The following is a 225,218-nucleotide window of genomic DNA, read 5'->3' on the forward strand; positions in this document are numbered from 1 at the left end:
GCGCAGGTGGTAGCCGGCGGCGAGCCCAGCCTGGCCGCCGCCGACTACTACCGCTTGTGTCGTCTGTGTCATGTGGCGGGGCGCTCGGAGGCGGCCCGGCCAGGCATGAAGATCAGCGCCACCAGGGCCAGTCCCACGACAGCGCCGACGATTTGCATGCCGATGAAGCCCAGGACCGAGCCGGGCGCGATGCCCGCGAAGGTGTCGGTGAACGCACGGCCGATGGTCACCGCCGGGTTGGCGAACGACGTCGACGAGGTGAACCAGTACGCGGCTCCGATGTAGGAGGCGACGGCTACGGGAGCGAACTGGAGGCGGTTGGCGCGGGCCAGGCCGAAGATCAGCAGGATCAGGCCGGCAGTCGCGACGACTTCACCGAGCAGCAGGTGACCCGCCGAGCGGTCGTGGGTGGACCACTTCACGAGGGGCTCGCCGAACATCGCATCCGCCAGGATGGCGCCCGCGATCGCGCCCACGATCTGCGCGGGCACATAGACGGCCACCTCGCGTGGTGTGACCCCGGGGCCGCCGCGGCGGGCGGTCCACCACTCGGCCAGTGTGACGACCGGGTTGAAGTGCGCGCCGGAGACCGGGCCGAGCAGAAGGATCAGGATGCCGAGGCCGAAGACCGTGGCCGTGGAGTTGGCCAGCAGCTGTACGCCGACATCCTTTGTCAGTTCGGTGGCCTGGATGCCGGAGCCGACCACGACCGCCACCAGCACGGCGGTGCCTATGAGTTCGGCGGAGGCCCGCGCGACCAGCGGGGTGCGCGGCGGAGTGGCACCCGGGGCAGGCTCGACAGACTCGGACACGGGAGTGGCTGTGGCGGACTCCGCGGTCGAGGCGGCTTCGGCGGGGGTCATGGGCAGGCCCTCTTGTTCTCGGCGGCGGTGCGAGCGGACTCGGCCAGGTCGGCGAACTGGCCGGCGAGTTGGGCGATGACGTCGGGCTTGAGCCGGTAGTAGGTGAACCGGCCGCACGGCTCTGTCTCGACGACCCCGGCCTCGCGCAGCACTCTGAGGTGGTTGGAGAGGTTGGTCTGCCGGGCACCGGTCTCCTCCACGAGGTGAGTGGTGCACAGCGTCTCTTTGGCGAGCAGGGTCACGATCTGGAGCCTGAGCGGGTCGGCCAGAACCCGGATCAGATCAGTGTCGACTGACGTCATCATGGGCTGATACTGTCACATCAGTGGTGGCTGACACCACCGGGTGCTGATGTCATTCGCGCCTGATGCCGTCGTGAGACAAGAGAGAACCTCCGATGTCCGACAAGCCCTCCGTGCTGTTCGTCTGTGTCCACAACGCCGGCCGTTCCCAGATGGCCGCCGCGTGGCTGACTCACCTGGCCGGGGACCGCGTCGAGGTCCGCTCCGCCGGCTCCAACCCGGGCACCAACGTCAACCCAGCTGCCGTCGAGGCCATGGCCGAGGTCGGCATCGACATCTCCGCCGAGGTCCCGAAGATGCTCACCGTGGACGCGGTCAAGGAGTCGGACGTCTGCATCACGATGGGCTGCGGCGACACCTGCCCCGTCTTCCCCGGCAAGCGGTACCTGGACTGGCATCTGGAGGACCCGGCGGGCCAGGGCGTCGACGCCGTGCGTCCGATCCGGGACGAGATCAAGGTGCTGGTCGAGGGTCTGATCAAGGAAATCGCGCCGGAGCCCCAGGTATGAGCGCGAGCACCGGCACGAGTACGGGCATACGCAACGTCATTGTCATCGGCTCCGGTCCCGCCGGGTACACCGCCGCTCTCTACACCGCACGCGCCTCGTTGAAGCCGCTGGTCTTCGAGGGTGCGGTCGCGGCCGGCGGCGCGCTGGTGCAGACGACCGAGGTGGAGAACTTCCCCGGCTTCCGCGACGGCATCATGGGCCCGGAGCTGATGGAGAACATGCGGGCCCAGGCTGAGCGCTTCGGCGCCGAGCTCGTCCCTGACGACGTCGTCGAGGTCGGCCTCACCGGCACGGTCAAGACCCTCACGGACTCGGCGGGGACGGTCCACCGGGCGAAGACCGTCATCGTGGCGACCGGCTCGCAGCACCGCAAGCTGAACCTGCCCGGCGAGGACGCGCTCTCCGGCCGGGGCGTGTCGTACTGCGCGACCTGCGACGGCTTCTTCTTCCGTGAGCACGACATCGTGGTGGTCGGCGGCGGCGACACGGCGATGGAGGAAGCCACCTTCCTCTCCCGCTTCGCCCGCTCCGTGACCATCGTCCACCGCCGCGACACACTGCGGGCCTCCAAGACCATGCAGGACCGCGCCTTCGCCAACCCGAAGATCTCCTTCGCCTGGAACCGCGAGGTCGCCGAGATCCACGAGAAGGGCGGCAAACTCGCCGGGCTCACCCTGCGCGACACCGTCACCGGCGAGACCTCCGAACTCCCTTCCACCGGGCTGTTCGTCGCCATCGGCCACGACCCGCGTACCGATCTGGTCACCGGCCAGCTGGACCTGGACGACGAGGGCTACGTCAAGGTCGCCTCTCCCTCCACACGCACGAACATCCCCGGTGTCTTCGGCGCGGGCGATGTCGTCGACCACACCTACCGGCAGGCGATCACCGCGGCGGGCTCCGGCTGTGCGGCGGCTCTGGACGCCGAGCGGTACCTCGCTGCCCTGAGCGACGCCGACACCGCAGGCGAACCGGCCGTAGCGGCCTTCTGACGCCCCGGAGGAAGACCATGTCTCTCAAGAACGTCACCGACGACTCCTTCGAGCAGGACGTCCTGGCCAGCGACAAGCCGGTCCTGGTCGACTTCTGGGCCGCCTGGTGCGGCCCCTGCCGCCAGCTCGCCCCCTCGCTGGAGGCGATCGCCGCCGAGCACGGCGACAAGATCGAGATCGTCAAGCTCAACACCGACGAGAACCCGGCCATCGCCGCCCGGTACGGCGTGATGTCCATCCCGACGCTGCACCTCTACCAGGGCGGCGAGGTCGTGCAGACCATCGTCGGCGCCAAGCCGAAAGCCGCCCTCGAACGCGAACTCGCCGACCACCTCGCCTGACACGCGACGCCGGTGGGTGCACCCGCAGCGCCCCCACCGAGCACCCTTTCTCCGATCTTCGACGGAGGTTTCCCGGTGGCCAGCAAGCGCATCGTCGCCATCGGCGGCAGCGACGCCGGCATCAGCGCGACCCTGCGCGCCCGCGAGCTGGATCCCGACAGCGAAGTCACCGTGGTTGTGGCCGACGCCTACCCGAACTTCTCCATCTGCGGCATCCCGTACTACGTATCCGGCGAGGTCGGCCACTGGAGCGAGCTGGCTCACCGCACGCTGGCGGACCTGAAAGCCACCGGCATGCAGGTACGCACTGACACCCGTGCCACCGGAATCGACGTGACCGGCAAACGGCTGACCGTGCACGACGCCGGCGGTCGCACTGAGGAACTGCCGTACGACGCACTGATCGTGGGCACCGGCGCGATCAGCGTCCGGCCGCCCATCGAGGGCCTCACCGGCCCGGACGCACTCGGCCCGCAGCACGGCGTCCACATGCTGCACAGCATGGGCGACACCTTCGGGATCATGCAGACCCTCGCCGCGCGCCGCCCGAAGTCAGCCGTCGTCATCGGCGCCGGCTACATCGGCCTGGAGATGGCCGAGGCCCTCACCACCCGCGGACTCAACGTCACCCAGATCGAAGCCCTGCCCGAAGTCCTGCCCACCGTCGACCCTGGCCTCGGCGCCCTCGTCCACGACGAACTCACCTCCCACGGCGTCGAAGTCATAACCGGCAACCAGGTCTCCGCGATCACCCGCGACCCTGGCGGCGACCTCCTTCGCATCCGGGCCACCGGACCCGACGGCAGGACGTTTACCTGCGGCACCGACCTCGCCCTGGTAGTCGTCGGCGTACGCCCCGACACCGGCCTCGCCGCCACTGCCGGAGCCCGGCTCGGTGTGAAGGGTGCGATCGACGTCGACGAGTACCTGCGCACCTCCCTGCCCGACGTGTACGCGGCCGGAGACTGCGCCGTCACGCACCACCGCCTGCTCGGCAAGACCTGGCTGCCCCTGGGCACGACCGCCCACAAGCAGGGCCGGATCGCGGGCGAGAACGCCCTCGGCGGCCACCGCTGGTTCGCCGGCAGCCTCGGCACCCAGGTGGTCAAGGTCTTCGACCTCGTCGCCGCCCGCACCGGGCTGCGCGACCAAGAAGCCGTGGACGCCGGGCGGGGCTGGAGCCCGGCGACCACCGCGAGCCGCCCCGACGACCACAAGGCGTACTACCCCGGCGCCACCCCGATCTCCATCCACGTCACCGGCGACACCGGAAGCGGCCTCCTGCTCGGCGCCCAGCTCGTCGGACGACGCGGCGCAGAGATCTCCAAGCGCGTGGACACCTACGCCACCGCCCTCTTCCACGGCATGAATGTCGACGGCATCAGCGAACTCGACCTCTCCTACACCCCGCCCCTGGGCTCCCCCTGGGACGCCGTCCAGGTCGCGGCCCAGGCGTGGATGAACGAGCACCACCTCGACGTCCAGCGCCGGATGCTGGGCGTCTTCTGAGGCCCCCTCCTCCCGACACGGTCCAACGCCCACGGCTCCCGCAGGACCATTGACAGCCTGGATTAGCTCAACCAAAATTGAGTCAATGAATGCTGAGTGGTCTTCATCGGTGGTGGCGCGAGCACAACGGCACGCGGCACTGGGGGAACCCGCGCGCTTGGCGATTATCGACCGGCTGCTGCTGGGCGATGCCTCACCCAGCGAACTCGGCCAGGAGCTGGGCCTGACCAGCAACCTCCTGGCCCACCACCTCAAGCTGCTCGAACAGGTCGGCCTGGTCGAGCGGTCCCGCTCCGAAGGAGACCGACGCCGTACCTACCTGCACCTACGTGTGCAGGACCTGGCCGACACGATGCCCACGCCCCTGCGGACGGCACCCCGCGTTGTGTTCGTCTGCACCCACAACTCCGCCCGCTCCCACCTCGCCGCCGCCCTCTGGAAGCGCCACAGCACTGTCCCGACCGCCTCCGCGGGAACCGACCCCGCGCGACGCATCCACCCCCGCGCCGTCACGGCCGCACGCAAACACGGCCTCTCCCTGGCTCCCGCTCGCACCGCCCACATCGACGAGACGCTGCGCCCGGACGACCTCGTGGTCGCCGTCTGCGACAACGCTCACGAACAGCTCGGCCCCCGGCTCCCCGACCGTCTGCACTGGTCGGTCCCCGACCCCACCCGCACCGGCACCGACGACGCCTTCGCCGACGCCCTGAGTGATCTCGCCGACCGGGTCGACCGACTGGCGCCCGCCGTCCGCCTTCCTGGAGGCAGCGATGACTGAGACCGCGTCCTTCCCGCACCGCAACACGAGCATCGACCAGCAACTCGCCCTGCGCACCGCCGCCACCCACCTGCTCCGCCAGTTCGACGGCGCCTTCGGCCAGGAGACCATCGAACGCTTCCTGAGCTCCAGCTACGACCAGTTCGCCGGCCGCAGCACCATCCCCAACTTCCTCCCGCTCCTGGCTGAACGCTTCGCCCGCCAGCGCCTGCACGCCCTGGCGAAAGTCGAAGGTCACCACACCGACGGCAAGCCCATCGTGCTCTTCCTCTGCGTCCACAACGCCGGCCGCAGCCAGATGGCCATGGGCTTCTTCCAGCACCTGGCCGGTGAGGGTGCCGTGGCCTGGTCGGGCGGCTCCGAGCCCGGAGACGAGATCAACGCGTCAGCTATCGATGCGATGAGTGAGCGCGGGATCGACATCTCCCGCGAGTTCGCCAAGCCCTGGACCGACGAGATCGTCCGCGCCGCCGACGTCGTCGTCACCATGGGCTGCGGCGACGCTTGTCCGGTCTTCCCCGGCAAGCGCTACCTCGACTGGACCCTGGACGACCCCGCGGGCAAGAACGTCGACGACGTCCGCCCCATCCGCGACGAAATCGAGCGCCGCGTCCGCGGCCTCCTCGACGACCTCGGCGTCCCGGCACAGCGCTGAGCCAATCTCTGTTCACCGAGCTCCAATCACGTCCAATCACGCCAACTGATACCGCGACAAGACGAAGGCCCCGGCCGAAAACCGGGCGGACATTGTGCTGCACCCTTCGGGAACGTTCCTGCCCCGCGGAGCTTGCTAGCCCTTGGTGACCAACTCGTCGGCAACCGTCCGCGCCCAGTCCTCGATCTGGGCGAAGTCCCGGAAGTCGCCGCCCTTTCCGTTCTTGACGATCATCCGGGCGACCCACCCCTTGGCGCCCTCCTGCAGGCAGCCACCGAAGGTGACGTGCCCGTTCACGTCGAACCGGGTCATGGCCCGCTTCAGACCAGGCACCGGCGGGATGTCCCGCTCGGCGGCCGAGGGGTCGAGCGGACCGCTGCTGAACAACCACAGCGGGCGTTCTGCCAAATCCCGGCGGTGCCGACGGAGGAACCGGCGGGCGTCCTTGTGCCAGCGTCCGGCGTACAGCCCGCCGCCGACCACGACGGCGTCGTACGGCTCCACGCGTGCGACGGAGCCGGCGGGCAGAGCCTCCGCGGTGAGGCCCTCCTTGCGCAGTACCCCGGCAACCGCCTCAGCGATCTGCGCGGTCGATCCGTTGGTCGTCCCGTAGGCGACCAGCACCTTGGTGGTCATGGTGCTCTGCCTCCTTTCACCACTTCACAGCTTGCGCAGCCAGTCGTCGGCTATGCCGTGCAGCGCCTGCTCGTCGGGCCGGACGTGCGAGTCGTCCAGCCGGTGGCCGAGCTTGTCGACGACCGCGACCACGCCGTCGATCTGACGGGTCATGGAGACGGCGATCTGCGTCTCACTCTTGCGCTCCATCTGGCCCATGAGCGTGACCACGCCCTCGGTCACGGAGACGGCGATGCCGCGCGGCGGCAGCCACAGGGCCCGTACCAGCACCTCGTCCACGACCTCGGCGCGGATGTCCGCGTCCGACCGCAGGAAGACCTGGAGCAAGTCGCGGCGGGTGACGATGCCTACGAGCCGGTGCTCCTCGTCAAGCACGGGCAGCCGTTCGATGCGGTGCTGCGCCATGGTCCGAGCGGCCTCGACGATGGTGTCGTCGGCGTGGACCGTGACGGGCGGCTCGCTCATCAGCCGGCCGGCGGTGCCGGCCCGGGCCTTCGCGGCCCGCGTCCGGCCGGCGCGGGTCAGCCGGTCGAAGCGGAAGCGCTTCTTCGGCTCGTACGGGTCGGGCGTCTCCGCCTGCCGGACCAGTAGGTCCGTCTCGGAGATGACGCCGATGACCTTCTCGTCGTCGTCGACCACGGGCAGCCCGCTGATGCGGTGGTCGCCGAGCAGCCTGGCCACTTCCTTGAACGGGGTGCCGTACTCGGCGCGGACGACCTCCGTGGTCATCACGGAGCCGACCTTGTTGTGCTTCATGATTGTCCCTCCTCAGCGGAGCCGGCGCAGATAAGGATCCTGGGGCCTGCGCGGCAACAGGCGTACGCGCGCGTCGAGCACGGTGACTGCGCCCGGTGACGCGAGAACGGGGTTGAAATCGGCCTCGGCCAGCTGCGGCAGGTCACTCGCCATGCGGGACAGCCGCAGCAGCAGGTTTTCGAGGCCCTTGAGGTCGACCGGTCGGGAACCGTTCGCACCGAGCAGGAGCGGGGCGCAGCGCGGGGCCGTGATCAGGTCGTGGACGTCGTGGTCGGTGAGCGGGGCGAGCCGTGCGGCGTGGTCGGCGAGGACCTCGGTCGCGGTGCCGCCGAGCCCGAACAGGACGAGAGGGCCGAAGACCTGGTCCTGGACGACGCCGGCGAACAGCTCGGTGCCGCGGTCGGCGAGCGGCTGGATCACCACGCCCTCCAGCAGGCCGGCGAACCGTGTCTCCAAGTCATGGAAGGCGGCGCGGACTTGGTGGTCTCCCCGGAGGTCGAGGTGGACAGCGTGCTGGGCGGTCTTGTGCACCAGGCCCGGCCAGTGCCCCTTCATCACGACACGGCCGTCGGCGCCGCGCAGCCGGTCGGCGGCGAGGACGGCGTCGTCCTCGGTGTCTGCCCAGGCCCAGGCCAGCTGGGGAATGCCGTAGCAGCCGAGGAGTTCGGCGCAGTCGCGCGGGTCGAGCCAGCCGCCGTCGGGGTGCCGGTCGAAGTAGGCCTTGACGACGTCGTGGGCGCGCTGCGTCTCGATGCCGTCGAGGTCGGGGACCCTCCCCGCGGGCCGGGCCAGCCAGGCGGCGCGGCGGGCCGCGTGGGCCAACGCCCGGGCCGCCGCCTGAGGTTCGGAGTAGGAGGGCACGGTGCCGCCTTCGGCGGCGGGGAGCAGTTCGACGGGCAGGCCCTGTTCGAGGCGTACCACGACGATCGCCCTGGGGCGCCGTCCCGGGACGGCGTGGGTGAGTGCCCGGACCAGGTCGTCGCCGGTCGCCGCCGCGACCGCCGTGGGGACGAGGGCCACGAGGACGGCGTCGACGGCGCCGTTCCGCATGATCCGGTCCACGCAGTCGCTGAGCTGCTCCTCCGTGACGGCGGCGGTGGCATCGACGGGGTTGCCGACGGCGGCGCCGTCGGGCAGCGCGTCGAGCACGTCATCGATCAGCTCGGGGCCGGGCGCCGGAAGCTCAAGCCCGGCCTCGGCGCAGGCATCGGCCGCGAGGACGCCGGCTCCGCCCGCGTTGGTGACAATGGCGACGCGGGGTCCGGCGGGCAGGGGCTGGGAGTGCATCAGGGCGGCGGCTTCGAGGAGTTCGCCGACCGAGCGGGTCGCGGTGATGCCGGCCTGGGTGAACAGGGCGCCGCGGGTCATGGTGCGGGTGGCGGCCGCCGCCGTGTGCGAGGCGGCAGCGCGGCGGCCCGCGTCGGTGCGGCCCGCGTCGACTGTCAGGACCGGCATGCGGCGGGTCACCCGTCGGGCCGTACGGGAGAACGCGCGCGGGCTGCCGAAGGACTCCAGATGCAGCAGGGCGAGGTCGGTACGGTCGTCGCTCTCCCACCACTGGAGCATGTCGTTGCCACTGACGTCGTACTTGTCACCGAGGGAGACGAAGGAGGAGACACCGATGCCCAGGCGGGACATGCCATCGAGCAGGGCGATGCCGACTCCGCCGGACTGCACGGCGACGCCCGCGGTGCCGGGGCGCGGGTGGCCGGCGGCAAAGGTGGCGTCCAGGCGCAGCTTCGGGTCGGTGTTGGAGATGCCCAGGCAGTTGGGACCTACGAGGCGCATGTCGTGCGAACGGCAGGCCACCAGCAGGGCCCGGGCCTGATCCGCGTCCAGCCCGGCGGTGACCACGAGGATTGCCCGTACGCCCGCCTTCCCGCACTCCTCGGCGAGGGCCGGGATCGCGGCGGCCGGTACGGCGAGCACCGCGAGGTCGGGGGTCCTGGGCAGGGCACTGACCGACGGATGGCACGGCACCCCGAGGATCGAGCTCGCGGCGGGGTTGACCGCGAACAGACGGCCTGTGTAGCCGCCCGCGTGGAGCTGGTGCAGGATCGCCCGGCCCACCGAGCCTGGCTTGCGTCCGGCGCCGACAACGGCGACCGTCCGCGGCCGCAGCAATGGTTCGAGGCTGGCGACGTCGGCCGCGCGGCCGCGTTCCTCCACGGCCGTCAGATAGGTGTCGCCCTGGTCGAGGGCGATGGTGCAGCGCACCTCGGGGCCCTCGAAACGGCGGGCGGTGCGCAGGCCGAGGTCGGCGAAGAGCTTCAGCACCTCGTGGTTCTCGCTGAGCGCGTCCGCCGTGAAGCCGGTGATGCCTTCGGCGTGGGCGGCGGAGACGAGGTGCTCGATCAGGAGGGTGCCGACGCCCCGGTGGTGCAGCCCGTCGGCGACTGCGATGGAGATCTCCGCGGTGTCCCCGGTCCCGCCGCTGTCGTACTCGGCGAGGCCGATCACCCGGCCGCCCGTCTCGGCCAGCAGCGACCGGTATCCGGGGTGCTGCTCGGCGCAGGCCCGCTCGGCGGCCATCTCGGCTGAGCGGCGGCTCGCGGCGAAGAACCGCAGCCGCAGGGTCTCCGGGGACATCTCCTCGTACAGCCCCTGCACCTGGTCGTGGTCGTCCCGCCGCACGGGACGGATGCACACAGTGGTGCCGTCCGCGAGCAGGGCGTGGACCGTGGGCCGGCTGAGCGTGTCGTCCGTCATCGCGGTTCCCCTCGGTGTTCCTCGGTGTTTCCCCGGCACTTTGAGGGTCCAACGAACGGAGCGGCGGCCCCATGGGCTGTCCGGGCGGTGCGGGTGGGCCGGTCGGCCCTCAAAGGAGGGCCGTTGTCAGGTGCTCCGGGCCCACCCGGCGAGGGCCTGGTCAGACGTTCCAGGTCCAGTCGGCGATCTCCGGCAGGTCCGTGCCGTGCTCGCGGATCCAGGCGTGGTGGCGGGTGCGGGCGTCGGCCATCTCCTGGCGTACGGCGGCGGCGCGCACGGCGAGGCCCGGGACGCGGTCGATGACGTCCATGACCAGGCGGAAACGGTCGAGGTCGTTGCGGACGACCATGTCGAAGGGTGTGGTCGTGGTGCCGGACTCCTTGTAGCCGCGCACGTGCAGGTTCTTGTGGCCGGTGCGGCGGTAGGCGAGGCGGTGGATCAGCCACGGGTAGCCGTGGTAGGCGAAGATCACCGGCTTGTCGGCGGTGAACAAGCCGTCGTACTCGAAGTCGGTCATGCCGTGCGGGTGTTCCTCGCGCGGCATGAGCCGGGTCATGTCGACGACGTTGACCACGCGGACGGCGAGTTCGGGCAGATGGCGGCGGAGCAGTTGGGCTGCGGCCAGGACCTCCTGCGTGGGCACGTCCCCGGCGCAGGTGAGCACCACGTCCGGTTCGCCGCCGTTCTCCGTGCCGGCCCAGTCCCAGATGCCGGCGCCGCGCGCGCAGTGGGCGCGGGCGGCGTCCATGGACAGCCAGTCGAAGCAGGGCTGTTTGCCGGCGACGATCACATTGACGTAGTCGCGGCTGCGCAGGGCGTGGTCGGCGACGGACAGCAGGGTGTTGGCGTCGGGCGGAAGATAGACCCGGACGACTTCGGGGCTCTTGTTGAGGACGTGGTCGACGAAGCCGGGGTCCTGGTGGGAGAAGCCGTTGTGGTCCTGCCGCCAGACGTGCGAGGTCAGCAGGTAGTTGAGGGAGGCGATGGGGGCCCGCCAGGGCAACCGCCTCGACGTCCTGAGCCACTTGATGTGCTGGTTGACCATGGAGTCGACGATGTGGACGAAGGCCTCGTAGCAGGAGAACAGTCCGTGCCGTCCGGTGAGGAGATAGCCCTCCAGCCAGCCCTGACAGGTGTGTTCGGAGAGGATCTCCAGCACGCGGCCGTGCCGGTCGAGGTGTTCGTCGACGGGCAGGGTTTCCGCCTGCCACGCCTTGCCGCTGGCGTCGTAGAGCGCCTGGAGCCGGTTGGACGCGGTCTCGTCAGGGCCGACGACCCGGAAGTCCCGGCGCGTGCGGGTGTCCTGCATGACCTGTCGCAGCAGGTCTCCGAGGACCCGGGTCGGTTCGTGCAGGGTCGTGCCGGGCTTGTCGACCGGTACGGCGAAGGAGTCCAGGGAGCCGATGGGCAGATCGCGGACGAGGAGCCCGCCGTTGGCGTACGCGGTGGCGCCCAGGCGGCGGGAACCGTCGGGGACACAGTCGAGGACATCGGCGACGGGCCGGCCGTCGGCGTCGAACAGCTCCTCGGGACGGTACGAGCGCAGCCATGCCTCCAACTGCCGCAAGTGCTCGGGGTTTTCGCGGACTCCGGCCAGCGGGACCTGGTGGGCCCGCCAGGTTCCCTCCACCGGCAGACCGTCGACCTCGGCGGGGCCGGTCCAGCCCTTCGGCGTGCGCAGCACGATCACGGGCCAGTGGGCCCGCTCGCCGACGCCCTCTTCACGGGCGGTGCGCTGGAGCAGCGCGATGCGATCGAGCGCGTCGTCGAGGGCGCGGGCCATGGCTCGGTGGACGGCGGCCGGGTCGTCGCCGGTGACGTGGATGGGTTCGTGACCGTAGCCGCGCAGCAGAGCGTCGAGTTCCTGCTCGGGCAGACGGGCCAGCACGGCCGGGTTGGCGATCTTGTAGCCGTTGAGGTGCAGGATCGGCAGGACGGCGCCGTCGTGCACCGGGTCGAGGAACTTGTTGGAGTGCCAGGAGGCGGCCAGTGGCCCGGTCTCCGCCTCCCCGTCGCCGATCACACAGGCGACGAGCAGGTCCGGGTTGTCGAAGGCGGCGCCGTACGCGTGCGAGAGGGAGTAGCCGAGCTCACCGCCCTCATGGATGGATCCCGGCGTCTCGGGCGCCACGTGGCTGGGCACGCCTCCGGGGAAGGAGAACTGCCGGAACAGCAGTCCCATGCCGGCCGCGTCCCGACCGACGTCCGGATAGGTCTCGCCGTACGACCCCTCCAGCCAGGAGTTGGCGAGCACTGACGGGCCGCCGTGCCCGGGACCCCACACGCACAGCGCGTCGAGCCCGCGCGCCCTGATCACCCGGTTGAGGTGGGTGTACACGAGGTTCAGGCCCGGCGAGGTGCCCCAGTGGCCGAGCAGCCGGGGCTTGATGTGCTCTGCCCGCAGCGGCTCACGCAGCAGCGGGTTGGCCAGAAGGTAGATCTGTCCGGCGGTCAGGTAGTTGGCGGCCCGCCAGTGGGCGTCCAGGGTTCGCAGTTCGTCGTCGGTCAGTACGGTGCTGTCCTTGTGCTCGAGCTCGGGCATGGGTGACTCCGTAGTTCATCGAGTACGCGGTCGACGGGCGGTGGGAGGCGGTGTGGCAGGCAACAAGGCCAGGAAACTGCCGCGCAAGACGTACGAGAAGGAACTGCTGCGTGCGTGCAGATGGAGTCGGCGAAAGCGCGGGAGCGGGGCGGGCGCCTACGTCGATCGTCATCTTCGAGGGGCGGGTACGCGGCAGGCAGGGGCAGGCACCGTCGAGCGGGTCACCGAACACCTCACCCCGAGAGTGGCACAGATCGCGGCCCTGCCCAATCCGAGCGAGCGCGAGCCCACCCAGTGGTACTACCCCCCGGTACATCGAGCACGTCATGGGCCTGTGCACCAAGGAGGAGCACCATCCGTTCCTTTGTTCCTTGCCGGGCACGGCGCTCACACCGGCTGCGGTACGACGGCGACCGGGCAGGCGGAGTGGTGCAGTGCCGCGTGGGCGACGCGGCCGAGCTGGAGCCCGAGGTGGCCGGGGCGGCGCTTGGCGCCGACGATCAGGAGGTCGGCGCCGTGCGAGGCGTCCACCAGCACGCGGCGGGCGTGGCCCTCGACGGTACGGCGGTGCAGCTCCAGGTCCGGCGGGGCGTCCCGCAGAGCGCCGGCGAGGGTCTCCACGGCGTGCTGCTCGTGCAGCCGGGCCGGTGCGTCGGCCAGCAGGGGATGATCGGTGGTCTCGTGCGCGGGGCACCGCCAGGCCCGTACGGCGTCCAGGGGAACCCCGCGGCGCCGGGCCTCCTCATAGGCGAAGCGCACGGCCGCCGAGGCCTCGGCATCCTCGCCCACGCCCACCACGACACGTCCGTGGACCGGGGGCGTGGCCTGGTTGTCGTGGTTGCCGCGCAGCACGATCACCGGGCAGTGGGCGTGCGCGGCCACAGTGAGGCTGACGGAACCGAGCAGCACCTCGGCGATGCCGCTGCGGCCGCGGTTGCCCACGACCAGCGCGGAGGCGTTCCGACTCTCGCGCACCAGGGCGTACTCGGGTTCCTCGAACACCACGTCGGAGGTCACGTTCAGCTCAGGGTGCCGAGCGTGTGCCCGCCGAGCGGCGCTCGCGACGACCTCCTGGGGCATCACCTGTGCGCTGGGATCGCCGAGGTCCCTTGCGAGTGAGGCGCCCTCGTAGCGCTCCCACAGGCAGGCGTACACGACATGGAGTGGGACCCCACGCAGCACGGCCTCGTCGGACGCCCAGTCCGTGGCGCGCAGGCTGGGCTCGGAGCCGTCGACTCCGACGACCAGAGGCAGGTCCATCGCCGTCACCGCCCCGCGCCGAGGTCGAAGACGATGCGGGCCTTGACCTGGCCGCGGAGCACGTCCTCGATGGACTGGTTGACGGAGGCCAGCGGACGGGTCTCGCAGATGACCCGGGTGCGTCCGGAAGCGTGGAGCTGGAAGACCTCGGTGAGGTCCTGCCGGGTGCCGACGATGGAGCCGATCACCGAGGTGCCGTTCAGGACGGTGTCGAAGATCGGGACCTGGATGGTGCCGTGCGCCGGGAGGGCGACCATCACGAGCTTGCCGCCGCGCCGCAACCCGGAGTTGACGGCGGCGAACGCGTCCTCGTTCACGGCGAGGGCGATGGCCGCATGGGCGCCTCCGTACCGCTTGAGGACCTCGCCGACGTCGTGCTTGCGGGCGTCGATGGTCAGATCGGCGCCGAGTTCCGCGGCGAGTTCGAGCTTCTCGTCGGTGACGTCGATGGCCGCGACGGTGGCCCCGGCGATCTTGGCGTACTGCACGGCCAGGTGACCGAGCCCGCCGACGCCGGAGATCGCGACGAGCTGCGTGGGCTTCACATCGGCGACCTTGAGCGCCTTGTACGTGGTGACGCCGGCGCAGGTCAGCGGGGCGGCGTCGACGGCGGTGACGCCCTTCGGCACCGGCTGGGCGAAGTCTGCCCAGGCCAGCATCTTCTCGGCGTAACCGCCGTCGCAGCCGTAGCCGGTGTTGATCTGCTGCTCGCACAGTGTCTCCCAGCCGGACAGACAATGCTCGCACCGCCCGCAGGCCTTCCCGAGCCACGGCACGGCGACCCGCTGACCGACGCTGAGGTGGGTCACACCGTCGCCGAGCTTCTCGACGAGGCCGACCCCCTCGTGGCCGGGCACGAACGGCGGGCTGGGCTTGACGGGCCAGTCGCCGTGGGCGGCGTGGATGTCGGTGTGGCACAGCCCGGAGGCCTCGACCCGGACGCGGACCTGACCGGGTCCGGGCTCGGGATCGGGGCGGTCCTCGATGACCAGGGGCTCGCCGAAGGCTCGTACGACCGCTGCCTTCATAGGGTCAACTCCTCAGGGACAGTGGTCAGTTGTGGGCGACGACAGCGACGGGGGCCGCGGCGTGGTGCAGGACTGCATGAGTGACGGGGCCGATGTGGGCGCCGAGCGGACGGCGGCGGATGCGGCGCCCGACGACGACCAAGGAAGCCTTGAGGGAGGCATCCACCAGCCGGGCGCCGGGGCTGCCGGACGGCGTCTCCTCGGTGACCTCGACGCTCGGGTACTTCTGACGCCAGGGCCGCAGGGCTTCCGCCAGAACGGCGGCCTGCTGCCGGGCGATCTCGTCGTGCAGCCGGAGATCGGCGGCAAGGCCGTAGACGTAGTACGGGGGCAGGTTCCAGCCGTGGATCGCCCGCAGGCCGGTCTCGCGGCGGGCGGCCTCCTCGAAGGCGAACTCGATCACCGAATCATCGAGGTTCGCCGCGTCGAGGCCCAGGAGGACGGGCCGGTAGGGCGTGACGGCCGATGGGATGCCCGCCGGGTCCGGATCGTGTTCGTCTGCGGCGTGCTCACCGGCACGGACCAGGACGACGGGCCGCTCGAGGTGCGCCACGACGGAGAGTCCGACGGAGCCGACCATGAACCCGCCGAGTCCGCTGAGCCCACGCGAGCCGAGGACCAGCAGTTCCGCGTCCGCGGCGGCCTTGACCAGGGTGTCGGCCGATCCGCCGACCAACTGCTCGGTGGTCACCTCTACGCCGGGGTGCCGCAACCGGATCCCCTCGGCGGCCTCGCGCGGAATGCGCTCGCTCCAGTGCTGCTGGGTCTCGGCGCCGAGCAGCGGGGCCTGGGCCATGGGTTCCGGGACGGGCTCCCAGACATGGACGATCTTCAACGGCAGGCCGCGCAGCTTCGCCTCGCGGGCCGCCCACTCGGACGCGGCCCGGCTCTCGGACGAGCCGTCGAGACCTGCGACAACGGTGCGGACCATGGTTCTGCCTCCTGATCGAAAATCTGTTACCAGCGTCGGACTTGAGGAGTTGCTGCGTCAGGGGCCGCTGGTCCCCGGTCGGGGCCAACCGGCCCAACGGCCCCTGGGTTCACCTCAGCCAGGGGTTGCGGCTGACGATCGGCAGCCGCGCCCACGCCCTGCCGAGTCCCCAGACCGCGCCGGCCCCCACGGCCGCGAGCGCGATCAGAACGACGGCGTACACGACGTGGTACTCGGCGAACGGGTTGGTCGACATGCTCGGCGAGCCGTCGGACAGGTGCTTGGCCGGCGGCCACTCGGCGATCCACATCAGCGCCATCATCAACGTGCCCGCGATGGCGGCCAGCCGCAGCCCGATGCCCACGATCAGCGCCACACCGATGCCGAGCAGGCCGAGCATGAACAGCCAGTCCGCCCAGGCGTCCCCGGCCCAGTCGTGGAGGGTCGACTCCATCGGACCCGCCGCCACGCCGCTCAGGAAGCCCTTGGTGGGCGAACCGCCGTCGATCCAGCCGTTGCCCGACTGGGTGGCGTAACCGAACCCGAAGGTCTTGTCCAGGAACGCCCACAGGAAGATGAACCCGGTCAGCAGCCGCAGCCCGGCGAAGACATAAGCGCTCGTCGCGGTCGTGTCGGCCGCCGCCTCGGCCGTCCGGGTCCTGCGCAAGGTCGGTAGACGGAATCCCAGGTGCCGGTGCGGTTGATCGCGAACTGCCATGATCTTCATCCCCCTCGGGACGGATTCGCTGTTGACGGCGTCCACTCTCGTCGCGCGGGCATGCCGTGGCCTGGTGCCGAAAGTCGGCGTCCGTGGGGCTGAACGGCCCCTTCCTCGGGTCCTGTCGGGCCACCGAACCTTGACGCCGGACCACCGGTCGGGCGGTCGCGACGGATCCTGGAAACAGCCGGCGAAAGGAACCCCATGTCCCACGGCTCGGGCGGGCACGCCTCGTGTTGGTACCGCCCGATGCCCGTGATCCACCGACTGGCCCCCGGGGTCTTTGTCCTCACCGGCTACCGCCGCTCCTGGCTGCGCGGCGATCTGCTCGCCGGTGTGACCGTGGCCGCGTATCTCGTGCCGCAGGTGATGTCGTACGCGGGCGTGGCCGGGCTGCCGCCGGTCTCCGGACTGTGGGCGATCCTGCCCGCGCTCGGCGCGGTGTTGGGCTCGTCCCGGCTGCTGTCGGTCGGCCCCGAGTCGACGACCGCGCTGATGACGGCCACCATGGTCGCCCCGCTGGCCGCCGCGGACGCCGACCGTTACGCCACCCTCGCCGCCACCCTCTCGGTGACGGTCGGCCTGCTGTGCCTGGCGGCTCGGCTGCTGCGCCTGGGCGTCGTCGCCGACCGCTGTTCCTCAGCCCGCTGCTGGCCCGCACGCCGTCTGCGGTACTTGGCGCCCTCGTCGTGTACGCGGCGGTGCGCATGATGGACCTCGCGGGCTTCGCCCGGCTGGCTGCCTTCCGGCGGCGGGAACTGCTGCTGGCGGTCGGCTGCCTGGTCGGCGTGCTCGCCCTGGATCTGCTCTACGGCGTCCTGGTCGCCGTCGGGCTGTCCGTGGCCGAGCTGCTGAGCCGGGTGGCCCGGCCGCACGACGCCGTCGAGGGACTGGTCCCCGGCGTGGTGGGCATGCACGACGTGGACGAATATCCGCAGGCGCGCGCCGTCCCCGGGCTACTCGTCTACCGCTACGGCTCCCCGCTGTTCTTCGCCATCGCCGAGGACTTCCACCGCCGTGCCCTGGCCGCCGTCGACGAACAGACCGGCCCCGTCCGCTGGTTCGTCCTCAACACCGAGGCGAACGTGGAGGTGGACATCACCGCCCTGGACGCGGTCGACGAACTGACCCGTCGCGAGATCGTCTTCGCCCTGGCGGGAGTGAAACAGGATCTCCTGGACGATCTGGAGGCGTACGGGCTCGCGGACTCGGTGGGCAGGGGGCGGATCTACCCGACGTTACCGAGGGCCGTGGCGGCGTACCGGACGTGGTGTCGGGAGCGCTGACCGAGTGTCAGGCGATCAGCAGATCGGGCCGCACGAGCGTTCCGGAGCGGCCGTGCACGATCTCGTACGCCGCGTCCAGGGCGCCGATGGCGGCCAGCCGGCCGGTGTTCTCGACGAACCGGGCGGCGGCCTCGGCCTTGGGCCCCATCGACTCCTCCGGGTAGTGGGCGCCGCGCAGCTCGGTGGGCGTGACATCCAGGACGGGCCGCTCGTCGGGGGTGCCGTAGTCGGCGTAGATGTTCGGAACATTGGTGAGGACCAGCAGGAAGTCGGCCTTCACGTCCTCGGCCAGCCGGGCGGCGGCAAGGTCCTTGTCGACGACAGCGTCGACTCCGCGCAGCGCGCCGGTGGCCTGGTCGGCAACGACGGGGACGCCTCCCCCGCCGGCACACACCACCACAGCCCCCGTCTCCAGCAGCACCCGGACGGCATCGGCCTCCAGGATCCGCTCGGGCGAGGGCGCGGGGACCACGCGCCGCCAACCGTGCCGGTGCTCGGCCATGTGCCAGCCGTACTTCGTCACCAGGAACCGGGCCGGCTTCTCGGGGTAGAGGGGTCCGACCAGCTCTGTGGGGTGTTCGAAGGCGGGGTCGTCGACGCGTACCCGGGTGTGCGTGACGAGCGTGACGACCCTGCGTCCCGGCAGCACGTCGTGCAGGGTGCGCATGAGGAGGGTGCCGATCATGCCCTGGGTCTGGGCGCCGAGCAGATCCAGGGGGTAGGGGGCGGTGAGGGCCGCGTCCGCCGTGCTCTGGGCGGCGAGGAGGTCGAGCTGCGGTGCCTTGCCGTGTGTGACGACGAGTTCGTGGTCGTGGGCGAGGGCGGCGATCGCGGTGGCGACGCGGACGATGTTGGTCCGCTGGACGTCCGCGTCGGGGCGCTCACCGCGGTGCAGTAGGGCGTTGCCGCCGAGGGCGACGACGATCCGCATGGTTTCCGCCTCTCCCCTCGCCTCGGCGTCGAGTCCGCGCCGAGTGGCTCTCCCTCTCCCTCATCGAACGGCGGACGGCCCAGCCGCACAGGGTGCTGAAGGGCTCCCGCAGGCCGCCGGGTGGCCCCGGTCCTGGGGGCCGGGTGGCCCATGGTTCCTGCGGTCGCGCGTGCTCACACTGGAGGTGGTAGCTCCATACGCCCGCCTTGGAGGCACCCCATGAACGCACCAGCAACGATGAGCATGCCGCGGGCGCTGCCTGTCGAGCACCGGGAACGGCTGCTGCGGATCGCCCGGGAGGTGTCGTTCCCGCAAGGCGCCCGGCTCTTCGAGGAGGGTGGACACGCCGACCGGTTCTGGATCATCCGGACCGGCACGGTCGACCTCGACATGCGCGTGCCCGGCCGCCGTGCCGCCGTCATCGAGTCGCTCGGCCACAACGAACTCCTCGGCTGGTCCTGGCTGTACCCGCCGCACGTCTGGCACCTGGGCGCGGAGGCGTCCTCGCCGCTGCGGGCGTACGAATTCGACGCCACCGCCGTACGCGCGATGTGCCAGGGCGACCCCGAGTTCGGCCGGAGCATCGCCCGGTGGGTCGGCGAGGTCGTCGCCCACCGGCTGCAGGCGGCCCGTGTCCGGCTGCTGGACCTATACGGCCCACACGGCAGCGGGAGCCCGAGCTGACCCCGAGCCCGGCACCGCGCGTACCCACCCGATCGAGGAGTCAGAGGAGTCATCGTGCCCGGATCCCCGCACATCGTGTGTGACGTGATGACCCGTGACGTCGCCGCCGTCGGCCGCGACGCCGCCTTCAAGGACATCGTGCTGACCATGCAGGACCGCAACGTCAGCGCCCTGCCTGTGGTCGACGGCGGGGGGCGGGTCCTCGGAGTCGTCTCCGAGGCCGACCTGCTGCCCAAGGAGGAGTTCCGCGACAGCGACCCCGACCGCTACACCCAGCTACGCCGACTGTCCGACCTGGAGAAGGCCGGTTCGGTCACGGCGGGCGAGCTGATGACCTCCCCGGCCCTCACCGTCACCTCCGACACGACGCTCGCGCAGGCCGCAAGGACCATGGCACGGGCCAAGGTCAAGCGCCTGCCGGTCGTGAACGCGTCGGGGCGGCTGGAGGGCATCGTCAGCCGGGCCGATCTGCTCAAGGTGTTCCTGCGGGGCGACGAGGAGATCGCGGAGGAGGTCCGGCGGGAGGTCGTGGACTACCTCTTCACGGCGCCGGCATCGACTGTGCGGGTCGAGGTCCGGGACGGGGTCGTACGGCTGGGCGGCCAGGTCAAGGACACCTCGCTGGTGCCGGTGGCGGCCCGGCTGGTGCGGGCTGTGGAGGGAGTCGTGGACGTGGAGTTCGACCTGACGGGCGGGGCACTTCAGCGGCCCGAGGATCGATCTGCCCTCTGATCGGACCGCCCCGAAGCGGTCGGTCACAGCGCGCCGCAGGTACGACTGGGGCCGGTCGGCCCTGGTGCCTTCGGCCCGGGTACGTGGTGATCGTCATCACGGACGGCCCGCAGTCCGTCACACACCAGGGCGTCCGTGCCGGAGCTGGCCGTGCTGATGCTGACCTCGTTCGACGACGAGGACGCCCTGCTCGACGCGATCATGGCCGGAGCCTCCGGTTATGTGCTCAAGCAGATCAGAGGCTCGGACCTGGTGTCGGCGGTGCGTACGGTCGCCTCCGGGCAGTCGATGCTCGACCCCGCGACGACAGCGCGGCTGAGGCGCTCCCTGCGCGCGGAACCAGCCGAGGCACCCGCCGAGTCGCCGGTGCTCGCGGGGTTGTCGCCGCGCGAGCGGGAGATCCTCGCGCTGATCGGCGACGGCCTCACCAACCGCGAGATCGGCAAGCGACTGTACCTGTCGGAGAGACCGCAAGAACCACATCTCCCGGCTGCTGGCCAAGCTGGGCGTCCAGCGGCGCGTGCAGGCCGCGGTGCTCGCCGCGCATCTGGAGCAGCCCGAGTCGACGGGTGAGCGTCCGGGGTGCTGACGTCCCTCCAGCCTGCGTGGCCAACCGGCAGTCGCGCCGCTGGAGCGGCACCCGCGCAGAACGGCGGCACCCTGTAGCTCCCGGTTACGCGCCCCGAAGCGTCGCCGCTCGACATGCCGTCGGCCGTCCGCCGCGACAAACGGAACCGCTGATCCTTCGGTTGATCCTGACAACCACGTTGGGCCCTCCGGCACACCATCGGGCCGTACGGCCCATCCCCGGCCCTGCCCCAGGCAGGCCACCGTGGTGGGGGTCATCGAGCCGTCCCGGCCCCCATCCGGCCCGGGACGGGGAGGAGTCCCCATGCCCACAGCGGTCCCCGACGGCCCGACCCTCGCGACGCTGGTCTCGGCGTCCGCGGCCGCGCCCTCCCTCCACAACACCCAGCCCTGGCGGTTCCGGTTCGACCCGGACACGGGCACGCTGGAAGTCCGGGCGGCTGCCGAGCGCGGCCTGCGGCACACCGACCCGACGGGGCGCGCCCTGCACGTCTCCGTCGGCTGTGCACTGCTCAACCTGCGGATCGCGGTGGCGCACTTCGCTCGGGAGCCGGTCACCCGCCTACTCCCCCGGCCCGACGAGCCCGGCCTGCTGGCCACCGTACGCCTGGGCGGTCCCGCCCGATTCTCGGCGGCCCCGCGGCTCTACGACGCCCTGTGGCGCCGGCACAGCAGCCGACTGCCCTTCTCCGACCGCCCACTGCCCGGCGCGGTGCTGGCAGAGCTCGCCGAGGCGGCCCACACGGAGGGTGCCGTGCTCGTCCGGCCCGAGCCTGCCGCGGCCGACCAGCTGCTGCGGCTGACGCGGGAGGGCGAGCAGCGCACCAGGGCCGACCGGGAACGGGCAGCTGAGAGCCGTCGCTGGGTCCGGGAGCCGGACCACACGGGTCTCGGGGTGCCGCCGGCGGCCGTCGGGCCGCAGGACTACCGCGAGCACATCCCGATGCGGGACTTCGGCGCCCACCGCCACGCGGCCGACCTGGCCGCCCGCCCCTTCGAGGCCCGGCCGCGCCTCGTGGTGCTGACCACCGCGCACGACCGGCGCGCGGACTGGCTGCGCGCCGGGCAGGCCCTGCAACGCGTCCTTCTGGTGGCCACCGTTCACGACGTACGGGCGTCGCTGCTGCACCAGGCGCTGGAGTGGCCCGACCTGCGCGAGCGGCTGGTGTCCGCGCCGTCCGATGACGTGCGGGCGCACGCGCAGATGGTGATCCGCCTGGGCTACGGCCCCGAGGGCCCGCCGTCACCGCGGCGTCCGGCGTCACAGGCCCTGGAGAGCGGTGTGCTGCCGGTTCTGAGCTGAGCGAACCGTCCGAGCGAGCCACCGCACTCCGCGCACGCCCAACTCCACGAGCAGCACCGTGGATGCCGTGCCAAGGCACAGCGCCCACTGGCCCGCGTCGAGCGGCACCGTGCCGAACACCGTGCGTGCCCATGGCAGATGGACCGCAACGATCTGCACCGCCAGAACACCGGCCAGGCACAGCCACAGGGTGCGGTTGCGGAACTGGTGGCGACCGAGCAGGGGGCCGTCGTCGGCGCGGGCATTGAGGGAGTTGAACAGCTGGAACAGGACGAACGTGGTGAACGCCATGGTCAGCGCGGTGTCCGTGTCGACCTGTTCCCGGGCCAGGGCCAGCAGGACCACAGTGCCCAGGGCCATGACCGCGCCGGCCCGGGAGATCCCCAGCAGCCGACGGGCGTCCAGGATTCGCTCCGCGGGTGGCCGCGGCGGGCGGCGCATCACGTCGTCGCTAGCCGGATCTACGGCCAGCGCCATGGCGGGCGGGCCGTCCATGATGATGTTGACCCACAGGAGCTGCGCCGCGGTCAGCGGGGCGGGCAGGCCCGCCAGGGAGGCGCCCAGCAGGGCCAGGATGGCACCCACATTGGTGGCCAGCTGGAAGCGGACGAACTTGACGATGTTGTCGTAGATCGCCCGTCCCTCGCGCACGGCCCGCACGATGGTGGAGAAGTCGTCGTCGGTGAGCACTACGTCGGCGGCCTCCTTGGCCACGTCCGTGCCGGTGCGCCCCATCGCCACGCCGATGTGCGCGGCCCGCAGCGCCGCCGCGTCGTTCACGCCGTCGCCGGTCATGGCGACGATGTGGCCGCGTTTCGACAGGGCCCGCACGATCAGCACCTTGTGCTCCGGGGCGACCCGTGCGAACACGCCGATGTCGTCGATGCGCGCGGCGAGTACATCCTCCGTCATCCGGTCCAGCTCGGCGCCGGTCACCACGTCGTCGTCGATGTCGAGCTCGCGTGCGATCGCCGTGGCGGTGTCGGCATGGTCGCCGGTGATCATCTTCACCGCGACGCCCGCCGAGCGGCACAGTGCCATCGCGTCCCGTGCCTGGAGGCGTGGCGGGTCGGCGATCCCCGCGACGGCGACGAGGGTGAGCCCGGGGAGCGCGGAGGGGTCCGGCGTGCCGTCGACCAGGGCCGTGGCAGCGCCGAGGACGCGCAGCCCCGAACCGCCCAGTTGTGCGGTCACGGCCTCCATCTCGCCGCGCCGCCCGTCGTCGAGGTCGCGCACGCCCTCGTCGGTCCGTACGCCGGTGCACAGGCCCAGCAGGACGTCCACCGCGCCCTTGACGTGGACGCGGGTGCGGCCGTCGGGTTCGGCGTGGAAGGTGGCCATGTACTTGGTGGCCGCGTCGAAGGGCAGCTCGCCGGTGCGCGGCAACTCGGCCCGCAGCCCGTCGGCGTCGATACCTGCCTTCGCGGCCAGGACGACGAGCGCGGCCTCCGTGGGGTCGCCGACGAAGCCGTCGCCGGTCAGGTGTGCGTCGTTGCAGAGGGCGAACGGGAGTACGGCGTAGAGAAGTTGGTCGGCGCGTGCCTCGCTGCCGCGAACGGCGCCCTGGGTGCCGTAGCCCTCGCCGGTCACTTCATAGAGCCTTCCGGCGGTCCAAAGCGCCCGTACCGTCATCTCGTTGAGCGTCAGCGTGCCGGTCTTGTCACTGCAGACGACCGTCGCCGAGCCGAGGGACTCCACCGAGGCCAGGCGTTTGACGATGGCGCCGCGTTGGGCCATGCGGTGCACGCCGAGCGCGAGGGTCAGGGCCAGGACCGCGGGCAGCCCTTCGGGGATCGCGGCGACAGCGAGGGCCACGGCCCGCACGGCGATGTCCGCGAGTCCCTCGCCGCGGAGCAGGGAGACCAGCGCGTAGACGACCACCGCGATGCCGCTGATCAGTGCGAGGCGGCGGCCGAGGCTGTCCAGCTGGATCTGGAGCGGGCTGGCCGGTTCGGCGCCGGTGCGCAGCGCCTCGGCGATCGCACCGAGCTCGGTGCGCATGCCGGTGGCCGTGACGATCATTTCGGCGCGGCCCCGGGTCACGGCGGTGTTCATGAACAGCATGCTGGAGCGCTCGGCGAGCGGCACCGGTCCGGTCGCGGTGGCCTCGACGGCCGCGGTGCTCTTGGCGACCGGCTGGGACTCGCCGGTGAGGGCCGCCTCGGCGACCTCCACCGACTCCGCGACGGTGAGCCGCCCGTCGGCGGGGACCCGGTCTCCGGCCTCCAGCAGGACCACGTCGCCGGGTACGAGGGTGTGCGCCTCGACCACCCGTTCCGCACCGTCGCGGCGGACGCGGGCGGTCGGCACGAGCATCCGGCGCAGCGCCTCCAGGCTGCGCTCGGCGCGGCGCTCCTGGAGGTAGCCGAGTACGGCGTTGATCTGGAGGACGACGGTGATCACCAGGGCGTCCTTGATGTCGCCGATGGCTCCGGCCACCACGGCGGCGATCAGCAGGATGCCGATCAGCCAGTTGCGGAACTGGTCCAGGAACTTGAGCCACTCGGGTCGGCGTTCCGGTTCGGCCAGCCGGTTCGGCCCGGAGGCCGTCGCGCGTTCGTCGGCCTCCCGCGTGCTCAGGCCGGTCGCCGGGTCGACACCGAGGCCGGCCGCCACCTGCGCGGGTGCGAGCTGGTGGACGTCCGCCCCAGCGACGGGCCCGGAAGAGACCTCTGCCGCCATTCGCCCGTCCACGGTCACTCCTCACCCGTGCGGACGACGGCGACCGGGCAGTGCGCGTGGTGCAGCAGGGCCTGGCTGACCGAGCCGAGGAGCAGCCCGGTGAAGCCGCCCCGGCCGCGCGCGCCGACCACGACGAGTCCGGCGTCGGCGCTCGCCTCGATGAGGGTGTGGCGGATCCGGCCGCGCGCCAGCCTGCGGTGCACGGTGACATCGGGGTACTTCTCCCCCAGCCCGCCCAACGCCTCGGCGAGCAAGCGCTGCTCCTCGTCGCGCAGCCGGTCCTCGTCGTATGTCACGAAGGGCGGGTCGGACGGGCCGTCGTAGGCGCGCTCGCCCTGGGGGTTCCAGGCGTGCAGCGCTATCAGGTCGGTGCCGTGCAGGGAGGCCTGGGCGAAGGCGAACTCGACGGCTCCCCGGGCCGCGGGTGATCCGTCCACGGCGAGGAGGACCGGCCCGTCCTGGCTCGGCCGACCGCGCACCACCAGCACCGGGCAGGCGGCGTGGGAGGACAGATGACCTGCGGTGGAGCCGAGCAGCAGGGCGCCGAACCGGTTCAGGCCCCGGCTGCCGACCACCGTAAGGGACGCGGTGCGCGACTCGATCTCCAGCACCATCACGGGTTCGCCGACGACGACCTCGCGCATGACCTCGATCCCGGGCGCGGCCTCGTGGGCGCGCCGCTCGGCCTTGGTGAGCGTGCCGTCGATCAGCTCGCGCAATCCGGCGCCGCTCGGCTCCCAGGGCCGTCCGGGCGGCACGAGCGCGGCCGGCCAGCCGAAGGCATGCACCAGCCGCAGCCCCACCCCCCGCAGACCGGCCTCGCGCGCCGCGACCTCCACGGCCGTCAGACTCGACGGTGAGCCGTCCACCCCTACGACAACCGGGCCGTTCATCGCTCTCCCCTTTCCGGGCAGGATCCGCGGGTGCCGTTCGGCTTTCTCAGGGCAAGCCCCCCCGAAAGCCGTACGCCCCTCCCCGGCGGGTCCCCGCCGGGCTCCTCATGACGCGAAGAGGGCAGCGCCGTGCAGCCGGGCCCCGATTCCGGCGGCCTCGGCCGTGCGAGCTCTCCTCGCTGCTCTTTCCCAGCCTCGCCCCTCGTCCGGATCCCGCACAGGGCCGTACGGACCCTGTTGGGGAGCCCATCCGGCCCTCGCCAGGCGGGCGCCGCGCGCCGACTCTGGAGGGGAGGGAGTACACGCGCGGCACGTCGGCATCCGGTGCCGCGCCAACACCGGAGGTGCGTCATGACCGGACCTGTCGTCGTCGGACTCGACGGTTCGCCCGCGAGCGTGACGGCCGCTTGGTGGGCCGCTCGCGAAGCGGCGGACCGGCATCTGCCCATCGTGTTGCTCCACTCGTGGACCACGCAGCCGCTGGACGTGCCCATCCGGCAGGAGGCGCACACGAAGGAACGCTACGGCCGGGACGTTCTGCAGCGGACCGCGGCTGAACTGCTGCACCGTGACGGAGAGCTGAACCTGACCGCTGAACTCGTCTCCGTCCCTGCCTCGCAGGCCCTTCTGGAGCGCGGTGCGAGCGCGTCGATGCTGGTGCTCGGCTCGCGCGGGCACGGCTCCGTGGCGAGCTTCCTGCTCGGTTCCATCAGCCTGCACGTGCTGGGCCTGGCGCCCTGCCCGACCATCGCAGTCCGGGCGGGCGACCCCGCCGTCGAGGCGGGCTGGGACCACCCCGCGGCGGCGGACCGCGACGAGGTCGTCGTCGGGCTGGCGGAGTCCGGCGCCGCTGCCGACCCGCTGCTGGAGTACGCCTTCGCCATGGCCGCGCCGCGCGGCAGGCGCGTGCGGGCGGTACGGGCACTGCCGCTGTCCTCCCTCGCCCCCTTCCGGGACGAAGACGTCGAGGCCGAGGAGCGCGTGCGGCTGGCCGAGGTCCTGGCACCGTGGCGGGAGAAGTTCCCCGACGTCCCCGTTACCAAGCACGTCGCCACGGGCCCCGCCACGCAGGTGCTGCTGACGGCCTCGGCGCGCGGCTCCCTCACCGTCGTCGGGCGCAGGCGCCACCCGTCGCATCTCACGTGGAAGCTCGGCCCCGTCGCCCACGCGGCGCTGCATCACGTGCCCTGCCCGGTCGCCGTCATTCCGCACGACTGAATCGACCAACCACGATCACCGGGGCGAGGACCTTCATGGACCACTTTCTTCCCCGAAAGCCGTTGCAGCGGGTGCTGTCGGCCCTCTCCCGTATGCCACCGCTGGAGTCGCTCCTGCTGGCCGGCACCACTGTCGCCCTGACGGTCGGCGGCATCTTCTGGTGGGCGGGTGCCCGCGATCTCGCCAACCTGTGCTGGGCCGTGGGCACGGTCGTCGCCATCGGACCCGCGGTGGGCTGGGTACTCGGCGCGCTGCGGCGCGGTCACGCGGGCGTGGACCTGATCGCGGTCCTTGCCCTGGGCGGCACGCTCGCCGTGGGCGAGTATCTGGCCGGTTCCCTGATCGCCCTGATGCTGGCCACCGGCCGCGCCCTGGAGGCGGCCGCCCGGAAGCGGGCCTCCCATGATCTGCGCGCCCTGCTGGAGCACGCGCCCCGCACCGCCCGGCGCCGCACCGGCAGCGAGGTGCACGTGGTGTCGTCGGCCGAGGTCGCCGTCGGGGATCTGCTCGTGGTGGGGCCCGGCGAGGTCGTCCCCGTCGACGGGACCGTGGTCGGCGACACCGCCGTACTCGACGAGTCGGTCCTCACCGGAGAGCCGTTGGCCGTGCATCACGCCCCGGGCCGTTCGGTGCGCAGCGGTGCGGTCAACGCGGGCGGTGCGTTCGAGCTGCGCGCGTCCGCGACCGAACGGGACAGCACCTACGCCGGGATCGTGCGGCTGGCCCGGCAGGCCGGGGCCGAGTCGGCGCCCGTGGTGCGGCTGGCCGACCGTTACGCGGCCTGGTTCCTGCCGCTCGCCGTCGCCGTCGCGGGCCTGGCGTGGCTGGTCACGGGTTCCGCCGTGCGGGCGGTGGCGGTCCTGGTGGTCGCCACGCCGTGCCCGCTGCTGCTGGCGGCGCCCGTGGCCGTGGTCTCCGGTCTGTCGCGCGCCTCACGCCGCGGGGTGGTGGTCCGGGACGGCGGTGCGCTGGAGAACCTCGGCCGGGCGCGCACCCTGTTGCTGGACAAGACCGGCACCCTCACCGGCGGGCGTCCCCACGTCGTCGACGTGGTCGCCGCCCACGGCTGGCAATCGTCGCAGGTACTGCGACTGGCCGCCTCACTCGACCAGTACTCGCCGCACGTGCTGGCCCGGGCCCTTGTCGAGGCGGCCCGCGAACGGGGCCTGCGCCTGACCGTGCCCTCGGACATGACCGAGGAACCCGGCCGCGGCGCCGTCGGCACCGTCGCCGGACGCCGGATGGCCGTCGGCCACCTCGACGACGGTGCGGAGAAACCCGCCTGGGCCCGCTCGGTGGACAACCGCGCCGTCCTGGACGGGGCGGCCGTCGCCTGGCTCACCGTCGAAGGCCGCCCGGTCGGGGCCGTCCTGCTGTCCGATCCGCTGCGCCATGACGCGCCGCGCACCCTGCGCCAGCTGCGCGCCGCCGGCATCGAACGGCTCGTGATGCTCACCGGCGACCGTGCGGAACCCGCCCGCGAGGTCGGCGCCGTCCTCGGCCTGGACGACGTGCGGGCCGGCCTCTCCCCCGCGGACAAGGTCGCCGCGGTGCGCGCCGAACGAGAACGTGCGGTCACCGTGATGGTGGGCGACGGCGTGAACGACGCTCCCGCCCTGGCCGCCGCCGACGTCGGCGTGGCGATGGGAGCCCGCGGCTCCACGGCGTCCTCCGAGGCCGCCGACATCGTGCTGACCACCGACCGGGTGGACCGACTGGCCGACGCCGTCGCCATCGCCGTACGGTCCCGGCGCATCGCCGTGCAGAGCGCGCTCGGCGGCATGCTGCTGTCCCTGGCCGCGATGGCCGCGGCCGCCTTCGGTCTGCTCCCGCCCGCCGTCGGCGCCCTACTGCAGGAGGGCATCGACGTCGTGGTGATCCTCAACGCCCTGCGCGCGTTGGGCGACGACCGCGCGGCTCGGCCGGCGCTCCAGCCCTCCACCGAGGCGCTCATCCACCGGTTCGCGGCCGAGCACGACGATCTCCAGGATGTCCTGGAGGCCGTGCGCTCCGCTGCCGACCGCCTCTCGGACAGCCCCGGGCCGGAGGCCGTCACAGCCGTGCGGGACGTCCACCGTCTGCTCACCGAGCGCCTGCTGCCGCATGAGTACGCCGAGGAGCACCAGCTCTACCCTGCCCTCGCCCCCACGCTCGGCGGTCCCGAGGCGACTGCCACGATGAGCCGCGCCCATGTCGAGATCTACCGCCTCGCCCGCCGCGTCGAAACCCACCTCGCTCTGGCCGGCCCCGACGGGGCCCTGGCCCCGGAGCAGCTCGACGACCTGCGCGCCTGCCTGTACGGGCTGCACACGGTGCTGCGGCTGCACTTCACGCAGGAAGAAGAGAACTACTTCTCCCTCGCGCCCTGAGGTGACGCCAGACGAACGAACCGGTGGGGACTCCGAAGCCCGGCAGAACGTGCTCGCCGACGCTACGGCGCTTGCTGGCGTGCTGGACGGGGTCCGGCTCGGTGCTGTGGTGCATGCGGCTGGTCGCCGTCGGCGGCCTCACAGCCTACGCGGAGGCGAGCCGCCGCTTGGCCCGGGTCGAGGGCGTGCCCCGCACCGGGAACAACGGCGACGTGGTCGAGCTGGTCGTCAGGTCCGTCCGCAGCCTGCTCCCGGAACTGCTCGACCTGGCCCACGAACTGCACGTCGGCATCCGCAGTGTGGAGCACGACGAGCCAGATCGTCGTGCCGAAGGGGTTCACCGAGCCGCTGCACGGCGAGGCCGCCGAGCCGGTCAAGGTTCTGGACAGCTTCGACTACGGCCTCCAGGCGCAGCAACAGGGCGGCCCACGCGGCGATTTCGGGAACGCGTGGACGACGCTGCTGTCCCAGGGCGGGGCCCTGCCCGCGATCCTGCGCGACCTCACGATCCTGGCCGCCTCCGCCACCGTCCTCATCGCGCTGGCGTCCCTGGCCCTGCACCACCGGCTGACGACCGACCCCGGGGCGTGAGGCACGGTCGCATCGCCGATCGGCCCTGACATCGGGCCGGTTGGCCCCCACGCCGTTCAACTGCGGTGCGATGTACTGGAGTTGAGAGACAGTTCGGTTCCTCCGTCATGAGAGGGGCAGGGCATGGCAACGTCACGCACGCTCCGCCGTGTCACGGTCGTCGGCACGGTGGCGGCTCTGGGCGCGTCGGTGCCGGCGGTCGCGAGCGACGTCCGGGCGGACAACCCGGCCACCGTCACCACGGTCACCGCTCCGGCCCGCAGCGGGAGCCCGGCAAACACGGTCGACCGGGTCGCCGACTTCTACGGCGCTTACATCGACGTCCTGTACGACTCCGGCCGCAACCGGCTGGCCGACTCGCTGCGCGGCCACTATCTGACCGCGAAGCTACGCAGTGTCCTCGCCCGCTGGGAGGCCACCCATCACAAGGACGGCGTGCTGCGCGCCGAGGGCGTGCCGATCTCCTGGAAGGTGGTCTACAACGACAGCGGGATGGGGCACTGCTGGACTCGCGTCACACTCACGTGGCAGGACGCCGCGAATCGCCTCCACCGGACACAGCTGATGGTCCAGTCCGACCTCGCGACGCAGCTGATCTCCGGCATCCGGCCCGCCTGACGGCCGCCGAGCCGTCTTTCGTGTCCGGCCCGCCCAGCTGCCGGGTCGCTGTCGGAATGGAGCCCGCCCGGCGGCCGGACGGGCCAGGAGCGCAAGGTCCGGTCGGCCGTGCTCACGCCCCGTCCCGACTCGGTCGGGACGGGGCGTGAGTTCGAAGGTGCTGCCGGCGGGGGGAACCGCTTTGGCTGGGCCTTGCTGCGGGAACAGGAGGTCCGTCGCGGGGGTCACCAACGGTCAGTGTTCAGTCGGCTGCAGCTCGGGCGGTGGCATGGCCGGGGGCCTGCAGTTACTCCTGCGTGTGGGGCAGGATGCGGTCGGGTCGGTCCGGGAGCTCCAGCCGGGCCGTCCCCCCAGGTTCGACCCTCACCGCGCGGTCCGGCAAGCGGACGTCGATCGGGGACGCGTCGGATGTCGGGACCGCGATCTCCAGCTTCCCGCGCTCCAGTTGCAGCCGTACGCCCCAGTGGCCCTGGTAGCGCAGCGCGAACCCGTACGAGGACAGTTCGGGCAGCGGCACGGGGTCGAGCCACAGGGCGCCGCCCCGGGTCTCCAGGCCGGTCAGCCCACGCTGGACGAGGTCGAGGGTGCCGGCCATGGCGCCCAGGTGGATGCCCTCGCCGGTGGTGCCGCCCTGCACGTCAGCGATGTCGCCCTGGAGGGCCTCCTGGCAGAACTTCCACGCCTCGGCGCGCCTGGTGCGGGCCAGGACCCAGCCGTGGACCAGGCCACTGAGGGTGGAGCCGTGGCTGGTGCGCTGCAGGTAGTAGTCGACGGTGCGGCGCCAGGTCCCGTCGTCCAGTCGGAGGCCCAACCGGTCGAACAGGCCCGCCAGTTCGGTCGGCGAGAAGAGGTATCCGAGCATCAGGACGTCGGCCTGTTTGGAGGCCTGATAGCGGTTGACGGTGTCGCCCTCCGCCTCCAGGATCCGGTCCAGGCGGCGGATGTCGCCATAGCGCTGCCGGTACTCCTCCCAGGGGAGCTCGGCGAGTTCGCCGTAGCCGGCGAACTGGCTGATGACGCCGTCGTGGAAGGGGACGTGAAGGGTGCGGGAGACGTCCTCCCACTGTTCGATCTCGCCTCCGTCGAGTCCCGTGCGCTCGACGAGTTCGCGGCGGCGGGGCTCCGGCAGCACGTCCAGCAGCTCCAGGGTGCGGCTGAGCACCCAGGCGGCCGTCACGTTGGTGTACGCGTTGTCGTCGAGGCCGGGCGTGGTCGCGTCGGGATAGGCGTCGTGGTACTCGTCGGGGCCTACCACACCCTTGATGCGGTGCCGGCCGAGACTCTCGTCGTAGACGGCGGAGTCCGCCCAGAAGCGGGCGATCTGCAACAGCATCTCGGCACCCTTGGTGTGCAGGAACTCCAGGTCGCCGCTCGCCTCGCTGTACTGCCACACGTTGTACGCGATCGCGGAACCGACGTGGTACTGGAGATGGGAATGGTCGGGCAGCCAGCGCCCCGAGCGGGGGTTGAGATGCAGTTGCTGGGTCTCCTCTCGCCCGTCGCTGCCGCTCTGCCAGGGGTACATCGCACCCCGGCGGCCCACGGCCAAGGCGGCCGTGCGGGCCTGTTCGAGCCTTCGGTGGCGGTAGCGGAGCAGGGCGCGGGAGACTTCGGGGAAGTGCAGGTTGAAGTAGGGCAGCAGGAACAGTTCATCCCAGAAGACATGGCCGCGGTAGGCCTCGCCGTGCAGTCCCCGGGCGGGCACGCCGACGTCGAGGTCGGCGGTGTGCGGGGACAGGGTCTGCAGGACGTGGAAGAGGTGCAGCCGCAGGATGCGGCCCGACTCGCCGGCGACATCGAGGTCCGCCCGGCGCCAGAGCTGGTCCCAGGCCGTGAGGTGGGTCTCGAGCAGGTCGTCGAAGCCGGGAGCCCGGCCCACCCGGTCGACGGCGGCGTACAGCGGGTCGCTGATCGCCGGGTCGCGGGAGGTGTGCAGGGCGACTGTCTTGTCGACGGTGACGGTGCGGCCTGCGGTGAGGTGCAGGCGCGTGTGCTGGGTGGTGCGAGGGCTCCTATTGCGGATCATGACGGGCGCGTCGGCGGTCAGCCGGGCGGCCATGCCGATTCGGATGTCCGAGGTGCGGGTGCGGCAGCGCAGCCACACGGTTTGCGGGGCGGCGATGCCCACGTGCACGTGGGTGAGGTGCCGGCCGTCCAGGTCGCGGTAGCGCGGCACGCCGGCGTTGGTGACGCCGCCGTCCAGTGACGCCTCCACCTCGAGTTCACCGGAGAAGCCCTCAGCCGTGAACTCGGTGCGCAGCGCGGCCAGATGCGGATCTGCCATGTGGACGATCCGCTGCTGACGCACCGACAACACCCGTCCGTCGCCGAGGTCGTAGCGGGTGCGCCGTTCGAGCATGCCCGAGGCCAGGCGCAGGTCCAGGTGGTGCGTGAGCATCGGCGCGGTGTCGGGGGCGAGCCAGTGCCCGTCACTCAGGCGGAAACGCAGTGGCAGCCAGTTCGGGACGTTGACCATGTCCTCGTTCTCGACCCGGCGGCCCGAAACGTCCGAGGTGAGCCGGTTGTAGATGCCCGCGACGTAGGTGCCCGGGTAGTGGATCTCGTCGGCCGCGCACTCCGGGAGCGCGCCCCGGGTGGCGAAGTAGCCGTTGCCCAGGGTGCACAGGGATTCCCTCAGGCGCTGGTTCGCGGGCTCGTAGCCCTCGTACTCCCAGGTCCAGGCCGTCACTCCCACGCTCCTCACGCCAACAGTTCCGAAAGATCCCGTACGACGATGTCGGCGCCGTGCCGCCGCAGCCTCTCCCCGGAGTCCTCGGCGGCGGCCCGGTCCACGCCGACGACGAGGGCGAACCCGCCGAGCCGCCCGGCCTCGACACCGGCCAGGGCGTCCTCCACGACGGCGGCGCGGTCGGCGGGGACGCCGAGCCGGTCGACCGCCGTGAGGAAGAGGGCGGGTCGGGGCTTGCCCGGCAAACCCAGCCGGGCGGCCTCGCCTCCGTCCACAAGAACGTCGAAGAGGTCCACCACTCCGGCCCGGGTGAGCAGTTCCCCGGCGTGGCGGGACGCCGAAGCCGCGGCGACGGGTACCCCCGCCAGGCGCAGCGCACGCACCAGCCGCACCGTTCCCGGATACGCGTCCACGCCATGCTCACGCAGCCGCTCGGTGAACAGCCGTTCCTTGTCGGCGGCGACGTTCCGCACCGTCTCGTCGGTCGCCTCGATGTCGCGCGAGGCTAGGAAGGAGGCGGCCCCGTCGAGGCGGGACTTGCCGTCCACGAACCGCAGGTAGTCGTCCCGTACGTCGAACGGGCGCCGCTGCTCGGGGTCGGCGGGCGGGTGCGCGCGCAGGAAGGCGTCGAAGGCCGTCTTCCAGGCGGCCGCGTGCACCCGGGCCGAGTCGGTGATCACTCCGTCGGTGTCGAAGACGACGGCCCGGATGTCCCGTACCACCGGGGCAAGTGCGTTGAGAGGCGTAGTCGGGGTCAGCGGGCGCTCCACGGTCACTCCGGTTGCGGTACGACGGCTACGGGACTGGCGGCGTGGTGCAGCAACGTGTGCCCTACTCGGCCCAGTTGGAGCCCGAAGTGGCCGGATCGGCGCCGCGCTCCGATGACGACGAGGTCCGCCGCCGCCGATCGCCTCAGGAGCACCCGGCGGGCCGGGCCCTCCACCGTGTCGCGGCGGATCCAGACCCCAGGGTGGTCCGCCATCGGGTCGTGGAGCACGGCGTCGAGCAGGGCGGACGCCTGTTCCTTCGCGTAGTGGGCGGCTTCTCCGGCGATCAGAGAGCGGTCGGCCCTCTGGTGCGCGGGAGCACGCCAGGCCCGTACGGCATCGAGTGTGCACCCGCGTGCCTCGGCCTCGCGGAAGGCGAACCGCACCGCCTCACCGGCGATCGTGGGGTCGGCCACGCCGAGCAGGATCCGCTCGTGGGTGCCGGCCAGACCGGCCTTGTCGCCACGGACCACGATGACCGTTCCGTGGGCGCGGGCCGCCACGGTCAGGGCGACCGAGCCGAGGAGCAGACCGGTGAACTCGCCGCGGCCCCGTGATCCCGTCACCACGGCGAACGCGTGGTGGGCTTCGCTCAGGAGCACGTCCACCGCCTCGCCGGGGACGACGTCGACGGTGACCTTCACGTCGGGGTCGCGTCGGCGGGCGCGCTCCGCCGCGGTGGCGACGACGGTGTCCGCCATCGCCTGCTCGGACTGGCGCTCGGGGCCGACGGACAGCGCGCCGCCTTCGTAGCGCTCCCACAGGGAGGCGTACACCATGCGCAGCGCCAGACCGTGCCGCGCCGCCTCGTCCACGGCCCAGTCGACTGCCCGGAGGCTCGGCTCCGATCCGTCGACACCCACGACCAGGGGCAGCTCCATCACGCCCACCGCCTTTCGTCGGGCCAACAACGCGGCGCGACGCCGGCCCCACTCCACCGTCACACGCCGGCATGGGAAGCCGCAGGGGCCGATCGGCCCTGCCACCTGCCCGAGCAGCCCCTGAGACGGTCGTGCGAGGCCTGGGAAGCTGGAGATGAGCCTGGAGGCTCGTCATGACCGGAGTCCGCGACCGTCGGACCCGGCTCTCGGGTCCGGGCATACCCGAGGAGGCAGTGATGGTTCCTCTCATCCTGATCGGCGCGGTCGGTCTCGTCATCTTCATGGCTGCGTCGGGCATGGTCCGGCGTCCCGGTGAACGAAAGGTCGTCATGGAGAAGCACCTCATCGGCGACCACGACGACCACCGGCGCTACCGCTCGTGATCTCCACCTCGCACGAAGGGATCGATCATGGCCACCGAAGTACTGCGCCCTGTCCACCCCGCCCGGTTGACCGCGGCACTCGACCGGCCACTGTCGCGCTGGCTGTGGCTGGTGAAGTGGCTGCTCGCGCTGCCCCACTACGTCGTCCTCGTCTTCTTGTGGTTGGCGTTCGTCGGGGTGAGCGTGGTGGCGTTCTTCGCCGTCCTGATCAACGGCCGCTACCCGCGTGCGCTGTTCGACTTCAACGTGGGCGTGCTGCGCTGGAGTTGGCGCGTGGCGTACTACGCGTACGGCGCTCTCGGCACCGACCGCTACCCGCCGTTCACGCTCGCCGACGTCCCCGACTACCCGACTCACTGGGACGTGGCGTACCCCGACCAGCTGTCCCGGGGCCTCGTCCTGGTGAAGTGGTGGCTGCTGGCCATCCCCCACTACCTGGTCCTGGCGTTCTTCATGGGCGGGGCGCGGGTGGTCTGGTTCTCGGGCGGGCTCATCGGGCTGCTCACCCTGTTCGCCGGCATCGCGCTGGCCGCCACCGCGCACTACCCGCGCGGCATCTTCGACCTCGTCCTCGGCCTCAACCGGTGGGCACTGAGAGTGGCCGCCTACGCGGCCCTCCTCACCGACGTGTACCCGCCGTTCCGGCTCGACCAGGGCGGCGGCGAACCGGAGTCACTGCCGTGATCACCGCGCTGGTGTCGATCTTCCTGTTTACGCACGGCCTCGTCCATCGGACCGTCTGGCTGCCGCACGCCAGCACCGAGCAGCCGTTCCACCCTCGGCACTCCTGAGCACTCGCCTCGGCGGGACTGTCCCAGGCACCGGATGGGGGTGCCCATGGTCGGGAGAAGCCGAGACAGGGGGGAGAACAGGGCGGCCGTCGCACTCGCCTCGATCACCGCGATGCTCTACGTCATAGCCGGTGCGGCCACCGCGGCACAGAGCGGGGGCTGGGCCGCCGCGGCGGTCCTCGCGGCCTCCGTCGGGCTGGTGCTGAAGACCCTGTGGTCAACCACTGGCTGTCGCTGGGCGTGCTGCTCGACACGGGAGTCATCGCCGCGGTGGGGATGAGCCGGCCGGGTTCGCTGTACTGAGCCGGTATCAGGAAGGGACCGTTCGGCACGGCCCCGGAGACCCTCGGCCCACGCACCGCCCGCCCGGTACGGGGCACCGTGGAAGCAGAGGCCGTCCAGGGAGGCAACCATGACCGAACACGCAGGTGGAATCGTGGTGGGCGTCGACGGCTCCGAGGCCTCCGTGGCCGCGCTGCGGTGGGCTGCGGAGCAGGCACGAGCCCTCGGCACGTCGGTCCTCGCCGTGCACGCCTGGAACCGGTCACCGCGGCCGGGTTCGCGCCCTATGCGCCGACGGCGGGCCGACCCACGGCCGCGGATCAGCGCCAGCGGGCCGCCGAGTTGCTTGCCTCGACCGTTCGAGCGGCATTCGGTCCACACATCGACACCGACCTGCGGGCCGTTGTCGAGGAGGGGGCACCCGCGAGGGTACTGCTGCGGCATACGCGCGGCGCCCTGCTGCTGGCCCTGGGGCGCACGGCCCATGGTCGGTGGGAGCTGCCGGCCATCGGCACGGTGGGCCGCGAGTGCCTGCGGCACGCCACGGTCCCCGTGGTGACGGTGCCCGCCCCCGACCGGCAGCCGACCCCGTTGCGTGCCGGAACATCGGCCGTCGTCCGCAGCGGAGCCGCATAGCCGGGCGGCGCGCGCGGCCAAGGCGTGCCGACACCCATGCCCCCGAGCAGATCAATCCAGGCAGAGGTGAACGTCATGGATGTCCTGGTGGGATACGCGACTGCACACGGCTCCACCCGTGGGGTAGCCGAGCGGCTGGCCGTCGGCCTGGGCCGAGCCGGGCTGAAAGCCGACGTGCGCCCCCTGGAGGCCGTCGACGACGCCGACGCGTACGGCGCGTTCGTCCTCGGCAGCGCCGTGCACAATCAGACCTGGCTCGCCCCTGCCCGGAAGTTCGTACGCGAGAACCTCGACCTGCTGGCGTCCCGCCCTGTGTGGATCTACAGCGTGGGAATGCCAGGGGCGCTGCGGGGGCCATGGAAGAGGCTGGGGCCGATGCAGGCTCCGGTGATCGTCCGGAGCCTGCCGGCCGGTCTGTCCTACCGGAGCCATGAGCTCTTCTCCGGCGTCATCCGGGCCTCCCAGCTGCCGCTCGGCGGACGGATCAGGTTCCGGCTGCTGGGCGGCCGGTACGGCGACTTTCGCGACTGGGCGGCCATCGATGGCTGGGCGGCCGGGATCGCGGCGGAGCTGCTTCGTGCGTGACGACTCCCGCCGTGGGGGGGCGGGGCCATGACGAGACCGTCCGCAGGTTTCCCGGCAGGTTTCCCGGCCGATCGGTGTGGTGCTCTGTGCTGTGCCGGTGTACTGCTCCGAGGTGTGGACGGACGCACGCCTCACACATGGACGGACGGGCGGTGGTCCCCGGTCCCGGGCCGGTGCGGGGCCCGTGTCGGCTTGACCGACTTGATCGGCGGCCGGTGCGCGCGGCGGTTCTGCCTGCGCAGCGCGAGCGAGTCGAAGAGCGCGGCGAGGGCGAAGGCCACTCCCGTCGCCGCGAACAGCAGGAGCGCGAACCGCTCCCAGAACTCCGGCGTGAGACTCGTGCCCACGGTCCTCTCCCCCTCAGGTCGGTGCCATTCCCCCGTGCTTCCAGCCAACTCCGATATGACCGGCGGCACATGAGCCATGCGGCCCGAACGGAGGGCTGGAGAGGCCCTTGCACCGGGGACGCCAACAGAAGAGCCGGCCGGAGGTGAGCCAGTTGGCCGTCCGCAGGCCGGACCCCCAACAGATACGGATCCGGTCCGGGGCCAGTTCCAGCGCCGCGGCCTTGGTTCCCGGTGCACCGTCACGAACCGCGGGCCAGCCATGCAGTGCAGGACGCGCTGGCCGAGGGCCGATCCGTCCTGCGCTACCCGGCAGGCGGGCTCCCGCACGGCATGGGCGCCCGCGAAGCTCGACACCGGTCCTTCCATCCGGGCCTCTTCGCCGTCGCGCGGTCGACCGGCGCCCCGCAGCTCTCGGACCTGACGAATGTTCGCTGCGCGGCCTCGAAACGGGGTTGTCCCAGGACCGGTCGCACAGGTCGCTCCTCCGACGCGGACCGCACTTGTCCGGCGGGCTCCAGACCGGCCCGAAGGCCGGACAGAACCCCCACGAGCGAGCCGCCTGGATCCTGCGCCGGTCGAGTGGCCACTGCGGATCGAACGGAGGGAGGCTTGATGAAGGAGAAGCAGGCGATCCATGTGCCCCGACAGCGGTCGCGATCGCCGAGAAGGCCCGGGACCGGGCGGGGCGATCAGCGGATGGGAGAGAGCCCATGAAGGTCGGAGTGCTGACCGGCGGCGGTGACTGCCCCGGCCTCAACGCCGTGATCCGCAGCGTCGTCCGCAAGGGCGTCCAGGAATACTCCTTTGACTTCGCCGGCGTCCGGGACGGCTGGCTCGGTCTGCTCCAGGGTGATGTCAGGCCGCTGGACATCTCCACCGTGCGGGGGATCCTCCCCCGCGGCGGGACCATCCTCGGCTCCTCCCGCACCAACCCGTTCAAACACGAGGACGGGCTGCGACGCGTGCAGGACACCCTTGCCGCGCACGACATGGACGCGCTCGTCGTGATCGGCGGCGAGGACACGCTCGGTGTGGCCACCGAGCTGAGCCGGCAGGGAATCCACCTGGTCGGCGTCCCGAAGACCATCGACAACGACGTCTCCGGCACCGACTACACCTTCGGCTTCGACACCGCGGTCGGTATCGCGACCGAGGCCATCGACCGCCTCCACACCACTGCCGAATCGCACATGCGCACCCTGGTGGTGGAGGTGATGGGGCGGCACTCCGGGTGGATCGCCCTGCACGCCGGCATCGCCGGTGGCGGCAACGTGATTCTCATCCCTGAGCGGCCGTTCGACATCGATCAGGTCTGTGAGCAGGTGAAGAGCCGATTCAAGATCAACTATGCACCGATCGTCGTGGTCGCCGAAGGGGCCGTCCCCAAAGAGGGTCAGATGATCCTCAAGGACCAGTCGCTGGACGAGTTCGGCCATGTCCGGCTGTCCGGCATCGGCGAATGGCTGGCCCGGGAGATCTCGGAGCGCACCGGCAAGGACGCCCGTACCACGGTCCTGGGTCACGTCCAGCGCGGCGGCACTCCGAGCTCCTTCGACCGGTGGCTGGCCACACGCTTCGGGCTGCACGCCATCGACGCGGTCAAGGACGGTGACTTCGGCGTCATGGTCGCCTTGCAGGGCACCCGGATCGTCCGCCTGCCCCTCGCCGATGCCACAGCGCAGACCAAGCTGGTCGACCCGTCGCTGTACGACGAGTTCGAGGTGTTCTTCGGCTGACCCGCCCCGGCGCTCGCCGAATCGCCGTGGGACCAGCCGCTCCGCGACAAGTCCCACCACCGCCACCAGTCAGGCTTCTGGCCGGTCGTCATCCGGCGTGGGGTACGACCGCCACCGGGCAGCGGGCGTGGTGCAGTACGGCGTGCGTGACCGGGCCCAGTCGGCCTTCGGCCGCCTGCGGATCGGTGCGGCGGCCCACCACGAGCAGGGCCGCACCCCGGGACGTGTTCAAGAGCGCTTCCGCGGGATGGAGCAGCACGACATCGGTGCGGACCGTCACACTGGGATACTTCTCCCGCCACGCGCGCAGCGCATCGGAGAGCTGCAAGACCTCCTGATCCTCCCAGGTGGCACGGTCCTCCTCGGTCACCACCAGCGTCGTCGGAGATACAGCCTCAGCAGGAAACGCCCATGCCTGGACCACCCGAAGACGTGCTCCGCGCGCCTCAGCCACCGAGAACGCGAAGTCCGCCACCTCACCGACCGGGTGATGCCCGTCGAACCCCACAACGATCTGGGCGGCGCCGTGTGCCGCATGCTTCCCTTCCCCGAGGGTGCCTGGCTGTTGAGGCACCAACACCACAGGACAAGGGGCTGCCGCCGCCACCCGCAGGGCCACCGATCCGACCGCGAGACCGTCGAACCCGCCCGTACCCCGTGTGCCGACGACGAGGAGCCCGGCATCGCGGGCGGCGGCGAGGAGAGCAGCGGCCGGGGCTTCATCGGTCTGCTCGCCCCGCACCTCGACATCCGGGTAGCGGTCGCGGAGGTCGGTGACCACCCGCTGGAGCGTCCGCGCACCCATGTGGTGCAGCCTGTCCAACGCCGGGCCCGGCAGGACAGTGCCCGGAAGCGGTGGAGAGGCATGTACCAGGCGCAGTGGAACCCCACGCGACGCGGCCTCCCACGCCGCCCAGTCGGCCGCCGCCGAACTGCGTTCGGACCCGTCGATACCCGCCAGCACAGGGTGACTCATCGTGTCCTCCTTCGACCGGCCTGCACCTCCGCGACCGCCGCACGGCCCGTGTCACCTCTCTTCCACTGTTCCACGGCAGGACGGGTGCGGCGCCCGCATCGGATGTGAGGTCCCGGAAGGTCCTGGTGGCCCGATCACAGCTGGATTCACCAGACCGCTCACGCAGAGTCGGCACCTCGCAGCAGGCGCGCGCCGGGCGGGGTCGTCGTCGGGCCGACCACGGGGCCCGCGTTCGAGAAGATGCGGCCCTGACACCTGGAGCAAGGCGCCCAAACGGCGTGTACGGACTTACATGAGCCTGGCGGGTGCGGGAGCCTGGAGGTGCAACCGTCGATTCCGAATGACCGGAGAGGCGAGCCGATGACCGACATCCAAGGCTTGCTGGGCGACGAGGCCAAGGACCTGCTGGCTCATACCGCCCAGGGGATTCCGAAGGAAGACCTGGTACTGCCGGGTCATGACTTCGTCGACCGGGTCGTTGCCGCAACCGACCGCTCGCCCCGGGTATTGCGCAACCTGCAGTCCCTGTTCGACCACGGCCGTCTGGCCGGCACGGGGTACGTGTCGATCCTGCCGGTCGACCAGGGCATCGAGCACTCCGCGGCGTCGGCGTTCGCAGCGAATCCCCGCTACCTCGACCCCAAGAACATCGTCGAACTCGCCGTCGAGGGCGGCTGCAACGCGGTCGCCAGCACCCTGGGCGTGCTCGGGGCCGTCTCGCGGCGCTACGCGCACAAGATCCCCTTCATCGTGAAGCTCAACCACAACGAGCTGCTGACCTACCCGAACCACTACGACCAGATCATGTTCGGCAACGTCGAGCAGTGCTTCGACCTCGGCGCGGCCGGCGTCGGCGCCACGGTCTACTTCGGCTCGGAGCAGTCGGACCGCCAGTTGCGCGAAGCCAGCGAGGTCTTCGCACGCGCCCATGAACTGGGCATGTTCGCCGTGCTGTGGTGCTACCTGCGCAACCCGGCGTTCAGGAAGGACGGCGTGGACTACGCGGTGTCGGCCGACCTCACCGGCCAGGCCAACCACCTCGGCGTGACCATCGAGGCCGACATCGTCAAGCAGAAGCAGCCGGAGAACAACGGCGGCTACCAGGCACTGGACTTCGGAAAGACCGACCCTCTCCTGTACGACAGGCTCACCACCGACCACCCGATCGACCTCACCCGCTGGCAGGTCGCCAACTGCTACCTGGGCCGGGTCGGACTCATCAACAGCGGCGGCGCATCGGCGGGCACGGGCGACCTCGCACAGGCCGTACGCACAGCGGTGATCAACAAGCGGGCCGGCGGCACCGGGCTCATCACCGGGCGCAAAGCATTCCAACGGCCCACCAACGAGGGCATCGAACTCCTCCACGCCGTCCAGGACGTCTACCTCGATGACAGCGTCACCATCGCCTGACCGGGCACCCCGCCCGACGGCGTAGCCGAGCCCATGCACAAGACCCTGCGTCTACGACGCATCCCCTCCACGGCGGCCTCGGCGGTGAGGCGGGCCTGTCCGCCGTTCCAGGCCACCCCGGCCGAGTCACTGGCCGGGTGTCAGGGCGGTCGGCGGACCCGCGGTGACACCGCCGAGGACGAACTCCACGCCCGTCGAGAAGGTGGCGTCGGTGACGATGAAGAGCACCATACGGGCGACCTCCTCAGGCTCACCGAACCGTGGGAGGGGCTGTCCGTCAGTGAAGGAGTCATCGAAGTCGGCCGTCATCGCGGTGCGCACCGCACCGGGGTGGACCGAGCAGACACGGACCCCGTCCGGGGCCAGTTCCAGCGCCGCGGCCTTGGTCAGGCCGCGCAGTCCCCACTTGCTGGCCACATACGATCCGATGCCGGCATACCCGGTGATGCCGGCGATCGAGGAAATGTTCACGATCACGCCTCCGCCGGCCCGGCGAATTGACGGGGCCGCCGTGCGCATGCCCAGCCAAGCACCCTGAAGGTTGACGTCGATGGCCCGCCGGAAGGATTCGAGGCTCTGTTCCTCGATGGTCCCCCCACTCGAGGATCCCGGCGTTGTTGACCAGCACCGAGACCGGGCCGAGTTCCCGCTCGACCTGCGCCACCACGCTCTGCCAGCCATCCTCGCTGCTGACGTCCAGGTGCGCATAACGGGCCGGGCCGCCGAGTTCCGCCGCCAGGTTCTCCCCTTCGGCGTCGAGGACATCGGCGACCACCACCCCAGCGCCCTCAGCCGCGAACAGGCGTGCCACAGCGGCGCCGATTCCTCTCGCTCCACCGGTGACGATCGCCACCCGCTCGTTGAGACGTCCCATCATGACCTCCTGAACCGATATCTCGACGAAGATCCACAAGGGCGGCATCAGCCGCGGCCGACTCGGCATGACACCACCGGTCACAAGGCCACAGGCCGCCGGCCGGTGAGGTCGGTCAGGGGGGTCGGGCAGATGACCTCCACGAATTGGCCCACCTGGTCTTCGGGCAGATGACGTGCGCAGTCCGCCTGGCCGATCACGCCGATGCGCACTGGGGGTCGACGGTCTCGTTTTCCTGGATGCAGGTGGCACCTGCACGCATGATCGCCCGGCAAGACGTCATGGTCATCTCCGTCGAGCGCCGTTGTCCACGCGGGGAGAGCCCATGGAGCCCGGTGGGCCACGGCTGGCACTCCTCCGGACCAGTGTTCGATTGCTCGCGTCCTGCGCGCATGCCGGGGCACAGGCGGCCAGGTCACCGAGCGGCGACGGACGGGATCTCCTCCAGGCATGGCGGCTTGCAGTCCGGCGCCGCCCGGTCCGACCCGAGACGGGCTCCGGCGACCGGCACAGCGCCATCAGCCGCTACTCAGGTCTCGGCATGGTTGCGGCCGTGATCGGCGGCGTACGCGGCGAAGACTTGCGTCGGCGTTCCTCCCGTATGGAGGAAGCGCTGGTCAAGGATGGCGGCGAGGTCCTGCAGTGCACCGTCCAGCAGGTCACCGGCCAGTCTTACCTCCGGCCGCCCTGCTGCCTGTCCGCGCTGGGCGAGGTCGGCTGCGTAGCCAACCGTGGCCGCCAGCGACGAGTGGTCCTCCCCGTCGTGGAAGTAGTACGCCTCGGCGTACTGGGTGAAGTCAATACGGACGCGTACGACTTCGGTGGCCAAGCTGTCCAGCAGCAGCGCCCCCGCCGTGCAGTCAATCTGCGGCGTCGCCGGGTCTGAGTCGCGCAGCAGCGCCAGCCGGATCGCCAGGACCCTCCTGCGGGTCAGCGCCGGGTAGATCTCCAGAACCCAGGAGACGGTAGCTGTCAGGAGGGCGAAGCCGACGAGGGCCTCCAACGGTGAGACCAGGCGAAGCCAGCCCTCGGCGGGCGCGATGTCCCCAAGCCCCAACGTGGCTACCGTGACGAGCGAGAGGTACAGGGAGTCGAGCCACGCCGGCTCCTGCGCCGCCTCGGAACCGGGTGAGAAGGTGAACGCCCCGGGCATATGGGGCCAGTAGACGATCGCCCAGCCGAGGATAACGATGGCGGCCCACATGCCCACGACCGTCACCATGGCGAGTGGCCCGACGAGCCCGACCACACGCCCACGCGAGCGAAAGCGCCGGGCCAGCCGCCACAGGGCCGTCATGACGAGGCGGCTCAGGCCGCCGTGTCGGGTGGGGTGCCAGAGTGTGTGGAACAGGTCCCGCAAGGTGACCATGACGAGCCCGGCGCCGGCCAACGAGACCAACCACTTCATCCACGTCTCCTAGGGGTCAACTCGCCGGCAGTTCGAGCGTGCAGGTCTCTCCGGGCGCGACGCTCACGGCCCGGTCGGCCAGCACCACGCGGATCGGTGACTCCTCCGAGTCGGGTACGACGATCTCAAGCTGTCCTCTCCGGCGCCGTACCCCGACACCCCAGTGGCCGCGGTAGCGCAGCGAGAACCCGTACTCGGAGAGCGCCGGAAGAGGCACCGGGTCCAGCCACAGCGCGTCCTCGCGTGTCTGCAGTCCCGTCAGACCGCGCTGGACCAGGTCGAGGGTCCCGGCCATGGCCCCGAGATGGATGCCTTCGCCGGTCGTGCCGCCCTGGATGTCGGCGATGTCCGCCTCCAGGGCCTCCTGGACGTACTGCCACGCCTCGGCGCGCCTGGCCCTGGCGAGGACCAGGCCGTGGACGAGCCCGCTGAGCGTGGAGCCGTGGCTGGTGCGCTGAAGGTAGTAGTCGACGGTCCTGCGCCAGAGCTCGTCGTCCAGGTCGTACCCCAGGCGGCGGAACAGGTCCCCCAGCTCGGCGGGCGAGAACAGGTAGCCGAGCATGAGGACGTCGGCCTGCTTGGACGCCTTGTAGCGGTTGACCGTGTCTCCCTCGGCCTCCAGGATCCGGTCCAGCCGCCGGATGCTGTCGTAGCGCGCCCGGTAGGCGTCCCAGTCCAGCTCGGCGAGGTCGTCGTAGCCCTCGAACTGGCTGATGACGCCCTGGTGAAACGGCACCAGCAATCGCCGGGAGATCTCCTCCCACTTCCGTAGTTCATCGCCGTCCAGCCGGACGCGATCGAATAGTTCCTCCCGCCGCCAGGCGGGAAGGCGCCGCAGGAGGTCCAGGGCGCGGGTGAGGACCCATACGGCGGTGACGTTGGTGTACGCGTTGTCGTCCAGTCCCGGCCGGTCGGCGCCCGGGTAACTGTCGTGGTATTCGTCGGGGCCGACGACGCCGCGGATGCGGTAGCGGCCCATGTCGGGGTCGAAGACGGCAAGGTCCGCCCAGAAGCGGGCGATCTGCAGCAGCATCTCCGCGCCCTTGGTGTGCAGGAACTCGGTGTCGCCGGTTGCCTCGCAGTACTGCCACACGTTGTAGGCGATCGCCGAGCCCACGTGGTGCTGGAGCCGGGAGTGGTCCGGAAGCCAGCGCCCCGATCGGGGGTTGAGATGCCACTCCTGGGTCTCTTCGCGGCCGTCGCTGCCGCTCTGCCAGGGGTACATCGCCCCGGCCCGGCCGATCGCGGCGGCCGCCCGGCATGCTCGCGGGAGGCGTCGGTACCGGTAGTTCAGGAGGGCCCGGGAGACCTCCGGGAAGTGCAGGTTGAGGTAGGGCAGGACGAACAGCTCGTCCCAGAAGACATGCCCCCGGTACGCCTCACCGTGCAGTCCTCGGGCCGGCACGCCCACGTCCAGATCCGTGGTGTGCGGGGACAACGTCTGCAGGACGTGGAAGAGGTGGAGGCGCAGGACACGGCCGGCCTGGCCGGGTACCTGGATCTCCGCTCGCCGCCACAACCGCTCCCACCCGGCGAAGTGGGAGTCCAGCAGGGACGAGAAATCCGAAGCCGTGGAAACGCGGTCGAGTGCTGCTTCGAGCGGGTCGCTGATCGCCGTGTCGCGTGAGGTGTGCAGCGCCACGGTCTTCTCGACAGCGGCCGGACGGCCGGGAGCGATCGGGACCACCAAGCGGTGGACGGCACGGCGGCGGGCCGCGCGAAACCCCGACGAGGCCGCAGACCCGTCCGCGAGTAGCGTCCGGGCGGCCATGGCCACACTGATGTCCGAACGACTGGTGTGGCAGCTCAACCAGACCGTGTCGGGCTCTTGCGTCCCCGTCCGCACACGGGTCACATGTCTGCCGTTGAGGGCGCGGTATCGGTGCACATTGCCATTGATCACCTCGCCGTCGAGACAGGACTCGATCTCGATCTCTCCCGACCAGTCCTCGGCCGTGAAAACCGTCCGCAGTGCGGCGAGATGAGGATCCCCCACGTGCACCAGGCGGACCTGTGCAACGTCGAGCACGCCCACCTCGTCGTCCCGGTGACGGAACGCGCGGGTGAGGGTGGCACGGCGCAGGTCCAGGGTGACCCGGTAGTCCAGGAGGGCGTGCGTGTCCGGGGAGAACCACGGGCGCCAGGCTCCCTCAGCGGTACGGAGACGGAACCGCAGCAGCAGCCAGTTGGGGAGGTTGACCAGGTCCTCGTTCTCCACCCGCCGTCCCGCCACGGTCGACTCCAGGCGGTTGTAGCACCCGGCCGCGTAGGTTCCCGGGTAGTGCACCAGGCCCGCCCGGCACTCGGGCGCCGCGCCGCGCGTGGCGAAGTAGCCGTTGCCGAGCGTGCCGAGTGATTCACGCAGCCGCTCGGCAGCGGGGTCGTAGCCCTCGTACTGCCACGTCCACTCCGACATCCGTCGCCCAACGCCGGTTCAGGCCCGCTGCGGAACGACGGCCACCGGGCACTGCGAGTGATGCAGCAGGACGTGGGCGGCCCTGCCGAGTTGCAGACCGAAGCGGCCGTGCCGCCTCAGCGCACCGACGACCACCAGGTCGGCCTCGACCGAGGCGTCCAGGAGGACCTTGTGCGCGGGGCCTTCGACGACTTGGCGATGCACATCGACCTGCGGGTGATTCCGTACAGCGTCGCGCAGGGCGTCTGTGAGGAGAGCTGAGGCGGGTTCCTCGTCGGAACCGGCGGTATCGCCCGCGGTCAGGGGATGGTCCGCGTGCTCATGGGCAGGGCGGCGCCAGGCCCGTACGGCAGTGAGGGCGCAGCCGCGCGCCTCGGCCTCGCGGAAGGCGAACCGCACAGCGGCCGAGCCGTCCGTGGAGTCACCGACGCCTACCACCACCCGGCCGACGGAGCCCTGCCGGTTCCGCTCCCCGCCGCGGACCACAATGACCGGGCACACGGCACGGGCAGCCACCGTGAGGCTGACCGATCCCAGCAGCGACCCGGCGATCTCGCCACGTCCGCGAGAACCCGTGACCAAAGCAGAGGATTCATGAGCCGCGTGCAGCAGCGCGGACACGGCGTCGCTCGGCAGGACTTCGCTCGACACCTTGACCTCTGGGTTGCGCAGTCCGGCGCGTTCCGCGCAGGACGCGGCGATGTGCTCGGCCATGACCTCTTCGGCCGGACGGCCGGCACTGAAGGAGGGGCGGGTTCCCTCGTACCGCTCCCACAAGGACGCATAGACGAGCCGCAGAGACAGCCCGAGGCGCGCCGCCTCGTCCACCGCCCAGTCCACGGCCTGCAGGCTGGAATCCGATCCGTCGACACCCACAACCAGAGGGAGTTCCATGGTCACCACCACCTTCCTGCCGGGCCACTGCCGGAAACCCCCTGTCAATACCGTCGCACCCCCCTGGGGCCATCGCGACACGTGGACCGGCTCTCGCCAGGGGGCCTGGACCCAGGTTGCACTGTGTCGATTTGCGACGATTGTGGAGTCAGGTGAGAGAGCGGGGCGGAGTGCCGCTATTCGCATCGTCACCACGGCCGCCTCATCGGCCTGATATGAGCCCGCCTCCGCTTCGAGGTGATGGTGAGGGTAGGCGACTGTGATTGCCAGGTCCGGTGTTCTCGGCGCCCTGACCAAGGAGCATCAGGAGCGGCTCATGTCGCTGGCTCATGAAGTGTCGTTCGCGATCGACGAGCGTATTTTCAACGAGGGGGGCAAAGCCGACCGCTTCTGGATCATCCATACGCGCACCGTCGCACTCGACGTCCACGTGCCCGGCCGCCGCGCGGCGGTCGTCGAGACCCTCGGCGCCCGGAGCACTGCTGGGCTGGTCCTGGCTGGTCCCGCCCCATCGCTGGCACCTGGGGGCCCAGGCCGCCAGCCCGGTACGTGCCTACGAGTTCGACGCGGCCGCGGTCCTTGAGTTGTGCGAGAACGACCCCGAGCTGAAGCAAGCCCTGTGGACCTATGTCGCCGGAGTGATCGCAGGGCGGCTCAGGTCCGCCAGGGTGCGGCTGCTCGACCTCTACGCGCCCCGCGGCGCCGGCGAAGTGCCCTGACGAGGCAGGACCAGGAGGTCCGAAGTGCCTGAGACCCCGCACATCGTGAGCGATGTGATGACGCAGACGGTCGTGGCCGTCGGACGCGACGCCCCCTTCAAGGAAATCGTCCGGACCATGGAGCAGTGGAAGGTCAGTGCCATGCCGGTGCTGGAGGGAGAAGGACGCGTCATCGGAGTCGTCTCCGAGGCCGACCTGCTGCCCAAGGAGGAGTTCCGAGACAGCGACCCGAGCCGCTTCGAGCAACGCCGACGGCTGTCCGATCTCGCCAAGGCCGGGGCAGTGACGGCGGAGGAGCTCATGAGCACCCCCGCGATCACCGTCCACCCCGACGCCACCCTGGCCCAAGCGGCAAGGATCATGGCCGTCCGGCGCGTCAAGCGGCTGCCCGTGGTCGACGACATCGGCATGCTCCAGGGCATCGTCAGCCGCGCCGATCTGCTGAAGGTCTTCCTGCGATCGGACGAGGACATCGAGGAAGAGGTCCGCCGCACCGTGGTGTCCTACCTCTTCCCGGCCCTCAGCCACGCCCTCCACGTGAACGTCCATGAGGGGGTCGTCACCCTTCGCGGGCACATCCACGACACGTCGCTCATCTCGGTGGCCGTACGCCTCGCGCGCGCCGTGGAAGGCGTCGTGGACGTCGAGCCCCATCTCACCGGTCCGTCAGCCGACCCGGACAGGCCCGAGGGAACTCAGTGAGCGGTTGCCGGTCACGGACGCCGACCTGTTGCGGTCCCTGGCGCGTCAAGGCCGGATGTCGAGTACCTCCGACACCGGGCGGCGCGGTGTGCGAGGGCCTTTGGGGCCGTATCCCAGGCGCAGCAGCATCTGCGTGTAGCCCGTCCCGGACACCGGGTCGCGCAGCGGCCAGCGCAGGTCCGTCCATTCGACGGGCTGGGTGGCGAAGGAGCTGGACACACCCTCCAGGGTGGCCAGCAACAGGACGCGTTCCATGGCCTGGCCGGCGCGCAACCAGTCCTCCGGGCGGTCGTGGATCGTGCTGACCAGGGCCAGTTGAGGGTTCCGCTCGAAGTCCGCCGCGCCCCGTCCCGCCACCTGTCGCGGGCCCGCGAAGTCGCGCATGGGAGCCTTGCCCCCACGCATGCGCGGCCCGAAGGCGTAGTCCGGGACTCCGTCGTCGGTCATGTTGACTGACGGGGCGTCAATACGGGTCCATTCGGCCAGATCCTGGTCGGTGCCACGGTCGCTGAGGTTGCGCGCCTCGGCTTCCCGGACCATGTCCAGCACCTCCTGCAGATGCCATGAGGTGGGAAACGTCAGTACGGCTCCCTCAAGGCGAGCGGCCTCGCTGAGCGCCCTTCGTACGGCATCGGGGATCTCCGTCTCCTCGAAGGGGAAGCGGCTGCTGTGCCGCTCGTGAATCGCCGGATACAGCGCGCCCAGACCGCTCACCCCGCTTCCGGTCTCCCCGCTTCCGGGCCCGCTCAGCCGCACACTCGCGAGGAGCGCCGGGTCGGCCGGCTCGTGCAGCAGCCGGGTCTGCGGATACCAGCCCTCGTGGGCCGCGGCGACCCTCAGGTTCAGCAGGGCGGCGCCGCAGCCGAGGTGCAGGCCGCGGGTTCGGGGGTCGGAGTGCGGCATGGCGCGCTCGAAGTCGGCGCGCAACTCGAACGTGCGGCTGTGCCGGACGTAGCGGAAGTACCAGGGCTGTGCGTTATGCATCGACGGGGCGGCGGCAGCGTCGTGGACCAGGGCCGTCACGCGTTCGTCGGTCAGTGCTTGTTCGCTCACCGGATCCTCCTCTCGCGAGTCGGCGGCACCCGGGACGGGATCAGTCGATCACTCTTCGCTCGGTGACGGGTGCACGTAGGGCGGGCCGCGTCCCGGGGCCCCTCACTGGTCGGCAGGAGTGATGCGCCGGCCTGTGAGGCTCGTGGGCCGGATCGACACCCACATCTCGCGTGCACCGCCCGGCCACGGCGTGGTGTGGGCGTCCTGAGTGAGCCTGCGCACCGCGTCGGGCTCCGTGACGACGCGCGCGGGGCCGACGGCGAGCACGCTCCAGCCCTGGCTCAGGGCGTCGTTCACATGGTCGACCTCGAAGGCGACCTCCTTCCCCGCGGCTGCCGCGGGCGCCGAGCCCGGCGCGGTCCGGAAGAGGATCGCGTCATCGACGACCTCGTAGTTGACCGGCACGACCGCCGGGCGTCCGTCGGCCGCCGACACCGCAATGCGCCCCACGCCATGCGTGGACAGCAGGGTGCGGCATTCCTCCGGGCTGAGGTCCCGCAGCTGAGGGTGCAGCAGCGCATAGCCTTGACCGGGGGGCAGATCGATGCCACCCCCGCGCAGGTCGGCGACGGTGGTGCCCAGGGCGTCGGCCAGCCTGATGAGAGTCGCCACGGTCGGGTCGGCGGGTTGTTCCTCCAGGTACGCGAGATAGTCCGGCGACATCCGGGCGCGACGGGCCATTTCCCCTCGGCTGAGCCTCTGCCTGTGGCGTTCGACGGCCACACGCCGGCCGATGTCTCCGGGGTTGGGTGTCCTGGTCGGCGGGGCGGCCTCCGGCGCGGCCCCCGCATCACCGTGTTCGACTTGACGGATGTGTGCGTCGGGTCCGGGGAACACGAGCGTCACTTCGTCCGTGTCCGACCAGCGCACATCGTAGGGGGGTGTTCCATCCCCATGGTGTAGTCCGACGATCTCGCCGTCGCGCCTGGTGACGCCGGTTGCCGGGCTTTCGATGACGAGATGGTCGCCGAGATGAGCTCGCATGATCGCCGCCCTCTCCTCAGAATGGTGCTGTATCCAACCTGCCACGTACGACACACCGCCGCATGGGCCGACAGACCCCCTTTCCGCACGCAGGATGGGCCGTGCGACTGGCTGTCACGTCCCGGAAGGAGAGCCGACATGCACCACCGAACGGTCGCGGAGCTCATGACTCGAGACGTCGTCCGGGCGCGGCGTGACATGCCGTTCAAGGAGATCGTCAGGCTGCTGACGGAGAACGACGTCACCGCCGTACCCGTGGTGGACGATCTGGACCACCCCATCGGTGTGGTGTCCGAAGCCGACCTGCTGCGCAAGAGCGCCGACCAGGCCGACCCGTCCGGTCGCGTCCCGGTTCCTCACCTGGAGGCATGGGAACGCGCCAAGGCCGAGGGTTCCCACGCCGAGGAACTGATGTCAGCTCCCGCGGTGTGCGCGCGCCCGGAGTGGAGCGTGGTCGAGGCCGCCCGGATGATGGAGGCCCAGCACGTCAAGCGGCTGCCCGTGGTGGACGAGGCGGACCGCCTCCTGGGCATCGTCAGCCGCGGTGACCTGCTGCGGATCTTCCTGCGCCGGGACGACGCCATCCGCGACGAGATCACCACGGACGTGCTGTGGCACACCATGGAGCTTGCGCCCTCGGAAGTGACCGTCGAGGTGCGCGACGGGCGGGTCGACCTCGGTGGCTCCGTCGAGGTCAGGAGCCTGATCCCCGTCATCGAGCGGCTGTGCCGGAGCGTCGACGGCGTGGTCTCGGTCGCCGAGCACATCACCTTCCGGACGGACGACACCCGGCGATCCCCCACCGGCAGCTGAGCCCCCGCACGACACAGCAGAGGCCTGCTGAAAATCGCCCGGCCTCCTGGTCCGGCACCGGATACCGGAGGTCGTGCGCGTCGGCCGCGCCGCCGTCGGTCACAAGGGCCATCCGGCGACCTGACGAGTGCTCGGTCGGGGTGCGCCCACGCCTTCGATGTCGCGCTCGGCGGCATTCACCAGCTGCTGGGCGAGGTCGTGCATGGCCCTGCCTGCCGCCAGTTCGTCGCCGATCTCCGGCACGTTCATGTCCGCAGGATGACAGTGCGCAGCTCCGTGGCCGGTGAGGGCCGTGGTGCCGGTGTTCACTACCACCCGTGCCTTCGTCATTCCCTCGTCGTCCTCGAAAAGATGGAGGCGGACCTTCCATTCCACCGTATGCGGCATCGCTTTCCTCCTCACCTCGGTTCGGACCGATGTGATCCGGATGCGGTTCGTTCCGAGACCTTGCTCCGTGTGGAGACGGCCTGCATCTGCTCCTCGATACGCCTGCGGACTCGGACGGTGAGTGCGTTCAGGTGCTCGGAGGCCGTCGCGCGAGGCGCGACCGGCGCTCGGATCCGACGGGCCGCCGAGGGCAGCTCGCCGAGGTCCGCGGCGAATCTCTCCCGGCACTCGTCGAGCGCGGACCTGGCGCCGGTGCGCTGCCCGTTCCGCATCACCGTCTCCAGCAACGGACTGCCGTCGTCGGGTGGTTGCTCGTCGGCGAGACCGATCACGTCGGCGCAGCCGGCACGGCGGAACACCTGCTTGCGGCCCGGTGCCGTCACTTTCGCCGACGAAAGCTTCATCACCGGGCGTCCGTCGTACTCCACCAGCTTGTACGCGGAGTCCAGATAGGGTGCGTCGGCCGAGACCCCGACGCGGGTGCCGACGGCGTACGTGTCGATCGGGGCTCCGGAGCGGACCAGGTCGTCCACGGCGCACTCGTCGAGACCGCCGCTCGCGATGATCCGTACGTCCGGCAGGCCCGCGTCGTCGAGGACGGAGCGGGCCCGGACCGCCAGGGCTCCGAGGTCGCCACTGTCCAGCCGTACGGCGGAGCCGGGCCCGCGGTCGAGGTCTTTCAGGACGCGCGCCGCGACACGGACGCCGTCCACGGTGTCGTAGGTGTCCACCAGGAAGGTCAACGGGCCGGGATGGGACCGTGCGAAAGCACGGAACGCCTCTTCCTCCGAGGCGAACGCCTCCACGAAGGAGTGCGCCATCGTGCCCACGGCAGGTATGCCGACAGCCGTTGCCGCGGCCACGTTGCTGGTCCCGGCGAAGCCGACCATTGCCCCGAGACGGGCGGCCTGGAACCCGGACTGCGTCCCGTGGGTGCGCCGCAGGGAGAAGTCCACGACCGGACGCCCCGCCGCCGCGAGCACGCATCGCGCGGCCTTCGAGGCGATCGCCGTCTGATGGCTGAGCTGGTTGAGGACATACGTCTCGGCCAACTGCGCCTGCGGAAGCGGCGCGGTGACCTCCAGCAGGGGCTCTCCCGCGAGCACGATCCGCCCCTCCGGCACCGCCCGCACGCGGCCGGTGAACTCCAGCCCCAGCAGGGGCTCCAGATCCCGCCGCGGCCGGTGCAGCGCGGAAGCGAAGGCGTCGACGTCCTCAGGGCCGACGCGGAAGCCGGACAAGTAGTCCAGGGCCGACTCAAGTCCCGCGGCGACCAGGAAGCCGCGCTCAGGAGGAAGGTCGCGGACGAAGAGGCTGAACGTCGCCGGGCCGGTCATCCCCTCCCGCAGATAGGACATGGCCATCGTCACTTCGTACAGATCGGTCGTCGTCGCATCGGACATCAGCTTCGCCTCCTCGGCTCACGTCCGGTCTCCGGCCCGTCACCGGCGGAAGCGCGCGGACCACAGGGGCTCCACCAGATCCCACTCCGCCTCCCACTGCGCGTACCTTCTCCGGTCCAGCAGGTGGTGCATGCCTGCCCCCGCCGCGAAGAACCCGCCGGCCACGCCGAGCGCCGCCAAACCACCCACGAACCAGGCAGTGGTCCTGGCGTTGAGCTCGCTGTTCGGCGGACCGGTGATGGTTCCGTCCCTGTCCACCCACACCCGCACGGTGGCGCCCTTGGGCGTTCCCGACTTCACGAGGGTGGTCGCCGTCCGTACCGTGCCGTTGTCGTCAGTCCAGCGGACCCGCACCTGTTGCTTCCCGCTTGCGGTGACGCCCTTGCCGTCCGACGTCAGCCGGGCGGTGACCTGCTGCCGTTCTGCCGACTGGGCTTGCACGGTGCGCATCGACGAGTCGTACGCCATCAGCCCCGTGCTGAGCGCGGCCACCGGCAGGCCGACGACGAGCGCCAGTATCAGGAAGCCGCGGAACCAGGACTCGAATCTGTCGGATGTACGTCGCAGAGGGTTCGCCTCCTTTGACGTGTGCTCCTGGCGCGACGGGTGCGGGCCGGACGCGTACGGCGAATCTTCTGCGCTCATGAGTCGGCCTCCAGCAACTTGCTGGTCCGTTCCCCCGCTTCGTCCCACCATCCGACGGCAGCGGCCTCCGGTCACAGGGCCGAAGGTCCCTGTGGGGCCGACTTCCGGCCCAGCGGGCGCCGACCGTCGAATTGGTCCGTCTCCCGTTGCACGCGGTCACATCTGGGGAACGATCGCGATGGGACACGGCGCGTGATGCAGTACCGCGTGATTGGTCAGGCCTAGTTGCAGGCCCAGGTGCCCCTGTCGTCTACGGGCGCCGACGATCAGCAGGTCCGCCTCCGACGCGGCCTCCAACAGTGCCCGGCGTGCCGGTCCCTCGACCACCCGCCGGCTCACCGAGGTGCCGCGGTAACGCTCCGCCGGGTCGCGCAGGGCGTCGTCGAGCACCTGTGCCGGCGGGCGGCGATGGGCCTCCAGGGCGTACCACGAGGGGGCTTGAGGTGAGGTGAGAGCACCGTACTGTGCGCTCCAAGCGTGCACAGCGACCAGCTGACATTGCCGGGCACGGGCCTCACGGACCGCGAACTGCACGGCCGTGCCGCTGCCCTCCCCCTCCTCGACACCGACGACGACACTCCCGAACTGGGCACCCCGGTGCTCCGCCGCACCACGCACCACGACCACCGGGCAGTCCGCTCGTGCCGCCACGGCCAGACTGACTGAGCCCAGGAGCATCCCGGCGAGGTCTCCGAGCCCCCTGGACCCAACGACCAGAGCGAAGGCGTTGCGCCCCTTGTCGATCAGCGCGGAGGCCGCGTCCTCGTGCACCACCTCACTCGACAGCCGCACCGCGGGAACCCTCTCCGTGGCACGTTGCAAGGCATGGCCGATCACGTCGGACACCTCGTGATCCCGCGCCGCCGCATGCAGAAGGTGCAGTGGCACCGCGTGCCGGACCGCCTCGTCGGCGGCCCAGTCCACCGCCTCCAGGCTCGCCTCGGAGCCGTCGACGCCGACCACCAGGGGAATCGTCACCGCCCCTGTCTCCTCTCGTGCCAGACCCCACGCCGCCGGTCCCCTCACCCATAGGTCCACATGCGCCGCAGAGGGGAATGGGGTACTCCTCGAATGAGGAAACGCACCACGCTCGGCATGTCGGCAACACCTGCGCAGTCCGGCAATGAGACTCATCAACCGTCATTTCCAGCTTCCTACGAGACGGAGGCAGCTGCCATGCAACCCGTCCTCACCGTGGGCCTCGACGGCTCACCCGAGAGTCTTGCCGCTGCCCGCTGGGCCGCCGACGAGGCCGCGAAGCGGGGGCTCACCCTGCGTCTGCTGCACGCCTGGCCACTGCTGGCGCCGGAACCGACCGACGTCCCCTCGGAAGTCGATCAGAACTACTGGGCGAAGCGTCTCGTCCACACCGCGCGAGCTGAGCTCCAAGCACGCCACCCCGGCCTGACGGTCGTCGAGAGCCTGGTCGCCGACGACGCGCAGAACGCCCTGCTCCAGGCGGCGTCGGAGTCGGAGATGATCGTGCTCGGTTCGCGGGGGCTGGAGCTCGTCGAGAGTTACTTCCTGGGTGACATCAGCATGGCCGTCGTGGGGCGGGCCGAACGGCCGGTGGTGTTGGTCCGCGCCGGAGCCGAGGAAGAGGGGCCGGCCCCAGCACCCGTGAGCCGCGTGGTCGTGGCCCTGAAACTGCACGGGTCCTCCGAGGACCTGCTCGACTTCGCCTTCCACAGTGCTGCGGCCAGGGACGTTCCTCTCCTGGCCGTCCACGGCCGAAGCGTGCCGCTCCACGCTCGTGTGCCCTGGGGGGTGGACCACGACGTCACCGAAGAGATGACGCGGGACGCGGAGGCGCAGTTGAGCGCGGCGCTTCGCCCCTGGAGCGAAAAGTACCCACAGGTGGACGTGGTCGAAAGCATTCGTCTCGCAAGCCCTGCCAAGGCCGTCGTACAGGCCGCCGAAGGTGCAGCGCTGCTGGTCGTCGGGCGACGTGAACACCGTCGCGGCATGGCAGCCCACCTGGGTCCCGTGGCCCAGGCCGCCATTCACCACGGGCGCTGCCCCGTCGCCGTCGTTCCCCATGGCTGATCCTGGCCTCGGCAGGACATCGGTGGGGTCGGTGTGGCAGGCCGACGCGTCCGTGCTCCGGTCCAGTGCCGATCACGACGGCGAGCCGCTGCCACGCGCGGAGGTACGCGAGACCCACACGGCGATCGTGTTCTTCGCCGGCGACCGCGCCTACAAGCTCAAGAAGCCGTTGGACCTGGGGTTCCTGGACTACACGACGGTGGCGGCTCGCCGGGCCGCGTGCGAACGCGAAGTCGCTCTCAACCGCCGCTTCGCCCCCGACGTCTACCTGGGCCTGGGCGAGATCCGCAGCCCCGACGCGGATGAGGCCGAACCACTCGTGGTGATGCGTCGCATGCCGGCGGACCGCCGCCTCTCCCGCCTGGTGCGTGACGGGGCCTCCGTCGACGACGTCCTGCGGGCCGTCGCCCGGCACCTCGCCGCATGGCACGCCGAGGCGCCCCGCGGCCGCGACGTGGACGAGCAAGGCACGCGGGACGCGCTGTCATCGCGCTGGGAGGCCAGCTTCGCGCAGGTCCGGACATTGGCCGACGACGGCTTCGTGCCCGAGGGGGTGGCGGAGGTCGAGCGGCTGGTGCGCTGCTATCTCGCCGGCCGCGAGCGGTTGTTCGACTCCCGTATCGAGCAGGGGCGGGTGGTCGACGGCCACGGTGACCTGCTCGCCGAGGACATCTTCTGTCTCGACAACGGTCCCCGTGTCCTGGACTGCCTGGAGTTCGACGACCACCTCCGCTACGTCGACGGCCTCGACGACGCAGCCTTCCTGGCCATGGACCTGGAGCAGCTCGGGGCCCCGGAGGCCGCGGCGTACTTTCTCGCCCAGTACAGCGAGTACTCCGGCGACCCCGCGCCCCCCTCCCTGTGGCACCACTACGTCGCCTACCGTGCCTTCGTCCGCGCCAAGGTCTCCCTGATCCAGGCCCGCCAAGGCGCGCCCGGCGCTGAGGCAGCGGCGCGGCGGCTGGTCTCGACGGCGCTGCGTCACCTGCGCACCTCCGCCGTCGGCCTGACGCTCGTCGGCGGGCTGCCGGGCAGTGGGAAGTCCACCCTCTCCGGAGCTCTGGCCGACCGGCTGGGGGTCACACTGCTCAGCAGCGACCGCCTCCGCAAGGAAACGGCGGGCATCCCCGCCGAGCAGTCCGCAGCGGCCGGCTACGGCGAGGGCCTGTACACCCCCGAGTGGACGTCCAGGACCTACGCCACCCTCCTCGACCACGCCTCCACCCTGCTGTCCTCCGGCGAATCCGTCGTCCTGGACGCCACCTGGTCCGACACGGCACAGCGGGAGGCGGCTCTGCACGTGGCCGAACGCACCAGTGCCGACCTGGTGGCCCTGCACTGCCACGTACCGGGCGAGGTGTCAGCGGCCCGCCTGAGCGCCCGTGCCCCCGGAGCGTCCGACGCCGACCTCGACATTGCCACCACCATGGCCGCCAGGGAACAGCCGTGGCCCGAGGCCGTCGCGGTCGACACCAGTGGCCCGTTGGAGTCCGCGGTCGCGCAGGCACTGGCAGCCGTACGCCCGTGGGGCACCGGCCAGGCCCCGGTTTTCCGCCGCCCCTACATGGAGCCGGACTAGATGAGCGGGAAGCCGCCACGGTTCGCGGGACGTGGCGCATTCCCGCACGGTGGGTTGTAGAAGGGGGAATCCGGCCGGTCTGGCCGGGGCGGCAGAACTGGGCGTCGTACGCCCGTTTCGGCCCTTCGGGAGGAGGCCACCATGGGCGCCACCACGGGTGAACAGACACCGCTCGCCCCTGGCGAGGCATGGCGGGCCGTGGCCGCATGCATTCTCGCCAGCTTCGCGCTGCTCGCGCGGCACCAGGTCCACCTGTCGAAGGAACGGCTGGGGATGCGACTCCGCTTCGCCGACGACACCTCCGCCCGGGTTTACCGGGAAACACGCCTCGGCAGCGGCTTGGCGGAGGACCCCTGCACGCTGGTGGTCACCTTCCGGCTGCGCCTGGTCCGCGGGCCCGCGCACGCGCTGTTCCGCAGGGAGAGCCTGCTGAACACCCCGCTGTTCGTCGGCTTCCCCGGTTTCACCTCGAAGCTGTGGCTGGCCCACGACGAGCACGGTCGATACCGCGGCGTGTACGAGTGGGACGGCCCGGAGCGAGCCGAACACTACGCGCGGTCGCTGTGGCGGGTTCTGGCCCTGGTCAGCGTGTCGGGTTCGATCCGCTACGCCGTTCTGCCCGGACTGCACCGAGACGACGTGATCGCAGACCCAGGGCTGATCGAGGGCCCTGCTTCGCACGACGCCGAAGCATGGTGGCGCATACAGGCCGGGACGTGACGACAGCGGTGGACGTCCTCGTCGTCGGGGCCGGTACGACCGGCCTCACGCTGGCGCTCCAGGCCCATGACCAAGGAGCATGCATCCGGGTGGTCGAGCGGCGGCCCGAGCCGTTCCGGCCCTCCCGCGCGCTCATTCTGCACCCCCGCACCCTGGAAGTCCTGCGCCCGCTCGGTGTCACGGACGCCGTGCTGGAGTCGGCGGACACCGCCCCGACAGCCGACCTTCATCTCGGCTCCCGCGTCGTCGAAACGACGCTCGCGGACCTCGCGCTGCCCGACACGGCGTTCCCCCATCTGTCACTCGTGCGGCAGATGGACGTCGAAAGGGTGCTGACGCAGGCGCTCGCCGACCGCGGGGTGACGGTGGAACGAGGCACCGAACTGATCACTGCCCACGACGACGGGCACAGCGCGCGGGCCGTGCTGCGCTCGCGGCGCGGCATCGAGGAGATCCGCTGCCCCTTCGTCGTCGGCTGCGACGGCCCGGCCAGTACCGTGCGGGCCTGTGCCGACATCGGTTGGCACGGCAGGCCCTATACCGAAGAGGTGGTCCTCGCCGACCTCGACCTCAGCGGCGTCTCCAGCCCTTCCGGTGCCCAGGTGTTCGCGGGACGCCAAGGACTGTTGTTCCTCTTCCCGCTCGGAGAGCAGGCCACCTGGCGGCTGCTGGCCACGCGGGCGTCTGCCGGCGGGGCCGGGCGGAACTTCGGCCAACCCGGACCCGCCGTCCCGAGAGCCGAGCTCCAGCGCCTCCTGAACGAGGCGGGGCTGCAGGCACGCATCGAGCGTCTCGCGTGGTCCGCACGGGTGCCGCTGCAGTGCAGCCTCGCTCAGCGGTTCCGCCGTGGGCGGCTCTTCCTCGCGGGAGACGCGGCCCACAACTACTCACCGGCCACCGGCCAGGGCATGAACGCCGGCATCCAGGACGCGGCGAACCTCGGCTGGAAGCTTGGATTCGCGGCAGGCCACTCCTGGGATGAGTCCGCGGACGGCCTCGGTACCGAAGTGCTGCTCGACTCCTACGACAAGGAGCGCAGGCCGGCTGCGCACCGACGGGTGATCCTCACTCACACGGCGTTCTGGGCAGAGGCATCGACCGGCCGGATCCCCTCATGGCTGAGGGCGGTTGCCGCTCCGCGCGCAGCCCCGGCCATACCCGCCCTCCTGGACCGGCGACGGCTTGTCGCCGAGGGCATCCGTCTCGTCTCCCAGCTGCGGGTCAACTACCGGCGCAGCCCTCTGTCGGTGGAGGGAACACCGCGCCTGCGTGGTGCTCCTCGCCCCGGAGACCGCCTCCCGGACGCGACCGTCAGCATCGGAGGGCCTCCCCAACGGCTGCACGAACTGCTGGCCCGCCCGGGTGTGCACCTCCTGCTGCAGCGCGACGCCGACCCGCTGCCGGACACGGCGGCCGGTCCCCACGTCACTGTCTTCCGCCTCACGAACAGCCCCGGCCGCGGTCTCGTGGCCGTCCGTCCGGACGGGCACGTCGGCTTCCGATGCGGGACCGCCGACGCAACCGGGGTGAGCAGCTGGCTGGCATTGATCGGCGCAGCCGCATCTCCACCCGTCCAGCCCTGAACACCGGGCTCATGAACACCAGGCCATGGAGTCAACGATCCTGCGGAGTCCAACGCCCAGATGGCCCAGGTTGCCCAGGCGTCCTTCCGGAGCGACGGTGGAGAGAGTCGGCCGAGGAGCCAGAGAGTGGGTGCCCATGCGAGCCCTCGTCTACCACGGCCCCGGACAGATCTCCTGGGACACGGTCACGGATCCGGCGATCGAGGAACCGACCGATGCGGTCGTGCGGGTCGTCGCCACCACCATCTGCGGCACCGATCTGCACATCCTGCGCGGAGACCTGCACGAGGTGAAGCCGGGGACGGTCCTCGGTCACGAGGCAGTCGGCGAGGTCGTGGAGGTGGGCCGAGACGTCCACGACCTGAGCCCCGGGAGTCAGGTGATCGTGTCGTCGGTATCGTCCTGCGGCCACTGTCCGGCGTGTCGTGACACCAAGCTCGGTCAGTGCAGCGGGGGCGGCGGGTGGATCCTCGGCAACCAGATCAGCGGGACCCAGGCCGAGCTCGTGCGGGTGCCCTTCGCCGACTACTCCACCCGCCGACGGCCCTCCGCGCTCCCGCTCCATGACGCGGTCCTGCTCTCCGAGCTCCTTCCCACCGCCTATGAGGTCGGAGTGCGGAACGGACACGTGGGCCCGGGAGACACCGTCGTCGTGGTGGGCGCAGGGCCCGTCGGTCTCGCCGTGGTGATCCTCGCACGGCTCTACTCGCCCCGCCGGATCATCGTGACGGACCTGTCCGCCGCCCGGCTGGAAGCCGCGGCCCGGATGGGTGCCGATGCCGCCGAACCTCCGGGAACCATGATCGCCGACCTGTCCGATGGACCGGGCGCCGACGTGGTCATCGAGGCGTCGGGGGAACCGGACGGCTTCGTCCTGTGCACCCGCGCCGTCCGCGCCGGAGGACACATCGCCAACATCGGCACCCACGGCAAACCGGTCACTCTGCATCTCGAGTCCTTGTGGCGCAAGAACGTGACGATCAGCACCGGCCAGGTGGACACGTCCTCCACGCCGTGGCTGCTGGAGCTGGTGCGATTCGGGCACCTGCCCATCTCCCGGCTGGTCACCCACACCTTCGGCTTCGATCGGATGGAGGACGCCTACGAATTGGCCGCGCAGAGCACCACCTCGGGCGCCCTCAAAGTCGTACTGCATCCTGAGTGAAGGCCGGTCGGCAGAGTCCGAACAAGGCCGTCCAGTCCCTTGTCCCGGCCCGTTCGGCCCTACCACTCGCCGGCCGACGGCGGTGCCATGGAAGTGAGCCGAGGGCCACAAGGAGGCACGGCGAAACGGAGCGATACCGCGCACCGTGCAATTCGGGCCCACAAGAAGCGGGCGGCCCTCGGCCCCATACACGTCGGCTGTGCGCCGCGCGCCGTCCCGTCGGGTCGTCTCCTGTGGCCGAAGTGCAGCTGGGGCCGGGCTCGACGACTCTGGAGATCGGGGGCAGTGCCGGGAGGAACGCCCATGGCCTGGGAAACGATCCGCAAAGACACCGCACAGGTCGTTCCGCCCCGTCTCGCCGACTACGACCGGGCTCGCTCCGAATTCACCTGGGTGCAGGCCCGCACGGCCCTGACGGGGCTGCCCGACGGCGGGCTGAACATGGCCCACGAGGCCGTCGACCGGCACGCGGCCTCGGACCACGCGGACAAGGTCGCGCTGCGGTGTGTCGCCCGGGACGACTCCGTCTCGACGGTCACCTACCCGGAACTGGCCCGCCGTACCGCCCGCTTCGCGAACGTCCTGCGGTCACTCGGTGTCGGCCACGGGGATGGGGTGTTCACCCTGCTCGGCCGCTGCCCCGAGTTGTACACCGCGGTGCTGGGCACGCTGAAGAACACCAGCGTCCTCTGCCCGCTCTTCTCCGCTTTCGGACCCGACCCGGTGGAGCAGCGGCTGCGTCTCGGCGATGCGCAGGTCCTGGTCACCACCGCGGCCCTCTACCGGCGCAAGGTCGCCGAACGCCGGGCATCGCTCCCCGGTCTGAAGCACGTCCTGATCGTCGGACCCGGCGCTGAGGACCTGCCGGGCACCGCATCCTTCGACGACCTGATGTCCGGTGCCCCGGACACCTTCGCCATCCCGCCGACGTCGCCCGACGACATGGCCCTGCTGCACTTCACCAGCGGGACCACCGGCACTCCCAAAGGCGCGGTCCATGTCCACGAGGCCGTGGTCGCGCACTACGCCACAGCCGCATACGCGCTCGACCTGCACCCCGAGGACGTGTACTGGTGCACCGCCGACCCCGGCTGGGTCACCGGCATGTCGTACGGAATCATCGCGCCCCTGGTCCACGGTGTGACGGTGGTCGTCGACGAGGGCGACTACGACGCCCGGCGCTGGTACCGGATCCTCGGCGAGCAGCGGGTCACCGTCTGGTACACCGCGCCCACGGCCCTGCGGATGCTCATGCGCGCCACGCCCCGCCAGGGCCCGTACGACCTGCCGCGCTCCTACGACCTGTCGGCGCTGCGCTTCATCGCCTCCGTCGGTGAACCCCTCAACCCGGAGGCCGTCGTGTGGGGCCGGGACGTCCTGGGACTGCCGGTGCACGACAACTGGTGGCAGACGGAGACCGGTTGCATCATGATCGCGAACTTCGTGGCCTGCGAGATCCGGCCCGGCTCGATGGGGCGGCCGCTGCCCGGCGTCGAGGCGACCGTGCTGGAGCAGGGCGAGGACGGGCGGGCACGGGTCACCGATGGCCGGGTCACGGAGGTGGAAAGCCCTGACGTCGAGGGCGAGTTGGCGCTGCAGCCGGGCTGGCCGTCGATGTTCCGCGGCTATCTGCACGACAAGGAGCGCTACGACGCCGCGTTCGCGGACGGCTGGTATCTGACCGGAGACCTGGTCCGCCGGGACGCGGACGGCTGGTACTGGTTCGTGGGACGGGCCGACGACGTCATCAAGTCGGCGGGGCATCTGATCGGCCCGTTCGAGGTGGAGAGCGCGCTGATGGAGCACTCGGCAGTGGCTGAGGCCGGGGTGATCGGGCGGCCGGATCGGGTCGCCGGGAACGTCGTCAAGGCGTTCGTGTCGCTGCGCCCCGGTGTCGAGCCGACCCCGGAGCTGGAGCGGGAGCTGCTGGCCTTCGGCCGCCGCAAGCTGGGCCCCGCCGTCGCGCCCCGGGAGATCGCGTTCGACCAGAACCTGCCGAAGACCCGTAGCGGGAAGGTGATGCGCCGTTTGCTGCGTGCGCGTGAACTCGGCCTGCCCACCGGCGACTTGTCGACCTTGGAGGGATCCACATGAGCGTGGCCCGCCCCACCCGTACGCGGAAGGACCCGGCGCCTGAGAAGTCCGGCAAGAAGGCCGCGACGGCCAAGACGAGTAAGCACAAAGCGAGCACCGGGCCGGTCGGCCCGCCGGGTGCCGGGCACCGGACGGACCTGCTGACGGCGATGCTGCGTATCCGACGCTTCGAGGAGCGGTGCGTCGAGCTGTACAGCGCCGCGAAGATCCGAGGCTTCGTCCACCTGTACATCGGCGAGGAGGCCGTCGCCGTCGGCGTGAACGAGGTACTGACCCCCGACGACGCGGTCGTCTCCACGTACCGGGAACACGGCCACGCCCTGGCCCGCGGGATCACGGCCGAGGCCGTCATGGCCGAGATGTACGGCAGGACGACGGGGTGCAGCGGAGGCCGGGGCGGATCCATGCACCTGTTCGACGCGAGCCGACGCTTCTACGGCGGCAACGCCATCGTCGCCGGCGGACTCCCCCTGGCCGCCGGCCTCGCACTCGCCGACAGAATGCGCGAACAGTCCCACGTCACCTGCTGTTTCTTCGGCGACGGAGCCTTCGCCGAAGGCGAATTCCACGAGACCGCCAACCTGGCGGCCCTGTGGAAGCTGCCCCTGCTGCTCGTCTGCGAGAACAACCTCTACGCCATGGGGACGGCCCTCGAACGGCACGAGGCACAAACCGACCTGGCCATGCGCGCCGCCTCCTACGGCATGGTCGCCTGGGCCGTGGACGGCATGGACGTCGAGGCCGTCGAGCAGGCCGTCCGACGGGCCGTCGAGGGCATCCGGGCCGGCACCGGACCGCACTTCCTGGAGCTGCGCACCTACCGCTTCCGCGCCCACTCGATGTACGACCCGGACCGGTACCGCGAGAAGGGAGAGATCGAGCAGTGGAAATCCCGTGACCCGATCAGCCTGCTCATGGACCGCATGCGCGAGGACGGTGAGCTGGATGACAAGGAACTCGCCCGGATCGAGCAGCGGATCACCGACGACATCGACCACGCAGTCGAAGCCGCCGAACAGGCACCCGAGGAGCCTGTCGAGCACCTTCTCCGGCACGTCACCAGTTCCTCGTCGGAGGCGGTGAGTTGACCATGGGTGCCGATGGGACGGTAGAGGCGAAGACGAGCTACCGCGAGGCAATGCGCGATGCCCTGCGCGAGGCACTGCGCTCGGACGACCGTGTCTTTCTCATGGGCGAGGACGTGGGCCGGTACGGCGGCTGCTTCGGCGTCAGCCTCGGCCTGCTGGAGGAGTTCGGCCCCGAGCGCGTTCGCGACACCCCGCTGTCGGAGTCCGCGTTCGTGGGCGCCGGCATCGGCGCGGCCCTGGCCGGACTGCGGCCCGTCGTCGAGATCATGACGGTCAACTTCAGCCTGCTCGCCCTCGACCAGATCCTCAACAACGCCGCCACCCTGCTGCACATGTCGGGCGGCCAGTTGCCCGTACCGCTGGTCATCCGTATGACCACGGGCGCCGGACGGCAACTCGGCGCCCAGCACTCGCACAGCCTGGAAGGCTGGTACGCGCACATCCCCGGCATCCGCGTCCTTAGCCCCGCCACCCTCGAGGACGCGCGCCACATGCTGGCCCCTGCGCTCGCCGACCCCGACCCCGTACTGATCTTCGAGCACGGAAGTCTCTACAACGTCTCCGGGGAACTCCTCCCGCCCACCGCGCCGGTGGACCTGGACCACGCCGCGATCCGCAGGCCCGGCACCGACATCTCCCTGATCACGTACAGCGGTTCGCTGCCCAAGGCGCTTGCGGCGGCGGACGAGCTGGCCGCCGAGGGCATCAGTGCCGAGGTCATCGACCTGCGTACGCTGCGCCCCCTCGACGACGCGGCCATCACGGCTTCCGTGGTCCGGACCCACCGCGCGGTGGTCATCGACGAGGCTTGGCGGACGGGGAGCCTCGCCGCCGAGGTGTCCGCCCGCATCGCGGAAGGGTCGTTCTACGAACTGGACGCACCCGTCGAGCGGGTGTGCAGCGCGGAGGTGCCCATGCCGTACGCACGGCGACTGGAGGAGGCAGCCCTGCCACAGACCGGCGACATCGTCGCGGCGGTCCACCGGGCGGTGGACTGACCATGGGTGAGTTCACCATGCCGTCCCTCGGTGCCGACATGGACGAGGGCATGCTCCTGGAATGGCTGGTGGGACCCGGTGACCTCGTGCACAAGGGCGATCCCGTCGCAGTCGTCGAAACCGCCAAGTCGACCATCGAGGTGGAGTGCTTCGAAACCGGGACCGTGACGGAGGTGCTCGTCGAGCCCGGCACTACGGTTCCGGTGGGGACGCCGCTCGCGCTGATAGAGCCGCCGACGGAAAAGCCAAGGAAACCGGAGAAACCCCGCAAGGCGAAGGAGCGACGACCGGTCCCGCACGCACCGAAGAAGGGCAAGCCCCCCGAGCACGAGCCCCCGTCCCCGCCGCCCGAACCTACTCCGGTCCCGGTCCCGGCGATCCCGGTGGCGGTGCCGTCCGCCGCCCAGCAGCCCGGCCACATCGAGGCCGGCCCCTTGGTCCGGCATCTCGCGGAGCACAGCGGTGTCGATCTGGAGACGCTGCACGGCTCCGGCCCCGGAGGACGCGTGACCCGAACCGATGTCGAGGAAGCTGCGGCCGTCCGGGCCACTCCGCTGCCACCGCGCGTGCGCGCCACCCCCCTCGCCCGGCGACTCGCGGCCGAACTGGGCGTCGACCTGACCACGGTGACGGGCACGGGCAAGGAGTCGGCCGTCCGTGCCGCGGACGTGCGCCGGGCAGCCCCCGGCCCGGCGGCCCCGGTCCCGCCCACTCATGTAGGCCTCACCCCGGAACGTTCCGCACGTCCGTCCGAAGCGCGGACGGCGGCCATGCGTCAGGCGATCGCCGCCCTCATGACCCGCGCCAACCGGGACATCCCCCACTACTACCTCTCCACGACCGTGGACATGGCCCCCGCCATGGACTGGCTGCACGACCACAACCGGCGCAGCCCCGTCGGTGAACGGCTGCTCCCCGCGGCCCTGCTGCTCAAGGCGGCCGCCCTGGCGGCCCGGGAAGTACCCGAACTCAACGGCTTCTGGACCGATGACCACTTCACCGCAGGCGAGGGCGTCCACCTCGGCGTGGCCGTGTCCCTGCGCGGCGGAGGGCTCGTCGCCCCGGCGCTGCACCACGCCGACACCTTGGCGCTCCCGCAGCTGATGACCGCCCTCAAAGACCTGGTCACCCGGGCCCGCACGGGCAGGCTGCGCGGCTCCGAGGTGTCCGACGCCACGATCACGGTCACCAACCTCGGCGATCAGTGCGTGGAGACCGTCTTCGGCGTGATCTACCCGCCCCAAGTGGCCCTGGTCGGCTTCGGGCGGGTGGTCGACCGGGCATGCGCCGTCGACGGCCTGCTGGGCGTGCGGCCCGTGGTCACGGCGACCCTCTCTGCCGACCACCGAGCGACGGACGGCGCCGTCGGTGCCCGCTACCTCACGGCGGTCACCCGCCTCCTGCAGACCCCGGAGCAGCTGTGAACATGAACCGAACCGATGCACTGGCCATGGTCAGGGAGTCGCTCTCCGCCGTCGTCCCCGGCGATGACGTCGCCGCTCTGGGTCCCGACGACGCCTTCCGCGACGCGCTGGAGATGGACTCGCTGGACTTCCTGAGCTTTGTCGAGGTCCTGAGCGAAAGGTCCGGCGTTCGCATCGAGGACGAGGACGCACCCCGGCTCACCACGCTGTCGGGCAGCACCGACTTTCTAGTCGCCCACACGCCGTGAGGTGCACCCCGTGGACGGTCACAGCTCAGACCGCCTCGGTGTCGTCGACGACACCGACCACGTCGTCGATGTCCCGTACCGACGCGAGCAGTTCGGGGACAGGAGCCTTGTCCAGTCTCCCCCTCATCGTCACCACGCCGTTCTCCACGCTCACCTCGACAGCGCGCGGATCCAGCAGGTGCTGACCGGCCAACGACTCGACCTCGGCCCGGATCTCGGCATCGTCACGGATCAGCGCCCACAGGAGGTCGCGCCGGCTCACCACGCCGACAAGCCTGCCGCGATAGTCGGTCACGGGCAGCCGCTTCAACCGTGCGTGGGCGGCGGTCCACGCGGCATCCGCCACTGGCTCCGCCGGGTGGACGGTGACCGGCGGGAAGGTCATCAAAGTGGCCGCCGTGTCCCCGTGGCCCTTCTCGTACAGGTGGTGCTGCCACAGCCTGCCGACAGGTCCGTGCCGACGCGGTTCCGCCGTGACGGCGGCCTTGGCCAGCAGATCCGACTCCGACACGACACCGATCACGTGGTCGTCGGCATCGACCACCGGTACGGCGCTCACCTGCTCGCGGGCGAGAGTGTGGGCCACGTCCCGAAACGGCATGTCGCCGGGGACGCAGGCAGCCGGCACCTGCATGACGTCCCGCACCCGGAGTACGGGCGGTCCTCCGGCGGGCGGCTCGGGTACGTCAGGGGTGCGCGGCCGGGTACCGGGAGCACGCTCCGGCTCCTCGGCACTCCTCGCCGACGCGGCAGCGGCGACTGCCGCAAGGTAGCGGCCCAACGCGTCCTGGCGAGGCTCCTCCTGAGGCGTCCAGGGGCGGCCCGGCGTGGAGCGGCGGGCTTCCTTCTGCGCGGAGTTCTGCTCGAAGTCGCTCACGGCTGCCTCCCGTGGACGCCGTCCCCCTATGCGGTCAGTCTCGCATCGATCCACTGGTGCAGCCTCCGGGCCGAACGGCCCCGATCAGGGACGACTGGCCCAGCGCGGCGCGACATGCCATCGCCTACCAAGGAGACTGGGAAGCGGGGCCTGCGGCCACCTGGAGGAGAGCTCGTGACGGGTTTCCGGGACTTTCTTACGAGGTTCCGGCCGGCGGCATCGCCCGGCCGTGCCGCACCAAGTGGTGTCCCCGCGGACCGCTCGGCCGAACTCCGTGCGGAGCTCGCACCGCCCTTGGCCCTGCTCGAACAAGTGGAGGCGGAAGCCCGGTCCGTCCACGAGCGGGCCGAGGCCTCCGCCGCGGCGCGCCGACGGGAAGCCGAACAGCAAGCGGAGGAGATCGTCGCCGAGGCGCGGGAGGAGGCCGGCCGGGTGCGGGCACGCGCCGCCGAGCAGGTGGAGCGTACGGCCGAGGCCGACGCGGCGGCGCTGCTCGCCGAGGCAGAACGCGAGGCAGCCGCCGTCCGCGACCGTGCCAGGAACCGGACACCCGCGCTCACCGATCGTGTGCTCGCGCTGGTGGTGGAGGACCTCTCCGCAGAGGAGGGGCCCCCACTCGCACCGGCGGATCAACCGACTCCAGGCCCGGAGAGGCCGACGGAGGGAGGTCCCTGATGGGCGCCGGATGGGTGGCGGGCGTGACCCGGGCACGGGCTCTGCGGACCAGGTGTCTGGGCGCCGAGGGCGTCACGGAAGTAGCCGCGTCCCGCACCCTCGATGACGCCCTGCGCTACTTGGCGGCCACGCCGTACCGGCACGATGTCTCCCCGGGCACCACGCCGGACGAGGCCCAGCGGGCGGTCTCGGCGACACTGCTGTGGCATCTCCGGGTCCTCGCGGGCTGGCAACCGGCCACCGGCGCGGACGTCATCCGGGCACTCGCCGCCGGATTCGAGATCTCCAACACCGAGCACCATCTGAGAGCTCTTGGGGCCGACCCGCGACAGCCGGACGCGGAACGGCTCCCTACCCCGCCCTACCGTCTGGGCGGACTGGCGACGGCCTGGACGCGGCTCGCCCGCACCCGTACGCCGCCGGAGCTGCGCACCGCTCTGGCGGCCTCCACCTGGGGCGACCCCGGGGGCGACTCCCCGGCCGCGGTCGCCACCGCCATGCGGGTCTCCGCCGCCGTACGGCTGGCCGCCGCCGTTCCCGACGCGGCGCGCTGGGCGGCGGCGCGGCTCGCCCTGCTGTTCGGCCGCGAGGTGTTCGTCGTCGGCCGCAGGATGCCGGAGGTCTCGGTCCGTCGGGTGGCCCGCCTGCTCGGCGCCCGAGCGTTGGGCGCGGGGTCGTACGCCGACTTCCGGCAGTCGCTGCCGGTCACCGCGAGGTGGGTGCTGGACGACGTCGACGAGGCGGCGGGCTTGTGGCGGGCGGAGGCACGGTGGTGGGACGCGGTCGAGCGGGACGGCCATGAACTGCTGCGCCGGTCCGGTTTCGGTCCGCAGCCGGTGGTGGGGGCCGTGGCACTGCTGTCCGCCGACGCGTGGCGGACCCGCGGCGCGCTGGAACTGGCCGCCCGGGGCGGCGGCCCCGGGGACTGGCCGACGGAGGTGCTCGATGCTCCGGGCTGAGGCAGCGGTCCCGGTCCGTATGCGCAGGGTGGCAGTCGTGGTCCCCGAGAAGGCGCTGCGGGAGAGCCTGGTGCGGATCGCCGAGGCGGGCTGCGTGGACATCGACCTGGTCGGGGACGCCGGGCCGGATGTCCGCCCGTCCGCGGCGACGCGGCTCCAGGGTCTGCGAACCGAGTCGGCGCAACCTGTTCTCAGCGAGGCCCCACCCGACCTGGATGCCCTGGAGCGCGCGGGCCGGACGGACCTGCTGGCGGGCGAGGCGCAGTTGGAGGAGCGCCTCGGCAGCGCGATCCGGCACGGAACGGTCGCGGCACTGGCCGGCTGGTGCCCCGAGACCGAGGTGGGCCCCATGGCGGCCCGTATCGCCGGTGCCGGGGGCGCGCTGGTGCCACTGCGGGCCCCCCGTGGCGTCGATCCGCCGACCTTGCTGACAGGAGCCGACGCCGCTCCCCCGGCATACGCGGCGAGGACCGTACGCCGCTCCTTCACGCCTCTGGTCAGCACATACGGAACGGTGCCCTACGCCGATCTCGATCCCACCATGGCGGCCGGGATCGTGTACGTCGTGATGTTCGGCCTGATGTTCGGCGATGCCGGACACGGGCTGCTGCTGGTCGCCATCGCGCTCCTGCTGCGCGCAGGCCGACCGCGCCGAGCCGCGGCACTGCGCCCGCTGTGGCCCTTCGTCGCCGGCGCCGGGCTGGCCGCCACCCTGGCCGGGGTGGCGTACGGCGAGTTCTTCGGCCCGACCGGGGGGCTGCCGGTGCTGTGGCTGGAACCGCTGGAGGAGCCCATGCGGTTGCTGGCCGCGGCTGTCGGGCTCGGAGCCGTGCTGCTCGCCCTCGCCTACGCCGCGGGAATCGTGAACCGGTGGCGGGAGCGCGGACCGGCGGCGGCCCTGTATGCGACGACCGGGATCGCCGGGGCGACGCTCTATCTCGGTCTCGCGGTCGTCGCCGGGTACGTATGGCTCGGCCAGGCGGTGTACGGGGTCGTGGGGGCTGTGATCGCGGCCGTCGGGCTGGCACTGGCCGGGGTGGGGCTGTTCGCGACCACGGCGGGTGGTCCGGCCGGTGCCGTGCAGACCGGTATCCAGCTGTTCGACGCGGTGGTGAGGATCGGCTCCAACGTCGTGTCCTTCGCGCGGCTCGCGGCCTTCGGCCTGACGCATGCGGCGCTGGGCGCGATCGTCTGGGACGGCACGACAGCGCTGGCGGGGCGGGGGCCGGTGGGCGTCGTCGCTGCGGTGCTCGTCTTCCTGCTCGGCAATGCCCTGGCCTTCGCGCTGGAGGCGCTGGTGGCGGGTGTTCAGGCGCTGCGCCTGGAGTTCTACGAACTGTTCTCCCGGCTCTTCGAAGGCGAGGGCCGCCCTTTCCGGCCCTGGCATCTGCCTGTGGAGCACCTCACGGGCCCGGTCGCCGACGCCGGGCCGCCGCCGGCCGGGGAAGCAGCCATCTCGTACGCCCCAGCAGGGGAGGAGTGATCGTGATCACCTGGTTCTTGGCGCTGCCCGTCATCGCGGCGGGATTCGTGGCGGTACGCCTCGTGTTGCGGCGTTCGGACCGCAGAACGGCCCTGTGGTGGATGGTCGCTTCCGACGCCGTGCTCCTGGTGGTCGCCACCTTGGTGCTGACCCTGGCGCTCGGCGGAGGATCCGCGCAGGCGGCGACCACCCAGGCACAGGACTCCGGCTCCGGATCCGCCGCCCTGATCGGCGCGGCAATCGCGGTGGCCGGGGCGACGATCGGCGCAGGCATCGCCGTGGCCTACACCGGCGCGGCCGCCCTCGCGGCGCTCAGCGAACGGCCGGAACTCTTCGGCCGGGCCATGGTGATCGTCGGCCTGGCCGAAGGCATCGCCATCTACGGTCTGGTCGTCGCCGTGATCCTGATCGGGAAGGCGTGACCATGGGTCATGTCGCCGCCCTCGGAGAACGAGCCCGCGTGATCGGCCTGGCCCTGGCCGGAGCCGTCGTCCTCCTGGCCGACGACCCCGACGCCGTACGCCGGGCCTGGCAGAGCCTGCCGGACGGCATCGACCTGGTCATCCTCACTCCCGCCGCGGCCGAAGCCCTGGAGCCCGACTTCGCGGCCCCTCGGGCCCGCCGCCTGCTGATCGCCGTGATGCCGCCATGACGACCCCGGCACCCGACCAGACGGCAGACGCCCTCCACCCGGTCCGGGTGGAGCTGCTGCGGGCGGCTCATTCCGACGCGGAAGCGGTCCTGGCCCGCGCCGAGCGGGAGGCCGACACCCTGCTCGGCCAGGCCCGTGCCGAAGCCCGGTCGATCCTCGACGAGGCCCGGCGACAGGGCGAGGCCGACGGCGCGGACTCCGCCCGCGACCTCCGCGTCAGGGCGCGCCGTGAGGCCAGGTCCGGCACGCTCGCCGCTCGCCGGGAGTCGTACGAGGAGCTGCGCCGTGCGGCCGCAGAACGGGTCCGGGAGCTGCGCGGGACGAGTGACTACACGTCCTTGCGGGAGCGGCTGGAACGCCGGGCGCGTGTCCTTCTGGGGCCCGGCGCCGAGGTGAGCGAGCACGCCGACGGAGGTGTGGTGGGCCACGCGCCGGGGAGGCGGGTCGACCTCTCGCTGACCGCGCTGGCCGACCGCGCGCTGGAGCGGATGGGAGCGGAGGTGCGAAGCCTGTGGGAGCCGTGAGGCAGGCCGCTGGGACATACCAGCGGGCTGCTGCCCGGCAGCCGGTCTCGCGGATCCTGCGTGTCACCGGGCCGCTGGTCGAGATGGAGTACACGGGCGGCATCGCGATGTACGACGTGGTCTCGCTCGGCCCGGCGGGGCTGCCCGGCGAGGTCGTGGCCATCAGCGGTGACGTGGTCACCGTCCAGGCGTACGAGTACACGGGCGGGCTCGCTCCGGGACAGACGGCGCTGCCTCAGGGCCGTCCGCTGTCGGTGTGGCTCGGCCCTGAGCTGCTCGGCGGAATCTTCGACGGCCTGCTGCGCCCCCTGTCCGGGGCCGGCGACTGGCTGCTGCCCGGCGCGCAGCGGGACGCGGCGGAGGAACGCACCTGGTCCTTCTCCCCCTTGGCGGCGCGGGGCGATCAGGTGGCCGAGGGACAGGCGCTCGGCGAGCTCCGCGACGCGGGGCCGGTGCCGGTGCCGGTGAAGGTCCTCGTGCCGCCCGGCTGTGGGGGCACGGTCGAGGAGATCGCCGTCGCCGGGGACCGTCCGAGTGACGCGACGGTCGCCGTGGTGAACGGCACGGAGGTGGCCGTCGGCGCCCTCTGGCCGGTGCGCCGGCCGCGCCCGGTGCGGGAGCGCGTCGGCAGCTACGAGGCCCTCGACACCGGCCAGCGGGTGATCGACCTGCTCTTCCCCGTGGCCCGGGGCAGCACGGTTGCGGTGCCCGGTGGCTTCGGCACCGGCAAGACGATGCTGCTGCAACAGATCGCAAAGTGGTGCGACGCGGACGTCATCGTGTACGTCGGCTGCGGGGAGCGCGGCAACGAGATGGCCGACGTCATCACCGAGCTTGCGGAACTCCAGGACCCGCGCACGGGCGGACGCCTCGCAGACCGCACCGTGACGATCGCCAACACCTCCAACATGCCGATGATGGCGCGTGAGGCCAGCGTCCACACGGGGGTGACGGTCGCCGAGTACTTCCGCGACATGGGCCTGGACGTCGTCGTCATCGCCGACTCGACCTCCCGGCGGGCGGAGGCGCTGCGCGAATTCGCCTCCCGCACCGGCGCGCTGCCCGCCGAGGAGGGCTACCCGGCCGGCTTGGCGTCCGCCATCGCGGCCTTTTACGAACGGGCCGCCGCAGTGACCACCCTCGGCGGCGACCGGGGCTCGGTGACCGTGATCGGCGCGGTGTCCCCGCCCGGCGGGGACATGACGGAACCGGTGACCGCGCACACCGAACGATTCGTCCGCTGCCTGTGGACCCTCGACCGCGACCTCGCCTACGCCCGCCACTATCCTGCGGTCTCCTGGGCCGGGTCCTTCTCCCGGGACGTACCGGTCCTCACCGCAGAGCACCGGACGGCCGGCGATCCGGCGTGGGCCCGGCGCCGCGAACGGGTGGGAGCGGTGCTGGCGGAGGCCGACCGGCTGGCCGATCTGGTGGATCTGATCGGCATCGCCGCCCTTCCGGCGCGCGAGCGCATCAGCGTGCTGGCGGGCAGGCTGGTCCGCGAGGGTGTGCTGCAGCAGAGCGCGCTGTCGGAGCGAGACGCGTACTGCGGCGCGGAGAAGACGGCCGCACTGGCCGACGCCGTCCTCGCGGTCGCCGACCGCTGCCGTGAACTGGTGGACTCCGGCATCCCGGCGGCCTCGGTCGAGGAGGTCGACTTCGGTCCGCTGCTCCGGGCCCGGGAGGACACCGGCCCGCACGACGCCGCCGGGGTGGCGGCGCGGCGGGACGCGATGCTCGCCAGGCTGGGAGAGATGCGGCCATGAGCCCGCCCGACGAGATCGAGTACACGAAGGTGCGGCAACTGCGAGGGCCACTCGCGATCATCGAAGGCGTGGCCGGGATCGGCTGGGACGAGTACGCACGCATCACCCTCGCCTCAGGCGAACGGCGCCACGGCGTCGTCCTCGATGCCGACCGCGACCTGGCGGTGGTCCAGGTCCTGGAGGGCACCGCGGGCATGGACCCGGAAGGCGTCCGCGCGGCCTTCTCGGGCAGCCCCCTGCGGGTCCCCGTCGGGACGGACTGGCTCGGCCGGGTCTGCAACGGCCGGGGCGCGCCCCTCGACGACGGCCCGCCCGTTCTCGGCTCCCACAAGGCCGAGGTGGGCGGCACCCCCATCAACCCGGTGCGGCGCGAGCCGCCGTCCGAGCCGGTGCTCACCGGCGTCGGTGCCGTCGACGCCCTGACCACCCTGGTACGCGGACAGAAACTGCCGGTGTTCTCCGTGGCCGGGCTGCCGCACCTGGAACTGGCCGCCCAGATCGCCGCCCAGGCCACCGTGGCGGGAGAGGCGTTCAGCGTCGTCTTCGCGGGCATGGGACTGACCCACGCCGACGCCTCCTTCGTACGCGACGCCCTGGAGGAGCGGTCCGCGGCCGGGGAGCTCGTGCTGCTGCTGAACACGGCCGACGACCCGGTGATCGAGCGGATCCTCACCCCGCGCATCGCGCTCACCGTCGCCGAGCACCTCGCCTACACCGAGGGACGGCACGTCCTCGTGGTGATGACCGACATGACCACGTACGCCGAAGCCCTGCGCGAGGTCTCCGCCGCCCGCGGAGAGATTCCCGCCCGCCGCGCCTACCCCGGCTACCTGTACAGCGACCTGGCCTCCCTGTACGAACGCTGCGGACGCATCCGGGGCCGCCCGGGCTCGGTCACCGTGCTGCCGGTGCTGACCATGCCCGCGGGCGACATCACCCACCCCGTACCGGATCTGACCGGCTACATCACCGAGGGCCAGATCGTGCTCTCGCCGGAGACGCACGCACGCGGCGTGTACCCGCCGCTGGACGCCCTGTCCTCGCTGTCCCGGCTGATGCGCAAGGGCGCAGGCCCCGGCCGTACCCGTGACGATCACCTCGACGTCGCGGCCCAACTGCTGGCCGCGCTGGCCCGCGCCCGGCAGGTCCGCGACCTCGCCGACCTGGTCGGCCAGGCGGCGTTGAGCCCCACCGACCGCCGCTACCTGGCCTTCGAGGAAGCGTTCCTGCGGGATTTCGCCGACCAGCGCGCCGACGAACCACGCGACCTCGACACCTCGCTGGAACGCGGCTGGCGGGCCCTGCTCACCCTGCCCCGCAGCCAGCTCTCCATGCTCCCCGCGCGGCTCCTCGACGCCCACGGGGCGAGGGACCTCGCCGATCCCGGCGATCTCGATGAGGGGGTGTCCCCATGACCGGCGCACGCCGTACGCCGCCCGGTCGTGCGGGACGCCTGCGGCTGCGGCACAGCCTCGAAGTCGCCGAGCGCGGAGCCAACCTGCTGGAGCAGAAGCTGCGCATCCTCCGCTCCGAGCACGAGCGGCTGGTGCACGCGGAGAAAGCAGCCGCCAGTGCCTGGCGGGACCTGCTGCCAGAGGCCGAGACATGGCTGCTGCGGGGACTGCTGCTGAGCGGGGAACGAGCCCTCGACTCGGCCGCCGCGGGCATCGGTCCCGCCGAGATCACGGTGCACTGGGCCACCTCCATGGGGGTACGCCACCCGGCTGCCGTCGCCACGTCCGTGCCCGCCCGGCCGCCCACCGCCGCCGCTCCCACCAACACGGCCCTCGTGCACGCCGAGGCGGCCTACGGCCGTGCCCTGCGCGCCGCCGCGGAGTACGGGGCCGCGCACGCCGCCGCCGAGCTGCTGGGCGCGGAGGTCATCAGCACCCGGCACCGGGTCCGTGCCCTGCGGCGCCACTGGATCCCCCACCTGCGGGAGGCGCTCGACCGGGCCGACCTGGCCCTGGAGCAGGCCGAGCATGAGGACAGCGTCCGCCGGCGCTGGGCCGCGAGGAAGGCCGAGGGCGGCGGGGCGGCGGCCGGGCCATGACTGTTCCGGGTTCCGCGGTGCTCCACATCCGGGGGCGCATTACTGGAACGCCGCGTGGATCTCCTCCTCCGTCGCGGAGTGCGAGACGAGGAGGAGTTCGTCGCCGGGCCGAAGCAGGATCGACGGATCCGGCACCGTGGGCTGTCCGTCGCGGACGATGGTGGCGACGACCGTCCCTTCGGGGAGTCGGACGTCTCCCAGGGCACGGCCGACCGCCCTGGACTGCGGTGTGATGGCCGTTTCGATGACGTCGACGCCGGCCTTGCTCAGCCGCAGCAGGGCGACCGTGTCGGTGGCGCCGGTGGCCTCCTCGATGAGGGAGATCAGCGGCGTGGCGGCGGGAACGGCGACGTCGACGCCCCAGCGCCCGTCGAACAGCCAGGCGTTGTCGGCGTCGTTGACCCGGGCGGCCACGCGAGGCACCGAGAACTGCCGTTTAGCGAGAAGGCTGATGACGAGGTTGTCCTCGTCGTCCCCCGTGGTGGCGATCACGAGGTCGGCGGTCAGCGCACCGGCGTCTTCCAGGAGGGCCGGTTCGCAGGCGTCCCCGGCGACCAGCCGCACGGCGATGCGGCCCTCCAGTTCGGCCACGCGGTCGTCGTCGATGTCGATCAGTGTGACCTCGTTGCGGGCCGCGGAGAGCACCTGGGCGATCTGGGTGCCGAGGCGTCCCGCTCCGGCGATGAGCACGTTCACGTCCCCAGCTCCTTGTCGAGAAAGCCGCGCAGCCTGCCCAGCGCGGTGGCGGCGACGGCGAAGGTGACCAGGTCGCCCGCCTGCGCGGGCGTGCTGTGCGCGGGGATCAGGGAACGGCCCCCGCGGGTGACCTCGACAACGCGGATCTCGCCGTCGACGTCGAACTCGGTCAGCCGCCGCCCGATGCGGTAGTCGGGGACCTCGGAACGGACGAGTAGCGTCTCTCCGTTGCCGAAGCTGAGTTCGGGGCTCAGATGGCGGTGCAGCAGCATCTGGTGGATCTGGTGCACGGTCCAGCGGACGCTGGCGATGGTGGGGATGCCGAGGTCGCGGTAGATGTCGGCGCGCCGGGGATCGTAGATGCGGGCGAGGACGATCGGTACCCGGTAGGTCTCCTTCGCCGTGCGCGCGCTGACGATGTTGCTGTTGTCCCCGGAGGTGACGGCGACGAAAGCGTCCGCGTGCTCGATCCCGGCGGCCTGGAGCACGGCTCGGCTGTAGCCGTTGCCCTCGTGGAAGCGGATACGGGGGCTTTCGGGCAGCCGCCCGGCCGCCTTGGGACGCCTGTCGACGACCCGCACGTCGTGCCCTTCCGCGGCGAGCAGACCGGCGAGCGTGGAGCCCACCCGTCCGCAGCCGACGACGATCACCTTCACCGTGGGGCTCCTTTCCGGCGGTGGGTGCTGCGACGCAGCCACGCCTTGCGGGCCTCGTCCGCGATCAGGGGCAGGGTGCCGAGCCCGGCGAGGACCGCCCAGTCGGCGGCGTCGAGCGGGGCGGTGTTGAAGACGGCTTGCAGCGGCGGGAGATAGCTGATTGCGGCCATGAGAGCGATGCCGAAGCCGCCCGCCGTCAGCAGGGCGGGATTGGACAGCAGTCCCACTTTCAGGATGCTCTGGCGGTCGGTGCGCACGGCGAGCGCATTGAAGAACTGGCTGAGCACGATCCCGGCCTGGACCATCGTGATCGCCTCCTGGTAGGCGAGGGTGTCCTCGGTGAAGTCGTCGAACGGGATGCCCGAGGAGCCGATGTGCCAGAAGAACACGGCGCTCACGCAGACCGCCTGGATGCCACCGAGGAACAGGATCCGCCCCACGACGGCGGCCGAGAACAGGCGTTCCCGGCGGGAGCGCGGCGGGCGGTCCATCACGTCGGGCTCCGGCGGTTCCGCGCCCAGGGCCAGGGCGGGCAGCACATCGGACCCCAAGTCGATCGCCAGGATCTGTACCGCGCTGATGGGCACCAGCGGGAACCCGGCGAACGTCGCCACCAGGATCGGGACCAGCTCCCCGATGTTGTGGCTGAAGAGGTAGACGAGAAATTTGCGGATGTTCTGGTAGACCGCCCGGCCGAGCCGCACCGCCGCCGCGATGGACGCGAACGAGTCGTCCAGCAGCACCATCGAGGCCGCCTCCCGGGCGACGTCGGTGCCCGACACTCCCATCGCCACACCGATGTCGGCGTGCTTGAGCGCAGGGGCGTCGTTCGCGCCGTCCCCGGTGACCGCCACCACCTCGCCCCGCCGCTGGAAGGCGGTGACCACACGCATCTTGTGCTCGGGGCTGACCCGGCACAGCAGCAGCTCGGACGGTTCGGCGAGCAGTGCGTCGAGCGCCTCGTCGTCCATCGCGTCGAGCCGGGCGCCCGTCACCACGACCGGATCCGGTCCCCGGACGATCCCGACCCGGCGGGCCACGGCCTCCCCGGTCAGCGGGTGGTCGCCGGTGACCATGACGATCCGGATGCCGGCCCGGCGGCAGGCGGCGACCGCGTCGGTGACCTCGGGACGCGGCGGGTCCAGCATGCCGACCAGTCCCAGCAGGGTGAGTCCGGACTCGGCCTCGTGCTGCGCTGGGCGTGACCCGTCCAGCTCCCGCCATGCGACGGCCAGCACCCGCAGCCCCTGGGACGCCAGCGCGTCACTCGCCGCCACGACTGCCGCGTGGTCCGCCTCGATCAAGGGACCGCGCCGGCCCTCCCACTCCACGTCAGTACACCGCGCAATCAGCTCCCCCGGTGCTCCCTTGACATAAGCCTGGTAGCCCGCGCCGGTCTTGTGCACCGTGGTCATCAGCTTGCGGTCCGAGTCGAATGGGAACTCCGTCACCCGCGGGGCCTCCGCCTCCTCCGCGTCCAGATCGAGGCCCGTCTTTGCCGCGGCGACGAGCAGCGCCCCCTCGGTGGTGTCACCGAGCACCCGCCAGTGCTCCCGGCCCCCGGGGCCTTCGGGTGGAATCAGCCGGGCGTTGCAGCACAGGGCCGCCACGCGCAGCAGGTCACGCACCGGAGCCGCATCGGCGACCTCGCCGCTCGGGGCGTACCCCACACCGCTCACCGGGTGCGGCACACCCCCCGCCCACACCCGCGTGACGGTCATCTCCGCCTGGGTGAGCGTCCCGGTCTTGTCCGTGCACACCACGGTGGTCGACCCGAGCGCCTCCACCGCCAGCAGCTGCTTGATCAAGGCGTGCCGGCGCGCCATCCGCCGTACCCCGATCGCCAGCGACACCGAGAGGGTGGCGGGCAGCCCTTCCGGTACGAGCGCCACCATCACCCCCAGGGCGAACACGAACGAGGTCACCGAAGACTCCCCGGTGGGCAGTCGTACGGCGAACATCAAGGCGCCGATCGCCAGGGCCGCCCCCGCCACCCGCCGGGCCATGGAGGCCACCTGGAGCTGTAGCGGGGTCTTCTGCCGGGGAGCCGCCGCGGCCAGCCGGTAGATCCGCCCGAACTCGGTTTTCGCACCTGACGCAAAGACCACCGCCCGCCCCGACCCGGCGACGACGTCGGTTCCCATGAACACGCAGTTACGGGCCTCCAACGGCGGCCCGGCAGCCACCGGGTCGGCCGTGCGGCCCACGGCATTGCTCTCCCCGGTGAGCGGCGCGTTGTTCACGGCCAGCTCGTGCGCCTCCACCACCCGGCAGTCCGCCGACACCGCGTCCCCGGCCTCCAGCACGACCACGTCGCCCGGCACCAGCTCCCGGGCAGGAACCTCCAGCCGCTCGCCGCCGCGCAGCACCCGGCAGGTGTGGGGCACCATCGCCTCCAGCGCCTGGGCCGTCCGCTCGGCCGAGTACTCCTGGGCGAAGCCGATGGCGGCGTTCAGCACGACGACGCCCAGGATCGCCACCGCCAGCTGGAACGTGCCGATGTCACGCGGCTCTTCCAGCCCGTACGCCAGGAAGGTGATCCCCGAAGCGACGATCAGGACGACCGCGAAGAGGTCGGTGAACTGCGCCCCCAGCTGCCGCCACACGGCGCGGCGCCCCGCAGGGGGCAGTTCGTTGGCCCCGTACCGCGCCAGCCTGGCGCGTGCCTGCGCTGCCGACAGGCCACGCCGTGACGTGTCCAGCGCGGCGAAGACCTCGTCGGCAGCGAGCTGTCGTACGGCGGGACGCGGGCTCGAAGCGGACGCGGCGCCGACCGCCTCGCCCCCCGCTCCGCCCGGTACCAGCGGGTCCGTACCGGTGCGCATCATCCGATCCCGTGCGGTGACGAGATCCAAGTCACCGATGGAACCGGCCGGGTTGCGCGGAGGGCCTTGGACGAGGCTGCCATCACGGTCTCCAGGGAGTTCGGCGGAGGTTTCGCCGGTTCGCCGCCCTCGATCGGCGGCGCCTGCTCATCGTGTGACGGGCCGGACGAAGCCAACAGGGCCGTCCGGGGCAAAGGTCCGGGCCGTTAGCCCCCTCACACCGGCACCGTGATGACGGTGCAGTGAGCGTGGTGCAGTACTCCCTGGCTCACCGAGCCCAGCAGCATGCCCGTGAATCCTCCGTGCCCCCGGGTTCCCACGACCAGGCCCAGGGCATGTTCCGAGGCGCCCGTCAGGATCTGCACCGGGTGCCCGCGGACGACTTCATGGTGCAGTTCCACGTCCGGGTATTTCGCGGTGCGGCCCGCGACCGTCTCGGACAGCACACGGCGGCACTCCTGCTCTGCGGCGTCCTCGTCCAGCACACCTAGGAGCGGCGGATGCCACACGTACAGGGCCCGCAGGAGCGCTCCGCGCAGGGCCGCCTCCTCGAAGGCCATGTCCACCGCTGCGGCCGAATGCTCACTGCCGTCGACGCCGACCACGAAGTACGGAGGCTTCTGAGCAACGTGCTCCGGCTCCGGTACGACGGCGACCGGGCAGGGAGCGTGGGCAGTGAGCGGGAGCGCCACCGAGGTAGCGGAGAACATCTCACGCCGCCTGCTCAGGTGCCAGGAGCCCACCACGACCAGGGAGGCGGTCCGCGCCTCCTCGCGCAGGACCCACGCCGGCTCACCCTCCGCCAGCAGCGTCGACACCTCCACCGTCGGCTGCCGCGACTCGACGAAGGCAACCGCCTCCTCGAGTACTTGGTCGCCCACGCCGTGCAGCGCCCGGTTCCACTCCTCCCAGGACGGCCGTGGCTCGCCCGACCGGTATCCCCGGGTCGGCATGCCCTGGGCGTGGACGAGCCGCAACGGCAGGCCACGGCGACCCGCTTCGTCGGCGGCCCAGGCCAGCGCCAGCCGCTTCGAAGGATCGGGGTCGACACCCACCACGATCGGCCGACGCCCGTCCGCACCAGTCATGGCACCTCCAGGAGATCTCCGCGCCGCCGTCCGTTCTGTCCTTCCAGCCTCACCCCTGCCGCCGAGTGCCGCCATGCCACGGCTTCGCGGGCTCTATGCGTCGACAGGCGGCCAAGTGCCCCGGGACACCGCGGCAGCCGCGGCCCCCGGATCTGGGCACTCCCTCCGCGCGGCCCCTTCCGTACTGAGCCTGGACCGGGCGCGGTCGCTCAGCGGACGAGGACCCGCTCCCCGGAGCGCGGGACGACCGCGGTTCAGCCCAGCGTCCGGTCCAAGCGATCGCGCAGCGCCTCAGCCGCGTCGGGCTCCCCGCGCACCGGATAGGTGGCATGCGGGGCGGGTGCCCCGCGGAGCCACTCGACGATCTGTCCGGCGTCGGCGTGTGCCGAGAAGTGCGGTACGTCGGCGACCTCGGCGCGGACGGGAACGTACTCGCCGAACTACTTGGCCGCCTTCGCCCCGTCGACGAGGCCGCGGACACGCGTTCCCTGAGCCGCGAAACAGCCGCCGCAGGTGGTGCAGGACGCGTCCCCCCGGTGGCCATGCCGGACTCGGAGACGATGACGGCAGGCCCGCTCTCGCGGCTCAGCTCGACGGACTCCTGACTCTCGTGCGGGAAATGAGGTGGGGTGCGAGGCCGGTGACCCCGACCTAGATACCCTAGGGGGTATCTCCATGAAGGGGACAGCACCTGCGTCCGGGACACCAGGTCACTCAGCGTCGGCGGTCGTCCATAGGGGCCGAACGGCCCCGGCCACTGCTCCCCTCGGCCCCTGTGCGAGCCGTGTCGTCCGCGTTCCACTGGAAACCGGAGAAACCGATGTCCACGAGAGAGGCGCGGCCATGACGAGCACAGTGCCGGAGACGACATCGCGACCGGAGAACGCCGTGGCCCATGTTCTCGAGGTCACCCACCTGGACGGGGATGCGTACGCCGTCGACGTGCGTGGTCACCAGCTCTTGGTCGACCAGCCCACGGAGGCGGGTGGGAAGGACACCGCGCCCACACCCACCGAACTGTTCGCGGCCTCCCTCGCCACCTGCGTGGCCTTTTACGCGGGCCGCTATCTCCGGCGCCACGGGCTGCACCACACCGGGTTGCAGGTGCGCGCGGAGTTCACCATGGCCATCGACCGCCCGGCACGCGTCGCGTCCGTCCGCGTGATCCTCACCCCGCCGTCCGCTCTGTCCGCGCAGCGCCATGCGGCCCTCCTCGCGGTCGCGTCGCACTGCACGATCCACAACACGCTGCGCCAGCCGCCGGCGATCGACATCGAGCTGGAGCCGCATCTCACGTAACCCGTGCTTGCGGTTCAAGCTCCGGTGGGCGGAGCACAGGGCGGCGGTTGCGTCGCGGGCAGACGCGTGTGCGTGGCCGTGATCAACCGGCCACGCACACGCGGTGCGGCCTCAGCGCGCAACAGCGCTCAGACGTGCCGCACGGGGATGGTCCTGGTGCCCGTCTTCTCCTCCGGGACCGGAACCTTGATGGTCAGGACTCCGTCCTTGTATTCCGCGGTCGCCTCGTCCCCCTTGGCTCCGGCCGGCAGCCGGACGGAACGGGTGAACGTGCCGTAGCGGAACTCCGAGTGGTGCTTCTCCTTGGTCTCTTCGGTGCGCTCGGCTCGCAGGGTGAGCAGACCTTCCGTGATGGTGATCTCGACGTCCTTCGCGGGGTCGATGCCCGGGAGCTCGGCCCGTAGCACGTACGTCCCCTCAGTCAGGCGCTCCTCGACGCGGATGCCGTGGGTCCCCGGAACGGTGTGCGCCGCGGGGAACCCGCCCTCGACCCAGCCGAACAGGTCGGGAAGAGTCGGCCAGCCGGGCAGCCGCTCGATCATGCCGCTCATGTCACCCTCCCTTCTTCCCACTTCCATCGTCACGCCCCAGCGCAGGGTGCGCCTGGGCCGAACGGCCCTCTGGGAGACCCGGTCGGCCCTTTGCCGCACGGTGAGCTCGTCACGCGGTGCCGGCTGCTCCGGACGGTCGTACGGCCCAGCCGTCGTCGAGAGGATCCAGGTCGAGATCGGGGCGGCGACGTGGTCCCAGCAACTCGCGGCCCTTGAGCAGGTCGGGACCGGCTGACGATGCCGTTCAGCACGCCCTCGCCGTCGACGACCGACGGCACTGGTCAGCCGGGGCGTGGTCACGGTCATCATGCGTCGCGAGTGCCCTGGTGCAGTCCTTCCCCCCGTCCCTCGCACCGGTGGGCACTCCGGCCTGCCTGGCCATGACGGCCGCGCTGGGCGCAGGCAGCGGGGCGACGTTCGCCTTCGTGGCACTACTGGCGCCGCCCGAGCGGACCGGCTCGGTCACCCGAGTCGTCGGGGCTGCGGGCGGGCTGGGCGGCTTCGTGCCGCCGCTGGTGATGGGCTTGCTCCAGGGCACCCTCGGCTTGTACGCGCTGGGACTGGTGCTGCTCGCCGTCGTGGCGGCCGCCACCCTGGTCGTCACCGCCACGGGCGTGCGCCGGGCGGTCAGACACCGCGCCCCTGCCGTCGCACCGCACTGAGCGGCGCCAAAGGGCCCTTCGGCCCCGGGCCAGGCCGCATTGGCCCCTGCCGGGGCCGCCGGTCGCGCGGGGATCCTGGTAGTGCAGGAGCCCGCGCACCGGCGCGCGGGCACCGACGAGAACTGGGGAGATGATGACTGTGCTTCGCCCCGTCGTGGTGGGACTGGACGGTTCCCGAGAGAGCCTCGCAGCCGCCGACTGGGCGGCCAGGGAGGCACTCAGGCGTGGCCTGCCTTTGCGGCTGGTGCACGCCTGGGAGGGCGGCACATCGCCCGACGAGTCGGAGTCGCCCGAGCTGGAGGCTCCGCGCTCCTGGGCGCGGCGGATCCTGCGCAGTGCCATGGACCGGATCAACGAACGCTATCCGCAGGTCTATCTGAGTGTCGAGCAGATCTCCCGTCCCGCGGCCGACGCCCTGGTGGCAGCGGGCGACGAGGCCGAGCTGCTGGTCCTGGGCAGCCGGGCTTTCAGCGGCTTCGGCGGGTTCATGGCCGGCTCGGTGGCGCTGGCGACGGTGGCCCATGTAGCACGGCCCGTCGTGCTCGTGCGGGCCGACCAGACCCGTGAGGCCGATCATGAGCCGGACGCGCAGGGCCAGCCATCGGCGCACAGCCCGTACCGCGCCGTCGTCGTCGGCGTGGACCCGGCGCACTCGTGCAAGGAGCTGCTCGCGTACGCCTTCGAGAGCGCGACGCTGCGTGCCGCTCCACTGCGGGTTGTACACACCTGGCAGCTGCCGTATGTGCCCCATGCGCTGGAGGCGAAGGCGCGCAGGGACGTGGGGGCAGCCGCCGAGCAGGCGCTGGAGGCCGTGCTCGGACCGTGGCGGGAGAAGTACCCCGGCGTGGAGGTCACCGAGCTGGTCAAGGAGGGCCGTCCGACACAACACCTGCTGCACGCCGCGCGGGACGCCGGCATGCTGGCCGTCGGCCGCAAGATCCGCCCGACCAGGATCGGAGCACACACCGGTCCCGTCGCGCACGCGGTGATGCACCACGTCCGCTGCCCCGTCGCGATCGTGCCGCACGAGTGAAAACATCCCTCCCGGTTCGGTCGGCAGGGGTCGGACCGGGAGGGGCCCGTATTCCCGGCTTGTGACCGTCGGCCCCTGAGGCACGGCCCGTCGTAGCGGTACGACGGGAGGAGGACCTGTCTGGAAGGAGGTTGCCCGTGATTCCGGCAACCGGCTGCTCGCCCCGGAATTGCAGACCGACCAGGCCGATCCGGACCGGGCCAACGCGCTCACTTCCGGCCATCGCGCCTGCCAGGGCGGCGGCGAGGCGCTCGGCGCCCGCAACGTCCTCGACGCGGCACAGCGGGCGGCCGGCGGCAAGGTGATCGCGGTCAACGCGACGGGCCGCCTAGAGGTGTTCTCCACGCCGTACCCGGGGACCTCCTGGCAACTGCCGTGGCTGCACTCCCTGTTCGGCAACGCACCCGCAGTCGCCGCCGGAGTCGCCGCCGCGCTGCGCACCAAGGGATGCACGGACGTCCGCGTGGTCGGGCAGGGCGGGGACGGCGACTCGGTCGACATCGGGCCGGCCCTGTCTCTCGGGCATGTTCGAGCGCGACGACGACGTCCTGTACGTCTGCTACGACAACGAGGCGTGCATGAATACCGCCGTTCAGCGCTGCGGAGCCACTCCCCCGGCCGCGCGCACGGCGACCACCCAGGCGGTCGGCGAGGCACCCGGCGCCTCCTTCGGGCAGGGCACGAGCCTGCTCGCTGATCGCTATGGCGCACGAGATCCCGCGACACGGTGCGCATCGCGCGGCTGGCCGAACAGAGCTGCCTGTTCCCCGTGTTCGAGGCCGAGTATGGCGAGGTCACCGACGTGACGCCGATCCGTCGGCGGGTTCCGGTGGAGGAGTATCTCCGCCCGCAGAAGCGGTACGCGCACCACTTCGAGCCGGAGCCGCGCACTGACGTCATCGCCCGCATCCAGCGGACTGCCGACCGCAACATCGCCCGCTTCGGGCTGCTGGCCCAGGAGCGGGCACACGAGCAGGCACAGGAGGCCGCGCCGTGAAGGAGAAACCGTTCGCGATCACCCTGGACGTGAGCTCCAGTCCGGCCAACCGGGCCGGCGCCTGGCGCACCGAGCGTCCCGAGTACGTCCACCGGCTGCCGCCGTGCAACCAGGCCTGCCCGGCCGGTGAACACATCCAGCAGTGGCTCTTCCACGCGGAGAGCGGCGACTAACGAGTCCGCCTGGCGACAGTTGATGCGGGACAACCCGCTGCCGGCCGTCATGGGCCATGTCTGCTACCACCCGTGCGAGACCGCCTGCAACCGCGTACAGGTCGACAACGCCGTGGGCATCAACGCGGTCGAGCGCTTCCTGGGGGACGAGGCGATCAGGCGGGGTGGGACGGTGCAGGCGCCTTCGGTCTCGTCCGGCAAGCAGGTGCTGGTCGTAGGCTCCGGCCCGGCCGGGCTGTCGGCGGCGTACCATCTCCGGCTCCTCGGTCATGAGGTGACGATCCGTGAGGCACAGGAACCCCCGTTCGGCATGGTGCGCTACGGCATCCCGCGCTACCGACTGCCCCGGGAGGTACTGGACGCGGAGATCGACCGCATCCTGTCGATGGGAATCACGCTGGAATGCGGCCCCCGCGTCGACGACGTCCAGCATGCCGACGGCGGCCGCCTCGCCATCGAGCCGATGCGGCTCGACGAGGCGGGGTTCCCGCAGCCGACGGGCGAGTTGGAGGAGTTGGACGCCGACACGGTGGTGCTGGTGCTGGGGCAGGACTCCGATCTGACGCTGCTGAAGGGCGTGCCGGAGCTGACGGTGGACCACGGCACGATCCAGGTCGCCGAGGGTCTGATGACGGGGCATCAGGGCATCCTCGCCGGGGTGACATGGTGCCCGCGGAGCACAGGTGACGGTGGCAGTGGGGCACGGGAAGAAGGCGGCGCGGCACATCGACGCCTATCTGCGCGCCACTTCGCACGAGCCGGGGGCCAGGGCCGGCGGACTTCGAGCGACCCGACACCTGGTACTACTCGAACACGCCCGCGTCGCAGCAGCCCCCGTTCGAACTGGCCCGCCGCGTCTCGACGTTCGACGAGGCGGTGCGGGGGCTCGACGAGTCCAACGCCCTGTTCGAGGCCCGAAGCTGCATGTCCTGCGGGAACTGCTTCGAGTGAGACAACTGCTACGGCGTCTGCCCGGACAACGCGATCATCAAGCTGGGGCCGGGCAAGGGGGTTCGCGATCGACCTGGACCACTGCAATGCGGGCTGTGTGTGGCGGAGTACCTGTCCGGGGCAATGGACACCGTCCGGAGGAGTGACGGTCCGGTCAGCCGTTCGCCGTCAGCGACGCGAGGGCGGCGTCCAGGCGGCGGGTGGCCTCCTCGGCGACCGGGCGCAGGGCATCGAGCTCGGTGAGGGCGACCATCGTGTTCGGGTCCAGGACCTGTACGGCGGTTCGCTCCCCGTCGGCGCGGACGACCACGTTGCAGGGCAGCAGGAGGCCGATGGAGCGGTCGGTCTCCAGGGCCCGGTGGGCGAGCGGCGGGTTGCAGGCGCCGAGGATGACGTAGTCCTCCATGTCGTGATCGAGCTTGGCCTTGAGCGTGGCCGTGACGTCGATCTCGGTCAGGATGCCGAAGCCCTGGGCGGAGAGGGCGTCGCGTACCCGGTCGACGGCGGTGGCGAAGTCGGTGTCGAGGTGCACGGTGCGGTCGTAGCGCATAGCGGGGTCTTCCTGGTCGGTTCGCGCGGGGGCGGGTGTCGCACTGCTGTCAGGCCAGTGACAGAAACAGCTTCTCCAGGCGGGAGCGCATCTGCGCGGTGTCCTCGCCGTTCTTCCGCCCGGACTCGATGTCGGTCACACACTGCTCAAGACCCGTGGCGATGATCGCGAAACCTGCCCGGTCCAGCGCACGTGAGGCGGCGGCGAGTTGTGTGACGACCTCCTCACAGTCACGGCCCTCCTCGATCATCCGGATCACACCGGAGATCTGTCCTTGCGCCCGGCGCAGCCGGTTCAGCACGGCCTTGAGGTCCGCGCCTTCGAGTTCGAGTTCCACAGTCACTCCCGGATAAATACCCCTATGGGTATTGTAACGCCCGATGCGTCGACACCGGGCCGGGTTCGCTCCAGACAGACCGGCGTCACCGGGAACCAACGCATGTCCTCGAAGTCGGACAGCTGCCCGGCGGGGCCGCCCTCCGTGCGGTCGGGGCGCGGGAAGAGCAGCTCCCGGGAGCGGCGAGCCGGTCCGCGAGCACGTTCTCGCCGAGCCTGCGTCGTGCCGGTCCGGGGAGCGTGAGCCGACCGTCCGGGCTGAACCGCACACCGGCATCCACGACTGAGCGGCCCGAGCCATCAGCTGGCGGCGTTCCCGGGGCCGCGCTCCGCGAGCGCAGCGTGGGCGAGGAGGCGGCGCGCGAGATCGCGTGCCTCGTCCGGGGTCAGTGCCGCCCAGACTCCCGGCTCACCGCCCTGGTCCCGGCCCACGTCCAGGGCGACTCGGCTGATCGGCCGGTCCGTTGACGCGATCCTCAGGCACCTCACGGCGATCCGGCGGCCGCAAGTCGTCACCAAAGGCGCGTCGCCGGTCATGTGCGACCGCCCTTCTTGCACCGTCACCATCGGTCTCACACCCTCCTCGGGGGACAGGCCCTCGGCTCCCTCCCCTTCGGGCGGCACGTCCTCGGTGCCATATACCCAACGGGGTATTAGTGAAAGCGTCCGCGACGCCCGGATTGTTCCCATATCTCGGGGCTCCTGGATGACTCCCATGGCCCGGCTTGCTGAGCACGGGGGGCATGCCGGGCCTGCGGCGGCGGGACAGGTACCAGCCGAGCAGGATCCCGGTGACGGTGACCGCGGCCGCCCCGGTCCAGGGGCTGGTCAGCAGGGTGTGGCGCAGGCCGGGGCCGGTCTGCTGACCGAGGACGAAGACTCCCATGACGGCGACGAACCAGCCGAAGGACTTGCGCAGCGCGTCCTGCGGGATGCGTCCGGCGAGGCGGCCGCCGATCAGGCTACCGGCGACGGCGGTCGCCGTGACGAGGGCCGCGAGCCCCCAGTCGATGTGGACACTGGCCAGGTAACCGGCCAGCCCGGCGAAGGACTTCATGGCGATGACCAGCAGCGAGGTGCCGACGGCGACGGCCACGGGCAGCCCGCCGAGCAGTGCGAGCGCGGGGACGACCAGGAAACCTCCGCCCGCGCCCACCAGGCCGGTGACCAGGCCCACGACGACGCCGTCCAACAGGACGTGGAACACGGGGAGTTCGTGGTGGATCCGCTTCGGCTCCCCTCGGCGGCCGCGGATCATGGCGACGGCGGTGGCGATCATCATGAGGGCGAACGCGACGAGCAGAACGGTGCCGGGGACGAACGCGGCAAGCCGCCCTCCCACGTAGGCGCCGGTCATGCCGGCCAGCCCGAACAGCAGTCCGGTGCGCCACCGGACACGTCCGGCGCGAGCGTGCGAGACGACCCCGGCGGCGCTGGTGACGCCGACGACGAACAGCGAGGTGGCGATGGCCTCCTTGGTCTCCATCCCGGCCAGGTAGACCAGGATCGGCACGGTCAGAATCGACCCGCCGCCGCCCAGCACGCCGAGGGCGACGCCGATGAGCAGCGACGCGGCAACGATCAGGGCGATCATGACGTGCCTTTGAGGGCCGCGACGACCGTGTCGATGTCGGTGCGGGGACCGCCGTTGTAGGGCAGCTTCGACAGCAGCATGCCCATGGCGCAGGTGTTGGTGAGCGCGGCGACGGTCAGCCCGGCCCCGACGGCTGTGCCGATCAGGTGCAGTCCGGGCAGGAACAGGCCCGCGACGCCGGTGATCAGCACGATGGTTCCGGCGACCAGGCGTACCTGGCGCTCCAGGTCCCAGCGGTCGGGGCCACGGGTGAGCGGGCCGCCGGTACTCTCCCAGGCCAGGATGCCGCCGTCGAGGACGCGCAGGTTGGGCAGTCCGGCCTCCGCGAGGGCCTGTTCGGCCTGGGTGGCGCGGGCGCCGGAGCGACAGATGAGGACGACGTCCTCGTCGAGGTGGTGCAGCAGTTCGGCGCGGTGTTCGCGCAGGGTGTCAAGGGGGACGTTGTAGGAGCCGGGGATGTGCGCCGTGCGGAACTCGCCTGGCGTGCGCACGTCCAGCAGCCGGGGGCCGTCTCCAGCGAGGTGCAGGTCGCGCAGGGCGGTGGGGTCGAGTCGAGGGGCGCTGGCCTGGTTGGTCATGAGGATTCCTTGCTGCCGTTTGGACGGCCGGGACAGGGGGTTGGACGGCTGGGGACAAGGGCCTGATGGCGAGCGGCTCAGGTGGCCGCCGGTTCTCCCGGCGGCCACCCGTCCGGCTTCACGCGTCGGCGTGCGCGGGCCGGGCGAGCCAGGCGCCGTAGCCGCCGAGCAGGTCGGAGACGTCGGTGCGGCCCTGGTGGCGGAGCAGGCTGGCGGCGATGGAGGAGCGGTGGCCGCCGGCGCAGTGGACGACCAGGGGGCGGCCGGCCGGAATCTCCTGCGCACGGCGGGCCAGTTCGGCCAGCGGGATGTGCGACGAGCCCTCGATGAAGCCCTCTTCGCGCTCGGCGGCGTTGCGCACGTCGAGGACCAGCGGCGCGTCGTCGCCGTCCAGCAAGCGGCGCAGTTCGTCTGCGGTCAGACGGCTGGCCTGCTCCATCTGGTCGGCCAGGGCGGGGAAGGCACCCTCGGGCTCGCGCAGATAGCCGCCGACCTTGTCGAAGCCGATCCGGGCCAGCCGGGTGACGATCTCCTCCTCGCGGTCCTGGGGCGCGATCACGACGACGTCCTGTTCCGCAGCGACGACCATCCCTGCCTGTTCGGCGAAGCGTCCGTCGGCGGGCACGTTGACCGAGCCGCGCAGGTGTCCGGCGGCGAAGTCCTGCGGGGAACGGGCGTCGACCACGACCGCTCCGGCCGCGCGTCGGTCCATGAACTCCGCCACGGACAGCGGCCGGGGCGGGGCGGCCGGGTCGAACAGGCCATGCTCCTTGCGGTTGAGGATGGCGTCGTAGACGAAGTAGGCGGGTGCGGAAGGCTGCCCCGCGGTCACCAACTCGACGAACGCCTCCTCGCTCATGGGCCGACAGGCGTAGTTGGTGGCGCGCTGCTGCCCGATGGTGGACTGCCGCTGGGTGGAGAGGTTCTTGCCGCAGGCGGACCCGGCGCCGTGCGCGGGGAAGACCCGGACGGCGTCGGGCAGTGCCATCAGCTTGTGCTGGACGCTGTCGTAGAGCATCCGGCCGAGTTCGTCGGCGGTGACGCCGATCGAGGCGAGCAGGTCGGGCCGGCCGACGTCGCCGATGAAGAGGGCGTCGCCCGTGAGGACGCCGTAGGGGACGGTGTCGTCGGCGTGCTCGTGGACCAGGATGCTGATCGACTCCGGGGTGTGGCCGGGGGTTTCGAGGATCTGCAGCGTGACGTCGCCGAGGCTGATCCGTTCGCCGTCCGTCAGCTTGCGGATGGGGTACTCGGCCTCGGCGCGATGTCCGTAGCCGATCCAGGCGCCGGTGCGGTCGGCCAGCTCCAGGTGGCCGGCGAGGAAGTCGGCGTGGAAGTGGGTGTTGAGGACGGCCTCGATGGTGAAGCCATGCGCCTCGGCGTCGGTGAGGTATTCGGAGACGTCGCGGCGCGGGTCGACGACGACGGCCTTGCCGGTCGTCTCGTCGGCGATCATGTACGACGCCTGGGACAGGCAGTCGAGGTAGTACTGGGCGAAGAACATGGTCGGGTGACCTCCGTGTCGGAAGACCGGGTTTAATACCCCGGGGGGTATATAAGAAAGTCTGCTCCGCCCCTGCTGGAGGGCGGGAGTGGTCGGCCCGGGTCGGGGGACACCCCGGGCCGACCGGTCAGAGGCGGCCGGTGAGCATGCCGTGCCAGTACACGGGCGGCAGGACGTACCGCTTGAACACCCACATGTCCCGGCGCTCCCTGAAGGTGTTGATCAGCGGGAACGTGGGCGCGGGCCGCAGGTCGTAGTCGAACTCGGCGAGCAGCATCCGGTCGCGGGCCGTCACCAGCGGGCAGGAGGTGTAGCCGTCGTAGCGGCGCGACGGGGCCCGGCCGTTCATCACGTCGAGCAGGTTGGCGGCCACGACCGGCGCCTGTTTGCGTACGGCGGCGCCGGTCTTGGACGTGGGCAGGTTCGCCACGTCGCCGAGCGCGAACACGTTGTCGTGGAGCGGGTGTTGGAGGGTGTGCTTGTCCGCGGCGACGAAGCCCTGAGGGCTGGCCGGGTCGGCGAGCGGACCCGCCTTGATCCAGTCGGGCGCGCTCTGCGGCGGCACAGCGTGCAGGAAGTCGTAGCCGAGCGTCTCCTTCGAGCCGCTCGCGTGATCGGTGACAGTGATCTCGCGGCGGTCGCCGTCGACGGCGGTCATCTCGGACCGCAGCCGTACCTCGATGCCGTACCGGTCCGCCACCTTCTCCAGGACCCGCGACCAGGCGGGCACCTTGAACAGGACGGGATCGGGGATCACCAGGATGACGCGGATCCGGTCCAGGACCTTCAGCCTGCGCCAGTGGTCGGCGGCCAGGTACGCGATCTTCAGCGGGGTGGCCGGGTGTGTGAAGACGGCGGTACCCGAGCGCATGTCCTTGATGAGCTCCCAGGTACGCGGGGCGTACTCGGGCGCGTAGTTGCTGCTCACCCGGTCCTGGCCCACCGCGTCGGCGAGGCCGGGCACGCCGTCCCAGTCGAGTTGGAGGCCGGGGGCCAGCACCAGGTATTCGTAGGTGAGTTCGTCGCCGCCCGCGAGGGTGACCGTGCGGGCGTCGGGGTCGACGGCGAGGGCGCGCCGGCGGATCCAGCGCACGCCGTCGGGTATGACGGACCACTCCGGACGGCGGGAGCCACGCAGAGGCGCCTGGCCGCCGCCGACCAGGGTCCACAGCGGCTGGTACCAGTGTGTGTCGGACGGTTCGACGAGGGTGATGTCGGTGACGCCGGCCCGGCGCAGCCGGGCGGCGACGCTGATGCCAGCACTGCCGCCGCCGATGACGGCGACGCGATGACGGCCGGAAATCGACTCGTCGGCATATGAGGGGGTGGCGGCCAAGGTGGAACTCCTCTCCAGCTGACCCGAGTGCGGGTGTCGACGGGGGTGCGGGATCACGGTCAGGCCGCGTGCTCGTCGCGCCCGACAGCCACCGGCCGGCCGCTGCCGGCCCAGGCGAGGGTGCCGCCGGCCACGGACCAGGCGTCGATCCCGCGGGAGGTCATCCAGTCGGCGGCGGCCCTGCTGCGGTTGCCGCTGGCGCAGATCACGTACACCGGACGGTCGGTGGGCAGCTCGCCACGGCCGGCCGGGACGGTGCGCAAGGGCATCGGCCGCGCGCCCGGCACATGGCCGGCCGCGTACTCGTCGGACTCTCGTACGTCAACGACCAGGTCGCCGTCGGCCCAGGCCGCAGCGAACGTCTCCTGCCTTGCTTCACGGGCCATCTCATTCCCTCCTAAAATACCCCCGGGGGTTTCCATACGGCGAGAGTACGGCGGCTGCGCGAGCTCCGTCAAATACCCCTGGGGGTATTTGCCTGCGAGGCAACGTCCAGCTCCGGGCAAGCGTCGGCCGCAGTCGGCGAGCCCGGTTCTGCCGCCCTGAGCAGGCGGATGGTCATGCGTGTCCCGCCGTGTGGTCCGGGCTCTGCTGCGACGGTGCCGCCATCAAGCGTTTGATGACGACGACGCTCTTCGCCTTGTCGACGTCGAGGATCGCCATGCCCGAGATCGCGTTGCCGGGACGGCGCGCGATCGGATTGGTCATGTCGTTCGCGCCGATGAAGAGGGCGATGTCGGCCTGCGCAAACCGCGGGTTGACGTCGTCCATCGCCTTCAGCTGGGTGAACGACACGTTCGCCTCGGCCGGCAGCACGTTCATGTGCCCCGGCATACGACCGGCGACCGGATGGACGGCATAGCTGACGTCGACGCCGTGGTCGGTGAGCAGCTTGGCCAGGTCACCGACTTCTTGCTGAGCCGACGACCTTGCTCGTGTGCGTCACCTGGATCGCCCGCCGCACGGCCCCGGTGTCACCCTCGACCCACACGCCAGCAATGAGGGACCGCGCCTCCCCAGCACAACCGCCGTCGGTCTGACGCGGGCAAGGCGGCCCGCCCTGCCCTTCCGGGGAGGCCGCACAATGCCTTCCCACCGCCGATGTGCCTCGTGAGTCGGGTTTCAGCCTGGCACCGCGCACCCTGCCGGACCGAACTGAAGGGCCCGCAAGAGAGGTCCAACGGACCCATGCGCCTTGTGCCGCCTACTGCTCTTCCGCCGCCAGCGGCACCCGCCACACCAGTGTGCTGCCGCCGCCCTCGGGAGTGATCACCTCCAGCTCACCGCCCAACTGCTGAGCCCGCTCGGCCAAGTTGGCCAGGCCGCTGCGGCGCCCCTCGGCCGGGATGCCCACGCCGTCGTCGGACACCGTCAGCCGCATCTGGCGGCCGTCGGTCTCCAGCGCGACGTCGGCACGGCCGGCGCAGGCGTGCCGCCCGCAGTTGGTCAGGGCTTCGGAGAGCACGGCCACCACATGGTCGGCGATCTCCCGAGGCACGTCGGTGTCCACCAGGCCCTCCATGCGCACGCTGGGCGCGAAACCCAGCACGGGGGCGGCCTCACCGGCCACCCGGACCACCCTGGCCCGCAGCCCGGTCCGGGAGTCGCCGTCGCGGGCGCGCAGGCCGAAGATCGTCGAGCGGATGATCTTGATGGTCTCGTCCAGATCGTCCACCGCCCGTGCCACGCGGTCCGAGGCCTCCTTGTGCTCGATGAAGCGGCCGGTACTCTGCAACGTCATACCCGTCGCGAACAGCCGCTGGATCGCGAGGTCATGCAGGTCCCGGGCGATCCGGTCGCGGTCCTGCAGCAGGGCGATCTGCTCCGCGTCCTCGCGGCGCTCGGCCAGCTCCATGGCGATCGCGGCCTGCGCGGCGAAGCCCAGGAGTGGCTCGATCTCCTTCTCGGAGAACACCGTGCGCCCCGCCTCGCGCACCAGCAGCACGACGCCGCGTACCCCGTCGCCCGCCCCGATGGGCACGGCCACGGCGGCCCCGAGCCCGTCGAATCGGGGCGAGGCGGACGGCACGGGCTCATCGCGGGTGACGTCCGGGCTGGTGACGGGAGTGGCCGCGGAGAAGGCCTGGCCGATCAGGCTCTCGTTCATGGGCAGCACGAGCCCGCGATGGGCCTCGGCGCTCTGCCCGACGGCCAGTTCCACCCTCAGTGCTTCGGTGTCCTCCAGAGGCATCGCGACCACGGCGAGCGCCGCCCCGGTGATCTCCATGGCACGTTCGGCGATCATGCCGAGGGCCTGGCCACGCTCGCTACCGGACATCAGGCTCTGGGTGAGTTCCGCGTTGGCCTGCAACCAGCGTTCCCGCAACCGGGACTCCTCGTACAGGCGGGCGTTGTCGATGGCGACGCCCGCCGCCACGGCCAAGGTCGACAGGACCGACTCGTCATCCTCGTCGAACTCCGCCCCGCCCCGCTTCTCGGTCAGGTACAGATTGCCGAAGACCTGGTCGCGCACCCGGATCGGAACGCCGAGGAAGGTGTTCATCGGCGGGTGGTGCGCCGGGAAGCCGTACGAGGCGGCGTGCTCGGAGATCTTCGTCAACCGCAGCGGCTCGGGGTGGCGGATCAGCTCGCCCAGGATGCCGTGGCCCTCCGGATAGTGGCCGATGCCGGCGATCTGCTCCTCGTCGACCCCGACGGTGTGGAAGGCGGACAGCCGCTTGCCGTCGGAGCCGATCACACCGAGCGCGGCATACTGCGCGTCAACAAGCACGGCCGCGGCCTCCACGATGCTGTGCAGCGCCTGTTCGAGATCCAGCTCCCGGCCGACCGAGAGCACTGCCTCAAGGAGGCTGTGCACCCGGTCACGCGTGCCGCGGGCCGCGTCGAGGCGGGCCTGCAACTCCTCGAGCAGTTCGTCCAGCTTCAGCTGTGGCAGCCGTACGCGGGCCTGCCCGGGCTGCTCCTGGCTATCCACCGGTGATCCTCCACATCCCGTCGACACGCCCACAGCCGACCGTTGCGGTCAAGGGCCACGGTAACGGTCGGTGGCGGAGGACAGTACGGGATCAGCCATGGCGGCCGGGTCGGAAACCGGTTAGCCACGCGGCAGCCGGGCAGCGACGTACTCGGTGAGGTCCAGCAGCCGGTTGGTATAGCCCCACTCGTTGTCGTACCAGCCGAAGACCTTGACCAGGTCGCCGTGCGCCTGGGTCAGGGGCGCGTCCAGGACGCAGGAGGCGGGGTCGCCCACGATGTCGCGGGAGACGATCGGGGCATCGGACACCCGCAGTACGCCCTTGAGCGGCCCGTCGGCGGCCTCGCGGAACGCAGCGTTGATCTCTTCCGCGGTGACCGGCCGGTCGAGGAGCACGCTCAGGTCGGTCAGCGAGCCGTCCTCCACGGGCACGCGTACGGCGATTCCGTCCAGGGTGCCGGCCAGCTCCGGCAGGACCAGACCGACAGCCCGGGCGGCTCCGGTGGAGGTAGGGATGATGTTGACGGCGGCGCTGCGGCCGCGACGCAGGTCCTTGTGCGGGCCGTCCAGAACCACCTGGTCGTTGGTGTAGCCGTGGATGGTGGTCATCAATCCCTTGACGATGCCGAAGTGCGCGTCGAGGACCTTCACCATGGGAGCCACGCAGTTGGTGGTGCAGGAGGCGTTCGAGACGACGTGGTCGCTCTGCGGGTCGTACGTTCCCTCGTTGACGCCCATCACCACGGTGGCGTCGACGTCCTTGCCCGGCACGGAGAGCAGCACCTTGCGAGCGCCCGCCTTCAGGTGCCGACCCGCCTGTTCCCGGCTACGGAAGCGGCCGGTCGACTCGATGACGATGTCGATGCCGAGATCGCCCCAGGCCAGCGCGGCCGGGTCGCGTTCGGCGGTCACGGCGATGCGGCGCCCGTCCACGGTGATCGAGTCGTCGTCGTACTCGACCGTGCGGTCGATGCGACCGTACGTCGAGTCGTACGTCAGCAGGTGCGCCAGTGCGGCCGGCGAGGTGATGTCGTTGACCGCCACGACCTCCAGCGGGGTTCCGGCGGCGGTCTCCGCGCGCTCCAGGACGCAGCGCAGGTAGTTGCGGCCGATCCGGCCGAATCCGTTGATGCCCACGGGCACGCTCATGGCCGTCGTCCTCCCGATCGGGGTCCGGTGGTGTCCAGTGCACTGCCAGCCTGCGGTCTGCGGATCCAGTGCGGGAGGGGCCGCACGGGGCTGAGGTACGGGACGTCCGGCCCCACCTCCGTCGTCGGCGGAGCGGCCTTCAGTGGCCCTGTTGCTTCAGCCGGTCCTGGGCCTGGGCGGCGATGACCGCCGCCTGGATGCGCCGTTCGACGCCCAGCTTGGCCAGCAGACGGGAGATGTGGTTCTTGACGGTCTTCTCCGCGAGGAAGAGGCGCTGACCGATCTGCCGATTGGTCAGCCCTTCGCCGATCAGGGCCAGGATCTCCCGCTCCCGGTCCGTGAGACCGGGCAGGGCGTCCGGCTCCTCCTCCTTCTCCTGCCCGTGGCGCAGCCGGTCCATCAGCCTGGTGGTGGCACTCGGGTCGAGCAGGGACTGGCCCCGGGCCACGGTCCGCACGGCCGACACCAGGTCCGAGCCCTGGATCTGCTTCAGCACGTATCCCGAGGCACCGGCCATGATCGAGTCCAGCAGGGCCTCCTCGTCGTCGAACGAGGTGACCATCAGGCAGGCCAGCTCCGGCATCCGCGAGCGCAGTTCCCGGCACACGGTCACGCCGTCGCCGTCGGGCAGGCGCACGTCGAGCACGGCGACCTGGGGGCGCAGCGCGGGCACCCGTACCAGGGCCTGTGCCACAGTGCCGGCCTCGCGTATCACGGTGATGTCCGGCTCGTCGTTCAGCAGGTCGTGCACTCCTCGACGTACCACCTCGTGGTCGTCCAGCAGGAATACCCGGATCGGGCCGTCGGTGCCGGGCTGTCCGCCGTCCGTCATCGGATGCTCCTCGTCCTGTGATCCGCGTGCGCGTCGAGTACCCGTAACTACGGAGATCCTTCTCGCTTCCTCGTCTTCGGGCCCGGGCCGGTCGGCCCTCAATCCGGCTCTGCCGTGCAGGATGCCGACAGACGAACAGGTCCCACGGGCCGGGCCGAGGGGCCGGACGGCCCTGGGCCGAGCCGGTCCGCGCAGGAAGGTGGAGCCCCCTGATCGGGGATCAGAGGGAGCAGGTCACATGACGGGCAGGCGTGCGGGTGGCGGGCGATGTGGGCGAGAAAGCGCTCGTCCACGTCCGGACGACGGTCGAGGCCGCCCTCGACCGGGCAGGGCTGCCGGGCGTCGACGGCGAGGTGCGGGTCACCCGAGCCGCGGCGCGGCACGTCGAGCAGCCATGGTCCGCGGCGGCTGAGATACGGGTGGGCAACGCCCTGGTGCTCGTGCACGCCCGCGAGGCGACAGCCCACGAACTCGCGGACCGCCTCCGCGGCCGGGCCGACTGTGCGGCACACCGGGGCGCGGCGAAGCGCAGGTCGGCGACACCGCTGCCGTGGCATGGAGGGGCAGAACACTCAGGAGATTTCGGGCGACGAGTAGGCCGGACAGAACAGGCAGGACGCGTAGCCAGGTCGGGCCCAGTCCCGCACGGCGCCGATCGAGTGGGGCATGCGGGAGGACCAAATGCCGCGCAGGCTCGATCCCGCGCGAGGCCAATCCCCTGTCCACGCGGAGCCCGCACCGTCGTGCGGACCGGAACCGGCGACAGCGCTGGTCTTCCCCGGAGCCGCCCCCACTTGGCGTCGGTCCCCACGCGCCCCTCCAACCGGACGCCCGGCCACCGACGAGGGCCGAACGGCCCTAGCGTCCGCGGAGCCGCCGCGGTTCGAATGATCTGATCGAACAGCAACCCACACATGCAGTCGCCTCACCCGACCAGCGGCCATCACGGTCGCGAGCCGCGTGACGGACCAGGTGAGCCCGTCGGAGACATCAACCAGTGAGAGACGAAGAGCTACGGAAACCCACCATGGCCCGCGACAACACCCTGCCGGTCGCCCCAGGACCGCGCCGGAGCATCGACCTCGACAGCGCCGAAGCGCTGCGGCTCCTGGGCAGCGTATCCTTCGGCCGGTTCTCTGGGGTTTTGGTGGCCATGGTGTGACATTGCATCTCTTGCTGTCGTTTGGTGTATTACGACGGTTATTCGGGGGTGTGGCTCTTGTAGTGGATCGTTGCGATCGACACACGGAGCATGGGAACGAACGTACGAAACATTTCTCGTCTCGATGCCGTCGGGGACCCGGTACCGGACCGTGGTGGACGACGGGCTGGAGGTCGCCCAAGAGGCGGACCGCTTCCTGAGGGAGATACGCCTGGCCCGGGGCCGGGCAGAGACAACAACGAAGGCCTACGCCGAGGCGGTGACCTTGTTCCTGCGCTGGTGCGCGGGTACAGGGCGGGACTGGTCGACAGCGGCCCGGGACATGGGGTTGTTCATGGTGTGGCTGCGGTGGGCGCCGGGCAACGGTGGCCGGCGCCAGGCCGTGGTCCCGGGGCCGGGAACGCCGGTCCGCGGGGATGCGCGAATCAACAAGGTGCTGACCGCGGTACGAATGTTCCTGCTTCACGCGGTGGTCAACAAGGTCGCGCCGGCCTGGGCCCTTGAGCAGCTCTACGAGCTGGGGGATGACCGTGACCTGCCGGTGGAGGCACGGGGCGAGAGCGGTGGGATGCGGTATCGGTTGCGGGCCCGTCACCGGCTGCAGGAGCCGGAGGCAGAAGTGGACCGGGCCAGTGACGAGGAAGTCGTGGCGATGCTGCGGGTCTGTCGGTCAGCCCGGGACAGGTTGAAGCGACCAGGACATCACGGTCTCCGGACTGGCTCGCGCCGCACGAGTGGACCGCACCTACCTCTACCGGCACCGCGACCTCATCGAACGCGTCCACGCCGCCGCAGCAGCCCCACCAGAAGAAGGCCGGATCGCGGCCGTCAGCCGAGCCTCGCTGCGGGCAGACCTGACCAACGCGCTGGAGCGGAACCGGCGGCTGACAGTCCGGGTCCGGGAGTTGGAGAAGCGTCTATCCGAGAGCCTCGGTGAAACCGCCTGGAAGGAAGCCGGCCTTGGCGCATCCGCAGGCATCGACCAACTTCAACGCCGCATCACGTTGCTCGAACAAGACCTGACCGACATGAGGGGCCAGCTCGATGAGCGGACCGAGGAACTCGATGCCGCGCGGGCGGCTAACCGGGAACTGACCCGGGCATTGAACCAGGCCCGCTGAGAAGGTGCGGAATCCTCGGCGCACAGGCACCCCGCTGCCGCGGACCGGTCCCATCATGCTGCCCGAATGCGGCGAGGGCAGTGGTGGCTATCTCAGGTGCCTTCGAGGCGTCAGGCACGTAAGTGGCTCTTGTCTTTCCGATCTTGAGGGATGCGCGTCGAACGGGAGTCCCGATCGGGATGGTCGCGGAGTGCTTTGCGAATGCACTGAGGGAAACACGTCCGCCCCGCACCGGTCAGTGTGGGACGGACGCGTTCGGTGGGTTACTCACAGTAAGGGATCAACCCGCTGTCGGGATGCCAGGTCTTCTCCCCGGAGCCTGCACCCCTCCAACTGAAAGTCGCCACCACGCTGTAAGTCTGCCGTGGATAGTTACACGAGTCGACGGAGGTGGTGCCGGCCTTGTCCTCGGTGTCATGCCAGCCGTCGGCGTCTGCCGCGTGACGCAGTGTCACATAGCCACCGCTGCCGTCGGTGCGCACAAGCCTCACGTTGGTGACCTTGACCTGGTAGCTGCCGCCACCGGCGACGTCGGTGATCTTCGCCCGCGCTTGGATGTTATCGTTGGTATTGTCCCACCAGACGGCCGCGCAGCGCTTGACTTGGGTGCCGTAGCAGTCCCATGCAATTCCTGCGGATGCCGGCGTCGGGGTCAGGACGATCGACGCGCCAAGCGCCGCGGCGACCAACACGCCAGTGGTGCGAAACATGTGACTCCCCGTTCTCTAGCCTCTCTGGCCTCACCCATGGACCTTAGGGTCGCCGTGGGCTTCGGACTTTGTCATCCGTGCAGGGAAATTTGTCAGTAGTGCATCGCCTCAAGTTGACGCCGCATCAGGTGAGGGCCCTGTGTGTGACCGGCGAAGCCGTTGCGCAGCGAGAGACAATCCCGCCAAGCTGATGTCGAGAACTGTCCGTGTTGAGGGGTTGCTTGTGGGGGAACGGGCCCAGGTATTGTCAGGCCGTCTTTCTGACCGATGCAGACGAAGGTCTGCGTCATGAGCCCGGTTCTGGACACCGCGTTCATGGCGCCGCAGGACCGGGAGGAAGTGCTCCGGCACGCGCTGTGGGAATCCATGGCGACGGTCGAAATAGATCACCGTCCTCCGGCTGAGGACATCTCCGCCCGCATAGGGCTCGGCGCCCTTGGGCCCCTCAGGATCTTTTCGGCGCGGGCGACCGCGGCCACCATCCGTCGGACGGAGCGGCTGGCCCGGGAGGACAAGGAGCCGGTCGTCTTCCTCAATCTTCAGACGACGGGCACCAGCCTCGTGGTGCAGAACGATCGCCAGTGCCTGCTGAGGCCGGGAGACTTCGCCGTCTACGAATCGACCGCCCCCTACACACTTCTCTATGACGAGGGAGTCGACGGCCACTTCTTCCGTTTCCCCCGCGCGGCACTCGCACTCCCCGAGCGGTTGCTACGAGACATCGCCGCGATCCCCCTGGGACCCGACAACCCCATCGCGCGCCTCGCCTTCACCTACTTCTCCCAACTGGCCGTCAGCGACGAAATACACCAGGGCCCGCACGCCGACACCGTCGTGGAACCCAGCATCGAACTGCTCCGCGCCGTCCTGACGTCCCAGCACGGCAACTCCAGCCTGGCCAGAGCACCGTTGGAGGCGACACTCAGCCTGCGGATCACTCAATACACCCGGGAACACCTGGCCGATCCCGACCTGTCGGCGGCACGGATAGCCGCCGCACACGACATCTCCGTACGTCACCTCTACGCTGTGCTGTCCCGGTCAGGCATCAGCCTCGGAGACTGGATCCGCACACGCCGCCTGGCCGAATGCAGGCAAGAGTTGGCCGGCCCGAACGGGCGGCTGCGGACCATCGCAGCGATAGGACGACGTTGGGGCTTCGTGGACCCGACCCACTTCAGCAAGGTGTTCAAACAGGCCTACGGAATCTCGCCTCGCTCCTGGCGCGACCAGAACCACCCCCGCTCCTCCGCGTGATGGTCTCCGCGCGGCCGTGTTTCGCGTGACCGACCTTGGACGCTCGGTCTAGGGCCGGGGTCAGGCGACCCGTGCCAGTTCTCCGGTTTCGGTGAGTTCCGCGGTCGTGGCGCCGTCACGGGCCGGGCCGAGTACACCCCGAGCCGGCTACGCGCTCACGCTCGCGGGGTACGGAGAACCCCCGGCCCTCGCGGCGTGGAGTGCTGGGCCGATAAGGGCTACCGAGGCGCCGGTGGCACCATCCGCGTTACCTTCTCGGGGGTGCTGGGAGACGCTGTCCGCAGGTCATCGGCAAGGGGATTCCACACAGCTTCGGAAGCCAACTGCGGCAGAGCGCTGGCAGATCACTCGGTTGCCACCAGCGACACTCCAGCCAGCGCTAGCACCACAGCTGTTGCACTAGTTAGAGTTCAATCACCAGTGGCTGAGCTGCACAAACCCGAGGTCCGCACCACCACTACAGCCTCATTCCCTCAGAGAAGTCGGGATCGTGTTCACCCAGCACGCCCTGCCGTCGATCCGCCCTGTCAACCACGTCCTGGAGGACGGTGACATCGTGATCCGCACCATGTGGGAGCGGCCCTGACGTCACGGGCCCGGGAGGCGGGCGCGCCGGGGATGGTCGTGGCGTACGAGGCCGACGCCATCGACCCTCACACGCACCTCGGCTGGAGCGTGGTGGTCACCGGCTACGCCCACATCGTGACCGACGCCCGCGATCTGGCCCGCTACCAGGACTTGCTGCATCCCTGGGTGGGACAGGCCATGGACTATGCGGTCCGGATTCGCCCCGACCTGGTCACCGGAGTCCGGCTCGAGCCCGCCGAGGCGTGATCCGTCGCCCCCGATCAGTCGTGCGGCACCACAACGACCGGTGCGGTCGCGCGATGGAGCACCTCGTGCGTCACGGGGCCGATGTGCGGTCCGACCAACGCCTGCCGGCGCCTGCGCCCGAGGAGGACCAGCGAGGCGTTTCGGGAGGCATCCGCCAGATGGGCGCCCGGCCTGCCGACGACGGCCTCCTCAGTCACCTCGACGCCGAGGAACTTCTCCCGCCACGGATGCAATGTCTCGGTCAAGCTCCCCTCCGCCTCCACCGACTGGTCCGTCTCCCCCGCCCACGGAGACGGTGCCGCGTTCCAGCCGTGCACGACCCGCAGCCTGGTGGCGCGCCGCCGGCCGCGTCGAAGGCGAACTCGAGAACCCCCCCGTCGGGATGCTCCCGCAAGTGCAGGCCGAGTACGACGTCGCGGTACGAGGTGCCCGCGCAGGCACTCCCGCCGGTGCCCGCCCGGTGTTCGTCCGCGACACCGGCTCCGGCGCGGACGAGGACGACGGGGCCCTCGGCCCTGCCCACCACGGCCAGTGCCACGGAGCCGAAGAGACGTCCGGCGGCGTGCCCGAGCACTCTCGACCCCAGCACCAGAACCTCGGCCTCTCGCGCGGCCGCCGACAGCACGGTCGCGGGCTGTCCGGCGAGCTGCTCGGCGGTGATCCGCGGACCGGGGTGACGGTACGTCAAGGACGACTCGGCCTCGTGCAGCATGCGGGCGGATCGGTCTTCGCCGGCCAACGGCACGGCCTCCGCCGCGAACGGCTCGTAGGCATGCAGCTGTTGTTCCCCGGCGTGCACGACACGCAACGGCACCGCCCGCAGGCGTGCCTCGCGGACTGCCCAGTCGGCAGCGGTGAGGCTCTCCGTGGAGCCGTCAAGGCCGACGGTGACGGTACGGGACATGAGGGGCCTCCTTCGGTGTGTGACCCCACACTCGTGTCCCAACCTCCGCGGCAGGAGGGACCCAAGTCCCTGAGAGCAGCCGATCGGCCTCTGCGACGGCCATCCTGACGGACGTGGAGGTGCCTGAGGAGCCGGTGGCACCGGAGCGACCGCGTGTTCGCCGCTCAGCCGGTCGTCGGTACCAGCGCCACCGGGCAGTGGGAGCGATGCAGCAGGCTGTGCGCGACCGGGCCGAGCTGCGGTCCGAGCCCGCTCACCCGTCGGTGTGCGCCGATGACGACCACGGCGGACTCACGCGTGGCGTCCACCAGGGCGTGCCCCGGTCCGGTGCGCACCGTGAGGGTCTCGACGTCGACTTCCGGGTGTTCCTCCCGCAGCCGGGCCAGGCTGAAGCGAGGTACGGCCTCCTCGGCCCGGTCGTCCTGGACGAGCTGTCGTTGCCCGGGACTCGTCGCGGGGATCAGCGAGGGCAGTTCGGGGGTGACGTACCGGTGGGTCGAGTGCAGGACCCGCAGCCGGACGCCTCGCCGCTCCGCCTCGTGGAAGGCGTAGGAGGCCGCGTCGACGTCGGAGTCGCCCTCCAGGCCCAGCAGGACCTCGCGCCTGTCATCGCACCGGTGGTCGCCGCGTACGACGAGCAGGGGACCGTGCGCGTGCGCGGCCAGCCGCAGGCTCACCGAGCCGGCCAGCAGCCCGGCGACTCCGCTGTGACCCCGGGTGCCGACAACGGTGAGTTGCGCCCCGCCACTCTCCCGCACGAGCGCCTCCACGGCACTGCCTGTGAGGGCCCTGGTCACCACCGGCAGGCGGGGGTGACGTTCCCCGACGCGCGCGGCCGCCGACGCGAGGACGGGTCCGGCCTCGTCCTGGTCGGGCACCGCGTACACGACGCGCAGTTCGGCGCCGCGGCGTGCGGCCTCGGAGGAGGCCCGGTCGAGAGCTCGTACGGCGTTCAGAGAACCGTCCACTCCAACGACCACATGGTGGCGAGTCATCTCCCTCTCCTTTCTGCTCCGTGCTGCCGATGCTCGTGCTTCCACGACGTCGCGAGCAGGGGCCACACGAACCCGGCGACACGCCGCACGGCCCCCGCCACAGGCCGTTCGGCCCCGCAGCAGACGAATGCGAGGGGTCGTAGCCCCGTCAGGAGGAGAGGTCCAGCCCGTAGATGCTGCGTCCACCGACCAGTTCGCGACCGGTCACCAGCTCGGGGTCGATGCGGACGAAGACCTCGCGGGGCGAGGGTGCCCAGGAGCGCGGACCAGTGCGGGCCAAGCGCTCATGCTCGTCCGGATCCGTGACCACTGTGGCGGTGCCGGTGACGACGACGCTCCAGCCTGAGTGTGTGGCCGCGTCGACCTCGTCGGCCTCAAAGGCGACCACCGCCCCGTCGATCGCGCGCACCAGTTCGGACGTGGCCGCGGTGCGCAACAGCACAGCGCCGTCGGCGTCCAGGCAGAAGTTGACGGGCAGTACCGCGGGCAGGGCCTGGCGTGTGTGCACGATCCGGCCTACGGGCACCTTCGCCAGCAGACGCAGGCACTCCTGCCGTTCGAGTTCGCGGAATCCGTCGTTGCGGTACATGATCAGTCCGTCTTTCGCCTGATGCAGCGGTGCGCTGAGAAGTCCATCGTTCGCCGTACGAAGGCTGCGGGCGAGGGCCATCAGTCCCGGACATACCGGACAACAGCCCTTTTCGCGCCGTGATCCGCCGCCCGGTGATAGCAACGGGATCAATGCGCACCCACTGGTCGTGCCGCCCACCCGCCCAGGGCGTGCCGCATGCCGCTTCGTCGAGCCGACGCGCCTCATCGGGGTCCGTCACGGTCCGCGCGTACCCCTGCACGAGCACGCTCAGCCCTGGGCGAATGCCTCGTCGATGCGGTCGACCTCGAAGGCGACCTGGCAGCCGGCCGCCTGCGATGGTGTCGTGCCGGATGCGGTCCGGAACACGATGGCATCGCCCACGACGCTGCAGTTGACGGGACCGATGACCGGCCCGGTGACGGTGGGCCCAGCGATGCGTCCGACGCCATGGGTCGACAGCAGAGCACGGCACTCCGGCGTGGACTGGTCGGTGATGCTGGGGGCTGCGGGACGCCCGGATTGCGGCACCGGGCGGCACTCCGAAGTCTCCGGTGGGCTTCCTGGCGGTGGTGTGCAGGATCTCCGCCAGTATCTGGAACGTGCCTGGACCCGGCGCGGCGGCCGGATGCTCTTCCAGGTACTGAAGATGACTCGGGGCCACGCCCGCCCGGGTGGCGGTCTCCTCCAGGGAGCGGCCGAGTTCTGTGTGTCGCCGGGCGAGACGACGTCCGAGGTCACCCACGGGCGCCGAACCGGTCGCCCTCGACGGGACCTGTTCGGTCATGGCTCGCCACTTCTTCTCGTCAGTCCGCCCGGACGGCGACCACGTCGGGCTGCTCCCCGGCGACGACGACCTTGAGGGCGCCGATGTCGGCGACCCGCCGAAGACGTCGTACACCTCTTCCATGTGGTCGAGCGGCAAGGTGTGAGTGACCAGTGGCGCGGTGGGTAGCCGGCCGGCGGCCGCCATGCGCAGCAGGGTGGGGGTGGAGTGGGTGCCCACGAGGCCGGTGGTGCTGGTCACGTTCTTGATCCACAGGTCCTCAAGGTGAAGGGTTACGGGCTTGCCGTGTACGCCGACATTGGCGACGTGGCCGCCGGGCCGGACCATGCGCGTGCACATCTCGAAGCTCTCGGGCACGCCGACGGCCACGTAGGCGCCCAGCCCGTCGGTGAGGTCGGCGATCAGCTGCTCGGGGGCCTCGCGGGCGTCGGCCACGGCATCGGCACCGAACTGCCGGGCCGTGGCGATCGCGGCGAGCCCGATCGGGCCGGCACCGACCACTGCGACGGTGTCGCCAGGCCGTACCTGCCCGTTGAGCACGCCCACTTCGTAGGCGGTCGGGAAGATGTCGGCCAGCAGGACGGCGTCCTTGGTTTCGAACGTGCACGGAGGTCGGCGTGCGGCACGCGCACGTACTCGGCCTGGGTGCCGTCGATCAGGTGACCGAGGATCCAGCCTCCGCCTCCCCGGCAATGGCCGTGCATGGCCTTGCGACAATAGGAGCAGCGGCCGCAGGCGGTGATGCAGGAGACCAGGACCCGGTCCCCCGGCCGTACGGTGCGCACGTCGGCGCCGGTCTCCACCACCTCGCCGACCGCCTCGTGCCCGAGCACCGTGCCGGGACGCACCTCGGGTACGTCGCCCTTGAGGATGTGCAGGTCGGTGCCGCAGATGGGGACGGCGTCGACGCGCACGATCACGTCGGTGGGGTCCTTGAGACCGGGGTCCGGGACGTCCTCCCAGGAGAAGTGTCCGGGACCATGGAAGACGAAGCCCTTCATGACGATCCTTCCCACCAGTTGCCCCCCCCGGGGCCCTCACCGGTTGTCGCCGGGCAGCGGCTCCGGGGCTCGGCCGAGAACACGGTTGCCCGTATTGCCCCGTAGATCCAGCTTGTCCCGCGCCGGGGCGCGTGGCCTTGGGCCGGTCGACCCCGATCGCCCGCCGGACGGGCCGCTGCACGCCGTAGGGTCCGGTCAGCCCCGCGATACCGGTCAAGCGGGGCCGACCGGCCCTTCCGCCCGCCCCGCTGCACGGGATTCGCTGTGACCATGTCCAAGAACCACACCAGGTCCACGCCACCTCTCTCGGTGCGCGAAGTCGCTGGTACGACCGTCGTGGAGCTACGCGGCGAGATCGACCTCCTCGCGGCGCCGGCCCTGGCGGCGCGGCTGGGCGCGCTGACGGCCGGCACGTGCCCCGATCTGGTGCTCGATCTGCGTGCCGTGTCCTTCATCGACTGCAGTGGGCTCGGCGTCCTGTGCCGGGCCCGCAACCGCGTCCTGGCCGGGCAGGGCCGACTGCGACTGGTCGCCCACAGTGCGCGCTTCCGGCACGTATTGCGCCTCGCCGGTCTGGCGGGCGTGTTCGAGATCCGCCCCGGCTTGCCCCCGTCCCTCGCCGCGGAGGTCGTGACCGTCACGGCAGACTGACGCACCCCGACCGGCTACCCGCTCACGCGCCCGGCCGCGAGCACCGTACGCGCCGCCCGCCGCGGAGTGGCAGGGCCCTCGGGGCCGTAGCCGAGACGGACGAGCACGTGCGCGTGATCGGACCCGGAGGTCACGGACTCGCGAAGGTCGGGCCACTCCATCGCCTGGCACAGGAGCGAGGCGCGCAGCCCGTTGGGCTGTGGCGACCAAGAGGACACACTCCATGGCCTGTCCGGCCCGCAACCAGTCGGTGCGGCAGTCGTGCTCTGTGGTCAGCAGGGCGATGACGGGGGTTGCCTCGTAGGGGCGGGCGAGAGGCTTGTCGGCATGGCGTTGCCCGGTGAAGTCGCGCATGGGGAGCCGTTCCCGGGCGTCCTGCCGGCCGAGTGCCGCTCCCGGGGGGCCGGTGTCGGCCTCGGCGTACGGATCCTCGCGCACCCAAAGGCAGCTCTCGGTGCCGCGGTCGGCGTGGAAGCGGTTGCGCTGCTCGCCCTCCATCGTGAGCGCGAGCAGACGTGCCGTTTCGGCGTGCTCGGGGAAGCGGACCCATGCGCCCTCCGCGTCCGCCGCAGCGGCGAGTTCGACGCGCAGATACGGCGGGATCGGCCGGTCGGAGAACGGGAAGCGGCTGCTGCGCCTGCGTCAGACCGCACCGTACAGATCGATGCCGCCTCCACGGGGACGGTCGGGGGCGGGCCCCGTCGGGCGGACGGATGCGAGCAGGTCCGCTTCTCCAGGGCGGGGCAGGAGGCGGGTGACCGGGGCCCAGCCGAAGTGGGCCATCGCGATGCGGAGGTTGAAGCACGGCGGCGCTCACCGAGAGATGCAGGGCCCGGCCTTCCGGGTCCGTGTGCCGCAGGCCCGCGACGCGGACGGCACGCACGTGAAGTCCTCTCTCAACGGGAAGTGATCGGCTTGCGGCCCACCGTAGGCGTCAGGGGCGCTCGTTGAAGGTGAGCGCCCTCACCGTTGCGCGGCGACGGCCGCCATAGCCTCGCGGTGAGAGGGACGAGAGCCTCGCGGTGAGAGGGACGAGCAGACCGAGCGGGAAGGGTACGGGCATGACGTGGGTCGGCAGACTGATGGTCGTGGGGGCAGTGGCGGGCGGTGCGGCAGCGGGATATCTGGGGCTGGTCTGCGGCGCCCTGCCGCTCGATCTCGGAGTGGGACGGCGAACCCGTCCCCTGGGACCGCAGACCGTCGACATCGTGGCGCCCCGCGAAACCGTCTTCCAGGTGATCGCCCAACCCTATCTGGGGCGGACGACCCGGGCGATGCGGGAGAAGGTGAGCGTGCTGGAGCAGGGCAGCGACATGGTGCTCGCCGCGCACCGCACTCCCGTCGCGGGCGGGCGACTGACGGCCACAACCGTGGAGACCGTGAGGTTCACCCGCCCGATGCGGGTCGACTTTCGCCTGGTGCGCGGACCTGTCCCGGCGGTCACCGAGTCGTTCGAGCTCAGCGAGCACGGGCCGGGCACCCGGCTGACGTACACCGGCGAGCTGGGTACCGACCTGTGGGCAGCCGGCCAGTGGTGGGGCGGCGTGGTCGCGCCGCGCTGGGAGGCGACGGTCGCGGCCAAGCTGGCGGCGGTCAAGCATGAGGCGGAGCGGCGCGCGGCGCTCGCGTGACCCGCCGGGTCATCGGGCGGCCGACCCGCTGGATGGGGCCGACAGCCGCGCCTGTGTAGCGATGCCCGTTCGGTGAGCGCACTTACAGTTCCCGGTTCCGTTGCGGCCATGGCGCTGGTCTCCGTGAATCAAGGTTCTCTCCCCAGCGGCCGAGGTCGCGCAGATCCTTGGTGAGGGAGGTGCGGACCTGGCGGGTGACCAGGGGTGCGGCCAGGCGGAGGAGGCCGCCGGGTCCGCCCCGGACGCGGATGGCGGCGAGAGTACCGCGCGGGTGCGGCTCGAAGGAGTACGTGACATGCATCGCCATGGGAGCGGCCACGGAGACCATGTCCAGCAACTGCGGGGGCTCGTACGCGGCCACGCGCAGGACGTAGTCGATGCGGCGGCCGAGGAAACGAGCGGTGCGGGTGACCTCGGCGCCCGTCCCGAACCCGCCGTCGTCCGCTTGCCGTGTCAGCTCCGCCGTACGGATGCCCTGCGTCCTCCCCCATAGCCCTGAACGGGCATGGGAGGTGCCCCCAGGCGTCGTGGCGCCAGTCCATGGTGTAACCGGCCACCCGCTCGGGCGGCAGCGGAACCACCCGCCGCACCATCACATCGATCGTCATCGCCTCGCCCCCTCGTGCCCCGGGCTCCGGCTTCGGCCGGTGCTGTGTCGCCTCCAGCATGGCCGTGATCGTTGGCGGGGCCCGCGCGCAGCAGGATCCGGGGCGGCATCCGAGTGCCGCGCCTGCCATGGCCGGGGCGTCGAGAATGCGGGGGCAGGAGATGACAGTGCTTCGATCCGGGCAGCAGGCCGCCCGGTCACATGGACCCGGCCCCGGGAGGCGATCGGGCTGTTGCTGCGCGGATACACCGCTCGTACCGCCGCGCCCGCCACGCCTGCCTGGTCGGTACAGTCCTCTCGGCAGTGAACCAGGGGACGTTGATCATCTCCGGCGAGGCCGTGGCCGCCACGTGGGCACGTCTCGCGGTCAACTATCTGGTGCCGTATCTGGTCGCCGGCACGGGCTGGCTGTCCGCGCGGCGGGTCCGTGCCGCGCCCCGGTCACGGCGGCACTCCGAGCACGAGACACCCTGAAGTCTCCGGTGCGGCCACCGCGCGCCGCGCGCCGTCCGGCTCCCCGGCGCCCCCGGGTCGGCGGCGAGCCGGGGTTGGACCGGCCGAGGGAAGTAGCAAGTGCCGGGTCAGCGGCGCAGGGCGTGCCGCACGGCGACGACGACCTGCATCGCGGCGGCCGGACGCAACAACGCCGGCCGGGGCCTGTCGGGCATGCTGCCGCGACGCATACCGACGGCGGTGACCGCAACCACGGGCACCAGCCATGCCGCGAGCGCCGCGGCTCGCACCGTACGGCTGGGTTCGTACCGCAGGACGAGCCAGATCCAGAACGCGGCGTCGGCGAGGGAATCGGCGTAATCGCCGAACGGGGACACGGTGACCTGGCGGCGGGCCAGGCGGCCGTCGGCCAGGTCGAGGGCGATGGCCAGCAGGCCCGACCAGCGGCTCCGCCCGAGGGTGGTGGCGGGGAGATTGCCCCGCAGCAGGGTGATCACATCAGCCCCGGTGAGCCGGCCGCGGTCCTCCAGCAGGCCCAGATGCAGGACGGTGAGAGACCAACTGATGACCACCCACCTCTTGGCTCCGGGGCCTCGGGCGGACATGAACAGCAATCCGTGCAGGACGACGGCCTGCACAAGCGCATCCGGATGCCGGGCCGCCTGTCGCATCGACCGATGAGCGGCCAGATACAGGAAACGCCCGACGGCGCCCGGCCTCCACCGGCCGCCCCGCAGCACCTCCAGCAAAGCGTCGGTCGCCTCGCGGCTGTCGGTGAGCTCGCATACGGGTACGGACACGGCCGGTGGTCCTTCCTCGTACCTGATGTGTGCCGCACTCACCGTAAGCGGCCAGGCCGGTGGGGAACGCGAGCGCGCTCACCGATCAGCGCACCGGTGACCGTGGCGTCGTTTCCGATCACGACGCGACGGTGCAGGTAGCGAGTGAGGACACGACGATGGGTCCGGGCGTTGGCGTCATGGTGTGGCGCCGAGCGCTCCGCTCCCGCCGCTAGTGCCAGTCGCTGATCCGGACATCGTCGGGCGCCGGCCTGCCGTGTCCGGTCTCCGCGAACTCCTTGAGGCTCATCAGGAAGATCGCCCACTTCGTGCTGCAGTGGTGCATGAACTCGACCGGCTCGCGCCAGCCGTCGTGCTTGAACAGCACGATCGTGTACTCGTCGTGCCGGCTGAGGCTCCAGTCGATCTCGGTCCCGATCCACTCCGCCGGTCCGTCCGTGACGCGCCACCGCACCCGGCCGGCAGGGTCGAGCTCCAGAATCTGCATGTCGAAGCCGCCGGCGTCGCCGAACCGGAACGCCAGCTGACCGCCGACCTCGCTCTTGCCGGTGGTGTCGGTCGTCCACCAGCCGGCGATGCCCTCGGGCGTTGCGATGGCCCGGTAGACGTCGTCCAGGGGTGCGACGGCGCCGATCCGATGCAGGATGTCGACCATTTTCATGCTCCTTCGGTGTTGGTGCGGCTGCGTTCGATCGCCTCCGCGATGCGCTTGATACGGCGCAGTCGGGCGTCCCAGGTGGCGCCGACCGCGGCCAGCTGCGCGGCCGCGCGGGCGAGCTGCGCCTCGTCGACGCGGTAGCGCCGCTCGCGGCCGGCCGGCTCGGCGCGGACCAGCCCGACCCGGTCGAGGACGGCGAGATGTTTCGACACGGCCTGCCGCGTGAGCGGAAGGTCCGCGCTGAGTGAGGTGGCCGTACCGGGGCCGGACGCGAGGAGGAGGTCGATCAGCGTGCGCCGGGTGGGGTCGCCGATCGCCGACCACAACTCGTCGTCGACGGGCGTGCTCATGGCGTGGACACCAGCCGTGCGATGTACGTGCGCAGCCGGGGGATGTAGTGGTCCCAGGCGCTCGCGTGCTCGCGGTACTGCTCCTCCAGGACGGCGATCTCCCAGCCCATCTCGCGGAACCCGGTCTCGGTCATCCGCACCCGGGTCCCCTGCCGCGTCGGCTCCAGGTCGAAGGTGACCAGCAACGAGTCCCCGCCGCGTTTTTCGTCGTCGGTGTAGCACCACCGGAACGAGAACCGCGACGGCGGATCGACCTCTACGACGGTGAGCGCGACGGTCATGGTCTCGCCGGTCACCTCGTCACGCCAGAACAACTCACCCGGCGTCCCCTCCACGGGCTCGAACCGGGCGTCGTCCGGCCACCACTCCCGCATGTGCTCCGGCCTGCTGATGACCTCGAAGACGACCTCGGGTGATGCGTCGACGTGGATGTCGCGCTCGATGCTGCCGTACTCCATACTCGAACCCTTTCGCAACCTTTGGTTGCATGTCAGCGTACGACGGACGCCGCAAATGCGCAACCATTAGTTGCGGATCGAGGGGGCCGTCCAGTCCGTTGCCCTCAATCAAGGCCGAGGCCGGGAGACCGGACGCCGCTGACTCCCGGCAGGCTCGGTGAGCGCGCCTACAAGTTCCCGGCCGCTGCATGGCCGTAGCGTCGTGGGCATGGTGCTACGGCTCGTGCTGGGCGCGATCTACACGGCGATGGGGATCGGTCAGCTCGCCTCCCTGGGCGAGATGCCGGCCATCCTCGGCGCGTACGGCGTGGTGCAGGGTGCCGCCGCGACCGTGCTGGCTGTGTTGCTGATCGTCAGCGAATTGGTATGCGGGGTGTGGTTCCTGGCCCGGCCCAGGTCGACAGCAATCGCGCCGGTGTGGGTGTACACGGGCGTTTCGCTGGTGTGGGGCGCGCTGGCCGTGCAGGCATTCGTACGCGGGCTGACGGTGGTCAACTGCGGCTGTTTCGGGAACTACCTCACCCAGCGGCTCGGCTGGTTCGTGCTGGTCCAGGACGCTCTGGCCCTGCTCTACGCCGGACTGCTGCTGCGTGCCGCCCACACGCTCCTGCACCGGGAACCAGCCGATGGAGTGGAAGTGGGGCGTGATGTCCGCATCCCGTGAACGCTCCGGGCTCGGCGGGGCCGCCGCGGTCATCGGGGCGGCGCTGGCCATGGTGGTGTGCTGCGCGGGCCCGCTACTCGTGGCCGGAGGAGCGCTCGGCGCCGACGATGGCGCGCTATCGAACCCATGGCTGATCACCATGGGCGCGGTCGTACTCCTTGCCGCTACCACGTATGCCCTGCGGTACCGGGTTCGACGCCGCAACGGTGCCGGGCCGGAGGACTGCTGCCCGAACATGCCGGGTCCGCCCCCGCCCCACCGTGAAGAGGACGATCGGGGCCGTCCCATCCGCTGACCGGATACCACCGCCCCCATGGGAAAGGAGTTCTTCGATGACCCAGGCGCCGGCGCCCCGCCGCAAGGTGGGCCGGGACGAGGTGTTCGTGGAGTTCACCAAGTCGATCTGCCCCCTGTGCAAGACCTCCGTCGACGCCCAGGTCAACATCCGCGACAGCAAGGTCTACCTGCGGAAACGCTGCCGCGAGCACGGCGAGTTCGAAGCCCTGGTCTACGGCGACGCCGAGGAGTACCTGTCCTCGGCCCGGTTCAACAAACCGGGCACCATCCCGCTCACGTTCCAGACCGAGGTGAGGGACGGCTGCCCGAGTGACTGCGGGCTGTGCCCGGAGCACAAGCAGCATGCCTGCCTGGGCATCATCGAGGTCAACACCGGCTGCAACCTGGACTGCCCGATCTGCTTCACCGACTCCGGCCACCAACCGGACGGCTACTCCATCACCCACGAACAGTGCGCGACCATGCTCGACACCTTCGTGGCCTCCGAGGGCGAGGCGGAGGTGGTGATGTTCTCCGGCGGAGAGCCCACCATCCACAAGCACATCCTCGACTTCATCGACCTGGCCCAGGCCCTCCCGATCAGGAACGTCACCCTCAACACCAACGGCATCCGCCTGGCCACCGATCACCGCTTCGTCGCCGAACTGGGCAGGCGCAACCGGACGCCCGGCCGGTCGGTGAACGTCTACCTGCAGTTCGACGGCTTCGACGAGCGCACCCACCTGGCGATCCGCGGCCAGGACCTGCGCACGCTCAAGCAGCGGGCGCTGGGCAACTGCGCCGAGGCCGGACTGACCGTGACGCTGGTCGCCGCCGTCGAACGCGGCCTGAACGAGCACGAGTTGGGCGACATCATCGAGTACGGCATCGACCACCCGGCCGTGCGCTCGGTGGCGTTCCAGCCGGTCACGCACTCGGGGCGGCATGTGGAGTTCGATCCGCTCCAGCGGCTCACCAACCCCGACGTCATCCGGCTCATCAACGCCCAGCGCCCGCAGTGGTTCGTCAAGGGCGATTTCTTCCCCGTGCCCTGCTGCTTCCCCACCTGCCGCTCCGTCACCTACCTCCTGGTGGACGGGGAACCCGGCAACCGCACCGTCGTCCCCATCCCGCGCCTGCTGAACGTGGAGGACCACCTCGACTACGTCACCAACCGCGTCCTGCCCGACGCCGGGATCCGCGAGGCCCTGGAGAAGCTCTGGTCGGCGTCCGCGTTCATGGGCACGGCCACGACCGAGGAGCAGCTGCGGGCCGCCGCAGAGGCCCTCGACTGCGCGGACGCGTGCGGTATCGATCTGCCCCAAGCGGTGAAGGACCTGAATGACAAGGCGTTCATGATCGTCGTACAGGACTTCCAGGACCCTTACACCCTCAACGTCAAGCAACTGATGAAGTGCTGCGTCGAGGAGATCACCCCGGACGGACGGCTCATCCCCTTCTGCGCGTACAACTCCGTCGGCTACCGCGAACAGGTCCGCGCATCGATGTCCGGCGTCCCCGTCGCCGACGTCGCCCCCAACGCCCTGCCCCTCGCCAACCGCCTCACCGACACCCCCTACGGTTCGAAAACCGCGCGCGCCGAAGGGAGTTCATGATGGCCGACGACGACCTCAAGGCGTGCTGCGCGGCGGCGTACTCCTCCGACGTGGTCGCCCTGCTCCTCGGCGACTCCTACCACCCCGGCGGCACCACCCTCACCCGCCGCCTCGCCGACGCGCTCAGCCTGACCCCGCAGAGCCGGGTGTTGGACGTCGCCTCCGGCCGCGGCACCACCGCCCTGCTCCTCGCCGACGCCTACGGCGTACGGGTGGACGGCGTGGACTACTCCCCGGCCAACACCGCCCTTGCCCAAGGCGCCGCCGCTGCCACCGGTCTCACCGAGCAGGTCGCCTTCACCACCGGTGACGCCGAACAACTGCCTTACCCGGACGGCACATTCGACGCGGTGGTGTGTGAGTGCGCCCTGTGTACCTTCCCTGACAAGGCGAAGGCCGCGGCCGAGTTCGCCCGGGTCCTGAAACCCGGCGGCCGGGTCGGCATCACCGACGTCACGACTGCCCTCGACCGGCTGCCGTCCGAACTCACCACTCTCGCCGCGCGGATCGCCTGCATCGCCGACGCTCGGCCGCTGGCCGAGTACGCAGGGATCCTGGCAGCCGCAGGGCTGCGTACGGTCCGCACCGGGCGCCACGACGAGGCGATGCTGCGCATGATCGACCAGATCGAGGCGCGGCTGAACCTGCTCCGGCTGACCGCCGCGGGCAGACTCGCCGCTGCCGGCCTGGACCTGGACGCGGCCCCGGCCGTCCTGAGTGCGGCTCGCACCGCCGTTTCCGACGGCGTCCTCGGCTACGCCCTTCTCGTCGTTGAGAGGTCCCAAGCACCCTAGGTGCGGCTCACGGCGTTGTGTCCAGAGCGCCCTGGCGTTCGGCTCCCCGGCTGCGAGGAAGCTCTCGTCGCGCCGGAGTGGGAAGGTCTCCGGGAGAAGCCGGATCGTCTTGATGCGGTCGATCCTGAAGGAGCGGACGTCGTCGCGCAGACGGTCCCAGGCGAGCGCGTACCAGACAGGGACGTTGTAGTAGAGGTACTGAAGCTCGATCTCCCGCTCAGTGACCCGGGCATGCTGGTCCTCGTAGCTGATGACTGCGACCTGGCGGTTGGCGAAGGCGTCGAGCAAGGGCTTGGCGACGTCCGCACTCGGCGCGGTGTAGGAGGACAGAACGAGGGCGGAGGCGCTCGCGCCCACGAGGATCCGCTTGCGGATGGCCAGGATCCGTCGGGCCTGCGCCGGGGCGAACGATGCGGCGATCTTGCGGGCGATCGAGCGTCCGTCGTCCAGCAGCAGCGGAGAGCCGACCTTCTCCGCGATCGTCAGGCTCAGCAGCAGCCCGATGGCCTCGGTCTCGCTGAGGTGCACACGGCCGAGCGACCAACCGTGCTCCAGGCGCAGCCCTCCGCCCCGGCCCCGGTCGCTGTCCACGGGCATCCCGAGATCGCGCAGGAAAGCCAGATCCCGGTGGACCGTCCTCACGCTCACACCGAGTTCGCCCGCCAGTTCCGCGGCGGTGGTGTAGTCCCGCTCGGCCAGCAGGCCCTTCAGCGCTTCCAGCCGACCGGCCCGGCTTCGCGAGCTGTCTGCGTCCTCCACCGGTACAAAATATGTCAGTGAGTGTCAGGTATGCCAGTAGCGTCGATGTCGGCGAAGGGAGACGCGCATCATGTACATCGCACTGGCACCGTTCACGCTCAAGCCCGATGTGACCGAGGAAACGCTGCTCACGACGTCAGACGCGTTCGAGAGCTCGGTCGTGCAGAGCCAGGACGGGATCCACCGGCGGATCCTGGTCCGAGCCGCGGGCGGCGGCTACGCCGGCCTCGTGTTCTTTAGGGAGCAGGAGGCGATGGAACGCGTCATGGAGGCAGAGCAGAACAGCGACGCTTGCACCGCGTTCTTCTCGATCATGGATGACGACGGCACGGCCCGCGTGTTCAAGGTCCTCAAGAGCTACGAGTGATGGTCCGCCAGCGCTCTCAGCTCAAGGACCGGCTCTTCAACCGGGACAAGGTCGCCACGATAGCCACGCAGCTCAGCTGCGCACACCGGGCGTTCGACTCCGGCGCGTTCGAGAGTCGGGTGATGTCACGGCTCCCGGAGCTCGAACTCAAGCAGCGCATCGCGTGGATCACCGGCTGCCTGGAGATCCACCTGCCGGTCGACTACCGGCGGGCGGTGAACATCATGCTGCGTTCCCTGCCCGCCCCCTGTAACCCACAGCTGCTGGACGGCGACTTCGGAGACTTCATCTACGCCCCGCACTCCGAGTTCGTCACGCGCCACGGCTGTACGCGGGAAGACCTCGTGTTCTCCCTCGCCTCACTCCGCGAGCTCACCACCAGGTTCTCCGCCGAGTTCGCCGTGAGGTCCTTCATCAACGCCTTCCCGGACGAGACCCTGATGACCCTCGCCCAGTGGACGGCCGACGAGCACTACCACGTTCGCCGTCTGTGCAGCGAGGGGACCCGGCCCAGACTCCCCTGGGCGACCACGCTCGGCACTCCGGCGGACTACGCGGTGCCGCTCCTCGACAGCCTGTACGTGGACACCACGCGATTTGTGACCCGCTCGGTGGCCAACCACGTCAACGACATCTCGAAACTGGACCCCGACCTGGCCGTTGAAACGCTCCAGCGGTGGAGAAGGGCCTGCCGACAAGGTGCCAAGGAGATGGACTACGTCGTCCGTCACGCCACACGATCCCTGATCAAGCAGGGCAGCCCTCGCGCACTGGAACTGCTGGGCATCCCCCGGGAACCGGCCGTCACGGTCTCGAAGCTCAGCTTCCCCGACCGGGTCGAGCTCGGCTCAGAGTTCGAGTTCTCCTTCACGATCCGCGCCGATCAGGACACCGCGGTGATCGCCGATTACGTCCTTCACTACCCGAACACCGAGGGCAGGCTGACCGGCCGCAAGGTCTACAAGCTCAAGCGACTCTCGCTGGCAAAGCGAGAGCAGGCCACGCTCACCAAGCGACACCTGCTCCGCCCAGGGATGACAACGCGCACGATCCGTCCCGGCCGCCACGAGCTGGAGCTCTTGCTCAACGGGCGCACGCACACCAAGCAGTCGTTCTGGGTCACCGCTCCGACATCCCACTGACTGGGCTCCGCCCCAGCGTCACCCGCTCACCCCTGGCTCAGGACCGAGAGCGTCCGGCGGTCAGGGAAGGGCCACTCGCAGGCCCCCAGGAGCGCGGCCCGCCTGACGCCGGGATTCACAGGGCTGCCACCTGGACGACCAACCCCCACCCCGCGGCAGCGCCGCGCCTCCACGGTCCGCCTTCGTCAAACTCGACGCCCGGTCCCGCAGCGGAGGTCGTACAGCAGCCTCCCGGGCTGTCGCGGGAAGCCGCACACATGACGATCGCTCGGCAGAGACCAGGGCGCCAGCCCGGCCCTGGCGGCGTCGTCCAGTCCTACGAAGCAGCCCTCAACGCCCTCCAGCCGACCGAGCGCCTCGGCCTCGGCGACCCGTGCTGCGCGCCGCCGACCTGCTGGTCTACCCCGTCCTCACCCGTGACCGCCAAACCAGGGCCGACTCATCCTCGACACCCTCACCGCGTACTTCGACCTCAGCCCCACTCCCCTGCGGGTCAGGACCCTCCTGATCGCCCCCGAACCCCCAGGTGAACCTATGGAAAGCGTACTGGGGCATACCCTCACGAGTTCGAATCTCGTATCCTCCGCCAGTGCCTATCGGGGCACGATGCCGAAGGGCCCCACCGTTCGCGGTGGGGCCCTTCGACGTGTGTGGTCTCAGTTGCCCACCGGAGCGGGACGCGGGTGGGTTTCGTACATGCGGACCGCGACGACCAGGCCAGAGGCGGCGGTGAGGGCGGCGACGGCCCAGATGGCGGTGGTGAGGCTGTAGGCGTCGGCTAGGACGCCTGCGACCAGGGCGCCGACGGCGAAGCCGCCGTCGCGCCACAGCCGGTAGACGCCGACTGCGCGGGCGCGCCAGGCGGGGTGAGCGACGTCTCCTACGACAGCGAGGAGGGTTGGGTAGACCAGCGCAGTGCCGATGCCGAGCAGCACCTGGGCGACTGCCCAGACGGAGAAGGTGGTTCCTGCGGCGACGAGGGTGATGGCGACGGCCTGCAGCAGCATGCCCGCGGTGATGAGGTGTTTGCGTCCGATGTGGTCGGACCACCAACCGGTGAGCATCTGGCCCGCGCCCCACACGGCGGGGTAGAGGGCGGCGAGGACGCCGATCTGGGCGATGGAGAGGCCGTGGGCGGCGAAGAGCAGGGGGAAGATGCCCCAGGCGAGGGCGTCGTTGAGGTTGTTGACCATGCCGGCCTGGCTGGCGGCGGACAGGGCCTTGTCGCTCAGGCTGGTGAGGCGGGCGATCTGGCCGGTGGTCAACTCGGCTTCTGATCCTGGTTGTTGGGGGTGTTGTGCGGCCTCGGCGCGGGCGTGCTCGCGGGTCTCGCGGACGGCGAGGGTGGACAGGCTCAGGGCCAGGACGACGTAGGCGGCCCCGAGGAGGAACGGCTCCGGCCGCAGCCCGGCATGTTCGGCGATGGCGCCGGTGGCCATGGCGGTGGCGGCGACCGCGCCGTAACCGGCGGCCTCGTTGAAGCCCATGGCCAGGCCACGGCGCTGCGGGCCGACCAAGTCGATCTTCATGATGACGGTGGTGGACCAGGTCAGACCCTGGTTCATGCCGAGCAGGACGTTGGCGGCGATGATCCAGGCCCAGGTCGGGCCCCAGGCCAGCATGGCGGGCACGGGCAGGGCGATCAGCCAGCCGGCGATCAGCACCGGCTTGCGGCCGTATCGGTCCGACCAAGTGCCTGCGAAGAAGTTGGTGATGGCCTTGGTGGCGCCGAAGGCCAGGATGTAGGTGAGCGCGGCGGTGTAGGCCGACAGGTGGAAGACGTCGTCGGCGAGCAGGGGCAGGACGGTGCGTTCCTGTCCGAGCATTCCGCCGACCAGGGCGTTGACCGCAACGAGCAGGGTGAACTGGGCGAGGTTGGCGCGCAGTCCGAGCCGTATGCCGCCGGGGGTGGCAGATGGAGGTCCCCCCTGTTCGAGCGGAGCCGAGAAGTTGGGGGAGGTCACGCGCCCTCCCGCAGCGTGCTGCCGGTGGCCTTGGCCCAGTCGTCCGGTCCACCGGTGAGGACGGCGAGGCCATGGTGGCCTGCGCGTTGCAGGAGGCTCGCGGCGGTCATCGCGCGCTCACCGTGCCCGCAGTGCACCACAGCACCCGAAGGGGCATCGTCGGCATGGGCGGCCAGTTCGCCGAGTTCGATTCCGACCGCGTCGGGGATGTGCCCGGCGTCGCGCTCGGACTGCTGGCGGACGTCGAGGACAGGGCGGTCGCCGATGTGGTCGGCAGTGAGCAGTTCGACGGTCTCCTGCTCTCCGCCGTCGCTCGTCCAGGCGTCCATGGTCAGGTGGCCGGCCAGCCGCCCGTATCCGATCTTCAGGGCCTGCCAAGTGAGTTCAGCAAGGTCCTGGCGGGATGCGATGACGAAGACGAGCGGGGTGTCGTCGGGCAGCAGCCAGCCGAGCCAGGTGGCGAACTGGTCGCGCAGAGGGATCGAAACAGCGCCGGGGACGTGGCCGGCGGCGAAGTCCGGCAACGGCCGCACGTCGACGATCTGCGCATCCTGGCCGAGCAGGCTGCGTACGGCCGCTCCGGACAGCGCGGGAATCGAAGGTGCGGCGGTGAGTACTGCGGGGCCGCGCCGGTTGGTCTCGGCCAGGCGGTCGAAGTAGGCAGGGTACGAGCCGAGGCTGCGCAGCAGTTCGCGGACGAAGGTGTCCTCGTCCGGCGCGGCGAGCAGGGCGTTTGCCCGTTTCTGGGCGCCGATGGTCGTGGTGCGTTCGGCGCCGGGCGGGGCGGAGCAGAAGGATCCGGCGCCGTGCGTGGGCCACACCGCGGTCGTATCCGGGAGTTCGGCCAGCCGCCGCAGGGAGCGGTACTGGGCACGGGCCAGCACCTCCGCACGGTCGGCGCCGAGCAGGTCGGTGCGGGCGGCCGAACCGACGATCAGCGACCCACCAGTGAAAACTCCCAGCTCCCGGGTGCCGTCCAGGAGGAGGAAGGACAGGTGTTCGTCGGTGTGACCGGGGGTGGCCATTGCCCGCACGGTCAGCCCGCCCAGGTCGGTCTCGTCGCCGTCGGCGAGCGCGGAGTGAGGGAAGGCGCGGTGTCCGGCGGCAGAGGCCAGGATGGTGGCGCCGTCGTCGGCGGCGAGCTGGAGCGCGCCGGTGAGGAAGTCGGCGTGCAGGTGGGTGTCGGCGGCGAAGGCGACGGTCAGCCCGCGCCGCTCGGCAACCTCCCGCAAAGCGCGCAGGTCGCGGCTCGCGTCCACCGCCAGGGCGCGGCCGTCGCCGAGGTCGACGAGGTAGGCGCTGTTGCCCAGCCCGGCGTCGACCAGCGGTATCAGGTGGTCGTCGGCGAAGCCCATCGGGTCCTCCAGGGTTGGATGCGAGAGGGAGTGTGGTCACGACCCTCACCGTCACTTACAATATTCCATGGATTCATGGAGGATGTCATGACGGGAAACACCACGGCCGGTACGAAGGCGCAGCTGTACGACGCGTTCGCGGCCAGCGGCAAGGCGCTGGCCAGCGGAAAGCGCCTGGAACTGCTCGATCTGCTGGCCCAGGGCGAGCGCACGGTCGACGCCCTGGCCAAGGCGGCGGGGCTGAACCTGACGACGGCCTCGGCGCATCTGCAGACCCTCAAGCAGGCCGGGTTCGTCGCCACCCGCCGTGAGGGCGTGCGCATCCACTACCGGCTCGCCGGGGACGACGTCGCCCAGTTGTTCGCGCTGCTGCGCAAGGTCGCCGAGGCCCATCAGGCGGCCGTACCCGCGGCGCGGGACGCCTACCTCGGTGACGACGGTGCGGCGGAGGTCACCCACGAGGAGTTGCGCGTCCGCGTGGCGGCCGGGGCCGTGGTGGTGCTGGACGTGCGGCCGGTGGAGGAGTACCAGGCCGGGCACATCCCGGGTGCGGTGTCGATCCCGGTCGAGGAACTGGCCGACCGGATCGACGAGTTGCCCGAGGAGACGGAGATCGTCGTGTACTGCCGTGGCGAGTACTGCGTGCTCGCCTACGACGCGGTGCGGCTGCTGACCGATCGAGGCCGCCGGGCGATCCGCCTGAACGACGGGATGCTGGAGTGGCGACTGGCCGACCTGCCCGTCGACGCCGGGGATCTGGCATGACCGGCAGCCTCGCGCCCCTGCATCCGGGGCTTGTCGGCGGGCCGGTCTACGTCGGCTACAACGCCACCACCCCCGTCGATCCCCGGGTGGCCGAGGCGATGCTGCCGCGTCTGACGGACTTCTCTCGGCGCCCCCTCCAGCAGCCATCCCTACAGCACCGAGCCCCGGCTGGCGCTGGCCGAGGCACGCGCGCAGGTTGCCGCCCTGATCGGCGCCCGGTGCCGAGGAGATCGTGTTCACCGCCTCCGGCTCCGAGGCCGACCTGCTGGCGCTGCGCGGTCCAGCCACGGGGAGAATGGCGTGCCTTGAGGTCCCGCTCTGGCTATGGGCAGCGTGATCATGGTGGTCGCCTCCCGGTAGACTGCGCGGTCCTCGGTGAAGTCCGAGCACGGGAGTTCCGGCGGCATGGATGTGCCAGACGAGCACGGCGGTCACGCCGATGGCCTGGATGCCGCGGCGCCGAGCGGCGGTCAGCTCTTGCGGAGCCGGGGGCCGTCGTCGGCGCGTCCGCTCAGGACGGTCAGGCGGCGGTGGTACTCGTCCTCGTCGATCTCGCCGCGAGCGAAGCGTTCGGCGAGGAGTTGCTCGGCGGTGGGGCGCGGCGGCACGGGTCCGAGCGCCGTCTTCATGTCACCCGGCCGGGACAGGGCCCGGAAGAGCAGCACACCGAAGGTGATGATCACCGCCCAGAAGAGGATCATGCCGACCGACATGGTGAACCAGCCCCATCCACTGGGATCATGGTCGTACCAGAACATCACGGTCACCCGCTTCCTCGCACGGCTGCGGGAGACGGGGCCTGGCGCCTGCGTCTTCCCGGTTCCTCACCTTCACCGTCACCCCCGCCCGGCAGCGCGTCATGGGCCGATGAGGCCAAAACACCTGGGCCATTGGACCTTTACCCTGTGGGGGTATCCGGGAGGAGTCTGAGAAGCAGCCGCAGAGAGAAGGTCTGCCATGGATACCGCCGACATTGTCGTGGTGGCCCTGGTCGCCGTCCTCGTTGTCGCGTTGGGCTGGTTCTTCTTCGGTCCGCGCCACGTGCGTACCGCCCTGATCGAGGGCGGGGTGCAGCGGGTGGAGGTGACTGTGCGGGGCGGCTACATCCCTGACGTGATCCGGGTGCGGCAAGGGGTGCCGCTGGAGCTGGTCTTCGACCGACAGGAGGGCGGCGAATGCACCAACCGAGTCGTCCTCCCCGACCTGCGCGTCAGCGCCGGACTGCCCGGGTACCAGCGCTCCACTGTGCGGCTGCGGCCCGAGCGGGCGGGATCGTTCGGGTTCGCCTGCGGAATGAACATGATCCACGGCACGCTCGTGGTCGACCCGGGCGAGGGCTCCAGCGGCGGCGAGGCACTCGCCGCCGCGGACGACACGGCACCGGACGACCGTACGTCCGCTGCCGACGCCGAGGCGGCGGAGGTCGCCGAGCGGCGCGCGGAGATCGGGGACCTCGGCCGCCGGGTCGCGTCGGCGCGGCAATCACGCTGCCCGTGCTGTTCGCGGTGATGGTCGACGAGCTCTTCGGCGCCGGCTGGGTCCCGGGTTGGATGCTGAACCACTGGGTGCAGCTGGCCCTGATCACTCCAGTGATGTGCTACGCGGGGTGGCCCATTCGCCGCATCGGCTGGCTCACCCTGCGGCACCGCGGCGCCGACATGAACTCCCTGATCGCGTTGGGTACTTCGGCGGCCTACGGTTACAGCCTGCTGGTCACGCTGGCGCCCCGGCTGTTGCCGGAGGACGTCCGCGAGGTCTACTTCGTGGCCGTCGGCGTCATCCTCACCCTCATCCTGCTCGGGCGGCTGCTGGAGGCACGCGCCAAGGCCGGCACCGGCGAGGCCATCCGGACGCTCCTCGGGCTCCAGCCCCGTGCCGCCCGGGTCATCAGGGACGGCAGCTAGACCGAGGTCCCCGTCGACGAGGTCGTGGTGGGCGACGAGATCGTCATCCGGCCCGGCGAGAAGATCCCCGTCGACGCCGAGGTGCTCTCCGGGTCGTCGTCGGTCGACGAGTCGATGGTCACCGGGGAGCCGATGCCCCTGACCAAGAACGCCGGGCACACCGTCATCGGGTCCACCGTCAACACCACGGGCAGCCTGCGCGTGCGGGCTGCCAAGATCGGCTCCGACACGATGCTCGCGCAGATCGTCCGGCTCGTGCAGCGTGCCCAGGCGTCCAAGGCGCCGATCCAGCGGCTGGCCGACGCGATCTCGGCGTACTTCGTACCCGCCGTCATCGCGATCGCCATCGCGGCCTTCGCCCTCTGGTACACGGTCGGCCCCTCACCTGCCCTGACGCTGGCGCTGGTCTCCGCGGTCGCCGTTCTGATCATCGCCTGTCCCTGCGCACTGGGCCTGGCCACCCCGCTGTCGGTGATGGTCGGCACCGGCAGGGCGCGCAGGCGGGCATCCTGATCCGTTCCGCCGAAGCCCTGGAAACCGCCCACAAGCTCGACACCGTCGTCCTGGACAAGACCGGCACGGTCACCGCGGGCAAGCCAGTTCTCACCGACGTACGTCCCGCCGACGGCCTCACCGAGGACGAACTGCTTGCGCTGGTGGCCGCCGCAGAGGCCGACAGCGAGCATCCGCTGGCCACCGCGATCGTCGCCGACGCGCATGAACGCGGCGTCACCGCGCCCGCCGCGTCGGCCTTCGAATCCGTCACCGGCAAGGGCATCCAGGCCACCGTGAACGGCAAGGCCGTCATCGCGGGCACGGCCCGGCTGCTCGCCGACATCGGTATCGAGACCGCTCACCTGCGCGGGCAGGCCGAGGAGTTCTCAGCCGAGGGCAAGACGCCCGTCCTCGCCGCCGTCGACGGGCAGCCGGCCGGCGTGCTCGCCGTGGCCGACACCGTCAAGGACGACTCGGTCCAGGCCATCGCCGCCCTGCACCACCACGGCATCGGCACGGTCATCCTCACCGGCGACAACGCCCGCACCGCCGCCGCGATCGCCGAACAGGTCGGCGTACAGCGGGTGCTGGCCGAGGTTCTGCCGGAGCACAAGGCCGACGAGATCCGCCGCCTTCAGAACGAGGGCCGCACCGTCGGCATGGTCGGCGACGGTATCAACGACGCGCCCGCCCTGGCCCAGGCCGACGTTGGCCTCGCGATCGGCACCGGCACGGATGTCGCGATCGAAGCCGCCGACATCACGCTCATCTCCGGCTCACTGTCCGGCGTCGTCACCGCGATCCGGCTGTCGCGGGCGACCATGCGCAACATCAAGCAGAACCTGTTCCTCGCGCTGGTCTACAACGCCGTCGGCATCCCTATCGCAGCCGGCGCCCTCTACCCGCTGTGGGGCATCCGCCTCAGCCCGATCATCGCCGCCGCGGCCATGGCCCTGTCCTCCCTGTCAGTGGTCACCAACGCCTCCCGGCTGCGTCGCTGGCACCCCGAGCCACTGTCGGACGCCGTGGCGCCGAAGGCCGTACGACCGTTGACGGAGACGGCCGCCGACGACACGGATTCACACGCCCCCTCGGTGACCGACCCGGTCTGCGGCATGCAGGTCGACCCTGCCACCACACCGGAACACCGGGACACCGCCCACGGCACCCTGCACTTCTGCTCCGCCCACTGCGCGGCCGCCCACGACGCCGACCCGGATCGATACGAAACCTCGGCGGTGGAGCTCCGGCACACCCCTCACCGGCATGATGAGCCCTGAACCCGAGTCGCCCCGGATTGCTACCCCCCGGGGGTACAGTGGGCGCGGGGTACAACAGCGGAAAGGCACGGAAACGATGACGGCACGCCGAGCCCGGCGGGTCAGCGCACACGGCGGCGCCGGCCGCTGGACGCGTGTCGTCGTCATCGCGCTGTTCGCAGCACTCACGTTGCTCGTGCACCACGAGACGGCGGCCGGGGCAGCGGCACAGGCACCGGCCTTCGGCTCGTCCACCACGAGCGCCATGCCGCACAGGGGTCAGACACCGCACACGGGCGATACGACGGCCACGGGCATGCCGGTGGCTGCGGCGATGCACGTCTCGGCGCCCGAGGCCCCGACCCCCGACGGCGGCGAGGGCGCCTGCTCGATCATGGCCACACAGCACTGCTCTGCCGTCGGCGTCGACACGGTGAACCTGGCGCCACCAACCGCTCTCCGCCCCTACTACGACAGGGGTGCGGCACTCGGACCGGTCATCGGCCGTGAGGTGCCCGGAACGACGAACCGCGCGCCGCCCGACCTTTCAGTCCTCTCTCGCTTCCTGCTGTAGGTCGCGCCCACGGCTGTCGCCCGCGTGCCCGCACGCGGACGGCCGTCGCGCAGGCGACCCCGTCAGACACATCGAGAAGAGAGTCACGCCTTGAACACCATCAACCGCCGCTCCGTCCTGCTGGCCGGCCTCGGCGCCGTGGGCGCGGGCGCGCTCGCCGCCTGCACCAACGGCCCCGGCAGCGGCGACACGCCCTCCCTGGTCAGCCCCTCCGGCTCGGCGGTGGCGGCCACCGATAAGAGGCGCGCCGGCACCGGCACGGTGCGCAATGTGACCCTGACCGCCGCGCCCGCCGTGCTCGACCTCGGCGGCCGTGTCACGGCCCGGAGCTGGGCGTTCAGCGGACGGACCCCGGGCAAGGAGATCCGGGTGTCCACGGGCGACACCCTGGCCGCCGAACTCTCCAACCAGCTGCCGGGCAGGACCTCCACCTCCCTCCACTGGCACGGCATCGCCCTGCGCAACGACATGGACGGCGCGCCCCCGGTCACTCAGAACGTCGTACGGGCGGGTTCCAACTTCACCTACCGCTTCATCGCCGACGCTCCCGGAACGTACTTCTTCCATCCCCACGTGGGCGTCCAGCTCGACCGGGGCCTGTACGCGCCGCTGATCGTCGAGGATCCCCAGGAGCCGCTGTCGTACGACGACGAGTGGGTCGTGGTCCTGGACGACTGGGTCGACGGGGTCACCGGCACGCCCGACGAAGTCTTCGATGAACTGCGCCAGGGCATGGGCGGGCATGGCATGGGCGCCATGGACGGCAGCTCGTCGTCCTCGTCCGCTTCACCCTCGTCCGACAGCATGTCCATGAGGTTCAGGCTGATGGGCGCCACTAGCGACCTGCTCGGCGGCGACGCCGGAGACGTGAAGTACCCGTACCACCTGGTCAATGGACGGGTCGCCGCCGACCCCGACGTCTACCGGGGAACGCCCGGCAAGCGGATCCGGCTGCGCATCATCAACGCCGGCGGTGACACGGCGTACCGTGTGGCGCTCGGCGGCCACCGGCTGACCATCACCCACACCGACGGGTTCCCCGTCGAGCATCGGCAGGTGGACGCCCTGCTGATCGGCATGGGTGAGCGGTACGACGTCCTGGTCACCCTCGGCGACGGCGTCTTCCCGCTCGTCGCGCTGGCCGAGGGCAAGAACACCACGGGCATGGCCCTGGTCCGCACCGGTTCCGGCGCTGCCCCGAGCACGGGCGTGCGGCCGAAGGAGCTGGACGGGGAGATCCCCACCGCCGCACAGCTGCGGGCGACCGATGACGTCCGGCTGACGCCGAAGAAGGCCGACCGGGTCCACCGCATCGAACTGACCGGCGGCATGCACCGCTACAACTGGGCCATCAACGGCGAGCAGTTCGACATGCGTGATCCGGACGCCCGTCCGATCCTCGTCGAAACGGGCCAACGAGTCCGGCTGGACTTCGTCAACACCACCACGATGTGGCACCCGATGCACCTGCACGGCCACACCTACCAACTGGGCACCGAAGGCCCGCGCAAGGACACCGCGATCGTGCTGCCGAAGAAGACGGTGTCCGTCCTCTTCGACGCCGACAACCCCGGGCAGTGGATGCTGCACTGCCACAACGCCTACCACGGCGAAGCCGGGATGATGGCCGTCCTCGGCTACCGGGCCTGACCCTGCTGCTGCGACGGGGCGACCCGGCGACCCGGTCCGCCCCCCCGACCGGATCACAACGAAGCGGCTCCTTACCCCTGCCCCTCATCTCCTCCCTGATCGACCAGGCGTGGGCTACCGGCGCAGACCGCGCCACGCCCCTCGTCAAGCTCTTCGACGAGCTGGCCCCGGACGGATCGCCAAGCTGAAGGCGGCGCCGGCCGAGCGCGCGGACGGAGACCGGGCATGGAGATCACCCTCCTGCTGCTCGGGTATGCAATCGCCAGTCCGGCCCACGTGCTGGAACGTCCCGCATCCACGCTGAAGCGATCCCGAACCCCACAGCCTTGCCAGTTCTCCTCCGTCATTTGCGTCATGCTCCATCCAGGAGGGGCGGCGCTGCCCAACGGAGTTCGTCTGTGGGCCGGCGAGACCGAGGCGCCATCTGGCGTTTCCAGGACCGCGTGACGGGCGCCGAAGAACCCGCATCGCCGGGTGGCGGGGTGCAAGGTCACGCGCAATGCCGGGTATGGGCTCAAGTGCAGAGCTCGGTGTGCTCCAGCTCCGCGCAAGCGAGCCGCCCATGCATAATCCGAAGCCGCACTGCCGAATGCGCCGCATCGCCTTCCCCGTCTTCGTTGTCCGGGATGAGGAGGACGGCGCCGTACAGGCGAGGCACACCGTCCATGTCCTCGGGCAACCGCACGGCGGCCAGCTTCTTCGGCGCGAAGCCCCGGCCCCTGCGTGGCCGTGTACCGCCGCATGCCCAACAAGATCCGGACCAGGCACGGGCCAATCGACGACCGGCCCTCCCCCGTACGCATCACCGGTGCAGGTCAGAGGCCACAGCGCCGTGTACCACCAGCAGACCAAGAACCTTCTGGCTCTCATTCAGTCTCCGTCGGACGACTCCGCTCCGCCAGCGGCCACGGCAGGCATGAACGGCGTTAGCCCCGCCCTGCAAAACGAACTCCCCCCTGATGCTCGTGCGTGGAATACACAGCCACTCCTGGGGCTACGAGAGCACCGGGCACGCCCACGAGTATCCGACGGCGCGTGCCCTTCGCATCCGCAAGGTCGATACTGCCAACAGGGGCCATCTCACCGACCCACTACCGATCACCCCCGGAAACTGACGACCCGTCATCAAAGTCAACATCAGGTCAGCATCAGTACCGCCAGAATCCGCTTCCGACCGCCTTGGACCGCCAAGATCAACAACTGACCTCACCCATCCTGAGCTGCAAAAACGCAGTTCATTAGCCCATCTGCTAACCTCACTGGGAGGTATCCCATGAAGATGCTGATCAACGTCGCGGAGACCGTGGTCGCGGACGCGCTGCGCGGGATGGCTGCCGCTCATCCCGAGCTGGTCGTCGACGTGGACAACCGGGTGATCGTACGGCGGGACGCCCCCGTGGAGGGGAAGGTCGGCCTCGTCTCCGGTGGCGGGTCGGGGCACGAGCCGCTGCACGGCGGTTTCGTGGGTCAAGGGATGCTGTCGGCCGCGTGTCCGGGCGAGGTCTTCACCTCGCCGGTGCCCGACCAGATGCTGCGGGCCGCGGCCGCCGTGGACAGCGGGGCCGGTGTGCTGTTCATCGTCAAGAACTACACGGGCGACGTCCTCAACTTCGACATGGCCGCCGAGCTCGCCGAGGACGAGGGCATCCAGGTCGCGAAGGTGCTCGTCAACGACGACGTCGCGGTCACCGACAGCCTCTACACGGCCGGGCGGCGCGGCACGGGCGCCACGCTGTTCGTCGAGAAGATCGCCGGCGCCGCCGCGGACGAGGGACAGCCGCTGGAGCGGGTGGAGGCGGTCGGCCGGCAGGTCAACGAGAACTCCCGCAGCTTCGGCGTCGCCCTCAGCGCCTGCACCACACCCGCCAAGGGCAGCCCCACCTTCGATCTGCCGCCGGGCGAGCTGGAGTTGGGCATCGGCATCCACGGCGAGCCCGGCCGGGAGCGGCGGGCGATGATGACGTCGGGCGAGATCGCCGAGTTCGCGGTGGGCGCCATCCTGGACGACATGACCCCGCGCAACCCCGTCCTCGTCCTCGTCAACGGCATGGGCGCGACACCGCTGTTGGAGCTGTACGGCTTCAACGCCGAGGTCCAGCGGGTGCTCGCCCAACGCGGTGTGTCCGTCGCCCACACCCTCGTCGGCAACTACGTCACCTCGCTCGACATGGCGGGCGCCTCGGTCACCCTGTGCCAGGTCGACCAGGAGATGCTGCGGCTGTGGAACGCGCCGGTGAAGACGCCGGGACTGCGGTGGGGAATGTGAACCGGAGCCGGACGAACCGGGGCCGGACCGTCACCACACACCTGTCACGCAAGGAGATCCAGTGCTGGACGCCGCATTCTTCCGCCGTTGGATGACGGCCACCTCCGTGTCCGTGGACCGTGAGGCGGAACGGCTCACCGCTCTCGACTCGCCCATCGGGGACGCCGACCACGGCAGCAATCTCCAGCGCGGGTTCACCGCCGTCGCGGCGGCGCTGGAGAAGGAGGCCCCGCAGACGCCCGGCGCGGTCCTGACGCTCGCCGGCCGGCAGCTCATCTCGACGGTCGGTGGGGCGTCGGGGCCGCTGTACGGAACGCTGTTGCGCCGGACCGGCAAGGCCCTCGGGGACGCCGGTGAGGTGAGCGAGGACGAGTTCGCCCAGGCGCTGCGGGCGGGCGTGGACGCGGTCATGACGCTCGGTGGCGCGGCGCCGGGAGACAAGACCATGATCGACGCGCTCGTGCCGGCCGTGGACGCGCTCGGCGACGGCTTCATCGCGGCGCGGGCCGCCGCCGAGGAGGGCGCCCTGGCGACGACGCCGTTGCAGGCCCGCAAGGGGCGGGCGAGCTATCTCGGGGAGCGCAGCATCGGGCACCAGGACCCCGGTGCCACGTCCTCGGCACTGCTGATCGCGGGACTGGCGGAGGCCGCCGGTGAGTGACGCGACCATGGGTGACAACAAGGCGGGCGAGGGGCTCGTCGGGATCGTGCTGGTCTCGCACAGCGCGCAGGTCGCCGCCTCGGTGGCCGAGCTGGCACGGGGCCTGGCGGGTGGCGGAACTGCCGTTCCGGTGGCCCCGGCGGGCGGCACCGAGGGCGGCGAGCTGGGCACCAGCGCCGAACTGATCGCCGCAGCGGCCGCCTCCGTGGACCGCGGCGCCGGGGTCGCGGTCCTCACCGACCTGGGCAGTGCGGTCCTCACGGTGAAGGCGCTGCTCGCCGAGGGCGACGAACTCCCCGACAACACCCGCCTGGTGGACGCCCCGTTCGTCGAGGGCGCGGTGGCCGCGGTCGTCACGGCGACGGCCGGAGCCGACCTGGCGGCGGTGGAGGCGGCGGCCGCGGAGGCGTACACGTACCGGAAGGTGTGAGGCGGGCCGCGGCGGGAGCAGGGCGGTCATCGGCAGGCGAGCGCCGCGGCTGCCGATGACCGCCCTGCCGACGTCGGCAGAGCCATGGTGTCGGTCATCTGTCAGGGCTGTCGGTTCGATGTCGGTGGCTTGTCGGCGGGGGTCCGGAGTCTTGCTGTCAAGCCCGCTGGAGCCCATCCGGCGGGCGTTCGACAGACAAGGAATCGGCATGACCACTGACGTCACGATCATCGGGGCCGGGCTCGGCGGCCTCACGCTCGCCCGCGTCCTGCACCTGCACGGCATCGCGGCGACCGTCTACGAGGCGGACGCCTCACCGACGGCGCGCCCGCAGGGCGGCCTGCTCGACATCCACGACTACAACGGCCAGCTGGCCGTGCAGGCGGCCGGCCTGATGGACGAGTTCCGCGGCATCATTCTGGAGGGCCGTCAGGCGATGCGGATCCTTGACCAGGAGGGCAACGTCCGGCTCGACCAGCCCGACGACGGCACGGGCGGGCGCCCCGAGGTGCAGCGCGGCGAACTGCGGCAGCTGCTGCTCGACTCGCTCCCGGACGGCACCGTCCGGTGGGGCCACAAGGTCACCGGTGTTCGCGGCCTCGGCCACGGCCGTCACGAGGTGACCCTCGCCGACAGCGGCACTGTCGTCACGAGCCTGCTGGTCGGCGCGGACGGCGCGTGGTCACGGGTCCGTCCGCTGCTCTCCGGCGCTGTGCCCGAGTACAGCGGTCAGTCGTGCGTCGAGACGTACCTGTTCGACGCCGACACGCAGCACCCCGCCAGCGCGAAGGCGGTCGGTGGCGGGGCGATGTACGCACTCGACCCGGGCGGGAGGCTGATCGCCGCTCACCGTGAGAGGGGCGAGACTCTCCACGCCTACGTGATGCTCTCCAAGCCGCAGGACTGGTTCGCCTCCATCGACTTCACCGATCCCGCCGCGGCAGTCACGCGGATCGCCGCGGAGTTCGACGGCTGGGCCCCGGAACTCAGCGCCCTGATCACCGACAGTGACACCGCACCGGTCCTGCGCCCCCTCTACACACTGCCGGTCGGGCACCGGTGGGATCGGGTGCCGGGGGTGACCCTGGTCGGCGACGCCGCCCACCTCATCCCGCCGAACGGCGAGGGCGCCAACCTGGCCATGCTGGACGGCGCCGAACTCGGTGAGGCCCTCGCCGCGCACACCGACGACATCGAGGGCGCCGTCACCGCGTACGAGCAAGCGATGTTCGCTCGCGGTACCGCGGCCGGCGAAGCCGAGGCCGATGCCCCTGACGACCCCACGATGGAGGAGCTGCTCGACTTCTTCGCCCGGGCCGGGCAGACCTCGTGAGCCCGCGGCCGGGCCCACCCGCATCCCTCCCCTACTCGATGCCTTCCGCCGCAACGCCGAGTGCCAGCCGCAGCGTCTCCGCCAGTTCGGCCTGTGCGGTCTCCCGGTCGGGGGCTGTGTCGGCGGTGTGCCAGGCGTAGTGCTCGACCGCGGCGCGCAGGGCCGCGTTGAAGATCGCCGCCTGGATCGTCGGACGCAGGTCGTCGGCGGGCAGGCCGGCGCGGTCGGCGAGGGCGCGGGCGAACGCCGGCTCGGCCTCGTCGTAGGTCTGGAGCCAGATCGCGCGCAGGCCGGGCTCGGTTCGGGTCAGCCGTACCAACGCGCCGACGGTCGCGCGGTCGGGGCCGGCCAGTGCGTGGCGCTCGTCCGCGAACTCCCGGTCGAGGAGTTCGGCGAGGGGCTGTTCGGGACGCCGGCGCCGCAGACAGTCGGCGATCAGGTCGATCCCCGCCGAGAACAGCGGACTCACGCAGCTCTCCTTGCTCGGGAAGTAGCGCCACACGGTCCGTGCGGAGACGCCGACCGCCGCCCCGATCTGCTCGCCCGTCGTCGCCGCCACGCCCTGGGTGACGAACAGGTCCACCGCGGCCCGCGCGATCTCCAGCCGGATCTCGGCCTTGCGCTCCTCCGTAAGGGGCGGCCGTCCCGTGGGTCGGCTCGTCGAGCGGCTCGTGTGTCCACGGGCTGCGGTCATGGTGTCCCTCCGGCCGGCGTCGATCGCTCTCCCGGAATTCTCCCCGAAGACTTTATGTCACTCAGAGACATTAAGTCGTAGGGTGAGGCCCCGGGCGCGTTCGACACCGCCCTACGGACTCACGGATGGGAGAACCTCATGAGCGGCGGACTGGACGGGCGCAGCGTCATCGTCACCGGAGCGGGCTCGGGCATCGGACGCGCGGCCGCGCTGGCCTTCGCCAAGGAGGGTGCCCGGGTGGTGGCGGCGGACCTGAACGCCGAGGGTGCCCGGGAGGTCGTCAAGGAGATCGAGCAGGCGGGCGGCAGCGCGGTCGCGGTGGTCGGCGACCTGAGCGAGCAGGCCGTCGTCGACCAGGTCGTCGAGACCGCCGTCGAGCGCTTCGGCGGGGTGGACGTGCTGGTCAACAACGCCGGGATCATGGACCGCATGTCGGCGCTCGCGGACGTCACCGACGCCGAGTGGGAGCGGGTCATCCGGGTCAATCTCACCGCCCCGTTCCTGCTCACCCGCGCGGTGCTGCCGCACATGCTCCGGGCGGGCAGAGGTGCCGTCGTCAACACGGCGTCCGAGGCCGGCCTGCGGGGCAGCGCGGCGGGCGCGGCGTACACGGCGTCGAAGCACGGCGTGGTGGGACTGACGAAGTCCCTGGCGGTGATGTACCGCAAGCAGGGCATCCGCGCGAACGCGATAGCGCCCGGCGGCACTCAGACCGGCATCGTGGTGGACGCGGCGCAGGACGCGCACGGACCGGCGGCGCTCGCACCGCACTTCGTCAACCTCGGCCGGCTGGCGCAGCCCGAGGAGCAGGCCGCCGCGATCGTGTTCCTCGCCTCGGACGCGGCCCGCAACATCAACGGCGCGATCCTGCCGGTGGACGACGGCTGGGCGGCGGTCTGACGCCGCTGCGAACAGCGTGGGCGAGCGCCCTCACGGACCGCCCACGAACTCCTTCGCCAGCCGTTCCCCGGCCGCGACGGCGGCCGCCGCGTCCTCGATCGGCGTCACCCGCGAGTCCTTGAAGACGATGTAGGTGACGCCGGAGGCCGCGCCGCCGCTTCGTGGATCGGGCGGGATGCCGAGGGCCTTGGCGGTGGCGTAGGAAGCCTCGCCGATGATGTCGCGCGGGCCGACGTCGCCGACGACCGCGTACTGCACCCGGTTCCTGTACACGACGGCCGCGACGGATCCGCCCCGGATGCCGTGGGCGCGGTAGTCCCAGATGCCGCCCGGGGTGGGCACGACGATGTACGGCAGGTGTTCGGCGCTGAGGTAGCGGCCGTCCGACTGCTGAAAGGCCGTCGTATCGGAGAAGTACGGATCGGTACTGCTGTTGCAGTGGCCGGTGGACTGTCCGTCGCAGTCGATGTCCATGTCGGCCTTCCAGAACACGGCGTCGCCCGTCCCGCAGACCGGGATCGTCGCGGGCGCGCCGCTGTCACTGCGGTAGTGCCCCTGGGAAACGGCGGTGCAGTCACGCACCTTTGCCAGCAGGTCGGCGGCGCCGACACCGGCCTCGGCCTGCACGTCGGGACCGCCTTGCGGGTCGGGCGGATCGGGGGGCGGTGTCGTCGGGGCGAGCAGTGCGGCGCCTGCCGCGGCCAGGGTCAGCGACTGGAGTCGCACGATGGGGAACCCTCTCGCCGGGGACATTGACACGCGCATCGGGCACTGCCGAACACACAGCCCAATGTGATGGCGTTTCGATGATGCTGCCACCAGAGGGGTCCGTACGGCGCACACCTCGGCGACACGACGTCGGTTCCCGAACTCTCCGCCAGGGGCCGGGGACCCGAGCCCGCGATGGGGTCCCGAGCACCCCCGGCCACCTGCGTCCGGCACCGGATCAGCGACGACAGCGGCCCGCGCCGGGGCGGCACGAACTCCCCATCCCTCAGGGAGAGTTCGGCCGCGAGGTACTTCAGCATACGTAATCCGTCGGGCAGGTCACCAACGACCGGTGGGTCACCCACGACGGACCGGGTCACCGACGACCGCCCTCTTGATGTGATCGCGTCAGCCACGTCATATTGGTCCGAACCATTGCCGCGAGGCCGCCCCCGGGAGGCAGAGTCGTGCGACGCGTTCTCGTACTCATATCCGCCGTCTGTGCGGCGCTCGCGCTGCTCTCCTCCTGCACATGGGGCGGGACGGACGGGGAGGGCGGCGGCCGACCGCCCGGGGCGCCCACAGGTGTCACGGCCGACGCCGGCAGCGCGACCAGCGTTCACGTCATGTGGAACGCGGTCTCCGCGGATCCCGGCATCCAGGTCTACGAGGTGTATCGCGGCCCTACGAAGGTCAAGGAAGTGCCGGGTTCCGCGCACATGGTGGATGTCACCATGCTCAAGCCGTCCACCACCTATGCGTTCAGCGTGCGGGCACGTGACACGGACGGGCGTCTCGGACCGCCGAGCAAGGTGGTCCGCGCGACGACCCCCAAGGCCGTGGCCGCCGACCGGTCGGCACCGACGCGCCCGGGGAAGGGCAGTGGTCGTGCGGTCGGCAGCCGGGCGGTCCAGCTGTCGTGGTCGCAGGCGACGGACGACCGGGACGTGGTGTCGTACGACATCTACCAGGGCGACACGAAGATCCACAGTGTGGGCGGGAACCAGACGGCGACCGTGGTCACCGGACTCAGGCCGGGCACCCGCTACGCCTTCACCGTCCGGGCCCGGGACGCCGCAGACAACCTCTCACCGGCGACCGCGGCCGTCCGCATCACCACGCCCGGCACCGACGACGGGCGCGGCACCGCGCCGACCGGGTTCAAGGCGACGACCCATCGCGCGGACGGGGCGTACTACCTCGACCTGAGCTGGGTGCCGCCACGCACCGACGGAGTCGTCACGGAGTACCAGATCCACCTCGACGGCCGTGCGGCCACCTCGCTGGTGTACGGCGGGAAGGCGCCGAGCGAGCGGGCCACGTACAGCTTCTACCTCGGCCCGGAAGAGGGTGTGCGCCACCGGGTGCGACTGCGGGGCAGACTGCCGGACGGCACCTGGGGCGGCTTCTCGGCGGAGCTGACGGTGACGACCGGCGGGCGGGGCTGACATCCGGTCCGCCGTCCCCCGGATGCAGCAGTGCGTCACCTATCCGGGGGACGCCCGCATGCGGCGGGCCCCCGGGGCGCGTTGGCTGCCCCTGAGGCAGCACGGGCGTTCCCGACCCTCGGCGGCGCAACCGACGTACCGCCGACCGTGCCGCCGGAGGGCATACCCATGCGCAACTCATCGCTCTTCCTCCGCTCGGGCCTGACCGTGGCAGCCGCCTCCGCACTTTCCCTCTTCGTGGCCGCCGCCGCCGACGCGGTCTCGGGGATCTCCGTGAGCACCACGGGGTCCACGGTCTCCGTCACGACCAGCACCTGCACGAACGTCAACGGCAGCTGGGGCACCGCCTCGCTGCTCAACAGCCGGCAGGCGAACTTCTCACAGGGCCGCCAGGTCTCCCTCTCCGGGACGAGCGCGCTGCAGTCGGCGGCCTGGTCGAATGTGAACGCCGGCACCTACACCGTCATCGTCATCTGCTCCGACGGCACGACAGCCGGCACCCAGTCGGTCATCGTCTCGCCCAGCGCCAGGCCCACGATCTCGGCCACGGCCTCGCCGTCGCGCGGGGTGATGGGCGGCATGGGCGGCGGCTCCACGGACTACGGCACCCTGACATTGGTGGGCGGCGGCCTCCTGGTGGGCACGGGTGCAGCGGCCACCGTTTGGTACCTGCGCCGCAAGGCGAAGCCGTACCGGCTCTGACCCGGTGAACGCGAGACCGGCAGGTTCAGCGGCTCCCGAGCTCAGCGGCCCCCCTCGGCTCAGGCCTTCTCGCCTCCCGGCAGGTCGGCGAACTCGTCCAGGGCGTGGGTGAGCCACTGGATCCAAAAGGTCTCCAGATCGAGGCCCGCGCGCAGCACCAGGTGTCGCAGCCGGTCCTGCGAGCTGTCCTTGCCGGGCGGGAAGTCGCGCTGCTCGATCTCCTCGTACTCGGCCAACTGCCGTTGGTGCAGGGCGAGATGGCGGCGCAGATCGGCTTCGATGCCCTCGGTCCCGACGACGGCCGCGGCACGCATCCGCAGCAGCAGCGTGTCGCGGTGGGGCCGCGGGTCCTGGGAGGCCGAGGTCCAGCGGGCCAGTTCGGCGCGGCCCGCCGGCAGGACGTCGTAGCTCTTCTTCTGCCCGCGGGCCGGCTGCTCCGCCGGCAGCGTCCGGATGAACCCCTCGGCCTCCAGTTTTCCCAGCTCGCGATAGATCTGCTGATGCGTCGCCGACCAGAAGTAGCCGATCGACTTGTCGAACCGGCGGGTCAGCTCCAGCCCCGACGACGGCTTTTCGAGCAGGGCGGTGAGGATCGCGTGCGGGAGTGACATGGCGTCATCCTAAGGACGTGAAGCGGCCGTCCCACGACCGCTGTCACTTGCCCTACAGGCTCGCCGCCAGCTCGGTGCCCTGCTTGATGGCCCGCTTGGCGTCCAGTTCGGCGGCCACGTCGGCACCGCCGATGAGGTGCGCGCTGTGCCCGGCGGCGACCAGCGCCTCGTACAGGTCGCGACGCGGCTCCTGGCCGGTGCACAGCACGATGGTGTCGACCGGGAGCACCGTGCTCTCCTCGCCGGCGGTGACATGCAGTCCGGCGTCGTCGATACGGTCGTAGCGCACACCCGGGACCATGGTGACGCCCCGCTGCTTGAGCTCGGTGCGGTGGATCCAGCCGGTGGTCTTGCCGAGCCCGGCCCCGACCTTGGTGGTCTTGCGCTGGAGCAGGTAGACGGTGCGCGGCGGGGCGGGGCGCTCGGGGGCGGCGAGGCCGCCGGGGCCCGTGTAGTCCATGTCGACGCCCCAGTGCCGGAAGTACGTCTCGGGGTCCTCGCTCGCCTTGTCGCCGCCGTCGGTGAGGAACTCGGCGACGTCGAAGCCGATGCCGCCCGCGCCGAGGACGGCGACGCGCCGGCCGACGGGGACCTCGTCGCGCAGGACGTCGAGGTAGCCCACGACGCTCGGGTGGTCGATGCCGGGGATGTCCGGGGTGCGCGGGCTGACGCCGGTGGCGACCACGACCTCGTCGTACGCGGCGAGGTCCTCGGCCGAAACCCAGGTGTTCAGGCGTACGTCGACGGCGTGCCAGTCGAGTTGGTGGCGGAAGTAGCGCAGCGTCTCGTCGAACTCCTGCTTGCCGGGGACCTTGCGGGCGACGTTGAGCTGGCCGCCGATCTCGTTCGCGGCGTCGAAGAGCGTGACGTCGTGGCCGCGTTCGGCCGCGCTGACGGCGCAGGCCAGACCGGCGGGTCCGGCGCCCACGACCGCGACGCGCAAGCGCCGCCGGGTCGGGGACAGCGTCAGCTCGGTCTCGTGGCAGGCGCGCGGGTTGACCAGGCAGGACGTGATCTTGCCGCTGAAGGTGTGGTCGAGGCAGGCCTGGTTGCAGCCGATGCAGGTGTTGATGGCCTCCGGCTTGCCGGCGGCGGCCTTGGCGACGAAGTCGGGGTCGGCGAGCATCGGGCGGGCCATCGACACCATGTCCGCGCGGCCGTCGGCCAGCAACTCCTCGGCCAGCTCGGGGGTGTTGATGCGGTTGGTGGTGACGAGCGGGACCGACACCTCGCCCATCAGCCGCTTGGTGACCCAGGTGTAGGCGCCGCGCGGCACCGAGGTGGCGATGGTCGGGATGCGCGCCTCGTGCCAGCCGATGCCGGTGTTGATGATCGTCGCCCCGGCGGCCTCGACGGCCTTCGCCAGCGTGACCACCTCGTCCAGCGTGGAGCCGCCCGGGACGAGGTCCAGCATGGACAGCCGGTAGACGATGATGAAGTCCTCGCCGACGGCCTCACGCACCCGGCGCACGATCTCGACCGGGAAGCGCATGCGGTTCTCGTACGAGCCGCCCCAGCGGTCACTGCGGTGGTTGGTCTGCGTGGCGATGAACTCGTTGATGAGGTAGCCCTCGGAGCCCATGATCTCGACGCCGTCGTAGCCGGCCTGCCGGGCGAGGCGGGCGGCTCGGGCGTAGTCGTCGATGGTCCGCTCGACGTCGGCGTCGGTGAGCTCGCGCGGCGGGAAGGGGCTGATCGGCGCCTGGAGCGGGCTCGGGGCGACGAGGTCCTGGTGGTAGGCGTACCGGCCGAAGTGCAGGATCTGCATCGCGATCCGGCCGCCCTCGCGGTGCACGGCCTCGGTGATGACCCGGTGCTGCTCGGCCTCCGCCTCGGTGGTGAGCTTGGCGCCGCCCTCGTAGGGCCGTCCCTCGTCGTTGGGGGCGATGCCGCCGGTGACGATGAGGCCCACTCCCCCGCGGGCCCGCTCGGCGTAGAAGGCCGCCATACGCTCGAAGCCGCGCTCGGCCTCCTCCAGGCCCACGTGCATGGAGCCCATGAGGACGCGGTTGGGCAGCGTGGTGAAGCCGAGGTCCAGCGGGCTCAGCAGGTGCGGGTAACGGCTCATCGGGCCCCTCCGTGCGCGGTGTCGTGCTTGACGTAGTTGTAGAGGACCGCGGGACGTTTATGCAACTAGTTGCACAACCGGGGGAGGGTGACACCGGCCACTGAGACCGGCCACTGATTCGGGCCGCCCCCGGGGCACCGCCCACCGGACACCCGCCCCCGGGCACCGGCCGCCTTCGGGCACAGTGGCCCCATGACCGCACACGCCGACGTGATCGATCTCGCCCAGCGACTGATCCGCCGCCCCAGCCGCGCCGGGATCGACGACTACCGCCCCGTCCTCGGCGTCCTGGAGGACTGGGTCGCCCGGCGTGGGCTGCCGTATCGCCGCCTCCACGGCGACCGGGGCGCCACCGTCGGTCTGCTGATCGAGGTCGCGGGCGGCCGGCCCGGCCCCTGGTGGGCGCTGGACGCCTGCGTCGACACCGCGCCGTACGGGGACGAGGCCGCCTGGTCGTTCCCGCCGGACTGCGGAGACGTCGTCGACGGCTGGCTGCGCGGCAGGGGCGCCGCGGACTCCAAGCTCGCCGCGGCGCTGTTCTGCGCCATCGCGGCCGAACTGCACGGCCGGGCCCCCGACCTCCACGGCGGGCTCGCGGTGCTGCTCGACGTCGACGAGCACACGGGCGGCTTCGGCGGTGCCCGCGCCTACCTGGCGGATCCTGCGGCGGTCCGTCCGTCCGGCGTGATGATCGGCTACCCGGGGCTCGACGAGGTCGTGGTGGGCGGGCGCGGCCTGTGGCGCGCCACGATCGCCGTGCACGCGGCCTCGGGCCACTCGGGGTCCCGCCGCACGACGCCGGGTGCGGTCTCGCGCGCGGCGCGTCTCGTACGACTGCTGGAGGAGGCCGAGCTTCCGGGCGCCGAGGGTGAGTTCCCGCTGCCGCCGAAGCTGACGGTGACGTCCTGCCACGGCGGCCAGGGCTTCTCGGTCGTGCCCGACCTGTGCGAGCTGGGCGTCGACATCCGCACCACTCCCGGCTTCGACGCCCGCGCCGCCGAACGGCTGGTGCGCGAGGCGGTGGGCGAGCTGGACGCCGAAGTGCCCCCGCCACGGCCGACCTCGATCAATGCGGTGGCGTCCTGGCCGCCGTATCGGCTGACCGAGGGGCAGCAGCCCGCGGCGGCGCTCCTGGACGCCGCGGTGCGGGAGGGGCTGACCGTCCGGCCCAGGACCGCGGGCCCCTCGAACATCGGCAACCTGCTCGCGGGCGAGGGCATCCCGGCCACAGCGGGCTTCGGGGTGCGGTACGCGGGGCTGCACGGCGTGGACGAGCGGGCCTGTCTCGAGGACCTGCCCGCCGTCCACGCCGCCTACCGGCGCGCCCTGCTCGCCCTGCTGGGCCCGTCATGACCGAGCTCGCCCTTGCCGGACTCGGTCACGCCGGACCCGCTCACGCGAGGCCGGGGCGGCTCTTCAGCACCACGTGCATCTCCCGCTCCTGGTCACCCGACGCCGAGGTGAGGTCATACACCGTGAACAGGGAGTCCAGGGTCGTACGCAGCCGTTCGATGGCCCAGTAGCCGCCCTGCGCGTCGGCCTCGACGGATGCCGAGAGCCGGGCCGGCGCCGGGCACTCCCGGGCGTCCGTCACCTCGAACGTGCCGAGCCACACCATCGGGCGCGTCTCATGGAGCTGCTGCGGCACGTCCTCGGGGGCCCGGTCGGACTCGAAGCACGTGTTCAGCGCGTCGAACACGATCCGGGCGTCTTCCTTGCTGCATCCGCTGATCTCGACGGAGACGGGCTCCTCGTGCAGTCGTTCACGTCGCATCGTGACCGCTCCTCTCGTGGCCGCGCCGCGGTGCCACGGGTATCCCGCGGAACCGGACCCCAACCCAAGAAAAGCACCACCCGCGCCGGAGCACTACCGGCGGAGCCCGCCCGTCCGAGCCCTCAGCCGCGCGTGAACTTGTACGTCTTGCTGTCGGTCAGCACGCAGAAGCCCGGCGAGATCACGATCACGCGCAGAGTGCCGGTACGGCGGTCGTAGTCGATGCCCTCCGTCTCGAACCCGCCCGAGCAGGAGCTGCGCAGCGGGAGCTGGCGCAGGGCCGTGACATGGCCGGTCACGTCGGAGCTGCCGGGCTCGGCGGAGAGGTCGATCTGGAGCAGCGGCTTGGTCATGCCGAAGAGGGTGCCCGCCGGGTCGTCGGAGGAGCACAGCAGGGTCGTGGCGCTCAGGAAGTCGCAGCCCTGCACGTCACGTACGGCGTGGTCGAGCCGGATGCTGGAGGTCCAGGGGAGGTTCGCCGAGGGCGAGGTGCTCGGGTTGACGCCGGGGGTGGGGTGGACCAGCAGGCGGGTCATGGTGCCCCACTCGCCCGAGACCATCCACTGGCCGCCCGGAGAGATCGCGGCGAACGAGTTGTTCAGCGCCTCGCCCGAGCCCAGCGTGTGCACGTATTCCGACCATGTCCCGTTCGGCGCCTGCACCCGGAACATCTTCGCGGTGCCCGAGTCCGCCTGGTACGGCTCGACGTAGTAGCCGTTGTAGGAGGCGTCGGGGTCGCCCACGTGGTTCCAGCCGCGGCTGGAGACCGAGACGGGGATGGTGCCGATGCCGGTGTAGCGGTTGGGGCTGTTCGCCGGGACCTCGACGGAGGTCAGACCCTGGCTCTCGGTCAGCGGGTCGGCGCGGTCGGAACCCACCTCCGTCCAGGTGTCGGCGGCCTGCGCGGGCGCCGCGGAGGACAGCACGGCTGCGGAGGCGAGGGCGACGAGGCCGGTGAGAGCGGCATGACAACGTTGCCGGGCACGCAGGGCCATGGGAGCGACTCCTCAGGGGGGTGGGGGTGTGTCGGCGGACAGTCTGGCCGGACGATGTGGTCATGTACAGACCAAAGAAAGAACGCCCGCTGTCTGATCGGCCACAGTCGCGTGCCCCGGTGCTGACTTCATCGGACGTTCGCCGTCGTGTTGAGGGATGGTGGAGGTGAGCGACCGAGGGGGCCCGGAGACGGTTGAACGCGATAGAACAAGGGGAGTCGGCACGGGGGAACGGCGTGCCGCAAGGAGCGGCGAAGGCGGTGCGTGGGATGTCTCCAGCCGAATTTCCCGGCGCCGAGGGCGGCGAGCCGGTGCGCGGGCCCATGGGCCCGAGCGGGCTGCTCGACGTGCTCGGGGTGGCCTCGGTGGTGCTGGACATCGAGGGGCGCATCGTCCTGTGGAGCCCGCAGGCCGAGGAGTTGTTCGGCTACTCGGCGCAGGAGGCGCTGGGCCAGTACGCTGCCCGGATCATGGTTCACGAACAGCACGTGGACCTGGTCGTCAAGCTGTTCGCCGACGTCATGAAGACCGGTGAGGGCTGGGCCGGTGCGTTCCCGATACGGCGCAAGGACGGCGGCACGCGCCTGGTGGAGTTCCGCAACATGCGGCTGCTGGACGACCAGGGGGACATCTACGCGCTGGGCCTGTGCGCCGACCAGACGACCGTCCGCCGGCTGGAGCGGGACGTCGCCCTGTCCACGCGCACGATCGCCCAGGCTCCGGTCGGGCTCGCCGTCCTGGACACCGAGCTGCGGTACGTCTCGGTCAACGAGGCGCTGGCACTGCTCAACGGCATCCCCGCCGAGGACCACATCGGCCACACACCGCGTGAGCTGCTGCCCGATGTCGACGCCGACGCGATCGAGGGGGCGCTGCTGGACGTGCTGCAGACGGGGAATCCGCGGGTCAACCAGCGCATCGTGGGCCGGACCCCGGCGGATCCCGACCGGGAGCACTTCTGGTCCGTCTCGCTGTACCGGCTGGAGGACACGGCCGGGACGGTGCTCGGCGTCGCGGGGATGGCCGTGGACATCACCATGCAGCACGAGGCCGCTCTGGCGGCCGAGACGGCACGCCGGCGGCTGGCGCTCATCGCCGACGCCTCCGCGCGGATCGGCACCACGCTGGACCTGGACCGCACGGCGCGCGAGCTGGCCGAGGTGGCCGTGCCGGAGCTCGCCGACGTCGCGGCCGTCGACCTGCTCGAGGCCGTGGTGGTGGGCAGACGCAGCAGCCTCGGCCCCGCCGAGCCGGCGGTGATCCGCGCCCTGGCCGTCCAGGCCGACCACGCCACGGTGGCGCTCGACGCCGCCGACCCGCCCGGCGAGGTCGCCCGCTACGGCCCGGACCGCCTCGTCACCGAGTGCGTACGGACCGGCAGTCCCGTCATGGTCGCCCATGTCGAGGAGCAGGACCTGCCACGCATCGCCCGCTCCCCCGAGGCCGCGGTGCAGCTGGGCCGCGCGGGCGTGCACTCCTATCTGGCGGTGCCGCTGATCGCGCGGGGCGAGGTGCTCGGCGCCCTCGATCTCAAGCGCACCCGCAACCCGCTGCCGTTCAGCGAGGACGACCTGCTGCTCGCCCGGGAACTGGCGGCCCGCGCGGCCGTGCAGATCGACAACGCCCGCTGGTACCAGAACGCCCGCGACATCGCGCTGACCCTTCAGCGCAGCCTGCTGCCCAGCCATCCCGCGGTGACCGGCGGCCTGGAGGTCGCCTCCCGCTATCAGCCGGCGGGCGCCATCGCCGAGGTCGGCGGCGACTGGTTCGACGTGATCCCCCTGGAGGACGGCAAGACCGCCCTCGTCGTCGGTGACGTGATGGGCAGCGGCATCGACGCCGCCACGACCATGGGCCGGCTGCGCACCGCGACGCACACGCTGGCCTCCCTGGACCTGGAACCGACGCGGCTCCTGGAGCACCTCGACAAGATCACCGAGGGCCTCGACCACTCCATCGCCACCTGCGTCTACGCCGTCCACGACCCGCGGCTGCGGCAGTGCAGGATCGCCAACGCCGGGCACCTGCCGCCCGTGCGGGTCCGCCACGGCCATGCTCCGGAGCTCCTCGAACTGCCCACGGGAGCGCCGCTGGGCGTCGGCGGCGTCGCCTTCTCGACGACGACCGTGGACCTCGAACCGGGCGACCAGCTGGTGTTCTACACCGACGGGCTCGTCGAGACCCGCCAGCATCCCCTCGACGAGCGCCTCGACGCCCTCCTGGAGCTCCTCGACGACCCCGACCGCCCGCTGGAGGAGTGCTGCGACCTGCTCCTGCGCACCCTGCACCAGCCCGACAACTCCGACGACGTGGCGCTGCTCATCGCGCGTGTGCTGCCCACGGGTTGACCGGGCCGAACGATCAGTTCGTCGGCCGTCGACCCCGACCTTCCGAGTGCGGGGCTGTGCGACCGTCTCCGGCCACACAGCCCCGCGCATCAGCTCCGGCTCCCGTCGTCAGCCTGCCTCTTGCAGTCTGCGCAGCGATGCGACGAGCTGGTCCACCTCCCCGTAGGTGTTGTAGAGCGCGAGCGAGGCGCGGGCCGCCGACTCCAGTCCGTAGTGGGCGAGAGCCGGTTGGGCACAGTGATGACCGGCACGGACGGCGATCCCGTCACGGTCGAGCCAGGCCGCGACGGCGGCCGGGTCCTGCCCGGCGAGCGTGAAGGTGAGCACCGCGATCCGATCGGGCGCCGAGCCGATCAACTCGAGCCCGGGAACGGTGGCGAGCGCCTCGTGCGCATACGCCATGAGGTCCCCCTCGTAGACCGCGACAGCCTCGCGGTCGAGGGACGTCAGCCAGTTCAGGGCGGCGAGCAGTCCGACGACTCCGCCGATGTGGCCGGTGCCGGCCTCCATCCGGTGCGGGACCGGCGCGAAGGTGGTCTCCCCGAAGGCCACGGATTCAATCATGTTGCCGCCGCCCTGCCACGGTGCCATCCCCGCGAGGAGATCCGGCTTCACGTACAGGGCGCCGATGCCCGTCGGCGCGAACAGCTTGTGGCCCGAGAACGCGTAGAAGTCCGCGTCCAGGTCCTGTACGTCCACGGGGAAATGGGCCACAGCCTGGGCGCCGTCCACCAGCACCTTGGCGTTGTAGCGGTGCGCGAGTGCCGTCATCTCCTCGACCGGCGGGACGGTGCCGAGGACGTTCGACGCATGGCTGATCGCGACGAGTTGGGTCCGCGAGGACAGCAGGTCGCGGTACGCGTCCTGGTCGATCTCCCCGTCCTTCGTGAGGGGGATCGGCACGAGCCGCGCGCCGGTCTGCTTGGCGATCATCTGCCAGGGCACGATGTCCGAGTGGTGCTCCAGGACCGGCACCAGGACGTCGTCCCCGGGCCCGAGGTTGCCCCGGCCCCAGCTCTGGGCGACGAGGTTGATGGCCTCCGTGGTGCCGCGCACGAAGACGATGTCGTCCGGGCCCGCGGCGCCGAGGAAGTCGGCGACGGCCGCCCTGCCCGCCTCGTACGCCTCGGTGGCCTCCCGCGCCATGGTGTGGGCGCCGCGGTGGATGTTGGAGTTGGCGGCGCCGTAGTACGCGGCGAGCGCCTCGATGACCTGACGCGGCTTCTGGGTCGTGGCCGCGTTGTCGAGCCAGACGAGGGGACGGCCGTTGACGGTGCGGTGCAGGATCGGGAAGTCCTGTCGCACCAACTCGGCGCTGAAACCGCCCGGTTGACGCAACCGGGAGGCCGGGTCCGCCGATGCGTCCGGCCGCGCCGTGACGTCAGGAGTAGTCATGGTACTTGGACACCTCGACGTTCTGGAGGACGGCGATGGCGTCGTCCACCAGCACTGCGGTGTTGAAGTAGGCCGTCATCAGGTACGACGTGATGCCCTTGGGGTCCATGCCCATGTTCCGCATGGACAGGCCCGGTTCGACCTCGTCCGGCACCGCCGCGGGACGCAGCCCCACCACGCCCTGCTCCGCCTCGCCGGTCCGCATCAGCAGGATCTCGGTGGTCCCCGCGGCGTCGCCGGAGCCGTTCGGGCAGGGCACCTTGTCGGAGGGAAGGAGCGGCACACCGCGCCAGGTCAGCAGGGGGCTGCCGAACCGGCTGTCCGTCACCGGGGGCACTCCCCGCCGCGTACATTCGCGCCCGAACGCCGCGATCGCCCGAGGGTGCGCGAGGAAGTAGGCGGGCTGCTTCCACACCTTCGCGAGGAGTTCGTCCAGGTCGTCGGGGGTGGGCGCACCGGTGCGCGCCTGCACGCGCTGGCCGGCCGGCACGTTGTGGAGGAGCCCGAACTCGGGGTGGTTGAGCATCAGGTTCTCCTGCCGCTCGCGCAGGGCCTGGACGGTCAGATTGGCCTGCGTACGCGTCTGGTCCATCGGCCCGTTGTAGAGGTCGGCGACGCGGGAGTGCACCATCATCCGGGTCTGCGCGAGCGTCATGTGGTACTCACGCGGCGCGTCCTCGTAGTCCACGTAGGTGCTCGGCAGGTCGACCTCCCCCACATGGCCGCCGCTCAGGTCGATCGGCGCCTCGGCGCCGGGTGTGGGCATGCCGCCCGCCGCGTACGAATCCACAGCCCCGCGCAGAGCTTCGTCGCGGTCCATGAGCCCGGCGAGCGCCGAACGCTCGGCGCGCAGGGCGACGCCCGGCGTGACCGCCTTCACGGCGTACGGCATGGGCTCACCCTTGGTCCACGCCGCCAGGTCGAAGTACTGCCCGTCGCCGATGACCTGGATCAGGGCTTCGTCGCCGTACCGTCCGGTGGTCCGCTTCTCGGCGCGACCCCGGACGATCACCCAGAGGTGCTCGGCGGTGTCGCCCTCGCGCACCAGCACCTGACCGGGCTCGAAGCTCATCTCCGTGAAGGCATCGGCGAGTTGGCCGAGCAGCGCGTCATCGGTGTCACGGAGATACGAGATCTCGCGTAAGTCGCCGGGAATGACGCGCGAACCTTCGCCGTCGGCGTGGGTGCTGATGCGGTCGTCGCCGAGGACGTAGGTGCGGCGCCGGTTGACGCGGTAGACACCTGATTCCACATCGACCCAGGGAAGAGCCCGCAGCAGATAGCGCGGTGTGACACCACGCATCTGCGGTGTCGTCTTCGTCGTGGTCGCTAGCTGCCGGGCGGCCTCGGGGCTGAGGCTGATGCGGTCGGTCGTCACAGGGGTCTCCTCTGGTCGATCGCTCCGGAGTGGACTTTCGTTCGAGCGACGCCGATCGTGCAGGCAGCAACCGCCCCTCACAAGGTGCGCAGGGCACCGCTCGGTGCGTCCCGGGCCGAAACCTGCGACCCCGAGCGGAGCGAGCGCGCCTCGCCCGAACGCTCGGACCCATGGCGCGACCAGTGGCGGAGCCGCGGACAGTGTTCGGACGTGCGGCGAGGACCAACGGCCCGATGCCCGTTCAATTGCCGTACAGAGGTCTCGTTTTGGCCCCGTATGGAAGCTTTCGACTTCCCAAAGCAGCGCTTATACGGACCCATTTCGGAGCAGGTTTAGGTGAATCGGAAAGTACTCGTGAATCGGCCAGTACGGCCGAACTCCGACCGCACGCTCAGAAGCAGACGCCCCTTTCACAGGAACGGATTCACAGGAACTGATTACCGGTTCCTTATGGTTCGCACCCCACAATCACAGCAAGGCATGGCATGGGGATGCCGGGTGGCGTGACCGAGAGGAGCGAGCGGTGACACACGATCCGGATCACGAACACCAGGTCGGCGGCGAACCGGCCGGCACCGACTTCGAGGTCCTGACGGGACCGGGCGGCCCGGGGCGGGAGCAGCCACGCGGGGCGGCGCTGCGCGGGCTGTGGCAGCGGCGGTCCGGCCGTGCCAGGGCGGTGACTGCGGCGGCCACGGTCGCCGCGCTGGCCCTCGGCGGTACGGTCGCCTACGCCGCGACCTCCTCGGGCTCCGGGGACGGGCCCTCGCCTGCCGCGTCCGGGCCGGCATCGCCGTCACCGGGCACGCCAGGCGAACGGCACGGGCCCGGCCGGTGGTTCGGCCTCGGCCCAGCCGGCGTGCACGGCGAGTCGACGGTCAAGGACCCCGACAGCGATGAGTGGGTCGTACGGATCTGGCAGCGCGGCACCGTCGAGAAGGTCGACGGCGACCAGGTCACGGTGAAGAGCGAGGACGGCGCCGAGTGGACGTGGACCGTCGGCTCGGACACCACCGTGCGGCACGACGGGGACAAGGGCTCCGGCACCGGTGACCTCAAGAAGGGCGACGACATCTTCCTCGTCGGCACGCGGTCCGACGACGACACCAGGACGGCCTCGCGTGTTCTCGCGGGCAACTGGGAGGAGTGGAAGAGGGAGAAGGGCAAGGACCGGGACGCAGGGCCGGGTGACGGGCGGGGCAAGTTCCCCGGACCTCGTCACTGGGACCGGCCCGGTTCCGGCCCCTCGGAGGGTCAGTCGCACAGCGGCGCCACGACCTGACCCGGCCCTGCGGCCCCGCCTTTCGGCGGGCTCAGTTGCGGCCGATCACGACATTCGCGTACAGCTCCTCGGAGACGACCAGGCGCGCCGACAGCCCGCTGCCGATGAAGGCATCCAGGGCCGTCGGCGCCTGCCGTTCGCTCGTCTCGATCAGCAGACAGCCGCCGGGGGCCAGCCAGCGGGGCGCCTCGGCGGCCACCCGGCGCAGGACGTCCAGGCCGTCCGGGCCTCCGTCGAGGGCTGCACGAGGCTCGTGATCGCGGGCCTCCGCGGGGAGGAGACCGACTTCGTCGGTGGGTACGTACGGCACGTTCGCCGCGAGGATGCCGACCCGTCCGACCAGGCTGTCAGGGAGCGCCTCGAACAAGTCGCCCGTGTGCACCTGACCGCCGTAGGCGGCGACGTTGCGGCGGGCACAGCGTACGGCCGCCGGGTCGATGTCGGCGGCGTGCAGTTCGATCCGGCCGCGGGTGCCGAGTGCGTCGGCGAGGGCGGCGCCGACCGCGCCCGAGCCGCAGCACAGGTCCACGACGACGGACGCGTCGGGTGCGGTGGCGAGGGCCTGCTCGACCAGGAACTCGGTACGGCGGCGGGGCACGAAGACACCGGGTTCGACGGCTATGCGCAGGCCGCGGAACTCGGCCCAGCCGAGGACGAGTTCGAGGGGCAGGCCCGTGACACGCCGGTCCACCATGGCGGCCAGCTCGTCCGGGGTGCGGGCGGCGGCCAGGATCAGCCGGGCCTCGTCCTCGGCGAAGACACAGCCTGCGGCGCGGAGCGCGCCCACGACGGCGTCGTACGGGAGTGGCAAGGGGGAAGCGGGAGAGGAAGGAGACAGAGGGGGCATGGAAGCCGAGAGCCTTTCGGAAGCCGAAGGGTGCTCTCGCGGCCGCCTACCGGCGGTGATCCGCGCCGATCCGAGGTGAGAGCACCCGACCTGACACAGCGGTAATGGGTCTCACCTCCCGGGTCTCTGCAAGGGCCGGGGCTGTCCCGGCCGGACGGCCACATTACCTCAACGATCACGGTCGCCGTCAGGCAGTTCCCGGCCCTCCGTGGGACGGCCCCGCCGGAGCGCGTACGGTTGTACGGAGCACGTACCGATCAAGCTCGACCCGCGGGCCGTCGCCCACGACGGCCTGGAGGCACCACCCGCATGAACGTCACCCGAGGCTTCACCGGGCGCGCACGCGTCCGGAACGACGCGCTGCCGCCCGGCCAGTACGACGCGGGCGACGACTGGCCCGTCCTGTCCGCCGAGGTCACCCCCGAGCTGACGCCGGCCGAGTGGTCGTTCCGCGTCGACGGGCTGGTCGAGGAGCCGCACAGCTGGAGCTGGGACGAGGCGCACGCGCTGCCGTCCTCGGTGTTCGAGGGCGACATTCACTGCGTGACGAGCTGGTCGAAGTTCGGTGTGCGGTTCGGAGGCGTGTCGCTGGACTCCTTCCTCGGTGTGGTCCGGCCCCATGAGTCGGCCACACATGTCGTCGCCTATTCGCACACCGGCTACACCACCAACCTTCCGCTGGCCGACGTGACCGGTGGGCGGGCCTGGATCGCCTGGGAGTACGAGGGGCGGCCGCTCGCTCCGGAGCACGGTGGTCCGGCGCGGCTGCTGGTGCCGCACCTGTACTTCTGGAAGAGCGCGAAGTGGATCGCGGGTCTGCGCATCCTCGACCATGACGAGCCGGGGTTCTGGGAGCAGAGCGGCTACCACGCCCGCGGCAACCCGTGGGAGGAACAGCGGTACTCCGGTGACTGAGGCAGCCGAAACGTTCACGCCGCAGACCCGGTTCGCCGTGCCCGGGCGGATCGCCGTCAGCGAGCAGGCCGCGGCGCTGTGGCAGACGGCCACGATCACCGAGATCCGCCGTGAGACCCCGCGTGCCGCGACCTTCCGGCTCGCGGTGCCCGACTGGGCGGGCCATCTGCCCGGCCAGCACCTGATGCTGCGGCTCACCGCCGAGGACGGCTATGTGGCCGGGCGCCACTACTCGATCGCGTCCGCGCCCGACGATTCCGGGCACATCGAGCTCACCCTCGACCATGTGGACGGCGGTGAGGTCTCGGGCTGGTTCCACACCGTGGCCGAGCCCGGTGACACGGTCGAGGTGCGCGGCCCGCTCAGCGGCTTCTTCGCCTGGCCCGGGGACCGGCCGGCGCTGCTGGTCGGTGCCGGGTCCGGCGTCGTCCCGCTGATGTCGATGGTGCGGCACCACCGGGCACGGGGACTGGACGTGCCGCTGCGGCTGCTGGTGTCGGCGCGCAGCCCCGAGGAGCTGATCTACGCGCGGGAGTACGGCGTGGAGACGACGCCGGTGTTCACGCGAAGGGCACCGCAGGGTGTGGCCGTGGGACGTATGGCCGCCGCACATGTGGCGCCCCTCCTGGCCGAGCAGCCTCCTGGTGGGTGGGAGGCCTATGTGTGCGGCTCGAACGGATTCGCCGAGCATGCCTCGCGGCTGCTCGTGGCGGCGGGCCAGCCGGTGGGACGTATCCGGATAGAGCGCTTCGGCTGATCGGCGGTCCGGTGCGGAGCCGGATGAGGTTGCGGCGTCCGGTACTGAGGCGGATGAGTTTGCGGCGTCCCGTGGGTGCCGCCCTTGACTGCCGTCCGACCTGACCCGCGACCCGCGGCGCCCTTCGCCCTGCCTGGCGGCACCCGGGTGCCATGTCCCGTGCCGACCGGTTGCCCCGCCCCCGTGTCACCCCGTCGGTTCCTCGGCGCCGCGCACCCCTCACGCCTCGACTGCCGTCCGCCCCGCAGCCTCTCGCTATCGGTCCCCTTGCATCTCCCGTGCCACCCCGCCATGCACCCGCAACGCGTCCGCCAACCCCGGCAGCCGCGGCTCGCCACGGTCGACCAGGATCCGGCCGCCCACCACGGTCGTCCAGGCCCGGGCGGGCCCGCATCGCAGCCAGGCCTCCACCGGGTCGCTCAAGGCGCCGGCCAGGGCGACCTCGTGCTGGTCCCAGACGACCAGGTCGGCGCAGGCGCCGGGGCGCAGATGGCCGAGTTCGTCGTCCCGGCCCAGGCAGCGTGCCGAGCCTCGGGTGGCGATGTCGAGGGCATCGCGGGCAGTCATCGCGCCGGGGCCGCCCCGGTAGCGGCCAAGGAGCAGTGCCGCCCGGGTCTCCATCCAGAGGGAGGCGTGGTCCGTGGAGGCGGAGCCGTCGCAGCCGATGCCGACGGGCAGACCCAGTTCGCGCATCTCGGTCACGCGCGCGGTGCCGCCGCCGATGAGCATGTTGGAGCTGGGGCAGTGCGCCACGCCGACGCCCGCGGCGGCGAGACGGCGCAGCTCGTCGCCGGTCGGGTAGATGCAGTGCGCGACCCAGCTGCGGTCGCTCATCCACCCCGTCTGCTCGAAGTACTCGACGGGACGGCAGCCGTAGGTCTCGAGACAGTAGACGTCCTCGTCGTGGTCCTCGGCGAGGTGTGTGTGCAGTCGTACGTCGTGCCGCTCGGCGAGTTCGGCGGTCGCGGTCATCAGGGACTTGGTGACCGAGAAGGGCGAGCAGGGCGCGAGCGCGACCCGTACCAGCGCGCCCGGCTCGGGGTCGTGGTGCGCCCTGATCAGCCGCTCGCTGTCGGCGAGGACCTCGTCCTCCGTCTGCGTGACGCTCCTCGGCGGCAGCCCTCCGTCGTCGACCGAGCGGGTCATGGAGCCGCGGGTGGCGTGGAAGCGGAAGCCGATGTCGCGGGCGGCGCGGATCTCGGCGTCGACCAGGTGCGGGCGGGGATGGACGTAGAGGTGGTCGGCGGACGTGGTGCAGCCGCCCATGAGCAGTTCGGCCATGCCGACGTACGCCGACACGTACGCGGCCTCCTCGTCGAGACGCGCCCAGAGCGGGTAGAGCGTGGTGAGCCAGTCGAACAGCGAGCCGTTCACGGCGGGCGCGTAGGAGCGGGTGAGGTTCTGGTAGATGTGATGGTGCGTGTTGATCAGGCCCGGGGTCACGAGCCGTCCGGCCGCCGAGACGGTCGTGCGGGCGTCGGGCTCGCTCCCGGCGGGGCCGACATCGGTCACCCGACCATCGGTGACGGCCAGCCAGCCGCCCGGGATCTCCCGCCCTCCGTCCACGACGAGCAGTGCTGCATCCCTGACCAGCAGGTCCGCGACCTTGACGGGAGGATCGACGGCAGACGTCATGGCGCCATCGTAGGCACACGGCACGGCGAAGTTCTGGCGAGTCCTCCGATCACCCACGTACGGTGTGATCATCCGCAGTCACTCTTCGCAAAGGCGGTCCGTCATGGCACTGTTCGACCTTCCGCTCGACGAACTGCGTGAGTACCGCAGCGAGTCCGTCGAACCCGAGGACTTCGACTCGTTCTGGTCCAAGACCCTCTCGGAAGCGCGCGAGCACGACCTGGACGCCCGTTTCGAGCCGGTCGACGCGGGGCTGTCCACGGTGCGGGTGTTCGACGTGACGTTCGCCGGGTTCGGCGGACACCCGGTGAAGGGCTGGCTGCGTCTGCCGGCCGGGGCCACCGAGCCGCTGCCGCTGGTCGTGGAGTTCATCGGCTACGGCGGCGGGCGCGGCCTGCCCCACGAGGACCTGCTGTGGGCCTCCACGGGCCGGGCGCACTTCGTGATGGACACGCGCGGCCAGGGCAGCGCGTGGGGCGGTGGCGGCGGGACACCGGACCCGGTGGGAGCCGCGCCGGCGTACCCCGGGTACATGACGCGGGGCATCGAAGCGCCCGAGAACTACTACTACCGCCGGGTGCTCACGGACGCGGTCCGTGCCGTCGAGGCCGCCCGCTCGCATCCCCTCACCGACGCCTCCCGCACGGTCGCGCTGGGCGCGAGCCAGGGCGGCGGCATCACGATCGCGGTCGGCGGCCTGGTCCCCGACCTGACGGCGATCGCCCCGGACGTGCCGTTCCTGTGCGACTTCCCGCGCGCGGCGACTCTCACGGACCGTCACCCGTACCGCGAGATCGGCCTCTACCTCAAGACGCACCGGGGGCGCACCGAGGACGCCCTGCGCACCCTGTCCTACTTCGACGGCGTCCACTTCGCGGCCCGTGGCCGGGCACCCGCTCTCTTCTCGGCGGCCCTGGAGGACCAGACCTGCCCGCCGTCCACCGTCTTCGCGGCCTTCAACGCCTGGGCCCACGACGAGAAGGCCATCGAGGTGTACGACTTCAACGACCACGAGGGCGGCGGCCCGTTCCACCAGGCGGCCAAGCTGGACTGGCTGCGCACGCACGCCTGAGGGTTCCCCATGGAGACACGTGAGGCCGCGCAGCGGTTCGTCCGCGTCTGGCGGCGGGCCTGGGCCGAGCACGACGTGGACGCGCTGCTGGAGCTGTACGCCGAGAGCTGCGTCCACCGCTCGATGCCGTTTCGCGAGCCGCACCGGGGGCGCGCCGAACTGGCCGAGTATCTGCGCTGGTCGTTCGCGGCCGAGCGGGTGACCGACGTGCGGTTCTCCGCCCCGGTCGTCGGCGCGGGCGGCGTGGCCGTGGCCGAGTTCCGGGTGCTCGCCGAGGAGGAGGGCGCGCCGATCACGCTCGCCGGCTGTGTCCTCGCGCGTTTCGACGCCGCGGGACTGGCGGTGGAGACCCGCGACTACTGGCACACGGTCGAGGGGCACCGGGAACCGGAGGACACGCTGTTCCTCGGGTGACTTCGGCCGTCCGCACTCCTTCCGTCCAGTCCGACCAGTCGGTACGTTCGGGGAGCCCGCGGCGCGGTGTCATGGCCCGGGCTTCCGGCGGACGACAAGGGGTGGACCGATGGCACAGCACGAGGCAGGGGTGCAGGGGCAGTGCGATCCGCGGTTCGCGGCGGTGCGGACGGCGTTCGAGGCGAACTTCCGGGAGCGTGAAGAGCTGGGCGCCGCGGTCTGCGTCACGATCGACGGCCGGACGGTCGTGGACCTGTGGGGCGGATGGGCCGACCCGGCGCGCAGCCGGCCCTGGGAGCGCGACACGCTGGTCAACGTGTGGTCGACGTCCAAGGGCCCGACGGCACTGTGCGCACACATCCTCGCCGACCGGGGCCTGCTCGACCTCGACGCGCCGGTGGCCACGTACTGGCCGGAGTTCGCCGCCGCAGGCAAGGAGCAGATCCTCGTACGGCATCTCCTGTCGCACCGCGCCGGTCTGGCCGGGTTGCGGGAGCCGCACTCGTTCGAGCAGCTCTGCGACTGGGAGCTGACGACTCAGCGGCTCGCGGCGATGGAGCCCTGGTGGGCGCCGGGGACGTGGTCCGGGTATCACGCGTTCACGTACGGCTTCCTGGTCGGGGAGGTCGTACGGCGGGCGTCGGGGCTGCTCCCGGGGGCGTTCCTGGAGCGGGAGGTGACGGGGCCGCTCGGCATCGACTTCGCGATCGGGTTGCCGGGCAAGGAGGCGGGGCGGGTGGCCGAGCTGATGCAGCCGGCGATCGAGCGGACCAGTGAACAGGCGGCGATCTTCAGCCAGTTGGCGCCCGTCGCCCTGGCCGCGCTGACCAACCCGATCCTGGGGGCGGCACAGGCCAACTCGCCCGAGTGGCGGGCCGCCGAGATCCCCGCCGCGAACGGGCACGGGACCGCGCGGGCGGTCGCGGCGCTGTACGGGATCTTCGCCGGGCGAGGGTCGTACGACGGCCACCGTGTCCTGTCCCCAGAGGCGGCCGAGCGGGTGCGCGAGGGGCAGGGCGGCTGCCGTGATCTTGTGCTCGGCGCCGGGTTCGCGAACGACACCGAGATCGGCCTCGGCCTGTGGCTGAGCGGGCCGAACGGCTCGTACGGCCCCAACCCGCGGGCTTTCGGACATGACGGCTTCGGCGGCTCGTGCGGCCTGGCGGACCCGGAGGCCGGGGTGTCGCTGGGCTATACGATGAACCGGATGGGGCCTCATATAGCGGACGACCCGCGGAAGATGGCGCTGATCGACGCCGTGTACAGCGCCCTGTGACGACCCGTCGGCGCGGGCGGTTTCGGCCGAAGTGAGAGGCCGCCCTTCCCTGGTGGTTTAGACCACTGCTTAGATCTGGTGACGCAAGGAGCCCGCACGGCTACAACATGTCACCAACAGGAGGCGCGGCATGGCCCGCACCACCCCGCACGAGCGCCCGCTCGCCGAGGAACATCCGCTGTACTGGCGGATCGCCACCCAACTGCTCGGCGAGCTGCGCGACGGGACGGTCCCGCCCGGCGAACGACTGCCGGGAGAACGGCAGTTGGCGGAGCACTTCGAGGTCAGCAGGGAGACCGTTCGACAGGCACTGGAGGTGCTGCGCCGCAGCGGCCTCGTCGCCACCGACCGGCGGGGCAGCCATGCCACGCTGCCCGGCCTGCCGGTCGAGACCGCGACCTCGCTCACCTTCCCGGTCGGCGCCCGGTCCACGGGTCCGGGCGCCGCGGACCGCGCCACGGTCGCCTGGGAAACCCCCTCACCCGAGCACGCCGAGGCCCTGGGGCTCGCCCCGCGCTGCCGGACCCTGGTGCACCGCTACGAGTCCGCGGACGCCGACGGACGTGGCCGGCGCACAGCCGTGACGTCGTTCTCGGCGGTGGCGCTCGCCGAGGTGGCGGAGCTGGCCCGCTACCGCGACCGCACGGACAGCGCCGGTTCGGCCCAACTGCGCCGCGCCTACGACTGGATGCGCAGGGCGGGCCTCTCGCTGCACCACCGCGATGCCATCACCCGGCTCCCGGGCGCGTCAGCGGTGTGTGTCACCCGGTGGGTCCACGACCAGTACGCCCGCCCCCTGGAGATCACGGACCTCGTCGTGGACGCCCAACAGGACGCCTTGGTCTACGAGTTCACGCTGCCGGCGGCGGGCTGAGGGCTCACCACCCGGGACTGCCGGGCGAACGGCGCCAGTTCGACCGTTCGCTCGAGCTCGTGGCAGTCCCGGGGCCCGGGAACCCGCAGGATGTGCCCGTCAACCCGCCTGGTCCGGCCGTCGCGCCACGACCATCCGCACCCGCGGGCTCCCGTCACCCCGCCGCCCGAACTCGGGCAGGGGCCGCAGCTCCACCTCGAACCCGGCGCGGGCCAGCTCGCGGCGCACCTCCCCGAGCCGGAAGGCCCGGTAGTACATGACGAACCGCGGCCGCCACACGGCGTTGCGCACCCGCATGACCGCGTCGAAGCCCAGCAGCATCCAGTAGGCGACCGACACGGGACGGGGCGGGGCCACCACCGGGAAGGCGAAGCGGCCGCCGGGCCGCAGGACGGAGTGGACCTGCGCGAACAGACCCGGCAGCTCGCGGGGCAGGAAGTGCCCGAACGCCCCGAAGCTCACCACCAGGTCGAAGGCGGAGGCGAAAGGCAGGGCACGCGCGTCCGCACGGACCCAGCCGACAGACGGCTCCCCCGCATCCGACTCCCCGGCACGTCGCTCCCCGGCCCCCACCCGCCGCCGCGCGACCTCCAGCATGCCGCCACTGAAATCGACGCCGACGACGCTGCGTCGGCACACGTCGGCCAGCACCTCCACGCCGGCGCCCGTCCCGCAGCACAGGTCGAGACCGTCGTCGTACGGGCCGCTCCGCACGAGCGACGACGTGACGGCGTCGAGCACCGAGTCAGGCGTACGGAACGGCGTGTGGTCGAACTTCGGGGCGAGCAGGTCGTATCCGCGCTCGACCGACGACAGGGCCTGGACGGCGAGTTCGCGCAGGGAGGGGCCTTCGGGGCTGAACATCCGCGTCACCCCTGCGCCACGCGCTGCTTCAGGACGACGAGGACCCGCTCGCACCAGCTCAGGATCTGCTCCTCGAAGGAGATCCCGGCCAGCAGCGTCAGATACGGCCCGACCCGGTCGGACTCACGCAGATACTCCTCCTCGGTCCGGCCGTCGAGCATGCGCGCCCGGACGCGCTCGTAGCGGCCGAGCTTGCCGCGCGCCCACGTCATGCGCTCCTCGATCATGGCGCGGGTGGTCTCGGGGTCCTCCATCGCCTGGAGCTTGATCAGGAGTTCGTCGCGGATGGCGGTGGGCCTCCGGGGCGGCTCTGCGGCGAAGGTCCGCAGGTCCTCCCGTCCGGCCTCGGTGAGCGTGAACATCCGCTTGTTGGGCCGTCGTTCCTGCTGTACGAAGCGGGCCTCGACGAGGCCGTCCTGCGCGAGGCGTTCCAGCTCCCGGTAGAGCTGCTGCGGGGTCGCGGGCCAGAAGTTGGCGAACGAGATGTCGAAGACCTTGGACAGCTCGTAGCCCGAGGCCTCGCCCTCCAGAAGGGCGGCCAGGACGGCGTACTTGAGGGACATGTGGACACCGTAACAGTAGGTGACTATTCTCATCCGCACCTACTCAACTAATTGACTATGAGGTGATCCGATGCGCGCGTTCCGCGAGGCCGTCGAGGCGGGCGACGCCGATGCCATGGAGACCCTGCTGGCGCAGGACGTCGTCTTCACCAGCCCGGTCGTGTTCAAGCCGTACGCCGGCAAGGCGATCACGGCGGCGATCCTGCGCGGTGTCGTGCGGGTCTTCGAGGACTTCCGCTATGTGCGGGAGATCAACGACCCGAACGGCCGTGATCACGCGCTGGTCTTCACCGCGCGGGTCGGCGACCGGGAGATCACCGGCTGCGACTTCCTCCGGGTGAACGAGGAGGGACTGATCGACGACTTCATGGTCATGGTCCGGCCGCTGTCGGGCGCGCACGCGCTGGCCGAGGCGATGGGCGCGCAGTTCGAGCAGATCGAGAAGGAGGCGCAGGCCCGGTCCGTGTGAGGACCGACCGGCGAGCGGGGCCGTCCCGAATCGACGTCCGGGGCGTCCCCGTACCGGTATTTCTGCCACCCGGCGCCGGCCGGGCACGGTTGGATGTCCTCATGACCACCGACGAGCACGCGCGGATGATGTCGGCCAACCAGGCGAACTGGGACGCCCGCACCCCCGTCCACGTCGCCAGCCGGTTCTACGGCATCGAGCAGGACCTCGACCCCGCCCGCTGGTTCGCCTCCTTCGAGTGGGACGACCTCGGTGAGCTGGCCGGCCATGACGTGCTCCACCTCCAGTGCCACCTCGGCACCGAGACGATCGCCTTCGCGCAGCGCGGGGCACGGGTCGTCGGCCTGGACTTCTCCGCGGCGTCGGTGGCCGCCGCGCAGGGCATCGCCCAGCAGGCGGGGCTGGACGTCACGTACGTACAGGCGAACGTGTACGACGCCGTAGCGGCCCTGGACGGGCGGCAGTTCGACGTCGTCTACACCGGCAAGGGCGCGCTGTGCTATCTGCCCGACCTGGACCGCTGGGCGGGTGTGGTGTCCCGACTCCTGCGTCCGGGTGGGCGGTTGTACATCGCGGAGTTCCATCCGCTGCTCAACTCCCTCGGCCCCAAGCCGGGCCCGGGCGAGGGGCCGGAGCTGCTCCTGCGCCACGACTACCTGGGCGGCGACGGTGCCGTGCGCCGGGACGCGACGCACACCTACACGGACGGCCCGGCCGTGACGGGCGCCACCGACAGCTATGAGTGGATGCACGGAATAGGAGAGGTCCTGGGCGCGTTGACGGACGTGGGACTGACCATCCGGCGCCTCACGGAGAGCGACGAGCTGCCCTGGCAGCGCTGGCCGCGGATGGAGCGCACGCCTTCCGGCTGGTGGCGGCTTCCCGAGCCGCGCATCCCGCTTCTCTACGGACTGCTCGCCACGCGCTGAAGCACCGTGGTACCGTCCCGTTAGCACCTGTGTACGCCCGGTTCAGGGCGCCGGTGCCAGTTTCTCGCTCAGTTCGCCGGTCGGTGTACCGGCTTCTCATCACCACCTCGTGACCAGCGTTCCGCTGCTTTCGACGTGCTGTTTCCGCCGCCCGAAGGCGCTCTGTCCGCCTTCCCGTAGTCCGCGGCTCATCCCTTCCTTCGCATGTCTCATGCCTTCCGTCCTTGAAAGGACCCACCACCATGACCACCACTCTCGAAAACCCCCCAGTACAACAGCAGCCCCCGGTCCGTGCCGTCACGGGCGTGCTCGACATCGACGCGAACGGCAAGGGGCACCTGCGCGCCGAGCACCTGCACCCCTCCCCCACCGACCTTCCGGTCTCCCCCGCGCTGATCCGCCGCTACGGCCTGCGCAAGGGCGACCTGGTCGACGCCGTACGCGGCGAGGGACGCACCCTCACCGACGTCGCCCGTGTGAACGGGCGCATCCCCGACAAGAACCGCCGCCGCTTCGGCGACCTGACGCCGCTTCACCCGCGTGAGCGGATCCGCCTGGAGCACCCGGCATCCGGTCTGACCGGCCGGGTCGCCGACCTGATCGCCCCCGTGGGCAAGGGCCAGCGCGGTCTGATCGTGGCCCCGCCCAAGACCGGCAAGACGGTCCTCCTCCAGCAGATCGCTGCCGCCGTCGCCGGCAATCACCCCGAGTGCCGGCTGATGGTGGTGCTCCTCGACGAGCGCCCCGAGGAAGTCACCGACATGCGGCGCTCAGTGCGGGGCGAGGTGTACGCCTCGACCTTCGACCGGGCGCCCAAGCAGCACATCGCGCTGGCCGAGCTCGTCATCGAGCGGGCCAAGCGGCTCGTCGAGGCGGGTGAGGACGTCGTCATCCTGCTCGACTCCCTGACCCGGCTGTGCCGGGCCCACAACAACGCGGCCGGGTCCGGTGGCCGCACGCTGAGCGGCGGCGTCGACGCGGCCGCGCTGCAGGGGCCCAAGCGGTTCTTCGGCGCCGCGCGCCTGGCTGAGGAGGGCGGTTCGCTCACCATCCTCGCCACGGCCCTGGTGGAGACCGGCTCCCGTGCCGACGACTTCTACTTCGAGGAGCTCAAGAGCACCGGCAACATGGAGCTGCGGCTGAACCGGGATCTGGCCTCCCGCCGTGTCTTCCCGGCCGTCGACATCAACCCCTCCGGCACCCGCCGCGAGGAACTCCTGCTGCCCCAGGCCGAGTTGACGACGGTACGCGGCTTGCGCCGGGCGCTGCAGACCCGGGACGGCCAGACCAACCTGGAGACGCTCCTGGAGCGCATGCGCGAGACGCCCGACAACGCCACGTTCCTTCGGCGGATCCAGCCGACGCTGCCCGGCGAGTGACCCGTCCGGAGTATCGCCCGTCCGGGTGCCCGCGCGGCCCGACCGGCCCGGGCAGCACGGTCTGAGGCGGCTCCGTTCCTACGTTGGCAGTATGAAGATCGGATTTACTTCCCGGGCTCTCGTGGCCACCTGCGCGCTCTGCGCGACCGGACTGCTGGCGCTCGCGCCCGCCACCGCGGTCGCCCGCGACGGGCACGACCCCGACACGCCCGGCGCGCCCCGAGCGGCGGCGCCCCCACGACCCGCGCTGCTGTACCGGTCCGGCACTCAGATGCGTCCCCACTCCGGGGCGCCGCTGCTCCCCCGTGTCTCCGCGCTGTCGTGGCTGGTGGCCGACGCCGACTCCGGCGAGGTGCTCGCCGCGTACGACGCGCACCGCAGGCTGCCGCCCGCCAGCACCCTGAAGACGCTGTTCGCCCTCACACTGCTGCCGACCATGCCCGCCGGCGTCCCGCACACCGTGCGCGCGCAGGAGCTGGCCGGGATCGGGGCCGGCAGCAGTCTGGTCGGTGTCGCCGAGGGACGTACGTACCGGATCGCCGATCTGTGGCGCGGGGTGTTCCTCAGCTCGGGCAATGACGCCGTGCGGGTGCTGGCCTCGCTGAACGGCGGCTGGCGTGCCACGGCCGCCCGGATGCAGGCCAAGGCGCGTGCACTGGGCGCCCTCGACACGCGGGTGGTGTCGCCCGACGGGTACGACACACCCGGCCAGGTGTCCTCGGCGTACGACCTGGCGGTGTTCGGCCGCGCGGGGCTGCGCAACGCGGAGTTCGCGCGGTACTGCGGCACGGCCGAGGCGACGTTCCCCGGCAAAGGCGGCTGGGCCTACCCGATCCGCAACACCAACCGGCTGCTGACCGGCGCGGACGGCGTCGACCCGTACCCGGGCCTGATCGGCATCAAGAACGGCTACACCAGCGAGGCCGGCAACACCCTCGTGGCCGCCGCCCGCCGGGGCGGTCGCACCCTCGTCGTGACGGTGCTGAACCCCCGGTCGGGCGGCGGGCACGCCGTCTACGAGGAGGCGGGCGAACTGCTCGACTGGGGGTTCGGCGCGGCCGGGCGGGTCGAGCCGGTCGGGTCGCTCGACGGCTTGCGGGCCAGACCGAGGCCGGGGCCCAGCACGGTGCCCGTGGTGGCGGCGGTGGCGCCCGAGGGCGAGCCGGGCTGGGCGGAGGCCTGCGCGATCGTGGGCGCCGCCGGGGTGGGGGCCGGCGCCGTGTCGCTCGTGACGCGCGGCAGGGTGGAGCGGTCGGCGCCGAGCTGACCGACCGGCAGCCACAGCAGCAGGCCGAGGGTGATCCACGCGTAGGTGTTGCTGCCGAGGAAGCCGTCGACACCGGACGCGTCGTCGAACCACAGCCACACCACGCTGGTGCACAGCGCCGCGTACAGGGCGGCGGCGACCCGCCGGTGCCCGGCGCGGACGAGGACGGCGAACGACGGCAGCAGCCACACCAGGTGGTGGACCCAGGTGATCGGGCTGACCAGGCAGGCGGTCAGCCCGGTGAGGGCGAACGCCGCCGTCCAGTCCCCCGCCACGACCGCCCGGCGGGTGCGCGCCACCCAGACGCCCAGGACGACCAGCACCACGACCGCCCAGACGGCGCGGCTCGACACGTCCAGCCGGGCCAGGATGCCTTGCAGGGACTGGTTGGAGACATAGTCGAGGCGGCCCACCCGGGTGGTGTCCCACATGGCATGCGTCCAGTAGAAGCGGGACGCGCCGGGCGTGATCCAGGCCGCCAGCGCCGTCGCCGCGGCTGCGACGGCCGTCGCCACGGCGGCGGCGCGCCAGCGCCGGGCCACCAGCAGCAGACCGATGAACGCGGCCGGCGTCAGCTTGATCGCGGCCGCGAGGCCGATGCCCACACCCGCCCAGCGCTCCCTGCCCGTCGCCAGCAACCAGCAGTCGAGGAGCACGAGGGCCAGCAGCAGGATGTTCACCTGGCCGAAGCTGAAGGTGTCCCGCAGCGGTTCGAACAGGGCCAGCCCGCAGACGGCCAGCGCACAGCCGTACCAGCCGTAGCGCCGCCAGGCCCGCCCGGCCAGCACACGCAGCGCGAAGGCCAGCGCCGCCAGGTTGAGCAGCAGCGCCACCGCGATGGCGACGTGCAGATCCATGAGGGCCATGGGCAGCATCACGACCGCGGCGAACGGCGGGTAGGTGAAGCCGTACGTCGTGCCGGGCACCCGGTAGTCGTAGATACGGCCGTCGTGGTGGATCCAGCTGTCGATGGTGCCGTAGTAGACACGCAGGTCGAACCAGTCACGCAGCAGCGGCACGGTCGCGGTGAAGACGATCACGGCGGCGGCGAGCACGAGTACGAGCGCGAGCCGGCCGCGATCGGTGCGGGGCAGCTTCATGCGGTGCGCTCCAACGCCGGGGCCTGCGCGGCCAGATGTGCCTGCCACAGAACGACCACCGCGAGCGCGCCGCCCGAGATCGCCAGCACGAGCTGGCCGACGTCCGCGGCGCTGCCGCTGGGCAGCACCGCGAGCGCGAGCACTCCGGTGAGGGCCGCCACGCGGTGCCGTACCGAGGTGCTGGGCGCCGCGGCCGCTATGAGGAACAGGCCCCACAGCGCGTACCAGGGGCGGATCGCCGGGCCGAAGGCGGCCACGGCCGCCAGGCTCAGGCCGAGCGCGTACACGGGGCGCGGACGCCAGCGCCACCATATGAGGAGCACGAGGACCCCGGTGAGGATCAGGCCGAAGGTGTGCCACACCGGCACGGCCAGCGGTGCCAGACCGCTGCCGGCCTGCTCCAGCATCGATTCGGTGGCCCGGCCGAGCAGACTGGTGAGCGCCCAGTTCTGCGAGGAGACCGGTGTGTCGAGGGCGCCGATCCACCCGTATCCCGTGCCCGCCACGGCCGTGGCGGCGACCGTGGTGGCGGCGGACGCGGCCGCCGTGCTCAGGACGGCCTTCACCGGGCGGTGGCCGGACCGCATCTGGAGCAGTACGACGGCGACGAGGCCGAGCGCGGCGGGCGCCTTGACGAGGGCCGCCAGCGTCACGAGCACGGCCCCCAGGATGGGCCACCGGCCGAGCGCCGCGACCAGACCCGCGCCGAGCAGGCCCAGCATGATGGCGTCGTTGTGGGCGCCCGCGACCAGGTGCAGCAGTACGAGCGGGTTCAGCGCACCCAGCCACAGCGCGGCCGCCGGGTCGGCTCCGCTGTGCCGGGCCAGGCGCGGCAGCGCGGCCGCCATCAACCCCACTCCGAGCAGCGCTATCAGCCTCATGCCGATGAGCCCCGCGGGCAGTTCGCCCCGGGTCACACCGGACAGCACGGAGGCGACGCCGAGGAACACCGGGCCGTAGGGGGCCGCCGTGTGCCGCCACAGCGGGGCGACCTCGTCCGCGAGCGGGCCGCCGAGGCGGGAGGGGCCGTACGCGTACACGTCGAGGTGCGCGTCGACCATGGCCCCTTGCGCCAGGTAGCTGTACACGTCCCGGCTGAACAGCGGCGGCGCGATCAGCAGCGGGGTGGCCCAGACGGCCAGGACCAGCAGCAGGGCGCGCGGGGTCGGCGGGTCGGCGCTGCGCACGAGCCGGCCGAGCAGCAGCCATGCCGCTATCAGCAGGACGACACCGAAGTACACGCCGACCAGGCCGAGGGCGGCGTGCGCCGAGCTCGGGGCCAGGAGTTCCCGAACCGGCAGCGCGCCGGACGTCTCACCGCCCAGGGCGAGAAAGGCGGTACCGGCCAGACCGAGTATCTGGCAGCGGCGGAGATCGACGGGGAAAGCCATGGCCAACACTCGCTCAGCGTGTCAACGCCGGGTGGCCAGTAGTTGACGCGGTTCTCTCCGGGGGGAAGCCGAAGTATGACCGGCCGGTGATCGATTGTGGGCGTTGGTTGAAGGCTGCAACGCGTCTGCCTGGTGCGGTGGATTGCAGGCTGCGGGAGCGTTGTGGCTGATCGCGCCCACGCGGCGGAGCCGCAAATCGACACAGCCCCGCGCCCCTGAGGGGCGCGCTTCGCCCACCCGTCCTAGAACACTGACAGGCCCGTCAGAGTTGTGAATCTGTCCAAGGCCGCCACCCCTGCAACCGAATTGCCCCGTTCGTCCAAACCCGGGCTCCACACACACAACGTGCATCGGCCCGGCACCACCGCGATGATTCCGCCACCCACGCCGCTCTTGCCGGGCAGACCCACCCGATACGCGAAGTCGCCCGCCGCGTCGTACGTGCCGCAGGTCAGCATGACCGCGTTGATCTGTTTGGCCTGGCTGAGGGTGAGCAGGCGGGTGCCGTCGGCCCGGACGCCGTGCCGGGCGAGGAAGGTGGTGGCCAGGGCGAGGTCGGCGCAGGACGCCTTGACGGAGCACTGGCGGAAGTACTGGTCGAGCAGGGCCGGCACGGGGTTGTCGATGTTGCCGTAGGACGCCATGAAGTGGGCGAGTGCGGCGTTCCGGTCGCCGTTCGCCGTCTCGGAGGCGGCGACGTCCTGGTCGAAGTCCAGGGTCGGGTTGCCGCTCTCCGTGCGGAGGAAGGAGCGCAACTCCCCCGCCGCGTCGCCGGTACGGGTCTGGAGGCGGTCGGTGACGACGAGGGCGCCCGCGTTGATGAACGGGTTGCGCGGAATGCCGTTCTCGTACTCCAGCTGGATCAGGGAGTTGAAGGGGTTGCCGGAGGGCTCGCGGCCCACGTGCTCCCAGAGTTCGTCGCCCTCGCGGGCCAGGTCGAGCGCGAGGGTGAAGACCTTGGTGATGGACTGCGTGGAGAACGGCTCGCGCCAGTCCCCCACGCCGTACACCGTGCCGTCGAGTTCGGCGACGGCCATGCCGAAGCTGCGGGGGTCGCAGGCCGCGAGCGCCGGGATGTAGTCGGCGGGCCGGCCTCGGCCGGGGGTCCGCTCGATCTCCTCCGCGATGCGCTCCAGGATCGGCTGGAAGGTCAGTGACGTCGACGCTGCCATGATCACCATTGTGCCTCCCGGCCGGTCCCTTCGCGCATCCGAGGTGGGGTTTGCGCTGGTCAGGCCAGGGCCTGGCCGCTGCCCGCGACGACCTCCGGGCGCAGCAGGTCGGCCAGCGTCTCGGCCGGCAACAGGCCCTTCTCCAGGACGAGTTCGGCCACACCCCGGCCGCTGACGAGGGCTTCCTTGGCGATGTCGGTCGCGGCCGTGTACCCGATGTGCGGGTTGAGGGCGGTGACCAGGCCGATGGAGTTCTCCACGGAACGGCGCAAGGCCTCGGTGTTGGCGGTGATGCCGACCACGCAGCGCTCGGCGAGGGTCACGCAGGCGTTGCGCAGGTGCGTGATGCTCTCCGAGAGGGAGTGCAGGATGATCGGCTCGAAGGCGTTGAGCTGGAGCTGTCCGGCTTCGGCGGCCATGGTGATGGCGACGTCGTTGCCGATCACCTCGAAGGCGACCTGGTTGACGACCTCGGGGATCACCGGGTTGACCTTGCCGGGCATGATCGACGAACCGGCCTGCACGGGCGGCAGGTTGATCTCGCCGAGGCCGGCGCGCGGCCCGGACGACAGCAGGCGCAGGTCGTTGCAGCTCTTGGACAGCTTCACGGCGATGCGCTTCAGCACGCCGGACATCTGGACGAACGCGCCGCAGTCCTGGGTCGCTTCGACCAGGTTGGCGGCGGTCACCAGCGGCAGCCCGGTGATCTCGGCGAGGTGGCGGCGGGCCGACTCGGCGTATCCGGCCGGGGCGTTGAGGCCGGTGCCGATGGCGGTGGCGCCCAGGTTGATCTCGTGGATCAGCTCGACGGCCTCGGCGAGCCGGGACCGGTCCTCGTCGATCATGACGGCGTAGGCGGAGAACTCCTGCCCGAGCGTCATCGGCACCGCGTCCTGAAGCTGCGTACGGCCCATCTTGAGCACGTCGCGGAACTCGACGGCCTTGCGGGCGAACGCGTCCTGGAGCACAGCCATCGCCTTGAGCAGCCCGCGCACGGCGAAGACGGTCGCGATCTTGACGGCGGTCGGGTAGACGTCGTTGGTCGACTGACCGAGGTTGACGTCCTCGTTGGGGTGCAGGTACCGGTACTGCCCCTTGTCGTGGCCCAGCAGCTCCAACGCCCGGTTGGCGACGACCTCGTTGGCGTTCATGTTGGTCGAGGTGCCGGCGCCGCCCTGGATGACGTCGACGACGAACTGGTCGTGCAGCTCGCCGGACCGGATCTCCCGGCAGGCGGCGACGATCGCGGCGGCCTTCTTCGGGTCCAGCAGCCCGAGCTCCTCGTTGGCGAGGGCGGCGGCCTCCTTGACGGCGGCGAGGGCGTCGATGAGGTGCGGGTAGGCGGAGATGGGCGTGCCGGTGATGGCGAAGTTCTCGGTGGCACGCAGGGTGTGGACACCCCAGTAGGCGTCGGCGGGGACATCACGGTCGCCGAGCAGATCGTGCTCGCTGCGGGTGACGGCGTTCATGAGGGAACGGTTCTTCTTTCTGAGAGGGTGAGGGTCAGCGCCCCGTCAGGGGCGCGGGGAACTGCGCGACCAGCCACATCCGGCTCGCAGCCGCCGTACGAGAAGTCCCGGCACATCCTTAGGCGCAGGCCGAAACCACGACCGGCTCCAGCGAACGAACAGGCCGCACGCACCCGACCGCTTGACCGCCCCCGAGAAGCGCCTCTCCTCGGAACTCGGTGAGCAACTCCGGATCGACCCCGGCCCAGGCAAGAGCGGCGGCAGCCACCGGCACCCGCGCCCGATTCGCCCCGTCGGCGATCTTCACGGCGATGGCCCGACCGTCCGGCAGCGCAGCGACCTGCACGCCCTCGAACCCGTCCTTGGCGAGCAGCCCGGGCACGGCCCGCATCAGCGCGGCCACATCCCGCCCGGAGCCGGAGGCCATCTCGGCGTGCTCCCGCATCGCGTCGGCGACCCGCGCCTCGGGCGTGCCTGGCACCGCGGTGGTGATCCGGGCGGCGGCGCGCGCAAGGCCGTGCAGAGACACGGAGAACAAAGGAGCCCCGCACCCGTCGACGGTCACCCGCGCGATCCGCTGCCCCGTGAGGTCCTCCACGATCTCGGCGATCGCCTGCTGAAGGGGGTGCCCGGGGTCGAGGTAGTCCTCCAGGGACCAGCCGTTGAGCCGGCAGGTGTAGAGCATGGCCGCGTGCTTGCCCGAGCAGTTCTGGGCGAGCCGGGAAGGCAGGCGGCCCGCCCGTACCCAGGTGTCCCGGACGACCGGGTCGTACGGCATGTCCGGGACGTTGCGCAGATGGTCCTCGGTGAGCCCGGCGAGTTCGAGGATGCGCCGGGTTCCGGCGAGATGGCGTTCCTCGCCGGAGTGGCTCGCCGCGGTGAGCGAGAGCAGCTCACCGTCGAGCGGGAGCCCGGCCCGGGCCATGGCGACGGCCTGGACCGGCTTGAGCGCCGAGCGCGGGTAGAAGGCGGCCTCGATGTCACCGAGCTGGAACCGGACGTCCCCGTCGCCGCCGAGGACGACGACGGAGCCGTAGTGGATGCCTTCGATCATTCCGCCGCGTATGAGGTGGGCGACGGGGGCGTGGAGAGGTTCGCGGACAAGGGGTGCGTCCGCTATGGAACTGCTGTACATCACTGCCTGTTTTCGTGGGTCGATGAGGGGTCGTCGACCGACACGGGTCTCACGTGTCGGCCTTGACGGAGGTGCGCGCCACACGGCTTCGGATGCCGTACCAGCCCGCGACCAGCACTCCGGCGATCAGCGGCAGGCACAGCACGGTGGTGCGGCCGGCGCCTCCGTCGGCGTACATGAGGACCAGGACGGAGGCGAGGAAGGCCAGCGTCACGAGTTCGGTCCAGGGGGAGCCCGGCAGTCGGTAGCCGGGCCGGTCGAGTTCGCCCTTCTGGGTCTTCTGCCAGAAGAGCAGGTGACAGATCATGATCATGCCCCAGGTGGCGAGGATGCCGATCGCGGCGAAGTTCAGCACGATCTCGAACGCATCGGCCGGGACGACGAAGTTGAGTCCGACGCCCAGGACACAGATACCGCTGGTCAGCAGGATGCCGCCGTACGGGACCTGGCTGCGGCTCATCACCGAGGTGAACTTCGGGGCGGAGCCGGACATCGCCATGGAGCGCAGGATGCGGCCGGTGGAGTACAGGCCGGAATTGAGCGAGGACATGGCCGCGGTCATCACGACCAGGTTCATGACGCCGCCCGCTGCCGGGATGCCGACGTTGGACAGCACGGTGACGAAGGGGCTTTCGCCCGCCTTGTACGACGACCAGGGCAGCAGCATCGAGAGAAGGAGGACGGAGCCGACGTAGAAGAGGCCGACGCGCCACATGATCGAGTTGATCGCCTTCGGCATGATCTTCTCGGGGTTCTCGGTCTCACCGGCGGCGACGCCGACCAGCTCGACGGAGGCGTAGGCGAAGACGACGCCCTGGACGATCAGCAGCATGGGCAGCAGGCCGTTGGGGAAGAGGCCGCCGTTGTCGGTGATCAGGGACGGGCCGGGGGTGTGGCCGTCCACGGGCTGCTGGGTGACCAGCAGGAAGATGCCGATGAGCATGAAGACGACGAGCGCGCCGACCTTGACGATCGCGAACCAGAACTCCAGCTCGCCGAAGATCTTCACCGAGATCAGGTTCACGGTGAGGACGACGGCGAGCGCTATGAGCGCGATCACCCACTGCGGGATGTCGGAGAACATGCCCCAGTAGTGCGTGTACGTGGCCACCGCGGTGATGTCGGCGATGCCGGTGGTGGCCCAGTTCAGGAAGTACATCCAGCCCGCGGTGTACGCGCCCTTCTCTCCCATGAACTCCCGGGCGTACGACACGAAGGCGCCGGAGGACGGGCGGTAGAGGACGAGTTCGCCGAGGGCCCGCACGACGAGGAAGGCGAAGACGCCGCAGACCGCGTAGGCGATGAACAGGGACGGGCCGGCGTCGGCGAGTCGGCCGCCGGCGCCGAGGAACAGGCCGGTGCCGATGGCCCCGCCGATGGCGATCATGTTGACGTGCCGGGACTTCAGGGACTTGCTGTACCCCTCGTCCCCGGCGTCGACATGGCTGGAACGTTTCTGCACGCCTTCGTGCAGGGACTGCTCACTCACGCCTCGGGTCCGCCTTCCGTGGTGCTGTCCGTGCGCGGGGGGCGCACGATGTCGGTGAGGGTCGTCTCGACGCGGTCGAGGTGGTGCGCCATGGCGTCGGTCGCGTCGAGTTCGGAACCGTCGATCAGCGCCTCGACGATCGCCCGGTGCTCGCGGTTGGACTGCTCGCGGCGGCCGCCCAGCTCGTTGAGGAAGGCCGACTGACGCGCCAGTGCGTCGCGGATCTCCTCGATGACCCGGCGGAAGACCGGGTTCTGGGCGGCCTCGGCCACGGCCAGATGGAAGAGGGTGTCCATCGCGACCCACGCGGTGGTGTCCGTCTCCCGCTCCATGCGGTCCAGCAGATGAGCCAGGTGGTCGAGGTTCTCCGGGGTGCGGCGCAGCGCCGCGTACCCGGCGACCGGGATCTCGACGTGCCGGCGCACCTCCAGCAGGTCGCTGGCCGAGTAGTCACCGAAGGTGGGGTCCTCGACGGCGTTGGCGACGACGAAGGTGCCCTTGCCGGTCTTGGAGACGGTCAGGCCCATCGTCTGCAGGGCCCGCAGGGCCTCGCGCAGGACGGGCCTGCTGATCTCCAGGGTGCGGCACAGCTCCGCCTCGGAGGGGAGCTTGTCGCCCACGGCGTACTCGCCGCGCTCGATGGCGCTGCGCAGGTGCGCCAACACCGCCTCCATGGCGCTGACGCGTCGCGGAGGCTGACTGGCTGTCCGGCTGTCTGACAGGTTCACGAGAGTGATACTCCGGGTGAGCGGAGGGTGGTGTCAAGAGACCCTTAAGGAAAGATTCACCGGGTGTGGCGCCGGACGGCCCGCTGCCGACGCCGCACCCGGACCGGGTCAGCTGTTGATGACCCCCGCGCCCAGCAGCCCGAACAGCAGCACTCCGACGACGATCCGGTAGATCACGAAGGCGTTGAAGGAGTGCTTGGCGACGAACCTGAGCAGCCAGGCGATGGAGGCGTAGGCGACGGCGAAGGAGACGGCGGTGCCGACAACCAGCGGCAGCGCTGCCGTGCCCGTGCCGAGGGCGTCCTTGAGTTCGTAGATGCCGGCGCCGGTCAGGGCCGGGATGCCGAGGAAGAACGACAGACGGGTGGCGGCGACCCGGTCGAGGTCCAGCATCAGCGCCGTGGACATCGTGGCGCCCGAGCGCGAGAAGCCTGGGAAGAGCAGGGCGAGGATCTGGGAGCTGCCGACGAGCATGGCGTCCTTGAAGGAGGTGTCGTCCTCCCCTCGCTTGTGCCGGCCCATCCGGTCCGCCGCCCACATCACCCCGCTGCCCACGATCAGCGAGCCCGCGACCACCCAAAGCGAGGCGAGCGGCCCCTGGATGAGCGGCTTGGCGGCCAGGCCCACGACCACGATCGGGATCGTCGCGAAGATCACCCACCAGGCGAACTGGTAGTCGTGGTGGTACCGCTCCTCCTTGTCCCGCAGCCCGCGCAGCCACGCGGAGACGATCCGCACGATGTCCTTGAAGAAGTACACGAGCACGGCGGCGATCGCGCCGACCTGGATGACGGCCGAGAACCCGACGACCGCGTCGTCGTCGACAGGGATGCCCATCAAACCCTCGACGATCTTCAGATGGCCGGTCGAGGAGACGGGCAGGAACTCGGTCACCCCCTCGACGGCTCCGAGGACGACGGCCTGACCGACGCTGATGGCGCTCATGTGATCCAGTTCCGGGGGTCGGCGGGACAGCTGGTGCGCACTGTCCTACCAGGTGCGGGTGTGGCTCCGGCGCCATCGCCGCGGCCGTGGCGGCCTACGACCACACCGCCTCGGCCACCGACACGCCGAGGAAGGCCGCGCCGAGGCCGACGCTCACGCTCCCGACGACGTTGCCCACGGCGTAGAGCCCGGCACCCGTCCCGGTCAGCCGCAGGGTCTCGTAGGAGAAGGTCGAGTAGGTGGTCAGGGCGCCGCACAGCCCGGTGCCGAGCAGCAGCTGGAGGTGGGAACTCGCGGCACCCGAGGCCGCCGCGCCGGTGAGCAGGCCGAGGATCAGGCAGCCGGTGACATTGACGAGGAAGGTGCCCCAGGGGAACACGGAGTCGTGCCGGGACTGCACCGCGCGGTCGGTGAGATAGCGCAGGGGCGCGCCGACCAGGGCGCCCGCGACGACCAGAAGCCAGTTCACGGCGACTTCTTACCTTCTCTGTCCGATTCGCCCGGAGTGTCGTCGCGGCCGGTGTACCGGATGACGTCGCAGTCGTCGAGGGTGACGAGTCCCTCCGTGACGAGTTCGTCGAGGTGTGGCAGGAAGGCTCGTACGCGCTCCTCGGTGTCGACGATCACGATCGCGACCGGCAGGTCCTCGCTGAGGGACAGCAGGCGCGAGGTGTGGATCAGCGAGGAGGCGCCGAAGCCCTCGATACCGCGGAAGACGCTGGCGCCCGCGAGGCCGGCCGCGTGGGCGCGGTGGACGATCTCGGAGTACAGCGGCTTGTGGTGCCAGGTGTCGTGCTCGCCGACGAACACGGTCAGGCGCAGGGCCTTGCCGGTCAGCCCGGTCATCGCTGCCTCCACTTCAGGACGTGACGGGTGGCCGCCGTCGCGAGCCAGACCGCCGTCAGTGCCGCGATCAGGGTGGCGGCGAGGTAGGCCAGCGCCGTGCGGGGATGGCCGTCGTCCACCAGCTTCTGGATGTCGACGGCGTAGGTGGAGAAGGTGGTGAAGCCGCCGAGGACGCCGGTGCCGAAGAAGGGGCGGACGAGTCTGTGGGCGGCCCATACGTCGGTGATGACCACCATGAACACGCCGATCACGGCGCAGCCGACGACATTGGTCCAGAAGGTCGCCCATGGGAAGCCGCCCGGCTGGGCCGGCCACCACAGGGAGGCCGCATATCGGGCCGTGGCACCGATGGCCCCGCCGAGAGCGACCACCGCGACGACCGGTCCTTGCGCCCGCCAGGCCGGCTGCCGCGCAGTGCCGGCGGGAGCGCGCAGGCTCTCGGTTTCCGGGGTTGTCATGGACGTACGTCTCCTACTCGCCTGGGCGGCCCCGGGCATGCGGGCCTCGCGGTTGCAAGTAGGGACCGTTGGCGGCGGCACTGCCGCGGTTCGGGTACGGCGGGCCCCACCGCCGCGCCGCCCACGGGGTCGCGGCCGGTCAACAGGGTAACTCCGGGCGCCCGGAGAGGGCATTTCGGGGACCGGCCCCCACCGCTCGGCATGCCCGTGACGCACCGCGCGGCTACGGTCGAAGAGCCTGCTGAGCGGCCGAGGAGAAGGAGCGTGGTGAGTGTGGCCCGCAATCGCCGTCTGATCCTGAGCTCGCCCTCCGAGGTCTGGAGCCTGCTGTCCGACGGCAGTCGTTACGGGGAGTGGGTCACCGGAACCCAGCAGGTCCTCGCCGTGGATCCCGACTGGCCGGATGTGGGTGCCCGGTTGCGCGTCCGGGTCGGTATGGGCCGCCTGACCCTCGACGACACCGTCATCGTCCGCATCAGCGAACCGCGGCACCGTCTGGAACTCGAGGCGAAGGCTGAGCCCTTCGGTGCTGCCCGTATCGCCATGAAGCTGATCCCCTGGGGCGAGCACACTCTCTTCGTCATCGACTGGCACCCGCTGCGGGGCCCTGGCACGCGGATGCACGGCATGCCCGTCGACTACGTCGTCGCGATCCGCAACGGCATGATGCTGACGAAGCTGGCGCGGATCGCGGTGCGGGAGCATGGCGCTTTGCTGGGAGGGCCGGGGTAGGCCGTCGTTCGGCTGCGGGTATGCCGTGGCTGGTCGCACAGTTCCCCGCGCCCCTTGCGGCGCTGCTACCAGCCCTTCTCGAACATGCGCGCCACCTCGGCGATCCGCATCTCGTCCCGCCGGTAGTACACGTGCTGCCGGATCAGCTTGGTGCGCAGCACGCCAATGTTCACGAGGAGGCCGAGGTGGGTCTCGGCCACCTCGGGTGACACGCCGAGCTTGGCGGCGACGGCGTCCGCGGTGACACCGTCCTCGACCGGGTCCGCGTGGCACCCGTCCGGGAAGTGCGCGACCGGATCCTTGAGCCATTCCAGGATCTCCAGGCGCCGCCGGCCGGCGGGAGTCCTCAGCATCTCGTCTCCCTCCGTCGGGCCGCGTCGTCACACGTGCTCCCACTGTCCCGCAGGGAAAGCCGCCGTGTCCGCGACTCTTCGACCGTTGTCCGGTACCGAACGGCCGTACGACACAGGGCTGTTCGCGGAGGAGGCGCCGGGGCCCGGCCGCGAGGGTGCGACCGGGCCCTTTCGTCACTCACTCAACGGTGGCTGAACCATGCCGTCGACGACAAGGCCCTGTCGTCGTAGCCGAACAGGGCCTGGTTCTCCCAGCCGTTGCCGGAGGAGGCGTCGGTCGGGTCCCAGCCGTTGCCGGTGACGGCGGTCCAGGTCGCCTCCCAGTAGAAGACGCCGAGGCCACGGCCGCCCGGGACGGCCTCCACGATGCTCGTCACGTCGTTCATCCACCGGGTCTGCCCGGCGACCGTGGCGGGGTAGCCGGCGACGAGTTCAGCGGTGGTGTCGATGATGTTCTCGTGCGAGTCCTCGCTGTCCAGGCGGAACGGGTAGGCCGTCTCAGCGACGTAGACCGGCTTGCCGTAGCGGAAGGCCGCGTCGTCGAGGGTCGTCTGGAAGTCGTACAGCGAGCCGTGCCAGTAGCCGTAGTACGACAGGCCGATCACGTCGAACTTCACCCCGCCGGCGACCGCGTTGTCGAACCACCAGCGGGTGCCGGACAGATCGCCGCCCTTGGCCAGGTGCAGCGCGACGGTGGTGGACGAGCTCACCGCCTTGACCGCGTCGTAGCCGGAGTTGAGCAGGCCGGCGAGCTGCGACCAGTTGTCGGTGGAGCCCTCGGACCACAGCATGCCGCCGTTGATCTCGTTGCCGACCTGGACCATGTCGGCGGTGGTGCCCTGCGCCTTGAGGGCGTTGAGCACGTCGTACGTGTGGTTGTACACGTCGGTCTTCAGCTGGCTGTAGGAGTGCCCGGACCACGCGGCCGGCTTGCTCTGGGCGCCCGGGTCGGCCCAGGTGTCCGAGTAGTGGAAGTCGACCAGCAGCTTCATGCCGGCGGCCTTGACGCGCTTGGCCGTGGCGAGGACGCGCGCCTTGTTGTTGTAGCCGTCGGCCGGGTTGACCCAGACCTTCAGGCGGGCGTAGTTCATGCCGGCGTTCTTCAGGAGGGTGACCGCGTCGCCGGTCGCGCCGGAACTCGACTTGTAGAGGCCGCCCTTGGCCTCGCTCTTGGCGAGGGAGGAGATGTCGGCGCCGTGGATCGACGTGCCGCCCGTGCCCGAGGCGAAGGTCAGGTCGTCGACGTTGATCCAGTTGCCCGCGTTCGCGTCGCTGTTGACGCTGATCGTGCACTGGTTGGTGGTCACGCTGACCGGCACGACGATGCGGATCCAGCCGCTCGCCGAGACGGGGAGGTCGGTGCGCTGCTCGGCACCGCCGCAGTTCTTCAGCGCTATGTACGCAGAGTTCTGGCCACCGCCGGAGCGGACCCAGGCGGTGAGTTTGTAGTTCCCGTTGGTCAGTCCGGACAGGTACTGGTAGGTCTCCACCTTGTACGCCGACGACGACCAGTGCGTCAGGCGGTAACTCCCGCCGTGGCCACCGGCCTCGGCGAAGGAGGCGGAGTTCTGACCGGCCGCCGAGTAGGTCGACCAGCCGGCCGGCGTCGCGGTGCCGGTTCCGTCGGACTCGAAGCCGCCGTTGGTGATCGTGCTCGCCGCCGAGGCGGTCTGCGCGGGCAGGGCGGTGAGGGCGAGTCCGGCGGCGAGCGGTATCAGCAGGACTCGGAGGGTGCGTCTGGGATGGAACATCTTCGTCCGTCGTCCCTTCGACGAATGGGGATGGAGGTTCCTCGCCGCCGCGGTGATGGGGAACCACTGCGGTGAGGAGCCCCTCCGCCCACGGCTCGTGGCACGCGCGGGCGGAGGGGAGTCGGCTCAGCCGTCGAGTCGTACGACCCGGACGGCTCCCGCGGGGACCGCCAGGCGGCCCGCGGCGCGTTCACCGGTCAGCAGCTCGGTGCCGGGCGCCTCCAGGGGCACCTTGGCGTCCGACGCGGTGTGGTTGATCACGAACAGATAGCTGCCCGACTCGCCGACGCGGTGCACCACTTCGACGTCCCGGGGCAGGTCGACACGCGGTGCGACCTGCGCGTCCTCGATCGCCCAGCCGAGCAGCGCGTCCAGGCCCTCGGCGCCGAGGCGGGTGGAGACGTACCAGGCGGTGCCCTCGCCGAGGCTGTGCCGGGTGACGGCGGGGTGGCCGGCGGTCAGGCCGTCGGCGTAGGTCCAGACGGTCTCGGCGCCGCGCGGGACGACGAACTCGGTCCACACGTCGCCGCTGAGCTCGGAACCGTCGGGGCCGGTGATCCGCACCAACTGGTCCTGGAGCAGCGGCGAGAACTCCTCGACCGTGAGGCCGAGGACGTCCCGCAGCGGTCCGGGGCAGGCGCCCTCGTGCACGGCGTCGTGCTCGTCGACGATGCCGGAGAAGTACGACACGACGAGGGTGCCGCCGTGCTCGACGTACTCCCTGAGGTTGTTCCCGGCCGCCTCGGTCATCAGATACAGGGCCGGCACGACGACAAGGGGATACCTCGACAAGTCGGCTTCCGGGTGGGCGAAGTCGACGGTGAGGTGGCGGTCGTAGAGCACCTCGTAGAAGGCGTCGGCGCGTTCGCGCGGGTCGTGGTCCTCGCTCGGGCGCCAGTCGAGGTTCTGCGCCCACCAGGAGTGCCAGTCCCACAGCATCGCCACGTCGGCCCGGGTGCGGGTGCCGCGCACGGGGTTCAACGAGTCGAGGGCGGCGCCGAGTTCGACGACCTCGCGCCACACGCGTGTGTCGGTGCCGCCGTGCGGGACCATCGCCGAGTGGAACTTCTCGGCGCCGCGCCGGGACTGGCGCCACTGGAAGAACATGGCGCCCTCGGAGCCGCGCGCCACATGGCCGAGGGAGTTGCGGGCCATCTGGCCGGGGGCCTTGGCGGGGTTGCGGGGCTGCCAGTTGACGCCCGAGGTGGAGTGCTCCAGGAGGATCCAGGGTGCTCCCCCGGCCACCGAGCGGGTGAGGTCGGCGGCCATGGCGAGGTTGACGTGGGTGCGGCGGCCGTCGGTGATCAGATAGTGGTCGTTGGTGACGATGTCGACCTCGCGGCCCCAGGCCCAGTAGTCGACGGAGTCGCACTGGCTGAGGGCGGTCATGAAGTTGGTCGTGACCGGGAGGCCGGGCGCCAGGCGGTGCAGGATGTCCCGCTCCCTACGGAAGTTCTCGCGCATGGTGGCGTCGGCGAAGCGCTTGTAGTCCAGCGCCTGGGCCGGGTTGACGGCCGTCGGCGTCAGACGCGGGGGGTTGATCTCCTCGAAGTCCGAGTAGCGCTGGCCCCAGAAGGCCGTGCCCCAGGCCTCGTTGACGGACTCGACGGTCCCGTACGTCGACGCCAGCCAGCGCCGGAAGTGCGCGGCGCACGAGTCGCAGTAGCAGGCGGAGACGGGGACGCCGTACTCGTTGTGCACGTGCCACATGGCCAGCACCGGGTGGTCGCCGTAACGTTCGGCGAGCTTGGTGGTGATGGCCGCGGCGGCCGTGCGGTAGTCGGCGTTGCTGTGACAGATCGCTGCGCGCGAGCCGAACTCGTGGCGCACGCCCTCGGCCGTGACGGGCAGGGCCTCGGGGTGGGCGCGGTAGAACCAGACCGGCGGGCAGACGGTGGGGGTGCCCAGGTCGACGCGGATGCCGTGCTCGTGCAGCAGGTCCAGCACGCGGTCCAGCCAGCCGAAGTCGTACACGCCCGGTGAGGGCTCCAACAGGGCCCAGGAGAAGATCCCGACGCTCACCATCGTGACGCCGGCCTCCCCCATCAGCCGGACGTCCTCCTGCCAGACGCTTTCCGGCCACTGCTCGGGGTTGTAGTCCCCACCGAAGGCGAGCCGGGTGAGGCCCCTGGGGTTGGTCTCCGGCATGGATCTCTCCCGTTTTGTTGATCATTTGGGAACGTTCACACACACGATCGGCGGTGCGAGCCCAACATAACCGCACAGCAACAACCATTGACAAGTGTCCGGGATGTTTCTCTACTGTGAACGCTCACAGAAGCGTGGCAGGTCCTCGCAGCGGGCGGGGACCCAGGTCAGGGGAGAGATCCATGCCCAACACGAAGCGCGTTCGCCTCGTGGCATCCACCATCGCCGTGGCTCTTTGCGCCACCGCCCTCGCCGCTTGCGGCACCGAAGACGCGAGCGACGACCCGTCGGGGCCGGTCTCGCTGACGTACTGGACCTGGACGCCCGGCATGGACAAGGTCGTCGACCTGTGGAACAAGGGTCCGGGCAAGAAGGACCGGATCACGGTCACGGTGAAGAAGCAGGCGTCCGGCGACACACTGGTCACCAAGATCCTCACCGCGCACAAGGCGGGCAAGGCCCCCGACCTGGTCCAGGCCGAGTACCAGGCGCTGCCGACGCTGGTCAGCAATGACGCCGTCGCGGACATAGCCGGTGAAGTGGGCGACGCGAAGGGCAAGTTCGCCGACGGTGTCTGGCAGCAGACCACGCTGGGCACGGACGCGGTCTACGCGGTCCCGCAGGACATCGGGCCGATGATGTTCTACTACCGCGAGGACCTGTTCAAGAAGTACGGCCTGACGGTCCCGACCACCTGGGAGCAGTTCGCCGAGACGGCCCGCGCGCTGAAGAAGAAGGCCCCGGACACCGACCTGACCACCTTCTCCGCCAACGACTCCGGTCTCTTCGCGGGCCTCGCCCAGCAGGCCGGCGCGAAGTGGTGGACGACCTCCGGCGACAAGTGGCAGGTCGGCATCAACGACGCGGCCTCGCAGAAGGTCGCCGGGTTCTGGGGCGACCTCGTCAAGGAGGGCGCCGTCGACAACCAGCCGATGTACACCCCGGCCTGGAACAAGGCGCTCAACACCGGCAAGCAGATCGCCTGGGTCTCCGCCGTGTGGGCCCCGGGCACGCTGACCACGGCCGCGCCCGACACCAAGGGGAAGTGGGCCATGGCCCCGCTCCCCCAGTGGTCGCCGTCGGAGAACGTCACCGGCAGCTGGGGCGGGTCCTCCACCGCCGTCACCACGGACTCCGAACACAAGGCCGCCGCCGCGAAGTTCGCCGCCTGGCTGAACACCGACGGCGACGCCCTCCAGGCCCTGGCCAAGGAGAGCGGCATCTACCCGGCCGCCACGAACGCCCAGACCAGCGGCGCCTTCGCCACCCCGCCGGACTACTTCTCGAACCAGTCGGACTTCTACACCGAGGCCGCCGAGATCGCGAAGACCACCGCCCCGTCCGCCTGGGGCCCGAACGTGAACGTCGCCTACACGACCTTCAAGGACGCCTTCGGCAAGGCCGCCAAGGACAAGTCGGACTTCGTCGCCGCACTGGACACCATGCAGGACGACACGGTCGCCGACCTCGAGAAGCAGGGCTTCGAGGTCTCCGAGTGACCAGCACAAGCCGGAAGGCGTACGGGGTGAAGGGGGCCCCGTACGCCCTCCCGTCTCCCACCACCACCCTCAAACGAGCGCGAAGCGCCCCCTATTTCTTCCTCCTCCCTGCGACGATCCTCTTCCTGCTCTTCTTCGCGCTGCCCATCGGCTACGCGCTCTGGCTCAGCTTGCGCAAGGTGCAGGTCTCCGGGCTCGGCCTCGGCGCCGGCGCCCGCAAGGAGGTCTGGGCGGGCCTGGAGAACTACACCGACGCCCTCACCGACAGCGAACTGGTCGACGGCGCGCTGCGTGTGCTCGGCTACGGCTGCATCGTGGTGCCGGTGATGCTGGGCCTCGCCCTGCTGTTCGCGCTGATGCTGGACTCCGAGAAGGTGCGGCTGGCGCCGGTCACGCGGCTCGCGATCTTCTTGCCGTACGCCATCCCCGGTGTCGTGGCCGCGCTGTTGTGGGGCTTTCTGTACCTGCCGGACGTCAGCCCGTTCTACTTCGTGCTGGAGAAGCTGGGCCTGCCGCAGCCGGACCTGCTCGACGGCGGTCCGCTGTATCTCGCTCTCTCCAACATCGCGGTCTGGGGCGGCACCGGCTTCAACATGATCGTCATCTACACCTCGCTCAAGGCCATCCCGGCCGAGGTGTACGAGGCGGCCAAGCTGGACGGTGCCACGCCGCTGCAGATCGCGCTCAGGATCAAGATCCCGATGGTGGCACCCTCCCTGGTGCTGACCTTCTTCTTCTCGATCATCGCCACGCTCCAGGTGTTCAACGAGCCGACCACCCTGAAGCCGCTCACCAACTCCGTGTCCACGACGTGGAGTCCGCTGATGAAGGTGTACCAGGACGCCTTCGGCAAGGGCGACATCTACGCGGCGGCCGCCCAGGCGACGATCATCGCCCTGGCCACGCTGCTGCTGTCCTTCGGCTTCCTGCGGGCCGCGAACCGTCGGAACAAGCGGGACGCCAGTCAAGGAGCCGCCTCATGAGTTCTCTTGCCGTGAGCAAGGCCGAGACGGCGACGGGCAGCAGGCCCGGGACCGTTCAGAACCGCCCGCCGCTGCGCCGCCGGATCGCCCTGATCCCGACAGTCACGCTGCTGCTCGGCGCGCTCTACTGCCTGCTGCCGGTCGCCTGGGTGGTGATCGCGGCGACGAAGTCCGGCAGCGAGCTGTTCTCCACGTTCACCTTCCTGCCGGGCACCGGCTTCGCGGACAACGTCGCGGACCTCAGCGCCTATCGCGACGGCGTCTACTGGCAGTGGATGGGCAACTCCGCCCTGTACGCCGGTCTCGGCGCCCTGATGTCGACGGTCGTCTCGGCGTTCAGCGGCTACGCGCTGGCGATCTACCGCTTCCCGGGCCGCGAGACGCTCTTCAACGTCCTGCTGGCGGGCGTACTGATGCCGCCGGTCATCCTCGCCATCCCGCAGTACCTGCTGCTGGCGAAGGCCGATCTGACGGACTCGTACCTGTCCGTGCTGCTGCCGCAGCTCCTGTCGCCGTACGGCGTCTACCTCTCGCGGATCTACGCGACCGCCGCCGTCCCGGCCGATGTGGTCGAGGCCGGGCGGATGGACGGGGCGAGCGAGTGGCGGATCTTCACCCGGATCGCACTGCCCATGATGGTGCCCGGCATGGTGACGGTGTTCCTGTTCCAGTTCGTGGCGATCTGGAACAACTTCCTGCTGCCGTACATCATGCTCAGCGACGACGAGCGGTTCCCGATCACGCTCGGCCTGTACACGCTCCTCGAACAGGGCGCCAACACCCCGGCGCTGTACACACTGGTGATCACCGGCGCGTTCCTCGCGGTGATTCCGCTGGTGGCGCTCTTCCTGGTCATCCAGCGGTTCTGGAGTCTGGATCTGCTCTCCGGGGCCGTAAAGTCATGACCATGAGCAACACGGGGGGCCGACGCAAGCCGCCGACGATCCACGACGTGGCGCGCGAGGCCGGAGTCTCACGGGGCACCGTCTCGCGGGTGCTCAACGGCGGGCACTACGTCAGCCCCACCGCCCAAGAGGCGGTCAACGCGGCGATCCGCAAGACCGGTTACGTCGTCAACCGGCATGCCCGCTCGCTGATCACGGGGCGTTCGGACTCGATCGGCTTTCTGCTGACCGAGCCGCAGGAGAGGTTCTTCGAGGACCCCAACTTCAACGTCCTGCTGAGCGGCTGCACCCAGGCCCTCGCCGCGCACGACATCCCGCTGCTGCTGATGCTGGCGGGCACGAAGGACGAGCGGCGGCGCATCACGCGCTACATCACCGCCGGTCATGTCGACGGGGTGCTGCTGGTGTCCAGTCACTCCGGTGACCGGGTCGCCGAGGAGCTGCGCGAGGCGGGCGTGCCCCTCGTCCAGTGCGGCAAGCCCATGGGGCCCGGCTCCAAGGTGAGTTACGTGGCGGCGGACGACCGGGACGGCGCCCGCGACATGGTGCGCCACCTGCTGTCGCTGGGCCGGCGCCGGATCGGCGTGGTGAGCGGCCCGCTGGACACCCCGGGCGGTGTCGACCGCCTCGCCGGCTACAAAGAGGTGCTCACGGAGGCGGGCGTCGAGATCGACGAGCGGCTGATCGTCTCCGGCGACTACAGCCGGGCCAGCGGCGAGGCGGGCGCCGAGCGACTGCTGGCGCAGGCGCCGGACATGGACGCCCTGTTCGTGGCATCCGACCTGATGGCACAGGGTGCCCTGGCGGCGCTGAGCCGGGCGGGGCGCCGGGTGCCCGAGGACGTCTCCGTCGGCGGCTTCGACGACTCCGCCGCGGCGACGGAGGCCACTCCCGCCCTGACGACGATCCACCAGCCCTACGACAGGATCAGCGCCGAGATGGTGCGGCTGCTGCTCGCCCAGATCGGCGGTGAGGACCCGGCAGCGGTGATCCTGCCGACGGAGCTGGTGAAACGGCAGTCGACGTGACGACTTGAGGGCAGGAGCGGGCCACGGGGGCGCGGCGATCCGGCCGGCGGTGCGCCCTCGGCTCGCGAACGGTCAGGATTCGAGAAGTCATGAGCCGCTCCCCCGTCCTAGCGTGAAACCACCGGCGAAACCGCCGGCCCCCGGTTCACCAAGGAGGACGTCATGACCGCCGGAGTCAGCACGATCATCTACCCCGTCAAGGACCTCGCCCGGGCGAAGGCCCTGTTCAGCGCCCTGCTGGAGACGGAGCCCTATGCGGACGAGCCGTACTACGTCGGCTTCAAGGACGCCGGGCAGGACATCGGCCTGGACCCCAACGGCCACTCCAAGGGCCTGACCGGCCCGGTCCCCTACTGGCACGTGACCGACATCAGGGCGTCCCACGCGGCCCTGCTGGCAGCGGGTGCCGAGTCGCTCCAGGACGTCCACGACGTCGGCGGCGGCAGGCTGATCGCCTCCGTCAAGGACGCGGACGGCAATCTCGTCGGGCTGCTCCAGGACCCGACCGGCTGAGGGCCTGCCCCGTCGGTGACGCCTCTGTTGCGCGCGTTAGTTGCACGTACAACAATTGGCCGAATCGGTGCTACGGTGCCGGTATGGCAGTGAAGACGGCCGACCCGGGGCTCGAGGAACGGTGGCGGGACATCCTGTCCGTGCACGCGCGCACGATGTGCGAGATCGACCGCGTACTGCACCCGCACGGTTTGGGCGCGAGCGACTTCGAGGTGCTCGACATCCTCGCGTCGGCGACGCCCAAGGAGGGCGAGCAGTGCCGGGTGCAGAACCTCGTCGGACGGGTCCATCTCAGCCAGAGCGCGCTGTCCCGGCTCATCGGCCGGCTGGAGAAGGACGGGCTGCTGGAGCGTTCCGTCTGTGTGGAGGACCGGCGCGGCGTGTATGTCACCTTGACCCGCAAGGGCCGTGACCTGCACGCCGAGGTCCTGCCGTTGCAGCGGGGTGCGCTCGCGCGCATGCTCAGCGATTGACGGCAGGGCCGCGGCGGGTCGCCGTTCGACTGCGACGCCGTCGTGGCTTGTCGCGCAGTTCCCCGCGCCCCTGAGGGCGGTGCCGTCAGGGCCGCCTACAGCGCGAACTCCACCCCGTCCGGCAGGACCTCCACGCCCGCCTCCGCCACCTGGGCGCGAGCCGCCGAGGCCGGATCCAGCAGGGGGTTCGTGTCGGCTAGGTGGGTGTAGATCCGGCGGGCGTGCGAGTGGCGGGCCAGGGCGGTGAGGCTGCCGGCCGGTCCGCAGACGGGCAGGTGCCGTCCGGCGTCCGTCGACTCGTCGGCCGCGAAGTGCGTGCCGTCCAGAACGACGCAGTCCGCCGCGGCGACCAGGTCGTCCAGCAGCCGGGACCAGGCCCGCACGCGGGGTGCGTAGACAAGGACGCGTCCGGTGGCCAGGTCCTCGACGCGGTACACCGTCACCCAGCGGCGGTCCATGCTCCTGCCCGGCACGTACGCCGGTGCCTTCCCCGGAACGGGATGTGCCGTGACGACAAGCCCTCCGGCCAGCACGAACCCGCCCTCCGTGAGGCTGTCCGCCCACTCCCACGGGGCGTGGCGGTCCAGGCCCGCCCGCGCCGGGGCCAGCGCGGCCAGCACCGGCGGGGCGGCGTACGTCTTCAGTCCGGCGGCGTCGCGCAGGACGGCCAGGCCAGCCACATGGTCGGCCTCGGCGTCGGTCAGCAGCACGCCCCGCACCGGGGTGTGCCGGGGGCCGGGCCACAGGGCGGCGGCGCCGCCCAGCTGGGCGCGGATGTCCGGCGAGGCGTTGATCAGCCACCAGTCGCGGGAGTTGCCGGTGACGGCCGCGCACTCCGGGCCGCGGGCGGGCAGCTTGCCGTCGCGGGCGGCGTCGCAGCGCACGCAGGCGCAGTTCCAGCGGGGGAAACCGCCTCCGGCTGCGGTGCCCAGCAGGACGACCCTCAAGACGACCCCCCACCCTTCGCGTCGGCCCTCCCGGTGGGATCTTCCCTCTCCGTACGGCCGAACCACCCTGCGGCGGGGAGCAGTTCCGGCCGACCTTTCCCATTGTCCGCGAGGCGGTCCATGACCGCAGCGGCCGTCCTCGGAGAGGGACGGACAGCGCGAAGGGGATGAGCGGCCTGGCTGCGGCCGCTCATCCCCTCGGCGGGTCGCTCTGTCGCGCTACGGTCGCGCCAGCAGCGTCCGTACGCCCTCCGATGTCAGGGTCAGGGGGTGTGCGGAGCCGGCGTCTATGGTCAGGGCCAGGTCCTCGGTCGGCCACTGGGAGGCCAGTGCGCCCAGCGGCACCAGGCGGTAGCGGGAGATGTAGGGCAGCAGCTCGGCCATCGCGGGCTCGGAGGTGAAGACGGGGACGACCGGCTCGCCGCCCGGCCGCTCGATGACCGGCAGCGCCACGGCGGCAGGGTCGGTGGCGTCCTGATCGCCCACGTCGTCGGGCACGGGGACGAGGACGTCGCTGCTCGCGAGCGTGTCCAGCGCCGCCCTGTCCTCCGTGTTGTCGGCCAGCGCGTCCAGCGCCCGCCGGGCCGGTGTGGCGGTGTAGTCGTTCGCGGGTGTGTCCATGGCAGATCCCCTGTCAGCGACGGTATTGCGGTCCGCCCGGGGCATGGTCGCGGGGTACTCGGCCCCGGCGCGGCCCTGCTCGCGTACCCGATCCGGACGGGAGCATTCCTATGGCTCTCCACAGGTCAGGGCATCCGTTGTCCGCAGGTCAGGGGATCAACGGAATGTCATCGGACGGGAGCCCGAGGCGATCGCGGCCGACCCGGCGGGAGAGGGGTTCGGCCATGCTGGGGCCCACGTGGGTCCAGTACGTCGCCGCGTCCCGGAAGTAGCGCTGCATCCGCTCGCCGTCGCGGGCGTGCCGGGAACCGGCCGTGCGGAACAGGGTGCCCTGGAGAACGTCCCAGGTCATGCGGCCGGCGTTCAGGAACATCAGCGCCAGGCGGTTGTCGTCGGCGGGGGTGAAGGGGGCGCCGCCGGTGGCGTTGCGGTGGCAGGTCTCCATCCACTCCTCGGCGGTGCGCAGCAGCGCCGCCTCGGCCGTGTGGATCACGCCGAGCGCCTCGCCGAGATGCCGCTGGTAGTCGTGGAGTTCCGCGCGGGTGCGGCCGGGTTCGAGGATGAGGGGGCGCGCGGCGATCACGCGGGCATACTCGTCGGCGGCGGCGTACGCGGTGCCGATCATGATGGCGGCCAGCTCGCCGTGGAAGAAGCTCGGTGCGCGCCCCGCGTACATGGGGTTGCCGTGCAGCGCGGAGCCGACGCTGCCGCCCTCGACGGGCAGGTCAAGCAGGCTCGCCTCACGGGTGAGGTGGGCCGGGATGCGGGCCTGCTCCATGTGGATCTGTGGGAGCCGCTGCCGCGCAGGCCGAGGACGCCGTGCCAGTCGTCGAGCACCGTCCACACCGAGCGCGGGGCGACGAACAGCACCGGTGGTTCGGGCGGGCCGCCGGGGCGGGTGGGGGCGCGCAGGGTCTGGCCGACGTAGTGGGTGGAGTAGGGGGCGCCCGAGGAGTACGGCCAGGTGCCGTCGAGGACGACGTGGTCGTCGCCGTCGGGCCGGGCGACGCCGATGGGCGCGACCGTGGACGCGGCGCGGAAGTCGCCGTCGGCGCCGAAGATCTCGTCCTGTGCCCTCTCCTCGAAGACGCTCGCCACCTGCAGGACGTGGGCGGCGGTGAGGGACAGGGCCCAGCCGGTGGAGGGGCAGCCGCGGGCGATCTCGGTGACCACGCGGTAGAAGACGGGCAGGCCGAACTCGTAGCCGCCGTAGCGGCGTGGCTGGAGCATCCGGTAGAAGCCGGCCCGCAGGAAGTCGTCGTGGGTGTCCTTGGGGTAGTGCGTCAGCCGTTCCGTCTCCGGCTGTCGTTCGATCAGCACGGGCCGCAGGTTCACGGCGCGTTCGACGATGTCGCGTTCGGTCGGTCGGGGCTCGGGAGCGGCGATCACGATGCCTCCTGACGTGTGGGGACGTCCGTTCGTGCCGTGATGCGTGACGCGCTACGAGTGATTGAACATGGCAACCGCCTCGGGGGTACCGACCCGAAATCGCCAAGTGCCGAAGCCTCCCGCGAACAGTCGTAGCCTGAAGAGAAGGGACAGCTCCCGTCCTCGTGGGCACGGGAGGCACGTATGCGTTACGACGACCGCAGGACGGCCGGGCGGCTGCTGGCCGAGGGGCTTGAGGAGCTGCGCGGTCAGGATGTGGTGGTGCTGGGCCTGCCGCGCGGCGGGGTGCCCGTGGCGGCGGAGGTGGCCCGGCGGCTCGACGCCCCGCTGGATGTGCTGGTGGTGCGGAAGCTGGGTGTGCCCGACCAGCCGGAGTGGGGGTTCGGGGCGATCGGCGAGCACGGGGTGCGTGTCCTCAACCGGGATGTGATCGGCGAGGCCGGGCTGACCTCGGCCGAGCGGGGGGCCGTGGAGGCGGCCGAGCGTGCCGAGCTGGAGCGGCGGGTGCGGGGCTACCGGCAGGGGCGGGAGGCGCTGCCGGTGGCCGGGCGCACCGCGCTCGTGGTGGACGACGGGCTCGCCACCGGTGCCACGGCCGAGGCCGCTTGCCGGGTCGTGCGAGGTCAGGGCGCGGCCCGGGTCGTGCTCGCCGTGCCCGTCGGACCGGCGCACAGCGTGGCCCGGCTGCGGCAGGTGGCCGACGACGTCGTCTGCCCGCAGACGCACCGGATCCTCGGCTCGGTGGGTGCCTGGTACCGGGACTTCGGTCAGGTGCCGGACGCCGAGGTCACCTCGCTGCTCGCCGCGGCCGCGGGATCCAAGTCGGCGTCGCCGTCGGACCGTGAGGTGCTGATCCCGGCGGCGGGAGCGCGGGTGGGTGCCCGGCTGGTCGTGCCGGACGGGGCCGCGGCGGCAGTGGCGTTCGCGCACGGCAGTGGCAGCAGCCGGCTCAGCCCCCGCAACCAGTACGTCGCCACCGCCCTCAACCGGGCGGGGCTGGCCACACTGCTGCTCGACCTGCTCACCGACGGCGAGGCGCACGACCGGCACAACGTCTTCGACATCCTGCTGCTCGCCCGGCGTCTGCATGCCGCGTCGGTATGGCTGCGCGAGGAAACCGGCCTGCCCGTCGCCTACTTCGGGGCCAGCACCGGGGCCGCCGCCGCGCTGGAGGCGGCCGCGCTGTCCGGCTCCGACGTCCGCTCGGTCGTCTCGCGCGGCGGCCGCCCCGACCTGGCCACGCCGGCGGCGCTGGCGCGGCTGCGGGCGCCGACCCTGCTCATCGTCGGCAGCCGTGACACACAGGTGCTCAGCCTCAACCGCCTGGCCGCGGACCGGATGCACTGCGAGCACCGGATCGCCGTGGTCCCGGGCGCCACCCATCTCTTCGAGGAGCCCGGCACTCTCACGACGGTCGCGGAACTGGCCCGCGACTGGTTCACCGCCCACCTCGGCCGGCCCACCACGGGGACGCCGCCACGTCGGTCGGCGTGAGGGACGTACCCGGGCCGGTGCGACCGGTTTCGGACAGCCCTGAAGCGCCTGCTCCGTCAACCTCTGGGGCCATGGAGATTGAGTGTTCAACTTATGCCTAGACTCTGGATCCTGCATGGAGAGGGACCCCTACGTGAGCGAACCGAACGGCCCCGTCTGCCCGGAGTGCGGGACACCCCGGGCATCCGACGCCACCCCCGCCTGCTCGTGCGCCCGCCGGGCCTCCGACGCCCGCCGCGACGCGCGCGCGGCGGAGCGGGCGGCCGCGGAGGACTTCGATCCGGTGCGGATACGACCGTTCGTGGAGCTCGGCGAGGACACAGAGGCAGACCGCTCCGGGGACGAAGTGCCGCGGGAACAAGGGGACTTGACCGACACGGACCCCATACCCACGCAACCGCAGCCGCCCTCCGCACAAGAGACACCTGGCGAGACAGACGTCCCCGACACGGACGCCCACGGGGGCTCCCGGCGCAGGCACCGCACCCTTGTCGTCACCGGGGCGGGAGTGACTCTGGCCGTCGTACTGACAGGCGCTTTCCTGGGCGGACTGTTCACGTACGAGAGCCCCACGCGGGACGGGTCGGTGTCCGACGACGTCCGCGCACCCGTCCCGGACGGCACCGTGGAGGACGGCACATCCCCGGAAGGCCGGTCCGCCGCCGTACCCGCCGCATCGCCGTCACGCACCTCGACGCCCTCCCCCGGTACGCCCCCTGGCGACACCTCCCCCGCGCCGAGCTCCGCCTCCCCCACCTCGGCCCCGTCCAGCCCGAGCGCCACTGCCACCGCCGCCCCCGAGCCGAGCGACGCGCAGGGGCGGCCCCCGGTCCTGGGCCTCGGCGACCAGGGACCGGAAGTCACCGAACTCCAGTTGCGCCTGCGCCAGATCGGTCTCTACGCCGCAGACGTCGACGGCGACTACGACCGCCGGGTCGAGAGCGCGGTGGGCACGTACCAGCTCACCCGAGTCATCCTCGGCGACGAGTCGGGCGTCTACGGCAGCGCGACCCGCACCTCGCTGGAGTCGGAGACCTCGGAGCCGTGACGGGGCGAGCCGGGACGGGTCAGGACAGGTCCCGCCACGGCAGCGCCCGTTCGTCGGCTTCACCGGTCCCGTCCCGCACCACCCGGTACACGGACGCGCCCGGCGACCGGGACACGGCCTCCGTGAGCCGGCCGTCCGTGAAGAGGGCGCCGGTGCCGTCGTCGAGGGCCCATCCGGCGGGCAGCGCTCCCTGCGCCACGGCCGACCTGTAGGAACGGCGGCGTCCGGGTTCACTGTCGTAGTGCGGGCACACCGAACCCGGCAGCAGGCCGAGGCCGTCCGCGAGGTGGGTGAGCGGGCCGAAGGAGTCGGTGTGCGAGCCTTCCGCCCAGCAGTTGGCGCCCGCGCTGATGCCGCACATGAGGGTTCCGTGGTCGTAGGTCTCGCGCAGCAGTCGGTCCACGCCGTGTACGCGCCACACCGCGAGGAGGTTGGCTGTGTTGCCGCCACCCACGTAGATCACGTCCTGAGCGAGCACGAAGGCGCGCAGCGCGTCGTCGTCGAGCTTCCTGTCGAACAGGGGCAGGACGGAGGGTTCGCAGTCCGGGCGGTCGCTGAACGCGGCGAGGAATCTCTCGACGTACGCGGGGGCGTCGCCGCTGGCGGTCGGCAGGAAACACACCCTGGGCCGGGGGGTGCGCGCATGCCCCAGCATCCAGTAGCCCGTCTGCGTCCGTGGAGAAGCCTCCGCCGAGGAGGGCCAGCAGGTGCGGGCGACTCGTCGTCACGGGGTCGCCGCTTCGTCCGCCGCCGGGCTCAGTGCGAGCGCCTCCTGTTCGCGGACGTGCCCGCGCCGCAGCGCCCATGCGCCGAGGAAGCCGAGTGCGAGGGCCGCGAGGACGCCGAGGTTGGCGTAGGCCCAGTCACCCGACCTGCCGCCGAGGCCCAGGGGGCCCAGCAGATAGCCCTGCCATTCGAGCCAGCTCGCCGTCGAGTTGGTGACCAGGCCCCAGCCGAGGGCGGTGGCAGTGAGCGTCAGGAGCAGCGGGGTGAGCGGTACGTCGCCGTAGCGGCCGGTGGGGCGGTAGAGGTCGGGCTCGTCGTAGTCGCGGCGGCGCAGGGCCAGGTCGGCGAGCATGATGCCGCACCAGGCGGCGATGGGGACGCCGAGCGTGGTGAGGAAGCCCATGAACGGGCCGAGGAAGTCGTCGGCGACGAAAACGATGTAGATCGCGCCGACGATCATCAGCACTCCGTCGAACAGCGCGGCCACGTAGCGCGGCACGCGCAGCCCCGCCGAGAGCAGGGCCAGGCCGGACGAGTAGATGTCGAGGACCGCGCCACCGACCAGGCCCAGGACGGCGACGATCACGAACGGGACCAGGAACCAGGTCGGCAGGAGCGTCGTCAGCGCGCCGATCGGGTCGGCGGCCACGGCTTCGTTGAGAGTGGCGGAGGAGCCGGCCAGCAGCAGGCCGACCAGCAGCAGGAGCAGCGGGGCCAGGGACGCGCCGAAGGTGGTCCAGCCGATCACGCCTCGGCTCGACGCGCTGCGCGGCAGATAGCGGGAGTAGTCTGCGGCCGCGTTGACCCAGCCGAGGCCGAAGCCGGTCATCATGAAGACCAGCGCACCGATGAACGCCTGGGCGGACCCTGCCGGTACGGCACTGACGGCGGACCAGTGGATGTGGTCGGCGACGAGGACGACGTAGACGATCGTCAGCACGCCTGTGACCACGGTGATCACGGTCTGCAGCCGCATGATCAGGTCGAAGCCCATGACGCCGACGACGACGGTCAGCGCCCCGACCAGCACGAGGGCGACCACCTTCGTCCCGGTGCCGCCGCCCCAGCCGAGCCGGGCGAAGACGGTCGCGGTGGCCAGGGTGGCGAGGGCGCAGAGCACGGTCTCCCAGCCGACGGTGAGGACCCAGGAGATCACCGACGGCAGGCGGTTGCCGCGCACGCCGTATGCGGCGCGGCCGAGCACCATCGTGGGCGCGGATCCGCGCTTTCCGGCCACGGCGACGAACCCGCACAGCAGGAAGGAGAAGACGATGCCGACGACCCCTGCGGCCAGCGCCTGCCAGAAGGAGATGCCGAAGCCGAGCGCGAAGGCACCGTAACTCAGGCCCAGGATCGACACGTTGGCGCCGAACCAGGGCCAGAACAGCGTGCGGGGCGTGCCTTTGCGCTCGGTGTCGGCGATCACGTCGAGGCCGTGGGTCTCCATGCGGAGCCCCCGGCCCGGGGGTCTGCCGTCGAGTGGGTCCGGAGAGGTGATCATCCCGGCATCGTCGCACCGCTCATCCCGCCGCGGAACACCGTCTGCGGGTGTCCGTCGCGCTGGTTGCCATGCCGCAGTCACTCATCCGAGTGGCTCTTGGTGTACGCGTTGCCTTCCGAGGGTGATCTTCATCAGACAACAGCACCCACCTCACAGGAGTACGCATGCGTATTCGCACGGCATTTACTGCCGCCGCTCTCGGAACTCTGTTCGTCCTGGGCGGCGCTGCCGCTGCCCACGCGGATGTCGACGACCAGAGCAGCGTCGGCGCCGGAAGCCAAGGAGCCCCGGCCTGGCAGGGGCCCTCGTTCGACGAGCAGCCCGGCACCGCTTTCGGCGGTGAAGGGACCCAGGACAGTGAAGGGACCCAGGACATGCAGGAGGGGCAGGGCTTCGGTGACGCCGGCAGCTCGTTCCTTCAGTAGGTAGACGTATCGGCCTCGCCTTCATCGCCGCTCGACGTCGGCGGTGTCCAGCAGGCCGCTCAGCAACCGCGAGGACGCCTCGTGCGCGTGTCGCGCACGGGGCGTCCTCGGCCGTGGCCCGGGTACGCGGGCGGACGGCGAGCTGCTTCAGCCCAGCTTCTTCAGCAGTTCGGCGGCGAGCGGGGCGGCGGAGGCGGGGTTCTGGCCGGTGACCAGGTTGCGGTCGACGACCACGTTCGGGACCCACGGCTCGCCCACCTGGACCTGCACGCCCGCCTCGGTGAGCCGGTCCTGGAGCAGCCACTTGGCCCGGTCGGCGAGGCCCGCCAGGGTCTCCTCGGCGTTGGTGAACGCGGCCACGCGGTAACCGGCGAACGTGTTCGTGCCGTCGGCCCCGGTGGCGGCGAGCATTGCGGCGGGGGCGTGGCAGACGACACCGAGCGGCTTGCCGGAGTTCAGGGCGAGGGTCAGCAGCCTGCCGGAGCCGGCGTGGACCGCCAGGTCCTCCATCGGGCCGTGACCGCCGGGGTAGAACACGGCGGCGTAGTCGTCGAGGTGCACGTCCTCCAGCCGGACCGGCTCCCGCAGCTCCGTCATCGCGTCGAGCACGGCGGCGATCCGGTCGGCGTTCTCCTGACCGCCGTTGGCCGCGGCCGCGAGGCTGCCCTGGTCGACGGGCGGTACGACACCACCCGGCGTGGCCACGACGATCTCGTGACCGGCGGCCTTGAACGCCTCGTACGGGGCGGCGGCCTCCTCGGCCCAGAAGCCGGTGGGGTGCTTGGTGCCGTCGGCCAGCGTCCAGTGGTCGGCGCCGGTCATCACGAAAAGGATCTTCGACATGCGGGGGGCTCTTTCGAGAGGGGGTCCAGGAGGTCCCGACGCCGTGCGCGCGGATCGTCAGGACGTCGATACCCCGACCGTACGCAAGATCTGCCATTGGAATCCAATAGGCTCGTCCATATGAGACATAGGGATTCCAATGAGGAGGTGGAGGAGGCCCAGCTCGGGGGCGCGGCGCCGGTGGACCTGAACCTGTTGCGCACGTTCCTCGCCGTGTACCGCACCGGCTCCTTCACCGCCGCGGCCCGGCTGCTGGGCCTGTCCCAGCCGACGGTCACCACGCAGATCCGCACGCTGGAGCGGCAGCTGGACCGGGAGCTGTTCCAGCGCCTGGCGCGCGGTGTGGCCCCGGCTCCCTACGCGGACGAGCTCGCCGCCCGGATCGTCGAGCCCCTGGACGCCCTCGCCACCGTCACGGGGGCGGGCGGGTCGGCCGACATGCACCCGGCGGAACCGGTGCACCTGGCCGGTCCGGCCGAGCTGCTGACCCACCGTGTCATGCCGACCCTCGCGCCGCTGGTCGACAAGGGCGTACGGCTGCGCATCACCCCGGGCCTGACCGAACCGCTCCTGGAGGAGCTGCGGGCCGGCCGCTACGAGCTGGTGCTGTCGACCTACCGGCCACGCGGCCGGGCCCTGGCCTCGGTGCCGCTGGTGGACGAGGAGTTCGTGCTGGTCACGGCTCCCGCCTGGGCGGAGCGCATCGGCGGTCCGGCGCGGCTCGCGGCCGACGGGCCGGCCGCGCTGCACGGTGTACCGCTGGTCGCCTACGCCGAGGACGTGCCGATCGTGCGCCGCTACTGGCGTCATGTCTTCGGCCGGCGTCTGACCCGCCAACCGGCGGTCACCATGCCGGACCTGAACGCGGTCAAGGCCGCGGTGGCGGGCGGAACGGGATTCAGCGTGCTCCCCCGCTACCTGTGCTCGGCCGAACTGTCCTCGGGCGCGCTCGTCCTGCTGCACGACCCGGACGATCCGCCCATCAACACCGGCTTCCTGGTCCAGCGCCCGGGATCCTCCAGCAACCCCCATGTCGCCCTGGTCCGCGACCACCTGCTGGAGACAACCCGCGACGGGTGACTCCGGCGCCTCACCCAGCGTCCGCCCGCAGCGCGTGGGTGCGCAGCGCCAGCAGCGCCTCGAACCGGAACCGCGGGTCGCCGAGCCGGTCGCCGAACAGGGCCTCCAGCTGGCGCAGGCGTTTGCGTGCCGTCTGCGGATGGATGCCCAGCGCCTGGGCGACCTCGGGAGCCGTACGGCCCCAGGACATCAACAGGGCGTCCAGGGTCTCGGCGAGCCGGACGGCCCGTCCCCGGGGCGGGTCCGCGAAGACGCCCAGCACCCGTCGGCCGAGCAATTGCCCAATGGGGGCGCTCCGGAGCAGGTGCAGCTCCGCCAGCTCGTCGTCGACATCAAGAACCTCGGGGGCGCGGCGTCGGTCGACAAGCTGGTCGCCCTCACCCCGTGCAACCACGGCACCACGTTCTCGGGCCTCGGCCTCCTCGCCCTGGCGATCCCCGGCGGCACCGCGGTGCTCGGCTCGGGCTGCACCGCGTGCAGTCAGCAGCTCATCGGCTCGGACTTCCTCCGGGACCTGAACGCCGGCGCCGAGACCGACCCGGGCATCACCTACACGGTGATCACCACCTGGTACGACGAGGTCGTCACCCCGTACACCTCGGCCTATCTGGACCCGGCCCCGGGCGTCACCAACGTCAAGCTTCAGGAGGTGTGCCACGCCGAGTTCGTCGACCACGTCGGCATCAGCTACAACGACCTGGCTACACGGCTCGTGCTCAACGCCTTGGATCCGGCTCACGCACAGCGCCCCACCTGCTGACCGCGCGTGCCCCGTGGCCGCACGGCCACGGGGCACGTTCAGTACTTCTTCGCGCCCGCCACGATGGCCTCCCGGATGCGGTGGTACGTCCCGCAGCGACAGACGTTGCGGATCTCGTCGAGGTCGGCCTCGCTGATCTCGCGGCCCTCCTGGCGGGCCTGGCGGACCTTGGCGACGGCGGTCATGATCTGGCCGGGCTGGCAGTAGCCGCACTGGGCGACGTCGTACTCCAGCCAGGCCTCCTGCATCGGGTGCAGTTCGCTGCCGACCGTGGCGGGCAGGCCCTCGATGGTGGTGACCTCGTCGGTGGGTCGCAGGTCCTTCACGGGCACCGAACAGGGGTTGAACGCCTTGCCGTTGATGTGGCTCGTGCAGGCCTGGCAGACGCCGAGCCCGCAGCCGTACTTCGGTCCGGTGACGCCCAGGACGTCCCGCAGCACCCACAGCAGCCGTACGTCGTCCTCGATGTCCACGGTCACGGACTCGCCGTTGAGGATGAAGGTGTGTTCGGGCACGGGAGCTCCTAGAAGGCGCGGCTCAGGCCGTCGGTGGGGGACGCGGGGATCGGCGGGGTGGTGGGCAGCGGTTCGAAGCCGAGCGGTTCCTCGTGGTTGAGGGGGAAGGTCGTCGGCATCGTGCCCGTCGCACGCCCGTAGGCGCAGGCCACGGCCGCCATCGCGCCCGCGACGGCCAACTCTCCGGCGCCGCCGGGCGAGTCGGTGGTCGGCGGCATCACGATGATCTCCAGCTCCGGCGGGGTGTTCCACTGGCGGGTGTAGAAGTAGTTGTCCCAACTGCCCTCCAGGAAGTGCCCGTCGGCGAGGTGCAGTCCGGAGCTCAGGGTGATCGCGATGCCGTCCATGATGCCGCCCATCATCTGGGCCTGAAGGCCGCGGGGGTTGACCGCGAGACCCACGTCCACGGCACAGACGACCTTGGTGACGCGCGGTCCGGTGTACGCGTCCGGGATCTCGCGTCCGGTGGTCTGCGGGCGGCAGTCGATCTCGGCGAGGACCGCGACGTACGCGTGGTACTCGGGGTGGAGCGCGATGCCCTGCGCCGTCCCGGCCGGCATGGCGCGCCCCCATTCCCCCGCCTCGGCGACCTTGTCGAGGACGGCCCGGGCCCGCTCGTCCTTGAGGAAGGAGCGGCGCAGCCGGTAGGGGTCCTTGCCCATGCGCTTCGCCAGCTCGTCCACCACCAGCTCCTGCGCGCAGCGCACGTTGGGCGAGTAGATGTTGCGCATGGAGCCGGTGTTGAAGCCCTTGTCGGTCTCGCTGAGCAGCTGGGTGACGAGCCCGAAGTGGTAGGGGGTCTGCTGGGTGAGCGTGAAGATCGTCTCGGAGAAGGTGAGGTCGCCGACGGGCAGGCGGCTGGCCCCGGCGGTGATGATCTCGCCGACGCCGTGGCCGAAGTCGGTGGCCACGGAGGTGTGGCGCTGGTCGTAGGTCAGTACCTGGCCGAGCGCGTAGGTGGCGCGCACCCGTGAGGTGGACATGGGGTGGGTCCGGCCCTGCCGGAAGTCGTCGGTGCGGTGCCACATCAGCTTGACCGGCTTGCCCATCGCCCGCGAGACCTCGGCGGCCTCGCCGGCGGCGTCGTGGAACAGCTTGCGTCCGAAGGAGCCGCCGCCCTCCGTCACATGGACCTTGACCGCGCTCACCGGGAGTCCGAGCCCCCGCGCGATCTCCTCCTGGGCGACGATCGGTGCCTTCAGGCTCGCCCAGATCTCGGCCGAGTCCTCGGTGACGTCGGCGACGGCGCAGTTGGTCTCCAGCGCGCTGTTGCTGGCGAAGTGGAAGGTGAACCGGGCGTCGACCGACTTGGTCAGCAAGTCGAGTCCCGGCAGCGGGAGTTCGGCCTTGCGCAGCTTCGCGCGGATGGTGTCGTCGGAGGCATCGTCGGCGGTGCCGGGGCCCCAGTCGACCTGGAGCGCGCGCACCGCGTCGATGCACTGCCCGAAGGTACGGCCGCGCACGGCGACACCGGTCGGGACGCGGACCACGTCGGTGATGCCGGGCATGGCCCGCACGGCGTCCAGGTTCGCCACCGAGCGGACGGTGCCGTTGATGGTCGGCGGTCGGCACACCATCGTCGGCAGCGCGTCCGGCACGTGGACGTCCATCGCGAACTTCTTGCGGCCCGTGACCGCTTCCAGCGCGTCGATGCGCCGTCGGGCGGTGCCGATCACCTTGAAGTCGGCGGGCTCCTTCAGGGTCACGGCGACCTGTCCGGTGGCCAGCGACGCGGCCTTCTCGGTGAGTTCGCCGTACCCGATGCTCCTGCCGGTCACGGTCGAGGTGATGACCCCCGCCTTCGCGGTCAGGGTGCCGAGGGCCTCTCCCAGTTCGAGTGCGGCGGCCCGCAGCAGACGGCCGCGGGCCACGGCGGCGGCGACGCGGATCGGGGTGTAGGTGGAGACGGTGGTGTTCGAGCCGCCGGTGAGCTGGTTGAACAGGAGCTCCGGTCGTGCGTCGGCGAGGGTGACGTGGATCTTCTCCAGCGGGAGGTCCAGCTCCTCGGCGATGAGCATGGCGCTGGAGGTGGTGATGCCCTGGCCGACCTCGGCCCGCGGCAGGGCGAAGGAGGCCGTGCCGTCGGTGTCGAGCCGGATCGTGATCAGGTTCGCCGTGGGCAGCGCGGCGTGGGTGAGCAGGTCGTTGAGGTCGTAGATCTCGGCCGGGCCGGGCACGGAGGGGACCGCCGCAGCCGCCTCGGTCGGCGCGAGGACCGTCTCACCGAGGGGTGCCGCGACGGTCAGCGTCGACCCGGCGACCACATAACCGAGGAATCGGCGTCGGCTGACGCCTTCGGGGCCCGCGGCGGACACGGCGCCCAGGCGCCCCGCCCCCTCCGAGCGGTGGTGCGTTCCCATCGGCTGACCTCCCGGCGACGTGACGTGCGGGCCGTGCCCGGCGGATCCTGACTGTGCACGGCCCGCACGCGTTCCGGAAGTTCCTGGCGGCGCTTCGACACGCAACGCCCACAACTGCCTCACCTGTGAAGGCCGGCACGGCCAGGAATCACGGCATCGGTGTCACCTCGCCGTCGCCGCGCACGCGCCGGCCGCGCACTCCGTCAGCCACTGGTCGAAGTCGGCGTCGTAGCGGGTGCCGATGCCGGTGGCGTAGACGGCATGGCCGCCGGGGTAGTCGCCGACGCGGAAGCGGGCGAGCATGCGCTGGACGTCGTCCGGATGCTTCTCGAACATGTAGCGGACCGCGAGGTAGCCCCACGGGTAGGTCCGCGTGACGTCGCTGTTGGTGTACGTGTTCTGGAAGAGGGTGCTCAGCCGGTAGGTGTGCCGGCCCGCCTCCGTGACCGCCTGGTCGTAGGTGATGCCGCGGTAGCCGTAGGAGACGTACTCGGCCAGTCCCTCGATCCACCACACGTCCGGTACCGAGGTCTGCTGGGCGAAGTCGCCCTTCATGTTGAGGCGGGCGTCGAGGTAGTGGGTGTACTCGTGGTTGAGGTTCCAGATGCGGGCGGCGTGCCCGGTGTCCTGGCTCTTCTGGTACATGACCGCGAACGGCTCGTTCGCGGGGTCGGCCGGGTCGCCGATCAGGGTCATGCCGCCGTTGTCCGTGCTGATGCCGAAGATCGCTCCGGCGTAGGTCCGGTAGTCCTCGCTGCTGGCGAAGACGAAGAGGTCGAGGGTCGACAGGTACTGGCCCGGGATGGGTCCGGCGTCGCGGACGAGGTCGTGGACGTACGCGTCCTGGCGCAGCACGCTGGCGCACGCCGCGTCCAGGTCGGACGAGGTGAGGGACTGGGCCCGGATCGTGCGGTCGGCGTTGCAGTCGTGGGTGACCGGCAGGGCCGCGCGGGTCAGTTGGCCGGCCAGGTCGCAGACGCTGTAGTAGGTGCAGTTGGCACCGTCGTAGGAGTCGGCCTGGGTCGCCACCGCCACCCACAGACCGGCGGTGGGGCCGGTGATGCGGGTCGTGTCCAGCAGGTGCTTGGCCAGGGGGCGCACCGTCTTGCGCAGTGCCGGGTGCTCGACGTAACGGGCCACGTTCATACCGGCGTTGGAGGTGAGATACGCGCGGTCGGTGCCGAGCAGGTCGAGGTGGTCGAGCGCGAAGGCGTGCAGGGTGCGGACGACGGACTGGTCGGCGGTGACCGCCCTGACGTAGTCGGCGTTCCAGTTGCCGCGCCAGAGCGGGGTGTACACGGAGTTGACGGCCGCCAGCATGCTGTAGATGGCGTCGTAAGACCTGTCGTAGCCCTTCAGTATGCGCTGGTAGACCGGCAGATAGCGGGCCTGCCGGTCGGCGCTGTCGGTGAGGATGACGACCTCGCCCAGCACTTTGCCGTTCGCGTCGGTGACGTCCCCGGAGTGCGGGCGGGCGAAGAAGGCGTCCAGGCCGCGGGTGGTATTGCGGTCGAGGACGGTGCCGTAGGGGCCGACGTCGTCCGGGTGGTTGAACTGCACGTAGTAGCCGGCCCGCAGGAACAGGACGAGCTGCCACACGCGGGAGGCGTTGTCGCCGTTGTAGGTCCCGGCCGCGCTGGTGAACGCCTCGGCGATCGTGACCATCTGGGACTCGCGGAACACGGCGCGCGCGTCGGCTCCGGTGACCCCGAACAGGGTGTTGACGCAGTCCGTGGTCGAGGCCTTGACGAACGCGACCAGTGCGGCGCCGGTCCTGCCGCCGAAGTCGCCGGGAGTGCAGGGTGCCGCCTTCAGTCCCGGCTCCGGGCTCGGCCGGGTCGGGACGCGCGTCGGCGTCAGGGGCGGCAGCTGGGTCCGGTTCAGCGGCCGGTCCTGTACGGCGGGACGGGAAGCGGCGTCGACGGTACGGCCGGTCGGTGGCGGCGGCTGTGTCGTGACCCGGGATGGGGCCGGGGCGGCGTCGGCGCGGGGCGCGGATGCCGCGAGGGCCGGCGTCGACAGTAGGGCGCTGACGGTGACGCAGGCTGCGAAGGCTGTGGCCATGCGTCTGCGCAGCACGAAGCGGTAGCGCATCTGGATTCCTCCACGGATGGATGCGCCTCGATGTGGGGTGCTGAGGCGTGTGTGGCACTGTCTCAACGCCACCGCACACCAACAATGCCGTGTGACATAGCACATGGCACCGGGTCGCCATAACACGCGTACCGGGACCCCGAGTTGCCGCCTATCCCCCGGCCGGGCTCCACGTGCGCGCGGCCCAGGCCCTCAAGTGCGGGGACTGGCCGACGAGTTGGCGGTGGGCGGCGGTGGCGGACTGCAGCAGCGCTTCGGCCACGTCGTCGGCGACCGCCGCACGCCGCCAGGCCAGCACATAGCGGCACCACAGCGGCGTGCCGACGAGCGGCTTGACGACCACGTGCGGGACCGGCCGCATCGTCGGCTGCACGACGGCCACGCCGAGCCCGTCGGCGATCATCCCCTGCAACTGCTGCTGGTCGCCGAGGAATTCGTGCACGGCCTCGGGTGTGAAGCCGGCCGCCGTGCAGGCCGTGTAGAAGACGCCCGGCCATCCGGCCCCGTCGTCCGGCGTCAGGAACCAGTCCTCCCCGGCCAGGTCGGCGAGGGCGACCTGCGTGCGCTGGGCGAGCGGATGCCGGGACGGCAGGGCCACGAACGTCGGCTCGGTGACGATGCCGCGATGGGCCACCGCGTCCGAGTGCTCCAGCTCCCTGCCGGGATAGTCGGCGGCGATGGCCGCGTCCACCACGCCCTCCTCCAGCAGCTCGACGATCCGGGACGAGGCGTACACGCTGCTCACCGCGAGCGAGACGTCCGGCAACCGTGAGCGCACGCCCGACACCATGCCGGCCAGCATCGGTGAGTTGGTCGCGGCCACCCGCAGGGACCGGCGCTCGGGCACGCCACCGGCGGCCGGGCGGCGTCCGATCGCGTCGGCCCGGGTGAGGACGTCGCGTGCCTGGGCGACGACCTCGAACCCGTACGGGGTCAACCGCACGCCCGTCGGGCCGCGCTCGAAGATCGACTCGCCGAAGTACCGCTCGATGCGCCGGAGTTGGGTGCTCATCGCGGGCTGCGAGTAACCGAGCTCGGTCGCAGCTCGGCCCACGCTCCCCGCGTCCGCGATGGCACACAGCACGCGCAGATGCCGTAGCTCCAGCTCCACCCGCTCACTCCTCCCTCCAGGTCAACACGATATCGCCCGCACTAAAGGGGCAAATGCGAGTGAATCGGCACACTCTCCACTCACACAGACCCCCCTCTGCAAGCTCGTCGACACCTGCGGTTAGCATATGAGCGCCACCTAGCTCGAAAGATAGGCCCCGTGACTGTCAACGACGACTCGTTCACCAACTGGAAGAACCGCGAGGAAATCGCGGAGTCGATGATCCCGATCATTGGGAAGCTGCACCGGGAGCGGGACGTGACCGTCCTTCTCCACAGCCGCTCCTTGGTGAACAAGTCGGTGGTCAGCATCCTGAAGACCCACCGGTTCGCCCGGCAGATCGCGGGCGAGGAGCTCTCGGTCACCGAGACGCTGCCGTTCCTGCAGGCCCTCGCCGCACTGGACCTCGGCCCGTCGCAGATCGACCTCGGCATGCTGGCCTCGACGTACAAGGCCGACGACCGCGGTCTGACCGTGGAGGCGTTCACCGCCGAGGCCGTCGCCGGTGCCACCGGCGCCAACAAGATCGAGCGCGGCGAGGGACGGGACGTCGTCCTGTACGGCTTCGGCCGTATCGGCCGGCTCGTGGCCCGTCTGCTGATCGAGAAGTCCGGCTCGGGCAACGGTCTGCGGCTGCGCGCCATGGTCGTGCGCGGCGGCGGCGACCAGGACATCGTCAAGCGCGCCTCCCTGCTGCGCCGCGACTCCATCCACGGCCAGTTCCAGGGCACGATCACGGTCGACGAGGCGAACAGCACGATCATCGCCAACGGCAACGCGATCAAGGTGATCTACGCGAACGACCCCTCCGAGATCGACTACACCGCATACGGCATCAAGAACGCGATCCTGATCGACAACACCGGCAAGTGGCGCGACCGCGAGGGCCTGTCCCAGCACCTGCGCCCCGGCATCGACAAGGTCGTGCTGACCGCGCCGGGCAAGGGCGACGTCCCCAACATCGTGCACGGCGTCAACCACGACACGATCAAGCCGGACGAGCAGGTCCTGTCCTGCGCCTCCTGCACCACCAACGCCATAGTCCCGCCGCTGAAGGCGATGGAGGACGAGTTCGGTGTGCAGCGTGGTCACGTGGAGACCGTCCACTCGTTCACGAACGACCAGAACCTGCTGGACAACTACCACAAGTCCGAGCGTCGTGGCCGCAGCGCGCCGCTGAACATGGTCATCACCGAGACCGGCGCCGCCTCGGCCGTCGCCAAGGCGCTGCCCGACCTGAAGGCCCGGATCACCGGCAGCTCCATCCGTGTCCCGGTCCCGGACGTGTCGATCGCGATCCTCAACCTCCAGCTCAAGCGCGAGACGAGCCGGGAGGAGGTCCTCGACTACCTGCGCGACGTGTCGCTGACCTCGCCGCTGCGCCGCCAGATCGACTTCATCACGGCGCCCGACGCGGTCTCCAGCGACTTCATCGGCTCCCGCCACGCCTCGATCGTGGACGCGGGCGCGCTGAAGGTGGAGGGCGACAACGCCATCCTCTACCTCTGGTACGACAACGAGTTCGGCTACTCCTGCCAGGTCATCCGTGTCGTCCAGCACGTCTCCGGGGTGGAGTACCCGACCTACCCGGCCCCGGCGGTCTGATCCCGCCCGACCGCCACTGCCCGACCGCCCGGTGCCGCACGAGCGCGCGCCGGGCGGTCGTCGCGTTCTCATCGGCTCAGTGGCCCCGGAACGCCTCCTCCAGCCACCACGCCCCGTGGTCGGCGACCACTTTGGCGTCGATCAGCAAGGGCGCGGTGCGCGGCCCGGCGACCCAGCCCGCCACGGCCTTCAGGTCGGCGCGCGTCCGCACGGTCACGGCCTCGAAGCCGTAGCCCCGCCCCACGGCGGCGATGTCCGTCGGCGGGAAGCGCACGGTGTCGAGAGGGTGCCCGGCGGGGCCGAAGTGGTGCACCTCGGCGCCGTAGGCCTCGTCGTCGTACACGACGACCACCATGGGCAGCCCGAGCCGGCGCACGGTGTCGAGTTCGACGGCGCTCATCAACGCGCCGCCGTCCCCCAGGGCGCCCACGGGCAGCCGGTCCGGCTGGGCCAGCGCCGCGCCGATGGTGGTCGCCAGCCCCAGCCCGATCGACTGGAAGGCCTGCGTGAAGCAGAAGCCCTTCTCGTCCGGCACCGACAGATACATCGTCGGGTAGCCCATGAAGTTGCCCGAGTCCACGCCGACCACCCGCTCGGCGGGCAGGATCTCGTCGAGCGCGATGCTGAGCGTCCTCGGGTCGATCCGCTCGCGCGAGCTCGTGTCCTCGTACGGCACGTCATGCCAGCGCAGTCGCGCCGAGAGGGCCGCTCGGACCTCCGGCGTCCGATAGCCCTCCCGTGCTTCGCCGCCCTCCTCGAACACCCGGCGCGCGGTGCGGCGGACGTCGCCGGTGACACCGAGGTGGACCGGCCGGTGCGCGCCGAGTGCCGACGGGTCGTCGTCGATCTGTACGACGGTGGCGTCGGCGCCGATGAGCCGGCCGTGCCGCATCGTCCACATGTTGAGCGCGCAGCCCCAGCCGACGATCAGGTCCGCGCCCTGGATCAGTTCGACGGCCAGGGGCGAGGCGAAGCCTCCGGAGACGTCCAGGTTCCACGGGTCGCCGTGGAAGAGCGCGCGGGCCACGGCCGAGGTCGCGAGCAGCGCGCCGTAGCGCTCGGCGAGGGCCGTGAGGGCCTCCCGGCCGCCGGGTTCCCGCGCTCCCCGACCCGCCACGAAGACCGGGCGCCGGGAGCGACCGAGCAGCTCGGCGAGAGCCGTCACGTCGGCCGCGTCCGGCTCCACCAAGGGCCGCGGCGTCGGTGGCGCCGCCTGTGCCAGGGCCCCGTCCGGGACCTCCGACGCCTGTACCGGCAGAGGGAGGTTGAGCAGGACGGTACGCCGCTCCCGGACGGCGAGCCGGACCGCCGCGCAGGTCTGCTCGACGGCTTCCTGCGCCGACGTCACCCGGACCGTGGCGGCTCCGACCGCCCGCGCCAACGCCTCTTGGTCGACATGGAAGTTGGACCGGGGCTCGGTCACCTCGGCCGCCAGCACGACGAGGGGCGTACGGCTCTTCGCGGCCTCCGTGATGCCGGTCATGGCGTTCGTCAGGCCGGGCCCCTGGTGGACGCTCACCGCCGCGACCTCGCCGCTGGTCCGCGCGTACGCGTCCGCCATCGTCGCCGCGCCGCCCTCATGGCGTGCGGCGACGAACCGCGCCCCCGCCGCGACCATGGCGTTCGTGACGTGGAAGTTGCCCGATCCGACGACTCCGAAGACCTGACCGACCCCGGCCGCGCACAGCGCCCGGCCGACCGCTTCCGCGACGTTCACCGGCGCTCCACCAGGGCGAGCACGCGCGCGGGGGCGCCGGAGCCGTTGACGATGGGCAGCGGTCCCGCGATGACGACGGAGCCGGTCGTGGGCAGCGCGGCGAGGTTCTGCAACTGCGTCAGGCCGTACTTGTCACTGCCCATGAGGGAGGAGTGGCAGGGAAAGGCCGGGTCGAAGGAGTGCGCGGCGCCGGCGTCCGTGCCCACCGTCTCGACGCCGAGGCCGATGACCGGCGACTCCTCGGCGACCCAGCGGGCGCACTGCGGCGACAGGCCGGGGGTGTGCGGGCCGGTGTCGTCGGCGTTGAGGAACGCCTCTTGGGAGTGCGAGCGTGCGTCCCAGCCGGTGCGCACCAGCAGCCAACCGCCTTCGGGCAAGGGGCCGTTCTCGGCCTCCCATTCCTTCACGTGGTCGATCTCGACCAGGAAGTCGGGGTTCTTCGCGGCTTCGGCGGTGAAGTCCAGCACGACCGCGGGTGCGATCAGACGGCCGGCCGGCACCGAGGCGACGTCGGCGAGGTCCTTGCCGGTGACCCAGTGGTTCGGGGCGTCGAAGTGGGTGCCGGTGTGCTCGCCGCTGCGGAAGTTGTTCCAGTACCAGGCGGGGCCCCGGTCGTCGTACCGGCTGATCTCCTCCAGCTCGAAGACGGCCGTCTGGCCGAACTGGGGCGGCAGTTGGATCACCGGGGTCGACGACGACAAGGGCGATGTCAGGTCGACGACTTCGATCGATCCGCCACGCAATCCGGAGACCAGCGCGGCAAGAACGGACGGCTCGGACATGGCGCCTCCTCGAAAGGACGGTGTTCGCCCTGACAGCATCCCAGCCCTGCCCCGTCCTGTTCGGTGGCCCGACGCACCGATGTGCACATGGCACCGCAGGGCCGTGACAGGAACCACACAGGCTCACGTGTAGGGCACATGAAAGGTCCGGATAAGGTGAGGCTGGCCTAACAGCCGACCCATGTGCACCAAGAGGGAGCCCTGTCATGCTTCACCGGCGTCGCGGCCCGGCCGCCATCGCTCTCGCCGTCGCCGCGGCACTGTCCCTCGCGGCCTGCGGCGGCTCCAACGGCGGCTCGGACAACGCGGGTTCCGCGGCCGGCGCCGGCGACAAGAAGGACGTCGCCAAGGGCGGCAAGGACTTCGCGTCCGCCGCGAAGAAGACCGCCGAGATGGGCACCGACGCGGGGCCGGGCCAGTGGCCGCGCACCATCGAGCACGCCATGGGCGAGACAGTCATCGAGTCCCAGCCGAAGCGGGTCGTGGTCCTGGACGTCGGCGAGCTCGACAACGTCGTCTCGCTCGGCATCAAGCCGGTCGGCCTCGCCCCGACCGAGGGCTCCCCCGAGCTGCCCTCCTACCTTAAGAAGGACGCGGGCGAGCCGGCGAACGTCGGCACGATCAACAACCTCAACCTGGAGGCGATCGCCGGTCTCAAGCCGGACCTGATCCTCGGCAGCCAGCTGCGCGCCGCGGACAAGTACGACGAGCTGTCGAAGATCGCACCCACCGTCTTCTCCATCCGCCCCGGCTTCACCTGGAAGGAGAACTACCTCCTGAACGCCGCGGCCCTGGACAGGACGGCCGAGGCGAAGGCGAAGCTGACCGCGTACGACGCGAAGGTCAAGGAGCTCGACGCGAAGCTCGGCGCGAAGAAGCCGACCGTGTCGATGGTGCGTTACCTGCCCGACGGGGTGATCCGGCTCTACGCGAACGCCTCGTTCATCGGCACCATCCTCAAGGACGCCGGCATCCCGCGCCCCAAGAACCAGGACATCGAGGACCTGGCCGCCGAGGTCAGCGCCGAGAACATCGACCAGGCCGACGCGGACTACATCTTCACCGGCGTGTACGGCGACGCGAAGGCCACCGACAAGTCCCGGGCGCAGGGCAACCCGCTGTGGAAGAACCTGAAGGCGGTCAAGGCCGGGCACGCCTACGACGTTCCGGACGAGACCTGGTACCTGGGCCTGGGCGTCACCGCGGCCGACGAGGTCCTCGCGGACCTGGAGAAGTACCTCACCAAGTAAGCGCACCCGCGCACCTGTTTGCCGCGCCACCCGAGAAACAGCAAGAGGAACCGCATGTCCCGTGCCACCCGGCGCCGTATCGCCTGGACGGTCGCGGGCATGCTCCTGCTGTTCCTCGCCGCCCTGCTCAGCCTCGCCCTCGGCAGCCGGCAGATCGCCCCGGCCGAGGTGTTCGACGCCCTGCTGCGCGGCGGCACCGGCGACGACGCGCAGGTCGTGCGCGCGCTGCGGGTCCCGCGCACGGTCATCGGCGTGATGGTCGGCCTCGCCCTCGCGGTCGCGGGGGTGGTCATGCAGGGCATCACCCGCAATCCGATCGCCGAGCCCGGCGTCCTCGGTGTCAGCCAGGGCGCCGCGCTGGGCGTCGTGTGCGCCATCGCGTTCCTCGGGGTGCACACGCCGAGCGGATACGTCTGGTTCGCGTTCGCCGGCGCGGGGCTCGCCGCGGTGGCCGCCTACGCGGTCGCGGGCAGCGGGCGCGGGGGTGCCTCGCCGGTGAAGCTGGCGCTGGCCGGGGCCGCGATGAACGCGTTCATCGCCTCCGTGGTCTCCGCCATCGTCACGACCGACGCCCGCGCCCTCGACGAGTTCCGCTTCTGGGACGTCGGCTCGATCGGCGGCCGAGACGGTGAAGTCGTCGCGCAGACCTGGCCGTTCCTGCTGGTGGGGCTGGTGCTGGTGGCCGTCGTGGCACGGGGTCTGGACGCCCTGGCGCTCGGCGACGACGTGGCCCGGGGGCTGGGGCACCGGGTCGCGCTCGTACGGGCCGTGGGCGCGCTCGCCGCGACCGTGCTGACCGGGGTCGCCGTCGCGGTGGCCGGTCCGATCGCGTTCGTCGGGCTGGCCGTCCCGCACATCGCGCGGGCGCTGGTGGGAGCCGACCACCGTTGGGTGCTGGCGCTGTCAGCGCTGCTCGGACCCTCGGTGATCCTGGTGTCGGACGTACTGGGCCGTGTCCTCTTCGCGCCCTCGGAGGTTCCGGTGGCGGTGATGACGGCGTTGCTCGGCGTGCCGTTCCTGGTCGCGCTGGTACGCAGGAAGGCGACGGTGCCGGCATGACACAGCCCCTGGAGCGGACCCCTGCCGTCGTCCGGCGGCTGCGCCCGGCCGGGTACGCCGTCGTCCGCGTCGGCGACGGCAGCTTCCTGCTGCACCGCCGGGCGTGCGCCGTGGCGGTCCTGCTGGCCGCCGTGCTTGCGGTGACGGCCGTCGTGTCGCTGTGCGTGGGCGAGTCGTTCGTCTCCCCGACCGAGGTCGTCCACGTGCTGCTCGGGCAGCCGAGCCCGGACGAGCTGGTCGTCGGCACGCTCCGGCTGCCCCGGCTGGTGACGGGGCTGCTGGTCGGTGCCGCGTTCGGTGTCTCCGGCGCGCTGATCCAGGCCGTAGCCCGTAACTCCCTCGCCAGTCCGGACGTCATCGGCGTCACGCACGGGGCGGGCGCGGCGACGGTGACCGCGATGACGTTCGGGCTCACGTCGTACACCGTGCTGCCCTACGTCTCGGTCGCGGGCGGGCTCGCGGCTGCCGCGCTCGTGTATGTCTTCGCGTGGCGGGGCGGACTGCATGCCACGCGCTTCGTCCTCGTCGGGATCGGCGTGTCGATCGCGCTCGGTTCGCTGACCCGGCTGTTCCTCACCAAGGGCGACTATCTGGTCGCCCAGCAGGCCAAGGTGTGGCTGACCGGTTCGCTCAACGGCCGGGGCTACGACCAGGCCGCGCCCCTCGCCCTGGTCCTCGCGGTGCTGGTCCCGGTGCTGCTGTGGGCGGCGCACGCCCAGCGCATGGTGTCCCTGGACGACAGCACGGCGACCGCGCTGGGGGTGCGGCTCGGTCCCGTCCGGCTGGGGCTCACCGCGCTCGGCGTCGTGCTGGCGTCCGTGGCCACCGGCGCCGCCGGTCCGGTCGACTTCGTGGCGCTGCTCGCCCCACAGATCGCCCACCGGCTGACCCGCACCGCCCAGATCCCGCTGTTGTCCTCCGCTCTGACCGGCGCCACCGTCGTGGTCGTCGCGGACTTGCTGGCCCGCCGTCTGTTCTCGCCGGTCGAGCTGCCCGTGGGCGTGCTCACGGCGGCGGTGGGGGCGCCGTATCTGATGTGGCTGATCGCTCGCACTCGCCGGGCCCGCGAGGGAACCTGAAGGGGCGCAATGGCGTTCTTGTCTGGTAACGGGGTGGCAGGTCGGCCTGCCGACAGGAACGAAGGTGACACGATGAGTGACAAGGCCCGCAAGCTGTTCGAGGCACTCGACCTCGACCACAACGGGACCCTGACGCGCGCGGAGGTGATCATCGCCCTGCGGACGAAGGGGCCGTCGCTGGCAGCGTCGGGAGATCTGCCGGTCTGGGGCCTGGGCGACGAGGACGCCTCCTCCGCACTGTTCGACGCCGCCGACCAGAACGGGGACGAGGTGCTGACCCTGGAGGAGTTCGCGGCGGTGGTGGACCGCCGCTTCGGCTGGCGCTGAGCGGGAGCCGAGGCAGGCGGTGTCATGCGCCCGCCTCTTCGCGCGTGCGCCCGGCGTTGACGTACCGCGGCTGATGTCCGACCCGGCGGCGAGCTCGGCCGGCCCGCCCCCGCCCCGCGCAGACACTTCCCCTGCGCGGGGCGAGACCGCAGGCGGTTCAGGCGAGTTCGACCAGGAGATCGCCGCCCTCGACCTGCTGGATGCGGTTGATGGCCAGCCTGGCCACCGTGCCCGCCTTCGCGGCGGTGATCGAGGCCTCCATCTTCATCGCCTCGATGGTGGCCACCGTGTCACCGGCCGCCACCTCGCCCCCCTCGGCGACCGTCAGTGTCACCACGCCCGCGAACGGCGCCGCCACATGAGCGGGGTTGGTCCGGTCGGCCTTCTCCGTCACCGGGACGTCCGAGGCCGCCGACCGGTCGCGGACCTGGATCGGCCGCAGCTGGCCGTTCAGGGTGGACATCACGGTGCGCATGCCCCGCTCGTCGGCGTCGCCGACCGCCTGCAACTCGATCAGCAGCCGCACACCGCGCTCGAGGTCGACGGAGTACTCCTTGCCCGGGCGCAGCCCGTAGAAGAAGTCCTTGCTGTCCAGGACGCTGGTGTCGCCGAAGGTGTCCCGGTGCGTGTCGAACTCGCGCGTCGGCCCCGGGAACAGCAGCCGGTTGAGCGTGGCACGACGCTCCTTCGACAGGCCCTCACGGTCGTCGGCGTTCAGCTCCTGCACCGGCTTGGCCTCGGCGCGGCCCTGGAGCGCCTTGCTGCGGAACGGCTCGGGCCAGCCGCCGGGCGGGGTGCCCAGCTCGCCGCGCAGGAAGCCGATGACGGAGTCGGGGATGTCGAACCGGTCGGGCTCCGCCTCGAAGTCCTTCGGGGACACACCGGCGCCCACGAGGTGCAGGGCAAGGTCGCCGACCACCTTCGACGAAGGGGTGACCTTCACCAGGCGGCCGAGCATCCGGTCGGCGGCGGCGTACATCGCCTCGATCTCCTCGAAGCGGTCCCCGAGGCCCAGCGCGACCGCCTGGGTGCGCAGGTTGGACAGCTGCCCGCCGGGGATCTCGTGGTCGTAGACACGGCCGGTCGGGGAAGCGAGGCCCGCCTCGAAGGGGGCGTAGACCTTGCGGACGCTCTCCCAGTACGGCTCCAGATCGCCGACGGCCTGGAGGTCGAGGCCGGTGGGCCGCTCGGAGTGGTCGGTCGCGGCCACGATCGCCGACAGCGACGGCTGCGAGGTGGTGCCCGCCATGGACGCGACCGCGCCGTCGACCGCGTCCGCGCCGGCCTGGATCGCGGCCAGGTAGGTGGCGAGCTGGCCGCCCGCGGTGTCGTGGGTGTGCACATGCACCGGCAGGTCGAACTCCCGGCGCAGCGCGGAGACCAGCTTCGCCGCGGCCGGTGCCCGCAGCAGGCCCGCCATGTCCTTGACGGCCAGCACGTGGGCGCCGGCGTCCACGATCTGCTCGGCCAGGCGCAGGTAGTAGTCCAGGGTGTACAGGCGCTCGGCCGGGTTGGACAGGTCGGAGGTGTAGCACAGGGCCACCTCCGCGACGCCTGTGCCGGTCTCCCGTACGGCCTCGATCGCGGGCCGCATCTGGGAGACGTCGTTGAGGGCGTCGAAGATGCGGAAGATGTCGATGCCGGTGGCCGCCGCCTCGTGCACGAAGGCGTCGGTCACCTCCGTGGGATACGGCGTGTAGCCGACGGTGTTGCGGCCGCGCAGCAGCATCTGCAGGCAGATGTTCGGCGCGGCCTCCCGCAGGGCCGCGAGCCGCTCCCACGGGTCCTCGGCGAGGAAACGCAGGGCGACGTCGTAGGTCGCGCCGCCCCAGCACTCCAGGGACAGCAGCTGGGGCAGGGTGCGGGCCACCACGGGGGCGACGGCGAGCATGTCCTTGGTGCGCACCCGGGTGGCGAGCAGCGACTGATGGGCGTCGCGGAACGTGGTGTCGGTGACGCCGATGGTCGGCGAGGCGCGCAGCCAGCGGGCGAAGCCCTCCGGGCCGAGTTCGGCGAGCTTCTGCCGGGTCCCGGCGGGCGGCTCACCGGCCGGCAGCGCGGGCAGCTTGGTCAACGGTTCGAGCAGGTCGGGCCGTTCGCCGTGCGGCTTGTTCACGGTGACGTCGGCCAGGTAGGTGAGCAGCTTGGTGCCGCGGTCGGCGGAGTGCCGGGCCGTGAGCAGGTGCGGGCGCTGCTCGATGAACGACGTGGTGACCCGGCCGGCCCGGAAGTCGGGGTCGTCAAGGACCGCCTGCAGGAAGGGGATGTTGGTGGCCACACCGCGGATGCGGAACTCGGCCACGGCACGCCGGGCGCGCCCCACCGCGGCGTTGAAGTCCCGGCCCCGGCAGGTGAGTTTGACCAGCATCGAGTCGAAGTGCGCGCTGATCTCCGTACCGGCGTGGGTGGTTCCGCCGTCGAGGCGGATGCCCGAGCCGCCCGGCGAACGGTAGGCGCTGATGCGGCCGGTGTCCGGGCGGAAGCCGTTGGCAGGGTCCTCGGTGGTGATACGGCACTGGAGCGCGGCGCCGCGCAGCGTGATGCTCTCCTGGGCGAGGCCGAGGTCGGCCAGCGTCTCGCCGGCCGCGATGCGCAGCTGCGACTGCACCAGGTCGACGTCGGTGACCTCCTCGGTCACCGTGTGCTCGACCTGGATGCGCGGGTTCATCTCGATGAAGACATGGTTGCCTTCGCGGTCGAGCAGGAACTCCACGGTGCCGGCGTTGCGGTAGCCGATCTTCCGGGCGAAGCGCACGGCGTCGGCGCAGATCCGGTCGCGCAGCTCCGGGTCGAGGTTCGGCGCGGGCGCCAGCTCGATCACCTTCTGGTGGCGGCGCTGCACCGAACAGTCCCGCTCGAACAGGTGGATGACGTTGCCCTGCCCGTCGGCGAGGATCTGCACCTCGATGTGGCGGGGTTCGACGACGGCCTTCTCCAGGAAGACGGTGGAGTCGCCGAACGCGGACGCCGCCTCACGGGACGCCGCCTCGATGGACTCCCGCAGCTGCGCGGGATCCTCGACCCGGCGCATACCGCGGCCTCCGCCACCCGCGACGGCCTTCACGAACACGGGGAAGCCGATGTCGTCGGCGGCCCGGACGAGCTCGTCCACGTCGGTGGACGGCTGCGAGGACCCCAGCACCGGCACGCCGGCCTCGCGTGCGGCGGCCACCGCACGGGCCTTGTTCCCGGTCAGCTCCAGGATGTCCGCGCTCGGTCCGACGAAGGTGATGCCCGCCTCTTCGCAGGCCCGGGCCAGGTCGGGGTTCTCGGACAGGAATCCGTAGCCCGGATAGACGGCGTCCGCTCCCGCACGGCGCGCCGCACGGACGATCTCCTCGACCGACAGATAGGCCCGCACCGGATGCCCCGGCTGGCCGATCTCGTAGGCCTCGTCGGCCTTCAGCCGGTGCAGGGAGTTGCGGTCCTCGTGCGGGAAGACGGCGACGGTGCGCGCGCCCAGCTCGTAGCCTGCGCGGAAAGCGCGAATCGCGATCTCACCGCGGTTGGCGACCAGCACCTTGCGGAACATTCTTGATCCCTTCAGCCTGCCGGTGACGGACACCCATGGTGTCGGCGGCTCCCCCCATAACGCCATGTGAGCCAGGCCACTCGCCAGTCGACGGGCGCCCGCTCACGGTCACCGCGGGTTCCTCAGGGACCGGACGGGCCTACGCTGTCCTTGAGCCTCCTGTGGTCAGGGCGGGTGTAAGCGAGGTGCCCTCATGGCCGGCGCGATTCACCGCGGTACGCGTCCTCGCGACGCGATCGACGAGTTGCCGGCGCGGCTGACGTCCGCGGCGGGACACGCGAGCGTGTTCGAGGATCTGCTGCCGCTCGCCCTGTGGGTCGTCGACGGCGACGGGCGCCTGGTGCAGTGGTCGCTGGCCGCGCAGGACCTGCTCGGTCACACGCCGGAGCAGATGGTGGGGCAGGACGCCAAACGCGTCCTCGTGCCCGAGGAGAACCACGAGCTGGCGGACCGGCTGGCCCGGATGGTGATGACGGGCGCGGCGGTGGTCGCACGGCTGCCGGTCCGGCATCGCGACGGGACCCACGTCGACATGGAGATGTGGCACTGCCCGATCACGGACGCGCAGGGGCGTACGGGTGTGCTGGCCATCGCCGCGGAGACCTCCGCGGTGGAGCGGATGCGCGATGCGCTGGCGGCGCTGGAGGGCCTCTTCTCCCAGTCACCCATCGGCCTGGCCATGCTCGGCCCCGACCTGCGGTTCCTGCGGGTCAACGAGGCTCTGGCCCGGATGGACGGCGTAGCGGTGGCGGACCACATCGGCCGTCGCGTGACCGACATCGCCCCCGGCACCGAAGGGCTGGAGTCGGTGATGCGGCAGGTCCTCGACCGGGGCGAGGCGGTCGTGGACTTCCGCCACACCAGCGCCACAGCAGATCCGCAGCGGCAGCGGACGTGGTCCTGCTCGTACGCCCCGTTGCTCGGGGGTCCCGGGCAGCGCGCCGGGGTGATCGCCTCACTGATCGACGTCACGCGGGAACAGCGCGCCCATCTGGAGGCGCAGCAGGCGCGCCGGCGCCTCGCGCTGCTGGCGGAGGCGGGTACGCAGATGGGGTCCACGCTGGACCTGAAACAGACGGCGCAGGAAGTGGTCCGCGTCCTGGTGCCGCGGCTCGCGGACTCCGCCGACGTCCAGCTGCTGGAGGAGGCGGTGGCTCCCGACGAGACCGCCGCGTCGGCGCACGGCGTGGTCCGGCGGGCCGCTGCGGCCTTCACGGATCCGGCCGCGCCGGCCGACCACCTCGCGGTCGGCATGACGATCCAGGTCCCGCCCGGCTCGGTGTACGAGCAGGTGATCAGCGCGGGGCGGCCCATGAACCTGTACCTGTCCGACATCGGCCCGCTGGTCCACACCCCCGACGCCGACCGGCTGCGCGAGTACCTGCGCACCCGCGTCGGTGCGGCGCGCCTGGTTCCGCTGGTGGCCCGGGGCACCGTGCTCGGCGCGGTGGTGGTGACCCGGACCCGGGACCGGGAGCCCTTCGACGACCAGGACACGCTGCTGATCGACGAGCTGGTCGCCCGGGCGGCGCTCAACATCGACAACGCCCGCATGTACAGCCGGGAACGCGACGCGGCGCTCACCCTCCAGCGCAGCCTGATGAACCCGTCCCTGCCCGACGTCAGCGGACTGGAGCTCACCGGGCGCTATCTGCCGGCCGGCGACCACGAGGTGGGTGGCGACTGGTTCGACGCCATCGCCCTGTCGGGCGGCCGGACCGCGCTGGTGATCGGGGACGTCATGGGGCACGGCATCCACGCCGCGGCGGTCATGGGGCAGCTGCGCACCGCCGTACGCACCCTGGCCCGCCGGGACACGGCGCCCGGCCAGGTGCTGCGCTCCCTGGACGCCGCCGTGGCGGACCTGGGCGACAACGAGATGGCCACCTGCCTGTACGCCGTGCACGATCCTGCCGACGGCCGCTGTCTGATCGCCAGGGCCGGCCACCCGCCCCCCGTGGTCGCCGACGAGCGGGGCACGGTCGCCTTCCTCGACGGACCCGCGGGCCCGCCCCTGGGCGTGGGCGGGCAGCTCGGCGAGGTCCAGGAGATGTTCCTCGCCCCGCACAGCCTCCTGGTGATCTACACCGACGGCCTGATCGAGACCCGCGGCACGGACCTCGACGAGGGCATGCGTCGTCTGGCGCGGGCGCTGCGGCATCCGGGGCAGCCGCTGGACCAGGTCTGCGACGGCCTCCTGGCCCACGTCATGCCCGAGGTGGCGGACGACGACGTGGCGCTGCTGCTCGCCCGGGCACTGCCCCGGTGAGCCGGCCCGTCGGACCGTCGGCGGCATCGCCGCCCTGCCGTCCCCGACGACCAGGCGCGAGGAGCCCGCAACGCCGATACTGAAAGTCAGCCGCTGCACAGCCAGTCACTCGGAACGGCAGGAGCGCCGGGGACGCCGCGCCACGGGCGACGCGAACGGCGCGAGATGGGTGGGCGATGCACAACACATCCCCGACGTGGCTCAGCGAGAGCCCGGACGATCCGTTCTCGGTCCACCGATCCGCGTCGGCCGTTCTGGACCGCCGCGGAAGGGTCGTCGCCTGGAGCGAGCAGGCCACCGCGGTGCTCGGGTACGAGGCCGACGAGGTGCTGGGCCGCACGGTGCTCGAGATCCTGGTCTCCGACGGGGACGAGGCCCTGATCGCCGAGGCGACCGCCGCGTGCCTGCGCGAGCACGGCTGGTTCGGGCTGCTGCCGGTGCGCCACCGCTCGGGTCGCCGCGTGTACGTGGGGTTCAGGGCCCGGCGGGTGCGCCGCCTGGACTCCGCCGACGAGTGGCTGCTCGTCGGCTCGCTCGCCCAGGACATCACCCAGTGGGAGATCGACCGCTCCGTACTCGACGGCCTCTTCGCCCGGTCCCCGGTGGGTGTCGTGGTGCTCGGCCCGGACCTGCGCGTTCTGCGGGTGAACCAGGCGGTCGCACGCTTCGGCGGACTGCCGCCACAGGCTTACCGCGGGCGGCGCGCCGCGGAGTTCCTGTTCGGCCCCGACGCGGACCTGGCGGAGGGCAAGCTCCGGTCGGTCCTGGAGACGGGTCGGCCCGTGATCTTCGCCGAGCAGCGGGCGAGGCTGCTGCACGACCCGAACCGGGAACTGTTCATCTCCATCTCGGCCTTCCGGATGCAGGACCCGTCCGGGCGGGTGCTGGGCGTCACCGAGATCGTGGAGGACGTCACCGACCGTCACCGGGCCCGTCGCCGGCTCGCGCTGCTCAACGAGGCCGGCACCAGGATCGGCAGGACCCTGGACGTGGCCACCACGGCGCGTGAGCTGGCCGACGCGGCGGTTCCTCAGCTCGCCGACGCCCTCTCGGTGGATCTGCTGGAGCCCGTGACGCGTGGAGAGGAGCCGGCACCCCATGCCATGGGCCCCCTGCGCAGGATGGCGGTCCGCGGCATCCAGCCCGAGGCGTCGACGGTGATGCATCCGGAGGGCCACCTGTTCTCCTTCCCCGAGCACACTGCGCCGGCGCGGTGCATGGCCGACCGGCGTCCGGTGCTGCTGCGCACGCTGGAGGGCGAGTCCGCATGGAGCGCCGCCGAGCCGGAACGGGTGGCGCGGGCGATGGCGCTGGGTGTCCACTCCCTGCTGGTGGTGCCGCTGGCCGCGCGCGGCGTGGTCCTCGGACTGGTCTGTCTGTGGCGCTCGGTGCAGCCGGAGCCGTTCGAGGAGGACGATCTGACCCTGGCGGAGGAATTCGCCGCCCGGGCCGCGGTCTGCATCGACAACGCCCGCCGCTACACCCAGCAGCACAACGCCGCCGAGGCCCTCCAGCGCAGCCTGCTGCCGGGGGAGGTGCCCGAGCACCCGGCGGTCGACACGGCCCACCGCTATCTGCCGACGCGGGCCTCCACCGGAGTCGGCGGCGACTGGTTCGACGTGATCCCGTTGTCGGGCCTGCGTGTCGCGCTCGTCGTCGGCGACGTGGTCGGCCACGGCATGCACGCCTCGGCCACCATGGGCCGGCTGCGTGCCGCGGTGCGGACCCTCGCGCACCTCGACCTGGACCCGGACGAGGTCCTCGCCCGGCTCGACGACCTGGTGGACCAGCTGGCCACCGAACAGCGCCAGACGGACGAGAGCGCCCCTCAGATCGTGGGCGCGACCTGCCTGTACGCGATCTACGACCCGGTCTCCCGGCACTGCGCCATGGCCCGCGCGGGCCACCCGCCGCCGACGGTGCTGGGGCCGGACGGCCGCACGCACCCGGTCGTCGACGTGCCCGCCGGGCCGCCGCTCGGCCTCGGCGGGCTGCCGTTCGAGACGGCCGAGTTCGAACTGGACGAGGGCAGTCTGATCGCTCTGTACAGCGACGGTCTGCTGCTGGCCGACGGCCGCGACATCGACCAGGGCCTGACCCTGCTGCGTGAGGTGCTGGCCGGTCCGTCCCGGTCGCTGGAGCACACGTGCAAGGCGGTGGAGGACGCGATGCTGCCGGACGTACCCGCCGACGACGTCACCCTGCTGCTGGGCCGTACCCGGGTGCTGGCGGCCGACGACGTGGCCACGTGGGAGCTGCCGGCCGAGCCCACCGCGGCCGGACGGGCCCGGACGCTGGTGACGGACTGCCTGACGGAGTGGGGGCTGGAGGAGCTGGCCTTCACCACCGAGCTGATCGTGAGCGAGCTGGTCACGAACGCCTACCGGTACGCCGGCGGCCCGCTGGTGCTGCGGCTGATCCGCGACGGCAATCTCATCTGCGAGGTCTCCGACTCCAGCAGCACCTCGCCCCATCTGCGCCAGGCCCGCAGCACCGACGAGGGCGGACGCGGCCTGTTCCTGGTGGCCCAGCTGTCGGAGCGCTGGGGCACGCGCTACGGCCGCAACAGCAAGACCATCTGGACCGAGCAGCCACTGACGCCGGACCGGGACGCCCCAGCCCTCTGACCCGTCAGGCGCGCGGCATCAAGCCCGACGGGCTCACTCCGTCGGCACAGCGGCCGGCAGGCCGAGTGCGGTGGACACGTGGCGCCAGATGGAGGTGAGGGCCGAGTCGAGGGTGACCGTCGGGTCGCGCAGCATCAGGCGGATGCCGTAGCCGTCGCTGAGGGACAGGACGAGGGTGCTGAGGTCGTCCACGTCGGTCGGGGTGAACTCGCCGGAGGCGATGCCGCGCCGTATCGCGTCGGACACCCAGCCGTGCAGCTGGGCGTACAGGTCGACGGCGAAGACGCGGGTGGTCTCGTCGCGCAGCGCCCGCACCCACAGCTCCTGCCACAGCCGCCAGTCCTGGTGGAGCTCGGGGTCGGTGGGCAGCAGGTTGCGCAGGATGCGGGCCAGGACGACCGCCGTCGGTACCGTCTCCGCGTCACGCTCGACGTCGAGGGCCGTGTTGGCGAAGGAGTGCGTCATCGCCTCGGTGAACAGCTTCTCGCGCGTGTCGAAGTGGTAGTGCAGCAGCGCCGTCGACACCCCGGCCCGCTCGGCGACCATGCGCATCCGGATCTTCTCGAAACCGATGTCGGCGATGACCTCGCACGCCGCGGTCAGGATGCGCTCGCGTGTGTCTGCCGTGCGCACCTTGGTCGACACCCTGCCGCTCCCCTCGTTCGGTGGTCGTAGGCCATGACCATCTTCCCTCACGGCCGCCTCGCCGGTACCGGTACCTCACGCCCCGGTTGTTCGTCGTACTCATGGAAGCCCCGGCCGGACTTGCGCCCCAGCAGGCCGGCCTCCACCATCCGCGACAGCAGCGGAGGCGGCGAGTACTGGGGCTCACGGAACTCCGCGTATAGGGACTCGGCGATGGCCCGGGTGGTGTCGAGGCCGATGAGGTCCGTCAGGGCAAGTGGGCCGAGCGGGTGCGCGCAGCCGAGGACCATGCCGCGGTCGACGTCCTCGACGGTCGCGCTGCCCGACTCCACCATGCGGATGGCGGCCAGGAGATAGGGCACGAGCAGCGCGTTGACGACGAACCCGGCCTTGTCCCGGGTGCGGACGACCTCCTTGCCGAGCGTGCCGGTCACGAACTCCTCGGCCCGTGCCGCGGTGGCGGGCGAGGTGAGCAGCGACGGCACGAGTTCGACGAGCCGCAGGACCGGCACCGGGTTGAAGAAGTGCACTCCGACGACGCGATCGGGGCGGGTCGTCGCGGCGGCGAGTCTGATGACCGGGATCGAGGAGGTGTTGGTCGCGAGGATGGTGCGGTCGCCGGTGATCACGGAGTCGAGCCGGGTGAAGACATCGACCTTGAGGGTCTCGTCCTCGGCGACCGCCTCGATGATCAGGTCGTGGTCGTGCAGCCCTTCGAGTTCATCGACGACGGTGATCAGGGCCGTGGCGGCCTCCCGTCTTTCCTCGCTCAGCCTGCCGTTGGCGGTGGCCCGGTCGAGCGAGCGGGTGATGCGGAGGCGGCCGGCCCGGGCCGCCTCCGCGTCGCGCTCCACGACCGTGACCGGCACGTCGGCCCGTGCGCAGACCTCGGCGATACCGGCGCCCATCAGCCCGCAGCCGACGACTCCCACGCGCTTGATGTCGGTCATCCGTCTCCCTCTGTCTGGTCTGCGGCGGTACGGGTCAGGCGCTGGGCAGGTCCAGGACCCCCGAGCCCCGCTTGATGAGCTCGTTCGCGATGATCAGCCGCTGGATCTCGGAGGTGCCCTCCCAGATCCGGTCCACGCGCAGCTCGCGGTAGAGCCGCTCGACGGCGTACGCGCGGTCGTAGCCCCGCCCGCCGTGGATCTGGAGGCACCGGTCGACGACCCGGCCCGAGGCCTCACTCGCCGAGAGCTTGGCGATGGCCGCCTTGGCGTGCAGGGTCTTGCGGTCCTCGGCCGAGGAGTGGTCGATCTCCCAGGCGACCTGGTGGGTGTAGGCGCGGTTGACGGCGATGTCGACGGCGCAGTCGGCGAGCATGCCCTGGATCAGCTGGTACGACGAGATGGGCGCCCCGAACTGCTCCCGCTCCACGGCCCAGTCCCGGGACAGCTCCAGCGCCCGCTCGGCCGCGCCGACGGTGCGGGCGGCGATCATCAGGCGCTCCTCGGTGAACCAGGAGCGGGTGATGTCGTAGCCCTCGCCGATGCCGCCGAGCACGGCGTCCTCGCCCACCTGCACATCGGTGAAGGTGAACTCGGGGTGCTCGTACACGAAGGTGTGCATGAAGCGCGGGACGCGCGTCATCTCGATGCCGGGGGTGTCCTTGTCGACGAGGAACAGCGTGGGTGCGCGCTCCGGTCCTGCCGCCGCGAGCACGATCATGAAGTCGGCGTGGTCGCCGACGGTGACGAACCACTTCTCGCCGTTGAGCACCCAGCCCGCGTCGTTCCTGGTCGCGGTGGTGGCGAGGTTCTGCGGGTCCGAGCCCGCGCCGCGCTCGGTGACGGCGTAGCAGTCGCGGCGCTCGCCCTTGATCACCGGGACGAGGAAGCGCTCGCGCTGCTCGGGGGTGCAGAACCGCAGCGCGTTGGCGGGGCGCCACACCATGTCCCACAGGGCGCCGGTGAGGCGGCCCAACTCCTCCTGAACGGTGACCTGTTCGGCGATGGTGAGTCCGGCGCCGCCCCACTCGGCGGGCATGTTGACGGCCTGGAGTCCGGCGTCGAGGACGGCGTCCCGGACCTTGGCGTGCGCGTCGGCGGGCAGGCCGTTGTCCTCCTCGCACTGGGTCTCGTAGGTGGCGATGAAGTCGGTGAGGGCGCGCGCGTCGGCCTTGAGCTGAACCTGGAGCGGGGTGAGGCGGAAGTCCATGGAAGTCCTCGCTGGTGAAGGGGCGTCGGGTCAGTGCGTGGGCAGGGCAAGGGCGCGCGTGCCGCGCTTGATGAGCTCGTTGGCGATGATCAGCCGCTGGATCTCGGAGGTGCCCTCCCAGATGCGGTCGACCCGCAGCTCGCGGTACATGCGCTCGACGGCGTAGGTGCGGTCGTAGCCCCGGCCGCCGAAGATCTGCAGGCACCGGTCGGCGACCCGGCCGGCGGCCTCGCTGGCGGCGAGCTTGGCGGTGGAGGCCTTGGCGTGCAGGGTCTTGCGGTCGGTGCCGGGCTGGTCGGCCTCCCAGGCGACCTGGTGGGCGTAGGCGCGGTTGACGGCGATGTCGACGGCGCAGTCGGCGAGCATGCCCTGGATCAGCTGGTACGAGGCGATGGGCGCCCCGAACTGCTCGCGCTCCACGGCCCAGTCCCGGGCGAGTTGGAGGGCGCGCTCGGCCGCGCCGACGGTGCGGGCGGCGATCATCAGGCGTTCGTCGGTGAACCATTCCTTGGTGAGCTCGTAGCCGTTGCCGACGCCGCCGAGCACGTCCTCGTCGGCGACGAAGACGTCGGTGAACGTGAATTCGGGGTGCCCGTTGACGGCGGAGTGCATGAAGTGGGGGACCCTGGTCATCTCGACGCCGGGCGCGGCCCGGTCCACGAAGAACAGCGTGGGCTGCCGCTCGGGTCCCGCGTCCGCCTGGACCAGCAGGAAGTCGGCGATGTCGCCGCAGGTGACGAACCACTTCTCGCCGTTGAGCACCCAGCCGCCGTCGGTGCGGTCGGCGGTGGAGGTGCCGGAGGACGGGTCGGACCCCGCGCCCGGCTCGGTCACCGCGAACGCGTCGAACTTCTCCGCGCGGATCACGGGCAGCAGGTACTTCTCGCGCTGCCGCTCGTCGCCGTAGGCCAGCACGTTGGCGGGCCGCCAGGGGATGTCCCACAGGCAGTTGGTGACCTTGCCGAACTCCTCCTCGACGATGACCTGGTCGAGCAGGCTGAGCCCGGCGCCGCCCCACTCGGCGGGCATGTTGATGGCGTACACGCCGGCGTCCATGGCGGCCCGGGTCAGTTCGGTGACGAGCTGCTGCGGCAGGGGTCCGCCGGCCTGCTCGGACTGGTCCTCGTACCGCATCAGCAGTCGGGCGTACTCGGCGGCGCGACGCTTCAGGTCGGCCTGCTCCGGGGTGTAGCGCATGTCCATGGGGATCTCTTCCAGGTCGGTCGGGCTAGTGCGGCTCGGTCAGGCGAGTACGGCGCGGGAGTCGAGGGCCAGGGCCCCGTCGGGCCGTACGAGAAGGGGGTTGACCTCGATCTCGGCGATCTCGGGGTGGGCGGCGGCGAACGCGGTGATCGTCTCGATGGCGCGCGCGGCCGCGTCGATGTCGACGGGCGGGCGTCCGCGCACCCCGTCGAGCAGGGCGGCGGTGCGCAGTCCGCGCAGCAGGTGCAGGGCGCGGTCGGCGGGCACGGGGGCGAGGGTGAAGGCGATGTCGTGCAGTGCCTCCGCCAGCACTCCGCCGAGGCCCACCATGGCGACCGGGCCGAAGCGGGGGTCCCGGTTGACGCCGACGATCAGCTCGATGCCGTCGCTGAGGTCCGCCATGGCCTCCACGGAGTAGGAGGAGGCGCCGAGCCTGGCGTGCATCTCGCGGAAGGCGGCGAGGAGTTCGTCGGGGCCGGCGAGGCCCAGGGCCACTCCCCCGGCGTCGGACTTGTGGAGCAGGTGCAGGGCCTTGAGCACGTACGGGCCGGTGAACTCCTCGGTCGCGGCGCGCAGTTCGGCCTCGTCGTGGATCTCGCGGGCGGCGGGGAAGGCGAGTCCGGCCGCTTCGAGCGCTCTGCGGGTCTCCGGGTAGCCGCTCTCGCGCAACGGGGTCGCGGGAGGGGGCAGGGGCGTCACGCCGGTGCGCGGTGCGCCGTGTGCCGCGGCGGCCAGTGCGCGGGCGGCGTCCTCGGTGGCTCCGAAGACGGGGACACCGGCGGCGGCGAGGATGCGGCAGCTGGGCGAATCGGGGTACATCGACTGCACGACCAGGGGTTTGGCGGTGGCGCGGTGCCGGTCGGCGATGAGGCGTGCGGCGGCCTGTTCCCCGTCGGCGAGGGCCTTGCCTCCTCCGCCGAGTCCGCCCTCGGCGGCCGCGTAGCCGCCGAAGTAGCCGGTCACCAGTACGGCGTCGGTCTCCTCGGCCGCCAGCAGCACGGCGACCGTCTCCGCGTACGAGCCGGGGTCCTGCTCGCCCATCCCGGCGAGGTCCACCGGGTTGGCGACGGCCGACTGTTCCCACAGCGCGTCCCGCAGCCGCTCCCGCGTCGGCTCGCGCAGTTCGGGCACGGTCAGCCCGGCCGCCTCGACGGCGTCGGCGGCGATGACGCCGTGCCCGCCGCCGTCCGTGAGCACGGCGACCCGGCGGTCGGCCGCCCGGCGTCCGCCGTGCAACGCGGCGAGGACGACGGTGAGTTCGCGCGGGGTGGCGACCAGTTCCACCCCGGCGTCCCGGCAGGCGGCGGCGACGACGTCGGCCGAGGTGGTCAGCGCGCCGGTGTGCGACTGGGCGCTGCGCGCGGAGGCGTCCCCGCGTCCGGCGGTGAGCAGCACCACGGGCTTTCCGGCGTCGGCGGCCGCCTCGGCGAAGGCGCGTCCGTCGCCGAAGTCCTCGGCGTACACGGCGATGGCGCGGGTGCCCTCGTGCCGGGCGCAGTCGGCGAGCAGGTCGACGAGGGTGACGTCGGCCTGGTTGCCGAGCGAGACGAAGCGGGAGAAGCCGAGGCGGTGCGGGCGGAAGCGGAGCTGGAGTTCGAGGGCGAGGTTGCCGCTCTGGCTCAGCAGCGCGACACCGCCGGGTGTGAAGGTGTCGGAGGCCAGGAAGAGGTCGGTGGTGTTGTCCGCCAGGCCGAGGCAGTTGGGCCCGACCATCACGGCGCCGGCGGCGCGGACCCGTTCGGCGACGGCGTCCTGGCGGGCGCGCCCCGCGTCGCCGGTCTCGGCGAACCCGGCGGTGATCGCGACGATGGCCCGTGCTCCGCACCGCAGCGCCTCGTCGACGGCGTCCTCGAAGCCGGCCGCGGGCACGGAGACCACGGCCAGGTCGACGGATTCGCCGATCGCGCTCAGGCTGGGCGCGACGCTGCGGCCGAGGACCGTGCCGCCGCGCCGGTTGACCAGGTGGACGGGGCGGCGGCCGTTTGCCCGGATGGCCTGGGCTGCGATGGCGTGGCCGTACTTGGCCGGGTCGTCGCTGGCTCCGACGACGGCGACGGATACGGGGTCGAACAGGGCCGACAGGTCACGTCCCATGTCACTTCACCAGCCTCAGCGCGGAGTTGGGGCAGGCGGCGACGGCGGCCTCGGCGGCGTCCTGATCGCCCGGCGGCACTTCGGTCGTGCGTATCAGCGCGTAACCGAAGTCGTCGAGGTCGATCAGCTCGGGTGCGGGTTCCTGGCAGAGGCCGTAGCCCTGGCAGCGGGTGGAGTCCAGCAGGAGTTTCACGGTGCGGTCCTTTCGGCGCGGCGAGGTCTGGGGTGGGAGGAGGGCCGGGATCCGGCTCAGGGCACGGTCACGGTGAAGCGGCGCCCGTCCTCGGGTGCCGGGCCCGCGCAGGCGGGACAGACGGAGCGGCAGTGGGCGTCGACCGCGTCGGGGAAGTGGGCGAGGAGGGTGACGACGACGCGGGCGGCGGCGTCGAGCAGTGCGCAGGCCCCGCGGCCGGGCAGTTGTTGCGACCAGCGGTGCAGCTTGCCGACCGTGTCGTGGCTCGCCTCCCCGCTTGCGACGGCGGAGAGGGCCTTGGTCATCGCCCCGGTGCCGGAGAGGCACACCCCGCACTGCCGGGCGCTCTGTGCCCCGAGATAGGCGGCGGCCTCGACGGCGACGGCGACCGGGCAGTCGTCGGGGTGCAGGAAGTGCAGTGCCCCGCAGCCGAGGGCCGCGCCGGCCGCGTTCAGGCTGTCGTGGTCGAGCGGCAGGTCCGTCCAGCCCTGGCCGTACAGCCCGCCGAACAGGCCTCCCAGCAGCACCGCCTCGGCCCTGCCGTGCCCGCACACATCGGCGAGGACCTTGAGATGCGCGCCGACGGGCACCTCCACGAGCGCGGCATCGCCTTCGCCGCCGCCCGAGAGGGTCACCAGGTGGGTCCCCGCGACGGCGTCCGCCTCGTCGGGGCGCGAGTACATCACGGCGATTCGGGCCAGCGTCTCCACGTTGGCGACCAGCGTGGGCGCGCCGCCGACACCGGCCTCGAACGGGCGCGGCGGCTTCGCCGTGGGCAGCGCCGGGCCGCCGTTGACGCGCCGTACGACGGCGGTCTCCTCCCCCGCGACGTAGGTGTGCTCCGTCCGCACCACGTCGATGCGCAGCTCGGGGGAACTCTCGGCGAGCGCCCGTCGCACGGCCCGCTCGGCTTCGGCGTCCGAGAGGTAGACGAAGCCGCGTCCGGCGCCGGTCACGGCGGCGGCCAGCCGCAGTCCGTCGAGGACGACGTGCGGGCGATGCCGCAGCAGCCAGCGATCCTTCACGGAGCCCGGCTCGCCCTCCTCCCCGTTGGCGACGACGACACGCGGGCCCGGTGCGTCCCGGACGGCACGGAGCTTGACCGCGGCCGGGAAGCCGGCCCCGCCTCGGCCGCGCAGACCCGCGGCGGCGATGCGGTCGAGCAGCCGGTCGGGCGCGACCAGTGGTGCGTAGCCGCCCCCGGCGAGGTAGCCGCCGATGTCCTCGCCGCCGGGCAGCCCGGCCTCGGACGGGGACGGGGACGGGGACGGGACGAGGAGGCCCCTCCGTCCTTCGGGGAGGAGGGAGAACACGCCGGTCATATGGTGCTCCAGGGCTCGGAGGGGCCGGCGAGCGCGGGTTCGGGGCGGGCCCTGAGGCGCGCCAACGCCCGCTCCAGGTCCCGTCGTTGGGGGGCGGTGCGGTCGTAGCCCGCCCCGGGCAGGCCGATCAGCATGCGGTGGTGGTCGAGGACGACCTCGCCGGCGAGCAGGGCCGCTTCCGGGTCGGCGCTCCGGGATCCGGCGGCCTGGACGACCAGGTCGGTGACCTCGCGCAGGTAGCGCAGCCAGCCGCGCTGTGTGCCGCGCAGGACGAGCCGCTCGACGCGGTGGCGCTCGGCGGCGACGAGGGCCGACGGTGGCCGGCCGGCCGCCGGGGACCGCAGGGCGGCCACCGCGGCGGGCAGCTCCTGTTCGGGCTCCGGCGTGAGGCCGAGCCAGACGAGACTGCGGTGAGCGCTCATGCGTGCCTCCGGGGTCGCTCCGTCGCCGGGTGGACCGGAGACAGGGGTGGCGCGCCCATGACGTGGGACGGGGATGCTCCGGTGCCGTGACGCGAGGGGGCGGGGAGCTGTGGTGGGTGTCCGGATCCGGACACCTGACGTGGCGCGGACTGGTGGCCCGCGGCTTGCGGAGTGCGCCTGGGCATCCGTCTGCAAGTCGGGGCCGTC

The 225,218-nt window shown here is 71.2% G+C and carries 205 protein-coding genes and 19 pseudogenes (1 of these 224 cut by a window edge); 111 read left to right on the forward strand and 113 right to left on the reverse strand.

Features of this window, described 5'->3' with window-relative positions; all coding sequences use genetic code 11:
• The 3 genes in view from OG254_RS03635 to OG254_RS03645 are tightly spaced (each overlapping or abutting the next) and all read right to left on the reverse strand, a layout consistent with a single transcriptional unit that may run on beyond the window.
• A protein-coding gene (locus OG254_RS03635; RefSeq protein ID WP_405577148.1) for an ArsO family NAD(P)H-dependent flavin-containing monooxygenase crosses the window boundary here: on the reverse strand, window positions 1-72 show its 5' portion. Its footprint begins 1,068 nt before the window's first position; 72 of the gene's 1,140 nt are visible here — the first part of the coding sequence; the start codon lies at window positions 70-72; the stop codon falls past the left edge of the window.
• Complete coding sequence (locus OG254_RS03640; protein WP_405577150.1) at window positions 69-863, reverse strand: aquaporin; 795 nt, start codon at window positions 861-863, stop codon at window positions 69-71. The genes OG254_RS03635 and OG254_RS03640 overlap by 4 nt, the downstream gene beginning before the upstream one ends.
• Entirely contained in the window at window positions 860-1,168 is a 309-nt protein-coding gene (locus tag OG254_RS03645; protein WP_362380153.1) for a metalloregulator ArsR/SmtB family transcription factor, read from the reverse strand. Before OG254_RS03645 ends, OG254_RS03640 begins: the two co-directional genes overlap by 4 nt.
• Before the next feature lie 92 nt (window positions 1,169-1,260).
• Between OG254_RS03645 and OG254_RS03650 the strand changes: the two genes are divergently transcribed.
• The 6 genes from OG254_RS03650 to OG254_RS03675 all read left to right on the forward strand — a co-directional run bounded on the left by OG254_RS03650 (window position 1,261) and on the right by OG254_RS03675 (window position 5,952).
• The gene (locus OG254_RS03650) at window positions 1,261-1,674 is read left to right on the forward strand and encodes an arsenate reductase ArsC (RefSeq protein ID WP_405577153.1); all 414 of its coding nucleotides are present in this window, start codon (window positions 1,261-1,263) and stop codon (window positions 1,672-1,674) included.
• The gene (gene trxB, locus OG254_RS03655) at window positions 1,671-2,666 is read left to right on the forward strand and encodes a thioredoxin-disulfide reductase (protein ID WP_405577155.1); all 996 of its coding nucleotides are present in this window, start codon (window positions 1,671-1,673) and stop codon (window positions 2,664-2,666) included. Before OG254_RS03650 ends, trxB begins: the two co-directional genes overlap by 4 nt.
• A gap of 17 nt (window positions 2,667-2,683) precedes the next feature.
• Window positions 2,684-3,007, forward strand: a complete 324-nt coding sequence (gene trxA / locus OG254_RS03660; RefSeq protein WP_405577157.1) for a thioredoxin — start codon at window positions 2,684-2,686, stop codon at window positions 3,005-3,007.
• Between the two features lie 75 nt (window positions 3,008-3,082).
• Window positions 3,083-4,516: an FAD-dependent oxidoreductase gene (locus tag OG254_RS03665; RefSeq protein ID WP_405577159.1), complete on the forward strand. Its 1,434-nt coding sequence runs from the start codon at window positions 3,083-3,085 to the stop codon at window positions 4,514-4,516.
• A gap of 85 nt (window positions 4,517-4,601) precedes the next feature.
• The gene (locus tag OG254_RS03670; RefSeq protein WP_405577161.1) at window positions 4,602-5,297 is read left to right on the forward strand and encodes a MarR family transcriptional regulator; all 696 of its coding nucleotides are present in this window, start codon (window positions 4,602-4,604) and stop codon (window positions 5,295-5,297) included.
• Window positions 5,290-5,952 (forward strand): arsenate reductase ArsC, encoded by a 663-nt coding sequence (locus OG254_RS03675; protein ID WP_405577163.1) that lies wholly within the window; start codon window positions 5,290-5,292, stop codon window positions 5,950-5,952. Before OG254_RS03670 ends, OG254_RS03675 begins: the two co-directional genes overlap by 8 nt.
• 135 nt (window positions 5,953-6,087) lie before the next feature.
• On the opposite strand, the gene OG254_RS03680 is transcribed toward OG254_RS03675, so the two are convergent.
• The 4 genes from OG254_RS03680 to OG254_RS03695 all read right to left on the reverse strand — a co-directional run bounded on the left by OG254_RS03680 (window position 6,088) and on the right by OG254_RS03695 (window position 12,595).
• A complete protein-coding gene (locus OG254_RS03680; RefSeq protein ID WP_405577165.1) occupies window positions 6,088-6,588 on the reverse strand; it encodes a flavodoxin domain-containing protein in 501 nt (166 codons plus the stop codon).
• Between the two features lie 24 nt (window positions 6,589-6,612).
• Complete coding sequence (locus OG254_RS03685; RefSeq protein WP_405577167.1) at window positions 6,613-7,344, reverse strand: CBS domain-containing protein; 732 nt, start codon at window positions 7,342-7,344, stop codon at window positions 6,613-6,615.
• 12 nt (window positions 7,345-7,356) lie between these two features.
• A complete protein-coding gene (locus tag OG254_RS03690) occupies window positions 7,357-10,053 on the reverse strand; it encodes a GNAT family N-acetyltransferase (protein ID WP_405577169.1) in 2,697 nt (898 codons plus the stop codon).
• A gap of 160 nt (window positions 10,054-10,213) precedes the next feature.
• Window positions 10,214-12,595, reverse strand: a complete 2,382-nt coding sequence (locus OG254_RS03695; protein WP_405577171.1) for a phosphoketolase — start codon at window positions 12,593-12,595, stop codon at window positions 10,214-10,216.
• On the opposite strand from OG254_RS03695, the pseudogene OG254_RS03700 reads away from it, so the two are divergent.
• Window positions 12,594-12,854 (forward strand): annotated as a pseudogene (locus OG254_RS03700) (hypothetical protein); the annotation flags it as partial. The gene OG254_RS03695 and the pseudogene OG254_RS03700 sit on opposite strands and share 2 nt — an antisense overlap.
• A 128-nt stretch (window positions 12,855-12,982) precedes the next feature.
• Here the strand turns inward: OG254_RS03700 and OG254_RS03705 are convergent.
• The 4 genes from OG254_RS03705 to OG254_RS03720 all read right to left on the reverse strand — a co-directional run bounded on the left by OG254_RS03705 (window position 12,983) and on the right by OG254_RS03720 (window position 16,532).
• Window positions 12,983-13,855, reverse strand: coding sequence for a universal stress protein (locus OG254_RS03705; RefSeq protein ID WP_405577173.1), 873 nt, complete (start codon window positions 13,853-13,855; stop codon window positions 12,983-12,985).
• 5 nt (window positions 13,856-13,860) lie between these two features.
• The gene (locus OG254_RS03710) at window positions 13,861-14,883 is read right to left on the reverse strand and encodes a zinc-dependent alcohol dehydrogenase (RefSeq protein ID WP_405577175.1); all 1,023 of its coding nucleotides are present in this window, start codon (window positions 14,881-14,883) and stop codon (window positions 13,861-13,863) included.
• Between the two features lie 25 nt (window positions 14,884-14,908).
• On the reverse strand, window positions 14,909-15,814 hold the full coding sequence (locus tag OG254_RS03715; protein WP_405577177.1) for a universal stress protein: 906 nt from the start codon (window positions 15,812-15,814) through the stop codon (window positions 14,909-14,911).
• A gap of 109 nt (window positions 15,815-15,923) precedes the next feature.
• Window positions 15,924-16,532 carry a hypothetical protein gene (locus OG254_RS03720; protein WP_405577179.1) on the reverse strand — a complete coding sequence of 203 codons (609 nt, stop codon included), beginning with the start codon at window positions 16,530-16,532 and terminating at the stop codon, window positions 15,924-15,926.
• Between the two features lie 204 nt (window positions 16,533-16,736).
• Here OG254_RS03720 and OG254_RS03725 point away from each other — a divergent pair.
• Window positions 16,737-17,818 (forward strand): annotated as a pseudogene (locus OG254_RS03725) (SulP family inorganic anion transporter).
• Window positions 17,819-17,825: 7 nt separating this feature from the next.
• On the opposite strand, the gene OG254_RS03730 reads toward OG254_RS03725, so the two are convergent.
• On the reverse strand, window positions 17,826-18,749 hold the full coding sequence (locus tag OG254_RS03730; protein WP_405577181.1) for a carbamate kinase: 924 nt from the start codon (window positions 18,747-18,749) through the stop codon (window positions 17,826-17,828).
• Window positions 18,750-18,968: 219 nt separating this feature from the next.
• Between OG254_RS03730 and OG254_RS03735 the strand changes: the two genes are divergently transcribed.
• The 4 genes and pseudogenes from OG254_RS03735 to OG254_RS03750 all read left to right on the forward strand — a co-directional run bounded on the left by OG254_RS03735 (window position 18,969) and on the right by OG254_RS03750 (window position 22,056).
• Window positions 18,969-19,433: a cyclic nucleotide-binding domain-containing protein gene (locus OG254_RS03735; RefSeq protein ID WP_383837840.1), complete on the forward strand. Its 465-nt coding sequence runs from the start codon at window positions 18,969-18,971 to the stop codon at window positions 19,431-19,433.
• A gap of 54 nt (window positions 19,434-19,487) precedes the next feature.
• Window positions 19,488-20,165 (forward strand): CBS domain-containing protein, encoded by a 678-nt coding sequence (locus OG254_RS03740; protein WP_405577184.1) that lies wholly within the window; start codon window positions 19,488-19,490, stop codon window positions 20,163-20,165.
• A 126-nt stretch (window positions 20,166-20,291) separates the two neighbouring features.
• Window positions 20,292-20,754, forward strand: a pseudogene (locus tag OG254_RS03745) (LuxR C-terminal-related transcriptional regulator); the annotation flags it as partial.
• A gap of 303 nt (window positions 20,755-21,057) precedes the next feature.
• Window positions 21,058-22,056 (forward strand): Acg family FMN-binding oxidoreductase, encoded by a 999-nt coding sequence (locus OG254_RS03750; protein ID WP_405577186.1) that lies wholly within the window; start codon window positions 21,058-21,060, stop codon window positions 22,054-22,056.
• On the opposite strand, the gene OG254_RS03755 is transcribed toward OG254_RS03750, so the two are convergent.
• Window positions 22,015-24,750 (reverse strand): cation-translocating P-type ATPase, encoded by a 2,736-nt coding sequence (locus tag OG254_RS03755; protein WP_405577188.1) that lies wholly within the window; start codon window positions 24,748-24,750, stop codon window positions 22,015-22,017. The two genes, OG254_RS03750 and OG254_RS03755, sit on opposite strands and share 42 nt — an antisense overlap.
• A gap of 2 nt (window positions 24,751-24,752) precedes the next feature.
• Window positions 24,753-25,631, reverse strand: coding sequence for a universal stress protein (locus tag OG254_RS03760; protein WP_405577190.1), 879 nt, complete (start codon window positions 25,629-25,631; stop codon window positions 24,753-24,755).
• 351 nt (window positions 25,632-25,982) lie between these two features.
• Between OG254_RS03760 and OG254_RS03765 the strand changes: the two genes are divergently transcribed.
• The 4 genes from OG254_RS03765 to OG254_RS03780 all read left to right on the forward strand — a co-directional run bounded on the left by OG254_RS03765 (window position 25,983) and on the right by OG254_RS03780 (window position 30,427).
• Entirely contained in the window at window positions 25,983-26,849 is an 867-nt protein-coding gene (locus tag OG254_RS03765) for a universal stress protein (RefSeq protein WP_405577192.1), read from the forward strand.
• Between the two features lie 35 nt (window positions 26,850-26,884).
• Window positions 26,885-29,218 carry a heavy metal translocating P-type ATPase gene (locus tag OG254_RS03770; protein ID WP_405577194.1) on the forward strand — a complete coding sequence of 778 codons (2,334 nt, stop codon included), beginning with the start codon at window positions 26,885-26,887 and terminating at the stop codon, window positions 29,216-29,218.
• 297 nt (window positions 29,219-29,515) lie between these two features.
• Window positions 29,516-29,809, forward strand: a complete 294-nt coding sequence (locus tag OG254_RS03775) for a hypothetical protein (RefSeq protein WP_405577196.1) — start codon at window positions 29,516-29,518, stop codon at window positions 29,807-29,809.
• A gap of 123 nt (window positions 29,810-29,932) precedes the next feature.
• Entirely contained in the window at window positions 29,933-30,427 is a 495-nt protein-coding gene (locus OG254_RS03780; RefSeq protein ID WP_405577198.1) for a hypothetical protein, read from the forward strand.
• Between the two features lie 286 nt (window positions 30,428-30,713).
• Here OG254_RS03780 and OG254_RS03785 read toward each other — a convergent pair whose 3' ends face one another.
• The 3 genes from OG254_RS03785 to OG254_RS03795 are packed head-to-tail and all read right to left on the reverse strand — an operon-like array spanning window position 30,714 to window position 34,764.
• Window positions 30,714-33,116 carry a glycoside hydrolase family 65 protein gene (locus OG254_RS03785; protein WP_405577200.1) on the reverse strand — a complete coding sequence of 801 codons (2,403 nt, stop codon included), beginning with the start codon at window positions 33,114-33,116 and terminating at the stop codon, window positions 30,714-30,716.
• An 11-nt stretch (window positions 33,117-33,127) separates the two neighbouring features.
• Window positions 33,128-33,886: an HAD family hydrolase gene (locus tag OG254_RS03790; protein WP_405594832.1), complete on the reverse strand. Its 759-nt coding sequence runs from the start codon at window positions 33,884-33,886 to the stop codon at window positions 33,128-33,130.
• Window positions 33,887-33,888: 2 nt separating this feature from the next.
• On the reverse strand, window positions 33,889-34,764 hold the full coding sequence (locus OG254_RS03795) for a universal stress protein (RefSeq protein ID WP_405594834.1): 876 nt from the start codon (window positions 34,762-34,764) through the stop codon (window positions 33,889-33,891).
• Between the two features lie 236 nt (window positions 34,765-35,000).
• Between OG254_RS03795 and OG254_RS03800 the strand changes: the two genes are divergently transcribed.
• The 5 genes and pseudogenes from OG254_RS03800 to OG254_RS03820 all read left to right on the forward strand — a co-directional run bounded on the left by OG254_RS03800 (window position 35,001) and on the right by OG254_RS03820 (window position 37,441).
• Window positions 35,001-35,147 carry a hypothetical protein gene (locus OG254_RS03800; RefSeq protein WP_405577202.1) on the forward strand — a complete coding sequence of 49 codons (147 nt, stop codon included), beginning with the start codon at window positions 35,001-35,003 and terminating at the stop codon, window positions 35,145-35,147.
• A gap of 27 nt (window positions 35,148-35,174) precedes the next feature.
• Window positions 35,175-35,831, forward strand: coding sequence for a DUF4389 domain-containing protein (locus OG254_RS03805; RefSeq protein ID WP_405577204.1), 657 nt, complete (start codon window positions 35,175-35,177; stop codon window positions 35,829-35,831).
• Window positions 35,832-36,350: 519 nt separating this feature from the next.
• Window positions 36,351-36,449, forward strand: a pseudogene (locus OG254_RS03810) (universal stress protein); the annotation flags it as partial.
• Window positions 36,419-36,856, forward strand: a complete 438-nt coding sequence (locus OG254_RS03815) for a universal stress protein (protein ID WP_405577206.1) — start codon at window positions 36,419-36,421, stop codon at window positions 36,854-36,856. The pseudogene OG254_RS03810 and the gene OG254_RS03815, both read left to right, overlap by 31 nt.
• 75 nt (window positions 36,857-36,931) lie before the next feature.
• Window positions 36,932-37,441 carry a flavodoxin domain-containing protein gene (locus tag OG254_RS03820; RefSeq protein WP_405577208.1) on the forward strand — a complete coding sequence of 170 codons (510 nt, stop codon included), beginning with the start codon at window positions 36,932-36,934 and terminating at the stop codon, window positions 37,439-37,441.
• 131 nt (window positions 37,442-37,572) lie between these two features.
• Here the strand turns inward: OG254_RS03820 and OG254_RS03825 are convergent, their stop codons facing one another.
• Window positions 37,573-37,788 (reverse strand): hypothetical protein, encoded by a 216-nt coding sequence (locus tag OG254_RS03825; protein WP_405577210.1) that lies wholly within the window; start codon window positions 37,786-37,788, stop codon window positions 37,573-37,575.
• A 710-nt stretch (window positions 37,789-38,498) separates the two neighbouring features.
• Here OG254_RS03825 and OG254_RS03830 point away from each other — a divergent pair.
• Complete coding sequence (locus tag OG254_RS03830; RefSeq protein ID WP_405577212.1) at window positions 38,499-39,524, forward strand: 6-phosphofructokinase; 1,026 nt, start codon at window positions 38,499-38,501, stop codon at window positions 39,522-39,524.
• A gap of 88 nt (window positions 39,525-39,612) precedes the next feature.
• On the opposite strand, the gene OG254_RS03835 is transcribed toward OG254_RS03830, so the two are convergent.
• The gene (locus OG254_RS03835; protein ID WP_405577214.1) at window positions 39,613-40,500 is read right to left on the reverse strand and encodes a universal stress protein; all 888 of its coding nucleotides are present in this window, start codon (window positions 40,498-40,500) and stop codon (window positions 39,613-39,615) included.
• Between the two features lie 360 nt (window positions 40,501-40,860).
• Here OG254_RS03835 and OG254_RS03840 point away from each other — a divergent pair, with 360 nt between their 5' ends.
• The gene (locus OG254_RS03840; RefSeq protein ID WP_405577216.1) at window positions 40,861-41,913 is read left to right on the forward strand and encodes a class I fructose-bisphosphate aldolase; all 1,053 of its coding nucleotides are present in this window, start codon (window positions 40,861-40,863) and stop codon (window positions 41,911-41,913) included.
• Window positions 41,914-42,039: 126 nt separating this feature from the next.
• Here OG254_RS03840 and OG254_RS03845 read toward each other — a convergent pair.
• The 4 genes and pseudogenes from OG254_RS03845 to OG254_RS03860 form a co-directional block, all read right to left on the reverse strand.
• A pseudogene (locus OG254_RS03845) lies at window positions 42,040-42,787 on the reverse strand (SDR family NAD(P)-dependent oxidoreductase).
• Window positions 42,788-43,316: 529 nt separating this feature from the next.
• Complete coding sequence (locus OG254_RS03850; RefSeq protein WP_405577218.1) at window positions 43,317-44,195, reverse strand: potassium channel family protein; 879 nt, start codon at window positions 44,193-44,195, stop codon at window positions 43,317-43,319.
• 16 nt (window positions 44,196-44,211) lie between these two features.
• Window positions 44,212-46,611: a glycoside hydrolase family 65 protein gene (locus OG254_RS03855; RefSeq protein ID WP_405577220.1), complete on the reverse strand. Its 2,400-nt coding sequence runs from the start codon at window positions 46,609-46,611 to the stop codon at window positions 44,212-44,214.
• Window positions 46,612-46,629: 18 nt separating this feature from the next.
• Entirely contained in the window at window positions 46,630-47,505 is an 876-nt protein-coding gene (locus tag OG254_RS03860; protein ID WP_405577222.1) for a universal stress protein, read from the reverse strand.
• A 316-nt stretch (window positions 47,506-47,821) separates the two neighbouring features.
• On the opposite strand from OG254_RS03860, the pseudogene OG254_RS03865 reads away from it, so the two are divergent.
• Window positions 47,822-48,224, forward strand: a pseudogene (locus OG254_RS03865) (cyclic nucleotide-binding domain-containing protein).
• A gap of 24 nt (window positions 48,225-48,248) precedes the next feature.
• Complete coding sequence (locus OG254_RS03870; protein ID WP_405577224.1) at window positions 48,249-48,926, forward strand: CBS domain-containing protein; 678 nt, start codon at window positions 48,249-48,251, stop codon at window positions 48,924-48,926.
• A gap of 45 nt (window positions 48,927-48,971) precedes the next feature.
• Here the strand turns inward: OG254_RS03870 and OG254_RS03875 are convergent, their stop codons facing one another.
• Both OG254_RS03875 and OG254_RS03880 read right to left on the reverse strand, forming a co-directional pair.
• Window positions 48,972-49,979 carry an Acg family FMN-binding oxidoreductase gene (locus OG254_RS03875; RefSeq protein ID WP_405577226.1) on the reverse strand — a complete coding sequence of 336 codons (1,008 nt, stop codon included), beginning with the start codon at window positions 49,977-49,979 and terminating at the stop codon, window positions 48,972-48,974.
• 102 nt (window positions 49,980-50,081) lie between these two features.
• Entirely contained in the window at window positions 50,082-50,963 is an 882-nt protein-coding gene (locus OG254_RS03880) for a pyridoxamine 5'-phosphate oxidase family protein (protein ID WP_405577228.1), read from the reverse strand.
• A 138-nt stretch (window positions 50,964-51,101) separates the two neighbouring features.
• On the opposite strand from OG254_RS03880, the gene OG254_RS03885 reads away from it, so the two are divergent.
• Entirely contained in the window at window positions 51,102-51,776 is a 675-nt protein-coding gene (locus OG254_RS03885; RefSeq protein WP_405577230.1) for a CBS domain-containing protein, read from the forward strand.
• A 99-nt stretch (window positions 51,777-51,875) separates the two neighbouring features.
• On the opposite strand, the gene OG254_RS03890 is transcribed toward OG254_RS03885, so the two are convergent.
• The 4 genes from OG254_RS03890 to OG254_RS03905 all read right to left on the reverse strand — a co-directional run bounded on the left by OG254_RS03890 (window position 51,876) and on the right by OG254_RS03905 (window position 55,189).
• A complete protein-coding gene (locus OG254_RS03890) occupies window positions 51,876-52,163 on the reverse strand; it encodes a DUF1876 domain-containing protein (protein ID WP_405577232.1) in 288 nt (95 codons plus the stop codon).
• An 11-nt stretch (window positions 52,164-52,174) separates the two neighbouring features.
• Complete coding sequence (locus OG254_RS03895; RefSeq protein WP_405577234.1) at window positions 52,175-53,566, reverse strand: nicotinate phosphoribosyltransferase; 1,392 nt, start codon at window positions 53,564-53,566, stop codon at window positions 52,175-52,177.
• 39 nt (window positions 53,567-53,605) lie between these two features.
• Window positions 53,606-54,211, reverse strand: coding sequence for a hypothetical protein (locus OG254_RS03900; RefSeq protein WP_405577236.1), 606 nt, complete (start codon window positions 54,209-54,211; stop codon window positions 53,606-53,608).
• 156 nt (window positions 54,212-54,367) lie between these two features.
• Window positions 54,368-55,189 (reverse strand): universal stress protein, encoded by an 822-nt coding sequence (locus OG254_RS03905; protein WP_405577238.1) that lies wholly within the window; start codon window positions 55,187-55,189, stop codon window positions 54,368-54,370.
• 198 nt (window positions 55,190-55,387) lie between these two features.
• Here OG254_RS03905 and OG254_RS03910 point away from each other — a divergent pair, with 198 nt between their 5' ends.
• The 10 genes from OG254_RS03910 to OG254_RS03955 all read left to right on the forward strand — a co-directional run bounded on the left by OG254_RS03910 (window position 55,388) and on the right by OG254_RS03955 (window position 67,156).
• Window positions 55,388-56,257: a universal stress protein gene (locus tag OG254_RS03910; protein WP_405577240.1), complete on the forward strand. Its 870-nt coding sequence runs from the start codon at window positions 55,388-55,390 to the stop codon at window positions 56,255-56,257.
• Window positions 56,250-57,836: an AAA family ATPase gene (locus tag OG254_RS03915; RefSeq protein ID WP_405577242.1), complete on the forward strand. Its 1,587-nt coding sequence runs from the start codon at window positions 56,250-56,252 to the stop codon at window positions 57,834-57,836. Before OG254_RS03910 ends, OG254_RS03915 begins: the two co-directional genes overlap by 8 nt.
• A gap of 141 nt (window positions 57,837-57,977) precedes the next feature.
• Window positions 57,978-58,556, forward strand: coding sequence for a hypothetical protein (locus OG254_RS03920; protein ID WP_405577244.1), 579 nt, complete (start codon window positions 57,978-57,980; stop codon window positions 58,554-58,556).
• Entirely contained in the window at window positions 58,553-60,139 is a 1,587-nt protein-coding gene (locus OG254_RS03925; protein WP_405577246.1) for an FAD-dependent monooxygenase, read from the forward strand. The genes OG254_RS03920 and OG254_RS03925 overlap by 4 nt, the downstream gene beginning before the upstream one ends.
• A 136-nt stretch (window positions 60,140-60,275) precedes the next feature.
• Complete coding sequence (locus OG254_RS03930) at window positions 60,276-61,304, forward strand: alcohol dehydrogenase catalytic domain-containing protein (protein WP_405594837.1); 1,029 nt, start codon at window positions 60,276-60,278, stop codon at window positions 61,302-61,304.
• Window positions 61,305-61,607: 303 nt separating this feature from the next.
• Window positions 61,608-63,398, forward strand: a complete 1,791-nt coding sequence (acsA, locus tag OG254_RS03935; protein ID WP_405577248.1) for an acetate--CoA ligase — start codon at window positions 61,608-61,610, stop codon at window positions 63,396-63,398.
• Window positions 63,395-64,486: a pyruvate dehydrogenase (acetyl-transferring) E1 component subunit alpha gene (gene pdhA / locus OG254_RS03940; RefSeq protein ID WP_405577250.1), complete on the forward strand. Its 1,092-nt coding sequence runs from the start codon at window positions 63,395-63,397 to the stop codon at window positions 64,484-64,486. Before acsA ends, pdhA begins: the two co-directional genes overlap by 4 nt.
• Before the next feature lie 2 nt (window positions 64,487-64,488).
• Entirely contained in the window at window positions 64,489-65,484 is a 996-nt protein-coding gene (locus OG254_RS03945; protein ID WP_405577252.1) for an alpha-ketoacid dehydrogenase subunit beta, read from the forward strand.
• A gap of 2 nt (window positions 65,485-65,486) precedes the next feature.
• Window positions 65,487-66,908 carry a 2-oxo acid dehydrogenase subunit E2 gene (locus OG254_RS03950; protein ID WP_405577254.1) on the forward strand — a complete coding sequence of 474 codons (1,422 nt, stop codon included), beginning with the start codon at window positions 65,487-65,489 and terminating at the stop codon, window positions 66,906-66,908.
• A 2-nt stretch (window positions 66,909-66,910) separates the two neighbouring features.
• Complete coding sequence (locus tag OG254_RS03955; protein WP_405577256.1) at window positions 66,911-67,156, forward strand: acyl carrier protein; 246 nt, start codon at window positions 66,911-66,913, stop codon at window positions 67,154-67,156.
• A 25-nt stretch (window positions 67,157-67,181) separates the two neighbouring features.
• On the opposite strand, the gene OG254_RS03960 is transcribed toward OG254_RS03955, so the two are convergent.
• Window positions 67,182-68,033, reverse strand: coding sequence for a CBS domain-containing protein (locus OG254_RS03960; protein ID WP_405577258.1), 852 nt, complete (start codon window positions 68,031-68,033; stop codon window positions 67,182-67,184).
• Between the two features lie 294 nt (window positions 68,034-68,327).
• On the opposite strand from OG254_RS03960, the gene OG254_RS03965 reads away from it, so the two are divergent.
• The 9 genes from OG254_RS03965 to OG254_RS04005 are packed head-to-tail and all read left to right on the forward strand — an operon-like array spanning window position 68,328 to window position 76,145.
• A complete protein-coding gene (locus OG254_RS03965) occupies window positions 68,328-68,708 on the forward strand; it encodes a hypothetical protein (RefSeq protein WP_405577260.1) in 381 nt (126 codons plus the stop codon).
• Complete coding sequence (locus tag OG254_RS03970; RefSeq protein ID WP_405577262.1) at window positions 68,708-69,667, forward strand: V-type ATPase subunit; 960 nt, start codon at window positions 68,708-68,710, stop codon at window positions 69,665-69,667. Before OG254_RS03965 ends, OG254_RS03970 begins: the two co-directional genes overlap by 1 nt.
• Window positions 69,654-71,150 carry a V-type ATPase 116kDa subunit family protein gene (locus OG254_RS03975; RefSeq protein ID WP_405577264.1) on the forward strand — a complete coding sequence of 499 codons (1,497 nt, stop codon included), beginning with the start codon at window positions 69,654-69,656 and terminating at the stop codon, window positions 71,148-71,150. Before OG254_RS03970 ends, OG254_RS03975 begins: the two co-directional genes overlap by 14 nt.
• A gap of 2 nt (window positions 71,151-71,152) precedes the next feature.
• Window positions 71,153-71,572 (forward strand): ATP synthase subunit C, encoded by a 420-nt coding sequence (locus OG254_RS03980; protein WP_405577266.1) that lies wholly within the window; start codon window positions 71,153-71,155, stop codon window positions 71,570-71,572.
• A 2-nt stretch (window positions 71,573-71,574) separates the two neighbouring features.
• Window positions 71,575-71,802: a hypothetical protein gene (locus tag OG254_RS03985; protein ID WP_405577268.1), complete on the forward strand. Its 228-nt coding sequence runs from the start codon at window positions 71,575-71,577 to the stop codon at window positions 71,800-71,802.
• Window positions 71,799-72,326: a hypothetical protein gene (locus tag OG254_RS03990; RefSeq protein ID WP_405577270.1), complete on the forward strand. Its 528-nt coding sequence runs from the start codon at window positions 71,799-71,801 to the stop codon at window positions 72,324-72,326. The genes OG254_RS03985 and OG254_RS03990 overlap by 4 nt, the downstream gene beginning before the upstream one ends.
• Entirely contained in the window at window positions 72,323-74,092 is a 1,770-nt protein-coding gene (locus tag OG254_RS03995; RefSeq protein WP_405577272.1) for a V-type ATP synthase subunit A, read from the forward strand. Before OG254_RS03990 ends, OG254_RS03995 begins: the two co-directional genes overlap by 4 nt.
• Window positions 74,089-75,507 carry a V-type ATP synthase subunit B gene (locus OG254_RS04000; protein WP_405577274.1) on the forward strand — a complete coding sequence of 473 codons (1,419 nt, stop codon included), beginning with the start codon at window positions 74,089-74,091 and terminating at the stop codon, window positions 75,505-75,507. Before OG254_RS03995 ends, OG254_RS04000 begins: the two co-directional genes overlap by 4 nt.
• Window positions 75,504-76,145 carry a V-type ATP synthase subunit D gene (locus OG254_RS04005; protein ID WP_405577276.1) on the forward strand — a complete coding sequence of 214 codons (642 nt, stop codon included), beginning with the start codon at window positions 75,504-75,506 and terminating at the stop codon, window positions 76,143-76,145. The genes OG254_RS04000 and OG254_RS04005 overlap by 4 nt, the downstream gene beginning before the upstream one ends.
• Window positions 76,146-76,184: 39 nt before the next feature.
• Here the strand turns inward: OG254_RS04005 and OG254_RS04010 are convergent, their stop codons facing one another.
• The 5 genes and pseudogenes from OG254_RS04010 to OG254_RS04030 all read right to left on the reverse strand — a co-directional run.
• Window positions 76,185-76,841, reverse strand: a complete 657-nt coding sequence (locus tag OG254_RS04010) for a potassium channel family protein (protein WP_405577278.1) — start codon at window positions 76,839-76,841, stop codon at window positions 76,185-76,187.
• The gene (locus OG254_RS04015; protein ID WP_405577280.1) at window positions 76,838-77,497 is read right to left on the reverse strand and encodes a potassium channel family protein; all 660 of its coding nucleotides are present in this window, start codon (window positions 77,495-77,497) and stop codon (window positions 76,838-76,840) included. Before OG254_RS04015 ends, OG254_RS04010 begins: the two co-directional genes overlap by 4 nt.
• Window positions 77,494-80,352 carry a cation-translocating P-type ATPase gene (locus tag OG254_RS04020; RefSeq protein ID WP_405577282.1) on the reverse strand — a complete coding sequence of 953 codons (2,859 nt, stop codon included), beginning with the start codon at window positions 80,350-80,352 and terminating at the stop codon, window positions 77,494-77,496. Before OG254_RS04020 ends, OG254_RS04015 begins: the two co-directional genes overlap by 4 nt.
• Window positions 80,353-80,537: 185 nt before the next feature.
• Window positions 80,538-81,410: a universal stress protein gene (locus OG254_RS04025; RefSeq protein WP_405577284.1), complete on the reverse strand. Its 873-nt coding sequence runs from the start codon at window positions 81,408-81,410 to the stop codon at window positions 80,538-80,540.
• A 254-nt stretch (window positions 81,411-81,664) separates the two neighbouring features.
• Window positions 81,665-81,781: pseudogene (locus OG254_RS04030) on the reverse strand (MBL fold metallo-hydrolase RNA specificity domain-containing protein); the annotation flags it as partial.
• Between the two features lie 472 nt (window positions 81,782-82,253).
• Between OG254_RS04030 and OG254_RS04035 the strand changes: the two are divergent.
• Window positions 82,254-82,709 (forward strand): OsmC family protein, encoded by a 456-nt coding sequence (locus tag OG254_RS04035; RefSeq protein WP_405577286.1) that lies wholly within the window; start codon window positions 82,254-82,256, stop codon window positions 82,707-82,709.
• 128 nt (window positions 82,710-82,837) lie between these two features.
• Here the strand turns inward: OG254_RS04035 and OG254_RS04040 are convergent, their stop codons facing one another.
• The gene (locus OG254_RS04040) at window positions 82,838-83,260 is read right to left on the reverse strand and encodes an Hsp20/alpha crystallin family protein (RefSeq protein WP_405577288.1); all 423 of its coding nucleotides are present in this window, start codon (window positions 83,258-83,260) and stop codon (window positions 82,838-82,840) included.
• 311 nt (window positions 83,261-83,571) lie between these two features.
• Here OG254_RS04040 and OG254_RS04045 point away from each other — a divergent pair.
• The 6 genes and pseudogenes from OG254_RS04045 to OG254_RS04070 form a co-directional block, all read left to right on the forward strand.
• Window positions 83,572-83,922 (forward strand): annotated as a pseudogene (locus tag OG254_RS04045) (MFS transporter); the annotation flags it as partial.
• 130 nt (window positions 83,923-84,052) lie between these two features.
• On the forward strand, window positions 84,053-84,955 hold the full coding sequence (locus tag OG254_RS04050) for a universal stress protein (protein WP_405577290.1): 903 nt from the start codon (window positions 84,053-84,055) through the stop codon (window positions 84,953-84,955).
• A 169-nt stretch (window positions 84,956-85,124) separates the two neighbouring features.
• Window positions 85,125-85,652, forward strand: coding sequence for a hypothetical protein (locus OG254_RS04055; RefSeq protein WP_405577292.1), 528 nt, complete (start codon window positions 85,125-85,127; stop codon window positions 85,650-85,652).
• A gap of 30 nt (window positions 85,653-85,682) precedes the next feature.
• Window positions 85,683-85,952 carry a hypothetical protein gene (locus OG254_RS04060; protein WP_405577295.1) on the forward strand — a complete coding sequence of 90 codons (270 nt, stop codon included), beginning with the start codon at window positions 85,683-85,685 and terminating at the stop codon, window positions 85,950-85,952.
• Complete coding sequence (locus OG254_RS04065; RefSeq protein ID WP_405577297.1) at window positions 85,949-86,125, forward strand: hypothetical protein; 177 nt, start codon at window positions 85,949-85,951, stop codon at window positions 86,123-86,125. The genes OG254_RS04060 and OG254_RS04065 overlap by 4 nt, the downstream gene beginning before the upstream one ends.
• Window positions 86,126-86,174: 49 nt before the next feature.
• Window positions 86,175-86,711: pseudogene (locus OG254_RS04070) on the forward strand (FAD-dependent oxidoreductase); the annotation flags it as partial.
• Between the two features lie 519 nt (window positions 86,712-87,230).
• Here OG254_RS04070 and OG254_RS04075 read toward each other — a convergent pair.
• From OG254_RS04075 to OG254_RS04130, 12 genes and pseudogenes are all read right to left on the reverse strand, one after another.
• Complete coding sequence (locus OG254_RS04075; RefSeq protein WP_405577299.1) at window positions 87,231-87,626, reverse strand: DUF302 domain-containing protein; 396 nt, start codon at window positions 87,624-87,626, stop codon at window positions 87,231-87,233.
• Window positions 87,627-87,675: 49 nt separating this feature from the next.
• Complete coding sequence (locus OG254_RS04080) at window positions 87,676-87,963, reverse strand: metal-sensitive transcriptional regulator (protein WP_405577301.1); 288 nt, start codon at window positions 87,961-87,963, stop codon at window positions 87,676-87,678.
• Between the two features lie 756 nt (window positions 87,964-88,719).
• Window positions 88,720-89,556: pseudogene (locus tag OG254_RS04085) on the reverse strand (sulfite exporter TauE/SafE family protein); the annotation flags it as partial.
• Entirely contained in the window at window positions 89,553-90,134 is a 582-nt protein-coding gene (locus tag OG254_RS04090) for a rhodanese-like domain-containing protein (protein ID WP_405577303.1), read from the reverse strand. The gene OG254_RS04090 and the pseudogene OG254_RS04085, both read right to left, overlap by 4 nt.
• 118 nt (window positions 90,135-90,252) lie before the next feature.
• Window positions 90,253-91,638 (reverse strand): rhodanese-like domain-containing protein, encoded by a 1,386-nt coding sequence (locus OG254_RS04095; RefSeq protein WP_405577305.1) that lies wholly within the window; start codon window positions 91,636-91,638, stop codon window positions 90,253-90,255.
• A 127-nt stretch (window positions 91,639-91,765) separates the two neighbouring features.
• Complete coding sequence (locus tag OG254_RS04100) at window positions 91,766-92,974, reverse strand: FAD-dependent oxidoreductase (RefSeq protein ID WP_405577307.1); 1,209 nt, start codon at window positions 92,972-92,974, stop codon at window positions 91,766-91,768.
• 59 nt (window positions 92,975-93,033) lie between these two features.
• Window positions 93,034-93,360 (reverse strand): rhodanese-like domain-containing protein, encoded by a 327-nt coding sequence (locus OG254_RS04105; RefSeq protein WP_405577309.1) that lies wholly within the window; start codon window positions 93,358-93,360, stop codon window positions 93,034-93,036.
• Between the two features lie 172 nt (window positions 93,361-93,532).
• Window positions 93,533-93,892, reverse strand: a pseudogene (locus OG254_RS04110) (NAD(P)(+) transhydrogenase (Re/Si-specific) subunit beta); the annotation flags it as partial.
• 286 nt (window positions 93,893-94,178) lie between these two features.
• On the reverse strand, window positions 94,179-95,909 hold the full coding sequence (locus tag OG254_RS04115) for a GAF domain-containing protein (RefSeq protein ID WP_405577311.1): 1,731 nt from the start codon (window positions 95,907-95,909) through the stop codon (window positions 94,179-94,181).
• A gap of 120 nt (window positions 95,910-96,029) precedes the next feature.
• Complete coding sequence (gene gap, locus OG254_RS04120; RefSeq protein ID WP_405577313.1) at window positions 96,030-97,058, reverse strand: type I glyceraldehyde-3-phosphate dehydrogenase; 1,029 nt, start codon at window positions 97,056-97,058, stop codon at window positions 96,030-96,032.
• 139 nt (window positions 97,059-97,197) lie between these two features.
• Window positions 97,198-97,890, reverse strand: a complete 693-nt coding sequence (locus OG254_RS04125; protein ID WP_405577315.1) for a response regulator — start codon at window positions 97,888-97,890, stop codon at window positions 97,198-97,200.
• A 98-nt stretch (window positions 97,891-97,988) separates the two neighbouring features.
• On the reverse strand, window positions 97,989-98,402 hold the full coding sequence (locus OG254_RS04130) for a hypothetical protein (RefSeq protein ID WP_405577317.1): 414 nt from the start codon (window positions 98,400-98,402) through the stop codon (window positions 97,989-97,991).
• 515 nt (window positions 98,403-98,917) lie between these two features.
• Between OG254_RS04130 and OG254_RS04135 the strand changes: the two genes are divergently transcribed.
• The gene (locus OG254_RS04135; protein ID WP_405577319.1) at window positions 98,918-99,052 is read left to right on the forward strand and encodes a hypothetical protein; all 135 of its coding nucleotides are present in this window, start codon (window positions 98,918-98,920) and stop codon (window positions 99,050-99,052) included.
• 734 nt (window positions 99,053-99,786) lie between these two features.
• Entirely contained in the window at window positions 99,787-100,173 is a 387-nt protein-coding gene (locus tag OG254_RS04140; protein ID WP_405577321.1) for a hypothetical protein, read from the forward strand.
• A gap of 263 nt (window positions 100,174-100,436) precedes the next feature.
• On the opposite strand, the gene OG254_RS04145 is transcribed toward OG254_RS04140, so the two are convergent.
• Entirely contained in the window at window positions 100,437-100,883 is a 447-nt protein-coding gene (locus OG254_RS04145) for a hypothetical protein (protein ID WP_405577323.1), read from the reverse strand.
• A gap of 288 nt (window positions 100,884-101,171) precedes the next feature.
• Between OG254_RS04145 and OG254_RS04150 the strand changes: the two genes are divergently transcribed.
• The 3 genes and pseudogenes from OG254_RS04150 to OG254_RS04160 all read left to right on the forward strand — a co-directional run bounded on the left by OG254_RS04150 (window position 101,172) and on the right by OG254_RS04160 (window position 102,974).
• Complete coding sequence (locus tag OG254_RS04150) at window positions 101,172-102,140, forward strand: helix-turn-helix domain-containing protein (protein ID WP_405577325.1); 969 nt, start codon at window positions 101,172-101,174, stop codon at window positions 102,138-102,140.
• Window positions 102,141-102,335: 195 nt separating this feature from the next.
• Window positions 102,336-102,432 (forward strand): annotated as a pseudogene (locus OG254_RS04155) (IS5/IS1182 family transposase); the annotation flags it as partial.
• Window positions 102,433-102,564: 132 nt separating this feature from the next.
• Window positions 102,565-102,974, forward strand: a pseudogene (locus OG254_RS04160) (pyridoxamine 5'-phosphate oxidase family protein).
• 14 nt (window positions 102,975-102,988) lie between these two features.
• Here the strand turns inward: OG254_RS04160 and OG254_RS04165 are convergent.
• The 6 genes and pseudogenes from OG254_RS04165 to OG254_RS04190 all read right to left on the reverse strand — a co-directional run bounded on the left by OG254_RS04165 (window position 102,989) and on the right by OG254_RS04190 (window position 107,250).
• A complete protein-coding gene (locus tag OG254_RS04165) occupies window positions 102,989-103,291 on the reverse strand; it encodes a universal stress protein (RefSeq protein ID WP_405577327.1) in 303 nt (100 codons plus the stop codon).
• Window positions 103,216-103,878 (reverse strand): universal stress protein, encoded by a 663-nt coding sequence (locus tag OG254_RS04170; RefSeq protein ID WP_405577329.1) that lies wholly within the window; start codon window positions 103,876-103,878, stop codon window positions 103,216-103,218. Before OG254_RS04170 ends, OG254_RS04165 begins: the two co-directional genes overlap by 76 nt.
• Window positions 103,879-104,042: 164 nt before the next feature.
• Window positions 104,043-104,873 (reverse strand): universal stress protein, encoded by an 831-nt coding sequence (locus OG254_RS04175; RefSeq protein ID WP_405577331.1) that lies wholly within the window; start codon window positions 104,871-104,873, stop codon window positions 104,043-104,045.
• 148 nt (window positions 104,874-105,021) lie between these two features.
• On the reverse strand, window positions 105,022-105,462 hold the full coding sequence (locus tag OG254_RS04180; protein WP_405577333.1) for a pyridoxamine 5'-phosphate oxidase family protein: 441 nt from the start codon (window positions 105,460-105,462) through the stop codon (window positions 105,022-105,024).
• Window positions 105,463-105,732: 270 nt separating this feature from the next.
• Entirely contained in the window at window positions 105,733-105,993 is a 261-nt protein-coding gene (locus tag OG254_RS04185; RefSeq protein WP_405577335.1) for a pyridoxamine 5'-phosphate oxidase family protein, read from the reverse strand.
• Between the two features lie 275 nt (window positions 105,994-106,268).
• A pseudogene (locus tag OG254_RS04190) lies at window positions 106,269-107,250 on the reverse strand (alcohol dehydrogenase catalytic domain-containing protein).
• A 270-nt stretch (window positions 107,251-107,520) separates the two neighbouring features.
• Between OG254_RS04190 and OG254_RS04195 the strand changes: the two are divergent.
• The 3 genes from OG254_RS04195 (at window position 107,521) to OG254_RS04205 (ending at window position 109,532) form a co-directional block, all read left to right on the forward strand.
• Window positions 107,521-107,901, forward strand: coding sequence for an STAS domain-containing protein (locus OG254_RS04195; protein WP_405577337.1), 381 nt, complete (start codon window positions 107,521-107,523; stop codon window positions 107,899-107,901).
• A gap of 754 nt (window positions 107,902-108,655) precedes the next feature.
• Window positions 108,656-108,811, forward strand: a complete 156-nt coding sequence (locus OG254_RS04200) for a hypothetical protein (RefSeq protein WP_405577339.1) — start codon at window positions 108,656-108,658, stop codon at window positions 108,809-108,811.
• 151 nt (window positions 108,812-108,962) lie between these two features.
• On the forward strand, window positions 108,963-109,532 hold the full coding sequence (locus OG254_RS04205; protein WP_405577341.1) for an SRPBCC family protein: 570 nt from the start codon (window positions 108,963-108,965) through the stop codon (window positions 109,530-109,532).
• An 82-nt stretch (window positions 109,533-109,614) separates the two neighbouring features.
• Here OG254_RS04205 and OG254_RS04210 read toward each other — a convergent pair whose 3' ends face one another.
• Complete coding sequence (locus OG254_RS04210) at window positions 109,615-109,893, reverse strand: hypothetical protein (RefSeq protein ID WP_405577343.1); 279 nt, start codon at window positions 109,891-109,893, stop codon at window positions 109,615-109,617.
• Window positions 109,894-110,340: 447 nt separating this feature from the next.
• On the opposite strand from OG254_RS04210, the gene nrtS reads away from it, so the two are divergent.
• The gene (gene nrtS / locus OG254_RS04215; RefSeq protein WP_405577345.1) at window positions 110,341-110,613 is read left to right on the forward strand and encodes a nitrate/nitrite transporter NrtS; all 273 of its coding nucleotides are present in this window, start codon (window positions 110,341-110,343) and stop codon (window positions 110,611-110,613) included.
• A 107-nt stretch (window positions 110,614-110,720) separates the two neighbouring features.
• Here the strand turns inward: nrtS and OG254_RS04220 are convergent, their stop codons facing one another.
• From OG254_RS04220 to OG254_RS04235, 4 genes are all read right to left on the reverse strand, one after another.
• Window positions 110,721-111,392 (reverse strand): CDP-alcohol phosphatidyltransferase family protein, encoded by a 672-nt coding sequence (locus OG254_RS04220; protein WP_405577347.1) that lies wholly within the window; start codon window positions 111,390-111,392, stop codon window positions 110,721-110,723.
• A 211-nt stretch (window positions 111,393-111,603) separates the two neighbouring features.
• Window positions 111,604-112,047, reverse strand: a complete 444-nt coding sequence (locus OG254_RS04225) for an SRPBCC domain-containing protein (RefSeq protein WP_405577349.1) — start codon at window positions 112,045-112,047, stop codon at window positions 111,604-111,606.
• A gap of 2 nt (window positions 112,048-112,049) precedes the next feature.
• Window positions 112,050-112,400 (reverse strand): ArsR/SmtB family transcription factor, encoded by a 351-nt coding sequence (locus tag OG254_RS04230; RefSeq protein WP_383837358.1) that lies wholly within the window; start codon window positions 112,398-112,400, stop codon window positions 112,050-112,052.
• Window positions 112,397-112,858 carry an SRPBCC domain-containing protein gene (locus OG254_RS04235; protein ID WP_405577352.1) on the reverse strand — a complete coding sequence of 154 codons (462 nt, stop codon included), beginning with the start codon at window positions 112,856-112,858 and terminating at the stop codon, window positions 112,397-112,399. The genes OG254_RS04230 and OG254_RS04235 overlap by 4 nt, the downstream gene beginning before the upstream one ends.
• 208 nt (window positions 112,859-113,066) lie before the next feature.
• Here OG254_RS04235 and OG254_RS04240 point away from each other — a divergent pair, with 208 nt between their 5' ends.
• Genes OG254_RS04240 through OG254_RS04255 form a run of 4 tightly spaced genes read left to right on the forward strand, consistent with a single transcriptional unit; the run spans window position 113,067 to window position 116,208 of the window.
• Complete coding sequence (locus OG254_RS04240) at window positions 113,067-113,522, forward strand: MauE/DoxX family redox-associated membrane protein (protein WP_405577354.1); 456 nt, start codon at window positions 113,067-113,069, stop codon at window positions 113,520-113,522.
• Window positions 113,506-113,817, forward strand: coding sequence for a hypothetical protein (locus OG254_RS04245; RefSeq protein WP_405577356.1), 312 nt, complete (start codon window positions 113,506-113,508; stop codon window positions 113,815-113,817). Before OG254_RS04240 ends, OG254_RS04245 begins: the two co-directional genes overlap by 17 nt.
• Before the next feature lie 37 nt (window positions 113,818-113,854).
• A complete protein-coding gene (locus tag OG254_RS04250; protein ID WP_405577358.1) occupies window positions 113,855-115,414 on the forward strand; it encodes a radical SAM protein in 1,560 nt (519 codons plus the stop codon).
• Window positions 115,411-116,208 (forward strand): methyltransferase domain-containing protein, encoded by a 798-nt coding sequence (locus OG254_RS04255; RefSeq protein ID WP_405577360.1) that lies wholly within the window; start codon window positions 115,411-115,413, stop codon window positions 116,206-116,208. Before OG254_RS04250 ends, OG254_RS04255 begins: the two co-directional genes overlap by 4 nt.
• Window positions 116,209-116,277: 69 nt before the next feature.
• Here OG254_RS04255 and OG254_RS04260 read toward each other — a convergent pair.
• Window positions 116,278-116,967: pseudogene (locus OG254_RS04260) on the reverse strand (helix-turn-helix transcriptional regulator); the annotation flags it as partial.
• 70 nt (window positions 116,968-117,037) lie between these two features.
• Here OG254_RS04260 and OG254_RS04265 point away from each other — a divergent pair.
• The 3 genes and pseudogenes from OG254_RS04265 to OG254_RS04275 form a co-directional block, all read left to right on the forward strand.
• Window positions 117,038-117,334 carry a hypothetical protein gene (locus OG254_RS04265; protein ID WP_405577362.1) on the forward strand — a complete coding sequence of 99 codons (297 nt, stop codon included), beginning with the start codon at window positions 117,038-117,040 and terminating at the stop codon, window positions 117,332-117,334.
• Window positions 117,334-118,476, forward strand: coding sequence for a hypothetical protein (locus tag OG254_RS04270; protein ID WP_405577364.1), 1,143 nt, complete (start codon window positions 117,334-117,336; stop codon window positions 118,474-118,476). The genes OG254_RS04265 and OG254_RS04270 overlap by 1 nt, the downstream gene beginning before the upstream one ends.
• Window positions 118,477-118,763: 287 nt before the next feature.
• A pseudogene (locus tag OG254_RS04275) lies at window positions 118,764-118,915 on the forward strand (PucR family transcriptional regulator); the annotation flags it as partial.
• Window positions 118,916-119,132: 217 nt separating this feature from the next.
• On the opposite strand, the gene OG254_RS04280 reads toward OG254_RS04275, so the two are convergent.
• Both OG254_RS04280 and OG254_RS04285 read right to left on the reverse strand, forming a co-directional pair.
• Entirely contained in the window at window positions 119,133-120,440 is a 1,308-nt protein-coding gene (locus tag OG254_RS04280) for an MFS transporter (RefSeq protein ID WP_405577366.1), read from the reverse strand.
• A complete protein-coding gene (locus tag OG254_RS04285) occupies window positions 120,437-121,795 on the reverse strand; it encodes a rhodanese-like domain-containing protein (protein ID WP_405577368.1) in 1,359 nt (452 codons plus the stop codon). The genes OG254_RS04280 and OG254_RS04285 overlap by 4 nt, the downstream gene beginning before the upstream one ends.
• 87 nt (window positions 121,796-121,882) lie before the next feature.
• Here OG254_RS04285 and OG254_RS04290 point away from each other — a divergent pair, with 87 nt between their 5' ends.
• Window positions 121,883-122,560 (forward strand): ArsR/SmtB family transcription factor, encoded by a 678-nt coding sequence (locus OG254_RS04290; RefSeq protein WP_405577370.1) that lies wholly within the window; start codon window positions 121,883-121,885, stop codon window positions 122,558-122,560.
• Between the two features lie 470 nt (window positions 122,561-123,030).
• On the opposite strand, the gene OG254_RS04295 is transcribed toward OG254_RS04290, so the two are convergent.
• On the reverse strand, window positions 123,031-123,318 hold the full coding sequence (locus OG254_RS04295) for an SHOCT domain-containing protein (protein ID WP_405594839.1): 288 nt from the start codon (window positions 123,316-123,318) through the stop codon (window positions 123,031-123,033).
• Between the two features lie 199 nt (window positions 123,319-123,517).
• Here OG254_RS04295 and OG254_RS04300 point away from each other — a divergent pair.
• From OG254_RS04300 to OG254_RS04330, 7 genes and pseudogenes are all read left to right on the forward strand, one after another.
• Window positions 123,518-126,239 (forward strand): annotated as a pseudogene (locus tag OG254_RS04300) (heavy metal translocating P-type ATPase).
• Between the two features lie 76 nt (window positions 126,240-126,315).
• Entirely contained in the window at window positions 126,316-126,792 is a 477-nt protein-coding gene (locus OG254_RS04305; protein ID WP_405577372.1) for a hypothetical protein, read from the forward strand.
• 90 nt (window positions 126,793-126,882) lie between these two features.
• Window positions 126,883-128,442 carry a multicopper oxidase family protein gene (locus OG254_RS04310; protein WP_405577374.1) on the forward strand — a complete coding sequence of 520 codons (1,560 nt, stop codon included), beginning with the start codon at window positions 126,883-126,885 and terminating at the stop codon, window positions 128,440-128,442.
• A gap of 1,273 nt (window positions 128,443-129,715) precedes the next feature.
• Window positions 129,716-130,708 (forward strand): dihydroxyacetone kinase subunit DhaK, encoded by a 993-nt coding sequence (gene dhaK, locus OG254_RS04315; RefSeq protein ID WP_405577376.1) that lies wholly within the window; start codon window positions 129,716-129,718, stop codon window positions 130,706-130,708.
• 61 nt (window positions 130,709-130,769) lie between these two features.
• Complete coding sequence (gene dhaL, locus OG254_RS04320; protein WP_405577378.1) at window positions 130,770-131,369, forward strand: dihydroxyacetone kinase subunit DhaL; 600 nt, start codon at window positions 130,770-130,772, stop codon at window positions 131,367-131,369.
• Window positions 131,370-131,376: 7 nt separating this feature from the next.
• The gene (locus OG254_RS04325; protein WP_405594841.1) at window positions 131,377-131,799 is read left to right on the forward strand and encodes a PTS-dependent dihydroxyacetone kinase phosphotransferase subunit DhaM; all 423 of its coding nucleotides are present in this window, start codon (window positions 131,377-131,379) and stop codon (window positions 131,797-131,799) included.
• Window positions 131,800-132,007: 208 nt separating this feature from the next.
• Window positions 132,008-133,132: an FAD-dependent oxidoreductase gene (locus tag OG254_RS04330; RefSeq protein ID WP_405577380.1), complete on the forward strand. Its 1,125-nt coding sequence runs from the start codon at window positions 132,008-132,010 to the stop codon at window positions 133,130-133,132.
• Between the two features lie 31 nt (window positions 133,133-133,163).
• Here the strand turns inward: OG254_RS04330 and OG254_RS04335 are convergent, their stop codons facing one another.
• Window positions 133,164-133,826, reverse strand: a complete 663-nt coding sequence (locus OG254_RS04335; protein ID WP_405577382.1) for a TetR/AcrR family transcriptional regulator — start codon at window positions 133,824-133,826, stop codon at window positions 133,164-133,166.
• Window positions 133,827-133,964: 138 nt separating this feature from the next.
• On the opposite strand from OG254_RS04335, the gene OG254_RS04340 reads away from it, so the two are divergent.
• Window positions 133,965-134,726, forward strand: coding sequence for an SDR family NAD(P)-dependent oxidoreductase (locus tag OG254_RS04340; RefSeq protein WP_405577384.1), 762 nt, complete (start codon window positions 133,965-133,967; stop codon window positions 134,724-134,726).
• A gap of 30 nt (window positions 134,727-134,756) precedes the next feature.
• On the opposite strand, the gene OG254_RS04345 is transcribed toward OG254_RS04340, so the two are convergent.
• Complete coding sequence (locus tag OG254_RS04345; protein ID WP_405577386.1) at window positions 134,757-135,452, reverse strand: glycoside hydrolase family 75 protein; 696 nt, start codon at window positions 135,450-135,452, stop codon at window positions 134,757-134,759.
• 449 nt (window positions 135,453-135,901) lie between these two features.
• On the opposite strand from OG254_RS04345, the gene OG254_RS04350 reads away from it, so the two are divergent.
• Window positions 135,902-136,882, forward strand: a complete 981-nt coding sequence (locus tag OG254_RS04350; RefSeq protein WP_405577388.1) for a fibronectin type III domain-containing protein — start codon at window positions 135,902-135,904, stop codon at window positions 136,880-136,882.
• A gap of 168 nt (window positions 136,883-137,050) precedes the next feature.
• Window positions 137,051-137,584 carry a hypothetical protein gene (locus OG254_RS04355; RefSeq protein WP_405577390.1) on the forward strand — a complete coding sequence of 178 codons (534 nt, stop codon included), beginning with the start codon at window positions 137,051-137,053 and terminating at the stop codon, window positions 137,582-137,584.
• A gap of 59 nt (window positions 137,585-137,643) precedes the next feature.
• Here the strand turns inward: OG254_RS04355 and OG254_RS04360 are convergent, their stop codons facing one another.
• Window positions 137,644-138,195: a PadR family transcriptional regulator gene (locus tag OG254_RS04360; protein WP_147993831.1), complete on the reverse strand. Its 552-nt coding sequence runs from the start codon at window positions 138,193-138,195 to the stop codon at window positions 137,644-137,646.
• A gap of 52 nt (window positions 138,196-138,247) precedes the next feature.
• The gene (locus tag OG254_RS04365) at window positions 138,248-140,263 is read right to left on the reverse strand and encodes an FAD-dependent oxidoreductase (protein ID WP_405577392.1); all 2,016 of its coding nucleotides are present in this window, start codon (window positions 140,261-140,263) and stop codon (window positions 138,248-138,250) included.
• A gap of 192 nt (window positions 140,264-140,455) precedes the next feature.
• Here OG254_RS04365 and OG254_RS04370 point away from each other — a divergent pair, with 192 nt between their 5' ends.
• Window positions 140,456-141,616, forward strand: a complete 1,161-nt coding sequence (locus tag OG254_RS04370) for a M20 family metallopeptidase (RefSeq protein WP_405577394.1) — start codon at window positions 140,456-140,458, stop codon at window positions 141,614-141,616.
• A 40-nt stretch (window positions 141,617-141,656) separates the two neighbouring features.
• Here OG254_RS04370 and OG254_RS04375 read toward each other — a convergent pair whose 3' ends face one another.
• Window positions 141,657-142,037, reverse strand: coding sequence for a hypothetical protein (locus OG254_RS04375; RefSeq protein WP_405577396.1), 381 nt, complete (start codon window positions 142,035-142,037; stop codon window positions 141,657-141,659).
• 122 nt (window positions 142,038-142,159) lie between these two features.
• Window positions 142,160-143,032 carry a hypothetical protein gene (locus OG254_RS04380; protein ID WP_405577398.1) on the reverse strand — a complete coding sequence of 291 codons (873 nt, stop codon included), beginning with the start codon at window positions 143,030-143,032 and terminating at the stop codon, window positions 142,160-142,162.
• Window positions 143,033-143,301: 269 nt separating this feature from the next.
• On the opposite strand from OG254_RS04380, the gene OG254_RS04385 reads away from it, so the two are divergent.
• Entirely contained in the window at window positions 143,302-145,380 is a 2,079-nt protein-coding gene (locus tag OG254_RS04385; protein WP_405577400.1) for a SpoIIE family protein phosphatase, read from the forward strand.
• 108 nt (window positions 145,381-145,488) lie between these two features.
• On the opposite strand, the gene OG254_RS04390 is transcribed toward OG254_RS04385, so the two are convergent.
• Window positions 145,489-146,775, reverse strand: a complete 1,287-nt coding sequence (locus OG254_RS04390; RefSeq protein ID WP_405577402.1) for a SufS family cysteine desulfurase — start codon at window positions 146,773-146,775, stop codon at window positions 145,489-145,491.
• Entirely contained in the window at window positions 146,762-148,153 is a 1,392-nt protein-coding gene (locus tag OG254_RS04395) for a family 2B encapsulin nanocompartment shell protein (protein WP_405577404.1), read from the reverse strand. The genes OG254_RS04390 and OG254_RS04395 overlap by 14 nt, the downstream gene beginning before the upstream one ends.
• Window positions 148,154-148,676: 523 nt before the next feature.
• Between OG254_RS04395 and OG254_RS04400 the strand changes: the two genes are divergently transcribed.
• The gene (locus OG254_RS04400) at window positions 148,677-149,435 is read left to right on the forward strand and encodes a hypothetical protein (RefSeq protein ID WP_405577406.1); all 759 of its coding nucleotides are present in this window, start codon (window positions 148,677-148,679) and stop codon (window positions 149,433-149,435) included.
• Between the two features lie 31 nt (window positions 149,436-149,466).
• On the opposite strand, the gene OG254_RS04405 is transcribed toward OG254_RS04400, so the two are convergent.
• Entirely contained in the window at window positions 149,467-150,282 is an 816-nt protein-coding gene (locus OG254_RS04405; RefSeq protein ID WP_405577408.1) for a putative protein N(5)-glutamine methyltransferase, read from the reverse strand.
• Between the two features lie 309 nt (window positions 150,283-150,591).
• Here OG254_RS04405 and OG254_RS04410 point away from each other — a divergent pair, with 309 nt between their 5' ends.
• Together OG254_RS04410 and OG254_RS04415 are read left to right on the forward strand one after the other, a co-directional pair.
• The gene (locus OG254_RS04410) at window positions 150,592-151,197 is read left to right on the forward strand and encodes a sulfite oxidase-like oxidoreductase (RefSeq protein WP_405577410.1); all 606 of its coding nucleotides are present in this window, start codon (window positions 150,592-150,594) and stop codon (window positions 151,195-151,197) included.
• A complete protein-coding gene (locus OG254_RS04415; protein ID WP_405577412.1) occupies window positions 151,190-151,954 on the forward strand; it encodes a ferredoxin reductase in 765 nt (254 codons plus the stop codon). The genes OG254_RS04410 and OG254_RS04415 overlap by 8 nt, the downstream gene beginning before the upstream one ends.
• 255 nt (window positions 151,955-152,209) lie before the next feature.
• Here the strand turns inward: OG254_RS04415 and OG254_RS04420 are convergent, their stop codons facing one another.
• Window positions 152,210-153,589, reverse strand: coding sequence for an 8-oxoguanine deaminase (locus OG254_RS04420; RefSeq protein WP_405577414.1), 1,380 nt, complete (start codon window positions 153,587-153,589; stop codon window positions 152,210-152,212).
• Between the two features lie 103 nt (window positions 153,590-153,692).
• Between OG254_RS04420 and OG254_RS04425 the strand changes: the two genes are divergently transcribed.
• The 4 genes from OG254_RS04425 to OG254_RS04440 all read left to right on the forward strand — a co-directional run bounded on the left by OG254_RS04425 (window position 153,693) and on the right by OG254_RS04440 (window position 157,225).
• The gene (locus tag OG254_RS04425) at window positions 153,693-154,661 is read left to right on the forward strand and encodes an acetylxylan esterase (RefSeq protein WP_405577416.1); all 969 of its coding nucleotides are present in this window, start codon (window positions 153,693-153,695) and stop codon (window positions 154,659-154,661) included.
• A 9-nt stretch (window positions 154,662-154,670) separates the two neighbouring features.
• Window positions 154,671-155,075, forward strand: a complete 405-nt coding sequence (locus OG254_RS04430) for a nuclear transport factor 2 family protein (protein ID WP_405577418.1) — start codon at window positions 154,671-154,673, stop codon at window positions 155,073-155,075.
• Window positions 155,076-155,184: 109 nt separating this feature from the next.
• The gene (locus tag OG254_RS04435) at window positions 155,185-156,351 is read left to right on the forward strand and encodes a serine hydrolase domain-containing protein (protein ID WP_405577420.1); all 1,167 of its coding nucleotides are present in this window, start codon (window positions 155,185-155,187) and stop codon (window positions 156,349-156,351) included.
• A 130-nt stretch (window positions 156,352-156,481) separates the two neighbouring features.
• Window positions 156,482-157,225 (forward strand): GntR family transcriptional regulator, encoded by a 744-nt coding sequence (locus OG254_RS04440; protein WP_405577423.1) that lies wholly within the window; start codon window positions 156,482-156,484, stop codon window positions 157,223-157,225.
• A 99-nt stretch (window positions 157,226-157,324) separates the two neighbouring features.
• On the opposite strand, the gene OG254_RS04445 is transcribed toward OG254_RS04440, so the two are convergent.
• Both OG254_RS04445 and OG254_RS04450 read right to left on the reverse strand, forming a co-directional pair.
• Complete coding sequence (locus OG254_RS04445; protein WP_405577425.1) at window positions 157,325-158,089, reverse strand: class I SAM-dependent methyltransferase; 765 nt, start codon at window positions 158,087-158,089, stop codon at window positions 157,325-157,327.
• A gap of 5 nt (window positions 158,090-158,094) precedes the next feature.
• Entirely contained in the window at window positions 158,095-158,652 is a 558-nt protein-coding gene (locus tag OG254_RS04450) for a PadR family transcriptional regulator (RefSeq protein ID WP_351185643.1), read from the reverse strand.
• A 70-nt stretch (window positions 158,653-158,722) separates the two neighbouring features.
• Between OG254_RS04450 and OG254_RS04455 the strand changes: the two genes are divergently transcribed.
• From OG254_RS04455 to OG254_RS04470, 4 genes and pseudogenes are all read left to right on the forward strand, one after another.
• Window positions 158,723-159,121 (forward strand): nuclear transport factor 2 family protein, encoded by a 399-nt coding sequence (locus OG254_RS04455; protein ID WP_351185640.1) that lies wholly within the window; start codon window positions 158,723-158,725, stop codon window positions 159,119-159,121.
• Window positions 159,122-159,222: 101 nt separating this feature from the next.
• Window positions 159,223-160,050 (forward strand): class I SAM-dependent methyltransferase, encoded by an 828-nt coding sequence (locus OG254_RS04460; protein ID WP_405577428.1) that lies wholly within the window; start codon window positions 159,223-159,225, stop codon window positions 160,048-160,050.
• 242 nt (window positions 160,051-160,292) lie between these two features.
• Window positions 160,293-161,429: a transcription termination factor Rho gene (gene rho, locus OG254_RS04465; protein WP_405577430.1), complete on the forward strand. Its 1,137-nt coding sequence runs from the start codon at window positions 160,293-160,295 to the stop codon at window positions 161,427-161,429.
• A gap of 271 nt (window positions 161,430-161,700) precedes the next feature.
• A pseudogene (locus OG254_RS04470) lies at window positions 161,701-162,360 on the forward strand (D-alanyl-D-alanine carboxypeptidase family protein); the annotation flags it as partial.
• 83 nt (window positions 162,361-162,443) lie between these two features.
• Here the strand turns inward: OG254_RS04470 and OG254_RS04475 are convergent.
• The 11 genes from OG254_RS04475 to crcB (OG254_RS04525) all read right to left on the reverse strand — a co-directional run bounded on the left by OG254_RS04475 (window position 162,444) and on the right by crcB (OG254_RS04525) (window position 173,429).
• Window positions 162,444-163,796 carry a glycosyltransferase 87 family protein gene (locus tag OG254_RS04475; RefSeq protein ID WP_405577432.1) on the reverse strand — a complete coding sequence of 451 codons (1,353 nt, stop codon included), beginning with the start codon at window positions 163,794-163,796 and terminating at the stop codon, window positions 162,444-162,446.
• Window positions 163,793-165,187: a polyprenol phosphomannose-dependent alpha 1,6 mannosyltransferase MptB gene (gene mptB, locus OG254_RS04480; protein ID WP_405577434.1), complete on the reverse strand. Its 1,395-nt coding sequence runs from the start codon at window positions 165,185-165,187 to the stop codon at window positions 163,793-163,795. Before mptB ends, OG254_RS04475 begins: the two co-directional genes overlap by 4 nt.
• Before the next feature lie 242 nt (window positions 165,188-165,429).
• Window positions 165,430-166,368, reverse strand: coding sequence for a glutaminase (locus OG254_RS04485; protein ID WP_405577436.1), 939 nt, complete (start codon window positions 166,366-166,368; stop codon window positions 165,430-165,432).
• 50 nt (window positions 166,369-166,418) lie between these two features.
• A complete protein-coding gene (gene aspA / locus OG254_RS04490) occupies window positions 166,419-167,828 on the reverse strand; it encodes an aspartate ammonia-lyase (protein ID WP_405577438.1) in 1,410 nt (469 codons plus the stop codon).
• Between the two features lie 118 nt (window positions 167,829-167,946).
• Window positions 167,947-168,963, reverse strand: a complete 1,017-nt coding sequence (locus OG254_RS04495; protein ID WP_405577440.1) for an asparaginase — start codon at window positions 168,961-168,963, stop codon at window positions 167,947-167,949.
• A gap of 49 nt (window positions 168,964-169,012) precedes the next feature.
• Window positions 169,013-170,452, reverse strand: a complete 1,440-nt coding sequence (locus OG254_RS04500) for an amino acid permease (protein ID WP_405577442.1) — start codon at window positions 170,450-170,452, stop codon at window positions 169,013-169,015.
• A complete protein-coding gene (locus OG254_RS04505) occupies window positions 170,449-171,126 on the reverse strand; it encodes a FadR/GntR family transcriptional regulator (protein WP_351186014.1) in 678 nt (225 codons plus the stop codon). The genes OG254_RS04500 and OG254_RS04505 overlap by 4 nt, the downstream gene beginning before the upstream one ends.
• A 162-nt stretch (window positions 171,127-171,288) precedes the next feature.
• Window positions 171,289-172,125 carry an undecaprenyl-diphosphate phosphatase gene (locus OG254_RS04510; protein WP_405577445.1) on the reverse strand — a complete coding sequence of 279 codons (837 nt, stop codon included), beginning with the start codon at window positions 172,123-172,125 and terminating at the stop codon, window positions 171,289-171,291.
• 94 nt (window positions 172,126-172,219) lie between these two features.
• On the reverse strand, window positions 172,220-172,594 hold the full coding sequence (crcB, locus tag OG254_RS04515; RefSeq protein ID WP_405577447.1) for a fluoride efflux transporter CrcB: 375 nt from the start codon (window positions 172,592-172,594) through the stop codon (window positions 172,220-172,222).
• The gene (locus tag OG254_RS04520; protein ID WP_405577449.1) at window positions 172,591-172,971 is read right to left on the reverse strand and encodes a DUF190 domain-containing protein; all 381 of its coding nucleotides are present in this window, start codon (window positions 172,969-172,971) and stop codon (window positions 172,591-172,593) included. Before OG254_RS04520 ends, crcB (OG254_RS04515) begins: the two co-directional genes overlap by 4 nt.
• Entirely contained in the window at window positions 172,968-173,429 is a 462-nt protein-coding gene (crcB, locus tag OG254_RS04525) for a fluoride efflux transporter CrcB (protein ID WP_405577451.1), read from the reverse strand. The genes OG254_RS04520 and crcB (OG254_RS04525) overlap by 4 nt, the downstream gene beginning before the upstream one ends.
• A 273-nt stretch (window positions 173,430-173,702) precedes the next feature.
• Here crcB (OG254_RS04525) and OG254_RS04530 point away from each other — a divergent pair, with 273 nt between their 5' ends.
• Complete coding sequence (locus OG254_RS04530) at window positions 173,703-174,161, forward strand: SRPBCC family protein (protein WP_405577453.1); 459 nt, start codon at window positions 173,703-173,705, stop codon at window positions 174,159-174,161.
• Window positions 174,162-174,226: 65 nt separating this feature from the next.
• Here the strand turns inward: OG254_RS04530 and OG254_RS04535 are convergent, their stop codons facing one another.
• The 3 genes from OG254_RS04535 to OG254_RS04545 all read right to left on the reverse strand — a co-directional run bounded on the left by OG254_RS04535 (window position 174,227) and on the right by OG254_RS04545 (window position 178,413).
• Window positions 174,227-174,514: an ArsR family transcriptional regulator gene (locus tag OG254_RS04535; RefSeq protein WP_405577455.1), complete on the reverse strand. Its 288-nt coding sequence runs from the start codon at window positions 174,512-174,514 to the stop codon at window positions 174,227-174,229.
• A gap of 182 nt (window positions 174,515-174,696) precedes the next feature.
• Window positions 174,697-176,265, reverse strand: coding sequence for an arabinogalactan endo-beta-1,4-galactanase (locus tag OG254_RS04540; protein WP_405577457.1), 1,569 nt, complete (start codon window positions 176,263-176,265; stop codon window positions 174,697-174,699).
• Between the two features lie 126 nt (window positions 176,266-176,391).
• Window positions 176,392-178,413 (reverse strand): beta-galactosidase, encoded by a 2,022-nt coding sequence (locus OG254_RS04545; RefSeq protein ID WP_405577459.1) that lies wholly within the window; start codon window positions 178,411-178,413, stop codon window positions 176,392-176,394.
• A gap of 182 nt (window positions 178,414-178,595) precedes the next feature.
• On the opposite strand from OG254_RS04545, the gene OG254_RS04550 reads away from it, so the two are divergent.
• From OG254_RS04550 to OG254_RS04575, 6 genes are all read left to right on the forward strand, one after another.
• On the forward strand, window positions 178,596-179,912 hold the full coding sequence (locus tag OG254_RS04550) for an extracellular solute-binding protein (protein WP_405577461.1): 1,317 nt from the start codon (window positions 178,596-178,598) through the stop codon (window positions 179,910-179,912).
• Window positions 179,909-180,895, forward strand: coding sequence for a carbohydrate ABC transporter permease (locus OG254_RS04555; protein WP_405577464.1), 987 nt, complete (start codon window positions 179,909-179,911; stop codon window positions 180,893-180,895). Before OG254_RS04550 ends, OG254_RS04555 begins: the two co-directional genes overlap by 4 nt.
• Complete coding sequence (locus OG254_RS04560) at window positions 180,892-181,800, forward strand: carbohydrate ABC transporter permease (protein WP_405577466.1); 909 nt, start codon at window positions 180,892-180,894, stop codon at window positions 181,798-181,800. Before OG254_RS04555 ends, OG254_RS04560 begins: the two co-directional genes overlap by 4 nt.
• Entirely contained in the window at window positions 181,797-182,828 is a 1,032-nt protein-coding gene (locus OG254_RS04565) for a LacI family DNA-binding transcriptional regulator (RefSeq protein ID WP_405577468.1), read from the forward strand. Before OG254_RS04560 ends, OG254_RS04565 begins: the two co-directional genes overlap by 4 nt.
• A gap of 162 nt (window positions 182,829-182,990) precedes the next feature.
• Window positions 182,991-183,341 (forward strand): VOC family protein, encoded by a 351-nt coding sequence (locus OG254_RS04570; RefSeq protein ID WP_405577470.1) that lies wholly within the window; start codon window positions 182,991-182,993, stop codon window positions 183,339-183,341.
• An 83-nt stretch (window positions 183,342-183,424) separates the two neighbouring features.
• A complete protein-coding gene (locus tag OG254_RS04575; RefSeq protein ID WP_405577472.1) occupies window positions 183,425-183,814 on the forward strand; it encodes a MarR family winged helix-turn-helix transcriptional regulator in 390 nt (129 codons plus the stop codon).
• Window positions 183,815-183,909: 95 nt separating this feature from the next.
• On the opposite strand, the gene pqqB is transcribed toward OG254_RS04575, so the two are convergent.
• From pqqB to OG254_RS04595, 4 genes are all read right to left on the reverse strand, one after another.
• The gene (pqqB, locus tag OG254_RS04580) at window positions 183,910-184,761 is read right to left on the reverse strand and encodes a pyrroloquinoline quinone biosynthesis protein PqqB (RefSeq protein WP_405577474.1); all 852 of its coding nucleotides are present in this window, start codon (window positions 184,759-184,761) and stop codon (window positions 183,910-183,912) included.
• Between the two features lie 219 nt (window positions 184,762-184,980).
• The gene (locus OG254_RS04585) at window positions 184,981-185,382 is read right to left on the reverse strand and encodes an SseB family protein (RefSeq protein ID WP_351185570.1); all 402 of its coding nucleotides are present in this window, start codon (window positions 185,380-185,382) and stop codon (window positions 184,981-184,983) included.
• 148 nt (window positions 185,383-185,530) lie between these two features.
• Window positions 185,531-186,058, reverse strand: a complete 528-nt coding sequence (locus OG254_RS04590) for a hypothetical protein (protein ID WP_405577477.1) — start codon at window positions 186,056-186,058, stop codon at window positions 185,531-185,533.
• Window positions 186,004-186,771, reverse strand: coding sequence for an acyl-CoA dehydrogenase family protein (locus OG254_RS04595; RefSeq protein ID WP_405577479.1), 768 nt, complete (start codon window positions 186,769-186,771; stop codon window positions 186,004-186,006). Before OG254_RS04595 ends, OG254_RS04590 begins: the two co-directional genes overlap by 55 nt.
• A gap of 183 nt (window positions 186,772-186,954) precedes the next feature.
• Between OG254_RS04595 and OG254_RS04600 the strand changes: the two genes are divergently transcribed.
• Both OG254_RS04600 and OG254_RS04605 read left to right on the forward strand, forming a co-directional pair.
• Complete coding sequence (locus tag OG254_RS04600) at window positions 186,955-188,265, forward strand: phosphoribosyltransferase family protein (RefSeq protein WP_405577481.1); 1,311 nt, start codon at window positions 186,955-186,957, stop codon at window positions 188,263-188,265.
• A 133-nt stretch (window positions 188,266-188,398) separates the two neighbouring features.
• Complete coding sequence (locus OG254_RS04605; protein ID WP_405577483.1) at window positions 188,399-189,313, forward strand: peptidoglycan-binding protein; 915 nt, start codon at window positions 188,399-188,401, stop codon at window positions 189,311-189,313.
• Window positions 189,314-189,332: 19 nt separating this feature from the next.
• On the opposite strand, the pseudogene OG254_RS04610 reads toward OG254_RS04605, so the two are convergent.
• Together OG254_RS04610 and OG254_RS04615 are read right to left on the reverse strand one after the other, a co-directional pair.
• Window positions 189,333-190,119, reverse strand: a pseudogene (locus OG254_RS04610) (Type 1 glutamine amidotransferase-like domain-containing protein).
• Window positions 190,038-191,540, reverse strand: coding sequence for a purine-cytosine permease family protein (locus OG254_RS04615; protein ID WP_405577485.1), 1,503 nt, complete (start codon window positions 191,538-191,540; stop codon window positions 190,038-190,040). Before OG254_RS04615 ends, OG254_RS04610 begins: the two are co-directional and overlap by 82 nt.
• A gap of 164 nt (window positions 191,541-191,704) precedes the next feature.
• Here OG254_RS04615 and OG254_RS04620 point away from each other — a divergent pair, with 164 nt between their 5' ends.
• Window positions 191,705-191,965, forward strand: a complete 261-nt coding sequence (locus OG254_RS04620; RefSeq protein WP_405577487.1) for a hypothetical protein — start codon at window positions 191,705-191,707, stop codon at window positions 191,963-191,965.
• Between the two features lie 147 nt (window positions 191,966-192,112).
• On the opposite strand, the gene OG254_RS04625 is transcribed toward OG254_RS04620, so the two are convergent.
• Window positions 192,113-192,808 (reverse strand): type 1 glutamine amidotransferase domain-containing protein, encoded by a 696-nt coding sequence (locus OG254_RS04625; protein WP_405577489.1) that lies wholly within the window; start codon window positions 192,806-192,808, stop codon window positions 192,113-192,115.
• Window positions 192,809-192,928: 120 nt separating this feature from the next.
• On the opposite strand from OG254_RS04625, the gene OG254_RS04630 reads away from it, so the two are divergent.
• Window positions 192,929-193,888 carry a LysR family transcriptional regulator gene (locus OG254_RS04630; RefSeq protein WP_405577491.1) on the forward strand — a complete coding sequence of 320 codons (960 nt, stop codon included), beginning with the start codon at window positions 192,929-192,931 and terminating at the stop codon, window positions 193,886-193,888.
• Window positions 193,889-193,898: 10 nt separating this feature from the next.
• On the opposite strand, the gene OG254_RS04635 is transcribed toward OG254_RS04630, so the two are convergent.
• Window positions 193,899-194,165, reverse strand: a complete 267-nt coding sequence (locus OG254_RS04635) for a helix-turn-helix domain-containing protein (protein WP_405577493.1) — start codon at window positions 194,163-194,165, stop codon at window positions 193,899-193,901.
• Window positions 194,166-194,192: 27 nt separating this feature from the next.
• On the opposite strand from OG254_RS04635, the gene OG254_RS04640 reads away from it, so the two are divergent.
• Window positions 194,193-194,648, forward strand: a complete 456-nt coding sequence (locus OG254_RS04640; RefSeq protein WP_405577495.1) for a hypothetical protein — start codon at window positions 194,193-194,195, stop codon at window positions 194,646-194,648.
• 38 nt (window positions 194,649-194,686) lie between these two features.
• Here OG254_RS04640 and OG254_RS04645 read toward each other — a convergent pair whose 3' ends face one another.
• The 4 genes from OG254_RS04645 to OG254_RS04660 all read right to left on the reverse strand — a co-directional run bounded on the left by OG254_RS04645 (window position 194,687) and on the right by OG254_RS04660 (window position 200,728).
• Window positions 194,687-195,163: a (2Fe-2S)-binding protein gene (locus OG254_RS04645; RefSeq protein ID WP_147998151.1), complete on the reverse strand. Its 477-nt coding sequence runs from the start codon at window positions 195,161-195,163 to the stop codon at window positions 194,687-194,689.
• 8 nt (window positions 195,164-195,171) lie between these two features.
• Window positions 195,172-197,523: a molybdopterin cofactor-binding domain-containing protein gene (locus OG254_RS04650; protein ID WP_405577498.1), complete on the reverse strand. Its 2,352-nt coding sequence runs from the start codon at window positions 197,521-197,523 to the stop codon at window positions 195,172-195,174.
• 162 nt (window positions 197,524-197,685) lie between these two features.
• A complete protein-coding gene (locus OG254_RS04655; protein ID WP_405577500.1) occupies window positions 197,686-199,617 on the reverse strand; it encodes a collagenase in 1,932 nt (643 codons plus the stop codon).
• A 151-nt stretch (window positions 199,618-199,768) separates the two neighbouring features.
• On the reverse strand, window positions 199,769-200,728 hold the full coding sequence (locus tag OG254_RS04660; protein WP_405577502.1) for a LysR family transcriptional regulator: 960 nt from the start codon (window positions 200,726-200,728) through the stop codon (window positions 199,769-199,771).
• Window positions 200,729-200,887: 159 nt separating this feature from the next.
• On the opposite strand from OG254_RS04660, the gene OG254_RS04665 reads away from it, so the two are divergent.
• Window positions 200,888-202,333, forward strand: a complete 1,446-nt coding sequence (locus OG254_RS04665; RefSeq protein ID WP_351185527.1) for a glyceraldehyde-3-phosphate dehydrogenase — start codon at window positions 200,888-200,890, stop codon at window positions 202,331-202,333.
• A gap of 76 nt (window positions 202,334-202,409) precedes the next feature.
• Here OG254_RS04665 and OG254_RS04670 read toward each other — a convergent pair whose 3' ends face one another.
• Both OG254_RS04670 and OG254_RS04675 read right to left on the reverse strand, forming a co-directional pair.
• Window positions 202,410-204,050, reverse strand: coding sequence for a thiamine pyrophosphate-binding protein (locus tag OG254_RS04670; RefSeq protein ID WP_405577505.1), 1,641 nt, complete (start codon window positions 204,048-204,050; stop codon window positions 202,410-202,412).
• Window positions 204,047-204,832, reverse strand: a complete 786-nt coding sequence (locus OG254_RS04675) for a cyclase family protein (protein ID WP_405577507.1) — start codon at window positions 204,830-204,832, stop codon at window positions 204,047-204,049. The genes OG254_RS04670 and OG254_RS04675 overlap by 4 nt, the downstream gene beginning before the upstream one ends.
• Window positions 204,833-205,038: 206 nt before the next feature.
• On the opposite strand from OG254_RS04675, the gene OG254_RS04680 reads away from it, so the two are divergent.
• The 4 genes from OG254_RS04680 (at window position 205,039) to OG254_RS04695 (ending at window position 208,547) form a co-directional block, all read left to right on the forward strand.
• On the forward strand, window positions 205,039-206,082 hold the full coding sequence (locus OG254_RS04680) for an ABC transporter substrate-binding protein (RefSeq protein ID WP_405577509.1): 1,044 nt from the start codon (window positions 205,039-205,041) through the stop codon (window positions 206,080-206,082).
• 54 nt (window positions 206,083-206,136) lie between these two features.
• Entirely contained in the window at window positions 206,137-207,141 is a 1,005-nt protein-coding gene (locus OG254_RS04685) for a FecCD family ABC transporter permease (RefSeq protein ID WP_405577511.1), read from the forward strand.
• Window positions 207,138-208,220: a FecCD family ABC transporter permease gene (locus OG254_RS04690; RefSeq protein ID WP_405577513.1), complete on the forward strand. Its 1,083-nt coding sequence runs from the start codon at window positions 207,138-207,140 to the stop codon at window positions 208,218-208,220. Before OG254_RS04685 ends, OG254_RS04690 begins: the two co-directional genes overlap by 4 nt.
• Window positions 208,221-208,292: 72 nt before the next feature.
• A complete protein-coding gene (locus OG254_RS04695) occupies window positions 208,293-208,547 on the forward strand; it encodes an EF-hand domain-containing protein (RefSeq protein WP_147998141.1) in 255 nt (84 codons plus the stop codon).
• 157 nt (window positions 208,548-208,704) lie between these two features.
• Here OG254_RS04695 and OG254_RS04700 read toward each other — a convergent pair whose 3' ends face one another.
• Window positions 208,705-212,079 carry a pyruvate carboxylase gene (locus OG254_RS04700; RefSeq protein WP_405577516.1) on the reverse strand — a complete coding sequence of 1,125 codons (3,375 nt, stop codon included), beginning with the start codon at window positions 212,077-212,079 and terminating at the stop codon, window positions 208,705-208,707.
• A 193-nt stretch (window positions 212,080-212,272) separates the two neighbouring features.
• Between OG254_RS04700 and OG254_RS04705 the strand changes: the two genes are divergently transcribed.
• Window positions 212,273-214,348, forward strand: coding sequence for a SpoIIE family protein phosphatase (locus tag OG254_RS04705; RefSeq protein WP_405577518.1), 2,076 nt, complete (start codon window positions 212,273-212,275; stop codon window positions 214,346-214,348).
• Between the two features lie 176 nt (window positions 214,349-214,524).
• A complete protein-coding gene (locus OG254_RS04710) occupies window positions 214,525-216,975 on the forward strand; it encodes a SpoIIE family protein phosphatase (RefSeq protein ID WP_405577520.1) in 2,451 nt (816 codons plus the stop codon).
• Between the two features lie 33 nt (window positions 216,976-217,008).
• On the opposite strand, the gene OG254_RS04715 is transcribed toward OG254_RS04710, so the two are convergent.
• The 8 genes from OG254_RS04715 to OG254_RS04750 are packed head-to-tail and all read right to left on the reverse strand — an operon-like array spanning window position 217,009 to window position 225,011.
• Window positions 217,009-217,620 (reverse strand): TetR/AcrR family transcriptional regulator, encoded by a 612-nt coding sequence (locus tag OG254_RS04715; RefSeq protein ID WP_351185501.1) that lies wholly within the window; start codon window positions 217,618-217,620, stop codon window positions 217,009-217,011.
• 47 nt (window positions 217,621-217,667) lie between these two features.
• Complete coding sequence (locus OG254_RS04720) at window positions 217,668-218,570, reverse strand: 3-hydroxybutyryl-CoA dehydrogenase (protein WP_405577522.1); 903 nt, start codon at window positions 218,568-218,570, stop codon at window positions 217,668-217,670.
• A 34-nt stretch (window positions 218,571-218,604) separates the two neighbouring features.
• A complete protein-coding gene (locus OG254_RS04725; RefSeq protein ID WP_405577524.1) occupies window positions 218,605-219,777 on the reverse strand; it encodes an acyl-CoA dehydrogenase family protein in 1,173 nt (390 codons plus the stop codon).
• A 30-nt stretch (window positions 219,778-219,807) separates the two neighbouring features.
• A complete protein-coding gene (locus OG254_RS04730) occupies window positions 219,808-220,980 on the reverse strand; it encodes an acyl-CoA dehydrogenase family protein (RefSeq protein WP_405577526.1) in 1,173 nt (390 codons plus the stop codon).
• A gap of 39 nt (window positions 220,981-221,019) precedes the next feature.
• Window positions 221,020-223,074, reverse strand: coding sequence for an acetate--CoA ligase family protein (locus OG254_RS04735; protein WP_405577528.1), 2,055 nt, complete (start codon window positions 223,072-223,074; stop codon window positions 221,020-221,022).
• Window position 223,075: 1 nt separating this feature from the next.
• Window positions 223,076-223,267 carry a ferredoxin gene (locus tag OG254_RS04740; protein ID WP_351185486.1) on the reverse strand — a complete coding sequence of 64 codons (192 nt, stop codon included), beginning with the start codon at window positions 223,265-223,267 and terminating at the stop codon, window positions 223,076-223,078.
• Between the two features lie 56 nt (window positions 223,268-223,323).
• Window positions 223,324-224,589, reverse strand: coding sequence for an NADH-ubiquinone oxidoreductase-F iron-sulfur binding region domain-containing protein (locus OG254_RS04745; protein ID WP_405577531.1), 1,266 nt, complete (start codon window positions 224,587-224,589; stop codon window positions 223,324-223,326).
• Window positions 224,586-225,011: a hypothetical protein gene (locus tag OG254_RS04750; protein WP_405577533.1), complete on the reverse strand. Its 426-nt coding sequence runs from the start codon at window positions 225,009-225,011 to the stop codon at window positions 224,586-224,588. Before OG254_RS04750 ends, OG254_RS04745 begins: the two co-directional genes overlap by 4 nt.
• Window positions 225,012-225,218 lie beyond the last annotated feature (207 nt).

Source organism: Streptomyces sp. NBC_01092 (genome assembly GCF_045039535.1).
Lineage (GTDB): Bacteria > Actinomycetota > Actinomycetes > Streptomycetales > Streptomycetaceae > Streptomyces.

Coding starts and splice junctions, on each gene's coding strand:
- OG254_RS03640 (WP_405577150.1), bottom strand. CDS start 863: ATGACCCCCGCCGAAGCCGCCTCGACCGCGGAGTCCGCCACAGCCACT.
- OG254_RS03645 (WP_362380153.1), bottom strand. CDS start 1,168: ATGATGACGTCAGTCGACACTGATCTGATCCGGGTTCTGGCCGACCCG.
- OG254_RS03650 (WP_405577153.1), top strand. CDS start 1,261: ATGTCCGACAAGCCCTCCGTGCTGTTCGTCTGTGTCCACAACGCCGGC.
- trxB (WP_405577155.1), top strand. CDS start 1,671: ATGAGCGCGAGCACCGGCACGAGTACGGGCATACGCAACGTCATTGTC.
- trxA (WP_405577157.1), top strand. CDS start 2,684: ATGTCTCTCAAGAACGTCACCGACGACTCCTTCGAGCAGGACGTCCTG.
- OG254_RS03670 (WP_405577161.1), top strand. CDS start 4,602: ATGAATGCTGAGTGGTCTTCATCGGTGGTGGCGCGAGCACAACGGCAC.
- OG254_RS03675 (WP_405577163.1), top strand. CDS start 5,290: ATGACTGAGACCGCGTCCTTCCCGCACCGCAACACGAGCATCGACCAG.
- OG254_RS03680 (WP_405577165.1), bottom strand. CDS start 6,588: ATGACCACCAAGGTGCTGGTCGCCTACGGGACGACCAACGGATCGACC.
- OG254_RS03685 (WP_405577167.1), bottom strand. CDS start 7,344: ATGAAGCACAACAAGGTCGGCTCCGTGATGACCACGGAGGTCGTCCGC.
- OG254_RS03690 (WP_405577169.1), bottom strand. CDS start 10,053: ATGACGGACGACACGCTCAGCCGGCCCACGGTCCACGCCCTGCTCGCG.
- OG254_RS03695 (WP_405577171.1), bottom strand. CDS start 12,595: ATGCCCGAGCTCGAGCACAAGGACAGCACCGTACTGACCGACGACGAA.
- OG254_RS03705 (WP_405577173.1), bottom strand. CDS start 13,855: ATGGACCTGCCTCTGGTCGTCGGAGTCGACGGCTCCGAGCCCAGCCTG.
- OG254_RS03710 (WP_405577175.1), bottom strand. CDS start 14,883: ATGAAGGCAGCGGTCGTACGAGCCTTCGGCGAGCCCCTGGTCATCGAG.
- OG254_RS03715 (WP_405577177.1), bottom strand. CDS start 15,814: ATGGTCCGCACCGTTGTCGCAGGTCTCGACGGCTCGTCCGAGAGCCGG.
- OG254_RS03720 (WP_405577179.1), bottom strand. CDS start 16,532: ATGGCAGTTCGCGATCAACCGCACCGGCACCTGGGATTCCGTCTACCG.
- OG254_RS03730 (WP_405577181.1), bottom strand. CDS start 18,749: ATGCGGATCGTCGTCGCCCTCGGCGGCAACGCCCTACTGCACCGCGGT.
- OG254_RS03735 (WP_383837840.1), top strand. CDS start 18,969: ATGAACGCACCAGCAACGATGAGCATGCCGCGGGCGCTGCCTGTCGAG.
- OG254_RS03750 (WP_405577186.1), top strand. CDS start 21,058: ATGCCCACAGCGGTCCCCGACGGCCCGACCCTCGCGACGCTGGTCTCG.
- OG254_RS03760 (WP_405577190.1), bottom strand. CDS start 25,631: ATGAACGGCCCGGTTGTCGTAGGGGTGGACGGCTCACCGTCGAGTCTG.
- OG254_RS03765 (WP_405577192.1), top strand. CDS start 25,983: ATGACCGGACCTGTCGTCGTCGGACTCGACGGTTCGCCCGCGAGCGTG.
- OG254_RS03770 (WP_405577194.1), top strand. CDS start 26,885: ATGGACCACTTTCTTCCCCGAAAGCCGTTGCAGCGGGTGCTGTCGGCC.
- OG254_RS03780 (WP_405577198.1), top strand. CDS start 29,933: ATGGCAACGTCACGCACGCTCCGCCGTGTCACGGTCGTCGGCACGGTG.
- OG254_RS03795 (WP_405594834.1), bottom strand. CDS start 34,764: ATGGAGCTGCCCCTGGTCGTGGGTGTCGACGGATCGGAGCCGAGCCTC.
- OG254_RS03800 (WP_405577202.1), top strand. CDS start 35,001: ATGGTTCCTCTCATCCTGATCGGCGCGGTCGGTCTCGTCATCTTCATG.
- OG254_RS03805 (WP_405577204.1), top strand. CDS start 35,175: ATGGCCACCGAAGTACTGCGCCCTGTCCACCCCGCCCGGTTGACCGCG.
- OG254_RS03820 (WP_405577208.1), top strand. CDS start 36,932: ATGGATGTCCTGGTGGGATACGCGACTGCACACGGCTCCACCCGTGGG.
- OG254_RS03830 (WP_405577212.1), top strand. CDS start 38,499: ATGAAGGTCGGAGTGCTGACCGGCGGCGGTGACTGCCCCGGCCTCAAC.
- OG254_RS03835 (WP_405577214.1), bottom strand. CDS start 40,500: ATGAGTCACCCTGTGCTGGCGGGTATCGACGGGTCCGAACGCAGTTCG.
- OG254_RS03840 (WP_405577216.1), top strand. CDS start 40,861: ATGACCGACATCCAAGGCTTGCTGGGCGACGAGGCCAAGGACCTGCTG.
- OG254_RS03850 (WP_405577218.1), bottom strand. CDS start 44,195: ATGAAGTGGTTGGTCTCGTTGGCCGGCGCCGGGCTCGTCATGGTCACC.
- OG254_RS03855 (WP_405577220.1), bottom strand. CDS start 46,611: ATGTCGGAGTGGACGTGGCAGTACGAGGGCTACGACCCCGCTGCCGAG.
- OG254_RS03860 (WP_405577222.1), bottom strand. CDS start 47,505: ATGGAACTCCCTCTGGTTGTGGGTGTCGACGGATCGGATTCCAGCCTG.
- OG254_RS03880 (WP_405577228.1), bottom strand. CDS start 50,963: ATGCGAGCTCATCTCGGCGACCATCTCGTCATCGAAAGCCCGGCAACC.
- OG254_RS03885 (WP_405577230.1), top strand. CDS start 51,102: ATGCACCACCGAACGGTCGCGGAGCTCATGACTCGAGACGTCGTCCGG.
- OG254_RS03890 (WP_405577232.1), bottom strand. CDS start 52,163: ATGCCGCATACGGTGGAATGGAAGGTCCGCCTCCATCTTTTCGAGGAC.
- OG254_RS03895 (WP_405577234.1), bottom strand. CDS start 53,566: ATGTCCGATGCGACGACGACCGATCTGTACGAAGTGACGATGGCCATG.
- OG254_RS03900 (WP_405577236.1), bottom strand. CDS start 54,211: ATGAGCGCAGAAGATTCGCCGTACGCGTCCGGCCCGCACCCGTCGCGC.
- OG254_RS03910 (WP_405577240.1), top strand. CDS start 55,388: ATGCAACCCGTCCTCACCGTGGGCCTCGACGGCTCACCCGAGAGTCTT.
- OG254_RS03915 (WP_405577242.1), top strand. CDS start 56,250: ATGGCTGATCCTGGCCTCGGCAGGACATCGGTGGGGTCGGTGTGGCAG.
- OG254_RS03920 (WP_405577244.1), top strand. CDS start 57,978: ATGGGCGCCACCACGGGTGAACAGACACCGCTCGCCCCTGGCGAGGCA.
- OG254_RS03930 (WP_405594837.1), top strand. CDS start 60,276: ATGCGAGCCCTCGTCTACCACGGCCCCGGACAGATCTCCTGGGACACG.
- acsA (WP_405577248.1), top strand. CDS start 61,608: ATGGCCTGGGAAACGATCCGCAAAGACACCGCACAGGTCGTTCCGCCC.
- pdhA (WP_405577250.1), top strand. CDS start 63,395: ATGAGCGTGGCCCGCCCCACCCGTACGCGGAAGGACCCGGCGCCTGAG.
- OG254_RS03945 (WP_405577252.1), top strand. CDS start 64,489: ATGGGTGCCGATGGGACGGTAGAGGCGAAGACGAGCTACCGCGAGGCA.
- OG254_RS03950 (WP_405577254.1), top strand. CDS start 65,487: ATGGGTGAGTTCACCATGCCGTCCCTCGGTGCCGACATGGACGAGGGC.
- OG254_RS03955 (WP_405577256.1), top strand. CDS start 66,911: ATGAACCGAACCGATGCACTGGCCATGGTCAGGGAGTCGCTCTCCGCC.
- OG254_RS03970 (WP_405577262.1), top strand. CDS start 68,708: ATGGGCGCCGGATGGGTGGCGGGCGTGACCCGGGCACGGGCTCTGCGG.
- OG254_RS03975 (WP_405577264.1), top strand. CDS start 69,654: ATGCTCCGGGCTGAGGCAGCGGTCCCGGTCCGTATGCGCAGGGTGGCA.
- OG254_RS03985 (WP_405577268.1), top strand. CDS start 71,575: ATGGGTCATGTCGCCGCCCTCGGAGAACGAGCCCGCGTGATCGGCCTG.
- OG254_RS03990 (WP_405577270.1), top strand. CDS start 71,799: ATGACGACCCCGGCACCCGACCAGACGGCAGACGCCCTCCACCCGGTC.
- OG254_RS04000 (WP_405577274.1), top strand. CDS start 74,089: ATGAGCCCGCCCGACGAGATCGAGTACACGAAGGTGCGGCAACTGCGA.
- OG254_RS04005 (WP_405577276.1), top strand. CDS start 75,504: ATGACCGGCGCACGCCGTACGCCGCCCGGTCGTGCGGGACGCCTGCGG.
- OG254_RS04025 (WP_405577284.1), bottom strand. CDS start 81,410: ATGACTGGTGCGGACGGGCGTCGGCCGATCGTGGTGGGTGTCGACCCC.
- OG254_RS04035 (WP_405577286.1), top strand. CDS start 82,254: ATGACGAGCACAGTGCCGGAGACGACATCGCGACCGGAGAACGCCGTG.
- OG254_RS04040 (WP_405577288.1), bottom strand. CDS start 83,260: ATGAGCGGCATGATCGAGCGGCTGCCCGGCTGGCCGACTCTTCCCGAC.
- OG254_RS04050 (WP_405577290.1), top strand. CDS start 84,053: ATGATGACTGTGCTTCGCCCCGTCGTGGTGGGACTGGACGGTTCCCGA.
- OG254_RS04075 (WP_405577299.1), bottom strand. CDS start 87,626: ATGCGCTACGACCGCACCGTGCACCTCGACACCGACTTCGCCACCGCC.
- OG254_RS04090 (WP_405577303.1), bottom strand. CDS start 90,134: ATGACCAACCAGGCCAGCGCCCCTCGACTCGACCCCACCGCCCTGCGC.
- OG254_RS04095 (WP_405577305.1), bottom strand. CDS start 91,638: ATGTTCTTCGCCCAGTACTACCTCGACTGCCTGTCCCAGGCGTCGTAC.
- OG254_RS04105 (WP_405577309.1), bottom strand. CDS start 93,360: ATGGCCCGTGAAGCAAGGCAGGAGACGTTCGCTGCGGCCTGGGCCGAC.
- gap (WP_405577313.1), bottom strand. CDS start 97,058: ATGAGCGTGCCCGTGGGCATCAACGGATTCGGCCGGATCGGCCGCAAC.
- OG254_RS04125 (WP_405577315.1), bottom strand. CDS start 97,890: ATGACGGACGGCGGACAGCCCGGCACCGACGGCCCGATCCGGGTATTC.
- OG254_RS04135 (WP_405577319.1), top strand. CDS start 98,918: ATGGCCCGCGACAACACCCTGCCGGTCGCCCCAGGACCGCGCCGGAGC.
- OG254_RS04145 (WP_405577323.1), bottom strand. CDS start 100,883: ATGTTTCGCACCACTGGCGTGTTGGTCGCCGCGGCGCTTGGCGCGTCG.
- OG254_RS04150 (WP_405577325.1), top strand. CDS start 101,172: ATGAGCCCGGTTCTGGACACCGCGTTCATGGCGCCGCAGGACCGGGAG.
- OG254_RS04170 (WP_405577329.1), bottom strand. CDS start 103,878: ATGTCCCGTACCGTCACCGTCGGCCTTGACGGCTCCACGGAGAGCCTC.
- OG254_RS04175 (WP_405577331.1), bottom strand. CDS start 104,873: ATGACTCGCCACCATGTGGTCGTTGGAGTGGACGGTTCTCTGAACGCC.
- OG254_RS04180 (WP_405577333.1), bottom strand. CDS start 105,462: ATGTACCGCAACGACGGATTCCGCGAACTCGAACGGCAGGAGTGCCTG.
- OG254_RS04195 (WP_405577337.1), top strand. CDS start 107,521: ATGTCCAAGAACCACACCAGGTCCACGCCACCTCTCTCGGTGCGCGAA.
- OG254_RS04205 (WP_405577341.1), top strand. CDS start 108,963: ATGACGTGGGTCGGCAGACTGATGGTCGTGGGGGCAGTGGCGGGCGGT.
- nrtS (WP_405577345.1), top strand. CDS start 110,341: ATGGACCCGGCCCCGGGAGGCGATCGGGCTGTTGCTGCGCGGATACAC.
- OG254_RS04225 (WP_405577349.1), bottom strand. CDS start 112,047: ATGGTCGACATCCTGCATCGGATCGGCGCCGTCGCACCCCTGGACGAC.
- OG254_RS04230 (WP_383837358.1), bottom strand. CDS start 112,400: ATGAGCACGCCCGTCGACGACGAGTTGTGGTCGGCGATCGGCGACCCC.
- OG254_RS04235 (WP_405577352.1), bottom strand. CDS start 112,858: ATGGAGTACGGCAGCATCGAGCGCGACATCCACGTCGACGCATCACCC.
- OG254_RS04240 (WP_405577354.1), top strand. CDS start 113,067: ATGGTGCTACGGCTCGTGCTGGGCGCGATCTACACGGCGATGGGGATC.
- OG254_RS04245 (WP_405577356.1), top strand. CDS start 113,506: ATGTCCGCATCCCGTGAACGCTCCGGGCTCGGCGGGGCCGCCGCGGTC.
- OG254_RS04250 (WP_405577358.1), top strand. CDS start 113,855: ATGACCCAGGCGCCGGCGCCCCGCCGCAAGGTGGGCCGGGACGAGGTG.
- OG254_RS04255 (WP_405577360.1), top strand. CDS start 115,411: ATGATGGCCGACGACGACCTCAAGGCGTGCTGCGCGGCGGCGTACTCC.
- OG254_RS04265 (WP_405577362.1), top strand. CDS start 117,038: ATGTACATCGCACTGGCACCGTTCACGCTCAAGCCCGATGTGACCGAG.
- OG254_RS04270 (WP_405577364.1), top strand. CDS start 117,334: ATGGTCCGCCAGCGCTCTCAGCTCAAGGACCGGCTCTTCAACCGGGAC.
- OG254_RS04285 (WP_405577368.1), bottom strand. CDS start 121,795: ATGGGCTTCGCCGACGACCACCTGATACCGCTGGTCGACGCCGGGCTG.
- OG254_RS04290 (WP_405577370.1), top strand. CDS start 121,883: ATGACGGGAAACACCACGGCCGGTACGAAGGCGCAGCTGTACGACGCG.
- OG254_RS04295 (WP_405594839.1), bottom strand. CDS start 123,318: ATGTTCTGGTACGACCATGATCCCAGTGGATGGGGCTGGTTCACCATG.
- OG254_RS04305 (WP_405577372.1), top strand. CDS start 126,316: ATGACGGCACGCCGAGCCCGGCGGGTCAGCGCACACGGCGGCGCCGGC.
- dhaK (WP_405577376.1), top strand. CDS start 129,716: ATGAAGATGCTGATCAACGTCGCGGAGACCGTGGTCGCGGACGCGCTG.
- OG254_RS04325 (WP_405594841.1), top strand. CDS start 131,377: ATGGGTGACAACAAGGCGGGCGAGGGGCTCGTCGGGATCGTGCTGGTC.
- OG254_RS04330 (WP_405577380.1), top strand. CDS start 132,008: ATGACCACTGACGTCACGATCATCGGGGCCGGGCTCGGCGGCCTCACG.
- OG254_RS04335 (WP_405577382.1), bottom strand. CDS start 133,826: ATGACCGCAGCCCGTGGACACACGAGCCGCTCGACGAGCCGACCCACG.
- OG254_RS04340 (WP_405577384.1), top strand. CDS start 133,965: ATGAGCGGCGGACTGGACGGGCGCAGCGTCATCGTCACCGGAGCGGGC.
- OG254_RS04355 (WP_405577390.1), top strand. CDS start 137,051: ATGCGCAACTCATCGCTCTTCCTCCGCTCGGGCCTGACCGTGGCAGCC.
- OG254_RS04360 (WP_147993831.1), bottom strand. CDS start 138,195: ATGTCACTCCCGCACGCGATCCTCACCGCCCTGCTCGAAAAGCCGTCG.
- OG254_RS04365 (WP_405577392.1), bottom strand. CDS start 140,263: ATGAGCCGTTACCCGCACCTGCTGAGCCCGCTGGACCTCGGCTTCACC.
- OG254_RS04370 (WP_405577394.1), top strand. CDS start 140,456: ATGACCGCACACGCCGACGTGATCGATCTCGCCCAGCGACTGATCCGC.
- OG254_RS04375 (WP_405577396.1), bottom strand. CDS start 142,037: ATGCGACGTGAACGACTGCACGAGGAGCCCGTCTCCGTCGAGATCAGC.
- OG254_RS04380 (WP_405577398.1), bottom strand. CDS start 143,032: ATGGCCCTGCGTGCCCGGCAACGTTGTCATGCCGCTCTCACCGGCCTC.
- OG254_RS04385 (WP_405577400.1), top strand. CDS start 143,302: ATGTCTCCAGCCGAATTTCCCGGCGCCGAGGGCGGCGAGCCGGTGCGC.
- OG254_RS04390 (WP_405577402.1), bottom strand. CDS start 146,775: ATGACTACTCCTGACGTCACGGCGCGGCCGGACGCATCGGCGGACCCG.
- OG254_RS04405 (WP_405577408.1), bottom strand. CDS start 150,282: ATGCCCCCTCTGTCTCCTTCCTCTCCCGCTTCCCCCTTGCCACTCCCG.
- OG254_RS04410 (WP_405577410.1), top strand. CDS start 150,592: ATGAACGTCACCCGAGGCTTCACCGGGCGCGCACGCGTCCGGAACGAC.
- OG254_RS04420 (WP_405577414.1), bottom strand. CDS start 153,589: ATGACGTCTGCCGTCGATCCTCCCGTCAAGGTCGCGGACCTGCTGGTC.
- OG254_RS04425 (WP_405577416.1), top strand. CDS start 153,693: ATGGCACTGTTCGACCTTCCGCTCGACGAACTGCGTGAGTACCGCAGC.
- OG254_RS04430 (WP_405577418.1), top strand. CDS start 154,671: ATGGAGACACGTGAGGCCGCGCAGCGGTTCGTCCGCGTCTGGCGGCGG.
- OG254_RS04435 (WP_405577420.1), top strand. CDS start 155,185: ATGGCACAGCACGAGGCAGGGGTGCAGGGGCAGTGCGATCCGCGGTTC.
- OG254_RS04440 (WP_405577423.1), top strand. CDS start 156,482: ATGGCCCGCACCACCCCGCACGAGCGCCCGCTCGCCGAGGAACATCCG.
- OG254_RS04445 (WP_405577425.1), bottom strand. CDS start 158,089: ATGTTCAGCCCCGAAGGCCCCTCCCTGCGCGAACTCGCCGTCCAGGCC.
- OG254_RS04450 (WP_351185643.1), bottom strand. CDS start 158,652: ATGTCCCTCAAGTACGCCGTCCTGGCCGCCCTTCTGGAGGGCGAGGCC.
- OG254_RS04455 (WP_351185640.1), top strand. CDS start 158,723: ATGCGCGCGTTCCGCGAGGCCGTCGAGGCGGGCGACGCCGATGCCATG.
- OG254_RS04460 (WP_405577428.1), top strand. CDS start 159,223: ATGACCACCGACGAGCACGCGCGGATGATGTCGGCCAACCAGGCGAAC.
- rho (WP_405577430.1), top strand. CDS start 160,293: ATGACCACCACTCTCGAAAACCCCCCAGTACAACAGCAGCCCCCGGTC.
- OG254_RS04475 (WP_405577432.1), bottom strand. CDS start 163,796: ATGAAGCTGCCCCGCACCGATCGCGGCCGGCTCGCGCTCGTACTCGTG.
- mptB (WP_405577434.1), bottom strand. CDS start 165,187: ATGGCTTTCCCCGTCGATCTCCGCCGCTGCCAGATACTCGGTCTGGCC.
- OG254_RS04485 (WP_405577436.1), bottom strand. CDS start 166,368: ATGGTGATCATGGCAGCGTCGACGTCACTGACCTTCCAGCCGATCCTG.
- aspA (WP_405577438.1), bottom strand. CDS start 167,828: ATGAACGCCGTCACCCGCAGCGAGCACGATCTGCTCGGCGACCGTGAT.
- OG254_RS04495 (WP_405577440.1), bottom strand. CDS start 168,963: ATGTACAGCAGTTCCATAGCGGACGCACCCCTTGTCCGCGAACCTCTC.
- OG254_RS04505 (WP_351186014.1), bottom strand. CDS start 171,126: ATGGAGGCGGTGTTGGCGCACCTGCGCAGCGCCATCGAGCGCGGCGAG.
- OG254_RS04510 (WP_405577445.1), bottom strand. CDS start 172,125: ATGAGCGCCATCAGCGTCGGTCAGGCCGTCGTCCTCGGAGCCGTCGAG.
- OG254_RS04520 (WP_405577449.1), bottom strand. CDS start 172,971: ATGACCGGGCTGACCGGCAAGGCCCTGCGCCTGACCGTGTTCGTCGGC.
- crcB (WP_405577451.1), bottom strand. CDS start 173,429: ATGACAACCCCGGAAACCGAGAGCCTGCGCGCTCCCGCCGGCACTGCG.
- OG254_RS04535 (WP_405577455.1), bottom strand. CDS start 174,514: ATGCTGAGGACTCCCGCCGGCCGGCGGCGCCTGGAGATCCTGGAATGG.
- OG254_RS04540 (WP_405577457.1), bottom strand. CDS start 176,265: ATGTTCCATCCCAGACGCACCCTCCGAGTCCTGCTGATACCGCTCGCC.
- OG254_RS04545 (WP_405577459.1), bottom strand. CDS start 178,413: ATGCCGGAGACCAACCCCAGGGGCCTCACCCGGCTCGCCTTCGGTGGG.
- OG254_RS04550 (WP_405577461.1), top strand. CDS start 178,596: ATGCCCAACACGAAGCGCGTTCGCCTCGTGGCATCCACCATCGCCGTG.
- OG254_RS04560 (WP_405577466.1), top strand. CDS start 180,892: ATGAGTTCTCTTGCCGTGAGCAAGGCCGAGACGGCGACGGGCAGCAGG.
- OG254_RS04565 (WP_405577468.1), top strand. CDS start 181,797: ATGACCATGAGCAACACGGGGGGCCGACGCAAGCCGCCGACGATCCAC.
- OG254_RS04570 (WP_405577470.1), top strand. CDS start 182,991: ATGACCGCCGGAGTCAGCACGATCATCTACCCCGTCAAGGACCTCGCC.
- OG254_RS04575 (WP_405577472.1), top strand. CDS start 183,425: ATGGCAGTGAAGACGGCCGACCCGGGGCTCGAGGAACGGTGGCGGGAC.
- OG254_RS04585 (WP_351185570.1), bottom strand. CDS start 185,382: ATGGACACACCCGCGAACGACTACACCGCCACACCGGCCCGGCGGGCG.
- OG254_RS04590 (WP_405577477.1), bottom strand. CDS start 186,058: ATGTACGCGGGGCGCGCACCGAGCTTCTTCCACGGCGAGCTGGCCGCC.
- OG254_RS04600 (WP_405577481.1), top strand. CDS start 186,955: ATGCGTTACGACGACCGCAGGACGGCCGGGCGGCTGCTGGCCGAGGGG.
- OG254_RS04615 (WP_405577485.1), bottom strand. CDS start 191,540: ATGATCACCTCTCCGGACCCACTCGACGGCAGACCCCCGGGCCGGGGG.
- OG254_RS04620 (WP_405577487.1), top strand. CDS start 191,705: ATGCGTATTCGCACGGCATTTACTGCCGCCGCTCTCGGAACTCTGTTC.
- OG254_RS04625 (WP_405577489.1), bottom strand. CDS start 192,808: ATGTCGAAGATCCTTTTCGTGATGACCGGCGCCGACCACTGGACGCTG.
- OG254_RS04630 (WP_405577491.1), top strand. CDS start 192,929: ATGAGACATAGGGATTCCAATGAGGAGGTGGAGGAGGCCCAGCTCGGG.
- OG254_RS04650 (WP_405577498.1), bottom strand. CDS start 197,523: ATGGGAACGCACCACCGCTCGGAGGGGGCGGGGCGCCTGGGCGCCGTG.
- OG254_RS04655 (WP_405577500.1), bottom strand. CDS start 199,617: ATGCGCTACCGCTTCGTGCTGCGCAGACGCATGGCCACAGCCTTCGCA.
- OG254_RS04675 (WP_405577507.1), bottom strand. CDS start 204,832: ATGTCCGAGCCGTCCGTTCTTGCCGCGCTGGTCTCCGGATTGCGTGGC.
- OG254_RS04680 (WP_405577509.1), top strand. CDS start 205,039: ATGCTTCACCGGCGTCGCGGCCCGGCCGCCATCGCTCTCGCCGTCGCC.
- OG254_RS04685 (WP_405577511.1), top strand. CDS start 206,137: ATGTCCCGTGCCACCCGGCGCCGTATCGCCTGGACGGTCGCGGGCATG.
- OG254_RS04690 (WP_405577513.1), top strand. CDS start 207,138: ATGACACAGCCCCTGGAGCGGACCCCTGCCGTCGTCCGGCGGCTGCGC.
- OG254_RS04695 (WP_147998141.1), top strand. CDS start 208,293: ATGAGTGACAAGGCCCGCAAGCTGTTCGAGGCACTCGACCTCGACCAC.
- OG254_RS04700 (WP_405577516.1), bottom strand. CDS start 212,079: ATGTTCCGCAAGGTGCTGGTCGCCAACCGCGGTGAGATCGCGATTCGC.
- OG254_RS04705 (WP_405577518.1), top strand. CDS start 212,273: ATGGCCGGCGCGATTCACCGCGGTACGCGTCCTCGCGACGCGATCGAC.
- OG254_RS04710 (WP_405577520.1), top strand. CDS start 214,525: ATGCACAACACATCCCCGACGTGGCTCAGCGAGAGCCCGGACGATCCG.
- OG254_RS04720 (WP_405577522.1), bottom strand. CDS start 218,570: ATGACCGACATCAAGCGCGTGGGAGTCGTCGGCTGCGGGCTGATGGGC.
- OG254_RS04725 (WP_405577524.1), bottom strand. CDS start 219,777: ATGGACTTCCGCCTCACCCCGCTCCAGGTTCAGCTCAAGGCCGACGCG.
- OG254_RS04730 (WP_405577526.1), bottom strand. CDS start 220,980: ATGGACATGCGCTACACCCCGGAGCAGGCCGACCTGAAGCGTCGCGCC.
- OG254_RS04735 (WP_405577528.1), bottom strand. CDS start 223,074: ATGGGACGTGACCTGTCGGCCCTGTTCGACCCCGTATCCGTCGCCGTC.
- OG254_RS04745 (WP_405577531.1), bottom strand. CDS start 224,589: ATGACCGGCGTGTTCTCCCTCCTCCCCGAAGGACGGAGGGGCCTCCTC.
- OG254_RS04750 (WP_405577533.1), bottom strand. CDS start 225,011: ATGAGCGCTCACCGCAGTCTCGTCTGGCTCGGCCTCACGCCGGAGCCC.